The organism is Streptomyces sp. NBC_01352, assembly GCF_036237295.1.
Classification (GTDB): domain Bacteria; phylum Actinomycetota; class Actinomycetes; order Streptomycetales; family Streptomycetaceae; genus Streptomyces; species Streptomyces plumbiresistens.
The window spans coordinates 3,364,449-3,595,134 of the sequence record NZ_CP108354.1 but is presented as its reverse complement, the minus strand read 5'-3'; the positions used below and the strand labels follow the sequence as shown (position 1 = coordinate 3,595,134).

Here is a 230,686-nt window from a genome sequence, read left to right as displayed (position 1 = left end):
GGAGTCCGGCCCGCGGCGTGTCCATGCGTGTTGACAGGTGCCCTCAGAAGGTGTGGAGCGTGACCAGGGTGGCCCGGCGGGCCTCGCCCTCGCCCTCCGTCTCGATGCGCACCCGCTGCCCGGGCCGCAGCAGTCTGAGCCCGCCCGCGTCGAACGCCGGCACGTCGAAGGGCACCGGGGTGCCGTCGTCCAGGAGTACCTGGCCGCTGCGGCTGTCAGGGTCGTACGTGTATGCGGTCGCCTGCATGGCGGCAGCCTACTGCCCGGGAATCAGCAGCCGCGCGGCCGCCGCGGCCGTCCGTGGACCCACCCCGAGAGCGAGCGCGGCGCGCAGGTCGGCGCCGGTGTCCACGTCCTGGCGTACGGAATCCACCGCGTCGAGGACGAGTTCCGCGGCGCCGGACACGCGATGGCGGGCGCGGGAATCCGTACCGAAGGCGGGCCGCAATTCCTCGCCTTCCCGGGCGGCCAGCAGAGTGGTGCCGATTTCGGCGGCGTCCGGGAGAAATGCGCGGGGAAATTCCGCGGCCGCGTCCAGTACCCGGGCCAATTCCAGCGGGCGCAGCGCCGGAAGATCGGCGTTCAGGGCCGCCACGGCGCTTTCCGGGCGCTGTGCGCGTACGACCGCCGTCGCGTGCGCCAAAGCGGCGTTCAGGCCGCCGGAGGGCTCGTCGGTGACGATGTGGGCGCCCAGTGCGCCCAGCTCCCGGCCGGCCAGGACGTCGTCCGTGACGACCGCCACATCCTTCACCGCGGGGCAGGCCAGCGCGGCCGCCACGGTGTCCTGGGCGAAGGCCAGGGCGAGGCCCGGGCGCAGTCCGTCGGAGGCGGTGTCCGAGAGCCTGCTCTTGGCCCGCGCCAGAGGTTTCAGGGGTATGACCAAGGTCCACTGCACGAGCGTTTCGTCCCTCTCTTGTCGCGGCCATTGTCACTCAGCCGTCACCAGGACCATCTGGCGGTCGCGGAGCCGGGGCGTACGGTGTTCTCGACAGACCGGCGGCCTGGGGCGACACTTGTGCGGCCCCCAGGCCCTAGAGGAAGGTGTCCGCGTGCCCCGCCGCAGAATCGGGTTCTGGTACCGCTTCGCAGCGGTCCTGTGCAAACCGCCGTTGGTGGTTCTGATCAAGCGGGACTGGCGCGGAATGGAGAACATTCCGGTCGAGGGCGGATTTATCACCGCGGTGAACCACAATTCGCACATCGATCCCTTCGCGTACGCGCACTTCCAGTACAACACCGGCCGCGTTCCAAGATTCCTGGCGAAGAGCGCTCTTTTCCGGAAGGGATTCGTCGGCGCGGCGATGCGCGGCACCGGACAGATCCCCGTCTATCGCGAGAGCACGGACGCGCTCAGCGCCTTCCGGGCCGCGATCGACGCGGTGGAGCGCGGCGAATGCGTCGCCTTCTACCCCGAGGGCACCCTCACCCGCGACCCGAACGGCTGGCCCATGACCGGCAAGACCGGTGCCGCCCGGGTCGCCCTGCAGACCAAGTGCCCGGTGATTCCGGTGGCCCAGTGGGGCGCCAACGAGGTGCTGCCGCCGTACGCCAGCAGGCCCAACCTCCTTCCGCGCAAGACGCACCGGGTGCTCGCGGGTCCGCCCGTGGACCTGGCGCCCTTCTACGACAAGGAGATGACCCCGGACCTCCTGAAGGAGGCGACCGAGGTGATCATGGCCGCCATCACCCGCCTGCTGGAGGACATCCGCGGCGAGAAGGCGCCCGTCACGCCCTACGACCCGCGCCGCGAGCGGATCGAGCAACGGCGCCGCACCCGGGCGCAGACGCAGCGGAAGGTCGAACAGGAAGAGGGGCAGGGCACGTGAGCAAGCCGGTCAAGGCAGCGGTCTTCAGCGCCGGTTCGTGGGGCACCGCCTTCGGCATGGTGCTCGCCGACGCGGGGTGCGAGGTCACTCTGTGGGCGCGCCGGGCGGAGGTCGCACAAGCGATCAACTCCACCCGGACGAACCCCGACTACCTCCCCGGCGTCGAGCTGCCGGAGAACATGAGAGCCACCACGGACGCGGCCGAGGCCGCCGCCGGCGCCGAGTTCACGATCCTCTCCGTGCCCTCCCAGACGCTGCGCGCCAACCTCGCCGAGTGGACGCCGCTGCTCGCGCCGGACACGGTCCTCGTGTCGCTGATGAAGGGCGTCGAACTCGGTTCCGCCATGCGGATGAGCGAGGTGATCGAGGACGTCGCCAAGGTGGGGCAGAACCGCATCGCCGTGGTCACCGGGCCCAACCTCGCGCGGGAGATCGCCGCCCGGATGCCGGCCGCGGCCGTGGTCGCGTGCACCGACGAGGCGGTCGCCCAGCGGCTCCAGGCCGCCTGCCACACGCCGTACTTCCGCCCGTACACCAACACCGACGTCCTCGGCTGCGAACTCGGCGGCGCGGTGAAGAACGTGATCGGTCTCGCCGTCGGCATCGTGGACGGCATGGGCCTGGGCGACAACGCCAAGGGCTCCCTGATCACGCGCGGGCTGGCCGAGACCACCCGCCTCGGCCTCGCGATGGGCGCCGACCCGCTGACGTTCTCGGGACTCGCCGGGCTCGGCGACCTGGTGGCGACCTGTTCCTCGCCGCTGTCCCGCAACCACACCTTCGGCACCAACCTCGGCAAGGGCATGACGCTCCAGGAGACCATCGCGGTCACCAAGCAGACCGCCGAGGGCGTCAAGTCCTGTGAGTCCGTGCTGGATCTGGCCCGCAGGCACGGCGTCGACATGCCCATCACCGAGACGGTCGTGGGAATCGTCCACGAGGGCAAGCCTCCCGTGGTCGCCCTCAAGGAGCTCATGTCGCGCAGCGCGAAGCCGGAACGACGCTGAGCTACGGCGGCCAAGTGGTCGCTGACCAATCGGATACCAGCGGGTACTCTCAACGCGATATGAGCACCGAGAACCTCTCCCAGAACCCTGAGCAGCCGCCTCGCAAGCCGCGCGTGGCCGTCGTGTTCGGCGGACGCAGCTCCGAACACGGGATCTCCATGGTCACCGCCGGCGCCGTACTGCGGGCCATCGACCGGACGAAGTACGACGTCCTGCCGATCGGCATCACCCGGGAAGGCCGGTGGGTGCTCACCGCCGACGAACCCGAACGCATGGCGATCACGGAACGCCGTACGCCGAACGTCGAGGAGCTCGCCGACTCGAGCGAGGGCGGCGTGGTGCTGCCGGTCGACCCCGCGAACCGCGAAGTCGTCTACAGCGAGCCCGGATCGGTGCCCAAGGCGCTCGGCGAGGTCGACGTCGTCTTCCCGGTGCTGCACGGCCCCTACGGCGAGGACGGCACCCTCCAGGGCCTGCTGGAGCTCTCCGGTGTGCCGTACGTGGGTTCGGGCGTGCTCGCCTCGGCCGTCGGCCAGGACAAGGAGTACATGAAGCGGGTGTTCACCTCCTTCGGGCTCAAGGTGGGCCCGTACGTGGTGATCCGGCCGCGCGAGTGGGAGCGCGACGAGTCCGCCGCCCGCAAGAAGATCGTCGACCTGGCGGGCGAGCACGGCTGGCCGCTGTTCGTGAAGCCCGCGCGCGCGGGATCGTCGATCGGCATCACCAAGGTCGACGACCTGGCGGGCCTGGACGAGGCGATCGCCGAGGCCCAGCGGCACGACCCGAAGATCCTCGTGGAGGCGGCACTTCGCGGCCGCGAGATCGAGTGCGGGGTGCTGGAGTTCGAGGACGGCCCCCGGGCGAGCGTGCCCTCGGAGATCCCGCCGCCGGACACGCACGCGTACTACGACTTCGAGGCGAAGTACATCGACTCGACGCCCGGCATCGTGCCCGCCCCGCTGACCGACGAGCAGACCGCCGAGGTGCAGCGGCTCGCGGTGGAGGCCTTCGACGCCGCCTCCTGCGAGGGACTGGTGCGCGCGGACTTCTTCCTCACCGAGGACGGCGAGTTCGTGATCAACGAGATCAACACGATGCCCGGCATGACACCGATCTCGATGTACCCGCAGATGTGGCAGGCGAGCGGGATCAGCTATCCGGAGCTGGTGGACCGGTTGGTGCAGGCGGCGCTGCGGCGGGCGACGGGCCTGCGCTGAGCCGGCGGGCCCATCGCCCGAGCGGGCGGCCGGCGGGCGGCTAGTCGGCGATCCCTTCGGGGACCGCCTTCTTGACGGCCGGAGCGAGGTCGACCAGTACTCCGGAACTGTCCTGCCCCTTGGGCACCGTCACCTCGACGTACGCGCTGCGATTGGCGGTGGTGAAGCGGTACGCTCCGTCGTCCTGCTTCTCCATCAGCCAGTCGACGCCGTTCACACCGCCGGCCACCGCGTCCGCGTCGCCGCCTTCGGCCACCTTGGGGTCGACCATCTTGGGCGGTCGTACGACACCGCAGCGCAGTATGATCGCCGGGCTTCCCCAGCCCGCCGTCAGTGCGGAGGCGGGCTCGGGATCCTCACGGCCCAGACCGTCCAGCTTCGTCGGCAGCGCCTTCTCCAGGTTCTGGCACAGCTTCATGACCTTCGCACTCGGACTGGGAACCGCCGCCGACGCACTGTCGTCTGCTGAGGAGCAGCCCGCGACCGTGATCAGCACGGCGAGCGCGGGCGGCCCGATGAGGATGCGGTACCGGTGGCGGAAGAAGTTCACCGGCCAAGGGTAGACGGGGGCTACAGATGGACGACCGGGCAGGTCAGTGTGCGGGTGATGCCGTCCACTTGCTGGACCTTCGCGACCACCATGCGGCCGAGATCGTCGACCGTGTCGGCCTGGGCGCGCACGATCACGTCGTACGGTCCCGTCACGTCCTCGGCCTGGATGATCCCAGGAATCTTGCTGATCGTCTCGGCGACGGTCGACGCCTTGCCGACCTCCGTCTGGATCAGGATGTACGCCTGTACCACGGAACCTCCAGGGCGGCCACGAGGATCATGTGGGGAAAAGGAACGCCACGGTATCGCGTCCCCGCTCGCCGCGGGGAGACCTGCGGAGACCAGGGCTTGCGCGCCGGGGTGCAGGCACGGAAGAAGTTGACGGTCTTCTCGACCGTATCGAGGACACTGGTGACGCGCGACCGGGCACGGACAGGTACAGAAGGGGCGTAAGGGCAATGAAGGGCACTGTTGGTGAGCTCGGTGAGTTCGGGCTCATCAGGGAGCTCACCTCCCGTCTCACCACCACCCCGGCGGTCCGGGTCGGCCCCGGCGACGACGCCGCGGTGGTGGCCGCTCCCGACCGCAGGGTGGTGGCGAGCACCGACATCCTCCTGGAGGGACGGCACTTCCGCCGCGACTGGTCCACGGCCTACGACGTGGGCCGCAAGGCCGCCGCGCAGAACCTCGCGGACATCGCCGCCATGGGCGCCGTCCCGACCGCGCTGCTGCTCGGACTGGTCGTGCCGGCCGAACTCCCGGTGGCCTGGCCGGTCGAGATGATGGACGGCCTGCGCGACGAGTGCCAGGTCGCGGGCGCGTCCGTGGTCGGCGGGGACGTCGTACGCGGCGACACGATCATGGTGTCGATCACCGCGCTCGGCGATCTGCGCAACAACGAGCCCGTGACGCGAGGGGGCGCGCAGCCCGGTGACATCGTCGCGGTGACCGGCTGGCTGGGCTGGTCCGCGGCCGGGTTCGCGGTGCTCTCCCGAGGGTTCCGCTCGCCGCGCGCCTTCGTGGAGGCACATCGGCGCCCCGAGCCGCCGTACCACGCGGGACCGGCTGCCGCCGGGCTCGGCGCGACCGCGATGTGCGACGTGAGCGACGGGCTGATCGCCGACCTCGGGCACATCGCCGAGGCGAGCAAGGTCCGTATCGACGTCCGCTCCGGGGCGATCGACATCCCGTCACAGATGAACGACATCGGGCAGGCCGTCGGCGTCGACCCCATGCAGTGGGTGCTCACCGGGGGAGAGGACCACGCGATCGTCGCGACCTTCCCGCCGGACGTGAAGCTGCCCGCCCGCTGGAAGATCATCGGCGAGGTGCTCAACCCGTCGGCGCTGCCCCAGGTGACCGTGGACGGGGCGCCGTGGACCAAGAAGGGCGGCTGGGACCACTTCGGGGACATCGAGTCATGAGCGCGCCGCCTCGTGTTCTCACGGTCGCGGGCTCCGACTCCGGAGGTGGCGCGGGCATCCAGGCCGACCTGAAGACGATGCTCGCGCTCGGCGTGCACGGCATGAGTGTCGTCACGGCGGTCACCGCGCAGAACTCCCTTGGCGTGCAAGGGGCCTGGGAGCTTCCGGCGGAGGCCGTACGGGCGCAGTACCGCAGCGTGGTCGACGACATCGGCGTCCAGGCGATCAAGACGGGGATGCTTGCCTCCGCCGAACTCGTGGAGGCGGTGGCCGAGTTGATCGGCGGGACGGACGCGCCCGCCGTCGTCGACCCGGTCGGCGTCTCCAAGCACGGGGACCCCCTGCTCGCCGCGTCGGCCCTGGACTCCGTACGGACGAAACTGCTGCCGGTCGCGACCGTGGCGACGCCGAACCTCGACGAGGTGGCCCAGCTCACGGGTGTGCTGGTCGAGTCGGAATCCGGGATGGCTGAAGCGGCCGCTGCCGTGCTGTCGTACGGACCGCGCTGGGTGCTCATCAAGGGCGGTCACCTGCCCGGTGACGCGGTGGACCTGCTCACCGACGGCTCCGAGGAGCACTGGCTGCGCGCGCCGAGGTACGACAACCGGCATACGCACGGCACGGGCTGCACCCTCGCCTCCGCGATCGCCTCGCAGCTCGCGAAGGGGCAGACCGTGCCGGAGGCGGTGGCGGCGGCCAAGGAGTACGTCACCGGCGCGATCGCGGCCGGCTTCGCGCTCGGCGGGGGGATCGGGCCTGTCGACCACGGGTGGCGGTTCAGGGCGGACGGCGGGGCGTAAACGCTTGCGCGAGCGTTTACGCGGTCCGGTGAGCGCGGTCTGGTGAGCCGGGGCGGGCGTGCAAAAAGCCGGTCCACACGGGGTGGACCGGCTCTGTGCAGCGAACCAGCAGTGGCCGCGCGCTTAGCTGTGCGTCAGCGCGAGACCTTGCCGGCCTTGATGCACGAGGTGCAAGCGTTCAGGCGCTTCGGCGTCCCGCCGACCACAGTACGCACGCGCTGGATGTTCGGGTTCCAGCGACGGGACGTACGGCGGTGCGAGTGCGAGATGCTGTTGCCGAAGCCCGGCCCCTTGCCGCAGACGTCGCAGTTGGCAGCCACGGGTCACTCCAAAGACTTCAGATGCACTTACGGTGGATCCCGGCATGCCGGGATCGAGATCGTAGGATCAGAGATCTGATTGGCGGTGCCAGGGGATTGGCCCGAGTGGATCGGGCAACCGGAGCAGCATACAACGACTGCGCCAGTAGAACGAAACTACCATGGCTGCTCAGGGCCTCGCTCCAGCCCTCTTCCGGTGAACACCACCCCGAGGTCTACGCTGCGTCCCACGTCCAGCAGCCAGGCGTTCCCCCGCTCGAGCGCAGTCGGGAGCGGGGGAGTCGGCGACCGACGACAACGCGGCAGGTGCGCGCACCGGACCCCGCGTCTGCGACATGATCAGCCGGGCAGGTCCTAGGAGGCGACAGGTGGCGCAGGTGCCGCAGACATTCTTCGATGCTCTCGCGGTGCGCACCTGGTGCGATCTCGCGCTCCGGGCGCTGGGCCGGGCGCGCGAGGAGATCGACGCGATCAATGTCTATCCCGTCGCGGACGGGGACACCGGCACGAACCTGTATCTGACCGTCGAGTCGGCCGTCGCGGCCGTGGAGGCGGTGTTCGCGGGGCACGCGGCGAGCATGCCGACCGCCGGGAGGCCCGCGCTGGCCGACGCCGCGCGGGCGATGGCGCACGGGGCACTCATAGGCGCGCGGGGCAACTCGGGGACGATCCTGGCGCAGCTGCTCCGCGGCATGGCACAGGTGCTCGCCGCCGACGGTGAGACCGCTCACACCGACGGCCGGGGCCTGACGCTCGCCCTGCGGCACGCGGCCGACTCCGCCCGCCAGGCCGTGGCCCGTCCCGTCGAGGGCACGGTCCTCACCGTCGCCTCGGCCGCCGCCGACGCGGCCACCGGAGCCAAGGGTGACTGCGCGACGGTGGCCCGCGCGGCCTACGAGGGCGCCCGCGCCGCCCTCGCCGCGACCCCCGGCCAGCTGGCCGTCCTGGAGCGCGCCGGGGTGGTCGACGCGGGCGGACGGGGGCTGGTGGCGGTGCTGGGGGCGCTGGTGGAGACGTTCACGGGGGAGGCGCCGGGGGTGGACCCTTCGGGTGCTTCGGGTGCTTCGGGTGCTTCAAGTGCTTCGGGTGCTTCGGGTGCGGGCGGGCACGCGCGCGTGGAGCACCGGGAGGTCGGTCGGGCGGACGACGACGGGGATGGGGATGGTGACGGAGAGCAGGGCGGCTGGGCAGACCGCGACGGCGACAGCGACGGCGATCCGGAGCACGGCGGCGACGAGTGTGCGGACGGTGCCTCGCAAGAAGGCGGGCCCGCCTTCGAGGTGATCTACCTCCTGGAGGCCGACGACGCGGCCGTCGCGCGGTTGCGCGCGCGGCTCGACGCCCTCGGGGACTCGCTCGTCGTGGTCGGCGGCGACGGGCTGTGGAACGTCCATGTGCACGTCGACGACGCGGGCGCCGCCGTGGAGGCGGGCGTCGAGGCCGGGCGGCCGTACCGGATCCGGATCACGCACTTCGGACTCGGCGACGTGCACACCACCGGCGCCGAGCGGCCGGCCAGGGAGCGTGCCCAGCGCGCCGTCGTGGCCGTCGTGCCCGGCGAGGGTCTGGCCGGGCTCTACACCGAGGCCGGCGCGACGACCGTGCTCGCGCGCCCCGGGGAGCCGCCCGCGAGCGGAGAGCTCGTCGAGGCGGTACGGCGTGCCCACGCGCGCGAGGTGGTGCTGCTGCCCAACGACGCGGACCTGCGCCACACCGCGGCCGCGGCCGCCGAACAGGCCCGCACGGAAGGCATCCGCGTGGCGCTCATCCCGACGCGCTCCGCGGTCCAGGGCATCGCCGCGCTCGCCGTGCACGAGCCGGACCGCCGCTTCGACGAGGACGTCGTGACCATGACCTCGGCGGCGGGTGCCACCCGGTACGCCGAGGTCGTCGTCGCGGAACGCCAGTCCTGGACCATGGCCGGCATCTGCCAGGCCGGTGACGTCCTCGGCCTCATCGACGGCGACGTGGCCGTCATCGGGGCCGACGTCACCGTCACCGCCGAAACGGTCCTCGACCGCATGCTCGCGGCCGGCGGCGAGCTGGTCACCCTCGTGCTGGGCGACGAGGCGCCCGAGCTTGTCGCCGAACATCTCGAAGCGCGCGTGCGGGAGTCGTACCTGGCCGTCGACACGGTGGTGTACCGGGGCGGTCGGCAGGGAGCCGTGCTCCTCATCGGCGTGGAGTAGCCCCGGTCGGCCTCATCGGGGTCGGGCAGGTCCTAGTCGGCCGGTTGTTCGTCCGCCTGTGCCGCCGCCTGTTCCTCCACGACCTGGAGCAGCTGCCGGGCCTCGGCCAGTCGTGCCTGAGCCACCTCGTCCTCGGCCTCGTCCGCGCCGTACGCCGCCAGCACCGCACGCGCGCGTGCCGCCGCCCGGGCGGGGCGGCTCAGGTCGGCCTCCAGCCAGCCCGCGGTGAGTTCGGCGCCGGTCCGGCTGTCCAGGGCGTCCGCCCCGAGGGAGGCGAACAGCACGATGGCCTCCGCCACCTGGGCCAGGGAATCCTCCAGCACGGCCCGGATCGAGTCGTCCTCGGCGTCCTCGGCGGCGGTACGGGCCAGCAGGTCGCCGAACTGGCGGCGGGTGTGGCCGAGTTCGGCGACGAGCCGCTGCCGGGCGTCCTCGTCGGCCATCTCCGGGCCCAGCGCCGTCTCGCACTCCCGGACGGCGCTCGCCATCAACTCCCGTGCCTCCTCGGGGCCCTCCTCCGGGCGCAGCGCGAGCCACGCGCGGGCGCGCAGGGAGCGGACAAGGCCGTGGACGTTGCCGAGGGACCGCCAAAGATCGCCCGCGCGCGCGTACGCCCGGTCCGCGTCGGCATGCTGCCCCGCGTGCCCGAGGGACTCGGCGGCGAGGTGGGCGAGCGTCGCGTGGTCGTGCTGCTCGGGCCAGTGCCGGGCGATGTCGGCCGCCTGGAGCCGCCGTTCGGCTGCCGCGCGGTGTTCGCCGAGCTCGCTCAGACAGTCGCCGAGCCACCACTGCGTCTGCACGACCGCGCCGTCGCCGTGCGTCTCGGCGTTCAGATCGGGCAGCGCCGACTCCAGCACCTCCGCGGCCTCGGCCCACCGTCCCAGCCGCAGCAGGAACCCGCCGAGCTGCTGACGTGCCCAGGCCCCGAGCGTCGGGCCCTCCCCGGCCTCGTCGGCCCAGTGCGCTGCCTCCAGGGCGTGCTCGGCCGCCTCCTGAGCCAGCCCTTTACCGCCGACGACCTCGGCGAGCTGGAGGTGCAGCTGGGCCCGTCCGATGGCCTCCAGGTGCGGCCCGCCGTGCTCCAGGGCGGCCCGCAGCGCCCGTTCCGTCTCGGCCGGGTCGCCGAGGTGGTGCGCGAGCCCCGCCAACCGGGCCTCGTACTCCACCGCGAACCAGGGGAGCCCCGCACCCACGAACGCCGCAGCGGCCCGCGCGAACAGCTCCGCGGCCACCTCCACGTCCCCTCGGTGCCCCGCCAGCTCCGCGAGCATCGCCTGTGCCTCCGCGGCCCGCGCCGCAAGCCGCACGTCCTCCCCGGTGCGCCCCTCGGCCAGCGCCAGCACCTCCCGCGCGGCCATCTCGGCAGCGGCGAGAACCGAGCCCACGGAGGGGCCGCCGACCGGAGGCACGGCAGGCTGGGGGCCGCCGTCAGCGGTCGCTTCGCCACCCGGCGCCGCTGCCCCCTGCCGCTCGTCGGCGAGGAGCTCGTCGTCCCCCCGGGACTCGACGACCTGCTGCACCCGTCGCATCAGAATCCGCGCCCGCCCCATCAGCACCGACGCCGTCTGCCGTACGCCGGTGCCGTCCTCGGCGTACAGCGCGAGGATCTCGTCGTACGGCTCGGCGACCGCTGTCAGTGCCGCGTCCACGTCGCCTGTGAGGGCGCGTACGTACGCCGCACGCGCGCGTGCCGCCAAGGCTTCCCCGGGGTCGCCCGCCTCCGCGTACAGCTCGGCGGCGCGCTCGAAGAGGCCGACGCCCTCGGGGCCTCGGTCCATCGCCTCGTGGTCGGCGATCTCGGCCCGGTCGCGGGCGTCCAGCTCGACGCCCTCCGCGGCCCGCGCGACCGCCGCCCAGGCCTCGACGGCGTTCGGCTGCAAGGTGTCCGACAGCCGTCGCGCCTCGGCGAGCAGGGCGGCCAGATCGGGCTCCTGCGGGGGGACGGACACCGGCGGCGGCACAGGATGGGCGGAGACCGCGCGCGCCGACCGCACGCCCAGCGGCAGCCGTTCCACCAGCGGCCGCTGGGCCATCCGCGCGTGTGCCCGTTCGCTGACGTACCGGGTGCCGTTGCGCTCGTCGAAGCGGGCGGCCAGCGCGAGGGCCTCCCCGCGCGCGTGGGCGGCGAGTTCGCGCGCGTTCCACACCCGCTCGGCCGGTCCGGGCACCGGCTGCCCGCCGAGCCCGAGCTCGGTCAGACGATCCATGAGCAGGGCCACCACGGCCATGAAGTCCAGCTTGCTGCGCGGATGCCCGTCGTCCGTGAAGTACGCCGGCCGCTCCGCGAGCAGCTCCAGACCACGCGCCTCGTTGCCGGACAGCGCGCAGAACTCGACGTGGTCGGCGTAGGCGCCCCGCATGCTCTCCATGGCCCGTACGAGCCGGAAGCCCCGCAGATGGTTGGCGCGCGCCTCGTCCGCGCGGCCGAGCCGCAGCAGGGGCACCAGGGAGGACGCGAGCACCGTGTGCGGCTCGTGGGCGCACGTGTACTCGCCCGTAAGGACCGGCGCCCACAGCTCCAGCGCCTGCGCGTCCCGCCCGCGCTCCGACTGCCACCAGCCCTGCCCGTGCAGCTCGCAGGCGTGACAGTCGGCCATCGCGTCCCGGTCGGCGGCCAGCCACGCGGCGTACGCCCGCTCGGCCCGCGCCACGTCCCCGATGTGCGCGGCCACGCTGAACTCGGCGCTGCGCACGGCCCGTTCGGAGTGCCCGGCCAGCCGGTAGCGGTGCTCCATCTCGCCGAGCCACTTCTCGACGGAGGCGAGCGGAATGTGCGGCTGGTCGAGCATGCCGGACGACATCCACTTGAAGACCCAGTGCAGCGAGTGCGCCTCGTACTCGTCGAAGTCCTCGGGCCGTTCGTCCCACATGCGCAGCAGCCGCGCGAAGGGGACGAACATCTTGGCCTTCTCGGAGCTGTAGTTGTAGACCTTCAGCTGGTGCCCGAGCGCCTCGATCACCGCGAGCGGCACGTTCAGCTTCTCCGCCTGGGCGAGCAGCTGCTCCGCGCGCGCATTGCGGGCCGGCCCCTCCGGCTGCTCGGAGTTCTCCGCCATCGCCCGGCGCAGCTCGTCGAAGTCCGTGATCTCACTCATCAGTGACCCTCCTCGCCGTGGGTGGCCCATTCCAGGAGGCCGATGAACGCCCGGTTCAGCAGCGCCGAGTCCGCGGGCCTGAGCGGTCGCTGGGCCATCAGCAGCGCCTGCCCGTACAGGGACTCGGTGGCGGTGCCGATCAGTTCCGGGTCGCCCAGGGAACTGATCCGCCGGATCAGCGGGTTGAGGTGGTTGAGCACCAGCCGCGCGCGCGGGGCGCTGCCCCGCAGCGAGCCGAGGATGCCCGCCCACAGGTCGTCGGCCTGCTCCTCGGCCTCCGCCCGGGCCTGCTCGTGCCGCGTCGACCGGTCGTCCAGGTGCAGCGCGGGCACGGAGAGCGGATGGAAGGCGCGCAGTACGACGTCACAGCCCAAGGGGTCGAGCTTCGCCCGCGCTGCCCCCAGGAAGCCCGCCAGTGCCAGCTCCTCGGCCGGATCGACCGCGTCCAGATGCGCGGTCACGGTGTCGGCGTCCAGCTCGGCGACCACCGTCCCCGGCCGCACCGACGGCAGCGCCTCGATCAGCTCGCTGTCGTACGTGTAGCCGCCGTTGATCACCCCGACGCCCTGCGCGGAGGCGATCGGCGCGACCTGCCGGTACTCCTCGACGGTCCGCGTGAAGTGCACCACCGGGTGGCGCTGCGCGAACTCCTCCAGGGACAGCCGCCCGTCGGTCGTCTCGAAGGGCAGCCACGGCAGCATCGTGCGCAGCATCTCCCGGTCGTGCCGCGCCAGCGACTTCACGCCCAGGTGGTGCACCTCCAGGAAGGCCGCCAGCCGCTCCGGATCACCGGCCGCCAGGCCCGTCAGCCAGGACCGGATCCGCTCGCCCAGCGCCTCCCGTACGGCCGCCAGCGTCTCGTCCTCGTACAGCGACTCGCGCGAGGCCGTGGGGCGCAGACTGTCCGTGTCCAGGACACAGCGCACGAAGAACGCCCAGTCCGGCAGCAGTTGTTCGCCCCGCTCGGTCAGCAGCATGCCCTTCAGGTGCACGCGGTGACTCGCCCGCTGGGCCGGACTGACCGCCGACGGCAGGACGTACGCCATCCCGCGGATCCCGGCGAGCGGCACGTCCAGCTCGATCGAGTCCAGCGGAGCGAACCCGAACAGGTCGTAGCAGTGCCGCGCCAGGGCCACCCTTCGGGTGGCGGGGCTCGGATACGTCCGGTCCCAGGGCGCGGGCAGGTCGGTGACCGCCTCGTCGCCCACCCGCACGTCGTACGGCAGCAGCGAGCCGAAGTCCCGCGCCAGCGCGAGGACCCGCTCCTCGGTGAGCCACTCCCCGGCACCGGCCCGCGCCATCAGGTGCACGGTGGTGCCCGGTTCCGGACGGGCCTCGTCCGGCAGTGTCCGCACGGTGTACGAACCGTCGTCGCTCGCCGTCCACTCCACGGGTGCCGCACCGGGCGTACGCGCACTGCGGCTGACCACCCGGATCCGCTCGGCGACCACGAAGCAGGCGAGCAGCCCGATGCCGAACTGCCCGAGGAAGTCGGAGCGGGCCTCCTGCAGCCCGTCGGCGCGCTTGGAGCTGCGCCCGATGGTGGCGAGGAGGGTGTGCACGTCCGCCTCGGTGAGCCCGATCCCGGAGTCCTCGACACGCAGGGACCCGCCCTCGGCGTACAGCCGCACGCGCGCCGGGGCGTCGGGCTGCTCGGCCCGCCGGGCGGTGATCGCGTCCACCGCGTTCTGCAGCAGCTCGCGCAGATAGACCTTGGGGCTGGAGTAGAGGTGATGGGAGAGCAGGTCCACCAGACCACGCAGGTCGACCTGGAACGTATGAGGTGACTGGGGCGAAGGGGATGCCGCAGAGGGCTGTGAGGTCTGGGAGTCCATCGTCGCTGCGCCGGTGGGGGGAACGGGCGACGGCGCGGGGTCGGGCGGTCCCGTGTGAGGCGGTGACCGCGGGGGATGGCTTGAGGCGCGCCATCCTAAGCCTCAACCAGCCGTCTGACCAGGGGTTTCCCGAGACGTATACGGCATTGTCAGTGGTGTGGTGTGCAATGGATCTCGTGCCCGCACTGGAAGAACCATTGAAAAAGGTGCTCGGCCCCGCCACCGCGAAGGTGATGGCCGAGCATCTCGGCCTGCTCACCGTCGGCGACCTCCTGCACCACTACCCGCGCCGATACGAGGAGCGGGGCCAGCTCACCCACCTCGCCGACCTCCCCATGGACGAGCACGTCACGGTGGTCGCCCAGGTCGCCGACGCCCGCCTGCACACCTTCGCCTCGGCCAAGGCCCCGCGCGGCAAGGGCCAGCGCCTCGAAGTGACCATCACGGACGGCAGTGGCCGACTCCAACTGGTCTTCTTCGGCCACGGCGTTCACAAACCCCACAAGGAACTCCTGCCGGGCACCCGCGCGCTGTTCGCCGGCAAGGTCTCCGTCTTCAACCGCCGCCTCCAACTGGCCCACCCGGCGTATGAGTTGCTGCGCGGCGACAGCGAGGAGGCGGTCGACGCCTGGGCCGGCGCCCTCATCCCGATCTACCCCGCCACCGCCAAGCTGGAGTCCTGGAAGATCGGCAAGGCGATCCAGACCGTCCTGCCGAGCGCCCAGGAAGCCCTCGACCCCCTCCCGGACTCCCTCCGCGAGGGCCGCGGCCTGGTCGCCCTCCCCGAGGCCCTCCTCAAGATCCACCGCCCGCACACCAAGGCGGACATCGAGGACGCCCGCTCCCGCCTCAAGTGGGACGAGGCCTTCGTCCTCCAGGTCGCCCTCGCCCGCCGCCGCCACGCGGACGCCCAACTCCCGGCCGTCCCCCGCAAACCCGCCCCGGACGGCCTGCTCACGTCCTTCGACGCCCGCTTGCCCTTCACCCTCACCGACGGCCAGCAGAAGGTCACCCGCGAGATCTTCGACGACCTGGCCACGGACCACCCGATGCACCGACTGCTCCAGGGAGAGGTCGGCAGTGGAAAGACCATGGTGGCCCTGCGCGCCATGCTCGCCGTGGTCGACGCCGGCGGGCAGGCCGCCATGCTCGCGCCCACCGAAGTGCTCGCCCAGCAGCACCACCGGTCGATCGTCGAGATGATGGGCGAGCTGGCCGAGGGCGGCATGCTCGGCGGGGCCGACCAGGCCACCAAGGTGGTGCTGCTCACCGGGTCCATGGGCGCGGCCGCCCGCCGCCAGGCCCTGCTCGATCTCGTCACCGGCGAGGCCGGGATCGTGATCGGCACGCACGCGCTGATCGAGGACAAGGTGCAGTTCCACGATCTCGGCCTGGTCGTGGTGGACGAGCAGCACCGCTTCGGCGTCGAGCAGCGCGACGCCCTGCGTGGCAAGGGCAAGCAGCCGCCCCACCTGCTCGTCATGACCGCCACGCCCATCCCGCGCACGGTCGCCATGACCGTCTTCGGTGACCTGGAGACCTCGGTCCTCGACCAGCTCCCGGCCGGGCGTTCACCGATCGCCAGCCATGTCGTCCCGGCCGCCGACAAGCCGCACTTCCTCGCGCGGGCCTGGGAGCGGGTGCGCGAGGAGGTGGAGAACGGCCATCAGGCGTACGTCGTCTGCCCCCGCATCGGCGACGAGGAGGACGACCCCAAGAAGGCCGGCAAGAAGAAGTCCCCCGAGGACGAGGCCGAGAAGCGCCCGCCGCTCGCCGTCCTCGAGGTGGCCGACCAGCTCGCCAAGGGCCCCCTCAGCGGCATCAAGGTCGAGGTCCTGCACGGCCGTATGCACCCCGACGACAAGGACGCGGTCATGCGCCGCTTCGCCGCCGGGGAGACCGACGTCCTGGTCGCCACCACCGTCATCGAGGTCGGCGTCAACGTACCCAACGCCACCGCGATGGTGATCATGGACGCCGACCGCTTCGGCGTCTCCCAGCTGCACCAGCTGCGCGGCCGCGTCGGCCGTGGCTCGGCCCCCGGCCTGTGCCTCCTGGTCAGCGAGATGCCGGAGGCGAGCGCGGCCCGCCAGCGGCTGAACGCCGTGGCCTCCACCCTCGACGGCTTCGAGCTCTCCCGCATCGACCTCGAACAGCGCCGCGAGGGCGACGTCCTCGGCCAGGCCCAGTCGGGCGCCCGCACCAGCCTGCGGATGCTCGCGGTCATCGAGGACGAGGAGATCATCGCGGAGGCCCGTGAGGAGGCCGCCGCCCTCGTCGCCGCCGACCCCGACCTCACCCGCCTCCCGGGCCTGCGCACGGCTCTGGACGCCCTGTTGGACGAGGAACGGGAGCAGTACCTCGACAAGGGGTGACCCGGTGCACCGGCACACCGGCTGAGACACTGGAACCCCACCGAGCTTCACCGACGTACGGACAAGGACCGAGGACATGACCCGCGTGATCGCCGGCGCAGCCGGCGGACGCCGCCTGGCCGTCCCGCCGGGCACCGGCACCCGCCCCACGTCCGACCGCGCACGCGAGGGCCTCTTCTCCACCTGGCAGTCCCTCCTCGGCGGCCCGCTGGACGGCGAGCGGGTCCTGGACCTGTACGCCGGTTCCGGCGCCGTCGGCCTGGAAGCGCTGTCCCGCGGGGCCGGCCACACCCTGCTCGTCGAGGCCGACGCCCGGGCCGCCCGCATCATCCGGGAGAACGTGAAGAGCCTCGGCCTGCCCGGCGCCGAGGTCCGGGCGGGCAAGGCCCACCAGGTGATCCAGACGCCTCCCGCGGAGCCGTACGACCTGGTTTTCCTGGACCCGCCGTACGCCGTCACGGACGACGATCTTCGGGAGATTCTGCTCACACTCCGTACGGAAGGCTGGCTCGCGGCCGCTGCCCTCGTCACCGTGGAGCGCAGCACCAGAGGCGGCGAATTCAGCTGGCCGGACGGTTTCGACGCGATCCGGTCCCGTCGCTACGGCGAGGGAACGTTTTGGTACGGTCGCGCCGCCTCTACGTGCGAAGACGCACGATGACCGGACCGGAGAGCGAGGGAACTCAAGTGCGCCGCGCCGTCTGTCCCGGGTCGTTCGACCCGATCACCAACGGACACCTCGACATCATTTCCCGCGCCTCCCGTCTGTACGACGAGGTCTATGTCGCGGTGATGATCAACAAGTCCAAGAAGGGCCTGTTCGAGGTCGAGGAGCGGATCGACCTGATCCGCGAGGTCACCGCCGAGTACGAGAACGTGCGGATCGAGGCTTTCCACGGCCTCCTCGTCGACTACTGCAAGCAGCGCGACATCCCGGCCATCGTCAAGGGCCTGCGCGCGGTGAGCGACTTCGACTACGAACTGCAGATGGCCCAGATGAACATCGGTCTGTCGGGGGTGGAGACGCTCTTCGTGCCGACCAACCCGACGTACAGCTTCCTCTCCTCCTCGCTCGTCAAGGAGGTCGCGACCTGGGGCGGAGACGTCTCCCACCTGGTCCCGCCCACGGTTCTCGAGGCTCTCAACGAGCGCCTGCGCAAGGACTGATGGGGCTAAAGTCGTCCCGTCCGTCTCCAACACAGCTGTAGAGAGTGGCGAGCACAGGTGGACGTGCAGAAGAAGCTCGACGAGATCGTGACCACGGTCTCCGGTGCCCGGTCGATGCCCATGTCGGCCTCGTGCGTGGTCAACCGCGCCGAACTGCTCTCGATGCTCGAAGAGCTGCGCCAGGCCCTGCCCGGCTCCCTCGCGCAGGCCCAGGAGCTGATCGGCGACCGCGAGCAGCTGGTCGAGCAGGCCCGTCAGGAGGCCGAGCGGATCATCGGGCAGGCACACGCCGAGCGCGGCTCCCTGATCTCCGACACGGAGGTCGCCCGCCGCTCCCAGGCCGAGGCGGACCGCATCCTCGCTGAGGCCCGCAAGGAGGCCGAGGACGTCCGCGCGGAGGCCGACGACTACGTCGACTCCAAGCTCGCCAACTTCGAGGTCGTCCTCACCAAGACCCTCGGCTCGGTGGGCCGCGGCCGCGAGAAGCTCCTCGGCACCGGACCCGGCATCGACGAGCAGGGCTACGAGGACGAGGACGCCCCCGAGCGCAGCCACGACCCGGAGACCCTGCGCCGCAGCGCCGACGAGTACGTCGACGTCAAGCTCGGCGCGTTCGAGGCGGTCCTCGCCAAAACCCTGGACGCCGTCGGCCGCGGCCGCCAGAAGCTGCACGGCCGGATCGCCAGCGACGACCTCGGTTCCCTCGCCGACGACCTCACGACCGTCCAGCACTCCAGCGACGCCGACTACCTCGCCGACCTCGTCGCCCAGACGGAGGCGGACACCCCGGCGACCCAGGCCGCCTCCGCCGAGCAGCCCGTACCCCAGCAGTACGAGCAGCAGCCGGCCTATGGCTACCAGCAGCAGGCCGCCGACCCCTACGGCTACCAGCAGCAGTACGCCGGCCAGCAGGACCCGTACGGCTACCAGCAGCAGACCGCCGATCCCTATGCCTACCAGGGCTACGACGCTCAGCAGGGAACCTACGACCCGCAGCAGGCCCAGCAGGCCCAGCAGGCCCAGCAGGCCCAGCAGGCCCAGCAGGGCTACGCCGACCAGCAGCAGATGCCCGCCCTCGACGAGACCAGCCTCTTCGACACCGGCATGATCAGCGCCGAGCAGCTGCGGGCCTACGAACAGGGGCGCGGAAACGGCTGATCAGCCCGTTCGGCAAGGGCCGGTGGCCGGGAGCGCACACCGGATTGGGCCGTGAGCGAAAGGTCCAGTATCCTGGCTCTTCGGTCGCGTGCACGTCCGCGATCAACGCTGCCCGGGAACACCGAAGGACAGCGTCCCCGAGCTCAGAAGATCGAAAGCAGGAATGGCCCTGAACGCCCGCCTCGACCACCGCAACCCTCTCGTGTTCGACACACACGAGCTGGGGCGGCGTCCTGGCGCGCTGCAGCGCCTGACCCGTGAGATCGACGCCCCCAAGGATCTCGGGATCCAGGAGGTCATCGGAGTGCCGGAAGGCGCCCCGATGAAGCTCGAACTCCGCCTCGAGTCGGTCATGGAAGGTGTGCTGGTCACAGGCACCGTCCGTGCAACGGCCAAGGGGGAGTGCGTAAGGTGTCTGGAGCCGCTCGAGCTGGCGCTCGAAGCGGACTTCCAGGAGATGTTCTCGTACCCTGACGCCGACGACCGGGGCCGCCCCAAGGCGGAGCCGGCCGACGACGCCGAGGACGACGAGGACATGCTCTTCATCGAGGACGGCCTGTTCGACCTCGAACCCGTGCTGCGCGACGCGGTGGTGCTCGCACTGCCGATGCAGCCGGTGTGCCGGGAAGACTGCCCAGGACTGTGCGCCCAGTGCGGTGCACGCCTTGCGGACGACCCGGGCCACCACCATGACGCCGTCGACATCCGTTGGGCGGCACTGCAGGGACTCGCCGGTTCACTCGAAGATGGCGAGAAGGACGACACCAGCGACGCCGAAGCGGGCGTCGACGAGAAGCAGGAGAAGTAGCCGTGGCTGTTCCGAAGCGGAAGATGTCGCGCAGCAACACGCGCCACCGCCGGTCGCAGTGGAAGGCTGCGGTCCCCAACCTGGTTGCGTGCGAGCGCTGCCACGAGCCCAAGCTGCAGCACATCGCGTGCCCGGCTTGCGGCACCTATAACAAGCGCCAGGTCCTCGAGGTCTGAGCGGCTGGTGAGAGGCACCGTGTCCACGCCAAAGAAGAACGCTCCCCGTGCCAACGGGGTCGACCCGGCGGACAACACAGCCTCGTCCCACACGCTGTTGGAAGGGCGGCTCGGGTACAAGCTCGAGTCCGCCCTTCTGGTGCGTGCGCTGACCCACCGCTCGTTCGCATACGAGAACGGCGGTCTGCCGACCAACGAGCGTCTGGAGTTCCTCGGGGACTCCGTGCTGGGCCTCGTGGTCACGGACACGCTGTATCGCACCCACCCCGACCTGCCCGAAGGCCAGCTGGCCAAGTTGCGGGCCGCGGTGGTCAACTCGCGTGCACTGGCGGAGGTCGGCCGTGGGCTCGACCTGGGTTCCTTCATCCGGCTCGGCCGTGGTGAAGAGGGCACAGGCGGCCGGGACAAGGCGTCCATCCTTGCCGACACCCTGGAAGCGGTGATCGGCGCGGTCTATCTCGACCAAGGTCTGGACTCGGCGGCGGAGCTCGTGCACCGCCTGTTCGACCCGCTGATCGAGAAGTCCTCGAACCTCGGTGCCGGCCTGGACTGGAAGACCAGTCTCCAGGAGCTCACCGCGACCGAAGGACTCGGCGTGCCCGAGTACCTGGTCACGGAGACCGGCCCCGACCACGAGAAGACCTTCACTGCTGCCGCCCGCGTCGGAGGCGTCTCGTACGGCACCGGCACCGGCCGCAGCAAGAAGGAGGCGGAGCAGCAGGCCGCGGAATCCGCGTGGCGGGCCATTCGGTCCGCGGCGGACGAGCGCGCCAAGGAGGCGGCCGAGCGGGCCGCCCAGGACGGCGAAGGTCCGTCGTCCGTCTCCGCCTGACCGAACAAGCGCGACCCGAGCGCCCGCCCCCTTCACCGAGGGCGGGCGCTCGACTCATACACCGGATGTGACGGGGGAGCCCCATGCCCGAGTTGCCCGAGGTCGAGGTCGTACGACGCGGCCTGGAGCGGTGGGTGGCCCACCGGACGGTCGCCGAGGCCGAGGTGCTGCACCCGCGTGCGGTACGCCGTCACCTCGCCGGCGCCGACGACTTCGCCCACCGTCTCAAGGGCCACCGCATCGGCACCCCCAGCCGCCGCGGCAAGTACCTGTGGCTGCCGATGGAGGACACCGACCAGGCGATCCTGGCGCACCTCGGCATGAGCGGGCAGCTGTTGGTCCAGCCGCACGCGGCGCCCGACGAGAAGCACCTCAGGATCCGGGTCCGCTTCGCCGACGAGGTCGACACCGAACTCCGCTTCGTCGACCAACGCACCTTCGGCGGCCTGTCCCTGCACGACACCACCCCGGACGGACTGCCCGACGCCATCGCGCACATCGCCCGCGACCCCCTCGACCCGCACTTCGACGACGAGGCCTTCCACCAGGCCCTGCGCCGCAAGCGCAGCACCATCAAGCGGGCCCTGCTCGACCAGTCGTTGATCAGCGGGGTCGGCAACATCTACGCGGACGAGGCGCTGTGGCGCGCCCGCATCCACTACGAGCGCCCGACGGCGAACTTCACGCGCCCGCGCACCGCCGAACTCCTCGGCCACGTCCGGGACGTGATGAACGCGGCCCTCGCGGTCGGCGGCACGAGCTTCGACAGCCTCTACGTCAACGTCAACGGGGAGTCGGGCTACTTCGACCGCTCGCTCGACGCGTACGGACGCGAGGGTCTGCCCTGCAAGCGCTGCGCCACACCGATGCGCCGACGCCCCTGGATGAACCGGTCCAGCTACTTCTGCCCGAGGTGTCAGCGGGCGCCGCGCGTCGCGTCGTAACGCTCGCGGGCCGTGAGCACGTCGTCCATCCGCCCCTCCACGAAGTGGATGAGGCCGATCAGCCGCTCGGCGACCTCGCGGCCGAGCGTAGTCAGTTCGTAGTCCACGCGGGGCGGGTTGGTGGGCTGGGCCTCGCGGTGGACCAGGCCGTCGCGCTCCAGGGCGTGCAGTGTCTGGGAGAGCATCTTCTCGCTCACGCCGTCGATCCGGCGGCGCAGCTCGTTGAAGCGCAGCGACCCGTGCTCGTGCAGCGCGCCGAGGGCGAGCGCGCCCCAGCGTCCCGTGACGTGCTCCAGGGTGCCGCGCGAGGGGCAGGCCTTGGCGAACACGTTGTACGGGAGGTCCTGCGCCTCCGAGCGCTCCTGCGTGGTGTCCATATCCCAAGCGTACGTGAACACAGCGCTAACCGACAGGTTGCACTAACTGTGAGTTAGTGTGCAGGGGTGGGCCGCCGCACGGGCCGCCGGGCCTAGTAGCCGAAGTCCTGCGTCCACCAGGGGCCGCCCGGGCCCATGTGCACGCCCACCCCGAGCGTCTTGAAGTCGCAGTTCAGGATGTTGGCCTTGTGGCCGGGGCTGTTCATCCAGGCTTCCATCACCGCGGCCGCGTCGGCCTGCCCCCGGGCGATGTTCTCGCCGCCGAGGTCGGTGATGCCCGCCTTCGCGGCCCGGTCCCAGGGGCTCTGCCCGTCCGGGTCGGTGTGGTCGAAGAAGCCGCGCTCGGCCATGTCCTCGCTGAAGTCCTGGGCCAGGTCGGCCAGCGCGCTGTTCGCGGCGACCGCACTGCAGCCCACCTTCGCCCGCTCGTCGTTGACGAGCTTCAGCACCTCGGCCGCGGCGGCGGTCTCCGCGGACACCGTCACGGGGGCGCTGGTCTCCTTAGGCGGTGCCTTGGTGGCCGCCTGCGGAGGAGTCGTCTTGGGCTTCTTGCTGGGGGTGGCCTGCGGCTTCTTCGACGGTGTCTTGGTCGGCGCGGCCGACGACGTCGAGGGGGCGGGCGTGGGCGAGGCGGAGCGCTCGGCGTCGCGGCTGGTCGACTCGTCCTCGTCACGGCTCTCGGCGCTGCCGGAGGTGCCGCCCTGCTCGGTCGCGCTGTTGGTCGGCGAGTCCGCGGCCTGCACGCTGCCGCCGTCGCTGCTGTTGCCCCCGCCGAGCTTGTAGTTCTCAAGGCCCGGCATCGCGCCCGTGGCGACCGCGACCGTGCCGAGGGCGACCGCCGCGGAGACGCCGAGCAGACCGGTCTTCACCGGCGTGACGGCGCTCCTCTTGCGGCGGCGATGCGAGCCGGCGCGGCGGGGACCGTCGGCCGGTGTGAAGCCCTCGCCGCGGTAGAGGGCGTAGTCCTCCTCCGTGGCGAAGAGGTAGGCGTCACTCCGCGCGTTGGCCTCGGCGTGACCCTCGGGGTTCAGATAGGGAGCGATACCTATCGTCGGGTGTTCCCCCGGGTACGAGTCGTGGTGTCCGTGGCTGCCTGTGGAGAAGCCGTGCGCTTGTGTGACCCCCGTGGCGCGGCCCGTGGCGGCGCGGCCGGCGGCGGAGCGTCGGTGGCGTCCCATGTCCTTGCCTTCCTCGTCCTGGCGGTCGACGCGTCCCCCCGGTCAACCAAGCTCACAAAACTCACACGATCGAGTGAGTTTCGTATGAGATTCATTGGGTGGGGACGGTACCGCATGGCGCCAGGGGAGGAAGTGTCCCGAGAGACATTGGCCGGTTAGGTTGCACTCATGAGCGAGGATGTGCGACTGGTCGCCTGGGTGCGTGGACGGGTCCAAGGTGTGGGTTTCCGCTGGTTCACGCGGGCCAAGGCCCTGGAGATCGGCGGCCTGAGTGGTTTTGCTCTCAATTTGGGCGACGGACGGGTCCAGGTGGTCGCCGAGGGGCCGCGCTCGGGGTGCGAGGTACTCCTCGACTGGCTCCAGGGTGACGACACGCCCGGCCGCGTGGAGGGTGTCACCGAGATCTGGGACACACCTCGCGGGGGCTACGACGGCTTCGCCATCCGCTGACCCGATTCTGTAAAACGGCCCAGCGGGAAGCGGAGGGACATGCCACTGGCAGCTGCCCGGAGCAGAAAGAGCCTGGTGGTTGCCAAGAACCGCTTGTCGTGGCAGGCTCCGCCGGGTAAGGATGATCGCCACGCCCCGAGGGCCCCGCAGGAGTCGCAGCGCCGCCGGTTCAGGCCGCGCAGCACCGGGTTGCCCGCCAATACGGGGCGTGATCGTGTTGACCGTCAAACTTTTTGGTGAGACGCTAAAAGCACCCCGCGCACCCTAGCTGTTTGGCATGGAAGAACGGCAGCAAGAACTCAAAAGTGTCAAGCACCGCGGGTGCGAATCCCTCACGACCCACACCGCTTCGGTCGGTCACTCAGTGTGGAGGACCATCCATCATGGCAAAGGCGCTTCTCGGTTACGTCGGCGGCTCCGACCCTCGACTCCTCGCCGAGATGCGACGGCTTCAGCAGCGCGTCCAGGACCTCGAATCCGAGCTTGTACGGATTCAGGCCGAGAACGACACGCTCGCGGCTGCCGCTTCTCACGACAGGATCATGGAGAGCATCGACGCACACCAGGCGGAGCCCGCGCTCACCTGATCACTGCATCGCTACACGACAGCTCACGCAGTGGTTGGGCAGCCTGTATCAACCGCTAAGTTGTCAGAGTTTGCAAGGGACGCTTCGGCGTCCCTTCTTTCTTTCCCCCGCGCATCCTTTCACTTCCTTTAACGTCTGGTGTGCCCTGCACGTTCATGGGTGAAACCGTGGGTTCATGGAGTGAGACACCCCCGGGAGGTAGAGTCCAGCGCCGTGCACCTCAAGGCCCTGACCCTCCGTGGCTTCAAGTCGTTCGCCTCGGCGACCACGCTCCGGTTCGAACCGGGTATCACGTGTGTCGTGGGGCCGAACGGCTCGGGCAAGTCCAACGTCGTGGACGCGCTCAGCTGGGTCATGGGCGAGCAGGGCGCCAAGTCGCTGCGCGGCGGCAAGATGGAGGACGTCATCTTCGCCGGCACCACCGGGCGCCCGCCGCTGGGCCGCGCCGAGGTGTCGCTGACCATCGACAACTCCGACGGGGCGCTGCCCATCGAGTACGCCGAGGTCACCATCACGCGGATCATGTTCCGCAACGGGGGCAGCGAGTACCAGATCAACGGCGACACCTGCCGTCTCCTCGACATCCAGGAACTCCTGTCCGACTCCGGCATCGGCCGCGAGATGCACGTCATCGTCGGCCAGGGCCAGCTCGACTCCGTCCTGCACGCCGATCCCATGGGCCGCCGCGCCTTCATCGAGGAGGCGGCGGGCGTCCTCAAGCACCGCAAGCGCAAGGAGAAGGCGCTGCGGAAGCTGGACGCGATGCAGGCCAACCTCGCGCGCGTGCAGGACCTGACCGATGAGCTGCGCCGGCAGCTGAAGCCCCTGGGCCGCCAGGCCGCGGTCGCCCGCCGGGCCGCCGTGATCCAGGCGGATCTGCGCGATGCGCGCCTTCGTCTGCTGGCCGACGATCTCGTCCGGCTGCGGGAGGCGCTGCGGGCCGAGGTCGCGGACGAGGCCGCTCTCAAGGAGCGCAAGGAATCCGCCGAGCTGGAGCTGAAGAAGGCGCTCCAGCGCGAGGCGCTCCTGGAGGACGAGGTACGACAGCTCACACCGCGCCTCCAGCGGGCGCAGCAGAGCTGGTACGAGCTCTCCCAGCTCGCCGAACGGGTGCGCGGCACGATCTCGCTGGCCGACGCGCGCGTGAAGAGCGCGACCTCGGCGCCGCCCGAGGAGCGGCGCGGCCGTGACCCCGAGGACATGGAACGCGAGGCCGCCCGGATCCGTGAGCAGGAGGCCGAGCTCGAAGCGGCCCTGGAGGCGGCCGAGCGCGCCCTGGAGGACACGGTCGCGCACCGCGCCGACCTGGAACGCGAACTGGCCCATGAGGAACGGCGCCTGAAGGACCTCGCCCGGGCGATCGCCGACCGTCGCGAGGGCCTGGCCCGCCTGAACGGCCAGGTCAACGCGGCCCGCTCGCGTGCGGCCTCGGCCCAGGCCGAGATCGACCGCCTGGCCGCCGCGAGGGACGAGGCGCAGGAGCGGGCGGTCGCCGCGCAGGAGGAGTACGAGGTCCTGAAGGCCGAGGTCGACGGCCTCGACGCCGGCGACGCGGAACTCGCCGAGCAGCATCAGGCGGCGAAACGGCAGCTCGCCGAGGCGGAGGCCGCGCTGACCGCGGCCCGCGAGGCGGCCACGGCCGCCGAGCGCAGACGGGCCGCGACCCAGGCCCGTCACGAGGCGCTGGCGCTCGGTCTGCGCCGCAAGGACGGCACGGGCGCGCTGCTCGACGCGAAGGACCGTCTCACCGGCCTGCTCGGCCCGGCCGCCGAGCTGCTGACCGTGACCCCGGGCCACGAGGTGGCCCTGGCCGCCGCCTTCGGCGCCGCCGCGGACGCCATCGCCGTGACCACCCCGTCCTCGGCCGCCGACGCGATCCGGCTGCTGCGCAAGCAGGACGCCGGACGGGCGGCCCTGCTGCTGGCGGGGGCCCCGGAGGACACCGGCCCGGCCGCCACCAGGACCGGAGCCGGCGCACCGGCAGGCTCGGTGGCGGCACCCACGAACACCGGCGGCGAGGCATGGCAGCCTCTGACGGCCGACGCCGCCTCCGCAGACCCACGCCTCGGCGACGCGGTCCACTCCGCCGACAGCCCGCACTCCGACGCCGCGTCCGGACGGCCGCACCCCGACGGCCCTCCTCTCGCCGCCGACCTCGTCCGCGGCCCCTCCGACCTCATGCCCGCCGTACGCCGCCTGCTGCGCGGGATCGTCGTCGTCGGCACCCTCGAAGACGCCGAGGATCTCGTCTACGCGCGGCCCGACCTCACCGCCGTCACCGCCGAAGGCGATCTGCTGGGCGCGCACTTCGCGCAGGGCGGGTCCGCCGGGGCGCCCAGCCTGCTCGAGGTGCAGGCGTCCGTGGACGAGGCGGCCGCCGAGCTCGAGGAGCTGGCCGTGCGGTGCGAGGAGCTGACCGAGGCGCAGCACGTGGCGGGGGAGCGGCGCCGGGAGTGTGCCGCGAGCGTGGAGGAGCTGGGGGAGCGGCGCCGGGCCGCCGACCGGGAGAAGTCGGGCGTGGCGCAGCAGCTGGGGCGGCTGTCCGGGCAGGCACGTGGCGCCGCGGGGGAGGCCGAGCGGTCCGTGGCCGCCGCCGCGCGGGCGCAGGAAGCCCTGGACAAGGCTCTCCAGGACGTCGAGGAACTCGCCGAGCGGCTCGCCGTCGCCGAGGAGATGCCGGTCGAGGAGGAGCCCGACACCTCGGTACGGGACCGGCTCGCCGCCGACGGAGCCAACGCCCGGCAGACCGAGATGGAGGCCCGCCTCCAGGTCCGTACACACGAGGAAAGAGTCAAGGGCCTGTCCGGACGGGCCGACTCGCTCGACCGGGCCGCCCGTGCGGAACGCGAGGCACGCGCGCGTGCCGAACAACGGCGGGCCCGCCTCAGACACGAGGCGGCCGTCGCGGAGGCCGTCGCCTCCGGTGCGCGGCAGCTGCTCGCGCACGTCGAGGTCTCCCTCGCCCGCGCCGACGAGGAGCGCACCGCCGCCGAGGCCGCCAAGGCCCGCCGTGAGCAGGAGCTGGCCGCCGCCCGCACCGCGGGACGCGATCTCAAGGCGGAACTCGACAAGTTGACGGATTCGGTCCACCGGGGCGAGGTACTCGGCGCCGAGAAGCGGCTGCGGATCGAGCAGCTGGAGACCAAGGCGCTGGAGGAGCTCGGTGTGGAACCGGCGGGGCTCGTGGCCGAGTACGGCCCGCACCAGCTGGTGCCGCCCTCGCCCCCCGCCGAGGGCGAGGAACTGCCGGAGGACCCGGAGCACCCGCGCAACCAGCCCAAGCAGTTCCACCGGGCCGAGCAGGAGAGGCGGCTGAAGGCGACCGAGCGGGCGTACCAGCAGCTCGGCAAGGTGAATCCGCTGGCCCTTGAGGAGTTCGCGGCGCTGGAGGAGCGCCACAAGTTCCTCAGCGAGCAGCTGGAAGACCTGAAGAAGACCCGTACCGACCTGCTCCAGGTCGTCAGGGAGGTCGACGAGCGCGTCGAGCAGGTCTTCACCGAGGCCTACCGGGACACGGCCCGTGAGTTCGAGGGCGTGTTCAGCAGGCTGTTCCCGGGCGGCGACGGGCGGCTGATCCTGACCGACCCCGACAACATGCTCACCACGGGCGTGGACGTCGAGGCCCGGCCGCCGGGCAAGAAGGTCAAGCGGCTGTCCCTGCTCTCGGGCGGTGAGCGCTCACTGACCGCCGTGGCGCTGCTGGTGTCGATCTTCAAGGCGCGGCCCAGCCCGTTCTACGTCATGGACGAGGTCGAGGCGGCGCTCGACGACACCAACCTCCAGCGGCTGATCCGCATCATGCAGGAGCTGCAGGAGGCCTCGCAGCTGATCGTGATCACGCACCAGAAGCGCACGATGGAGGTCGCCGACGCGCTGTACGGCGTCTCCATGCAGGGCGACGGTGTGTCGAAGGTCATCTCGCAGCGCCTTCGCTAGATACGTGCCGCCTACACCGACACTGACCTGCGCGTCTCCATAGGTTCAACTCTTGAACACACTTCTCTTACTTCACTGCCCAAAGTTCACACCGAATGAAATATTGACTTCGAAACTTGAAGGCATAGTCTCGGCAACGTTGTTTTTACCTTCAGGGGTGAGCGACGTGAAGGGCTCACCCCCACTCCGGCAGCGTTGCCGGTGGCCCGAGGAGTACACGTGACCAGCACAGCGTCGGCACCCAAGTCAGGAGCCGCTTCGGCTCATCCCGATCATCTCGGGCATGTCATCTTCATCGCGGCGGCGGCCGCGATGGGCGGTTTCCTCTTCGGCTACGACAGCTCCGTGATCAACGGCGCCGTCGAGGCCATCCGGGACCGCTACGACATCGGCTCCGCGGCGCTGGCCCAGGTCATCGCCATCGCCCTCATCGGCTGCGCCATCGGCGCCGCGACCGCGGGTCGCATCGCCGACCGCATCGGCCGTATCCGGTGCATGCAGATCTCGGCCGTCCTCTTCACGGTCAGCGCCGTCGGCTCGGCGCTCCCCTTCTCGCTGTACGACCTCGCCTTCTGGCGGGTCATCGGCGGCTTCGCCATCGGCATGGCCTCCGTGATCGGCCCCGCCTACATCGCCGAGGTCGCCCCGCCGGCCTACCGCGGCCGGCTCGGCTCCTTCCAGCAGGCCGCGATCGTCATCGGCATCGCGATCTCCCAGCTGGTCAACTGGGGTCTGCTGAACGCCGCCGGCGGCGACCAGCGCGGCAAGCTCATGGGCCTGGAGGCCTGGCAGGTCATGCTCGGCGTCATGGTGATCCCGGCCGTCCTCTACGGCCTGCTCTCCTTCGCGATCCCCGAGTCCCCGCGCTTCCTGATCTCCGTCGGCAAGCACGAGCGGGCCCGCGAGATCCTCGAAGAGGTCGAGGGCAAGAGCGTCGACCTGGACGCCCGCGTCGCCGAGATCGAGCACGCGATGACCAGCGAGCACAAGTCCACCTTCAAGGACCTGCTCGGCGGCTCCTTCTTCTTCAAGCCGATCGTCTGGATCGGCATCGGCCTGTCGGTCTTCCAGCAGTTCGTCGGCATCAACGTCGCGTTCTACTACTCCTCGACGCTGTGGCAGTCGGTCGGCGTCGACCCGACGGACTCGTTCTTCTACTCCTTCACGACGTCGATCATCAACATCGTCGGCACCGTGATCGCCATGATCTTCGTCGACCGCGTCGGCCGCAGGCCGCTGGCCCTCATCGGCTCCGTCGGCATGGTGATCGGCCTCGCGCTGGAGGCCTGGGCGTTCTCCTTCGACCTGGTCGACGGCAAGCTGCCGGCCACCCAGGGCTGGATCGCCCTGATCGCCGCCCACGTGTTCGTCCTCTTCTTCGCCCTGTCCTGGGGTGTGGTCGTCTGGGTCTTCCTCGGCGAGATGTTCCCGAACCGGATCCGCGCCGCCGCCCTGGGTGTGGCAGCCGCCGCGCAGTGGATCGCCAACTGGGCCATCACCGCGAGCTTCCCGTCGCTGGCCGACTGGAACCTCTCCTTCACCTACGTGATCTACACGGTCTTCGCCGCGCTCTCCATCCCCTTCGTCCTCAAGTACGTCAAGGAGACGAAGGGCAAGGCGCTGGAGGAGATGGGCTGAGCCTCGTACCGAGGCCCTCGCACTCGAGGAGCCGGGCCAAGTCCCCGCTGCCGGCTCCTCGACACCCGTAAGACGTACTGCCCCGGCTCACCCGGCCTTCACGGTCCGAGCCGGGGCAGTACGTTCTCGCAGAACAGCCGCAGGCTGCGCCACCCCTCGTCCACCGGCATCCCGCCCGCCAGCGGATGCAGGACGAGGTTGTCCAGGCCCTGGTCCAGGCACTCGTCGGGTGTGAGGATCCGGTACACGCCCTCGGCGCGCAGCTCGTCCACCGTCGTGGCCGCCGACCTCACCGCCGAGCGGATGTCGCCGGACTGCCAGGAGGCGTACGTCCGGGCCTCGTGCAGGAAGTGCTCGCCGTGCGCGGCCCACGCCTCGTCCGGGTCCTCGGCGAGGTGGATCAGGGGAGTCTCGGCGGCGGGCATCATGGTCCAGCCCTCGGTGCCGTACTCCACCAGCCGCTCCTTGTAGTACGCCTCCAGCTCCGGCAGATGCGCGCTGGGGAAGAAGGGCAGGCCGAGCCGGGCGGCCCGGCGGGCGGCGGCCTTCGAGGAGCCGCCGACCAGGAGCAGGGGGTGCGGGTCGGAGTACGGGCGCGGGGTGACCCGTACCGTACGGCCCCGGTACGTGAAGGGCTCACCCGTCCACGCCTTCAGCACCGTCTCCAGCAGCTCGTCCTGGAGCCGCCCCCGCCGCTTCCACTCCACGTCGAACTGCGCGTACTCCTCGGGCCGGTATCCGATCCCGGCGACCGTCACCAGTCGCCCGCCGCTCAGCAGGTCCAGTACGGCGATGTCCTCCGCCAGCCGCAGCGGGTCGTGCAACGGGCCGATGACCGCCGAGACGGTCACCGCGATCCGGCGCGTGGCCCCGAAGACCGCGCCCGCGAAGGCGAACGGCGAGGGCAGCCAGTTGTTGTCGACGCCGTGGTGCTCCTCGGTCTGCACGGTGGTGATCCCGTGGTCGTCGGCGTACGCGGCCATCTCCAGGGCGGCCCGGTAGCGGGCGCCGAGCGAGGCGGGGGTGGCGCCGGGCTCTACGAGGTTGAAACGGACGACCGTGACGGGCATGGGAGCCCCCTTCGCCGGGTGGGTGGGGTGCCGGTGCGGGGGGAGGTTAGCTGACGGTTCGTCAGGTAACCAGGGGTAGGGCCCGCCCCCGTTCCGTGGCCCTTCCGTGCCCGTTCGGAGGTGCGGGCGACGGACCTGGCGGAGAGGGGTCACGCATACTGGACGGGTTATGGAAACCGTCATCCTTGCTGTAGTCATCGCCGTGGTCCTGCTCGGTGTGCTCGGCGGGCTCGTCGTCGGCAGCCGGCGCAGGAAGCCGCTGCCCCCGCCGCCGCCCACCGCCCCCGACATCACCGCCCCTCCGGCCGAGCCGCACGTCGGCGACGAGGCCGAGACGCCGCGCGACGAACCGCGCCGGACGATAGAGGAGGTGGACCTCCCGGACGGCTCGGCTCCCGTCGTCGTGGAGGAGCCTCCCTCCGTTGAAGCCCCCGAGATCGAGATCCCCGAGCCGACCGAGGGCCGCCTGGTCCGTCTGCGCGCCCGCCTCTCCCGCTCGCAGAACGCCCTCGGCAAGGGCCTGCTCACGCTGCTGGCGCGCGAGCACCTCGACGAGGACACCTGGGAGGAGATCGAGGACATCCTGCTCACCGCCGACGTCGGCGTCACGCCCACCCAGGAGCTGGTCGAACGCCTGCGCGAGCGCGTGAAGGTGCTCGGCACCCGCACGCCGGAGGAGCTGCGCGCCCTGCTGCGCGAAGAGCTGCTCAAGCTGGTCGGCACCGACGTCGACCGCACGGTCAGGACCGAGCCGGAGGCCAGCAAGCCCGGCATCGTGATGGTCGTCGGCGTCAACGGCACCGGCAAGACCACCACCACCGGCAAGCTCGCCCGCGTCCTGGTGGCCGACGGCCGCAGTGTCGTGCTCGGCGCCGCCGACACCTTCCGGGCGGCTGCCGCCGACCAGCTGCAGACCTGGGGCGACCGGGTCGGCGCCCACACCGTGCGCGGCCCCGAGGCCGGCGACCCGGCCTCCGTCGCCTTCGACGCCGTCAAGGAGGGCAAGGAGATGGGCGCGGACGTCGTGCTCATCGACACCGCCGGGCGCCTGCACACCAAGACCGGCCTCATGGACGAGCTCGGCAAGGTCAAGCGCGTCGTCGAGAAGCACGCCCCGCTGGACGAGATCCTGCTCGTCCTCGACGCGACGACGGGCCAGAACGGTCTCGTCCAGGCCCGGGTCTTCGCCGAGGTCGTCGACATCACCGGCATCGTCCTCACCAAGCTGGACGGCACCGCGAAGGGCGGCATCGTCGTCGCGGTGCAGCGCGAGCTCGGTGTGCCGGTCAAGCTGGTCGGCCTGGGAGAGGGCGCCGACGACCTGGCGCCGTTCGAGCCGGAAGCGTTCGTGGATGCCCTTATCGGCGAGTGACCAGTCAGGTACGGACGTCCGTACGTGGTCGAAGAAGCGCCCGCCCCCGAGGTGCAGTCGGGGACGGGCGCTTCGCTGTGTACGACTATGCGCGCGACCGGTGCGCCACGTAGGCCAGCGTCCCCAGCAGTAACCGCGCCGCCGGCGGCTTCGTCGCCGTGTCCAGTGACGGCGGCCGCAGCCAGCGTGCCGGACCCAGCCCGCCCCGGTCGGACGGCGGAGCCGTGATGTGGGTGCCGGGGCCGAGGCCGTGCAGGTCGAGGGAGGTGGGGTCGTCCCAGCCCATGCGGTAGAGGAGCTCGGGGAGTTCGGCGGCGGCGCCGGGGGCGACGAAGAAGTGGGCGCGGCCCTCGGGGCCGGCGGTCACCGGGCCGAGGGGGAGGCCCATGCGCTCCAGGCGGACCAGGGCGCGGCGCCCGGCGGGCTCGGCCACCTCGATCACGTCGAACGCCCGGCCGACCGGCAGCATCACCGCGGCGCCGGGGAACTCCGCCCAGGTCTTGGTGACTTCGTCGAGGGTCGCGCCGGCCGGGACGGGCGGCGCGAAGTCGAGAGGATGGGCGCCCGGGGCGGCGCAGTCCGCGCGCCCGCACGAGCAGGCACCCGCCGCGGCGCGCGCCCCCGGGACGACGTCCCAGCCCCAGAGTCCGGTGAACTCGGCGACGGTCGTGCACTCCGACGAGCGGCCGCGCCGACGTGAACCGGAGCGGATCTCCCGAATGCCGCCGATCGTGAAGCCCATGCCCCCTCCAACGTGTCCGGCGTGCCGGTGGTTACGCGACGAACGCGAACTGTGACTCTCCGTTGCCCTTCCCGGTGCCACGTCCGGGTCATGGCGGCGCTCGGAAGCGCCCTGGGTGGTGTGCTCACCAACGCGCGCCCCTGAGTGCATCGCTCCGCCCACTCCCGGCCATGCTCTGTCAAGTGAATCGTGTGGAGGCGGTCGTGAGTTCATTCGAAGGGGTGGCGAATGGTGGCGTTTCCGGGATCGCCATGGCTGGACGCGTGATCGTAGGATTACTTTGAGTGCATGAGGCCTGGGGGCACATGCACTCATGGGTATGCCGGAGGCAACTCGGCTTCCTGTTCGAAGGGTGGCAACCGCCGGACGGACGGCCGTATTTACCGGCATTCTGATAAGGCTTGGCGCACTCAGTGACAAGTGGTCTCAGGGATGGGGGCGTTCCAGTGAGCGGCAACGGCGGTAGCGGGACGAGCGCGGCAAACGCAACGAACGCTGACAAGCGCCCCAATGAGCTGCTCACTTCGTGGTTCGTGCGCAGCGGCTGGTCCAAGGGCGAGCTCGCCCGCCAGGTCAACCGCAGGGCCCGCCAGTTGGGCGCCAACCACATCTCCACCGACACCTCCCGCGTACGCCGCTGGCTGGACGGCGAGAACCCCCGCGAGCCGATCCCCCGGATCCTGTCCGAGCTGTTCTCGGAGCGGTTCGGCTGTGTCGTCTCCGTCGAGGATCTCGGCCTGCGCGCCGCCCGCCAGTCACCCTCCGCGACCGGCGTCGACCTGCCCTGGACCGGCCCGCAGACGGTGGCCCTGCTCAGCGAGTTCTCGCGCAGCGACCTGATGCTGGCGCGGCGCGGCTTCCTCGGGACCTCGCTGGCCCTGTCCGCGGGCCCGTCCCTCATCGAGCCCATGCAGCGCTGGCTGGTGCCCGCGCCCCCGTCCCCGCACCACGAGCCCGAGCCGTCCTCGCCCTCGGCCCGCCGCGGCCGGCTCTCCAGGCCCGAGCTGGACCTCCTCGAGTCGACGACGGTGATGTTCCGCCAGTGGGACGCCCAGTGCGGCGGCGGCCTGCGCCGCAAGGCGGTCGTCGGCCAGCTGCACGAGGTGACCGACCTCCTCCAGGAGTCACAGCCCGAGGCCACCGCCCGGAAGCTCTTCAAGGTCGCCGCCGAGCTCGCGGAACTGGCCGGCTGGATGTCGTACGACGTCGGGCTGCAGCCCACCGCCCAGAAGTACTTCGTCCTCGCCCTGCACGCCGCCAAGGAGGCGGGCGACAAGCCGCTCGGCTCGTACATCCTGTCCAGCATGAGCCGCCAGATGATCCACCTCGGGCGGCCCGAGGACGCCCTGGAACTGATCCACCTCGCGCAGTACGGCAGCCGGGACTGCGCGAGCCCGCGCACCCAGTCCATGCTGTATGCGATGGAGGCCCGCGCCTACGCCAACATGGGGCAGCCCGGCAAGTGCAAGAGGGCGGTCCGGATGGCCGAGGACACCTTCGCCGACGCCGACGAGTGGGACGAGCCGGACCCCGACTGGATCGGCTTCTTCTCCGAGGCCGAGCTGTACGGCGAGAACTCCCACTCCTACCGCGACCTCGCCTACGTCGCCGGTCGCAGCCCCACCTACGCCTCCCTGGCCGAGCCCCTCATGCAGCGAGCCGTCGAGCTCTTCGCCGAGGATTCCGATCACCAGCGTTCGTACGCACTCAATCTGATCGGTATGGCCACGGTCCACCTGCTCCAGCGGGAGCCCGAGCGGAGCGCGCAGCTGGCCTCGAAGGCCATGCTGGAGGCCAAGAAGGTGCGCTCCGAGAGGGTCAACACTCGTATTCGAAAGACGGTCGACACGGCTGTACGCGATTTCGGTGATCTCGCCGAGGTCGTGGACCTCACCGAGCAGCTCGCCATCGAGCTCCCCGAGACCGCCGAGGCGGTCTGAGACCCCAGGAGAACCCCTGAACCCCGGCCGTGGCCGGCCCTCCCGAACTGCCCGACTCGGCTCCCCCATGCCAGGTCATCGGAAGGCCGGCCGCGGCCGGTTTCTTTCCCGCACCGAAGGTTGCGCCACGATAACGATCGACGCGACCCATATCTGCCAGTTCATCGAGGCGTAACACGCCAGGCGCCTTCGTCACGGTGGCGAAACAATGAGGGGCTTCCATCGAAACGGCGCTGCGTCAATCTCATGGCGCATAACCGGCCCATCCCCGGAATCCGCTCAGGCTTCGCCCGCACGGGGCCGTACCAACGACGAGGAGACGCCGATGGCACCAGCAGCCATCACGCTCGCCGCAGAAGCGCCCACGCTGTCTGCCGCCAACACGGGCTTCATGCTCATCTGTTCTGCCCTGGTGCTGATCATGACCCCGGGTCTCGCCTTCTTCTACGGAGGCATGGTCCGGGTCAAGAGCACTCTGAACATGCTGATGATGAGCTTCATCAGCATCGGGATCGTCACCATCCTGTGGGTGCTGTACGGCTTCTCCATGGCCTTTGGTACTGACTCCGGCAGCATCATCGGATGGAACTCCGACTGGGTCGGCCTCAGCAACATCGGCCTGACGGAGCTGTGGGACGGTTACACCATCCCGATCTTCGTCTTCATGATCTTCCAGATGATGTTCGCCATCATCACCCCCGCCCTGATCAGCGGTGCCCTCGCCGACCGCGTGAAGTTCACCGCGTGGGCACTGTTCGTCGCCCTGTGGGCCACGCTCGTCTACTTCCCGGTCGCGCACTGGGTCTGGGGCGCCGGTGGCTGGGCCTTCGAGCTGGGTGTGATCGACTTCGCCGGTGGTACGGCGGTCCACATCAACGCCGGTGCCGCCGCGCTCGGCGTGATCCTGGTCATCGGTAAGCGCGTCGGGTTCAAGAAGGACCCGATGCGTCCGCACAGCCTGCCGCTGGTCATGCTCGGCGCCGGTCTGCTGTGGTTCGGCTGGTTCGGCTTCAACGCTGGCTCGTGGCTCGGCAACGACGACGGTGTCGGCGCGCTGATGTTCGTCAACACGCAGATCGCCACCGCCGCCGCCATGCTGGCCTGGCTCATCTACGAGAAGATCCGCCACGGCGCGTTCACCACGCTGGGCGCCGCCTCCGGCGCGGTCGCCGGTCTGGTCGCCATCACCCCGTCGGGTGGCGCGGTCTCCCCGCTCGGTGCGATCGCCGTCGGTGTCGTCGCCGGTGTCCTGTGCGCCATGGCCGTCGGCCTGAAGTACAAGCTCGGCTACGACGACTCGCTCGACGTCGTCGGTGTCCACCTGGTCGGCGGTGTCGTCGGCTCCCTGCTGGTCGGCCTGCTCGCCAGCGGCAAGGGCCAGTCCGAGGTCGAGGGCCTCTTCTACGGCGGCGGCCTGGACCAGTTCTGGAAGCAGTGCGCCGGTGTCTTCGCGGTCCTCGCCTACTCGCTGATCGCCTCCGCGATCCTCGCGTTCCTCATCGACAAGACGATCGGCATGCGGGTCCCCGAGGACGTGGAGGTCGCCGGTATCGACCAGGCCGAGCACGCCGAGACCGCATACGACTTCAGCGGCGCCGGCGGTGGCTACGACCGCGGCGCCGTCCCGGCCCCGCCCGCGTCTGAGTCCAAGAAGGTGGACGCATGAAGCTCATCACCGCCGTCGTGAAGCCTCACCGGCTCGACGAGATCAAGGAAGCCCTCCAGGCCTTCGGGGTCCACGGCCTGACGGTCACCGAGGCGAGCGGATACGGTCGTCAGCGGGGTCACACCGAGGTCTACCGCGGTGCCGAGTACACCGTCGACCTGGTCCCCAAGATCCGCATCGAGGTGCTGGCCGAGGACGACGACGCCGAGGGTCTCATCGACGTCATCGTCAAGGCGGCCCGCACCGGCAAGATCGGTGACGGCAAGGTCTGGTCCCTCCCGGTCGAGACCGCCGTACGGGTCCGTACCGGCGAGCGCGGCCCGGACGCGCTCTGACAGAAGAACAGAACAGGAGCCACTGGGTGACGAGTACGGACGTGCGCAAGGATGCAGATGACTCGGGACCCAGCGGCTACGCGGCGGCCCGGCTGCGCCTCCTCACCGAGGGGGCGCGGTCCGGGCCGCCGCGCCGTGCTGCCCTCGCCGAACTGACCGACGACTGGCTGTCGGGACTCTTCAGCGCGGCGGGGGAAGAGCTGCGCGGGGTCTCCCTGATCGCCGTCGGCGGCTACGGCCGCGGTGAACTGTCCCCACGCAGCGACCTGGATCTGCTGCTGCTGCACGACGGCAGCGACTCCGACGCGGTCGCCGCCCTGGCCGACCGCATGTGGTACCCCGTCTGGGACCTCGGCCTGGCCCTCGACCACTCCGTGCGGACACCGGCCGAGGCCCGCAAAACCGCCGGCGAGGACCTGAAGGTGCAGCTGGGTCTGCTGGACGCCCGGCACCTCGCGGGCGACCTCGGCCTCACCGCCGGATTGCGTACGGCCGTCCTGGCCGACTGGCGCAACCAGGCGCCGAAACGTCTCCCCGAGCTCCAGGAACTGTGCGCCGAGCGCGCCGAGCGGCAGGGTGAGCTGCAGTACCTCCTGGAGCCGGACCTCAAGGAGGCGCGCGGTGGCCTGCGCGACGCCACCGCCCTGCGCGCCGTCGCCGCCTCCTGGCTGGCCGACGCCCCGCGCGAGGGCCTCGACGACGCCCGGCGCCGGCTCCTCGACGTCCGTGACGCCCTGCACCTGACGACCGGGCGGGCGACCGACCGGCTCGCACTCCAGGAGCAGGACCAGGTCGCGGCCGAGCTCGGCCTGCTCGACGCCGACACGCTGCTGCGGCAGGTGTACGAGGCGGCGCGGGTCATCTCGTACGCCAGTGATGTCACCTGGCGGGAAGTGGGGCGCGTCCTCAGGTCGCGCGCCGTGCGGCCGCGGCTGCGCGCCATGCTCGGGGGCGGCAAGCCGGTCGTCGACCGCTCGCCGCTGGCCGAAGGGGTCGTGGAGCAGGACGGCGAGGTGGTGCTCGCCCGTGCCGCGCGCCCCGAACGCGACCCCGTGCTCCCCCTGCGTGCCGCGGCCGCCGCCGCGCAGGCCGGGCTTCCGCTCTCCCTGCACGCCGTACGGCGCATGGCGGCCGCCGCGCGCCCGCTGCCCTCGCCCTGGCCGGCCGAGGCGCGCGAACAACTCGTGACCCTGCTCGGCTCCGGCCAGCCCACCATCGACGTGTGGGAGGCACTGGAGGCCGAGGGCCTGATCACCCGCCTGCTGCCCGACTGGGAGCGGGTGCGCTGCCGGCCGCAGCGCAACGCCGTGCACGTCTGGACCGTCGACCGGCACCTCATCGAGACCGCCGTCCGCGCCTCCGAGTTCACCCGCCGCGTCAGCCGCCCCGACCTCCTCCTGGTCGCCGCGCTGCTGCACGACATCGGCAAGGGCTGGCCCGGCGACCACTCGGTGGCCGGCGAGATCATCGCCAAGGACGTGGCCGCCCGCATCGGCTTCGACCGCGCGGACGTGACGGTGCTCGCCACCCTCGTACGCCATCACCTGCTGCTCATCGACACCGCCACCCGGCGCGACCTGGAGGACCCGGCCACCGTGCGCTCGGTCGCCGAGGCGGTCGGCTCGCAGAGCACGCTGGAACTGCTGCACGCGCTGACCGAGGCGGACGCGCTGGCCACCGGACCGGCGGCCTGGTCGTCCTGGCGCGGCTCGCTCGTCGCCGACCTGGTCAAGCGGGTCCACGCGGTCCTGTCCGGGGACCTGGAGGACGAGCCCGAGTCCGCCGCACCCACCGCCGAGCAGGAGCGGCTCGCCATCGAGTCGGTCGCCACCGGCGGCCCGGTGCTCGCCCTGCGCGCGCAGACCGAGCCGCCGCCGACCGAGGAACAGCCGGCCGGCGACCCCGAGCCGCTCGGCGTCGAACTGCTCATCGCCGTACCCGACCAGGCGGGCGTGCTGCCCGCGGTGGCCGGCGTCCTCGCCATGCACCGCCTGACGGTCCGCACCGCCGAACTGCGCGCCCTGGACCTGCCCGACGGCGTCGAGGGCTCCGTCCTGCTGCTGAACTGGCGGGTCGCGGCCGAGTACGGCTCCCTGCCCCAGGCCGCCCGGCTCCGCGCCGACCTGGTACGCGCCCTCGACGGTTCCCTCGACATCACGGCCCGCCTCGCCGAACGCGACGCCGCCTATCCGCGCCGCCGGGGAGTCGTGGCGCCCCCGCCCCGGGTCACCGTCCACCCGACCGCGTCCCGGCTGGCCACGGTCATCGAGGTCCGCGCCCAGGACGTACCCGGCCTGCTGCACCGCATCGGCCACGCGCTGGAGGAGGCGGGCGTCCGGATGCGCAGCGCGCACGTCAGCACGCTCGGCGCGAACGCGGTCGACGCCTTCTATGTGACCGGCCCCGAGGGCGCGCCGCTGCCCAGCGAGGAGGCGGCGAGCGTGGCGCGGAAGCTGGAGGAGACGCTGCGAGGCTGACCTTCTCGACCTCTTCCCTGCTCACGCGGGGATCCTGTCCCCGCCCGCCGTGTGCAGCGGGCGGGGACGATTGTCTTGCCGGGCCGGATACCCTGGAAGACGCTCACACTGCCCCCGACTCCGAGGACCGACGCCGCCGTGTTCGATACTCTCTCCGATCGCCTTTCAGCGACCTTCAAGAACTTGCGCGGCAAGGGGCGCTTGAGCGAAGCGGACATCGACGCCACGGCGCGCGAAATCCGCATCGCGCTCCTCGAAGCCGACGTCGCCCTGCCCGTCGTGCGGACGTTCATCAAGAACGTCAAGGAGCGTGCCCTCGGCGCCGAGGTCTCCAAGGCGCTGAACCCCGCCCAGCAGGTCCTGAAGATCGTGAACGAGGAGCTCGTCACGATCCTCGGCGGCGAGACCCGCCGTCTGCGCTTCGCCAAGCAGCCGCCGACCGTGATCATGCTGGCGGGTCTGCAGGGTGCCGGTAAGACCACCCTCGCGGGCAAGCTCGGCCGCTGGCTGAAGGAGCAGGGCCACTCGCCCATCCTGGTCGCCGCCGACCTGCAGCGCCCGAACGCCGTGAACCAGCTCAGCGTCGTCGCCGAGCGCGCCGGCGTGGCCGTATACGCTCCGGAGCCGGGCAACGGCGTGGGCGACCCGGTCAAGGTCGCCAAGGACTCCATCGAGCACGCGAAGACCAAGGTCCACGACATCGTGATCGTGGACACCGCCGGCCGTCTCGGCATCGACGCCGAGATGATGCAGCAGGCCGCGGACATCAGGGACGCGGTCTCGCCGGACGAGATCCTCTTCGTCGTCGACGCGATGATCGGTCAGGACGCGGTCAACACCGCCGAGTCCTTCCGCGACGGCGTCGGCTTCGACGGCGTGGTGCTGTCCAAGCTCGACGGCGACGCCCGCGGTGGTGCGGCCCTGTCGATCGCCTCGGTCACCGGCAAGCCGATCATGTTCGCGTCGAACGGCGAGAAGCTCGACGACTTCGACGCCTTCCACCCTGACCGGATGGCCTCCCGCATCCTCGACATGGGTGACCTGCTCACCCTGATCGAGCAGGCGGAGAAGACGTTCAGCCAGGAAGAGGCCCAGCAGATGGCCTCCAAGCTGGCGTCCAAGAAGGGCCAGGACTTCACCCTGGACGACTTCCTGGCCCAGATGGAGCAGGTCAGGAAGATGGGCAGCATCTCCAAGCTGCTCGGCATGCTTCCCGGCATGGGCCAGATCAAGGACCAGATCAACAACCTCGACGAGCGGGACGTCGACCGCACGGCCGCCATCATCAAGTCGATGACCCCGGCCGAGCGCCAGGAGCCGACGATCATCAACGGCTCGCGCCGCGCCCGTATCGCCAAGGGCTCCGGTGTCGACGTCAGCGCGGTCAAGGGCCTGGTCGAACGGTTCTTCGAGGCCCGCAAGATGATGTCCCGCATGGCCCAGGGCGGCGGCATGCCCGGCATGCCGGGGGTTCCGGGCATGGGTGGCGGCCCCGGCCGCTCCAAGAAGCAGCCGAAGAAGGCCAAGGGCAAGCAGCGCTCCGGCAACCCGATGAAGCGCAAGCAGCAGGAGCAGGAGGAGGCCGCCCGCCGCGCGGCCGCCGCCGAGGGCGGCAACGCGTTCGGCGTCCCGGGACAGCAAGCTCCTCAGGACTTCGAGCTGCCCGACGAGTTCAAGAAGTTCATGGGCTGACAGCGCGGCTGACAGCCTCGTGTACGGCGCCGAGGGCGTCCCTCTCCGGAGGGGCGCCCTCGGCGCGTTCTGCGGGTGCCGGTGCCTGATCCGTGTCGTAACGTCCCGGTATGACCAACCCTGTGCCGCCGCGCAAGGCTCCTGACCAGCCCTGGCGTACCGAGGGCACCCCGGAGGAGCCGCCGAAGCCCTCACCGGGCGGACGGAAGCCGCGTGGCGGCTGGTGGAGCCTGGTCGCCGCCGCGCTGGTCGTGTTCCTCGTCGCCAACGTCGTGCTGTCCTTCTTCAACGACGGCGACGAGCCGACGATCTCGTACACGGAGTTCAGCAAGCAGGTCGACGCCGGCAACGTCAGCAAGATCTACGCCAAGGGCGACGCCATCCAGGGCCAGCTCAAGAAGAAGCAGGACGACCCCGAGGGCGACGGCACCTACACCAAGTTCAAGACGGAGCGGCCGACCTTCACGGACGACCAGCTCTGGGAGGACCTGACCAGGAACAACGTCACCGTCACTGCGGAGCCGGTCGTCCAGCAGCGCAGCTTTCTGGCCAATCTGCTGATCTCGCTGGCCCCGATGCTGCTCCTGGTCGTCCTGTGGATCTTCATCGCGCGGCGGATGAGCGCGGGCATGGGCGGCGCGGGCGGCATGCTCGGCCGCAAGACCCCGCCCAAGCCGGTGGAGCTGGAGTCGGGCCAGAAGCGCACGACCTTCGAGGACGTGGCGGGCATCGACGAGGTCGAGGGCGAGCTGAACGACGTCGTCGACTTCCTGAAGAATCCGGACGCCTACCGGAAGATGGGCGCCAGGATGCCGCGCGGGGTGCTGCTGGCGGGGCCTCCCGGCACCGGGAAGACCCTCCTGGCGCGCGCGGTGGCCGGCGAGGCGGGGGTGCCCTTCTTCTCGGCGTCAGCCTCCGAGTTCATCGAGATGATCGTGGGCGTGGGCGCCTCCCGCGTCCGCGAACTGTTCGCCGAGGCCCGCAAGGTGGCCCCGTCGATCATCTTCATCGACGAGATCGACACCATCGGCCGGGCCCGCGGCGGCGGCTCCGGCCTGGGCGGCCACGACGAGCGCGAACAGACGCTGAACCAGATCCTGACCGAGATGGACGGCTTCTCGGGCGTGGAGGGCGTCATCGTCATCGCCGCGACCAACCGAGCCGACGTCCTCGACCCGGCCCTGACCCGCCCCGGCCGCTTCGACCGGGTGGTCATGGTCTCGCCCCCGGACCGGGGCGGCCGCGAGGCCATCCTGGAGATCCACACCCGCGAGATCCCGCTCGCCGAGGACGTCGACCTGGCCCAGGTGGCCCGTACGACCCCAGGCATGACCGGCGCCGATCTGGCCAACCTGGCCAACGAGGCGGCCCTGCTCGCGGTCAAGCGCAAGCAGGAGCAGGTGACGCGGACCGACCTCTCGGAGGCCCTGGAGAAGGTGCAACTGGGCGCCGAACGGCCCCTGGTGATGCCCGAGGAGGAGCGGCGCAGGACGGCGTACCACGAGAGCGGACACGCCCTGCTCGGCATGCTGCAGCCCGGCGCCGACCCGGTCCGCAAGATCACCATCGTTCCGCGCGGCAGGGCGCTCGGCGTGACGCTCTCGACGCCGGACGCGGACCGGTACGCGTACACCGAGGAGTACCTGCGCGGCCGCATCATCGGCGCGCTCGGCGGCATGGCCGCGGAACACGTCGTCTACGGGGTCGTCACCACCGGCTCGGAGAACGACCTCGAACAGGTCACCAACCTCGCGCGCGGCATGGTCGCCCGCTGGGGCATGAGCGAGCGCGTGGGCCGTCTCTCCGCGCTCCCGAACGACGCCCAGCAGGCCTACGGCCTCGCGGCGGCCCCCGGGACCCTCGACACGATCGAGCACGAGATGCGGCGGATCGTCGACGAGTGCTACGAGGAGGCCTGCCACAAACTCCGCGACCACCGCGGGCAGTTGGACGCGCTGGCCCAGGCGCTGCTGGCGAACGAGACACTGGAGGAGACGGACGCGTACCGGATCGCCGGGATCACGCGCCTGCTGAAGGAAGCCGACGTCTAGGGGACCCGCGCGATCAGGTACCGGAACACGTTCGGCATCCACACCGTGCCGTCCCGGCGCTGGTGCGGATGCAGGGCCTCCGCCAGCTCCTTGTCGACCTGCACCTGGTCCGTCGCCGAGATCGCCGCGTCGAACAGCCCCGTCGACAGCAGTCCCCGTACGGCGCTGTCGACGTCGGCGTACCCGAAGGGGCAGGCGACCCGGCCGGAGCCGTCCGGCTTGAGGCCGGCCCGGTGGGCGACCTCCTCCAGGTCGTCCCGGAGGGCGGGGCGCCAACTGCCCGTGCCCCGCAGCGGATCCGACAGCTTGGTGGCCACCCGCAGCACGGACGTCGTGGCGCACCGCTCCGGCGGACCCCACCCGGCCAGCACCACCGGCGCCCCGCGCTCGCAGAGCGGTACCGCCGAGGCGAGCAGCTCACCGAGCCCCTCGGAGTCGCCCGCGAGACACCCGATGGGCTCGAAGGCGGTCACCACGGTGTACGGGGGCGCGTCCGCCTCGGCCGCGTCCCCGGGACGACCGTCGACGAGTCGGGTGGCCGCACGCGCGCGCGCGCCCGCCGTCGACGGCAGCAGCCGCTCCCGCGCGAGGGCCAGCCGCTGCGGGGAGGCATCGTCGACGCCGGTCACCGCCGCCCCTCTGGAGGCCGCTATCAGCAGGGCGAGCCCGGCGCCGCAGCCGAGGCCCAGCAGCCGCGAGGCGGGGCCCACTTCCAGTCGCTCGTAGACGGTCTCGTAGAGCGGCACCAGCATCCGCTCCTGGATCTCGGACCAGTCACGCGCGCGTGCACCGAGGTCCACACGGGGTGTCTCTCCCGTATGAGGCAGGTGCTGCCGCACGAGCGTAGGTGTCATAGGTAAGCGCCCCAATCCGCCGAGTTGTGGCTGTGCCCGATTTCGTAGCCCCCGTGACGTGCGCTCGCACTCCCCCCGTATGCCAGATAACTCCGCACTCGACCGCTCGTCCAGGGGTTGTCGGGCCCGGCTTGTGGGTTGACCGTGCCAGTGGCGAGAATTCACATTCCGGCAACCTGGGCCCGTACGATCGCGCCATGGCAAAGGCTCCCGTTCTCACGCCCCGCGCGGACGACTTCCCGCGCTGGTACCAGGATCTGATCAACAAGGCCGAGTTGGCCGACAACGGGCCGGTGCGCGGCACCATGGTGATCCGACCGTACGGGTACGGGCTGTGGGAGCGGATGCAGGCCGAGATGGACGCCCGCATCAAGGAGACGGGCACCCAGAACGCGTACTTCCCGCTGCTGATCCCGCAGTCGTACCTCACGCGCGAGGCGGACCACGTCGAGGGGTTCGCGCCGGAGCTGGCCGTGGTCACGCACGGCGGCGGCAAGGAGCTGGAGGAGCCGGCGGTCGTCCGCCCCACCTCCGAGATGATCATCAACGAATACTTCTCGAAGTGGGTGCAGAGCTACCGCGACCTGCCCCTGCTGATCAACCAGTGGGCGAACGTGGTCCGTTGGGAGCTCAGGCCCCGCCTGTTCCTGCGCACGACCGAGTTCCTGTGGCAGGAGGGCCACACCGCGCACGCCACCTTCGAGGACGCGCGCGACTTCGCCGCCCACATCCACCGCCAGGTCTACGAGGACTTCATGGCGAACGTCCTCGCGATGGACGTCGTCCCCGGCCGCAAGACCGTCAAGGAGCGGTTCGCCGGCGCGATCAACACCCTCACGCTCGAAGGCATGATGGGCGACGGCAAGGCCCTCCAGATGGCCACCAGCCACGAACTCGGCCAGAACTTCGCCAAGGCCTTCAACACCTCGTACCTGTCGAAGGGCGGCACGCAGGAACTGGTCTGGCAGACCTCCTGGGGCTCGACCACACGCATGATCGGCGCCCTGGTGATGATGCACGGCGACGACAACGGCCTCAGGGTCCCGCCGCGCCTGGCGCAGATCCAGGCCGTCGTCCTCGCCATCAAGGGCGACGAGGCGGTTCTGGCCAAGGTCCGCGAGCTCGGCGATCAGCTGAAGGCGGCGGGCGTACGCGTCCAGGTCGACGACCGTGTGGACACCCCCTTCGGCCGCCGCGCCGTCGACTGGGAGCTGAAGGGCGTGCCCGTACGGATCGAGATCGGGCCCCGTGACCTGGAGAACGGCACCGCGATGCTGGCCCGCCGCATCCCGGGCGGCAAGGAGCCGGTGGCCCTCGATTCCCTCGTCGGCCTGCTCCCCGCGATCCTCGAGGAGGACCAGGCGCTGCTCCTGAAGCAGTCCCGCGAGCGCCGCGAGTCCCGTACGTCCGAGGTGTCGACGATCGAGGAGGCCGTCGAGGCCGCCGTCGCCGGCCGCTGGGCGCGCATCCCCTGGGCGGCCCTCGGCGAAGAGGGCGAGGCCAAGCTGGCCGACCACGCGGTGACCGTACGGTGTCTGGTCGCCGAGGACGGGTCGGTGCCCGAGGACGGCGACGCACCGGGTAACGTCGCGATCGTCGCGCGCGCTTACTGAGGAGCGGCCTTCCGGCGGGAGAGCGACCGAAACGTCTCTTGCGCAACTGCGGATCACAGTCGCCCCGGCGCGCGGACAGCGTCTACGTGCCGGGGCGTACGTCAGACTACGCACCGGCTTGGTACGAGCTGCGAGGCTTATCCGCAGATCAGCGCACCCGCCCTCGTCAGGACGCATCAGCGGCAACTGACGGGTACGTGCAAATTATTTGGGATGCCCCGGAATCGGAACACAGCGGCACTCTGGCTCGTTGTCATTACGTGAGCACGACACAGACACCACCTGTTCTCGCCGCAGAGCTGGCGCAGGCGTGGGCCGACATTCAGCGGTACCACCCCGAGCTGCCCGATCTTGCCGCGCCAGAGTCCCTGATCGGGGAGTCGTCGTCCGCGTGCGGTCACGAGCTCTCCTTCGAGCGACTGCTTCACGAGGCAGTCCATGGCATCGCCGCCGCACGCGGCATCCGCGACACGTCCCGTGCCGGCCGCTACCACAACCGCAGATTCCTCGCGATCGCCGAGGAGCTGGGCCTGGACCACCCCGAGGAGCCGCACCCGAGCAGTGGCTTCTCCCTGGTCACGCTCAACCCCGAGGCGAAGCGCCGCTACCGCCCGACCATGGAGCGCCTCCAGCGCGCCCTGAAGGCCCACTCGGTGGCGACCGCCTCCGACACGTCCCGTACCTTCCGCGGCCCGGCCGCCCGGCACGGCTCCTCCGGCGGTGGCGTCCGGGTCAAGGCGGTCTGCGACTGCGGCCGCAACGTCCGGGTCGTCCCGTCGGTACTGGCCCAGGCGCCGATCGTGTGCGGAGGGTGCGGGAAGCCGTTCCGCATCCCGGAGGTCGTGGGCGCGGCGGCGAGCTGACCGTCACACCGGCATCTCGTGGGTGCCGGACGAGCGGGTGGCATGGGCGCGGGGCGCCGCCGCGGTCGCATGCGGCGGCACCCCGCGACGCCGGGTCCCTCAGTCATGCCTCGCCGCACCCGCGGTCCGACGCGACCCGCGGGGTATGGCACAATGGCTAGCTGTACTCGACAGCCGCACAGGAACCCTCTCGCCTCCGGCTGACGCGTCCATCGGGCACTCGGGTACCGCAACCCCACGCGGCCATCTCGCCGTGCCCAACCACGTCAAATCCAGGAGAACCCACTCCCGTGGCAGTCAAGATCAAGCTGAAGCGTCTGGGCAAGATCCGTTCGCCTCACTACCGCATCGTCGTCGCCGACTCCCGTACCCGTCGTGACGGTCGTGCGATCGAGGAGATCGGCCTGTACCACCCGGTGCAGAACCCCTCGCGCATGGAGGTCGACGCCGAGCGCGTGGCCTACTGGCTCTCCGTCGGCGCGCAGCCGACCGAGCCCGTGCTCGCCATCCTGAAGAAGACCGGCGACTGGCAGAAGTTCAAGGGCGAGCCCGCCCCGGCTCCGCTGCTCCAGCCGGCCGAGAAGGCCGCTCGTCCGCTCTTCGAGGCTCTCGGTGGCGACGACGAGGGCAAGGGTGAGGCCATCACCCAGAAGAAGAAGGCTGAGAAGAAGGACGACGCCCCGGCGGAGTCCTCTGCGTCTGCGCCGACCGAGGCCTGAGCATGCTCGAGGAGGCTCTCGAGCACCTCGTGAAGGGCATCGTCGACAACCCTGACGATGTGCAGGTCGCCTCGCGCGACCTGCGTCGCGGGCGGGTGCTGGAGGTCCGGGTGCATCCCGACGACCTCGGCAAGGTGATCGGTCGCAACGGCCGCACCGCACGCGCCCTGCGCACCGTCGTGGGCGCCATCGGCGGCCGCGGTGTCCGCGTCGACCTCGTCGACGTGGATCACGTCCGCTGACGCCACATGCAACACCGGCTCGGGCCGGGGAGGGCCACTGGGCCGTCCCCGGCCCGTAGTCGTTACGGGTCGTCACGACAGGAGATCTTCGAAAAGTGCAGCTCGTAGTCGCGCGGATCGGCCGCGCCCATGGCATCAAGGGCGAGGTCACCGTCGAGGTCCGTACAGACGAGCCCGAACTGCGGCTCGCACCCGGCGCCGTACTGGCGACCGACCCCGCCTCGGCGGGCCCGCTCACCATCGAGACCGGCCGCGTCCACAGCGGCCGTCTTCTTCTGCGCTTCGAGGGCGTCCGCGACCGGACCGCCGCCGAGGCCCTGCGCAACATCCTCCTGATCGCCGAGATCGACCCGGAAGCGCTGCCCGAGGAGGAGGACGAGTACTACGACCACCAGCTCATGGACCTCGACGTGGTCACCGAGGACGGCACGGAGGTCGGCCGGATCACCGAGATCTCGCACCTGCCCTCCCAGGACCTCTTCATCGTCGAGCGGCCCGACGGGAGCGAGGTGATGATCCCCTTCGTCGAGGAGATCGTCACCGAGATCGACCTGGAGGAGCAGCGGGCGGTCATCTCCCCGCCGCCCGGTCTGATCGACGACCGGGCGGAGATCGCGTCCTCCAGGGACGAGACCGGCGACGCGGCCGACGGCTCGTCCGGGGACGAGGCGTGATGCGGCTCGACGTCGTCACCATCTTCCCCGAGTACCTGGACCCCCTGAACGTCTCCCTCGTCGGCAAGGCACGCGCGCGTGGCCAACTGAACGTCCAGGTGCACGATCTGCGCACCTGGACGTACGACCGGCACAACACCGTCGACGACACCCCGTACGGCGGCGGCCCGGGCATGGTGATGAAGACCGACCCGTGGGGCGACGCGCTGGACTCCGTCCTCGCCGACGGCTACGAGACGGGCTCCCACGCGCCCGCCCTGATCGTCCCCACCCCCAGCGGCCGGCCCTTCACCCAGGAACTCGCCGTCGAGCTCTCCGAGCGCCCCTGGCTGATCTTCACGCCGGCCCGTTACGAGGGCATCGACCGGCGCGTCATCGACGAGTACGCGACCCGGATGCCGGTCTACGAGGTCTCCATCGGCGACTACGTCCTGGCCGGCGGTGAGGCGGCCGTACTCGTCGTCACCGAGGCCGTGGCGCGGCTGCTGCCCGGTGTCCTGGGCAACGCCGAGTCCCACCGGGACGACTCCTTCGCACCCGGGGCCATGGCCAGCCTCCTGGAGGGCCCCGTCTACACCAAGCCGCCCCGGTGGCGCGAGCGCGGGATCCCGGACGTGCTGCTCAGCGGCCACCACGGCAAGATCGCCCGCTGGCGCCGGGACGAAGCCCTGAAGCGTACGACGGCCAACCGGCCCGACCTCATCGAGCGCTGCGACCCCAAGGTCTTCGACAAGAAGGACCGCGAGATGCTCTCCATCCTGGGCTGGGCGCCGGATCCGGCGGGGGAGCCGTACGGTCGATTTTGGCGCAGGCCAGAGGGCATGGAACAATAGGTCGCTGTTGTGCGTCGTCCGGGCGTGCGCCCCTGCCACAGGGGGACACGACGCCCGCCCCGACCGTACGACTCCTTCCAGAGACCTAGATTCCGTTGATGACCTGTGGCATCAGCGAGGAAAGCAGACGAAATGTCCAACCTGCTCGACTCCGTCGACTCCGCGTCGCTGCGCAGCGACGTCCCGGCCTTCCGCCCGGGTGACACCGTCAACGTCCACGTCCGCGTCATCGAGGGCAACCGCTCCCGTGTGCAGCAGTTCAAGGGCGTAGTCATCCGTCGCCAGGGCGCCGGCGTCCGCGAGACCTTCACGGTCCGCAAGGTCTCCTTCTCCGTCGGCGTCGAGCGCACCTTCCCGGTGCACACCCCGATCGTCGAGAAGATCGAGCTCGTCACCCGCGGTGACGTGCGTCGCGCCAAGCTCTACTACCTGCGCGAGCTGCGCGGCAAGGCCGCGAAGATCAAGGAGAAGCGCGACAACTGATCGCGCGCGGGGTCCCACAGAGGGGCCGGATAGCATCTGGCCCCGATGGACACCGAAGCACAGCCGACGGAGCGCGACCGCTCCTCCCGCCCCTTTGACGCCGAGGAGATCTCGGACACAGGGGGGCCGGAGGGCCGGTCGCGTTTCGTGTTGGTGAGGCGGGCCGCCACGTGGCTGCCCGGCGGGCGGATCAGCCTCACCCTGTTGGTCTGTCTGCTGTTCCTGCTGCTGCTCAGCAACTTCGTGCTGCAGCCCTTCCAGATTCCCAGCGGATCCATGGAAGGCGGATTGAGGATCGGGGACCGCGTTCTCGTAAATAAGTTGGCGTACCGTTTCGGTGCCGATCCGCGGCGCGGGGATGTCGTCGTGTTCGACGGAACCGGGTATTTCGGGGACGGGGACTACGTCAAGCGCGTTGTGGGGGTAGGGGGAGACCACGTGGTCTGCTGTGACAAGGAGGGGAGGATCGAGGTGAACGGCCGGTCGGTCGACGAGTCGACGTTCCTGTATCCCGGTGACAGCCCCTCCACGGTGTCCTTCGACGTCGAGGTGCCCGCCGGCACCCTGTTCGTCCTCGGCGACCACCGCAGCGACTCCAGCGACTCCCGCGACCACCTGGGTTCACCGGGCGGCGGCATGATCCCCGTCGACGACGTCATCGGGCGGGCCGACTGGATCCTGTGGCCCGCCGGCCACTTCACCCGCCTGCACCGCCCCGACGCCTACGCGCGCGTGCCCGCCCCGGAGTCGAGCGAGCCCGGACCAGCGGACGGCGCCCATGGGTAACCGCGGCAAACCGCGCGGTGTGCCCGAGAGCGCGGCCGACAACCTGCTGCCCACCGGTTCCCGACGCTCCTCCTCCGGCTCGGCCGCCGGCCGTACCCGCGCCGAGCGGCGCAAGCTCCAGCGCAAGGTCAAGCGGCGCCGCAGGCGCGGAGCGGTCAAGGAGATACCTCTCCTCGTCGGTGTCGCCGTCCTCATAGCCCTCGTCCTGAAGACCTTCCTCGTCCAGGCGTTCGTGATCCCGTCCGGCTCCATGGAGCAGACGATCCAGATCGGCGACCGGGTCCTGGTCGACAAGTTCACCCCGTGGTTCGGCTCCAAGCCCGCGCGCGGGGACGTCGTCGTGTTCAAGGACCCCGGAGGCTGGCTCAACGACGAGACGACCACCACGAAGAAGGACGACCCCATCGTCGTCAAGCAGGTCAAGGAGGCGCTCACCTTCATCGGCCTGCTGCCGTCCGACGACGAGAAGGACCTCATCAAGCGGGTCGTCGGCGTCGGCGGCGACCGCGTCCAGTGCTGTGACACCGAGGGGCGCGTCACCGTCAACGGCGTTCCCCTGACCGAGCAGGACTACCTGTATCCGGGGAACGCCCCCTCCACGACCGAGTTCGACATCACCGTCCCGCCGGGGCGGCTGTGGGTGATGGGCGATCACCGGGCCAACTCCGCGGACTCCCGCGCGCACCAGGACACCGACTACCGCGGCACGGTGTCCGAGGACTCGGTGGTGGGCCGGGCCATGGTCATCGCCTGGCCCTTCGGCCACTGGACCTCGCTGGAGGAGCCGAAAACCTACGCTTCCGTGTCCGACTCGGCGACCGGGTCGACCGCGGCCGCTCCGCCGTCGCTTAGGGTTGCACCCGACGATCCGAACGCATCGATCCAACTCCCGAGCCCTGCGGAACTCCCGCTCGTTATGGGAGTGGTGGGCCTGCGCCGAATGTGGGGCAGGCAGCGGCACAGAGTAAGGAGTTGGCGTGGGGGATGTGGCGGTTGGCGCACGGTCCGGGCACGACGGCGAGGAGCACCGCGGGCGCCCCGTGGAATCCGCCGGCCCGGCCGCGAACAGCGCCGTGACCTCCGGGAGTGACTCCGGGGCGACCGAGGACGGCACGATGACCGAGGACACCGGTACGGGCGACCAGGGACCAGGTGGCTCCGCCCCCAAGGCGAAGAAGCCGCGCTCCTTCTGGAAGGAGCTGCCCATTCTGATCGGCATCGCCCTGGTGCTCGCGCTGCTGATCAAGACGTTCCTGGTGCAGGCGTTCTCGATCCCCTCCGACTCGATGCAGAACACCCTCCAGGAGGGTGACCGGGTCCTGGTCGACAAGCTCACCCCGTGGTTCGGCTCCGAGCCCGAGCGCGGCGAGGTCGTCGTCTTCCACGACCCGGCCAACTGGCTGGCGGGCGAGCCGGTGGCGGACCCGAACGCGGTGCAGACGTTCCTCAGCTGGATCGGCCTGATGCCGTCCGCCGAGGAGAAGGACCTGATCAAGCGGGTCATCGGCGTCGGCGGCGACACCGTGTCGTGCTCGGGCACCGGCCCGCTGAAGGTCAACGGCAAGGCGCTGGACGAGGCGTCGTACGTCTACCCCGGCAACACGCCGTGCAGCCAGGACGACCAGGGCGGCCAGTTCACGGTGAAGGTCCCCGAGGGCTTCATCTGGGTCATGGGCGACCACCGTCAGAACTCGCGCGACTCGCGCTACAACCAGAACGACAAGAACAAGGGCATGGTCCCGGTGGACGAGGTCGTCGGCCGCGCCATCGTCAAGGCCTGGCCGATCAACCGCTGGGGCACCCTGCCGGTCCCGGACACCTTCGACCAGTCCGGTCTGAACACCCAGTCGTCGGCGTCCCCGGCCCTGACGGTCGCGCCGGACGCGCTCGCCCTCGTCGGTGTCGTGCCGGTGGCGCTGTGGCGCCGTCGGAAGATCACCGTCGTCGGGACACGCTGAGGTCAAGGCTCGACAAAACCCTCGTACAGCTTGTGACCTTGGTCGGGGCCGAAGGGCTGACCGGGTCAGGTACCGCCGGGTAGGGTGCGGATCCATGGGTGGCGAGAGCACGACGCGTACGACCCCGCGCAGCGGGGACACAGGCCCGGTGGGCAGCCGGACCGGACAGCGACTGTCCGGACTGGCCGTCGCACTGGGCCTTGTGCTGTTCCTCGGGGGCTTCGCCTGGGGAGCGGTGGTCTACCGCCCGTACACCGTGCCCACCGGCTCGATGACGCCCACGATCGACGCCGGCGACCGGGTCCTGGCCCAACGGGTCGACGGCGGTGAGATACGCCGTGGCGACGTCGTCGTCTTCTCGGACAAGACCTGGGTGACCAACGCCCCCGTGGTCAAGCGAGTGGTCGCGATCGGCGGCGACACGGTGGCGTGCTGCAGCAAGGGCAAGCTGACCGTCAACGGCAAACAGATCGACGAACCGTATCTGCCCGAGGGAAGCGCGGCCGAGATCACGGGCTTTCCGACCGTGACGGTGCCCGAGGGCCGGCTCTTCCTGCTGGGCGACGAGCGAGCGGGCTCCCTGGACTCCTCGACCCACCTCACCGACGCGGCGAACGGCACGGTGGCCCGGAGCGCCGTGACGGCCCGGGTGGACGCCGTGGTCTGGCCCATGAACGGCATGCTGGGGCGGCCGACCGGCTTCGAGGCGCTCGGCACGCTGTCCTCGCCGGGACCGCTCCGTACGATCGTCGCGCTGATCGTCGTCGGGGCCGTGCTGGTCCTCGGCGGGGGCGCGTACGGCCCGGTCGCCAAGCTGCTCGGCGGGCGCTCCCGCTCCCGGACACGGACGGAGCCGGCCGGTGCCCGCTGAGGCGACGGACGCGGGCCGGGACACGTACGAGGGCGGCCTGCGCAAGGTGGCCCGGGTGGTCCTCCTCGATCCCGAGGACCGCATCCTCCTGCTGCACGGCCATGAGCCGGACGATCCGGCCGACGACTGGTGGTTCACACCCGGCGGCGGCCTGGAAGGCGACGAGACACGTGAAGAGGCCGCGCTCAGGGAACTCGCCGAGGAGACCGGCATCACCGAGGTCGAGCTCGGCCCGGTGCTCTGGCGGCGGACGTGCTCGTTCCCGTTCGCCGGCCGCCGCTGGGACCAGGACGAGTGGTACTACCTGGCCCGGACGGCCCATACGCCCGGCGTGGTGCCCGCGGCCATGGGGCTGACCGAGCTGGAGCGGCGCAGTGTCGCCGGAGTGCGCTGGTGGACGTGTCGGGAACTGAGCCAGGCACATGAGACGGTGTATCCGACCAGACTCGCCGAGCTGCTGCGCAGGCTGCTCGACGAAGGTCCCCCGGCCGGACCCGTGACCCTGGACACCGAAATCGTCTAGGGGCTCGCGGGACTGGCGCACAATGGTGGGATCGCACGGCTGAAGGGGAACATGCCATGAGCGCCGAGGACCTCGAGAAGTACGAGACCGAGATGGAGCTCAAGCTCTACCGGGAGTACCGCGATGTCGTCGGTCTGTTCAAATACGTGATCGAGACCGAGCGGCGCTTCTATCTGACCAACGACTACGAGATGCAGGTGCACTCGGTCCAGGGCGAGGTGTTCTTCGAGGTGTCCATGGCGGATGCCTGGGTGTGGGACATGTACCGGCCGGCTCGGTTCGTGAAACAGGTGCGGGTACTCACGTTCAAGGACGTGAACATCGAGGAGCTGAACAAGAACGATCTGGAGCTGCCCGGCGGGTGAGGTCGCGGGTGAGGAGCGGGGCCGAGTCGCGGGTGAGGTTCCCTCTTCGGGGTGGCGGAGTTTTCCACAACCGATGAGTAGTCCACCAAGATCAACTTGGTCGGCCTGAGTGAGTGACGGTTGGCGCCGGAGGTGGTGCCGACATGAACACACATCAGGCACGCAGTGCACTCGGCAAGTACGGCGAGACGCTGGCCGCGCGGCGGCTGGCGGAGGCCGGGATGACGGTCCTGGAGCGCAACTGGCGCTGTGGCAGGACCGGCGAGATCGACATCGTGGCGCGGGACGGGGACGTCCTGGTCGTCTGCGAGGTCAAGACGCGGCGGGCCGGGCTCTTCGAGCATCCGATGGCCGCGGTGACCCCCGACAAGGCGGAGCGCCTGCGAGGCCTCGCCGAACGCTGGATCCACACACACGGAGGGGCACCGCCGGGAGGCGTCCGCATCGACCTGGTGGGGGTCGTCCTGCCCAGCCGCGGGGCGCCCGTGGTCGAGCATGTGCGGGGGGTGGCCTGAGATGGGGTTCGCGCGTACGTGCTCGGTGGCGCTGGTGGGCGTCGAGGGCGTGGTGGTCGAGGTCCAGGCCGACCTGGAGCCCGGCGTCGCGGCGTTCACGCTGGTGGGGCTGCCGGACAAGAGCCTGACGGAGAGCCGGGACCGGGTTCGGGCGGCGGTGGTCAATTCGGGCGCCACCTGGCCCCAGAAGAAGCTGACGGTCGGCCTGAGTCCGGCGTCCGTCCCGAAGAGCGGCAGCGGTTTCGATCTCGCCGTCGCCGCCGCGGTCCTGGGGGCGGCCGAGCGGATCGATCCGCGGGTGCTCGCCGACATCGTGATGATCGGAGAAGTGGGCCTGGACGGCCGCGTGCGGCCGGTGCGGGGCATCCTGCCGGCGGTGCTGGCCGCGGCGGACGCCGGCTACGAGCAGGTGGTGGTACCGGAAAGTGCCGCCGCCGAGGCATCCCTGGTGCCCGGTGTGTCGGTGCTGGGGGTGCGCAGCCTGCGGCAGCTGATCGCGGTGCTCGCCGACGAGCCCGTGCCGGACGAGGAGCCGGACGAGGCGGGCCGCCCCGACCCGCTCCTCGCCGGACTGCGGGTGCCGGGCACCGGCGCGGCCACCGGCATGCACAGCGTGGGTGCCGCACAGCTCGACCACGACCTCGCCGACGTCGTGGGCCAGACGTCGGCGCGGACGGCCGTGGAGGTCGCCGCGGCAGGCGGACATCACCTGTTCCTGGAGGGACCGCCCGGCGCGGGCAAGACGATGCTCGCGGAGCGGCTCCCCGCGATCCTGCCGCCACTCAACCGCCAGGAGTCGCTGGAGGTCACGGCGGTGCACTCGGTGGCGGGGCTGCTGCCTGCGGGCAAGCCCTTGATCGACGTCGCGCCCTACTGCGCCCCGCACCACTCGGCGACGATGCAGGCGCTGGTCGGTGGGGGCCCCGGCATTGCCCGGCCCGGCGCGGTGTCCCTCTCACACCGAGGTGTTCTCTTCCTGGACGAAACCCCCGAATTCAGCAGTCGGGCCCTGGACGCCCTCCGGCAGCCCCTGGAGGCGGGCCATGTCGTGATCGCCCGCAGTGCGGGGGTGGTGCGCTTCCCGGCGCGGTTCCTGATGGTGCTGGCGGCCAACCCGTGCCCCTGCGGCCGCTTCTCCCCGACGGACGACCTGTGCGAGTGCCCGCCCTCGGCGATCCGGCGCTACCAGGCCAGGCTGTCCGGCCCTCTCCTCGACCGGGTCGACCTGCGGGTCGAGGTGGACCGGGTCACCCGCGCCCAGCTGACCGAGCGCGGTGTGCGGGGCGAGTCCACGGCCACGGTGGCCGGCCGGGTCCGGGAGGCGAGGGAGCGAGCGGTGGCCCGGCTGGCCGGTACCCCGTGGCGCACGAACAGCGAGGTTCCCGGACGCGAGCTGCGCAGCCGCTGGCATGCCGTATCCGGTGCGATGGACGAGGCGGAGCGCAACCTGGAGCGGGGCGTGCTGACCGCTCGCGGGATCGACCGCGTGCTCCGCGTGGCCTGGACCGTCGCGGACCTCGTCGGCCACGACCGCCCCGACGCGACGGACGTCGCCCTGGCGCTGCAACTGCGCACGGGAGTGCCCCGGGGCGTCCCCATGGCCATCGGAGCGCTGACGTGAGCGTCGGCGACGAACCGGACGGCGAGCTGATCGGCCGGGTCTTCCTCGCCCGGGTCATCGAGCCCGGTGACGAGGTCGCCGGGCGGTGGGCGCGGGAGTACGGGGTGCGGGAGGTGGTCCGGCGCTTGCGGGGCGGTGGGGTGCCGTTGCCAGGGGTGAGTGACAAGAGGTGGGCCGGGCTGCTCGGGCGGGCGGCGGCGGCCGAGCCCGGGCGGGATCTCGCCGTCGCGCGGGACGCCGGGGTGCGGTTCGTGGGACCGGGCGACGCCGAGTGGCCGGGACAGCTCGACGACCTGGGGGACGCCCGGCCCCTGGGCCTGTGGGTGCGGGGAAAGCCCAGCCTGCGTATGTGGGCGCTCCGCTCGGTGGCCGTGGTCGGCGCCCGCGCCTGCACCGAGTACGGCGCTCACATGGCGGCCACCCTCGCCGCGGACCTCGCCGAACGCGGCTGGGTCGTGGTGTCCGGCGGTGCCTACGGGGTCGACGGCGCCGCCCATCGCGGTGCCCTCGGCGCCGGCGGCGCCACCGTCGCCGTACTCGCCTGCGGAGTGGACCGGCCCTACCCGCGCGGACACACCCAGTTGATCAGCAGGATCGCGGAACAGGGGCTGGTGATCGGGGAGTTGCCGCCCGGCGATCACCCGACACCGAGCAGATTCGTGCTGCGGAACCGGGTCATCGCCGCGCTCACCCGGGGCACGGTCGTCGTCGAGGCCGCCCATCGCAGCGGCTCGCTGGTCACCGCACGTGCGGCACAGCGCCTGGGCCGCCACACCATGGGCGTGCCCGGTCCGGCCACCAGCGGCCTCTCCGCCGGTGTGCACGAGCTGCTGCGCGGGGAAGCGGTGCTGGTCACGGACGCCGCGGAAGTCGTCGAACTCGTCGGCGACATGGGGGAGCTGGCCCCGGACCGGCGCGGGCCCGTGCTGCCGCGTGATCTGCTCGACGCCGCCGCCCGGCGGGTCCTGGCCGCACTGCCCGGACGCCGTGCGGCGATGCCGGACGAGATCGCGCGCGGCGCGCTGACGACCCGGGACGACGCGATCGCGAGGCTGTACGAACTCCGATCACTTGGTTACGTCGAACGACACGGCGACGGCTGGAAGTTGACACGCCAGGCAATGATCTCCGCGGGCGGTGGCGGACGCGGGTGTTGACCGAGCGTGTTCGGCCGTCCGAGGGAACCCTGATGCCCTTGGAAATTCCCGCAGTTGGCGCCCTCCGGTGATCACGTAGAGCGACGGTCGGGGCTCGGCAGGGCGTCCAGCGGAACGTATCTGCGCATGGTCCGAGCCTCGCCCTTCGCGCACCGCGACACTTCAGTCACGCTACGCTCACGAGGATTCCGACACAGACAGGCGACTCGGCATCAGAACCCCATCAGTCCGACAGCTCACCCAGGTCCCACCACTTCACGGCAGAACGGCACAAGGCGACGAATGCCCCAGCACACCTCCGGGTCCGACCGGGCGGCGATCCCCCCAGCCGCCCGCGACGGTGGCAGCGTGCGGCCGCCCGCTCCCTCGACGCTCGACGAGCTGTGGCGGTCGTACAAGGCGACGGGGGACGAGCGGCTGCGCGAGCAGCTGATCCTGCACTACTCACCGCTCGTGAAGTACGTGGCGGGACGGGTGAGCGTCGGTCTGCCGCCCAATGTGGAGCAGGCGGACTTCGTCTCGTCGGGGGTCTTCGGGCTCATCGACGCGATCGAGAAGTTCGACGTCGACCGGGAGATCAAGTTCGAGACGTACGCGATCACCCGGATCCGCGGCGCGATGATCGACGAGCTGCGGGCGCTGGACTGGATCCCGCGGTCCGTACGGCAGAAGGCGCGCAACGTCGAGCGGGCGTACGCCACGCTGGAGGCGCGGCTGCGGCGGACGCCGAGCGAGGGGGAGGTGGCCGCCGAGATGGGCATCGCGGTCGACGAACTCCACGCCGTCTTCAGTCAGTTGTCGCTGGCGAACGTGGTGGCACTGGAGGAGCTGCTGCACGTCGGCGGTGAGGGCGGCGACCGGCTGAGCCTCATGGACACGCTGGAGGACACCGCCGCGGACAACCCGGTGGAGGTGGCCGAGGACCGGGAACTGCGGCGGTTCCTGGCGCGGGCGATCAACACCTTGCCCGAGCGGGAGAAGACCGTGGTCACGCTGTACTACTACGAAGGGCTCACGCTCGCCGAGATCGGGAACGTGCTGGGGGTCACCGAGAGCCGGGTGAGCCAGATCCATACCAAGTCGGTGCTCCAGCTGCGCGCGAAGCTGGCGAGTTTCGGTCGCTGAGGGCGTGGAGCAGTGGGAGCCACTCCCGCCGGCGATGCTCCGTCCGTAGAGTGGTTGACGTGCCAAGGATTCGAGCGGCCTCCGTGGCCGAGCACCGGTCGATGCAGCGAGCCGCCCTGCTGGACGCGGCTCGTTCCCTGTTGTCCGAGGGCGGGACGGAGGCGCTGACCTTCCCGGCCCTGGCCGAGCGGACGGGCCTCGCGCGGTCGTCCGTGTACGAGTACTTCCGGTCGCGGGCCGCCGTCGTCGAGGAGCTGTGCGAGGTCGACTTTCCCGTGTGGGCGGCCGAGGTGTCGGCGGCGATGGAGCGGGCCGGGACACCTGACGCCAAGGTCGAGGCGTATGTGCGCCGGCAGCTGGCGTTGGTCGGGGACCGGCGGCACCGGGCTGTCGTGGCGATCTCCGCGAGTGAGCTGGATGCGGGGGCTCGGGAGAAGATCCGGGCCGCGCACGGGGGGCTGGTGGCGATGATCGTCGAGGCGTTGGGGGAGATGGGGCACGAGCAGCCTCGGATGGCGGCGATGTTGTTGCAGGGGGTTGTGGATGCGGCTGTGCGGCGGATCGAGCTGGGGGCGGCGGAGGAACCTTCGGTGATCACGGAGGCGGCTGTGCGGATGGCTCTGCGGGGTGTGCAGGGCTGAGGTCAGCTGTGGCTGGGCCGGGGGTGGGTTGCGCAGCCCGGCGCTGACGGGGTGCCGCCCGCGCCCACCCGTGCCGCCCCAGCGGCACGACTGCCCGCGGATTGCGGGGTCGGTGGCCCGCTGCTGCGGCTGTCACGGCAGCGGTACTCCGAGGACCGGCAGCAGTCTCGATGGTGCCCTGCGCAGCAGCCAGGGCGGCAGCAGCGACAGTGGGTCCAGGTAGGTCTCGCCTCTGCGTAGGCCCCAGTGCACGCACGCAGTCGTGCAGTGCGAGCCGGTCGGCTCCACCGTGCCCACCACCTCGCCCGCCGCCACCTCCTCGCCCTTCTTCACCGACGCCCGTACCGGCTCGTACGTCGTGCGCAGGGGTGGGTCGCCTGTTCCCGGCAGTTCCACCGAGACGACCCCCTTGCCGGCCACCCGGCCGGCGAAGGACACCCGGCCCGCCGCAACCGCTCGTACTGGTGTGCCGGGGGCGGTCGTGAGGTCGACGCCTCGGTGGCCGCGGCCGTAGGGCGTCGCGGGGGGTTCCCAGCCGCGCAGGACCGGCGGGCGGGTGCCCACCGGCCAGGTGCGGCCGAGGGGCGGGACGGAGGTGTCCGTGGCCGCCGGGCGGAAAGGGGTCGGCCGGCTGCTCGGTGGGGGCGTGCAGGTCAGCACCGTCGCCGTCAGAAGCAGCAGCAGTCCCGCCCACGTAGCCAGACATCGCATCGCTCGCATCGCTCGCATGCGAGAACGGTCCCGCACGCGCTCCGCTCCCGGCCGGGACCTGTGGACTACTCCCTGGTTGTGGACAGCGGCGTCACCCGGTGCCTCGCGGGTCCCGTACACTTCTTCTGGCGATCCGGGTCACCGGGTCGACTTCGCACGCCCCGACATCAGGCCATCACAAAGCTGGTGTCAGCGCCTCTCGGTCCCTAGCGGCAAGGCGCATCGCGGGCGTCAGGCGCGAGTGCCATCCGGCGCGCGCGGCACAACCGAGAACACCAAGGAGAACGGCCATGGCCGTCGTCACGATGCGGGAGCTGCTGGAAAGCGGCGTCCACTTCGGTCACCAGACCCGTCGTTGGAACCCGAAGATGAAGCGGTTCATCTTCACGGAGCGCAACGGTATCTACATCATCGACCTGCTCCAGTCGCTGTCGTACATCGACCGCGCCTACGAGTTCGTCAAGGAGACCGTCGCCCACGGCGGCACGGTCATGTTCGTCGGCACGAAGAAGCAGGCGCAGGAGGCCATCGCCGAGCAGGCCACCCGCGTCGGCATGCCCTACGTCAACCAGCGCTGGCTGGGCGGCATGCTCACCAACTTCTCGACCGTCTACAAGCGTCTGCAGCGCCTCAAGGAGCTCGAGCAGATCGACTTCGAGGACGTCGCCGCGTCCGGTCTGACCAAGAAGGAGCTTCTCGTGCTCTCGCGCGAGAAGGCCAAGCTGGAGAAGACCCTCGGTGGTATCCGCGAGATGTCCAAGGTTCCCAGCGCCGTCTGGATCGTGGACACCAAGAAGGAGCACATCGCGGTCGGCGAGGCCCGGAAGCTCAACATCCCGGTCGTCGCCATCCTCGACACCAACTGCGACCCCGACGAGGTCGACTACAAGATCCCCGGCAACGACGACGCGATCCGCTCCGTCACGCTGCTCACCCGTGTGATCGCCGACGCGGTCGCCGAGGGCCTCATCTCCCGCTCCGGTGTCGCCACCGAGGGCAAGGGCGACAAGGCCGCGGGCGAGCCGCTGGCCGCGTGGGAGCGCGACCTGCTCGAGGGCGAGAAGAAGGCCGACGAGGCCGAGGCCCCCGCCGCTGCCGAGGCTGCTGCCGAGGCCCCCGCCGCCGAGGCGCCGGCCGAGGAGGCCGCTGCTGAGGCTCCGGCCGAGGCTGCCGCCGAAGCCCCCGCCGAGGCCGAGGCCCCCGCCGCCGAGGCCCCCGCCGCGGACGCCGAGCAGGCCTGACCCCTCACACACCTTCGGGTTCTGGACGGCGGGGGCCCACGAAGCCCCCGCCGTCCGGCACCGGTAGATCTTCAGACTTCGAGAGAGATTCCAGAATCATGGCGAACTACACCGCCGCCGACGTCAAGAAGCTCCGCGAGCTCACCGGCGCCGGCATGATGGACTGCAAGAAGGCGCTGGACGAGGCCGAGGGCAACGTCGAGAAGGCCGTCGAGGCGCTCCGCATCAAGGGCCAGAAGGGCGTCGCCAAGCGCGAGGGCCGCTCCGCCGAGAACGGCGCCGTGGTCTCGATCATCGCTGACGACAACTCCTCCGGCGTCCTCGTCGAGCTGAAGTGCGAGACGGACTTCGTCGCCAAGGGTGACAAGTTCCAGGCCGTCGCCACCACGATCGCCGAGCACGTCGCCAAGACCGCCCCGGCCGACCTCGAGGCGCTGCTCGCCTCCGAGATCGAGCCCGGCAAGACCGTCCAGGCGTTCGTGGACGAGGCCAACGCCACCCTGGGCGAGAAGATCGTCCTGGACCGCTTCGCGGTCTTCGCGGACGGCTTCGTGACGGCGTACATGCACCGCACGATGCCCGACCTGCCGCCGCAGATCGGTGTCCTCGTCGAGCTCGACAAGCCCAACGCCGAGATCGCCAAGGGCGTCGCCCAGCACATCGCCGCCTTCGCGCCGAAGTACCTCTCCAAGGAGGACGTGCCGGCCGAGGTCGTCGAGTCCGAGCGCCGAGTCGCCGAGGAGACCACCCGCGCCGAGGGCAAGCCCGAGGCCGCCCTGCCGAAGATCGTCGAGGGTCGTGTCAACGGCTTCTTCAAGGACGCCACGCTGCTCGGCCAGCCGTACGCGCTCGACAACAAGAAGTCCGTCCAGAAGGTTCTGGACGAGGCGGGTGTCACCCTGAAGCGCTTCACGCGCATCAAGGTCGGCATCTGAGTCCGTACCGCGATCGACGCGCGACCCCGATAGGGTCGGCAGCAGTCGTCCGCGTACGCCGTCACATGTGGCGGACGACAGCAGATCTGACGAGGAGGCCATTGCCGCGCATGGGATGCGAACCACACCCCACCGGCAATGGCCTCCTCGTATGTGCACCATGAGGAGAACGCCATGACCACCAAGGCCCAGAAGAGCGACGACGGCAAAGTACGCGGGCGGTTTCTGCTGAAGCTGTCCGGAGAGGCGTTCGCCGGTGGCGGGGGCCTGGGCGTCGACCCCGATGTGGTGCACAAGATCGCCCGCGAGATCGCGGCGGTCGTGCGGGACGGCGCGGAGATCGCCGTCGTCATCGGCGGCGGCAACTTCTTCCGCGGTGCCGAACTCCAGCAGCGCGGCATGGACCGCGCCCGCTCCGACTACATGGGCATGCTCGGCACGGTCATGAACTGCCTCGCCCTCCAGGACTTCCTGGAGAAGGAGGGCATCCAGTCCCGGGTACAGACCGCCATCACCATGGGCCAGGTCGCCGAGCCGTACATTCCGCTGCGCGCCGTCCGGCACCTGGAGAAGGGCCGTGTGGTCATCTTCGGCGCCGGTATGGGCATGCCGTACTTCTCCACCGACACCACCGCCGCCCAGCGCGCCCTGGAGATCGACGCCGAGGCGCTGCTCATGGGCAAGAACGGCGTGGACGGGGTCTACGACTCCGACCCGAAGACCAACCCCGACGCGGTCAAGTTCGACGCCCTCGGCTACGGCGAGGTCATCACCCGCGACCTCAAGGTCGCCGACGCCACGGCCGTCACGCTGTGCCGCGACAACAAGCTCCCGATCCTGGTGTTCGAGCTTCTGGCCGAGGGCAATATCGCGCGCGCCGTCAAGGGTGAGAAGATCGGCACGCTTGTGGGTGACCAAGTCAGCCAGGGCTGATGACCCTGACCGGGGGATGGACAATGTCCTGCCGGTCGGGAACCGTGCAGGAAGAAGACGCGACGCAGCCGGCCGCCGCCCCCCACCAAGGAACCGCAGCCGGGCCTACTCAAGACACGCAGGAGCAAGTGGTGATCGAAGAGACCCTCCTCGAGGCCGAGGAGAAGATGGAGAAGGCCGTCGTGGTCGCCAAGGAGGACTTCGCCGCGATCCGCACCGGCCGTGCGCACCCGGCGATGTTCAACAAGATCGTGGCGGAGTACTACGGCGCGCCGACGCCGATCAACCAGCTGGCTTCGTTCTCCGTGCCGGAGCCGCGCATGGCGGTCGTGACGCCGTTCGACAAGACCGCACTGCGCAACATCGAGCAGGCGATCCGCGACTCCGACCTGGGCGTCAACCCGAGCAACGACGGCAACATCATCCGAGTGGTGTTCCCCGAGCTGACCGAGGAGCGCCGCCGCGACTACATCAAGGTCGCCCGGAGCAAGGCCGAGGACAGCAAGGTTTCCATCCGCTCGGTGCGCCGCAAGGCCAAGGACGCCATCGACAAGCTCGTCAAGGACGGCGATGTCGGTGAGGACGAGGGCCGTCGTGCGGAGAAGGAGCTCGACGACACCACCCACAAGTACGTCGCCCAGGTGGACGAGCTCCTCAAGCACAAGGAAGCGGAGCTGCTCGAGGTCTGATGAACGACTCTTCCTGGGGCTCTCCGCCACAAACCGGGCCACCCGCCGGGTACTGGGGGCCCACCGACCAGGGGCCTGCCCAAGGGGCCGGCCCGGCGGGTCCCACGTACGATGCGCATGACGCGCAGCAGACTCGCCCCATGCCCATCGTGCCCGACGTACCCGCGCATGGCGGAGACCAGGATGACGACCGGGGGGCCGCTCGGCTGAGCGGCCCCTTGTTCCGCGACGAGACGCCGCAGCCGCCGTACGAGGTACGGCAGTCGCAGCCGTACGACCCGCCGCAGGCCCCGTCCTACGGCCCTCACGACATGCAGCAGACGCCGTCCTACGGGGCGGTGCCGCAGAATCCGGAGCCCATGCCCGACTCCTCCTCGCAGCCGGCGTCCGCGCCGCAGAAGAAGAGCGCGGGCCGTGACCTGAGTGCGGCCATAGGGGTCGGCGTCGGGCTGGGTGTGGTGATCGTCGCGTCGCTGTTCGTCGTCAAGGCCGTGTTCGTCGGGGTCATAGCGGTCGCCGTCGTGGTGGGCCTCTGGGAGCTGACCAGGCGGCTGGAGGAGCGCAAGGGCATCAAGGCGCCCCTCGTCCCGCTCGCGCTCGGCGGGGCGGCCATGGTGGTCTCCGGTTACGTCCGGGGTGCCGAGGGCGCGTGGGTCGCGATGGCGCTCACCGCGCTGGCCGTTCTGGTCTGGCGGATGACGGAACCGCCGGAGGGCTACCTCAGGGACGTCACCGCGGGCGTCTTCGCGGCCTTCTACGTCCCGTTCCTGGCCACGTTCGTCGCCATGATGCTCGCCGCCGACGACGGACACCGGCGCGTGGTGACGTTCCTGCTGCTGACGGTCGTGAGCGACACCGGGGCGTACGCCATCGGCTGGCGCTTCGGCAAGCACAAGCTCGCTCCGCGCATCAGCCCGGGCAAGACCCGCGAGGGCCTGCTCGGAGCGGTGGGTTTCGCCATGGCGGCGGGCGCGCTGTGCATGCAGTTCCTGATCGAGGACGGCACCTGGTGGCAGGGGCTGATCCTCGGCTTCGCGGTCGCGGCCAGCGCCACGCTCGGCGACCTCGGCGAGTCTATGATCAAGCGGGACCTGGGCATCAAGGACATGGGCACGCTGCTGCCGGGGCACGGCGGCATCATGGATCGCTTGGACTCGTTGCTGCCCACGGCTCCGGTGGTGTGGCTGCTGATGGTGATCTTCGTCGGATCCGGCTGACCGTCGTCGTGTCCGGTCGCGTCCGGTCGCGTCCGTCTGGCCGTCGTACGTCGTTCTCGTGGGGCCCTCGCTTCGGCGGGGGCTCCTCGGGTTTTTGGGCGATGGCCTCCCCGGCCGGGGAGTGGGACGATTCCGGTGTAAGCCCTCAAATGGGTTCACCCTGGGTTCACCCTGGAAGGAGGGGCGCGATGTCCGCCATCCGAGAAGTGATCGATGTCGACTGCAGCCCCGACGAGGTCTACGCGTACGTCACGGACTCCTCTCACCTGCCCGACTGGCAGCTGAGCGCGGTCTCCGCGCAGCGGCTCGACGAGGGTCCGCTGCAGGAGGGCTCCCGGGTCCGGGTCACCCGGCGCATCGGCACCCGCGAGATGCCGATGACCGTGGAGTTCACCGAGGTCGTCCCACCGGTCAGCTGGGGTCTGCACGGCGTCGACGGTCCGGTCAGGCCGCGCGTCCACGGTGAGATCGAGCCGCTCGACGACGGGCGACGCTCCCGCGTGACGATCGACGTCGACTTCGAGGGCCACGGCCTCGGCAAGGTCCTCGTCCCTCTCGTCGTCCGCCCACAGCTCCGCAAGGAACTGCCGCGCGACGAGCAACTGCTCAAGGAACAGCTGGAGCACCCGACGGCATAGACCGACAGACCGGCTGGTGGGCGGTCCAGGTCACTCGGGTTGTTCTCGTGATCACCGGCGGCTGTTGAGCCGACCGGGGCATGCGAGTGGATCTGCGACACTGGTACAGCCATGCCTAAGCCCGGAGAACTCACTTTCGTCGCCCCGCGCGGAGCCAAGAAGCCGCCGCGGCACCTCGCCGACCTCACGCCCGCCGAGCGCAAGGAAGCGGTGGCCGCGGTCGGTGAGAAGCCGTTTCGTGCCAAGCAGCTCTCGCAGCACTACTTCGCGCGGTACGCGCACGACCCGCAGGAGTGGACGGACATCCCGGCCGGCTCCCGCGGTCGGCTTCAGGAGGCGCTGCTTCCCGAGCTGATGACGGTCGTCCGGCATCTGTCGACCGACCAGGACACCACCCGCAAGACGCTGTGGCGGCTGTTCGACGGGACGCTCGTCGAGTCGGTGCTGATGCGCTACCCGGACCGGGTGACCATGTGTATCAGCTCGCAGGCGGGCTGCGGCATGAACTGCCCGTTCTGCGCGACCGGTCAGGCGGGCCTGGACCGGAACCTGTCCACCGCCGAGATCGTGCACCAGATCGTGGACGGGATGCGGGCGCTCAGGGACGGCGAGATTCCCGGTGGTCCGGCGCGGCTCAGCAACATCGTTTTCATGGGTATGGGTGAGCCCCTTGCCAACTACAACCGGGTTGTAGGTGCCATCCGCCGGCTCACCGACCCCGAGCCGGACGGGCTCGGGCTCTCGCAGCGTGGGATCACCGTCTCGACCGTCGGACTCGTCCCGGCGATCAACCGCTTCACCGACGAGGGCTTCAAGTGCCGGCTCGCCATCTCCCTGCACGCCCCCGACGACGAGCTGCGCGACACCCTCGTCCCCGTGAACACGCGGTGGAAGGTGCGCGAGGTCCTGGACGCCGGCTTCGCGTACACGGAGCGGTCCGGGCGCCGGCTGTCCATCGAGTACGCGCTGATCCGGGACATCAACGACCAGGCATGGCGGGGTGACCGGCTCGGGCGGATGCTCAAGGGCAAGCCCGTACACGTCAATCTCATTCCGCTGAACCCGACGCCCGGCTCGAAGTGGACCGCCTCCCGTCCCGAGGACGAGAAGGCGTTCGTCGAGGCCATCGCCGCCCATGGTGTGCCGGTCACCGTCCGGGACACCCGTGGACAGGAGATCGACGGGGCGTGTGGTCAGCTCGCCGCGACCGAGCGGTAGTGTGACGTCCGTACGTACATCTTCATATTCCGACAGGGGAGCGCCACAGCGCTGAGAGTGCGGCACCGGCCGCAGACCCTCTGAACCTCGCCCAGGTCATTCTGGGTAGGAAGTTCGGTCACTACTCGAGCTGTTGCGCCCTGCCCGGGAGCTCTCGGACTTTTCCGAGGCGCCCGGGCAGGGCCGCGTCTCTTCCTGGCCACCCCCAGGAGGAATTCTGTGAGCATCACCAAGAAGGCCACGGTTGTCGCCGTGGGACTCGGCCTCGTCACGCTCTCCGCGTGCGGGTCCTCCGACGGCGGGAGCGGCGGAGGCGACTCCAAGACCGTGACCCTCGTCAGCCACGACTCGTGGGCCGTCTCGAAGAACGTCCTCGCGGACTTCGAGAAGCAGTCCGGCTACAAGGTCAGGGTCCTCAAGGACGGCGACGCCGGGCAGGCCGTCAACAAGGCCATCCTCACCAAGGACAACCCGCAGGGCGACGTCTTCTTCGGCGTCGACAACACCCTGCTGTCCCGGGCCCTCGACAACGGGCTCTTCCAGTCGTACGAGGCGAAGGGCTCCGACCAGATCGCGGCCGCCTACCGGGCCGATCAGTCCAAGCACCGGGTCACTCCCATCGACACAGGTGACATCTGCGTCAACTACGACAAGGCGTACTTCAGCAAGCACAAGCTGACCCCGCCCACCTCGTTCGACGACCTGATCAAGCCCGCGTACAAGAACCTCCTCGTCACCGAGAACGCCTCCACCTCCTCGCCGGGACTGGGATTCCTGCTCGGCACGGCCGCGAAGTACGGCGACGACGACTGGACGGATTACTGGAAGAAGCTCAAGGCCAACGGCGTCAAGGTCGTCGACGGCTGGGAGCAGGCCTACAACGAGGAGTTCTCCGGCTCCTCCACCGGCAAGAAGACCGGCGCCGACCGGCCGCTCGTCGTCTCCTACGCCTCCTCGCCGCCCGCCGAGGTGATCTACGCCGACCCGAAGCCGACGACCGCGCCGACCGGCGTCGCCACCGGTACCTGCTTCCGCCAGGTCGAGTACGCGGGTCTGCTGAGCAACGCCTCGAACACCAAGGGCGGAAAGGCGCTGCTGGACTTCCTGCTCACGAAGGAGTTTCAGGAGGACATGCCGCTGAACATGTTCGTCTACCCGGTGCGGGAGGGTGCGCAGGTGCCGGCCGAGTTCACGAAGTACGGTCCGCAGGCCAAGGATCCCGAGACCATGGACCCGGCCCAGATCGCCGACAACCGTGACCAGTGGGTCAAGTCGTGGACCTCGCTCGTACTGAAGTAGCCCCGCGCAAGGGCCCCGGGAAGAGCGCGGCGGCGCGGCTCGGCCTCATCGCCGTGCCCGTCGCGTTCTTCGCGGTCTTCTTCGCCTACCCCGTCGCCGCGATCGTCGCCCGCGGCCTCAAGGTCGACGGGGTGTGGCACCTCGGCCGGATCGCGGACGTGCTCGGGCAGTCCGACGTCCGGCACGTGCTGTGGTTCACCACCTGGCAGGCGCTGGCCTCCACCGCGCTCACGCTGCTGATCGCGCTGCCCGGCGCGTATGTCTTCGCCCGCTTCGACTTCCCCGGCAAGCAGGTCCTGCGGGCCGTCGTCACCGTCCCCTTCGTGCTGCCGACGGTCGTCGTCGGTACGGCGTTCCTGGCGCTCGTCGGGCGCGGCGGGCTGCTGGACGAGCTGTGGGGCGTACGCCTGGACACCACCGTGTGGGCGATCCTGCTGGCGCACGTCTTCTTCAACTACGCGGTGGTCGTACGGACCGTCGGCGGGCTCTGGTCCCAGCTCGACCCGCGGCAGGAGGAGGCCGCGCGGATGCTCGGCGCCTCCCGGCTCGCGGCCTGGCGGAAGGTCACGCTGCCCGCGCTCGCGCCCGCCGTGGCCGCCGCCGCGCTCATGGTGTTCCTCTTCACCTTCACCTCCTTCGGCGTGGTGCAGATCCTCGGCGGGCCGACCTTCTCGACGCTCGAAGTCGAGATCTACCGGCAGACGTCCGAGATCTTCGACCTGTCCACCGCCGCCGTGCTGACGCTGATCCAGTTCGTGGCGGTGGGCGGGATCCTGGCCCTGCACTCGTGGACCGTACGGCGGCGGGAGACCGCCCTGCGGCTGGTGGACGCGTCCGTGACCGCGCGCCGGCCGCGCGGGACCGGGCAGTGGGCGCTGCTGGCCGGCGTCCTCGCCTCCGTCGTCGTCCTGCTCCTGCTGCCGCTGGCCGTGCTGGTGCAACGGTCGCTGGACGCGCCCGACTTCGCCTACTACCGGGCGCTGACCAGCGAGGACGGCGGGCTCTTCCTGGTGCCGCCGATCGAGGCGATCGGCAACTCGCTGCAGTACGCCGTCGTGGCCACCGCCATCGCCGTGCTGATCGGCGGTCTGGCCGCCGTGGCACTCACCCGCCGGGACGCGGGCCGGTTCGTACGCGGGTTCGACGCGCTGCTGATGCTGCCGCTCGGGGTGTCCGCGGTGACCGTCGGGTTCGGGTTCCTGATCGCGCTGGACGAGCCGCCGCTGGACCTGCGCTCCTCGTGGATCCTGGTGCCGCTCGCGCAGGCGCTGGTCGGCGTCCCCTTCGTCGTACGGACCATGCTGCCCGTGCTGCGGGCGGTGGACGTACGGCTGCGTGAGGCGGCCGCCGTGCTCGGGGCGTCGCCCTGGCGGGTGTGGCGGGAGGTCGATCTGCCGATGGTGCGGCGGGCGTTGCTGATCGCGGCCGGGTTCGCCTTCGCCGTCTCGCTCGGGGAGTTCGGGGCGACGGTGTTCATCGCGCGGCCCGACAACCCGACCCTGCCGGTCGCCGTGGCGCGGCTGCTCGGGCGGGCCGGAGAACTCAACTACGGCCAGGCGATGGCCCTTTCGACGATTCTGATGATCGTGTGCGCGGTGGCGCTGCTGGTGCTCGAGCGGCTGCGGACCGACCGGACCGGGGAGTTCTAGATGCCGGAGAGTTCTCGATCGCCGAGGAGTTCTGGATTGCCGGGAGGTTCTCGATGCTGCTGAGCCTTGAGGGCGCGACCGTACGGTTCGGAGGGCGGGCCGTGCTGGACGACGTCGGCCTGGGTGTCGCCGAGCACGAGATCGTGTGCGTGCTCGGGCCCAGCGGCAGCGGGAAGTCGACGCTGCTGCGGGCGGTGGCCGGGCTCCAGCCCCTGGACGGCGGGCGGGTGCTGCTCGACGGGCGTGACCAGGCGGGCGTGCCCGCGCACAAGCGGGGGGTCGGTCTGATGTTCCAGGACCACCAGCTCTTCCCGCAGCGGGACGTGGGCGGCAATGTCGGGTTCGGGCTGCGGATGCACGGGGCAGCCAAGGAGCAACAGGGCCAGCGGGTACGGGAGCTGCTCGACCTTGTCGGGCTTCCGGGGGCCGGGCATCGGGCCGTCGCCTCGCTGTCCGGTGGTGAGCAGCAGCGGGTGGCGCTGGCGCGGGCCCTCGCGCCCCGGCCGCGGCTGCTGATGCTGGACGAGCCGCTCGGGCAGCTCGACCGCTCGCTGCGGGAGCGGCTGGTCGTCGAACTGCGGGAGCTGTTCGGGCGGTTGGGGACGACCGTGCTCGCGGTGACGCATGACCAGGGGGAGGCGTTCGCGCTCGCCGACCGGGTCGTGGTGATGCGGGACGGGCGGATCGCCCAGTCCGGTACGCCTCTTGACGTGTGGCAGCGGCCGGCGGACGAGTTCGTGGCCCGTTTCCTCGGCTTCGAGAACGTGGTCGAGGGCAGTGTCGCGGGGGAGGTCGCGGACACCGCCTGGGGCAAGGTGCCGGTCCCTGCGGGGGCTGCGCAGGGGGTGCGTTCTGTGTTGGTGCGGCCGGCGGGGGTGCGGTTGGTGGGGGCGGACGAGGGGCTGCGGTGCGTGGTGGTCGCGCGGACGTTCAAGGGCACGCATGTCGCTGTGCGGCTGCAGCCGGAGGAGGGGGCGCCTCGGTTGGAGGCGGCTTGTGCGTTGCGGGTGGCGCCGGGGGTGGGAGACGTGGTGGGGGTGGAGTTCGACGCGGAGGAGATTGTCGTGCTCGGTTGATTTACGGGCACCGGCGATGAGTGGGGCCGCAGCTGTCGGCTTACGGGGTGCCCGGCGTGGGGGCCGGCGTCGGGTGGGTTCGCTCGCCGGCGCTGGCCGGGTGCCGCTGCGCCCACCCGTGCCGCCCCAGCGGCACGACTGCCCGCAGCTGCGCGGGAACGGCACGACTGCCCGCAGCTGGGTGCAACGGCGGTGGCCCGTCGCCTCTCTGCGAGGGGACGGGCCACCGTGGTGTGCGGGAGGGTCAGCGGCTGTTGTTCGCTCCGCGGCGGCGGAGGCCGAAGAAGACGGCGCCGCCGCCGATCACGACCAGGGCGGCCGCGATCCCGGCGATGATGCCGGTGTTGGAGTTGGCGCCGGTCTCGGCGAGGTTGGACTCGGCGGCCGCGGGCGACGGGGCGCTGCTCGCGGTGTCCGCCGGGGCGGTGCTGCCGCTCTCGGAGGCCGACGGGCTCGGGGTGATGGTCTCCTCGGCCGGGGTCGAGGCGGAGTCCGACGGCGTCGGGGTGGGCGTCGGCGTCGGGCTGTCCTCGGTCTTGCAGGCCGTCGACGGGGTGGTCAGGTTCGGCTTGATGTCCTCGTCGACGAGGTTCGCGGCCTTGACGTGGATGCGGTACTCGGCGTTCGGCAGCCAGTCCTCTTCGAAGGTGATGGTGGTGCCTTCGGCGGAGCCCTTGACCACCTGCTGGCCGACCTTCTTCACGTCGGCGCCGTTGCTCTCGAGGAACACGGAGACGGTAGCCGGGACACCCCCGGCGTCCACGTCGGTGACGGTGATGACGCCCTTGGCGCCGTCGCACTTGGCTTCGGCGGAGAAGTCGCTGATGTCGCAGGCGAGCGCGCTGCCGGCGGCACCGAGCGTGAGCGCGGCCGAGGCGGTGGCAACACCGAGGATGCGCACGGAACGTGCGACGGTACGGCGAGTTATGGACACGTTTGTCCTTCACGAGTTAAGCAACTGCGGGGGGTTGGTGGGATGTTGATGGATACCAGCATCCCCAAGAGGCTCACAGGTCTATAAGCGCCGCATAAGAAGTGTCAACGCATATGCAGGCTACAAGCGGTTGCTTTACCGTCTGTTTAACTGCCAAGACGTTTCAGCGCCTCCGGTGCCTCCTCGATCCGGTCAACCAGGGCGATTCGGTCCTCCATCGCACGCTCCCGAGCGAGCGCCTGAAGCAGCGGCCACGTGGGCAGCCGTTCCGTCCAGTGCGCCCGGTCCACGAGGACCATCGGCGTGGGCTCGCCGCGCGACTCGTAGTAGTTCGGCGTCGCGTTGTCGAAGATCTCCTGTACGGTCCCGGCGGCGCCCGGCAGGAAGACCACACCCGCGGTGCAGCGGGCCAACAGGCCGTCCTCGCGGGTGGCGTTGGCGAAGTACTTGGCGATGTGCGAGGCGAAGGCGTTCGGCGGCTCGTGGCCGTAGAACCACGTCGGAATGCCGACGGAGGTACCGCCCTTGGGCCACCGGGAGCGCACCTCGAAGGCGGCCGACGCCCATTCGGTGATCGACGGCGTGAACTTCGGTGTCTTGGCGAGGAGTCGGAGCGCGTCGGCCAGCATCGCGGCGTCGTACGGGGCGGCGTACGCGCCGAGGTTCGCCGCCTCCATCGCGCCCGGGCCGCCGCCGGTGGCGACCGTGAGACCGGCGCGGGCCAGCTCCCGGCCGAGCCGTGCGGCACCGGCGTACGCCTCCGTGCCGCGGGCCATCGCGTGGCCGCCCATCACCCCCACCACGGGTGTCCCCCGCAGGAGTTCGTCGAGGGCGTCCGAGACGGAGTCGTCGTGGATCGAGCGGAGAGTGGAGGCGAATATGTCGTGGTCGGCCTTGGTCCGCTGGAACCAGGCGTACGCGAGGGCGTCGGGCGTGGACTCGTAGCCGTCAGCCAGGGACGCGAACAACTCGTCGGGGGAGTAGAGCAGGCCCCGGTACGGGTCGAAGGGCAGGTCGGGGACGGGCGGGAAGACCATCGCGCCGTCCGCCCGGACCTTGGCCGCCGCGTCCTCCCGCATGGGGCAGCCGAGGAAGACGGCACCTGCCGTGTCCGTCGTGAGCAACTCGCGCGTACGGTCCGTCAGGTCGACGGCCTGGACCCGGAAACCGGCGAGCGTCGCACGGGCCGAGACCGTCGCGTCGAACTCGTCGAGGGTCTCGATCTCACGGTCGTTGTGGTGGGCCGCATGGGCGGGCATCGTCTGCACCCGCCCATGCTAGGCACAGTGGTTCAGCCCTCGACGGCAGTCGGGTCCATCCACATGACCTCCCACGTGTGGCCGTCGAGGTCGTCGAAGGAGCGGCCGTACATGAAGCCGTGGTCCTGGGGCTCGCCCGCCGGGGAGCCGCCCGCCGCGAGCGCCTTGTCGACCAGCTCGTCGACCTTCTCGCGACTCTCGGCGCTCAGCGCGATCAGTACCTCGCTGGACTTCGCGGCGTCGACGATCTCCTTCTTGGTGAAGGTCGAGTAGAACGGCTTGGTGAGCAGCATGGCGACGATGGTGTCGCTGATCACCACGGACGCCGCGTTGTCGTCGCTGAACTGAGCGTTGATCGAGTACCCCAGCTCCGTGAAGAACTTCTTCGAGGCGTCGAGGTCGTTCACGGGCAGGTTCACGAAGATCATCTGCTGGTACGTCGAGCTCATCGGTCTCTCCCATCAGGTATGTGGCGTTCGGTGGGGTAGACGCTACGACCCGGCGGAACTCATCGGCGGGCGGAAAGTTTTTTCGCCCGGTTCTCGTACGGTCCTTCAGGCGGCCAGCGGCAGCGCCGCCAGCTCGGCCACGACCAGCGTGAGCGGGCCGAACAGGGCCAGCAGCGCGCCGGCGCGGAGGGCGGCGGCACTGCGCAGCATCGTGGCGGGGGCGCCGAGCCGCAGCAGCGCGGCGGTGGTGTCGGCGCGGGCGTGCTTGGCCTCTGTGGCGGCGGTGAGGAGGGTCGCCACCGTGCAGCCGGTCACCAGGAGCAGGCCGAGGGTGGTCAGCGGGCCGAAGGAGGGTTCCGCCGTGTCGTACAGCGCGGCCATGGCGTACGCGCCTGACGCCACCGCGCAGACGACGCCGATGGGGCGGCCGATGCGGCCGGCCTCCGCCATGAGGACGCGGCCGGCGAGGAGGCGGAGGGCGCCGGGGCGGGCGGTCTGGAGGAGGCGCCCGCAGAGGTGGGTGAGGCCGGGGCCGGCGAGGGCGAGGCCGGTGGCGGTGAGGATCCAGCCGACGAGGACGGAGGCCGGGCCGGCGGTGGCGAGGCCGCCGGGCATGGTGACGGGCGCGCCGGTCGCCGTGCGGGTGGCGTATGCCTCCACCGCGAGACCAGCGGCCAGTACGGCGATGCCCCAGGGGAGGCCCCGGGGGGCCGTCTGAGGGGGTGGGGGAAGAGCGTCGAGGTCCTCCAGGTCCGCGGTGATGGTGCCCGGGGTGAGGGCTGCTGCGGGGCTGGGTTCGCTCGTCCGCGCTTGCGGGGCGCCGGCGCCCGTCCTCGGGTCGGGAGCCGACCCAGCGGCGCGGCCGTCCGCGGGCTCCGCCGTCCGGCTGCCCGCGGCTCGCAGGCGGGCGCCGAAGCGGCCGTACGCTCCGAAGGTCTCCCGCGCGGGCGGGTTGCCGTACGCACCGAAGCGGCCGAACGACCGGCCCGCGGTGCGCGTCCGGGTCGGCCTGTCCTCCCGTGGCCTCAGGACCCAGCCCACCGCCACCGACGCGATCGCCGGTGTCAGGGCGAGCAGCGTCAGCGCGGCCGGCAACGGCAGCGGGTCCTCGGCTGCCAGGAACTCCGATGCCGCACCGTCGAAGGGCATGCCCGTGAGGTCGCCCCGCAGGTGGAGGAAGACGAGGAGGGCGAGCATCGAGCCCAGCGTGCAGGACAGGGCCGTTGTGGTGGCCGTGACGGCCATCAGGCGGGTCGGTCCGAGGCCGATGGCAGAGAGGCCGGGACGGGGTTTGGTGGCGGGGTCGGTGCGGGCCACCGCGACGGCGAAGTGGACCGTGGCGGCCAGCGGAGTCGCGCACCAGGCCAGGCGGAGCATCGAGCCCGCGGGGTCGTCCGGGTGGCTCATCGCGTAGCCGAGGGTGCACAGCAGGAGGAAGCCCGTGCCTGCCGAGGCCGCCGCCACCAGGAGGCGGCGCAGTTGGACGGCCGGGTGGGCGCCGCGGGTCAGGCGGAGAGCGAGCACGTGGCTGCCCGGCCTTCCGTCTCGGTGACCGGGGGCAGGTGCACGGTGTTCACGCGCCGCCCGTCCAGCAGGGAGATCGTGCGGTCGGCGAGGGCGGCGGTGTCCGCGTCGTGGGTGGCCAGCACCACCGTGATGCCGTGCGAGCGGGCCGCCGTGGTGAGGGTGCGCAGGACGTGGGCGCGGTCGGCGCGGTGCAGGGGCGCGGTCGGCTCGTCGGCGAACAGGACCGTGGGAGCGGGGGCCAGGGCCCGCGCGATGCAGACGCGCTGGCGTTCGGACTGGCGCAGTTCGTGCGGGCGTTTGCGGGTGCTGTCGCCGATGTCGAGGCGCTCCAGCCACTCCAGGGCGGCGGTCTTGGCGCGGCGGCGGCTGGTGCCGCGCAGCATCAGCGGCAGGGCGGCGTTCTCCCAGACGTTCAGCTCGGGGACGAGGGCCGGGGCCGGGTCGATCCAGCCGAAGCGGTCGCGGCGCAGACGTTCGCGGGTCATCGCGCCCATGGTGTGCACGGGTGCGCTGTTGAACCAGACCTCGCCGCGCTGCGCGGGGACCAGGCCGGACAGGCACCGCAGCAGGGTCGACTTGCCGCTGCCGCGCGGTCCGCTGACGGCGAGGATCTCGCCCTCGCGGACGCCGAGCGAGACGCCGCTGAGCGCGGGCGAGCCGTCTTTGTGGGTGAAGTGCAGGGCGCGTGCCCAGAGCACGTCGTTGTCCGGCGGGGCCACCATGGGCGTACACCTCGTTCAGATCCGTAATTCCCTGTGCCGTTCCCCCGTGCGGGGGAACGAAGGCAGGGCCGATCGGTTACAGGGCACGCTAGGGATCCGGGGCCACGACGCCGGACAGCACGCGGCCCGGGTGCGCCCGTTCTCACTCGTACGGGTGCACCCGGGCCGCGGGCCGCGGGAGGCTACAGCTTGGTCCACGCCTCCGTGAGCGTCGCGCGCAGGATCTGCTCGATCTCGTCGAACGTCTCCTGGTTGGAGATCAGCGGCGGGGCGAGCTGGACGACCGGGTCGCCGCGGTCGTCGGCACGGCAGTACAGGCCGTTGTCGAACAACGCCTTCGACAGGAAGCCGTACAGGACGCGCTCGGTCTCCTCGTCGTCGAAGGACTCCTTGGTGTGCTTGTCCTTCACCAGCTCGATGCCGTAGAAGAAGCCGTTGCCGCGGACGTCGCCGACGATCGGCAGGTCGTGGAGCTTCTCCAGGGTCGCGCGGAAGGCGCCCTCGTTGTCGAGCACGTGCTGGTTGAGGTTCTCGCGCTCGAACAGGTCGAGGTTGGCCAGACCCACCGCGGCCGACACCGGGTGGCCGCCGAAGGTGTAGCCGTGCAGGAAGGTGTTGTCGCCCGTGTAGAACGGCTCGGCCAGACGGTCGGAGATGATGCAGGCGCCGATCGGGGAGTAGCCCGAGGTCATGCCCTTGGCGCAGGTGATCATGTCCGGGACGTAGTCGAACTTGTCGCAGGCGAACATCGTGCCGAGGCGGCCGAAGGCGCAGATGACCTCGTCCGACACCAGCAGCACGTCGTACTTGTCGCAGATCTCGCGGACCCGCTGGAAGTAGCCGGGCGGGGGCGGGAAGCAGCCGCCCGCGTTCTGCACCGGCTCCAGGAAGACCGCGGCGACCGTGTCCGGGCCCTCCATGAGGATCTGCTGCTCGATCTGGTCGGCGGCCCAGCGGCCGAAGGCCACGGGGTCGTCGCCGAAGAGCGGGGCGCGGTAGATGTTGGTGTTCGGCACCTTGTGCGCGCCCGGGACGAGCGGCTCGAAGGGTGCCTTGAGGGCCGGCAGGCCGGTGATGGACAGGGCGCCCTGCGGGGTGCCGTGGTAGGCGACCGCGCGGGAGATGACCTTGTACTTGGTGGGCTTGCCGGTCAGCTTGAAGTACTGCTTGGCGAGCTTCCAGGCGGTCTCGACCGCCTCGCCGCCGCCGGTGGTGAAGAAGACCTTGTTCAGGTCGCCGGGCGCGTGGTGCGCGAGGCGCTCGGCCAGCTCGACGGCCTTCGGGTGGGCGTAGGACCAGATCGGGAAGAACGCCAGCTCCTGCGCCTGCTTGAAGGCGGTCTCGGCGAGTTCCGTGCGGCCGTGACCGGCCTGGACCACGAACAGACCCGCGAGACCGTCGAGGTAGCGCCGGCCCTGGTCGTCGTAGATGTAGGTGCCCTCACCCCGGACGATGGTCGGGACGGGGGAGTTCTGGTACGAGGACATGCGGGTGAAGTGCATCCACAGGTGGTCGTACGCGGTCTGGCTGAGGTCCTTGCTCACGGCTATCGGGTTCCCCACATGTAGGTCTGCTTCTTGAGCTTGAGGTAGACGAAGCTCTCGGTGGAGCGCACTCCGGGGATGGCTCGGATGCGTTTGTTGATGACGTCCAGCAGGTGGTCGTCGTCCTCGCAGACGATCTCCACCATCAGGTCGAAGGAGCCTGCGGTCATCACCACGTACTCGCATTCGGACATTGCGGTGACCGCGTCGGCGACGGACTCCACGTCGCCTTCCGCGCGGATGCCGACCATCGCCTGCCGGCGGAAGCCCACGGTGAGCGGGTCGGTGACGGCGACGATCTGCATCACACCCTGGTCGAGCAGCTTCTGCACGCGCTGGCGCACGGCGGCCTCGGACAGACCGACGGCCTTGCCGATGGCGGCGTACGGCCGGCGGCCGTCCTCCTGGAGCTGTTCGACGATGGCGAGGGAGACGGCATCCAGGTGGGGGGTGCCGTGCCTGGACTCGCGGGAGTCCCTGGGGTCTGCGCTTCGACTGGCCACGACGTCACTGTGCACGACGTCTCGACACTTCCGCAAGGTCGAGGCGATGAAATTCGTTGTTTACGTGACTGAGACCTGCGGATTTCGCAGCAATGGCGCGATCGGGGGTGTTGAAAACGTGGGCGGGCGGATTAGGGTGGGTGTCTCAGTCAATGGACAGTCCGACCCGACATATTCGACCCCACACATTCGACCCGACACAGGAGGCCGGCAGTGAGCACCGAGCTGCGTCGTCTGCGCAATTACATCGACGGTGAGTTCCGGGACGCCGCCGACGGGCGGACCACCGAGGTGGTCAACCCCGCGACGGGCGAGGCGTACGCGACCGCGCCGCTGTCCGGGCAGGCGGATGTCGACGCCGCCATGGCGGCCGCCGCCGCTGCCTTCCCGGCCTGGCGCGACACGACCCCCGCCGAGCGCCAGAAGGCCCTCCTGAAGATCGCTGACGCGTTCGAGGAGCGGGCCGAGGACCTCATCGCGGCCGAGGTGGAGAACACGGGCAAGCCGATCGGGCTGACCCGCTCCGAGGAGATCCCGCCGATGGTCGACCAGATCCGCTTCTTCGCGGGCGCGGCCCGGATGCTGGAGGGGCGCTCGGCCGGCGAGTACATGGAGGGCCTGACCTCGATCGTCCGCCGCGAACCGGTCGGTGTCTGCGCGCAGGTCGCGCCGTGGAACTACCCGATGATGATGGCCGTGTGGAAGTTCGCCCCGGCGCTCGCGGCGGGCAACACGGTGGTGCTGAAGCCGTCGGACACCACCCCGGCCTCGACGGTCCTGATCGCCGACATCATCGGCTCGATCCTGCCCAAGGGCGTCTTCAACGTCATCACCGGCGACCGTGACACCGGCCGCCTGATGGTCGAGCACCCGACCCCGGCGATGGCCTCCATCACCGGTTCCGTGCGGGCGGGCATGTCGGTCGCCGAGTCGGCGTCCAAGGACCTCAAGCGGGTCCACCTGGAGCTGGGCGGCAAGGCGCCGGTCGTCGTCTTCGACGACACCGACATCCCCAAGGCCGTCGAGGACATCTCCGTCGCGGGCTTCTTCAACGCCGGGCAGGACTGTACGGCCGCCACCCGCGTCCTCGTCCAGGAGGCCATCCACGACGAGTTCGTGGCCGCGCTGGCGAAGGCCGCCGCCGAGACCAAGACCGGGCAGCCGGACGACGAGGACGTGCTGTACGGCCCGCTCAACAACCCGAACCAGCTCAAGCAGGTCTCCGGCTTCATCGAGCGGCTGCCCGCGCACGCCAAGGTCGAGACCGGTGGCCACCAGGTCGGCGAGAAGGGCTACTTCTACGCGCCGACCGTCGTCTCCGGCCTCAAGCAGGACGACGAGATCATCCAGAAGGAGGTCTTCGGACCGGTCATCACCGTCCAGTCCTTCTCCGACGAGGACCAGGCCGTTCAGTGGGCCAACGGCGTCGAGTACGCCCTCGCCTCCTCCGTGTGGACCAAGGACCACGGCCGCGCGATGCGGATGTCCAAGAAGCTCGACTTCGGCTGCGTGTGGATCAACACCCACATCCCGCTGGTCGCCGAGATGCCCCACGGCGGCTTCAAGAAGTCCGGCTACGGCAAGGACCTCTCCTCGTACGGCTTCGACGACTACACGCGGATCAAGCACGTGATGACCTCGCTGGACTCCTAGCCGGTACGGCGTACAGCGCGGCCCCGGACGGTTCGGTCACCGTCCGGGGCCGCGCTGTCCCCCCTCCGTGGTGGTCAGGCGCTGCGGGTCAGGGACGGCAGCTCGTCGCCGGACTTGAAGTGCTTGCGGAGCTCGGGCAGTTCACCCTTGCCGGGCCGGCCGGGGTGCTTCGGCAGGTCGGGTGCGGACGGGAAGGTGATCCCGGCGTCCTCCAGGACCGGGGCGCACTTCTTGATCGCCTCGCGGTACTCCTTGCCGGCGACGTCGGTCATGTCGGCCCGGTCGCCCTTCAGGGTCACGCGCAGGCGGACCGAGCCGTCGTCGCCCTTCTCCGCGTGGAAGTCCGGGTAGAACGTCTGGCCCTCGCCGCGCATGCACGCGGCGAAGTCGTCGTTGGCCTCGTTGACGTCGTCCGGGGCGTTCTCGGTCGGCTCGTAGCCCACCGCGTGACCGGGCCGGTTGGGCCGGCCGCGGGGCGGGTCGTCCGTGGCGGCGCTCGTGTCGGACGCGGCGGCCGTCGAGGCGCTGATCGTGCCGAGGGTGACGGCTGTGATCGCGACGAGGGCGAGGGCGAGTCGCCGGGGGCGGGTGGCCGGTGCGGGCATGGTGTTTCCTCCGTTTGCGGTACGGCTGTTGCTCACGCCGACCACACAACCGCCCCGCCGGTTACGGCACGGGAACGGCGGCCCTTATCGCCCTGTAACCGCCCGCCCTCCACACTGACCGCATGCGTGTGCTGGTGGTCGAGGACCATGAAGAGCTCGCCGAGACCGTCGCCGCCGGGCTGCGCCGGGAGGGGATGGCGGTCGACCTGGCCTTCGACGGGCCGACCGCCCTGGAGCGCGGGGAGGTCAACGGATACGACGTCGTCGTCCTCGACCGCGACCTGCCCGGCGTCCACGGGGACCAGGTGTGCCGGACGCTCGCCGAAAGCGGAAGCCGGGCGCGGGTGCTGATACTGACCGCGTCCGGGACGGTGGCCGATCGGGTCGCGGGGCTCGGTCTGGGGGCCGACGACTATCTGCCGAAGCCGTTCGCGTTCACCGAACTCGTCGCCCGGATACGGGCGTTGGGGCGCCGTGCGCAGCCCGCGCTGCCGCCGGTACTGGTCCACGGGGAGCTGCGGCTCGACCCGGCCCGCCGGGTCGTCACCCGGGACAGGGCTCAATTGCCGCTCAGCCCCAAGGAGTTCGCCGTGGCGAACTCCGTGGGGCCGCGCCGGGCACTGAGGTCCCGGCTGATGAGCGCCTCGAACTAGCCTGGAACGAGGCCGCCGACCGTTCCTTTGGACTGGGCGGGCGTGAGCACGCTCAGCCGCACGCCCCGAACGGTCTTGGGCGCACTGGTCCCCGGCGTACTCAACCCTGAGGCGGCGACACGCATCCTGTGCGTGGTCCGAGCCCAGGAGGCCAGTTCCCTGCACGACCTGGCCAGGTGGATACGGCCAGAGGCGACGGGGAGGCCCCGAACCATCACTCCGGTGGAGCGGGGACCCCGCACGCTGGCGCCGTACCCGGCGTCCCAGATCGCACGATCACGTTAACCCGGTCGGCCCAGGGCGCCGCAAGCCCGCAAGTCGACCATCACACGATCGAGTTAAACCACCCTCGTGCTGCGGGAGCCGCTGCTCATCGAGTCGGTCGTGGCGCTGGCGGTGATGACCGTGGTGTCGGTGGCGCTGGGGTGGCTGATGGCGGGGCGGGTCCGGGAGCCGCTGCGCACGATGACGGCGCGGGCCCGCCGGATCTCCGCCGACAACCTGCGCGAGCGGCTGGCGGTGCCCGGACCCGACGACGAGCTGAAGGCGATGGCGGACACCATCGACGACGTACTCGCCCGGCTGGAGGGCGCGTTCGAGGCGCAGCAGCGGTTCGTCGCGAACGCCTCGCACGAACTGCGCACCCCGCTCACCCTTCAGCAGACGATCGTGGACGTGGCCCTCGCCGACCCCGACGCGTCCGTGGACACCCTGCGCGCCGCGCTGCTGCGGTCGCGGGCGGCGGGGGAGGAGCAGGAACGGCTGATCGACGCGCTGTTGACCCTGGCGCGCAGCCAACGCGGGCTGGAGCGGCGGGAGTTCGTCGACCTCACGGCGATCGTGCGGGAGCGGCTGCCGACCGGAGGCCCTCGGGTGGAGGCCCGGCTGGATCCGGCGCCCGTGTTCGGTGATCCGCAGCTGATCGAGCGGCTGGTGGTCAACCTGACCGACAACGCCGTACGGCACAACCTCCCCGCGGCGGCGGGTGAGGAGCGGTGGGTGCGGGTGTGGACCGGCCTCGACCCGGCCGGCCGGGCCGGTCTGCGGATCGAGAACAGCGGGCCGGTGATTTCGCCGGAGCAGGCGCCGGGGCTGTTCCAGCCGTTCCGCCGGCTGGGTCCGGAGCGGGTCCGCAAGCGGGACGGCGTCGGCCTGGGTCTGTCGATCGTCGCCGCGGTCGTCGCCGCGCACGGGGGACGGGTGCTGGCCCGGACGCGTCCGCAGGGCGGACTGACCGTGGACGTCAGCCTGCCGGGGCATCCGGTCGCCGGAGGCGGGGGACGCCGTACGGGCTGATGTCCTGGGTTGGTGTCCTGGGCTGGTGTCCTGGGCTGGTGTCCTGGGTCGGTGTCCGGCGGCGTGATCCGGCTCCAGGGCGACTTTGCCATCTCTTTACAACGCGGTGCCGCGCTGCCTCGTCTCTCCCGTCGATCTGCAACCCAGCCCGCCGAGCCACCGGGCGGGCGGACCGACGAGAGAGAGCGATTCATGCGCCGAACTGTCCTGAGGGCCATGGCACTTGCCTGCACCGCCGTACTGGCGGGTGCCGTGCCGGCGTTCGCCGACGGGGGGACCCCGACCCCGGCCCCCACCAGCGTCCCGTCCGCCGGTGCCGACGCGACCCCGGTCCCGTCCGGGACCACCGCACCGAGCGAAGCTCCGACCGACGTCTCGCCGAGTGCCGAACCGACCCTGGCGCCTTCGCCGGGCCAGGTGTCCGTGGTGCCGAGCGGAGCGCCCGACACCGGTGTCGGCGAGGAGTCGGCGCAGTCCGGATCCACCGGCGGATTGATCGGCGGGGGTGCCGCCGCGGCGTTCGCAGTCGGCGGCGCCGCGTTCTACGTCGTACGGCGTCGGCGGGCGACCGGGGCATGACCTCGCTCTCCAGGCGCGCCTTCGTCACCGCGGCGACCGCCTCACTGCTCGTGGGCTGCGGCGGCTCCCCGTCCGACCCGGACCCGGCCGCACGCCCCACGAACACGCCGTCACCCGAGCGGTCCTCGGCGACGGCGCGGCAGGCCCTCGGGCGTTCGGTCCCGGTCGGGCTGCGGATCCCGGCCATCGGGGTCGACACCCCGGTGATGCAGCTGGGGCTGGCCGCGGACGGCAGTGTGCAGGTGCCGCCGATCACGGCGAACGACCGGGCGGGCTGGTACCGGCACTCGCCGACGCCGGGCCAGACCGGTCCGTCGGTGATCCTCGGGCATGTCACGGTCGGCGACTTCGGGGACGGGGTCTTCCGGCACCTCGACCGGCTGCGCCGGGGTGACCGGATCGCGGCGCGCCTGGAGAACGGCACGACGGCCGAGTTCGCCGTCACCGAGGTACGGACGGTCGCCAAGGCGCAATTCCCCGCGGCGGAGGTCTACGGGAACGTGAACCGGCCGGAGTTGCGTCTTGTCACCTGCGGCGGGCCTCTCACCGGTGACGGCTATCGCGACAACGTGATCGTCTTCGCCGCGTCGGCTTCGGCGTCGAGTTCCGCAGGAGAACGTTGAAACGGTCCCGCGAGAGGGCAGCGTCCGAGCTGTTCGCCGCCCTCTACCCACGCCTCGCCGGCTGGTGCCGCCGGCTGGTCGACGACGACGAGACGGCCCACGAGATCGCCTCGGAGGCCTTCACCCGGCTCTGGGGCCGCTGGACATCGGTGTCGGAGCCCCGGGGCTTCCTCTACGTCACCGCGGCCAACCTCGTCCGGGACCACTGGCGCAAACTGGAGCGCGAACGCAGGGCCGTACGCCGGGCCACCGCCGAAGCAGCCGTACGCCCACCGGCCGAACAGGCCGACCCGTCCGTACGCCTGCTGGTGCAGTCGCTGCCGGAACGGCTGCGCGTCCCGATCCTGCTGCACTACTACGCCGACATGCCGATCCGGGAGGTGTCCGCGCTGACCGGGCGTAAGGAAGGAACCGTCAAGTCCGACCTCCACGCGGCCCGTGAACTGCTCCGCGCCCATCTGGGGAGAAGTCTTGATCACACACGCTGACGAGGGTCCGGAGTTCGAGCCCGACGACCCGCTCGCCGTCATCCTGCGACCCGCCTCCGACTACCTCGGCCCACCCGCCGGCCGCTACGAGGCGATCCGCCGCCGGGCCGGCCGCCGCCGTCTGCTGCGCGCCGCGGCGGGGGTGGGCGTGACGTGCGCGGTCGCGGCCCTCGCCGCGCTGCCGTTCCGCCTGGCCACGCAGGAGGCACCCGCGACCCCGTCGGTCCCGCTCGCCCCGCCGCCCGCGAGCAGTCCTTCGGTCCCGCCCACCCCGTCGGCGACCGCTGTGCCCACCGGCCTCCCGCCGACCGAGAGGGGCGCGACCCCCAGCCCCTCCGTCCCGGCCGGAACGTTCGCCCCCTCCTTCGCGCCGACGCCGACTCCCACCTCACAGCCCGGCGAGACCAGCGCCCCGTCCGCGAGCCGCGCCGGACCGTAGCTCCGGTGCGCGTAAGGTTTTGAACGTGTTCAATTAACGGCGTACGCTGCTGCCATGAGCGACAGAGCCGCCCTGCTCAAGGGCATCCGCGCGTGGTTGGCCCTCTTCGTCGTCTGCCTGGTGCTCAGCGGCGCCACGGCCTTCCCCCTGGTCCACGAACTGCGCTGGACCGAGGACCTGTTGCGGGTGCTGTCCGTGCCGGAGTACCTGCCCGGGCTCATGGACTGGATCGAGCGGGTCCGGCAGGGGCTCGACGTCGTCGACGCCGAGTACCCCTTCGTGCTGTACGGCACGGACTGGCTGGCCTTCGCGCACCTCGTCATCGCGGTCGCCTTCTACGGCCCCTACCGCGACCCGGTCCGCAACATCTGGGTCGTCGAGTTCGGGATGATCGCCTGCGCCGGGATCGTCCCGCTCGCGCTGATCTGCGGGCCGATCCGCGGGATCCCCTTCTGGTGGAGCGTGATCGACATGGCCTTCGGGGTCTTCGGGGTGATCCCGCTGTACGTCGTACGCAAGAGGATCAAGCGGCTGGAGGCGCTCACGACGGCAGCGCCTCCAGCCCCTGCCGTCGTCAGCGGTTGAACGCGGGGAAGGCGAAGCGCCGGGCGATGGCCTCGCCGTCGCCCCGCGCGTCCGTCGAGTTGACGGAGTAGACCACGGTCCGGGACAGGTCGCGGGTGGCCGCGACGACCGTGTGGTAGCCGGGGCGGGATCCCGTCTTGGCCCAGACCGTCCGGCCGTTCAGCTTGAACGGCGAGAACGGCGCGCCCATCGTGGCGTCCGGCACGTCCGGCACCGCGAACATCTCCTTCAGCTGCGGCTCGGGCACGACACGGCCGCGGAACACGCCCACCAGCAGCCGTTCCAGGTCCGCGTTCGTCGAGATCATGTCCCCGGCCGCCCACCGGTCGGACATGTTCCAGTCGGTCACGTCCACCAGCTTGCCGTCGAACCAGTCGTATCCGCGGTTGTGCGGTCCGTGGATGCGGGGGTCGGGGCCGGCGGGGAACGAGGTGTGCCGCATGCCGAGCGGGCGGAAGATCCGTACGGCCGCCTGGTGGGCGTACGAGTCGCCGGTGACCTTCTCGATCAGCATGCCGAGCACGGTGTAGTGGATGTTGCTGTAGAACTGCCGCTCGCCGGGTGCGTGGTCGGGGTTCGGACCCTTGGCGACCGACGCGGCCACGACCTCCTCGGGCGTCAGCGTCTCGAAGCGGTGCGGGTACATCTCCTCGGTGGTGTTGCCGAGGGACGCCCCGGGCTGCAGGCCGCTCGTGAAGTTCAGCAGCTGCCGGACGGTGATCGGCGCGAAGTCCTCGGTGAGGAGGCCGGGCAGGTACTGCTGGACCGTCCCGTCCAGGGAGATCCGGCCCTCGGCCGCGAGTTGCAGCGCGAGCGCCGCGGTCACGATCTTCGTCGTCGATCCGGCCCGGAACCGCGCCTTCTCCAGTGCGGGCGCCCCGGTTCTCAGGTCGCGCACCCCGGCCGTCCCGCGCCAGCTCCCCTTGCCGCCCACCCGCACGAGGGCCGCGGTGGCGTCCTGGTCCGGAAGGCCCGCGATCGCGGCCTCCAGGGCCTCGGTGTCGGGTCCGGTCGTGGTGGCGTGCGCCGCGGCCGGTCCGGACGCGGCGAACGCGGGGGCGGCCAGGGGGACGGCCCCCAGGGCGAGGACGAGGGAGGCGGCGAGGACGGTCGTACGGCGGCGGGCGCGCATGCGTCTGCTCCAGAGGTCGACGTATGTGTTGCTGATCATCTTCTGCGCGTACGGCGATCCCCGGATCGTCGGCGAGGAGGGCACCGGACCCTGGTGGAACCCCTAGTAACTGCCGTGCCCGGCAAGGGGGTTGTCAGGGGCGCCCCCTAAGGGCGCCGAAAAACTGTTATCCCCGCGGCCTTCACACCGTCTCCGCACTGTGATCCCGGACATAGCCACCGGCCCCGGACTGCCTGAGAGGGTGCGTGCAGAAGACCACTGACCTCAGCCGACACATGAGTCACCTGAGTCACCGCCACCGAAAGGGCCCCGTGGACACCCAGCACTGGCGCTCCACCATCGCCGCCGCCCAGGCCGGCGACCGGCAGGCGCTGGACGAGCTCGTCGCGGGCTGGCTGCCGCTGGTGTACAACATCGTCGGCCGGGCCCTGAACGGTCACGCCGACGTCGACGACGTCGTCCAGGAGACGATGCTGCGGGCCGTCGACAACCTCGGCTCGCTGCGCGACCCGGACAGCTTCCGGTCCTGGCTGGTGGCGATCGCCATGCGGCAGATCCGGGACCGGGCCCGCCGCAGGACCACCGACCGGCTGGACGAGTCGGCACCGCAGGACGCCGCCGACTTCGCCGAACTGACCGTGCTGCGGCTCCAGTTGGAGGGGCAGCGGCGTGAGGTCGCGGAGGCGGTGCGCTGGCTCGACGACGACGACCGCCAGCTGCTGTCCCTGTGGTGGCTGGAGGTCGCCGGCGAACTCACCCGGCGCGAGCTCGCCGCGGCCGTCGGCATCAGCCGGCAGCACGCCGCCGTGCGCGTCCAGCGGATGAAGGAGCGCCTGGAGACCTCGCGCGGCATCGTGCGCGCCCTCGACGGCGCCTGCCCGGACCTGCGCGAGGTGACCGCCCGCTGGAACGGCCGCCCCGACTCGGTCTGGCGCAAGAGGCTGGCCCGGCACCTGCGGGGCTGCGGCTACTGCGGCGACGCCCGCGAGCCCGTCGTACCGGCGGAGCGCCTGCTCGTCGGGATCGCGCTCGTCCCGATCCCCGTCGGCTTCACCCTCTCGCTGGTCTTCGGCGGCAAGACGGCGGCCGCGGCCACCCTCGCCGGCACCTCCGTCGGCTGGTCCGCCAAGGTGCTGGGCGCGCTCACCAAGCCGGCCGTCGCCATGACGGCGGGCGCGACCATCGTCGCGGGCGGCGCGTACGTCGTCACGCAGCCCCCGGATCCCGTCCCGCCACCGCGCGCGACCGTCACCAGCTCCGCCCCGGCGGTCACCTCCGCCCCGCCGCCGCCCGCTTCGGCCGCCCCGTCCCCCTCGCCGTCGGTGACGAAGAAGACCGACCTGTACGGCAGCGTCGTCGACGCCGTCGACCGGGCGCCCGACCCGAACGCGAAGCCCGCGGCGCTGCCGCGCCGGCCCGAGTCCGGGATCACCAGCACCGGCGGCCCGCAGGCCGTGATGCAGCACCGCGGCGAGAGCGTGACACTCAGCGGGCAGGGCTATGTCCTGGTGCGCTGGCAGATCGCGCCGCACGACCGGTCCGGCGGGCTGACCATGCCGACCTGGACCGGTCTGAAGGGCGAGATCTTCCACGTCGCCTCCGGTGGCGGCCGCCGTATGGACGACGTCGTCGGGGACGGTTCCGACCGTGGCTACGTCACCGGCATGGGCGGCCCGGACATCGGCTACACGGTCCTGCCCGAGGGCACCCAGCAGATGTGGCAGAACGAGTACTTCTACGTCGACGGCACCGTCACCCTCAACCAGAACGAGCGCGGCGCGTCCTACGGCCTGACCGTCTTCCCGACCACCTGGGACAAGGTGACCGAGGACATCACGGCCGGCCCTCCCGAGGGCGCGATCCGCTACGGCCTGGTCCGCGACACCGGCGAGGACGACGCCCCGGTGCCGCAGTACGTCACCCGCGCGACGCCGGCCGACCCCGCTACCGTCCCTCAGGAATCACGCGTGTAGCGCTCCCGCGACGTCAGACGCCGTCCCGCAGGGCGCACAGGATGTCGACGCGGTTGGTGGTGATCGAGTCGACGCCGATGTCGATGAGGCGGCGCATCGAGCGACGGGTGTCGGGGGTCCAGACGGAGAGCAGGTAGCCGTCGGTGTGGACGCGCTCGGCGAGGGCGCGGTCGACCAGCGCGAAGCGGTAGTTGAGCCAGCGCGGCCGGACCGCGGCCAGCAGCGCGGGCCGCGGCGGCGCCAGTGTCGTCCAGGTCAGCGCGATCTCGGCGGCCGGATCGGCGGCACGCACGGCGAGCATGGCGGTGGCGTCCGCGCAGTAGTACACGCGCTCCTCGGCGCCGCACTCGCGCACGACGTCCACGACCCGGCGTGCCACCCGCACGTCGGAGGTGCCCGGCAGGTCGAGCATCACCCGGCTGTCGCCGGTCGCGGCGAGCGCCCGGGCCAGCGTCGGCACCTCGTCGCCGGTGAGCCCGCACACCTCGTCCGACGACAGCGACAGCAGCGGGCGGTCGTGCTCCCACAGCCGCTTCAGCGTCTCGTCGTGCAGCAGCACGGGCACGCCGTCACGGGTGAGCCGTACGTCGATCTCGACCGCGTCCGCGCCCAGTCGGAGCGCGGAACGCAGCGAGTCGATGGTGTTCTCACGGACGCGGTAGGGGTCGCCGCGGTGCGCCACGGCGGTCAGCTTCTGCATGCGCCCATTGTGGTGGCCGTCAGGGGGCGAGCCAGGCCGAGGTGTGGGTGTCGATCTCTTCCTTGATGCGGGCCTTGCCGGCCGTGTCGAGGAAGGACGCCTCCACCGCGCTCTTGGCCAGGTCGGCCAGACCCCGCTCGTCGAGGTCCAACAGCCGGGCGGCGACCGCGTACTCGTTGTTGAGATCGGTGCCGAACATCGGCGGGTCGTCGGAGTTGATGGTGACCATGACGCCCGCCTTCACGAACTCCTTGATCGGGTGCTCGTCGAGGGTGCGGACCGCGCGGGTGGCGATGTTGGAGGTCGGGCACACCTCCAGGGCGATCCGGTGCTCGGCGAGGTGGGCGAGGAGCTTCTCGTCCTGCGCGGAACTGGTGCCGTGTCCGATGCGCTCGGCGCGCAGGTGGTTCAGCGCGTCCCACACCGTCTCGGGTCCGGTGGTCTCGCCCGCGTGCGGCACCGACCGCAGGCCCGCGGCGATCGCCCGGTCGAAGTACGGCTTGAACTGCGGCCGCGGTACGCCTATTTCGGGCCCGCCGAGCCCGAAGGACACCAGCCCCTGAGGGCGCACCCGGTCGTCGGTGGCCAGCCGCGTCGTCTCCTCCGCGGCCTCGAGACCGGCCTCGCCGGGAATGTCGAAGCACCAGCGCAGTACGGTCCCGAAGTCCGCCTCGGCCGCCTTGCGGGCGTCCTCGATCGCGTCCATGAAGGCGCCCTCGTCGATACCGCGCCGGGTCGAGGAGAACGGCGTGATGGTCAGCTCGGCGTAGCGCACCTGCTGCCGGGCCAGGTCCCGGGCCACCTCGTACGTCAGCAGCCGGACGTCCTCCGGGGTGCGGATCAGGTCGACGACCGACAGGTACACGTTGATGAAGTGGGCGAAGTCCGTGAACGTGAAGTAGTCGACCAGGGCCTCGGGATCGGTCGGCACCATGGAGTCGGGGTGGCGGGCGGCCAGTTCCGAGACGATCCGCGGGGAGGCGGAGCCCACATGGTGCACATGCAGTTCGGCCTTCGGCAGCGACGCGATGAAGGCGTGCAGGTCGCGCGGGACACGGGGCTCGATGAGGTGGTCGGTCAAGGTTCCTCCCCGGGAACGGCGTCCCCGGCCGGTGTGCGGCGGGACGCGGTGATCGGCTGATCGGTGACTCGGGGATCATCGTAGGCCGGGGTCACGCCGGACGGTCCCGGGCCTTAGCATGACGGAACGTTCGACAGAGGGGGGCCCGCGCATGTCCGACGACGCGCAGACGCCGGAAGCGCAGGGAAACGCCGCTCCCGGGCCGACGCCGACGCGTGGGGCCGGTGAGCCCGCCGACGCTCCCCGCGACCCGTGGGCCGCGCCGGGCGACCAGGGATCCGACCGGCCCGAGGCGGGGTCCACGCCGTGGCCGACGCCGCCGCAGGACTCTCCGCCCGGCCCCGGTATGACCGTCGCCGACGCGGAGTCCGTGATGCCGCCGGTCTCCCCGCCGTCGTCCTCCGTGCACGACCAGCAGACGGTCACGTCGATGCCAGGGGTGGGGGGTACGCCGCCGCACGGTACCGCTCCGACCGACGCCGTGCCGCCCTTCGGCGGTACGGGCCCCACCGGCAGCCCCGAGGCACCGCAGCCCTGGTCCTCGCCCCGCACCCCGTCGGCCCAGCCGAACGGCGAGGCCAACCCCTTCGCGCCCCCGAACGGCCCGGGTAACCCCTTCGCCCCCATCGCCCCCTACCCGGCCGCGCCCTACGGCCAGGAGCAGGTGCCCCCACCGCCCATCGCCCCCGGCGGTCCGGGCCAGGCCCCGTACGGCTACCCCGGCGGCTACGGCTACCCGGCCCCGCCCGGACCCGGCTACGGCTCCCACGCCCCGCACTCCCAGGGCCCCGGCGCCTACTACGGCTGGCCCGGCATGGCGCCCGCGCCGAACAACGGGATGGGCACGGCCGCGATGATCGTCGGCATCATCTCGGCCGTCGGCTTCTGCATGTGGCCGATCGCCATCATCGGCGGGATCGTTGCTGTGGTCCTGGGGGTGCTCGCCCGGCAGAAGGCGCGGCGGGGCGAGGCCACGAACGCGGGCCAGGCCCTGGCGGGGATCATCTGCGGCTCGGTGGGGCTGGCCCTGGCCGTCGGGATGATCGCCTTGCTGGTCTTCGTGTCGTAGGGGCGACCGAGGGGAAGACCGGATGCGCTTTCCTACTGGCGCACCCTCACTCCCGCAACCGCCCCCGCGCCTCCATCAACGCGAACCCCAGCAGGTTCGGCCCCCGCCACAGCTCCGGGTTCCCGGCCCGCTCGTCGTCCGCCGCGAGCCCGATGCCCCAGATGCGGTCCACGGGGCTGGCCTCGACCAGCACGCGGTTCCCGGTGCCCAGCAGGAACTCCCGCAGATCGGCGTGCGCGGTGAACTTGTGGACGCTGCCCTCCACCACGATCCCGTATCGCTCGCGCTCCCATACGGCGTCGTCGAAGCCGCGCACGAGCCGCCCCGCCTTCTTGGCCTGGGCCGGGCTCCGCGCCTCGACAGCGGCGCGCTCGGCCTCCGGGTCACCGAAGAGGCGCGCCTTGGACGCCATCATCCAGTGCTCGGCCGTCCGGTAGGCCACGCCGTCCACGGTGAACGGGGATGGCCACCACTGACTCAGGCAGCTCGCGCCCACCTGTCCGTCCGGGCGCGGGCGGTGCCCCCAGAAGTGCAGGTACTTCACCTTCGCCCCCGAACGCACTTCCTTGGTCAGGGTCTCCCAGGACGTGATCTCCCCCGTGGTTCTCTCCATGCACCCGAGTCTGGCAGTCACCACTGACACTCCGTCCTCCCTTTTCCAGGCCGACTCGACACCTGGTCGACAGATTCCGTCGCGTAACCAAAAGGCAACAACGGAATCACTTGTTGAGTGCCCATAGCTCTGTCAGGATCGGCACTCAAATCGAGCTGGAGCTACGCCACCCGCATTCGACACACGCGGGGCGACGGCGGAGGAGAGCGAGAGCGACATGCACAACCCGGGCAGTGCCACCCCGGAACGATTCCCGGCCCAGGACCGCTTCGCGGACGGCGCGCAGTTCATCGCGGGGCGCCTGACCAAGGGCACCTCCGGCCGTACGCACGCCGTCGTCGACCCGTCGAGCGGCGAGGAGGTGTACACGTACGAGCTGGCGGGCGCCGCCGACGTGGACGCGGCCGTCGCCGCCGCCCGCGCGGCCTTCCCGGGCTGGTCCTCGGTCACCCCGGGCGAACGCTCCGACGCCCTGCACCGCTTCGCCGCCGTGCTCGCCGAACGCGCGGAGGACTTCGCGCGCGCCGAGTCCCTGCAGTGCGGCAAGCCGCTCAAGCTGACCCGCGAGTTCGACGTCCCGGGCACCATCGACAACACCGCCTTCTTCGCCGGTGCCGCCCGCCACCTCCAGGGGCAGTCGGCCGGCGAGTACTCCGGCGACCACACCTCGTACGTACGCCGTGAACCCATCGGCGTCGTCGGCTCCATCGCGCCCTGGAACTACCCCCTCCAGATGGCCGCCTGGAAGATCCTCCCGGCGATCGCCGCGGGCAACACGATCGTCCTCAAGCCCGCCGAGCTCACCCCGCTCACCTCGCTGCTCTTCGCCCAGGCGGCCACCGACGCCGGGATCCCCGACGGCGTGATCAACATCGTCAGCGGCACCGGCAAGGAGGCCGGCGAGCACCTCGTCGGCCACCCGGACGTGGCCATGACCTCCTTCACCGGCTCCACCGCGGTCGGCAAGCGGGTCGCCGAGGTCGCCACCGCGACCGTCAAGCGCCTGCACCTGGAGCTCGGCGGCAAGGCGCCCTTCGTGGTCTTCGACGACGCCGACCTGGAGGCGGCCGTCCACGGCGCGGTCGCGGGCGCGCTCATCAACACCGGGCAGGACTGCACGGCCGCCACGCGCGCGTACGTACAGCGGCCCCTCTACGAGGCGTTCGTCGAGCGGACGGCCGCCCTCATGGAGACCGTCCGGCTGGGCGACCCGTTCGCGCCGGGCACCGATCTCGGACCGCTGATCTCGCACGTCCAGCGCGACCGGGTCGCCGGTTTCGTCGACCGGGCGCGTGCCTACGCGCGCGTGGTGACCGGCGGCGAGGCTCCTCAGGGGGATCTCAAGAACGGTGCGTACTATCGCCCCACCCTGGTCGCGGACGCCGCCCAGGACAGCGAGATCGTCCAGTCCGAGCTCTTCGGGCCGGTGCTCGTGGTCCTGCCCTTCGACAGTGACGACGAGGGGATCGGGCTGGCCAACGACACCCCGTACGGTCTCGCCGCCTCCGCCTGGAGCCGCGACGTCTACCGGGCGAACCGCGCCACCCGCGAGATCAAGGCGGGCTGTGTGTGGGTCAACGACCACATCCCGATCATCAGCGAGATGCCCCACGGCGGATACAAGGCGTCCGGCTTCGGCAAGGACATGTCCGCGTACTCGTTCGAGGAGTACACCCAGATCAAGCACGTCATGTTCGACAACACGGCGGTGCCGCGCAAGGACTGGCACCGCACGATCTTCGGGGACCGATAGCCGTATTCGGGCCGCCTGACCCGCGGCCGCCCACCATCCTCCCGAAAGGGCACCACGCGCATGGAGCAGTACGAGCCCGACCGCCTGTCCCCGGCCCAGGTGGCCGCCATGCGGCGCAGCTTCAGGAACGGCAGGGCCGCCCTCACCCGCCGCTCACTGCTGCGCGCCTCCGCGGGCGGCGCGCTCGCGGTCGGCGGACTGGGCGCGCTGAGCGCCTGTGGCATCCCCGCGGCGGGCAAGACGCAGGGCGGGGTCTCCGCCGACGACCATTCGGCGAAGGAGAAGAGCGTCAACTTCTCCAACTGGACCGAGTACATGGACGTCGACGACAGCGGCAAGCACCATCCGACGCTGGAGGCGTTCACCAAGCGGACCGGCATCAAGGTCAAGTACACCGAGGACATCAACGACAACAACGAGTTCTTCGGCAAGATCAAGCCGCAGCTCGCCGCGGGCCAGGACACCGGCCGCGACATCATCGTCCTCACCGACTGGCTGGCCGCCCGCCTGATCCGTCTCGGCTGGGTCCAGAAACTCGACCCGTCCAACCTCCCGCACGCCTACGCCAACCTCTCGGCGCAGTTCCGCGACCCCGACTGGGATCCCGGCCGCGCCTACTCGTACGTCTGGCAGGGCATCTCCACGGTCATCGCCTACAACAAGAAGGCGCTGGACGGCGTCGAGGTGAAGTCGGTCTCCGACCTGCTCGACAACCCCAAGCTCAAGGGGCGCGTCGGCTTCCTGTCGGAGATGCGCGACAGCATCGGCATGACCCTGCTCGACATGGGCAAGGACCCGGCGAACTTCACCGCCGACGACTACGACGCGGTCATCGCCCGCCTCCAGAAGGCCGTCGACAAGGGCCAGATCCGCCGCTTCACCGGCAACGACTACACCTCCGACCTGACCAGCGGCGACTTCGCCGCCTGCATCGCCTGGGCCGGGGACGTCGTCCAGCTGAAGGCGGACAGCCCCGACATCGACTTCCTGATCCCGGACAGCGGTTACATGACGTCGACCGACAACCTGCTGGTCCCCAACAAGGCGCGTCACAAGACGAACGCCGAACGGCTCATCGACTACTACTACGAGCCGAAGCCGGCCGCCGAACTCGCCGCGTACATCAACTACGTGTGTCCCGTCGACGGAGTCAAAGCCGAGCTGGAGAAGATCGACGCGGATGCGGCGAACAACCCGCTGATCATCCCCGACAGGGCCATGGCCGAGAAGTCCCACGCCTTCCGCTCACTGAGCTCGAAGGAAGAGACCGAGTTCGAAGAGAAGTTCGCGAAGCTGACTGGGGCGTGACCACCATGACGAACAAGACCGACACCACGGGCGATGTCCGCCTCTCCGGCATCAGCAAGACCTACGGCTCCTTCACCGCCGTACACCCGCTCGACCTGACCGTGCCGCAGGGCTCCTTCTTCGCCCTGCTCGGCGCCTCCGGCTGCGGCAAGACCACCACCCTGCGCATGATCGCGGGCCTGGAGGAACCTTCCTCCGGCACCGTCTTCCTCGGCGACCAGGAAGTCACCCGCCTCCCGCCCTACAAGCGGCCGGTGAACACGGTCTTCCAGTCCTACGCCCTCTTCCCGCACCTCGACATCTTCGAGAACGTCGCCTTCGGCCTGCGCCGGCGCGGCATCAAGTCGGTGAAGAAACAGGTCGGGGAGATGCTCGACCTGGTGCAGCTCGGCGAGCAGGCCCGAAAGAAGCCGCACCAGCTCTCCGGCGGCCAGCAGCAGCGCGTCGCGGTCGCCCGCGCCCTGATCAACCACCCCAAGGTGCTCCTCCTGGACGAGCCCCTCGGCGCCCTCGACCTCAAGCTGCGCCGCCAGATGCAGCTGGAGCTCAAGCGCATCCAGACCGAGGTCGGCATCACCTTCGTGCACGTCACGCACGACCAGGAGGAGGCCATGACCATGGCCGACACGGTCGCCGTGATGAACGCGGGCCGCGTCGAACAACTCGGCTCGCCCACCGACCTCTACGAGAACCCGAACACCACCTTCGTCGCCAACTTCCTCGGCACCTCCAACCTGATCGAGGCCGAGGTCGACTCCAAGAGCGGCGACGAGATCGTCCTCAAGGCGGGCGGCGGCAAGCTGGTGCTCCCCGAGGCGCGCTGCTCCGCCCCGACACAGACCGGCGGCAAGGTGCTGGTCGGCGTCCGCCCGGAGAAGATCTCCCTCACGCACGCCGACGACGCGGGCGAGATCCCGGTCGGCCGCAACCGCATCACCGGAAAGATCGCCAACTCCAGCTTCATCGGCGTCTCCACGCAGTACGTCGTCGACAGCCCGGTCTGCCCGGACTTCGAGGTGTACGCCCAGAACATCGACCGTGACGCCCGTCTGGTGCCCGGCGCCGAGGTCGTCCTGCACTGGAGCCCGGCCCACACCTTCGGACTGGACGCGGCACAGGACATCGACGCCGGTGTCCAGGAAGAGGCGGCGCTCTGATGTCGACGCTCACCGAGGCGCCCCCGCCTCTCGCGCCCGCCGTGCCCGCGAAGAAGCCCCCGCGCAGACGCGGCCGCCTGGTGCCGTACTGGCTGCTCCTGCCCGGCATCCTCTGGCTGCTCGTCTTCTTCGCGCTGCCGATGGTCTACCAGGCCTCCACGTCCGTGCAGACGGGCTCCCTGGAGGAGGGCTACAAGGTCACCTGGCACTTCGCCACCTACTGGGACGCCCTGTCCGAGTACTGGCCGCAGTTCCTGCGCTCGATCGCCTACGCGGCCGCCGCGACCGTCCTGTGCCTCCTCCTCGGTTACCCGCTGGCCTACCTCATCGCCTTCCGCGCGGGCCGCTGGCGGAACCTGATCATGATCCTGGTGATCGCGCCGTTCTTCACCAGCTTCCTGATCCGTACCCTCGCCTGGAAGACGATCCTCGCGGACGGCGGCCCGGTCGTCGGCGCCCTCAACACGCTGCACGTCCTGGACGTCACGAGCTGGCTCGGCTGGACCTCCGGCGACCGCGTGCTGGCCACGCCGCTCGCGGTGGTCTGCGGTCTGACGTACAACTTCCTTCCGTTCATGATCCTGCCGCTCTACTCCTCGCTGGAGCGCATCGACGGACGGCTCCACGAGGCGGCGGGCGACCTGTACGCGCGGCCCGTCACGGTCTTCCGCAAGGTCACCTTCCCGCTGTCCATGCCCGGCGTGGTCTCCGGCACGCTGCTGACCTTCATCCCGGCGGCCGGCGACTACGTCAACGCGGACCTGCTCGGCTCCACGGACACCCGCATGGTCGGAAACGTCATCCAGAGCCAGTTCCTGCGGATCCTCGACTACCCGACGGCGGCGGCACTTTCCTTCATCCTCATGGCCGGGATTCTCGTGATGGTCACGGTCTACATCCGCAAGTCCGGAACGGAGGATCTGGTTTAAATGACCTTCGTCAACTGGCTCAAGCGCCATTTCGTCGTCATCGCGGGACTGCTGACGCTCGGATATCTCCTCCTGCCGAACGTCGTCGTCACGGTGTTCTCCTTCAACAAACCGAAGGGGCGCTTCAACTACGAATGGCAGCAGTTCTCCACGGACGCCTGGAAGGACCCGTGCGGGGTCTCCGACCTGTGCGGCTCGCTGTCGCTCAGCCTCCAGATCGCCTTCTGGGCGACGCTCGGCGCGACCGCCCTCGGCACGGCGATCGCCTTCGCACTGGTCCGCTACCGCTTCCGGGCGCGCGGTGCCGTCAACTCGCTGATCTTCCTGCCGATGGCGATGCCCGAGGTCGTCATGGCGGCCTCGCTGCTCACCCTGTTCCTCAACATGGGCGCGCAGCTGGGCTTCTGGACGATCCTCATCGCCCACATCATGTTCTGCCTCAGCTTCGTGGTGACGGCGGTGAAGGCGCGCGTGATGTCCATGGACCCGAAGCTGGAGCAGGCGGCCCAGGACCTGTACGCGGGACCCTTCCAAACCTTCATACGGGTCACCCTGCCGATCGCGGCTCCCGGAATCGCGGCGGGTGCGCTGCTCGCCTTCGCGCTCTCCTTCGACGATTTCATCATCACGAATTTCAACGCGGGCTCGACCGTCACCTTCCCCATGTTCGTCTGGGGTTCGGCACAGCGCGGCACACCCGTTCAGATCAATGTCATCGGGACGGCCATGTTCCTGGTCGCCGTCCTGTTCGTCCTGACCTCGATGGTCATCGGAAACCGCCGCACCAAGCAAAAGGCGTGAGCGGAAAAGTGCTGTAGGGAGTTGACATCATGGCCCCAAGCGCCATGAGCCGTTGGACCACGTCCCTTTCCGACGCCCAGCCGGTCTCGTACTGGCTGGACGACCCCGGCAAGCCCCACCCCGAACCCGCGCTCACCGGCGCCGAGACCTGCGACCTGCTGGTCGTCGGCGGCGGCTACAGCGGACTGTGGACCGCGCTCCTCGCCAAGGAGCGCGACCCGCAGCGGGATGTCGTCCTGCTGGAAGGCCGCGAGGTGGGCTGGGCCGCCTCGGGCCGCAACGGCGGCTTCTGCGCCGCCTCCCTCACCCACGGCCTGCCCAACGGCCTGACCCGCTGGCCGGACGAGATCCACAAGCTCCAGGAGCTCGGCGCCCGCAATCTCGACGAGATCGAGAAGGCGGTCGCCCGGCACGACCTCGACTGCGACTTCGAGCGCACCGGCGAGATCGACGTGGCGACCGAGACGTATCAGGCGCGGGAACTGCGCGACTGGTACGAACAGATGGAACGCGAGGGTCTCGCCGACGGCGTGGAGTTCCTGGACAGGGAGGCCGTCCGGGAACAGGTGGCCTCCCCCACCTTCCAGGCCGGCCTCCACGACCGCCGGGGCGTCGCCCTGCTCCACCCGGCCAAACTGGTCTGGGGCTTGAAGCGGGCGTGTGTCCGACTCGGCGTCCGTGTCCACGAGCACACGCCCGCGCTCACGCTGAAGCCGTACGGCGCCGGGATGGCCGTACGCACTCCGTACGGCTCGGTCCGCGCCCGCACGGTCGCGCTCGGCACCAACATCTTCCCGAACCTGGTCAAGCGCGTGCGGGCGTATACGGTCCCGGTCTACGACTACGCGCTGATGACCGAACCGCTGAGCGCCGGCCAACTGGCGTCGATCGGCTGGAAGAACCGGCAGGGGCTGGGGGACAGCGCCAACCAGTTCCACTACTTCCGCCTGTCCGCGGACAACCGCATCCTCTGGGGCGGCTACGACGCGATCTACCCGTACGGCGGCCGGGTGCGCGCCGAGTACGACGACCGCCCTCAGACGTACGCCAAGCTCGCCGGGCACTTCTTCACCTGCTTCCCGCAGCTGGAGGGCCTCCGCTTCACGCACGCGTGGGGCGGCGCGATCGACACCTGCTCGCGCTTCTCGGCGTTCTACGGCACGGCCCACCACGGGAAGGTGGCGTACGCGGCGGGCTACACGGGTCTGGGCGTCGGGGCCACCCGGTTCGGTGCCGACGTGATGCTGGACCTGCTGGCGGGGGAGTCCACGGAGCGCACGGCGCTGGAAATGGTCCGCAAGAAGCCGCTGCCCTTCCCGCCGGAGCCCTTCGCGTGGACGGGCATCGCCCTGACCAAGTGGTCGCTGGCACGGGCGGACGCGCACGGCGGGCGGCGCAACCTGTGGCTGCGGACGATGGACAGACTCGGGCTCGGCTTCGACAGCTGACCTGTCGTATGTGGTCCGGTTCACTCCAACGAGGAGCCAAAACCCGCGTAATGCCGCCAGGAGACCTCCCTCTCTCTCGTGACGCGACTCGCGTCCACGACACAAAGGGAGGTCGCCTCATGACTGGGGCGAAGACGGCGGTCGACTGGCTCGCATCCGTGGCTCCGGATCCCGAGGCCTGCCGCTGGGAGTGGGAACGCAACCCCCTCGGGGTCGCGCTCCTGCCCGCGGGCAAGGCCTGGGACGTACTGATCCTGCCGAGTGAGCTCGGCTACCCGACACTCGACGTCCTCACCCGCATCCTCGACCAGCCGGGACCGGTGCTGGTCGACTTCGGCGATGCCCGCATGGGCTTCTTCGTACCGCCCGGGACCGCGGCCCGCTGGCTCGGCACGGGCATCCGTACGGCGGGCGCCGGCACCTGGATCGTGGTGCCGTACCCGGGCCGCGCCACCGGCGGCGGAGTCCGCTGGCTGGTGCCCCCGGACGGCTCCGGCACCCTCACCGACCCGGCACTCCTGGAACTGGCGATGCACGAGGCGGCGGCGGGCCTGGCGACGGACGAGCACGACTAGACGGGCACGACTAGACGGGCACGACCAGACGGTCACGACCGGACAGGCACGACCAGACGGTCACGGCGAGACGAGCAGTACGAGACGAGAACGACCAGACGAGCACCACCCGAGGTACGACCGAGCGGTCGTCCACACCATCCGGCGACTCGTCGGCCGCCCGTGCGGCCGACGCGGAAGGCCGCCTCCGCCCACGTACTACTTACTCCGTCGGCTCGTCGTCGGGCGTCCCCCGCCCGAGGAACAGCCACAAGGACGACAGCAGCACCGCACACAGACACCAACTGGCCACCACATCCAGCGGCCAGTGGTAGCCGCGGCGGACCAGGCCGAAACCGACGCCGACGTTGACGACCGCACAGGCGATGAGGAGTTCCCGGCGGGCATAGGCCGTGCGCAGCCACGGGAAGAGGAGCAGGGCCGCGGAGCCGTACGCGACGGCGGCCGTGGCGGTGTGGCCGGAGGGGTAGTAGCCGACCCCCGGGGGCATGACCGAGGTGCCGTGGCGGGCCGTGAGTTCCTTGATCGGGATGATCAGCGCCGGGACCAGGGCCATGAGGAGGGCCGCCGCGGTGGGCGGGAGCCACCAGCGGTCTGTACCACTGTGCCGGCCCCGCCAGGCGACATAGGCCAGGACGGCGGCGAGGACGGGGACCGCGACCTGGATGTTGCCCAGGTCGGCGAGGAGTTCGGAGAATCGGTCCGGATGGACCAGGGCGCGGCTGACGCGCTCGTCCGCGCGCAGCAATGGGCCGTCGTCGACGACCTGCCAGGTGATCAGCGCGAAGAGGAGGGCCGGAAGCCCGAAGAGGAAGAAGAAGGAGGTCGGCCGCCCCGGAACAGGGGGGGTGGTTCCGGGGCGGCCGATCAGATCGGACGGTCGCGCGCCCCGGGGGGTTTGGGGCGAGCGATTGTCCGATCGGTGAGGAGATCCGGAGCCGGAGGCACCGGTTGTGTGCGCGAGGGCACGACCAGGTCGAAGCTGGGGAGGCCCCGGCCTGATGTCGCCCACAGTCCCCTGTGGGCGGGGTGTATCTCTCATCTGGGTAGAACCTACGTCAGGCGATGGGCCGAAGACAGGCGGAATCGAGTCCTCCCATGCACCCCGCACACCTTCTTCACACGGTCTGCCGCTCGCGGAATCACCTGTGCGGCCCACCCGTCAGATGCGCGCGAAAGCCTGCTCGATGATGTCGAGTCCCTCGCGCAGGAGATCCTCGCCGATGACCAGCGGGGGCAGGAAGCGCAGCACGTTGCCGTAGGTGCCACAGGTCAGGACCAACAGGCCCTCCTGGTGGCAGGCCTTGGCCAGCGCGGCGGTCGCCTCCGGATTCGGCTCCTTGGTGGCGCGGTCCTTGACCAGCTCGATGGCGATCATCGCGCCGCGGCCGCGGACGTCCCCGATGATGTCGAACTTCTCGGCCATGGCGGACAGCCGGGCCTTCATCGTCGCCTCGATCGCCTTCGCCCGGGCGTTGAGGTCGAGCTCCTTCATCGTCTCGATGGAGCCGAGCGCACCCGCGCAGGCGACCGGGTTGCCGCCGTAGGTGCCGCCGAGGCCGCCCGCGTGCGCGGCGTCCATGATCTCGGCGCGGCCGGTGACGGCGGCGAGCGGCAGACCGCCCGCGATGCCCTTCGCGGTGGTGATCAGGTCGGGGACGATGCCCTCGTCCTCGCAGGCGAACCACTGGCCGGTGCGGCAGAAGCCGGACTGGATCTCGTCGGCGACGAACACGATGCCGTTGTCCGAGGCGAACTTGCTCAGCGCGGGCAGGAAGCCCTTCGCCGGCTCGATGAAGCCGCCCTCGCCGAGCACCGGCTCGATGATGATCGCGGCCACGTTGTCCGGGCCGACCTGCTTGGTGATCTGGTCGATGGCCTGGGCGGCGGCCTCCGGGCCCGCGTTCTCCGGGCCGGTCGGCCAGCGGTAGCCGTAGGCCACCGGGACCCGGTAGACCTCGGGCGCGAACGGGCCGAAGCCGTGCTTGTACGGCATGTTCTTCGCGGTCAGCGCCATCGTCAGGTTGGTACGGCCGTGGTAGCCGTGGTCGAAGACGACGACCGCCTGCCGCTTGGTGTAGGCGCGGGCGATCTTGACGGCGTTCTCGACGGCCTCGGCGCCCGAGTTGAACAGCGCGGACTTCTTGGCGTGGTCGCCCGGGGTCAGCTCGGCGAGGGCCTCGGCGACCTCCACGTACCCCTCGTAGGGCGTGACCATGAAACAGGTGTGGGTGAAGTCGGCGAGCTGGGCGGAGGCCCGGCGTACGACGGCCTCGGCGGAGGCGCCGACCGAGGTGACCGCGATGCCGGAGCCGAAGTCGATCAGACGGTTGCCGTCGACGTCCTCGATGATCCCGCCGCCCGCGCGCGCGGTGAACACGGGCAGCACGGAGCCCACTCCCTGCGCGACCGCGGCGACACGGCGGGCCTGCAGCTCCTGCGACTTCGGGCCGGGGATGGCGGTGACGACGCGGCGCTCCTGCGGAAGTGCGGTCATGGGGGGCTCCTGGGGTGTTGCTCTTGCCGACGATTGCCTTCTCTTTTCTCGCAGGCTAGGGCGGGGACCGGGAGGTGGGCATGCTCCATGTGGGCGTTCTCGCCGACGCGGCTTGTCCGTCTTGGACATGGCGGTGTGCGGCCCGGTCGGTACCGGCCCGGCCGCGTAAGCGGTGAACTACCCAGGCGGGGGCGTTAGATTGACTCGCTGACGGTGGACGGAACGGCTGGTCAAGGGGCGAGGGCGATGGACAGCGACGGGACGCGGGACGCGCGGGGTACGCATGCGAACCCTGTGCCACGTCCGGCGGGACCCCCCGGGATCCCGGCGATGCCGCCGCGGCCGACCGCGGCTCCGACGCCGGGCGTGCCGCCGAGGCCGGACGGGTCGGCCTTCCTCGCCTGGCTGCGGACGCCCCGGCCGGAGGCGGCACCGGGGGTGTGGCGGTTCGGGCACAAGCCGCGGCCGGACGAGGAGCCCGAGCAGATCCCGACGCGGCAGCTGCTCAGCGGGGCGGTGATCGCCTTCCTCGTCGGCTGGCTGATCTGGTCGCTCCTGTGGAACGGCTACCTCGGCGGCTGGTGGGTCCTGCCCCTCGAACTCTTCACGCCGGACTCCTGGCGGCACAGCAACGACCGCGTCGGCAACGCCGTCCTCTGGTACGGCTACTACACGCTGATCGCCCTCGCGATCATGTTCGCCGTCGGCCGCCTCGGCCGCTGGGGCGAGATCTGGCGCCGCTTCGGCCCGCCCGCCTGGCGCCGGTCCGCGCCGGTGACCGAACGGCCGCCCACCCCCGAGCAGGACCCCGCCGAGTGGCCCCAGCTGCGGGCCGCCGGGGCCGTCGACGCCGCCGAGCGGCTCGCCGCCGAGGCCCGGGCCGGGCTGATGCGGGACGTCGACCTCGCCCGGATCGACCGCGCCTGGCAGGGCGTGCGCAGCGGCCGGCACAGCCTCGCCACCTTCACCGGCGCGGTGCTCGGCGAAGGCGCCGCCGCCTGCGGGCACCCCTCCGGCGAGCGCGACCTGCCGACCCGGATCGCCCGGCACGACCTGGTCACCGGCCAGGTGCGCCTGGGCACCACGGCCGACGACGCCCGCAACCCGTACGCCTACCGCGGCACCGGCCTCGGCCTCGGTCCCGAGCTGCTCGGCACCTCGCTCCTCGCCGTCGGGCCGCCCGGCTCCGGCAAGACCGGGACCGTGGTGAACCCGCTCGCCGAGTCGCTGTGCCTGCACGCGCTCGCCGGGCGCGCCTCGGTCGTGGTGGTCGGCGCGGCGGGCGCCGGGCTCGGCCCGGCCGACTCCTACGACGTGGTCGTACGGATCGGGAATCCGGAATCGGTGTACGACCTCGACCTGTACGGCGGCACGACGGACCCGGACGAGGCGGCGGCGGTGCTCGCCGAGGCGCTCGTCGGCGATCTCGCCGAGCCGCACCAGGGCGGGGACACCCGCCGCTCCACCACCGTCCTCGCCCAGCTCCTCGGGCCGTTCCGGACGGTCCATGGACGCTTCCCCTCCGTACCGGAGCTGCGGCAGCTGCTCGACGGATCGCCCGCGCCGCTGGCCGCACTGCGCAAGGGCCTCGAGGACTCCGGGCAGGAGTCGCTGCTGCGCGAACTGGACGCGCGGGAGCGGCAGATGGGGCAGCCGGGGGACGTGGGCGGCGTCCTCGCGGACCGCGTGGCGCTGCTCGACCGGCCGGCCTTCGCGGGCTTCTTCGACACGTCCGGACAGTCGCGGCCGTTCTCGCTCAAGGCGCTCGACCATCCCGTGCGGGTCCGCGTCGACCTGCCGCAGCGCGGGCACGCCGACGCCTCGCGGATGCTGGCGCGGCTGGTGCTGGCCCAGTTCACGGCGAGTGTGGCGGTACGGGAGGACCGGTCGCTGTTCGCCTGCCTGATCCTGGACGACGCCACGGGCGTGGTGACGCCCGAAGCCGTACGGGGCATTCAGCGGCTGCGGTCGGGCAACGCCGGGGTCGTGCTGACGCTGCGCACCCTGGACGACGTACCGAGGCCGCTGCGCGGGCCGCTGCTCGGGGCCACCGGGTGCCGGATGGCGCTGTCCGGGCTGACGCCGTGGGACGGGCAGGACTTCGCCGAGGTGTGGGGCAAGGAGTGGATCGAGGCGCGGGACGTCACCGACCGGCAGATCATCGCCGAGACGCCGGCCGGCAAGGTGCTGCACGCGGTGCGGCGGGTGATCACCGGCAAGGCACCGACCGCGCGGGCGGTGACCGTACGGCAGGTCGAGCGCGAGCGGTGGTCCGCGTCCGAGCTGGCGCACGTGCCGCCGGGGCACGCGGTGCTGTCCCTCACCAACGTGAAGGGCGAGCACGCGCCGCCGCTGCTGGTGGATCTGCGCGGTTGAGGTGACGCGGGGACCGTACGCTGAGGCAGAATCGGCACGGGCCGTTCATACGTAGCGGCCAAAAGATCACAAAGATCACGACAGCCGCACTTGCCACACATACCTGTCTCGTACACCTGAAGGCCTCATGCCCCCCACGCTCGCCTCGCTCGTCCACCACTCCGCGCTGAAGCTGACCGTGCGGGCGGGCGAGGACCGCCTGGACGTGCCGGTCCGCTGGGCACACGTCAGCGAGCTCGCCGACCCCGTGCCCTACATGGAGGGCGGCGAGCTGCTGCTGGTCACCGCGCTGAAGCTGGACGCGGAGGACCCGGAGGCGATGGCGCGCTATGTGAAGCGGCTGGTCGGCGCGGGGGTCGTCGGGCTCGGTTTCGCCGTCGGGGTCAACTACGAGGAGATCCCCAAGGCGCTCGTCGACGCGGCCGAGCAGGAAGGGCTGCCGCTGCTGGAGGTACCGCGCCGCACGCCCTTCCTCGCCATCAGCAAGGCGGTGTCCGCGGAGATCGCCGCCGACCAGTACCGGGCGGTGACCGCGGGCTTCGCGGCGCAGCGAGAACTGACCAAGCAGGCCCTCATGGACGGCCCGGAGGGGCTGCTGAGCGCGCTCGCCTCGCAGGTCGACGGCTGGGCCGCGCTCTACGACGCCTCGGGCGCCGTCGTCGCCACCGCGCCGGAGTGGGCGGTACGGCGGGCCGCCCGGCTCACGGCGGACGTCGAGCGGCTGCGGGACCGGCCCGCGCCCGCCTCCTCGGTCGTCGGCGGCCCCGAGCACGAGGACCGGGTCGAACTGCACTCGCTGGGCACCGGGCGGCGGCCGCGCGCCGCGCTGGCCGTCGGGACCGCCGCGGCCCTCGGCACCGCCGAGCGGTACGCCGTCCACTCGGCCATCGCCCTGCTCACCCTCACGACGGAACGGTCACGCTCCCTGCACGCGGCCGAACAGCGGCTCGGCGTGGCGGTGCTGCGCATGCTGCTCGCCGGGGAGCCGGACCACGCGCGCACGGTCGCCGGGGATCTGTACGGCGCTCTGCTCGACGCGCCCTTCCGGATGATCGTCGCCGAGTCGGCCTCCGCCGCGTCGGCCGCCCGGGTGCAGACCGACGACCACGCGCATGTGCCGCCCGCCAATCCGACGGCCGCCACCCTCGCCGCCGCCGACACGAACGGTGATCCGCTGGGCGCGCTCACCGAGGTCGTGGAGTCGGCGGCGGCCCGCTCCGGCGAGGCCGTGCTGGTCGTGCCGGAGAACGGGGGCGGTGAGAGCGAGCGGCTGGTGGTGCTCGCCGCGGACGGCGGTGCCGCGGTGGCCGCGTGCGGGGAGTACGCGGCGGCGCTGGAGGCGGCGCGGGCGGGGGTACGGGAGCAGGCGGCCGGCGGTGACGAGGACGAGCTGGTCGTGGGGCTGTCGGCGCCGGTCGGGCCGATCGCCGCGGCGGCCGCGTACAAGCAGGCCGAGCAGGCGTTGTCGGTGGCCCGGCGGCGGGGGCGGGTGTTCGTCGAGCACGAGCAGATGGCGGCGGGGTCGGTGCTGCCGTTGCTGGCCGACGATGCGGTGAAGGCGTTCGCGGACGGTCTGCTGCGGCCGCTGTACGAGCACGACGCGACCGGGCGGGGGGATCTGGTGGCCTCGCTCCGGGCGTGGTTGTCGCGGCACGGCCAGTGGGATGCGGCGGCCGCGGACCTGGGCGTTCACCGGCATACGCTGCGGTACCGGATGCGGCGGGTCGAGGAGATCCTCGGGCGCTCGCTGGACGATCCGGACATGCGGATGGAGCTGTGGCTGGCGCTGAAGGCGACGTCGGCGTAGGCACCCGGCACGGGCGCGGGCCTCGCTGGGGGCTCCGCCCCCAGACCCCCGTTTGCCCACCCAAACCCACCCGTCTCGGTCAGTGAAAAGGTGTACCTCTACCTCTCAAGCAACCGAGTCGGGTGGCGGGTGGGCAAAGGCCGGGGGTTTGGGGGCGGAGCCCCCAGGGGCGTGCACCCCCACCACCCTGCCAATCCGGCGCACGCCGGCGTCCCACCACTACACACCGGCGAAACGCCATCCGCCCTCCCCACCCCTACCGTCGACACATGACTTCCACCCACGCCTTCTGGCTCGCCGGCCGCCAGGCCACCGGCGAGGACAGCTTCGACGTCACCTCGCCCTGGGACGGCCGCCTCGTCGGCAAGGTCGCCGTGCCGAGCGACGCGCAGATCGAGGAGGCCGTGGCCGCCGCGCACGCCGTCCGCGAGGACTTCGCGGCCACGCCCGCCCACCTCCGCGCCGCCGCACTCGACCACGTCAGTCGGCGGCTGGCCGAGCGCACGGAGGAGATCGCGCAGCTCATCTCCGCGGAGAACGGCAAGCCGATCAAGTGGGCCCGCGGCGAGGTCGGCCGGGCGGTCTCCGTGTTCCGGTTCGCGGCCGAGGAGGCGCGGAGGTTCAACGGCGGCGAGGCGCAGCGCCTCGACACGGACGCCGGCGGTCAGGGCCGCCTCGCGCTCACCCGCCGCTTCCCGAAGGGCGTCGTGCTGGGCATCGCGCCGTTCAACTTCCCCCTGAACCTGTGTGCCCACAAGATCGCCCCGGCGATCGCCGCCGGTGCGCCGATCATTCTCAAGCCCGCCCCGGCCACCCCGCTCTCCGGGCTCGTCATCGGCGAGCTGCTCGCCGAGACCGAGCTCCCGGCCGGTTCCTGGAGCATCCTCCCGGTGCCCAACGACCGGATGCCCGCCCTCGTCCAGGACGAGCGCCTGCCGGTCATCTCGTTCACAGGTTCCGAGAAGGTCGGCTACGCGATCATGGACTCGGTGCCGCGCAAGCACTGCACCCTGGAGCTGGGAGGCAACGGCGCCGCGGTCGTCCTCGGCGACTACGCCTCCGACGCCGACCTCGACTGGGCCGCCACCCGCATCGCCACCTTCTCCAACTACCAGGGTGGCCAGTCCTGCATCTCCGTGCAGCGGGTCATCGCGGACGCGTCGGTGTACGAGCGTCTGCTGCCCCGCGTCGTCGCCGCCGTCGAGGCCCAGACCACCGGCGACCCGAGCGACGACAAGACCGACGTCGGGCCGCTGGTCAGCGAGGACGCCGCCAAGCGGGTCGAGGCGTGGGTGCAGGAGGCCGTCGAGGCCGGGGCCCAGCTCCACACCGGCGGCAAGCGCGACGGCGCCTCCTACGCGCCGACCGTCCTGACCGACGTACCGGCGAGCACCACCCTCTCCTGCGAGGAGGTCTTCGGGCCGGTGCTCACCGTGCAGAAGGTGGACGGGGAGGCGGCTGCCTTCGCCGCCGTCAACGACTCCAAGTACGGCCTCCAGGCAGGTGTGTTCACGCACGACCTCCAGATCGCCTTCCGCGCCCACCGCGCGCTGGAGGTCGGCGGTGTCGTCATCGGCGACGTGCCGTCCTACCGCGCCGACCAGATGCCGTATGGCGGCGTCAAGCAGTCCGGGGTGGGCCGCGAGGGCGTGAAGTTCGCGATGGACGACTACACGTACGAGCGGGTGCTGGTCCTGACGGGACTGGCCCTTTGAACCATCGCCTTCCTCGACCAATGGCCTCGGCCCGCTGTACGGGGCTGAGGCCATTGTCGTGCCCGGGGCGTTGCTGGTCTCGTCCGCCCCGACCGGGACACGCTCTCGTCCCCGATGTCAGTGGCTCTGGCTAGTCTCTGCACGGCAGCCCAACTATGGAGCGGAGGCAGCGTGGCTCAACCTGCACAGCGGCCTGTGGCCATCGACGGGAAGATCGGCTCTCTCCCTTTCCACGACATGGCGTGGAGCGACTTCGAGAGGCTGGTATGGGAACTCGTCCAGGCGGTGGAGCGTCTGTCGCCGTGTCACCGCTACGGAACACCGGGGCAGGCACAAGGTGGCGTCGACATCACCGGGCGTGCACCGGACGGCAGTTGGTCCGCCTTCCAGGTCAAGCAGGTGGCCCAGTTCACCGCCACCGCTGGGAAGAAGGCGCTGGAGCTGTTCGTCCGCGGGCCGCGTCCCCACGGTGCCACGCGCCTGGTCGTCGTCATCTCGTGCAAGGGGACACGGGCTCAGGTACGCGACATGGCCCACAGCTATCAGAACCGGTACCCAGACCTCACCCTGGGCGAAGTCTGGGACGGCGAGCATCTGGGCCGCCTGCTGCGTGCTCAACCACGCATCGTTGCCCGCTACTTCGGGGACGACGTGGCTCGGCGGTTCTGTGACAGCGATGTCCTGGAAGCGTTCTTCTGCGCCGCAGGCGCCGCCTCGGTGGGAATCCCTGTCGCCGCTGCGGACCCGTTCGGACTGGAGATCCACGAGGCGATCTCCGTCGGTGACGACACACGGGAAGGCGCGCTTCCCAGGTACTTCCGCCGACCGTTCGACGACGCACTCGAGGCCGCTGTGGACCAGGCACACAGCGGGCAAAGTGTGATCAAGGTCCTCTTGGGTGACTCGTCCTCCGGAAAGTCCCGCGCGGCGTACGAGGCGATCCAGCGCCTGCCGGAGGAGTGGCGGCTGTGGCATCCGGCCGGTCAGGACGAGCTGCTCGGTTCGCTCGACTACGTAGCGCCTCGAACGGTGCTGTGGCTCAACGAGATCAACCGGTACCTCCTCTCCGGCGACACAGTTCGTGATGAGCGGGTCGCCGATCGACTCACCGAGCTGCTGCGTGACCCCGACCGCGCACCCGTGCTCGTTCTGGGTACGGCCTGGTACGAGCACTGGTCAACGATGACCACGGCGCCAGGGAACGAACGCACGCGAACCAAATCCCTGTTGGCCAGATGCCGCATCCGCGTGCCGGAGACATTCAGCGAGAGCGAACTCTCGGTCCTCACGGCGGAGTCAGGGCAGGCCGATAGCCGGATACTGCTCGCCGCACGCCTCGCCGAGAGCGGGCATGTCATCCAGTATCTGGCCGGCGGTCCCGCCCAGCTTGAGCGTTATGAGACGGGCTCTCCGACAGCCCGCGCGGTGTTGGAGGCCGCGATGGACGCCCGCCGACTCGGCCACGGTATCGATCTTCCCCGGGTTTTTCTCGAGGCCGCCGCGCTGGCGTATCTCACGGCGTTGCAGCGCGATCTGGCGCCTCGCCAATGGTTCCGGCAGGCGGTGGAGTACCTGTCGGCTCCGTGTCGCGGTGTCCGCGGTCCACTGGCGCCGGTTCCGGGCTTCGCCATGACGGACGCGCAGGAGCCGAACCACTTCCGGTTGTCAGACTTCATCGAGCTGCATGCGCGGCGTCACCGGAGCATGGTGTGTCCGGCCGGAGAGTTCTGGTCCGCGGCCGCACGGCTTTCGGCCGCCGCGAAGGACAAGGCTGCCTTGTCCCGCGCAGCTCTGGCCCGCGGGCGAACGACAGACGCCGAGTCCTTGGCTCTGGCAGCGGCGGCGGAAGGGGAGGGTGGGGGCCTCTTCGGGCTCGCCGAATGGATCGCAGGGCACGGCACGGACGAGGATGCCATGCCCTATTACGAGCTGGCCGGCGAAGCCGGTGACGCCCAGGCTCAAGTCGTCGTTGCCTGGAGGCACGAACGCGCGGGGCGACTCGACGACGCGGAAGCCTGGTATCGCAAGGCCATGCAGACCAGCGGCAGGTTCGACGCCGCCGTGGGGCTCGCCTCCGTCCTGACCTGGCGCGGGCATACCAAGGCCGCGGCCAGACTCTACGGGAGGGTTCTCGAATCCGGCTTCTTCGGCGCCCGGGCCGTCGAGTACCAGGCCCGTTGGCTGACCGAGCGTGGCCAACACGAGCTCGCCCTGCTCCTCACGACGTGGTCGTTCGAAGCCGGCAACACCGAAGCCTTCACTGGGCTTGCCTGGACCTACAGGTACAAGGACACGCAGCGGGCGATCGATGTCCTCCTGCATGCGGCAGAAGCAGGCGACACCAATGCCCCCCGGGAACTGGCCTGGATCTACGAGGAGGAGGGTGACTCCGTCCGAGCTGATCACTTCTGCGAGGTCGCCGTCTCTCTCGGTGAGACGAACGCACTGCGGGGGCTGGGAATGATTCGCCGCAGCAAGGGCGACCACTGTTCCGCCGCTGCCTTGTTCTGGAGGGCTTATAACCTTGGCCTCGGCCACGTGTTGTTCGAGTTGGCTGACCTGAGAGAGAGGGAAGGCAAGCTCAAGCAGGCGGAACGACTGTATTGGCGTGCTTTCCGGGAGGGGCAGCAATACGCGGCGAATCATCTGGTGCGCATCCTGGAGACCAGCGGGCGGACTCGAGAAGCCGAGGAACTGGCCGGTGATTCCAGTGACCTTCTCCGAGCACTCGCACTAGCGCGCGCCAGCCGGGGCGAGCTGGACGCAGCGGAAGACCTGTTGACCGCAGCCATCGTTCGGGGAGAGGCGGATCTGCTGTTGACCGTGGCCGAGTTCCGGCAGCGACGTGGGGACCTCGCCGGAGCGAAGCATGCACTTGGGAAGGCGAGAGACGCCGGGGTGTCCTCTGCGGCGGACAAGCTGGCGAAGCTGCTGGAGGAAAAGCCGGGCTGACAGTCGAAAGGAAGGGCCGAGCACAGACACCTAGCTAATGGGAACCATTTTCAGCTAAGCTCCCGAAGGGGCCCGGCACCGATGCCTTCCGGTGCTGGGCCCCTTCTCTGCGCCGGTCTCCTCCGGACCCTCAGCCGGAGAAGCCGACGTGCGCGAGCCGCAGCGGGCCGCGCAGTCTCAGGTGGACGTCGTGCACGCCCTCGGCGACGAACCCGGCGCCGAGCGTGGTGTAGGCGTACGGCCCGGAGCCGGCCGCGTCCGAGGCCAGGGTGGCCAGCGTCGGCCCGCCGTCCAGGGCGAGCTCGACCACGCCCTCGCCCGCCACCGACACCGTCACCCGCGTGGCACCGGCGCCGAAGTCGCAGGCGCGGTAGACCAGTTCACCGGTCCGGCCCTCCGCCGCCGTCACCGCGTCACCCGCGGTCTTCGTACGGTCGACGATCTCGACGCCGCTCTGGTCGTCGAAGTCGGCGCCGTCCAGGCCGCGTTCGAGCACCGGACGCGGGGCCGAGGGCTCGCCGTCCAGGAGGACGGTCGTACGAAGGCGGACGTCCTCGCTGGAGGCGCCGGCCAGCAGCTCGTAGGGGCCCGGCTCCAGGCGCCACCTGCCCTGGGCCAGGTCCCAGAACTCAAGGGAACGCAGGGGGACTTCGAAGGCCAGCTCCGTCTCGGCGCCGGGTGCGAGTGTCACGCGCCGGTGCGCCAGCAGTTCGCGGCGCGGGCGCGGGACCACCGGGTCCACGGCGCGGGTGTAGAGCTGGGCGACCTCGTCGGCCGTGACGTCACCGGTGTTGGTGATCGTGAAGGAGACGTGCAGCGTCTCGCCCTCGACGCGGGAGCTGAGACCGCCGTAGGAGAACGTCGCGTACGACAGTCCGTGTCCGAACGGGAACAGTGGCGTGCCCTCGAAGTAGAGGTACGTCTGACGGCTGCCGATGACGTCGTAGTCGAGGAGGCCGGGCAGGTCGGCGTCGTCGGCGTACCAGGTCTGCGGGAGGCGGCCGGCGGGGGAGACGTCGCCGGCCAGGACGCGGGCGAGGGCGGTGCCGGCCGCCTGGCCGCCGTGGGCCGTCCACAGCACCGCGGGGAGGTCGGCGGTGTCGAGTGCGTAGGGGTAGGCGGAGGTCAGGGCCAGCACGGTGTTCGGGTTGGCGGCGCGGGCGGCGCGCAGCAGGCGCTCCTGCTGGGCGGGCAGGCGCAGCGTCGTACGGTCCTCCGTCTCGCGGCCGTTGATGTGCGGGTCGTTGCCCGCCACCACCAGGACCACGTCGGCCTCCGACGTGACCCGGCGCACCGCGTCCTCACCGCGCTCGACGGTGATCAGCGTGAAGATTTCCGGCGCATCCGCGATTTCCGGATTCCCGGCGGCAACCTTGACCCCGTCGGCGCCGACAGAGACGTGGCGACCCGTACCGACGTGCCTGAGGAGGTGTCCGTTCTCGTGCGGCTCCAGCCGGAACGTCTCCTGGACGATCCAGCCTCCGGGCTGGTCGGCGGAGGCGCGTACGTGGCCGTCCTCGGCGACCGAGAGGTAGCGGCCGTCGGGCGCGCGCAGGGTCAGGACGCCCTCGCCCCAGTCGACGAGCGCGAGTTCGGTGCCGACGGCGGCCGCGGTGAGCGGGGGCAGGTCGGTGCGGCCCGCGAGCAGGGCCGGGTCCAGCGCGCCCTCGGCGCCGCGCACCTCGTCGGTCGCGTCCTGTGCCTCGGGGACGTGGAGGAACGTACCTTCGCGGGTCTTCAGCAGGACCCGGTCCACCCCCTCCGCGAACTCGACGCGCTCCGCGCCGAACCGCTCGTACAGGCCCTCCAGCGGGGTCGAGCGGTGGATGAGGGTGCCGCTGTACCAGTCGAGTTTGCACTCGTCGGCGAGCAGGCCTACCACGGCGATGCGGGTGTCCTGGGCCAGCGGCAGCACGCCGTCGTTCTTGAGCAGCACGATCGCCTGCTCGGCGGCCTCCTGGGCGAGCGCGCGGTGCGCCGGCGTGTCGAAGTCCGAGGTGTCGGCGTACGGGTCGTAGCGCGGGTCGAACTCGCCGAGCCGGAAGCGGACGGAGAGCTGGCGGCGGACGGCGGTGTCGAGGTCGGCCTCGGTCAGCAGGCCACGGTCCAGGGCCCCCTGGACGCGCGCGACGATCTGCGAACTGTCCGTCCCGTGGTCGGTGAAGCTGTCGACGCCGGCCAGGACCGCGGCCGCGGTGGCCTCCTCGTGGGTGTCGAAGTAGTGCTCGGAGTCGACCAGGTTGGTGGGCGCGCCCGCGTCCGAGCAGACCAGCAGCTCCTCGTCGGTCCAGGTGCGCAAGTGCTCACGCAGGTAGGGCGAGACGTGGTTCGGGCGGCCGTTGACCAGGTTGTACGCCGGCATCACCCCGGCCGTCGCGCCCGCCTCGACGGTCTCGCGGAAGGCCCGCAGGTCGTACTCGTGCAGCACGCGCGGGCGCACCGAACTCGACGCGGTGGCCCGGTCCGTCTCGTTGTTGTGGGCCAGCCAGTGCTTGAGGACCGGGGCCGTGCGCCAGTACGTCGGGTGGTCGCCGCGCAGGCCCTGCGTGTACGCGGTGGCGATGGCGGAGGTGAGCTTCGGGTCCTCCGAGTAGCCCTCCTCGTTACGGCCCCACAGCGGATGCCTCAGCAGGTTCACCGTCGGCGACCAGACGTTGAGGCCGACGCGCTCGTCACGGGCGCGCATCGCGCGGGTCTCCTTGGACACCGCCTCGCCGACCCGTCGCACCAGATCGGTGTTCCAGGTCGCGCCGAGGCCCACGGCCTGCGGGAACACCGTGGCCGGGCCCATCCATGCCACGCCGTGCAGGGCCTCCTGGCCGGTGCGGAACGCGGCGATGCCGAGGCGCTCGACGGCGGGCGTGAACTGGTGCAGGAACCCGGTCTTCTCGTCGAGGGTCAGCCGCGACAGCAGGTCGTCGATGCGCTTCGCGAACGGCAGGCGCGGATCGCGGAAAGGCGTGGTAGGCGGCGTTTGTGCGGTCACGTGGGGATCCCCTTGCGATGGAGCGGCGAAGCGCTTTCGAAGCGCTTCGATGCTGATTCGATCCGGGGGTGGGTGTCAAGACACCCCGGGGCAACAACTCCGACTCCCCACCGACATTTCAAGTCGCGTAAGAGCCCGATCCGATCCTCCATACCTCGGAGGAATCTTGGAAGCGACCCTTGTGCACCCCTGGGTGTTCACTTAACCTCGCAGCAACATCGAAGCGCTTCGACTACTTCGACTCCTTCGACTAGTCACTATGACCGCTTCAGCTCAGCCAGTTCCACTCAAGACACCGCAGCCGACGGCTCCACCGCCGGGTGTCCTGGTGCGCCATGAAGGGTTGACGCAATGACGCCGAACGCCGCCGCCTCCTCCGCCCCGAGTCGGAGAAGCTTCCTCGCCTCCACCGCGGTCGCCACCGCAGCGGTGGCCGGAGGGATGCCCTTGCTCGCCGCCTGCGGCGGCGGACAGAGCGGAAGCAAGGACGGCACCACCTCCGGGAAGGCGGCCGAGAAGCTCCTCCCGGCCTTCGTGGCGTCGACCGTCGTCGTGCCTGACATCCCCTCGAAGAACGGCTCGTCGGCCGGCTTCACCAAGCCGATCGACCTGGCCGCCCTGAAGACCTCGGTGCCCAAGAAGCTCGGCGGCGGCAGCCAGTTGAAGATCATGGCGCCGATGTGGGGCAGCCCGCCCTCCAACGACAACCCGTACTACACGGCCGTGAACGAGGCCGTCGGCGCCAAGGTCACCTGGCAGAACCAGGACGGCAACACCTACGACGAGAAGCTGGGCGCCGTCCTCGCCTCCAGCGACATCCCGGACGTGGTGGTCGTCCCGGGCTGGAACCTGAACGGCAAGATACCCAGCGCCATCAACGCCAAGTTCGCCGACCTCGGCCCCTACCTGTCCGGCGACAAGGTCAAGGCGTACCCGAACCTCGCGGCGGTGCCGACCGACGCCTGGCAGCGTTCCATCTTCGGCGGCCAGTTGCGCGCCATCCCGATGCCGGCCTCGTACGTGACGAACATCGTGCCCTTCTACCGCAAGGACATCTTCGAGGCGAAGGGCTACGAACTGCCCAAGACCGCCGACGAGTTCCTGGCCTGGGCGAAGGAGGCCACCGACGCCAAGGCGAAGGTGTGGGCCTGCGACGACCTGAAGTGGACCGCGTTCAACATCTACGGCGTCCTCAACGGCAGCGACAAGGCGCTGTGGTGGGACCTCAGGGACGGCAAGCTCGTCAACCGCATCGAGACCGACGAGTACCTCGAAGCCCTGGAGTGGATGCGCAAGCTCTACGCGGCCGACGTGGTCCACCCCGACGCCAAGGCCGTCAAGGGCGACGCGTCCAACCGCTTCACCGCCGGCCAGTCCCTCGTCTTCAACGGCGACATCTCCTACTGGTACGCCTCGACGGCCGAACAGCGCATCCAGAAGACGGACTTCGAGATGGGCGCGTTCGACATCTTCGGCCCCGACGGCGGCGACCCCACGCTGTGGGCGACCCAGCCCGCGGGCATCTTCACCTTCGTCAGCAAGAAGGCGTCCAAGCAGCAGATCAAGGACTTCCTGGCGCTCGCCAACTTCTGCGCCGCGCCGTACGGCACCAAGGAGTACATGCTCACCGTCTACGGCGTCGAGGGCACCGACTACACGCTGAAGGACGGCATGCCCACGAAGACCACCAAGGGCAACAACGAGGTCTTCGGCGCCTACGACTACACCGGTGACCCGGCCTCCTACCTGGCGCACCCCGACCTCCCCGAGATCGCCAAGCTCCAGGTCGAGTGGCAGCAGCGCATGGGCGCCTTCACCAAGAAGTCCTCCTTCTACGGTCTGACCATCACCGAGCCCAACCGCTTCACCAACCTCGCCAACGACTTCGAGCAGCTGGAGGACGACGTCGTCCGCGGCCGCAAGAAGATCAGCGACGTCCAGCAGGCCGTGTCCGACTGGAAGTCCAAGGGTGGCGACGGGCTGCGCGACTGGTACCAGAAGCTGCTCGACGACAACGGCTCCGCGGCCAACTGATCCAGGGCTGAGGCAAGGAGAAAGCCGTGTCCCACAGCACGGTGCCTCGGACCAGGGCCGAGGCGAAGACCGACGAGAAGACTCCGGCCGGGTCCGGCGACACGGCCGGCCCCCGGGGCAGGCGGCGCGCGGGAAAGCTGAGCCTGCGGCTCAGGTTCAGACGCGACCGCACGCTGATCCTGATGACCCTGCCGGCCATCCTGCTGCTCCTGGTCTTCAACTACATACCGATCTTCGGCAATGTGGTCGCGTTCCAGGACTACGACCCGTACCTCAGCGACAACGGCTTCGTCGCCATGTTCGAGAGTCCCTGGGTCGGCTTCGAGCAGTTCGAGCGGATCTTCCAGGACTCCGGCTTCTGGCACGCGGTGCAGAACACCTTCGTGCTGTTCTTCCTCCAGCTCGTGCTCTTCTTCCCCATCCCGATCCTGCTCGCGCTGGTCATCAACAGCGTGATCAGGCCCCGGGTCCGGGCGGTCGCCCAGGCGATCATGTACCTGCCCCACTTCTTCTCGTGGGTGCTGGTCGTCACCGTCTTCCAGCAGATCTTCGGCGGCGCCGGCATCATCGCGCAGACCCTCCGGCAGCACGGCTACGAGGGCTTCGACCTGATGACCGACCCGGGGATCTTCAAGTTCCTGGTGACCGCCGAGGGCGTCTGGAAGGACGCCGGCTGGGGCATCATCGTCTTCCTCGCCGCGCTCTCCGCCGTCTCCAACGACCTGTACGAGGCCGCCGCGATGGACGGCGCCGGACGCTGGCGCCGCATGTGGCACATCACGCTTCCCGCACTGCGCCCGGTGATCGCCCTGCTGCTGGTGCTGCGCGTCGGCGACGCCCTCACGGTCGGCTTCGAGCAACTCCTGCTCCAACGCGACTCGGTGGGTCCAGGCGCCTCCGAGGTCCTCGACACCTACGTGTGGTGGAACGGCATCCGCAACCAGGACTTCAGCTACGCCGCGGCCGCCGGCCTGATCAAGGGTGTGGTCGGTCTGGCCCTCGTGCTGACCGCGAACAAGGTCGCCCATCTCATGGGTGAGCAGGGGGTGTACAAGAAGTGAGCACCGTCATCGACAAGCCCGACCGGTCGGCGGCGCCCGACCGGGCCGCGTCCAGGCCGAGCCCGTGGGCCGCCCCGGAGCGGCCGGCCTGGGAGGAGGAGCCCTCGAAGGCGGGTCTCGCCGGCAAGGGGATCGTCCTCACCCTGGCCTGCTTCGCGATCCTCTTCCCGCTGTGGATCGTCATCGTCACCAGCCTCTCGTCGAAGAAGACCATCGACGCGACCGGCGGCCTCGTGGTGATCCCCAAGGACATCACCTTCATCGCCTACCAGGAACTCCTCAGCGGCGGGCAGGTCCAGCGCGCCGCCCTGGTCAGCGTGGGCGTGACCCTCGTCGGCACGCTGTTCAGCATGACGGTGTCCGTCCTGTCCGCCTACGGCCTCTCGCGCGTCGGCTCGCTCGGGCACCGCTGGTTCCTGATGCTGCTCCTCGCCACCATGTTCTTCGGCGCCGGCCTCATCCCGACGTATCTGCTGGTGCAGGCCCTCGGGCTGACCGACACCTACCTCGCGCTGATCCTGCCCAGTGCGGTGAGCGTCTTCAACATCCTGGTCCTGCGTGCGTTCTTCATGGGCATCTCGCCGGAACTCACCGACAGCGCGCGCATCGACGGGGCCGGGGACTGGCGGATTCTCTGGACGATCGTGATGCCGTTGTCGCGGGCCGTGCTCGCGGTGATCGCGCTCTTCTACGCGGTCGGGTACTGGAGCGCCTGGTTCAACGCGTCGATCTATCTGACCGACCAGGACATGATGCCGCTGCAGAACGTCATGATCCAGCTCGTCCAGAAGCAGGAACGGCCGGTCGGACTGGCCACCCAGATCAACACGGGTCAGCTCTCGCCGCTGGCCGTGCAGATGGCCGTGATGGTGCTGGCCCTGGTGCCGGTCGCGGTGCTCTCGCCCTTCGTCCAGCGGCACTTCAAGAAGGGCATGCTCACGGGCGCGGTCAAGGGTTGACCGGTTGGCGCCTTCTCAGAGGGGTGCTTCGGGTTTCTGGCGACTGCGGGCCCGTTGTGGCAGGTCGCGCAGTTCCCCGCGCCCCTCAAAGGTCTCTCCCCTCCTCCTTTCTTGCAGAACGAGGTATGTCATGCCTACGTCCAGCCTGAGTCGACGTGCCGTTCTTGCCGGGACCGCGGCCGCCGCCGCGCTCGCCGCAGTGCCCCTGGCTCAGGGACGTGCCTACGGCGCCGAAACCGCCGCCGTCCCCGCCTACCGCTGGCGCACCGCCGTCATCGGGGGTACCGGATTCGTCACCGGCGTCCTCTTCCACCCCTCCGTCCGCGGCCTCGCCTACGCCCGTACCGACATCGGCGGCGCCTACCGCTGGGACGACCGGGCCGCCCGCTGGACGCCGCTGACCGATCACCTCGGCTGGGACGACTGGAACCTGCTCGGGGTCGAGGCGATCGCCGTCGACCCCGCCCATCCGAACCGTCTCTACCTCGCCCTCGGCACCTACGCCCAGTCCTGGGCCGGCAACGGAGCCGTCCTGCGCTCCGAGGACCGCGGTGCCACCTGGAGCCGCACCGACCTCACCGTGAAGCTCGGTGCCAACGAGGACGGGCGGGGCGCGGGGGAGCGGCTTCTGGTCGATCCGCGGGACAGTGACACCCTGTGGCTGGGGACCCGGCACGACGGGCTGCTCAAGTCGACTGACCGGGGCGCCACTTGGGCGGCCGCGACCGACTTCCCGGGCACCCCGAGCGCGAGTGGGCAGGGCCTCACCCTCCTGGTCGCCGCCGGCCGCACCCTCTACGCCGGCTGGGGCGACTCGGACGGCACCTCGGCCAACCTGTACCGCTCCGCCGACGGCACCACGTGGGAAGCCGTCCCCGGGCAGCCCTCCGGCACCGCCGCCAAGGTCCCGATCCGCGCCGGGTACGACAAGTACACCCGCGAGCTGTACGTGACGTACGCCAACGCGCCCGGCCCCAACGGCCAGTCCGACGGCGGTGTGCACAAGCTGCGCACCACGGACGGGAAGTGGACCGAGGTCACGCCGGTGAAGCCGGGCGGGACCACGAGTGACGGATCCGCCGACAGCTTCGGTTACGGCGGGGTCGCCGTCGACGCCCGCCGCCCCGGCACCGTCGTCGTCTCCACCAACAACCGCTGGGCCGCGGTCGACACCCTGTACCGCACCACCGACGGCGGCCGCACCTGGACGTCCCTCAAGGACGCTGCCGTGTTCGACGTGTCCGAGACTCCCTTCCTCAACTGGGGTGGTGACAAGCCGAAGTTCGGCTGGTGGATCCAGGCGGTCGCCGTCGACCCGTACGACTCCCGGCATGTCGTCTACGGCACCGGCGCCACCCTCTACGGCACCCGGGACCTGAAGAACTGGGCCCCGCAGATCCGCGGCCTGGAGGAGACGGCCGTGCGCCAGCTGATCTCGCCCCCGGTCGGGGAGGCGCACCTGCTCAGCGGGCTCGGGGACATCGGCGTGATGTACCACGAGCGGCTCACGGCGTCTCCGTCGCGCGGCATGGCGACGAACCCCGTGTTCGGGTCGGCGACGGGACTCGCGCAGGCCGCGGCCAGACCGGCGTACGTCGTCCGCGCGGGCTGGGGCGACAACGGCAACGGCGCCTACTCGAACGACGGCGGTCAGACCTGGGCGCCCTTCACGGCACAGCCCCCCATCGCCAAGGACGCACCCGGTCCGATCGCCGCCAACGCCGACGGCAGCGCGGTGCTGTGGTCCTTCGTGCACTGGGACGGCACGAAGTACCCGGCCCACCGCTCGGCGGACAACGGTGCCACCTGGACCGAGATCTCCTCCTTCCCGAAGGGCGCCACGCCGGTCGCCGACCCGGCCGACCCGACGCGCTTCTACGCATACGACACCGACACAGGAACGCTATTCGCCAGCACTGACAGTGGCCTCTCGTTCACAGCGCGTGCGACCGGACTGCCCTCCGGCGACAGCCAGTTCAAGCTGGTCGCCGCCCCCGGCAGGTCGGGCGACCTGTGGCTCTCCACCAAGACCAACGGCCTCTACCGGTCCACCGACGGCGGGGCCACCTTCGCCAAGGTCGACAGCTGCTGGGCCTCGCACACCCTCGGCTTCGGCAAGGCGGCCGAGGGAGCCCGGTACCCCGCCATCTATCAGGTCGGCGCCACCGAGAGCATCACCGCCGTCTACCGCTCCGACGACGAGGCCAGGACCTGGGTGCGGATCAACGACGACGCCCACCAGTGGGGCTGGACCGGAGAGGTCATCGTCGGCGACCCGCGCCTCCACGGCCGGGTGTACCTCGCCACCAACGGGCGCGGCATCCAGTACGGGGAGCCCGTCTGATGCCCTCGCTGAACGACGCCACGCGCGGCCGCATCCTCTACGGCGGCGACTACAACCCCGAGCAGTGGCCCGAGGAGACCTGGCTCGAGGACGTCCGGCTGATGAAGGACGCCGGCGTCAACTCCGTCACCCTCGGCGTCTTTTCCTGGGCGAAGCTCGAACCACGTCCGGGGGAGCGGGACTTCGGCTGGCTGGACCGGCTGATGGACCTGATGCACGAGAACGGCATCGGGGTCGTCCTGGCCACGCCCACCGCCTCGCCCCCGCCCTGGATGGGCCACCTGCACCCCGACACGCTGCCCGTCGACCAGGACGGCCGCACCGAGTGGTGGGGCGGCCGGCAGCACTTCTCGCACTCCAGCGCCACCTACCGCCGGTACGCCGCCGCCGTCACCGAGGACCTCGCCGCCCGCTACGGCGGCCACCCGGCCCTCACGATGTGGCACATCAACAACGAGTACTGCACGTACGACTGGAGCGACGAGGCCGCCGTCCGCTTCCGCGGCTGGCTCCAGGGCAGGTACGGCACGCTCGACGCGCTCAACGAGGCCTGGGGCACAGCCTTCTGGAGCCAGGGCTACGGCGACTGGGCCCAGATCCACACGCCCCGCCACGCCCACTACCTGAAGAACCCCACCCAGGTGCTGGACTTCAAGCGCTTCACGTCCGACATGCTCCTTGAGTGCTACGTCGCCGAGCGTGACATCGTCCGCCGGGCCACCCCGCACCTCCCCGTCACCACCAACTTCATGCCGTTGTGGGTCGGTCAGGACGCGTGGCGCTGGGCCGAGGAGGAGGACGTCGTCTCGGTCGACCTGTACCCCGACCCGCGCGATCCGCTCGGCGCCCAGAACGGCGCCCTCGTCCAGGACATGACCCGCTCCCAGGCGCGCGGCCCCTGGATGCTGATGGAGCAGGCGGCGGGACCGGTCAACTGGCGGGGCGTCAACCACCCCAAGCCGCGCGGTCTCAACCGCCTCTGGTCGCTCCAGGCCGTGGCCCGAGGGGCCGACGCCGTCTGCTACTTCCAGTGGCGGCAGTCCCGGCAGGGCGCGGAGAAGTTCCACTCCGGGATGGTCAGCCACGCGGGGGAGGAGGGGCGGACGTACCAGGAGGTCAAGCAGCTCGGTGCGGAACTCGGCCGGATCAGCCGTGAGGTGACGGGAAGTCACACCGCCAACGACATCGCCGTTCTGCACGACTGGCACGCCTGGTGGGCCGGCGCCCAGGACGGCCGTCCGTCCACGCAGGTGGACTACCCCGACCTCCTGAGAGCCTGGCACCGCGCCCTGTGGGAGGCCCACCTCACCACCGACTTCGCCCACCCCGAGCACGACCTGAGCGCCTACAAGCTCGTCGTCGTACCCCAGCTCTACGCCCTCACCGACGCGGCGATCGAGAACCTCCTCGCGTACGTCCGCGACGGCGGCACCCTCGTCTCCGGCTTTCTCACCGGCGTCGCCGACGAGGACGACCGGGTGCGGGCCGGCGGCATGGACGCCCGGCTGCGCGAGCTCTTCGGCATCCGCACGCTGCACGAATGGTGGCCGCTGGACGCCGACGAGCACGTCGAGTGCGGCGGCTTCCGCGGCACCCTGTGGTCCGAGGAGATCGAGACGTCCGAGGAGGCCGAGGTCGAGGCCGCCTACAAGGGCGGGGAGCTCGACGGGCTGCCGGCCGTGCTCCGCAAGGGACGTGCCTGGTACCTCTCGACGCTCCCCGAGCCGGACGCGATGCGCGACCTGCTCGCCCGGGTCGCCGCCGGCGCCGGCGCCCGGCCCGTGCTCGACGCACTCCCCGCCCAGGTCGAGGCGGTCCGCCGCGGCGATCTGCTGTTCGTCCTGAACCACGGGCGCGAGTCCGTGACGGTCGAGGTACCGGGCACCCATCGCGACCTGCTGACGGGGGCGACCGTCCGGGGCGAGGTCACCCTCGGCCGCTACGGAGTGGCGGTGCTGAAGCCATGAAAGCTGAAGCCATGAAAGCTGAAGCCATGAGCACCGGTCCCGTCCACGGCACCTGGGAGCCGCGGCCCGCCGCCCGCTGGGAGGACGCCTTCCTGAGCGGCAACGGCCACCACGGCGCCATGGCGTTCGGCGATCCGAACGACGAGCGGATCGTCGTCACGCACCACACCCTCGTCCGCCCGAACGGCGGCGAAAGCGCCCGCCCGCCGGAACTCGCCGCCGAACTCCCCGCCCTCCAGGACCGGTTGCTCGCCGGAGAGGTGACCGCGGCCGAGACCTTCACCGACGGCCGCCCCCTCCAGTGGGTCCAGCCGTTCCACCCGGCCTTCCACATACGGCTGAGGGCGCCGCACGGGGAATCGCGCGCCTACCGCCGCTGCGTCGACTTCGCCACCGGCGTCGCCACGGCCGAGAGCGCGGGCCGGCGCAGCCAGGTCTTCGTCTCCCGCGCCGACGACGTCGTCGTCCAGCAGGTCACCACGCCCGACCTGGACATCGCCCTCGACCACCGGCTCCCGGGCGCACCCCACGACCTCGCCGTCGGCCACGGCGCCGTCCTCACCCCCGAGGGCGCCCTGCTCACCCTGCGCGTCCGCTACCCGGGCAGCGACCGCGCGTACACCGGGGTGACACTGGTCCTGGTCACCGGCGGCCGTACGACACTCACGCCCCCCGGGCTGCGGATCACCGGCGCCGAGTCGGTCCTGGTACTCACCCGCGTCCTGCGCCACACAGGCGCCCCGGGCGCCCCGGACAGCGACGTCCCGGACGCCCTCACCCAGGCCCGCGCCCTCGGCGACCTGATCCCGGACGACGAGGACCCGTACGCCCGCCTCCTGGACCGACACACCGAGCTCCACCGCACGGCCTACGAGCGCGTGACCCTCGACCTCGGGGCGGACCCCGCCGAACGTGCCCTGCCCGGCTCGGAGTTGCTGGCCCGACCCGACAGCCCGGCCTGCCTGGAGCGTCTCTTCGCCGCGGGGCGCTACCACCTGCTGTCCGCCTCCGGGATGCTCCCGCCCCGTCTGACCGGGCTGTGGACCGGAGACTGGAACACGGCCTGGGCGGGAGCGTTCACCAACGACGCCAACCTCAACCTCCAGACCTCCTCCGCCGCGGCCGCGGCGCTTCCCGAAGTCACCCAAGCCCAGGCCTCACTGATCCACCGTCAGCTCGACGACTGGGCCGACAACGCCCGCGCCGTCTTCGGCGCCCGGGGCGTGGTCGCCCCGCCCCACAGCGACGGCGAGTCCGGACTGACGTACCACTTCAGCCGTGAATACCCGCTGCACCTGTGGACCGCCGGAGCCGACTGGCTGCTCAAGCCGCTCGTCGACCACGACGAGACCCGCGGCGAACGCGACCCGCGCACGGCTCACGCCCTCGCCCAAGTCGCCCTGTTCTACGAGGACTTCCTCACCCGCACCGACGAACACGGCCACCTCGCAGTCGTCCCCTCCTACTCGCCCGAGAACCGTCCCGCGAACGCGAGCTGGGGCGCGATCAACGCGGCCATGGACCTCTCGGCCGCCCGCCACGCCCTGCTCACCGCCGCCGAGTACCACCCCGAGAACCCGGAGCAGGCGCACGGCTGGCGTGCCCTCGCCGACCGGCTCCCGCCGCACCGGATCAACGCCGACGGCGCGCTCGCCGAGTGGGCCTGGCCGGGCCTCGACGACACCTACGACCACCGCCACCTCAGCCACCTCTACGGCGTCTGGCCGCTCGACGAGATCAACCCGTACGACACCCCGGACCTCGCGGCAGCCGCGTACCGGGCCCTCGAACTGCGCGGCGCCGAGAACGACTCCGCGCACGGCCATCTGCACCACGCCCTCGTCGCGGCCCGGCTGCGCGACGGCGAACGGGTGGCGCACGCCCTCGGCCAGGTGCTCAAGGGGGACTTCTTCCACGCGTCCCTGATGAGCGCGCACTACCCGAACCGTGACGTCTACAACGCGGACGCGGCGCACACCCTGCCCGCCGTGCTCGTCGAGATGCTGGTGCAGTCGACGCCGGACCGGCTGGTCCTGCTGCCCGCGCTGCCGACGGCGTACCCGAAGGGCGAACTACGAGGCATCCGCACCCGTTTCGGGGCGACGATCGACCTCACCTGGAACCAGCACGAAGCGACCGCGGTGATCCGCCCCACCCGGACCCACCGCGTCGAACTCCGGACTTCCTCCGGTGCCGAGCCGCTCGACCTCGTCGCCGGAGAAGACCGCGTTCTCACTCTGGGGACGTGGTAATCCCCCCAATCCCCCGCATTTCCCCCCACCCATGGAAGGGATCCCATGGCAACACGCACCCGCACCCGCACCCGCATCCTCAGCAGGATCGGCAAGGCCCTGCTGCCCCCGGCCCTCGCGCTCGGGGCCACCGTCGGCCTCGCCTCCGCCCCCGCCTCGGCCGCCGTCTGGAACTCCTGCGACCAGTGGGGCAACACCAGCCTGAACGGCTACACGCTCTACAACAACATCTGGGGCTCCGGCGCCGGCAGCCAGTGCATCTGGGCCAACTCCGGCACCAACTGGGGTGTTTGGGCCGACCACCCCAACACCGGCGGCATCAAGTCCTACCCCAACTCCAAGAAGGTGATCAACAAGACGATCACCTCGCTCGGCTCGCTCTCCAGCAGCTACAACGTCACCGTCCCGTCGTCCGGCGCGTACAACACGTCGTACGACATCTGGGACACCGACTACGACTACGAGATCATGCTCTGGGTCAACTACAACGGAGCCGTCGGTCCGCTCGGCACCTCGCAGGGCAACGTGACCCTCGGCGGCCACACCTGGACCGTCTACAAGGGCAGCAACGGCGCCAACGAGGTCTTCTCGTTCCTGCGGACCTCCGACTCCAACTCCGGCACCGTGAACATCCTGCCGATCCTCAAGTGGATCAAGGACACCAAGGGCTGGATGGGCAACGAGACCATCGGTGACGTCCAGTTCGGCTACGAGGTCACCTCATCGTCCGGCGGCCTGGACTTCACCACCAACAACCTGACCGTCAGCAGCAGCTGACGTCACCCGAGGGCCGGGGCCGGTCCGTGCCGTCAGGCGCGGTCGACCTCGGCCCGCAGGGCGTTGTAGTCCTCGAAGGCCGCGTCCACGTCGGCGCGGCCGAGGCCGTAGCGGGCCAGGTCGTACCTGTGCGGCGGGCTGCCCTTGGGGCGGGCGGCCACCTCCGGGAGCCGGGCGGCGTCGGCCTCGGTCCAGCGGGCGCCGATCGCCTCGTAGAGCTTCGGGGCGCCGGTGGCCGGGTCGGAGCCGAGCCAGGAGTACGGGACGTCCACCAGGGACTCGCGCGGGACGGCCGCCCGGGCCGCGAGCCCGCGCCGCACCGAGCGGCTCAGCAGGTCGAGCCAGGTGGCGCCCAGGGCGGGCAGGTCGACCGCGCGGCGGGAGAGGGCCATCCCGCACTCGACCAGACTGCAGAACGAGGCCACGGCGGTCGCGGGGTCGCGGTGGGTCCACACGAGGGTGGCGTCCGGGAACACGCTGAGCAGGGCGTCGAGGTTCCCGGTGTGCATGGGGGACTTCAGGATCCAGCGGCGGCGCGGACGGCCGTACTGGAGCACCTGGAAGCACTCCTTGAGGTGCCGGTAGTCGGGGACGAAGTCCCGCTCGAACTGCCGGGCGTGGTACTCCGGCAGATGGGCCTGGGACAGCGGCACCAGGGCGTGCGGCAGGAGGAAGGTGCACTCCTCGGGGCCCTCGGCGGTCATGGGGTGGATGTCGCGGAAACGCGGGCTGAGCAGGTAGGTGCCGTCCAGCGTCCGGCGCGCGGACGTGATCGCCTTCTGCCGCTCTCGGGGCGAGGGGGCGAGGCCGGGCGCGAGCAGCTCCCACAGCCGGGGGCAGCGGTGCTCGTCGGAGAGGGACAGCACGCTGTGGGTGAGCGTGGTGGCGGTGCGCGGCAGACCCACCACGAACACCGGCTTCTCGATGCGCTCCCGCGCGATCGCGGGCTGCTCGGCGAGCAGCCGCCGGATCCGGGCCCGGTTGGTGAGATGCCTGCGGACGTGGGACCGCGCCGACTGCCAGCCGACCGGCGACAGGCCCTCGTCGGCCGCCCACTCACGCAACAGCGGCCTGAAGCCGTCGGTGAACCACTCGTCCCCGTCCGTCTGCCCGGCCTTGCCGGCGATCCGGTCGAAGACCCGGTCCGGGTCGCGCCGGGAACCGAGCGAAGGCCGCAGTAACAGATTGGCCAGCGTCAGAGGGAGGGGGCGGGGAGTGGAAGACACGAGGCGGGGTTCCTTTGTTCGGGGCGTGGGGCGGAGGGTGCACCAACCAGTCTGCAAAACACGCAAGTTGAAGACACCACCGCCCCGCCCGGGTGCCGCTACTCGGCGACCGGCAGCCGCGCCCCGTCCCGCAGGAACAGCGGGATGCGGTCCAGCGGCGCGTCGACCGTCACGGTCGTACCGCCCTCGTACGTCTCACCCGTCCACGCGTCCGACCAGGTCGCGCCCGCCGGGAGATACGTCGTACGGGCCGTCGCGCCCGCCGTCAGCACCGGGGCCACCAGCAGGTCCGCGCCGAAGAGATAGGCGTCGTCGACCGTCCAGGTCGCCTGGTCCTCGGGGAACTCCAGGAACAGCGGGCGCATGACGGGCAGGCCCTCCTCGTGGGCCTCGCGCATGACCTTGAGGACGTACGGCTTGAGGCGCTCGCGCAGGCGCAGGTACCGCTCCATGATCGCGCCGGCCTCCTCGCCGTACGACCACACCTCGTTGGGGCCACCCGTCATGGCCGGGCCCAGCGGCATGCCGGGATCGCGGAAGCCGTGCAGGCGCATCAGCGGGGACAGGGCGCCGAACTGGAACCAGCGGACCATCACCTCGCGGTACGCCGGGTCGTCCGGGTCGCCGCCGTGGAAGCCGCCGATGTCGGTGTTCCACCACGGGATGCCGGACAGCGCGGTGTTGAGACCGGCGGCGATCTGGCTGCGCAGGGTCGCGAAGTCGGTGCCGATGTCACCGGACCACAGGGCGGCGCCGTAGCGCTGACTGCCCGCCCAGGCCGAGCGGTTGAGGGTGATGATCTCTTCCTCGCCGGTCGCGCGCAGGCCCTCGTAGAAGGTGCGGGAGTTCTCGGCGGGGTAGCTGTTGCCGACCTCCAGGCCGGGGCCGGCCCAGTAGCGCAGGTTCTCCTGGAAGCCCGGCTTCAGCTCCGGCTCGCAGGCGTCCAGCCAGAAGGCCGTGATGCCGTACGGCTCCAGGTAGTTCCGCTTCACCCGCGACCAGAGGAAGTCGCGGGCCTCCGGGTTGGTGGCGTCGTAGAAGGACACCTGGACGGTGGAGGCGACCTCCTTGTCCGGCCAGTCGGCGTGGGCCATCGGGCCGTACTGGGTGCCGATGAAGTAGCCGCGCTGCTCCATGAGTTCGTGGTTCTCGGAGAGGGGGGACACCGACGGCCAGACGGACACCACCAGCTTGATGCCGAGCTCCTCCAGCTCCCGGACCATCGCCGCCGGGTCGGGCCACTCCTCGAGGTCGAACTTCCAGTCACCCAGATGCGTCCAGTGGAAGAAGTCGCAGACGATCACGTCGATGGGCAGGCCCCGGCGCTTGTACTCCCGTGCCACGGCGAGGAGTTCGTCCTGGGTGCGGTAGCGCAGCTTGCACTGCCAGAAGCCCGCCGCCCACTGAGGCAGCATCGGGGTGCGGCCGGTGACCGCGCTGTAGTGGCGCTGCGCGTCGGCCGGGGCGCCCGCGGTGATCCAGTAGTCGAGCTGGCGGGCCGAGTCCGCCACCCAGCGAGTGCCGTTGCCGGCCAGCTCCACGCGGCCGATCGCCGGGTTGTTCCACAGCAGTGTGTAGCCGCGGCTGGAGGTCAGGACCGGGATGCCGACCTCGGCGTTGCGCTGGACCAGATCCAGGACCAGGCCCTTCTGGTCCAGCCGGCCGTGCTGGTGCTGGCCGAGGCCGAACAGCTTCTCGTCGTCGTAGGCGGCGAAGCGCTGCTCCAGGCGGTGGTAGCCGTTGCCGACGGCGGTGTACAGACGCGGGCCGGGCCACCAGAAGTGGGCGCGCGCCTCGGAGAGGAGCTCGGAACCGTCGTCCGTGCGCAGGAAGCGGATCAGCCCCTCGGCGTCGACCTCGACGGTCAGCGAGCCGACGGTCAGCGTGCCCCGGCCGCCCTCCACCTTGATGGTGGACCCGGTGGCGGGCGGCTCGTCGAGCAGGGCGCCCGGCAGCCCCTCCAGGATCGGACCGCCGAGCCGGGCGCGGACCCGGACCGCGTCCGGCCCCCACGGCTCGATGCGCACGGTCTCCTGGCGGCCGCTCCACTCCAGCACGCCGTCCCGCTCTCGGAAGGTGCCGACGGTGGGTGACGACTGCGCGAGGCCGACCTGGGGCTCGTCCCCTGCCGGGGGCTGAATTTCGGCAGACTGATTCACGTCTGGTGCTCCTTGAAGGAGGGCGGGCACGGCGGTGCCCTGGCGGGGCACGGCGTCAGAGGGAAGAGCGGAGGGGGCGAAGGTCAGGGGGCGACGGCCGGGGCGGGCCCGGTGCTCGTCCGTACCGTCAACTCGGGGGCGATCAGCACGACTTCGTCGGTCCCGTGGCCGTCGAGCTTGGCGACCAGACGCTCCACGGCGTGCCGGCCCATCTCCTGCGCGGGGATGGCGACCGACGTCAGCCGCACCGAGGCCTGGACGGCGACCTGGTCGGGGCAGATCGCGACCACCGACACGTCCTCGGGCACGGCCCGGCCCTGTTGGCGCAGCAGGGCGAGCAGCGGCTCGACCGCCGACTCGTTCTGCACGACGAACCCGGTGGTGCCGGGGCGCTCGTCCAGGACCCGGGCGAAGGTCACGGCCATCGCGTCGTACCCGCCCTCGCACGGCCGGTGCAGCAGCCGTACGCCCAGTTCCTGGGCGCGGGTGCGCAGTCCGTCCAGGGTGCGCTCGGCGAAGCCGGTGTGTCGTTCGTAGACGGCCGGGGCCTCGCCTATGACAGCGATGTCGCGGTGGCCGAGCTTCGCGAGGTGCTCGACGCACAGCGCGCCCGTCGCCTTGAAGTCGAGATCGACGCAGGTCAGGCCGGAGGTGTCGGCGGGCAGTCCGATCAGCACGGACGGCTGGTCGGTGCCGCGCAGCAGCGGCAGCCGCTCGTCGTCGAGTTCGACGTCCATCAGGATCATCGCGTCGGCGAGCCCGCTGCCGGTGACGCGGCGCACGGCGTCGGGACCCTCCTCGCCGGTGAGCAGCAGGACGTCGTAGCCGTACGTGCGGGCCGTGGTGGCCACCGCGATGGCGATCTCCATCATCACCGGCACGTACATGTCGGTGCGCAACGGGATCATCAGCGCGATGATGTTCGACTTGCTGCTGGCCAGGGCACGGGCGCCCGCGTTCGGGTGGTAGCCGAGCTCGCGGATGCTCTGCTCGACCCGCTGCCGGGTGGCCCCGGAGATGGACCGCTTGCCGCTGAGGACATAGCTCACCGTGCTCGCCGAGACTCCGGCGTGCTGGGCGACCTCGGCGAGGGTGACCATCCAGCTCTCCAAGATTTGTGAAGCGCTTCGACAGTGCGCGTTGCGAATAAGGGCGGGTGAGGGTGGTTCGACAGTAGCTCCACCGGGGGTGGGTGTCCATAGGTTGTCGAAGCGCTTCGACAGGGACTTGCGGATGTGGGGCCGAATGGGGGTGATCCGCGGCCGACCCGGTCTTTCCGGGCTGCGGGGTTCCTGCCTACCACGCCCGGCCCCGGGGAGCCATGGAACACGGGCGGGCGGCGGCCGCGAAGGCGCCCCACGCCCGCCCGCCGATCCGACGGCAACCTTTCGCGAGCCGGCGACCACTGGGAGGTCGTAGCAGGAACCCCCCGGAAGGACCCCCATGCAGCACCGCCGTCCCCACCTGTCCAAGAAGGCGAAGACCCTCGTCGCCACCACGGTCGCCCTCGCGGCCGCGGCCGGCATCACCGTCGCCCAGGCGGACGAGTCGAGCAAGAAGTGCGCGGCCTTCGACACGATCACGCTCGGCAAGTACTACGTGAACAACAACCTCTGGAACGAGGGCAAGTACACCGGCACCCAGTGCGTCTGGGACAACGCGCGGTCGGGCTCGACCATCTCGTGGGGTACGAGCTACAGCCTGGCCAACAGCGCCACGGGCAAGGACTACGACGTGAAGTCGTACGCCAGCACGGTCCTCGGCTGGCACTGGGGCTGGAAGGTCGACAAGGCGTCCACCGGGCTGCCGATCCGGGTCGGCGACCGCAAGCGGGTGAAGACCACCTGGGAGTTCTCGCTGAACTCGACCCCCGGCACCATGAACGTCGCCTACGACCTGTGGCTGCACACCAAGAACACCGCGGACTGGCAGGACCAGCCCACCGACGAGATCATGATCTGGCTCAACCGGCAGGGCGGGGCCGGCCCGCTCGGCACCAAGTACGGCAGCGTCAGCCTCGGCGGCGCGATGTGGGACATCTACCAGGGCGACATCGGCTGGAACGTCTACTCCTTCGTCCGCCGCACCAACACCACCAAGGCCACCCTGAACCTCGACGACTTCACCCAGGCCCTGGTCCGCCGCAAGCTCCTGAGCAACGACAAGTACGTCTCGGGCATCGAGTCCGGCACCGAGGTCTTCAAGGGGACCGGCCGGCTGGACACCAAGTCGTATTCCGTCGACGTCGGCTAGCGTCTCGAACAACCGCCCTGGTCCCGTTCACCGCGTGTCATCATTGCGTTCACCGTGGCGCCGGGGGCGGTGCAGCAGCACGGGGACACGAGGGGGGCTCGTGGGGACTCTGACGGCGTTGCGCGGTGCGCAGAAGTCGGCGAAGGGGGTGTCGCTCTACTCGCGGTACGTGAACCGGCCGGCCGGGCGGGTGCTCGCGGCGGGGGCGTACCGAGTGGGGCTGACGCCCAATCAAGTGACCTTGGTGAGCGCCGCGTTCACCTTCTGCGGCATCGCGGCCGTGGCACTCGTACGGCCGTCCTGGCCGCTGGCGCTCGCGGTGTACGCCGCTCTGGTGGTGGGCTTCGCCTTCGACTCGGCCGACGGACAGCTCGCGCGGCTCACCGGGAAGGGCGGGCCCGCGGGGGAGTGGCTCGACCACGTGGTGGACTGCGCCAAGATGGTCGCCCTGCACGCGGCGGTGCTGATCGCCTTCTACCGGTTCTTCGAACTCCCCGGTGATGGCTGGCTGTTGCTGCCGCTGGGCTTCCAGTTGGCCGCCGTGGTCACGTTCTGCGGCGGCCTGCTGACCGAGCAGCTCAAGCGGGGCAGGCCCGCTCAGGACGATGCGGGGAACACCCCGGCGGCTCCGCCCTCCCGGCTGCGGGCCATCGCCCTGCTGCCGGTGGACTACGGGGTGTTCTGCCTGGTCTTCCTCACGCTGGGAGCGCCCGGGGTGTTCCGGGCGGCCTATGCCGTCCTCGCCGTCGTCCACGGACTGTTCCTCGTGGCGTTCCTGGCGAAGTGGTTCAGGGAGCTGTCCGCGCTTCCCCGGATCCCGGCGTGACCAGCGCGTCCAGCGCCCTGCCCAGCAGGGTGCTGGACGTGTGCACGGTGTACGGGAAGTAGACGACCTCGACGCCGACGGTCGCGAAGTCGCGCTCCAGCCGGGCGCCCTTCTCGGTGCCCCGCCAGTCGTCGCCCTTGAAGATCACGTCGAAGCGGACCTGCTGCCAGGTCTCCAGTTTGTCGGGCACGGTCTCCACGAAAGCTGCGTCCACGTGCCGGACACTGCGCACGATCTCCAGCCGCTCCGGCAGCGGTATCACCGGCCGGCGCCCCTTCGCGAGCTCGGCCATCTCGTCCGAGACCACCCCGGCGACCAGGTAGTCGCACTGGCTGCGGGCATGCCGGAGGATGTTGAGGTGACCGATGTGGAACAGGTCGTAGACGCCCGGCGCGTAGCCGACACGATGAACCATGCGTTCTCCCCCCACGGTGAACGTCAGCCCGTCAGCACGGGCTGATGGTGCAACGACCTTACTGTGAAGTCCATCTGGAGATCGGGTGAACAGTTAAGGTGGTCAAGGATCGCTTCTGGGGGGAAGGGGACCGGCGTTGACCGGATTCGAGCCCACGCATGCCCACACCGGGCAGGACCACGTTTGTGCCGGCCGCACGCTGCTGCTGGTCTCCACCAACTACGCTCCCGAGCACACGGGCATCGGCCCTTATGCCACCCAGCTCGCCGAGCACTGGGCCGCGAGCGGCGCCGACGCCCATGTCCTCGCGGGCATGCCGCACTACCCGTCCTGGCGGCTCGACCCGGCCTACGCGGGCCGCTGGCAGGCCCGGGAAACGCGCGGCGGGGTGACCGTCCACCGGCGAAAACACACCGTGCCGGCCCGGCAGACCGCCCTGCGCCGGGCCCTGTTCGAGGCCTCTCTGCTCGCCCACCAGCTGGCCGCCCCGCCCCGCATGCCCCGCCCGCACGCGGTGGTCGCCCAGATGCCGAGCCTGGCCGGTGCGGTGGTGGCGGCGCGGATCGCCGCCCGGCACCGGGTGCCGTTCGTGCCGGTCGTCCAGGACCTGATGGGGGCGGCGGCCGCGCAGAGCGGGATCAGCGGCGGCGACCGGGCGGCGGCCGTGGCCGCACGCGCCGAGCGGTACGCCCTGAGCCGGGCGGCCCTCGTCGGCGTCATCCACGACAGCTTCCTGCCCCGGGTGGAGGCCATGGGCGTCGACCCGGCCCGCATACGGCTCGTCCCCAACTGGTCCCACGTGGCCCGTCCGTCAAAGGACCGAGCCGAGACCAGGGCCCGGCTGGGCTGGGCCGCCGACCGCCAAGTCGTCCTGCACTCCGGGAACATGGGCCTCAAGCAGGGACTGGAGGTCCTGGTCGACGCGGCCCGGCTGGACCCCGGCGTCGACTTCGTCCTGATGGGCGACGGCAACCAGCGCACGGCCCTTGAGCAACGCGCCCGCGAGGTACCCAACCTGCACTTCCTGCCGCCGGCAGAGACCGCCGACTTCCCGGACGTCCTGGCCGCCGCCGACGTCCTCGCGGTCACCCAGCGGGCCTCCGTGCTCGACATGAGCGTGCCGTCCAAGCTGACCTCGTACTTCGCCGCCGGGCGGCCAGTGATCGCCTCCGTCGCGGCCGAGGGCGGCACGGCCGACGAGGTGCGCCGCTCCGGCGCGGGCGTCCTGGTCCCGCCGGAGGACCCGGGCGCCCTGCTCACCACGCTCAAGGACCTCGCCTCCGACCCCGCCCGGGCGGACCGGCTCGGCGCCCGCGGGCCCGTGTACGTGGATGAGCGGCTCAGCCGCGCGGCCGGACTCGGCCGCCTGGACGACCTGCTGGACGAGGCACTCGGCAGCACCGCCCACGAAGGAGCGGCACGCGCATGAACGACGACATACGCGGGCAGCAGGACGAGCCCGAGCTCCTGCGCGACCAGGTCCAGCAGGTCCTGCGGCACCGCGTCCTGGTGGCCGGCGGACTGCTGGCGGGCCTGCTCGCCGGAGGCTGGTTCGGCTACGGATCGGTCGCCTCGTACGAGTCCTCCAGCGAGGTGCTGGTCCGGGCGGCGACCATCAACCCGTATGCCACCAACGGCGTTTCGGTCGACAAGCAGATCAACATCGGCAGCGAGCGGCAGACGGCCGCCGGGAACGCGGTGGCCGAACGGGCCGCCGAGCAGCTCGGCCGCAGCGCCGACGACGCCGGGGACCTGCAGGGACGCCTCCAGGTGACCAACCCGCCCGACACCCTGGTCCTGAAGTTCACCTATGTCGCCGGCACCCCGAAGGCCGCCGCCGACGGCGCCGCCGCCTTCGCCGAGGCCTACCTCGACTACCGCGAGACGCAGACCACCAGCACGGTCTCCAACATGATCTCGGGCTACAAGAAGCAGCTCGACCCGCTCGCCGAGCAGCGCGAGGACCTCCTCGACCAGATCGACCAGCTGCAGAGCGACACCGAGAAGGGCACCGCCCTGGCCGCGCAGGCCAACCTGCTCAGCCAGATCACCGAACTCACCAACGACATCAGCGAGTTGAAGGCCCTCGACACCACCCCGGGCTATGTCACGGTGAAGGCCGAACGGCCGGTCAAGGCGGAGGGCCTCGGTATGCCGATGCTCATCGCGCTCGGCGGAGTGGTGGGCCTCGCCCTCGGGCTGCTCGGCGCCTGGCTTCGGATGATCTTCGATCCCGCGGCCCGCTCGGCCGACACCGTCTCGCGGGCCCTGCGCGCCCCGGTGCTCGGCAGTCTGCCGCGGGTTCCGGAGGAACCCCTGCTCGCCGCCGACGGCGCGCTCGCCGAACAGTACCGCTCGGTGGCCTTCCGCCTCGCCTACGACCGGCACTTCGCCGACCGCCGCCGGCTGCTCGTGGTCGAGCCCAACGGCGAGGGCACCACGGCCGCCGTCGTCGCCGTCAACCTCACCGCCTGCTTCGCCGAGACAGGCATGTCCGCCCTGCTCGTCGAGGCCGACCTGCGCCACCCCGACCTGGCCCGCAGACTTCCCGCGATGCCCGGAGCACGTCCCGGCTGGGTGGGCCGGGAACCCGCGGACGGCACCCCGTGGCCCGGCGCCCGGCACATCGCCGTCGACGCGGGCGAGTCCGGCACCTTCGACCTGGTCCCCGGCGTCCGCGTCCCGCACGTGGCCCGCACCCTCACCTCCGCGGCCACCACCCGCCTCATCGACCAGGCGGACGCCCCGAACACCACCGTCGTCGTCCTCGCCCCGCCCGTCCTTTCCTACGCCGACGCGCTCGCCCTCGTCGACCGCGTGGACGGCGTGGTCGTGGTGTGCGACCCGCGCACGGTCGCCCGTACGGCACTGGAACGCATCCGGGAACTCATAGACGGGGCCGGCGGGCAGGTCCTCGGTGCGGTGCTGCACCAGGGCGGGCGGCAGCGAAAGGGGCGCCGCAGGGCACAGGGCCCGGCCCCGATCCCGACCGCACCCCTGACCGCCGAGTCCGTCACGCGCGACAGCCTGTCCTCGGGCAGCAGGTGAGGGCCCGTACGGCCGCCCTCTGCTCCGTCCTCGACCAGGCGGTCAGCGCGCTCACCAACATCGCCGTCCTGGTGCTGGTCGCCCGGCACAGCGAGGCCGACACCTTCGCCCTGTTCGCCACGGCGTACGTGGTGTTCAGCGTGCTCCTCGGCGGCTTCGGGGCGTACGTCGGCCAGGAGTTGGTGCTGCACCGCGGCGAGACCGGGCCGCTGCGCCAGGCCTGTCGCAGCGCGGTCGCGTTCACGGTGTGCGCCTCGACCGTGCTGGGGGCGCTGCTCGCGGGTGGCGCGCTGCTCACGACCGCCGACGCGGCGGTGTTCGCGGCCCTCGGCCTGGTCCTGCCGGTCACCCTCACCCAGGACACCCTGCGCTATTGCTTCTCCGTCCTGCGCAAGCCTCAACTGGCCCTGTTCACCGATCTGCTGAGGCTCGCGGCCGTCCTGCCCGCCCTCCTGCTCCAGCCCGACGGCGCCTCCGCGGCCCGGACGACCCTGGTGTGGGGCCTGTCCGCCGTGCCCGCCCTGCTGCTGGCCCTCGCGCTGCTGCGCCCGCACGTCAAGGGCGAGCGGACGGACGTGAAGCGCTATCTCGTACGGGGCCATCTGGGCCGGCGCTTCCTGGTCGAGTTCGGTGTCGGCAACGCCACCAGCCAGCTCGCCGTCCTCGCCCTGGGCCTCTTCGCGACCCCGCTCGCCGTCGGCGCGCTGCGCGGTGCGACCACCCTGTTCGGACCGCTCAACGTGGCCTTCAACGCGGCCACCGGCTTCGGCCCGCCCCTGCTCACCCGGCACCCGGCCCCGCGCCGGGCGGCCCTGCTCGCGGGCGGCGCGCTGGCCGCCGTGGCAGCAGGCTGGGGCGCCGTGCTGTACGCGCTGCCCGCGTCCTGGGGCCGTCAACTCCTCGGCGACACCTGGGAGTCGGCGGCCGAGGTACTGCCCGCCACCGGTGCCCAGTACGCGGCGATGGCCTTCGGCGTCTCCGGGCTGCTCGCCCTGCGGGTGCTCGCGCCACGCGCCACCCTGCCTGTCCAGCTGGTGTTCTCGCCGGTGTCGGCCGCACTGCTGCTGGCCGGTTACGCGTGGACGGGCGTCGTCGGCGCGGCCTGGGGTCTGTGCCTGGGCTCGGCGCTGAAGGGGGCGGCGGCGTGGGCGCAGGCCGCGCGGACGGCCCCGCCCGGGGAGGAGCCCGTCAGCGCAGCTGTCGCCACCGCTCCGGGCGCAGCGTCGTGATGAGTGCCAGGCACATGATGCCGATGGCGATCCGGCCGGAGGCTTGGAGGAGGGGGCCGGGTAGCGGCGCTGAAGGGGGCGGCGGCGTGGGCGCAGGCCGCGCGGACGGCCCCGCCCGGGGAGGAGCCCGTCAGCGCAGCTGCCGCCACCGCTCCGGGCGCAGCGTCGTGATGAGTGCCAGGCACATGATGCCGATGGCGATCCGGCCGGAGGCTTGGAGGAGGGGGCCGGGTAGCGGCGCTGAAGGGGGCGGCGGCGTGGGCGCAGGCCGCGCGGACGGCCCCGCCCGGGGAGGAGCCCGTCAGCGCAGCTGTCGCCACCGCTCCGGGCGCAGCGTCGTGATGAGTGCCAGGCACATGATGCCGATGGCGATCCGGCCGGAGGCTTGGAGGAGGGGGCCGGGTAGCGGCGCTGAAGGGGGCGGCGGCGTGGGCGCAGGCCGCGCGGACGGCCCCGCCCGGGGAGGAGCCCGTCAGCGCAGCTGTCGCCACCGCTCCGGGCGCAGCGTCGTGATGAGTGCCAGGCACATGATGCCGATGGCGACCCGGCCGGAGGCTTGGAGCAGGGGGCCGCGCAGGAGGATGAAGGAGTAACCGGCGACCAGGGGCACGGCCAGGGTGAGGATGCCCGCCGGTCCCGGCCGGGCCACCGCGTGCGCGTAGCGCCGGTCCACCCGGGCGGACACCCACCCGATCAGGCCGAACCCGGCGACCATCCCGAACGGCCCGAAGTCCAGCCAGAGTTCGGTCCACAGGGGCGAGGAGCGGTTGGTGTTGGTCGCCGCCATCCACTCGCTGACCATCACGCCGGTGTCCTTCGGCTTGTCCGTCCACACGGACCGGGGCACGAAGAACAGCGCGGAGCCGGCGACCTGGCGGCCGTACGTGTGGCCGTTGCCCGCGTCCGCGTACGTGATGGTGTTGGCGAACATCGCCATCTGGTCGTAGTCCTTGAGCACCAGCGGATCGAGCACCGACGTCGTCTCGGTGGCACGGGTGTTGGCGTCGTCGTAGCGGAACTTGTCCGCGAACGGGAAGATCAGCACGGCCGCCGCGACCCCCAGCGACAGGGCCGCCCGGTACATCGCAGGGCTCTGCGGGAACACGGTGAAGAGCAGGGCGAGCAGGACCGTCAGGAACCAGTAACGCGGGTTGGAGATCGGGTTGTTGACGATCGTGTTCAGGCCGATGAGTGACACCAGCGCGATCCACGGCAGCGGCCGGCCGCGGGCCCGCGGAGAAGTGATCAGCCAGCGGGTCACCACCATCAGCGCGAGCAGCGCGGGCACCGTCCCGAAGCCGCGCAGGATCGCCGTACCGGCCTGTGAACCGGCACTGGAGACCCCGCTGTCCGCGATCGACTCGTTGATCTCCATCCGGCTGGCGAAGAACACCGGGAGTCCGCCCAGCTTCAGCACGAACAGCCCGCTCCCGACGAACGCCACCGCGATGAGCACGGCGAGCCGGCGCCTGGAGACCATCGCCGGCCGGAACGTCGTCCGGGCGGTAGGCCGCACCCCCGGCCGCACCAGCAGCGCCCCCGCGTCGAAGGCCGCGCACGCCACCAGCACCAGAGCCACCGCCAGCGCCAGGTCGGACCGCGAACCCGCCACCGGCACCGGGGTCTTGCCGACCACCTCCTGCGCGAGCGCCGCGATGCCCATGGCCATGTAGACGAACAGCCAGAAGGTGCCCTGGAGCAGCTTGCGGTGCCGGCCCAGGATCATCGCGGACAGCCGGGCACCCGCGTACACGGTGAGCACCAGCTGGAGCCAGTACACCTGGTCGCGCAGGCCGGCGCCGGGCTGCAGGGCGACGAAGGCCGGCATCAGGACCGTCAGCCCGAGGACGAGCGGCAGCGCGAGGACGCGGCGGAGGGTGCCGCGCGGCGAAGTCCACTGTGTTCCCGCGGACACATGTGTTCCCACCGACACAGTTCCCGCCGCCATAAGCCCCCCTCTACGTTTCGTTCACAGAGTCTACGGATTTGTGTGCGAAAGGCGGGTGGAATCCCTAGGGTGATCGCAGAGGGGGGTAACTCATGCGAGACCTACGCACGTTCACCCTGTCCGGATACGACAAGGGCCGCGGCATCGCGGTCCAGGCGCTCTGGTTCTGCGTGATGAACACGCTGTTCATGGCCTGGTTCTGCCCGGCGCGGGTGCGCGTCGCCCTGCTGCGTGCCTTCGGGGCGCAGATCGGCGAAGGGGTGCTGATCAGGCACCGTGTACGGGTCCTGTGGCCCTGGAAGCTGAGCATCGGCGACCACACCTGGATCGGCGAAGGCGCCTGGCTGCTCAACCTCGAACCGGTGACCATCGGATCCCATGTGTGCGTCTCCCAGGAGGCGCTGCTGTGCACCGGCAGCCACGACCACCGCAGCACCGACTTCCGGTACCGCAACGCGCCCATCCGCGTCGAGGACGGCGCCTGGATCGCGGCACGCGCGACCGTGCTGGCCGGCGTGACGGTCGGGCCGCACGCGGTGGTCGGCGCGGGCGCGGTCCTCGGCCGTGACCTGCCCGAACTCACCCTGCACACGGCGGACGGCACCCGTGCCCTGAAGGAGCCCACGCCGTGAGAGCCCTGCACGCCGTCACCCTGCACACACCCACCCAGGCCTTCGGCGGCCCGGTGCGCGTGGCCGTCAACCTCACCGGGGGCCTCGCCGCACGCGGCGTCGACACCCGGATCGTCGCCCTCGGCTCCGGCTTCGACGGCCCGCTCCCGGCGGACGTCGACGGCCGCCCCGCCCGTCTCTACCCGGCCCGCCGCGTCGTACCCGGCGCCGGGTTCAGCGGCCTCACCTCGCCCGCTCTGCTCCTCGGGGCCCGCCGCCTGGTCAAGGCCGCCGACGTGGTCCACGTCCACCTCGCCCGCGACCTGGTCACCCTGCCGATCGCGCTGGCCGCCCTGAGCGCGCGCCGCCCGCTGGTGGTCCAGACGCACGGCATGGTCGACCCGAGCGACAAGGCCCTCGCGAAGGTGCTGGACGCCCTCGCGGTACGCCGGGTGCTGCGCCGCGCGGACGCCGTCCTGCACCTCACGGCATACGAACGCAAGGGCCTGGACGCGGTGTTGGGCACCGCCGACCCCGGAAACGGGGTACGTCTCGTCAACGGCGTGCCCGCGCAGGAGCGCCGACCGCGTCCCGAGGGGCCGCCCCGGGTGCTCTACCTGGCCCGGATGCAGGCCCGCAAACGCCCGGCGGACTTCGTAGCCGCCGTACCCGAGGTGCTGCGCCGGCATCCCGACGCCCGCTTCGTGATGGCCGGGGCCGACGAGGGCGAACTCGGGGCCGCGCTGAAGCTCGCCGAGGCGCTGGGGGTGTCCGACTGCGTCGAGTACCTGGGCAGCCTGGCGCCCGGTGCGGTCCTCGGCGAGCTGCGCCGCACCCACGTGCATGTCCTGCCCTCGGTGGACGAGCCGTTCCCGATGTCCGTCCTGGAGGCCCTCTCGGTGGGCGTCCCATCGGTGGTGACCCCCACCAACGGCCTCGCCGACGACCTCGCCCGCTCCGGCGCGGGGCGGGTGGCGAGGACCCCGGAGGCCCTGGCCGCCGGGATCATCGCCCTCCTGGAACCCGCTGCCCAGGACGCCGCCTCCGCGGCGGCCTGGCAGCTGTCCCGTACGTCCTTCTCGCTGGAGGCGGTCACCGACCGCCTCCACGCGCTCTACGACTCCTTCTGCCAGGCGTAACACCCGCTGGACGTGAAGGACTCGGTGCCCTTCTTGACCGTGATCCGGTGCGCGCCGCCCGACGCCCCGTCGAGGGACCACGAGCAGTCCTCCATCGGGGTGAGGGCGCGGTAGGTGCCCGGGACGGGATCGGCGTGGGTGCCGTCGGCGTAACCGCCCTCGGTGTCCTCGATGAGCGACTTCAGCTCGGGGCACAGGCCCTTCACCGCCTCCTCGGCGCCCTTGACCTCACCGGCGATGACCGCCCCCACGGTGGCGTCCCGGTCGACCTTCGCGGTGGCGGCGAGCTTGTCGCACGTCTCCTGACCGGCCTGCAGGATGGCCGCCGGGTCGATTCCCTCGGGGACGCGTCCGGACAGGTACTTCTTCTCCTCCTTGGTGAACGACCCGGTGACCGGGGTCAGTTCGTCGTCGGGGACGGTGTTCTTCGGTCCCTGGGACGACGACGCCCCGCTCGAAGGCTTCCTCTCGGCAGCGGTGCTGGGAGACGGCGAAGGCTCCGCCGAAGCGGCCGCGCGCGGAGCACTCCCCGCGGTTCCGGACGCCTCGGTGCGCTGCTCGCCGCCCCCGCCCCCGCCCCCGCCGCACGCGGCGAGCAGGGGCAGGAGCAGGAGTGCCGCGAGGGCGGGGCGCCTCATGGGGCCGTCCCGGTCGCGTAGTGCGAGGTGACCTGGCTCGCGGTCAGGGCGCTCCCGTACACCGCGACCTCGTCGATCAGCCCGGTGTAGTACCGGCTGGTCGGCCTGCTGGGCCAGCTGTCGAGGTTGTCGCCGCCGACCCGCCAGAAGCCGCTGCGGTTCTCGCTGGTGGTGACCAGGGCGTTGGAGGCGCGCAGCGTGCCGTCCACGTACAGCCTGAGGCCGCCGGAGCCCTGGGTGGCGACCACGTGGTGCCAGGCCCCGTCGTTGAAGGACTGGGTGGTGTTGATGGTCCGCACGGTGCCGGTGTAGACGCCGAAGTAGAGGCGGCCGGCGTTGTTCAGGTACAGGTGCTTGTCGTAGGACGTGGACGTCAACTGCACCTTGTTGGCGAAGCCGATGAGCTTGCCGCCGGTGGTCGTGGTCGTCTTGAACCACAGTTCCAGGGAGTACGCCGACGGGGTGGCGTGCCGTTTGTCGGTGTACGTCCACTCGCTCTGCGACCCCGTGTAGCCGACCGACGAGCCGGAGCCGGCCGCCCCGTCCGCGACGGCCTGCGTCGGCGCGTTCCAGTGGACGCCGCTGTCGTCCGCGCCGGAGCTGTCGGCCGCGTAGGCGTTCGCGGTCTCGTTGAACCGCCAGTACAGGCCCGCTCCGTCACCGCGGACGGCTGCCGCGTAGGCGTCCGCCGCGCTCGCCACGGTCACCGACTGGGCGGCGGACCGGGCTGAGGTGTTCGTGCCGTCCGAGGCGCTGATCCGGTAGGAGTGCGTCTCGCCGGCCGCGACGGCCGGGTCCGTCCAGGTGATCTGGGGCCGGGACCAGGGCAGCGAGTCGCCGGTCACCTCGTACACCGGGGTGCTCCCGCCGTCCTTGTACACGCGGTACGTGAGACGGCTGTCGTCGGTGTCGAAGCTGGAGCGCCAGTGCACGGCCACCTTGTCGGCCTCGATGCTCTCCACCTTGACCTGCGGCACGGTCGGCGCGCCGGTGTCGGGGCCGGAGGCGAACCGGGTCAGGGCCTGCTGGGGCGTGCCGTCGACGGTGGTGAACTCGCCGCCGACCCACAGGTAGTCGGTGCCGTCCTTGGGGGCGAGGGCGAAGACCCGCGGGCCGATGCCCTCACCGATGCCGTCGTTGGTGTCCGGGACCCAGCCCAGCAGCGCCGGGTCGGCCGTGGTCTGGGCGAGCAGATGGCGGCGCTGCCCGTCCGGGAAGGACCCCATCGTGGAGCAGTCGTGGGCGTGCGAGGCGCTGTAGACCACGCCCTGGTACAGCTGCAGGGCCTGGGTGGCGCCGAGGCAGGTGTCGCGCCAGCGCTGTGCGAAGGTGTCCGGCTCGAAGGCCGCACGGCCGTCGAAGACACCGCCGCCCGTGCCCTCGCTGGCCGTGTACACGCCCGAGGCGTCGGCGGTGATGTCCTTCACGACCGAGTTGTTCGGGAAGAACCCGCTCGGGTAGGCCGTCGTCACCGCGCCGGTCGTGGCGTCGGTGACGGCGAGCGCGTGCGAGTTGGCGCCGTTGACGGTGAAGAAGTCCCCGCCGATCACCACGTGCTGCCCGTCCGCGGCGACCTCGACGGCGCGTCCCGGCTCGTCCGCGTTCGCGGTCCAGGCGGTCAGCGCCCCGGCCGTGTCCACGGCGGCGAACCGTTCCCGTGTCTGGCCGTTCACCGTGCCGAAGTCCCCGCCGAGGTACACGGTGGAGTCCGTCACGTCCAGCGCCCGCACGGTGGCCGTGACGGCCGGGTGGAAGTCGGGGTTCGGGGTGCAGGTGTCGATGTCGATCGCGGCCAGGCTGTTCACGCCGACGCCGTTGACCGCGCCGAAGTAGCCACCCGCGTACAGGGTCTGGCCGTCCGGCGAGACGTCGAGCGCCCGGACGGTCGCCACGCCCTCCCCGACGGTGAACGACAGGGTGCAGCCGGTGGGCGCCCCGGTCGCCGCGTCGAACGCGGCGAAGTTCACCGCCTGTTGCTCGGCGGGATCCCCGGCGGCGGCTCCGGCGGGCCGTATCGCCGAGAAGGTGCCCCCGGCGAACACCGTCCCGTCGGCCTGGGCGAGGGCGTGCACGATGCCGTTGGTCTGCCAGGTCGGCAGGTCGTCGGCGGTCAGGGCCACCGGGGCGGTGATCGCGGTGGCGTCGGTGGCGGTGAGCGGGACGGTGAGTAGGGGAGCGGTGAGCGCGAGAGCGAGCGCCGTGACGCTTCTTCGGGATCTGAATCCGCGGCTCGTGGATCCGCGGCTCATGGATCTGTCGTGCATGTACTTCTCCCTGTGCTACGAGCGGTGCTAGGAGCGTGGGGGGTGCGAAAGGGGCCGGGCGGCCCGGGGGAGGGGTGGCCGGACCGCCCGGCTGATCGGGTAGCCGGCTCAGGACGGGCTGAAGGTGAGCACGAGCTCGGGCCGGTATTCCGTGGTGCCGTACTCGCCGGACCACAGCCACAGCGCGTCGGTACCGGCACTGGTCAGCGCCACCGACGTCGTCGACCCCAGCAGGCTGTCCAGCCCGCCTGTGTCCAGGGCCACTTCGTAGTCGGTCGACACCGCGTCGGGCGCCGCCAGCGTGCCCAGGACGGTCGGGGACAGGGCGGGACGGTTGGCGTACGTGACCCCCGTCTCGGTCCAGTCCCCGGTCACCGGCACCACGTCGAACGAGTCCGCGGACCCGGCCGTGCTGAGCGAGGTGGTCCGCAGCCTGAGCACCGCGCTCGTCAGCTCCGTGCCGCTGGGTGCGGCCGGCAGCGGGAAGCGCAGATAGCTGAGGTACGCGCTGGTGCCGCGCACCGCGAGCGAGGTCGACGTGCCGTAGTTGGTGCCGGTCGCCGAGGCGTTGACGTACGAGTCCTCCGAGGCGGGGACCGTCACCGACGACTCCTCGCCGCCGGACCCCGTGCCGAGGGCGTGGTGCGCGGCGACCTGCGCGGCGCCGAGCGCGCTCGGATACACGGCCGTCTCGTCGACCGTGCCCGCGAAGAACGCGCTCGTCGGGTTGGACGGCCACCCCGTGAGGGTGTCCCCGCCGACCCGCCAGAAGCCCGTGGTGTTCAGCGCGGTGGTCACCGTGTTGGAGCCGACCTGCGCCCCGTCCACGTACAGCGCCATGCCGTTCGCGCCCTGGGTGGCGGCCACGTGGTGCCAGGCGCCGTCGTTGTACGACCGCGTGGACAGCAGGGTCGCCTGGTTCCCGGCCCGCACGCTGCCCGTGCCGAAGCCGAGCTGACCGGCGTTCGTCATGTAGACGAGCCGGTCGGAGTTCCGGCTGAAGTACCCCTGTCCGGTACCGAAGTTGTCGCCGAAGCCGATGATCCGGCCACCGCTGGTGGTCGTCGTCCGGAACCAGGTCTCCACCGTGTACGTGTCCGGCCTGGCGTGCCGCTTCTCGCTGTACACGTACTCCGAGGTGCCGTTGAGCCCGAGCGCCGTACTGGATCCGGGAACCGCGGCCGGGGTCTGCCGGTACGACGGGGTGCTCACGTAGGCGCCGCCGTCGTCGGCCCCGCCGCTGTCGGCGGCGAAGGTGCCGGAGGACTCGTCGTAACGCCAGTACAAGCTCGCGCCGTCCGAGCGCACCCGCGCCGCGTAGACGTCCGCCGAACCCGCCGCCGTGGCGCTGCGCGCCGTAGACAGCGCGCTGGTGTTCCTGCCGTCGCTCGCCGTGATCCGGTACGAGTACGTGGCCCCGGCGGTCACCGAGGTGTCCGTCCACGACAGCTGCGGGCGCTCCCACGGCCGCGAGTACACGGTCGTGGTGTGGATCGGCGTGCTCGCCCCGTTGCGGTAGACCGCGTAGGTGAGATTGCCGTCGTCCAGGTCCTGGCTCGCCTGCCAGCGCACGTTCACACTGCCCGGCGTCTCGCTGGAGACCCACGCGGCCGGTGTACTGGGCGCCCCGGTGTCCGGGCCGGTGCCGAACCGGGTCAGGCTCTGCTGGGCCGAGCCGTTGACGGTCGTGAACTCGCCCGCCGCCCAGAGGAACGCGGAACCGCCGCTGTCGGCCAGAGTGAGCGCCCGCGGGCCGAGCTGCTCGCCCGTGCCCTCGTTGGTGTCCGGCGCCCAGGCAAGCAGTGTCGGATCGTTCACGCCCTGCGCGAGGAAGTGCTTGCGCTCGACGTTCGGGAACCAGCCCATGGAGGAGCAGTCGTGGGTGTGGTGCCCGCTGTACAGCACCTCCTGGTACACCGCGAGTGCCTGGTTGGCGCCCTGGCAGGTGTCCCGCCAGCGTTGCCCCCAGTCGCCGGTGTTCAGGGCGATGCGCCCGTCGAAGGAGGCGCCGCCCATGCCCTCGCCTGCCGCGTACACACCGGTGCCGTCGGTCACCAGGTCCTTGACGACGGCGCTGGCCGGGATGAAGCCGGTCGGATACGCGTGCTCCAGCGCGCCGGTGCCGCTGTCCACCACGGCCAGGGCGTGCGAGTTCGTGCCCTCGACGGCGGTGAAGTCCCCTGCGAGCACGACCTGTTCGCCGTCCTCGGTGACCTCGACCGCCCGCCCGGACAGGTCCGCGTCCGCGGTCCACGGGGTGAGCGCCCCGGCCGGGGTGAGCGCGGCGAAGCGCTGCCGTGCGGTGCTCCGTACGGTGGTGAAGTCGCCGCCCGCGTAGACGGTGCCGTCGGGCGCCACGTCCAGGGCGCGCACGGTCGCGTTGAAGGCCGGGTTGAACGCGGCGCGGGCCGCGCAGGTGTCGATGTCGACGGCCGCGAGCCCGTTCACCGCGACCCCGCTCACCGCGGTGAAGTAGCCGCCCGCGTAAAGGGTTTCACCGTCCGGCGAGACCGCGAGCGCCCGCACGGTCGCCGTTCCGGTGGTCCGGGTGAAGGACAGCGAACAGCTCGTCGGCGCCCCGGTCGCCGCGTCGAACGCCGCGAAGTTGACCGCCGACCGGGTGCCGGTGCCGCCGGAGGCGACCCCCGGCGGCCGGATCGTGGAGAAGGTGCCGCCCGCGAAGACCGTGCCGCCGCTCTCCGCGAGCGCCCACACGATCCCGTTGGTCTGCCAGGTGTCCAGATCCTCCGCGGTGAACGCGACCGGAGCGGTGACCGCGGCGGCCGGGGGCGCGGTGGCCGCCGTGCCGCCCAACAGCCCTGCTGTCAGGGCGAGTACGGCTGTCAGTGCCCGTCTCGCGCGTTTCATCTGTCTACCCGGACCGCGGTCCCGGCCAGCTCCTGCTCCAGCCGGGCCATATCGGCGTCGACCATGATCCGGGCCAGCTCGTGCACCCGCACCGAGGGCTTCCAGCCCAGCAGCTCCTCGGCCTTGGAGGCGTCCCCGATCAGCGCGTCGACCTCGCTGGGCCGCTCGTACTTGGGGTCGTAGCGTACGAACTCCCCCCACTCCAGGCCCACATGGGAGAAGGCCACCTCCAGGAACTGCCGTACGCTCGCGGCCTCGCCGGTGGCCACCACGTAGTCGTCCGGCACATCCCGCTGGAGCATCCGCCACATCGCCTCGACGTACTCCGGCGCGTACCCCCAGTCGCGCACCGCGTCGAGGTTGCCGAGGTGGAGACGGTCCTGCAGACCGGCCTTGATCCGGGCCACCGCCCGGGTGATCTTGCGGGTCACGAAGGTCTCTCCGCGGCGCGGCGACTCGTGGTTGAAGAGGATGCCGTTCACCGCGAACATGTCGTACGCCTCGCGGTAGTTGACGGTCGCCCAGTAGCCGAAGACCTTGGCGCAGCCGTACGGGCTGCGCGGGTGGAACGGCGTCCCCTCGTTCTGCGGGGGCGGGGTCGAGCCGTACATCTCGGAGGAGGACGCCTGGTACAGCCGCGTATGGATACCGCTCGCCCGCACCGCCTCCAGGAGCCTGATCGCACTCAGACCGGTCACGTCGCCCGTGTACAGCGGCGCGTCGAAGGAGACCCGGACATGGGACTGCGCGCCGAGGTTGTACACCTCGTCGGGCCTGAGGTCCCGCAGCAGGTTCACCAGCGCCACCCCGTCCGAGAGGTCCGCGTGGTGCAGGACGAAGGACCGCTCCGGCTGGTCCGGGCCCTGGTAGATGTGGTCGATCCGCTCGGTGTTGAAGCTCGACGACCGGCGGATCAGGCCGTGCACGGTGTACCCCTTGCTCAGCAGCAGCTCCGCCAGATACGAGCCGTCCTGACCGGTGACCCCGGTGATGAGTGCCGACTTGCCCATCCGTACCCCCCTCTGTGCGGCCGAAAAGGCCGCGTTTTCACATGAATTGATCAGAATTAAGCGGAACATCCCCCCGGCGGGCCGGTCGCTGACACAATCCGCCCATGACAGCTGACGCTCCGCCCCAGCCCCAGCCCACGTCCGAGCCCGAGCTCACGCCCAGGCCCTCCCTGCTTCCGCACCCGGCCCGGGTGTTCGTCGCGGGCCACCGCGGTCTGGTCGGGTCCGCGGTGGCCCGCCGGCTCGAGGCCGACGGGCACGAGGTGCTCACCCGCGGCAGGGACCAGCTCGATCTGCGCGACGCCGCGCGGACCGAATCCTTTCTGCGCGACGTCCGCCCGGACGCCGTCGTGCTGGCCGCCGCCAAGGTGGGCGGCATCATGGCCAACAGCACCTACCCGGTGCAGTTCCTGGAGGACAACCTCCGGATACAGCTGAGCGTCATCGCCGGCGCGCACACCGCCGAGGTGCCCCGGCTGCTGTTCCTGGGCTCGTCCTGCATCTACCCGAAGCTCGCCGAGCAGCCGATCCGCGAGGACTCCCTGCTCACCGGCCCGCTGGAGCCGACCAACGAGGCCTACGCCATCGCCAAGATCGCCGGCATCTCCCAGGTCCAGTCGTACCGCCGCCAGTACGGCGCCGCGTACATCAGCGCCATGCCGACCAACCTCTACGGCCCCGGCGACAACTTCGACCTGGCCACCTCGCACGTACTGCCCGCGCTGATCCGCCGCTTCCACGAGGCCCGCGAGAGCGGCGCCCCCGAGGTCGTGCTGTGGGGCACCGGCACCCCGCGCCGGGAGTTCCTGCACGTCGACGACGTGGCCGCGGCCTGCGCCCTGCTCCTGCAGCGCTACGACGACGAGGGCCCCGTCAACATCGGATGCGGCGAGGACCTCCCGATCCGCGAACTCGCCGAGCTGGTCCGCGAGGTGACGGGCTATCAGGGCGAGATCGTCTGGGACACGACCAAGCCCGACGGCACCCCGCGCAAACTCCTGGACGTCTCCCGCCTGACCGCCCTCGGCTTCAAGCCGTCCGTGGACCTCCGGGACGGCATCGCATCGACGTACAAGTGGTGGCTCGCCCAGCACTGAACATCCCACGGTTCCACCGCGCCCCAAAGGGGCGCGGGCAGTATCGATATGCGGCTCCGCCGCGCGGGCGCGACCAGCCCCAACGGGCCCGCAGTCAGACAACGACCTCATCCGGCTCCCCCTGCGGAGCTAATACGCCCCGCGGCCGTCGACGACGGCGCGCAGGGTGCGGGTCATGATCAGTACGTCCGCGGCGACCGACCAGTTGTCCACGTACCAGAGGTCCAGCGCCACCGTCTCGTCCCAGGACAGGTCGGAACGCCCGCTGACCTGCCACAACCCGGTCATGCCGGGCTTGACCGCGAGGCGCCGGTGCTCGGTGCGGCTGTAGCGGGCGACCTCGTCGGGCAGCGGCGGACGCGGCCCAATCAGGGACATGTCACCAAGAAGTACGTTGAAGAGCTGCGGCAACTCGTCCAGGGACAGCCGGCGCAGCACCGCCCCGAGGCGGGTGACGCGAGGATCCCGGCGCATCTTGAACATCCGCCCGTTGTGCCGGCCGGCCGCGTCCGGGGCGAGCTCGGCCCGGCGGGCCTCCGCGTCGGCGACCATGGTGCGGAACTTCCACATGGTGAACGGCCGCCCGCCCTGCCCGCACCGCGTCTGCCGATGGAAGACCGGGCCGGGCGACGAGCAGCGCACGGCGAGCGCGAGCCCACCGAGCAGCGGCGCCAGCGCCAGGAGCCCGAGCAGCGCCCCCGTCCGGTCCAGCAGCGACTTCAGCCACGGCTGCCCGAACTCCTGGGCGGGCGGCGCCACCTGAAGCACCGTCAGCCCCGCCGCCGAGCTTGGCCGCACCCGCGCCTCGGCGACCTCCGCCAGGCCCGGGACCACGGCCAGCTGCAGTCCCGCCCCGTGCAGCGCCCAGGACACGTGCCGCAGCCGCTCGCCGGTCATCCGCAGCCCCGGCACCACCAGGGCCACCTCCGCCCCGGAGGCCTCCACGGCCCGCAGGACGACGTCGGCGTCCTGGCTGTGGTCCGAGGTCAGCGGAGTCAGCCGGTCCATCACCGGCATCCCGCACCCCAGGGCCTGGAACCCGACCGGCACCGCCCCCACCACCACGTACGGATGGTCCGTACGGGATGCGAGCCGCCCCACCACCTGATCCACGGAGGCCGGCTCCCCCACCACCAGCGCCCGGCGCACCGCCCGCGCCTCGCGCCGCTGGCGGTTGAGATGCAGCCGAGTGAGCGGCGCGACCGTAGCCGTCAGGAGCAGCCCCGGGACCAGAGCGACCAGTGCCGGCGTCGGCCGGGGCCCGTTCTCCAGGTCGGACAGGACCAGTGCCAGCGCCAGGAGCCCGGCGAACAGCACCCAGTCCCGCACGGCCGCCAGCACGCCCCACGACTCACCTAACCGCTGCTCCGCGTACCGGCCCCGCATCGCCCGGACGGCCGCCCACACCCCCGCGCCCACCAGTCCGCCGACGACGGGCATCTCCTGCGCGTCCGCCTCCAGCGCCGCGGCCAGCGGAACACCGATCCCACAGGTGTCGGTGACGACCGTGAGTGGTCGGTACCAGCGCGCCTTGCCGTCGCCGGGCTGCCTCTTCGGCCGCTGTAAGCCCTTCGGCCGCTCTAAGCCCTTCGGCCGCGACCGGTCAGGTCGCGGTCTCGCCGGACCGTCCTCCTCCACAACCCCCTGGACGGTTCCCGGTTCCCCGGCCGACTCCGACATGCCGACATCCCGCATGCGCTGCCCCCCAGCCACACGTCGCCGTCACGAGCACATCCGTCACTTGTTTCCCCACCGAACGGATGTGCCCAAGTGATCGAAGAACTTAGGGCACATCTGTGTTGGTTGACTGGCGTTTCCGAGGAATTCACAAGAATCTGGTGAAGGAGTTGCCGGAGGGTCTTCACGCAACCGCCACGATATGTGACGGAAAATAACGGGGAAAGTACGGATGGCCAACGGGTGGACCGAGCGCGAGGGGTGGTCGGGTCGCCCGCTATCGGGTACATACGATCCAGTAGCACCGGTCAGTAACGTAACGGACCCAAGATCCCGATTCGCGGCGAGGTGAGCCTCAATGTCCGCAGCACCCACCCAACCCACCGTCACCGAGCGTGAAGCACGCCAGGTGGCGGAGGCCGCCCGGGAACAGGACTGGCGCAAGCCCAGCTTCGCCAAGGAACTGTTCCTCGGCCGCTTCCGGCTCGACCTCATCCACCCCCACCCGATGCCGCCCGACGAGGCCGCCCAGCGCGGCGAGGAGTTTCTCGCCAAGCTGCGGGACTTCTGCGAGACGAAGATCGACTCGGCGCGGATCGAGCGCGACGCGCGGATCCCCGACGAGACGATCAACGGGCTCAAGGAGCTCGGCGCCCTCGGCATGAAGATCGACACCAAGTACGGCGGCCTCGGCCTCACGCAGGTCTACTACAACAAGGCCCTTGCCCTGGTCGGCTCGGCCAACCCGGCGATCGGCGCCCTGCTGTCCGCTCATCAGTCGATCGGCGTACCGCAGCCGCTGAAGATGTTCGGCACCCAGGAGCAGAAGGACACCTTCCTGCCGCGCCTGGCCCGCACCGACATCTCTGCGTTCCTGCTGACGGAACCGGACGTCGGCTCCGACCCCGCGCGCCTGGCCACGTCCGCCGTCCCCGACGGCGACGACTACGTCCTCGACGGGGTCAAGCTGTGGACCACCAACGGCGTGGTCGCCGACCTGCTCGTCGTCATGGCCCGCGTGCCCAGGTCCGAGGGCCACAAGGGCGGCATCACCGCCTTCGTCGTCGAGGCCGCCTCCGAGGGCATCACGGTCGAGAACCGCAACGCCTTCATGGGCCTGCGCGGACTGGAGAACGGCGTCACCCGCTTCCACCAGGTCCGCGTCCCCGCCGCCAACCGTATCGGCCCGGAGGGCGCCGGCCTCAAGATCGCCCTCACCACCCTGAACACCGGGCGCCTCTCGCTGCCCGCCATGTGCGTCGGCGCCGGAAAGTGGTGTCTGAAGATCGCCCGCGAGTGGTCGGCGGCCCGCGAACAGTGGGGCAAGCCGGTCGCCTTCCACGAGGCGGTCGGCTCGAAGATCAGCTTCATCGCGGCGACCACCTTCGCCCTGGAGGCCGTACTCGACCTGGCGTCCCAGATGGCGGACGAGGACCGCAACGACATCCGCATCGAGGCGGCCCTCGCCAAGCTCTACGGCTCCGAGATGGCCTGCCTGATGGCCGACGAACTGGTCCAGATCAGGGGCGGCCGCGGCTTCGAGACGGCCGAGTCGCTGGCGGCCCGCGGCGAACGCGCGGTCCCCGCCGAACAGATCCTGCGCGACCTGCGCATCAACCGGATCTTCGAGGGCTCCACCGAGATCATGCACCTGCTGATCGCCCGTGAGGCCGTCGACGCCCACCTGTCGGTCGCGGGCGACCTGATCGACCCGGAGAAGTCCCTGTCGGACAAGGCGAAGGCGGGCGCCCAGGCCGGTGCCTTCTACGCCAAGTGGCTGCCCAAGCTGGTCACGGGGGCGGGCCAACTCCCGAACTCCTACAGCGAGTTCAAGCACGAGGTCGACCTCTCCCCGCACCTGCGCTATGTCGAACGCACCGCCCGCAAACTCGCCCGCTCCACCTTCTACGCCATGTCCCGCTGGCAGGGCCGGATGGAGACCAAGCAGGGCTTCCTGGGCCGGATCGTCGACATCGGCGCCGAACTGTTCGCGATGAGCGCGGCCTGCGTACGCGCGGAGCTCCTGCGCTCCACCGAGGACCACGGCCGCGAGGCCTACCAACTGGCCGACGTCTTCTGCCGCCAGTCCCGCATCCGCGTCGAGGAACTCTTCGGCCGCCTGTGGAGCAACACCGACGACCTCGACCGCACGGTCGTCAAGGGCGTGCTCTCCGGCACGTACGAGTGGCTGGAGCAGGGCATCGTCGACCCGTCGGGCGAGGGACCGTGGATCGCGGACGCGACGCCGGGGCCGAGCAAGAAGGAGAACGTGCACCGCCCGATCCGGTAGGCGGCCCGTGACCGGACATGACCGGGTGTCCCTCTCGGCCCCCCCGTGCGGGGGACGAGAGGGACGCGCTGTCCTCACACACCGTCCTTACGGCAACAATGGAGGGATGAGCGACAGTCCAGCCCCTCTCGCCGACCCCCACCTGGTCTACGACCCCGTGGCGGGCGACGGGCCGAAGGATGTGGTGATCCTCGGCTCCACCGGCTCCATCGGCACCCAGGCCATCGACCTCGTGCTGCGCAACCCCGACCGGTTCCGGGTCACCGGCCTCTCGGCCAACGGCGGCCGGATCGCCCTCCTCGCCGAGCAGGCACACCAGCTGCGGGTACGGACCGTCGCGGTCGCCCGCGAGGACGTCGTACCGGCCCTGCGCGAGGCCCTGAGCGACCGGTACGGCACCGGCGAGCCGCTGCCCGAGATCCTCGCCGGACCCGACGCGGCCACTCAGGTCGCCGCCTCCGACTGCCACACCGTCCTGAACGGCATCACCGGCTCCATCGGCCTCGCCCCGACCCTCGCCGCCCTGGAGGCGGGCCGCACCCTCGCGCTCGCCAACAAGGAGTCGCTCATCGTGGGCGGCCCGCTGGTCAAGGCCCTTGCCAAGCCCGGGCAGATCATCCCGGTGGACTCCGAGCACGCGGCACTGTTCCAGGCACTGGCGTCCGGCACGAGAGCGGACGTGCGCAAGCTCGTCGTCACCGCCTCCGGGGGCCCCTTCCGCGGCCGTACGAAGGCCGAGCTGGCGGACGTCACCGTCGAGGACGCCCTCGCGCACCCCACCTGGGCCATGGGCCCGGTGATCACGATCAACTCCGCGACCCTCGTCAACAAGGGCCTGGAGGTCATCGAGGCACACCTCCTCTACGACATTCCCTTCGATCGGATTGAGGTGGTCGTGCACCCGCAGTCGTATGTCCACTCGATGGTTGAGTTCACGGACGGATCCACGATCGCCCAGGCGACGCCCCCCGACATGCGCGGGCCGATCGCCATCGGCCTCGGCTGGCCTGAACGCGTCCCGGACGCGGCGCCCGCCTTCGACTGGAGCAAGGCGTCGACCTGGGAGTTCTTCCCGCTCGACAACGACGCGTTCCCGTCGGTGAACCTGGCGCGACACGTGGGCGAGCTCGCGGGCACGGCCCCGGCGGTGTTCAATGCCGCCAACGAGGAGTGCGTCGAGGCCTTCCGGGCCGGCGCGCTGCCGTTCGACGGGATCATGGAGACCGTGACCCGGGTGGTGGACGAGCACGGAATCCCGCGCGCGGGAACCTCGCTCACCGTCCCGGACGTCCTCGAAGCGGAGACCTGGGCACGGACCCGGGCCCGGCAACTGGCGGCACAGACGGCGGAGGCCCGTGCATGACGACCCTGATGTTCATCCTCGGCATAGTGGTCTTCGCCGTGGGCCTGCTGGTGTCGATCGCCTGGCACGAGCTGGGGCACCTGTCCACCGCCAAGCTCTTCGGCATCCGTGTGCCGCAGTACATGGTCGGCTTCGGCCCGACCATCTTCTCCCGCAGGAAGGGCGACACCGAGTACGGCATCAAGGCCATCCCGTTCGGCGGCTACATCCGCATGATCGGCATGTTCCCGCCCGGCCCGGACGGCCGCCTGGAGGCCCGCTCCACCTCGCCCTGGCGCGGCATGATCGAGGACGCCCGCTCGGCGGCCTTCGAGGAACTGCGCCCGGGTGACGAGACCCGCCTCTTCTACACCCGCAAGCCCTGGAAACGGGTCATCGTGATGTTCGCGGGCCCGTTCATGAACCTGATCCTCGCGGTGGCCCTGTTCCTCACCGTCCTCATGGGCTTCGGCATCTCCCAGCAGACCAACACGGTCAGCTCGGTCTCCCAGTGCGTCATCGCCCAGAGCCAGAACCGCGACGACTGCAGGAAGTCCGACCCGGCCTCCCCGGCCGCGGCCGCCGGCCTCAAGGCGGGCGACGAGATCGTCTCCTTCGCCGGTGTGAAGACCGACGACTGGAACAAGCTCTCCGACCTCATCCGCGCCAACCCCGACAAGGAGGTGGCGATCGTCGTCGACCGCAAGGGTGAGGAAGTGACCCTGCACGCGAAGATCGCCTCCAACCAGGTCGCCAAGAAGGACTCCAGCGGCCAGTACGTCCAGGGCGAGTACGTCACCGCCGGCTTCCTCGGCTTCAGCGCCGCCACCGGCATCGTCAAACAGGACTTCGGCGACTCCGTGACCTGGATGGGCGACCGCGTCGCCGACGCCGTCGACTCCCTCGCCGCCATCCCGAGCAAGATCCCCGCCCTGTGGGACGCGGCCTTCGGCGACGGCGTGCGCGAGCCGGACTCCCCGATGGGCGTGGTCGGCGCGGCCCGCGTCGGCGGCGAGATCTTCACCCTGGACATCCCCGCGACCCAGCAACTGGCCATGGCCCTGATGCTGGTCGCCGGCTTCAACCTCTCCCTGTTCCTCTTCAACATGCTCCCGCTGCTGCCCCTCGACGGCGGCCACATCGCGGGCGCCCTGTGGGAGGCCCTGCGCCGCAACGCGGCGAAGGTGCTGCGCCGGCCGGACCCGGGCCCGTTCGACGTGGCGAAGCTGATGCCGGTCGCCTATGTGGTCGCCGGGATCTTCATCTGCTTCACGATCCTGGTCCTGATCGCGGACGTGGTTAACCCGGTGAGAATCTCCTAGCCACCAGGAGTTCGCGGCGGCCCGGCATGGTGGATGCCGGGCCGCCTCCCATCGAGTGGGTTTACGGGCAGTGATGTGCTCGCGCCCAGGCACGTGCCGTAATCTCGAAGCCTGGAGCCCGCCGCTGACGGGACCGGGACCTTGATCCACGACTTGGGGTTGCACAGCAGATGACTGCGATTTCTCTCGGCATGCCGTCCGTTCCGACCAGGCTCGCCGAGCGCCGGAAGAGCCGGCAGATCCAGGTCGGAACCGTCGCGGTCGGCGGTGACGCCCCGGTGTCCGTGCAGTCGATGACCACGACCCGCACCTCCGACATCGGCGCCACGCTCCAGCAGATCGCCGAGCTCACCGCCTCCGGCTGCCAGATCGTCCGCGTGGCCTGCCCGACCCAGGACGACGCCGACGCCCTCGCGACCATCGCCCGCAAGTCGCAGATCCCGGTCATCGCCGACATCCACTTCCAGCCCAAGTACGTCTTCGCGGCCATCGAGGCAGGCTGCGCCGCGGTCCGCGTGAACCCCGGCAACATCAAGCAGTTCGACGACAAGGTCAAGGAGATCGCCAGGGCGGCGAAGGACCACGGCACCCCGATCCGCATCGGCGTGAACGCGGGCTCGCTGGACCGGCGCCTGCTCCAGAAGTACGGCAAGGCGACCCCCGAGGCGCTGGCCGAATCCGCCCTGTGGGAGGCGTCCCTCTTCGAGGAGCACGACTTCCGGGACATCAAGATCTCCGTCAAGCACAACGACCCGGTCGTGATGGTCGAGGCGTACCGCCAGCTCGCCGCCCAGTGCGACTACCCCCTCCACCTCGGTGTGACGGAGGCCGGCCCCGCCTTCCAGGGCACGATCAAGTCGGCGGTCGCCTTCGGCGCGCTGCTCAGCCAGGGCATCGGCGACACGATCCGCGTCTCCCTGTCGGCCCCGCCGGTCGAGGAGGTCAAGGTCGGCAACCAGATCCTGGAGTCGCTCAACCTCAGGCAGCGCGGCCTGGAGATCGTCTCCTGCCCGTCCTGCGGCCGCGCCCAGGTCGACGTCTACAAGCTGGCCGAGGAAGTCACCGCCGGCCTGACCGGCATGGAGGTCCCGCTCCGCGTCGCCGTCATGGGCTGCGTCGTCAACGGCCCGGGCGAGGCCCGCGAGGCCGACCTCGGCGTCGCCTCCGGCAACGGCAAGGGCCAGATCTTCGTCAAGGGAGAGGTCATCAAGACCGTCCCCGAGTCCAAGATCGTCGAGACCCTCATCGAGGAGGCCTTGAAGCTGGCCGAACAGATGGAGGCGGACGGGGTGGCGTCGGGCGAGCCGTCGATCTCGGTCGCGGGCTGACCCTTCAGCCCGTCCGGCGTTTGAGGACGAGGCCCCTTCAGGGCCGACAGCGGGGGTCTGGGGGCGGCAGCCCCCAGGGACGGGACGGCAGCCGACGGTCACCGGCAAACAAGCGGCACCGAACACAGGGCGACGCTGCTCAGCTTCCGCAGGTACAGTGCGGAGATCAGCAGATCCCAGTGTGAGGCCCCGCCCGTGTTGACCCAGACGACCTCCCGGGTCCTCGAACCGAGCGACCTGGACGCCGCGCTCGCCGTCCTGAACCGTGAGCCGGTCGCGAACGCCTTCGTGACGTCCCGGGTGCAGATCGCCGGACTCGACCCGTGGCGGCTCGGCGGCGAGATGTGGGGCTGGTACGAGGACGGCATGCTGACGTCCCTGTGCTACGCCGGTGCCAACCTGGTCCCGATCTGCGCGACCCCCCGGGCCGTACGCGCCTTCGCCGACCGCGCCCGCAGGGCCGGCCGCCGCTGCTCCTCCGTCGTCGGCCCGGCCGAAGCGACCTCCCTGCTCTGGCGGTTGCTGGAACCGAACTGGGGCCCGGCCCGCGAGGTCCGCCCGCACCAGCCGCTCATGGTCACCGACCGCGCGTCCACCACGATCGCCCCGGACCCCTACGTCCGTCGCATCCGCAAGGACGAGATGGACACGATCATGCCGGCGTGCGTGGCGATGTTCACCGAGGAGGTCGGCGTCTCGCCGATGGCGGGGGACGGCGGGCTGCTGTACCAGGCCCGAGTCGCCGAACTCGTCGGCTCCGGCCGCTCCTTCGCCCGCCTCGACGCCGACGGCAAGGTCGTCTTCAAGGCCGAGATCGGCGCCGCGACGGACCGCGCCTGCCAGATCCAGGGCGTGTGGGTGGCCCCCGAGTACCGGGGGAGGGGCCTGGCGGCTCCGGGCATGGCGGCGGTCCTGCGCTACGCCCTCGCGGACGTGGCCCCGGTGGTCAGCCTGTACGTGAACGACTTCAACACGGCGGCGAGGCGGACGTACCGCAGGGTGGGCTTCCAGGAGGTCGGCGAGTTCATGAGCGTCCTGTTCTGACCGGACCGACCTCCGCCGAAACCCCCCTGTAGGCTCCCCGCATGGACCTCGTCATCGGCCCCTTGAACCTCTCCACCCACGTAGACGAGGCCCTGGCCGTCCAAGCCCTCGCCTTCGGACTCGGCCCCGACGAGGTCGCCGTACGCCGCCAGATCGTCCTGCGCCACATGACCTACCCGGGCGCGCGGGCCTTCGGCGCCACCACCAAAGGCCGCCTCGTCGGCTTCGTGTACGGCATGCCCAACGACCGCACCCACTGGTGGTCCACGGTCGTCGAGCCGTACCTCCGCGCCAGGCACTGCGACGACTGGCTCGACGACTCCTTCGTGATCACCGAGCTGCACGTCCACCCGCACCACCAGAACCGTGGCATCGGCCGCGCGCTGATCACCACGATCACCGACACCGCCGCCGAACCCCGCTCGATCCTCTCCGCGATCGACCAGGACAGCCCGGCCCGTGGCCTCTACCACTCCCTCGGCTACCAGGACCTCGCCCGCCAGGTCCTGTTCCCCAGCGCCCCGAAGCCGTACGCCGTGATGGGCGCCCCCCTGCCGCTGCGCCGCCGCTAACCGATTTCCACCGCCACGTACCCCCCGGCTAACCTCCTGCCATCACCCCACTCGCAGCAGGAGTACGAGAACCATGGCGAAGCTACCGGTCCAGCGCATGTCCCAGTTGATGGCGAAGACGCTGCGCGACGACCCGGCGGACGCCGAGGTCCTCAGCCACAAGCTGCTCGTGCGCGCCGGCTACGTGCGCCGCACCGCGGCCGGTATCTGGAGCTGGCTGCCGCTGGGCAAGAAGGTCCTCGCCAACGTGGAGCGGATCGTCCGCGAGGAGATGGACGCGATCGGCGCCCAGGAGGTGCTGCTCCCCGCACTGCTGCCGCGTGAACCGTACGACGCGACCGGCCGCTGGGACGAGTACGGCCCGGAGCTGTTCCGCCTCAAGGACCGCAAGGGCGGCGACTACCTGCTCGGCCCGACCCACGAGGAGATCTTCACGCTGATCGTGAAGGACCAGGCGTCCTCCTACAAGGACCTGCCGGTCATCCTCTACCAGATCCAGCACAAGTACCGCGACGAGGCCCGCCCCCGCGCCGGCATCCTGCGCGGCCGCGAGTTCCTCATGAAGGACTCGTACTCCTTCGACACCGAGGACGAGGGCCTCGCCCAGTCCTACGCCCTGCACCGCCAGGCCTACCAGAAGGTCTTCGAGCGCCTCGGCCTCGACTACCGCATCTGTGCCGCCACCGCGGGCGCGATGGGCGGCTCCAAGTCGGAGGAGTTCCTGGCCCCGGCCGGCGCAGGCGAGGACACCTTCGCGGACTGCCCGAACTGCGACTTCGCGGCGAACACCGAGGCGATCACCTACGAGCTGAAGACGGTGGACGCCTCCGGCGTCCCGGCCGCCGAGGAGATCCCCACCCCCGACACCCCGACCATCGAGACCCTCGCCGCCTCCCTCGGCGTCCCGGCCTCCGCCACGCTCAAGAACCTCCTCGTGAAGGTCGACGGCGAGATCGTGGCCGTCGGCGTGCCCGGCGACCGCGAGGTCGACATGGGCAAGGTCGAGGCCCACTTCGCCCCGGCCACCGTCGAGATGGTCACCGAGGCGGACTTCGCGGGCCGCCCGGACCTGGTCCGCGGGTACGTCGGCCCGCAGGGCCTGGAGAAGACCAGGTACATCGCCGACCCGCGCGTGGCGCCGGGCACCGCGTGGATCACGGGCGCCAACAAGGAGCACACGCACGCGAAGAACGTCGTCGCGGGCCGCGACTTCGAGGTCGGCGAGTACGTCGACGTCGTGGTCGTCCAGGAGGGCGACCCCTGCCCCACGTGCGGCACCGGCCTCAAGCTGGACCGTGCCATCGAGATCGGCCACATCTTCCAGCTGGGCCGCAAGTACGCCGACGCCCTCAAGCTCGACGTCCTCGGCCAGAACGGCAAGCCGGTCCGCGTGACCATGGGCTCCTACGGCATCGGCGTCTCCCGCGCGGTCGCCGCCCTCGCCGAGCAGACCGCCGACGACAAGGGCCTGTGCTGGCCCAGGGAGGTCGCCCCGGCCGACGTGCACGTCGTCGCCGCGGGCAAGGCCCTCCAGACCGAACTCGCCCTCGACGTCTCCGACAAGCTGGCCGCGGCCGGCCTCCGCGTCCTGGTGGACGACCGGGCCGGCGTCTCCCCGGGCGTGAAGTTCACGGACTCGGAGCTGATGGGCGTACCGCAGATCCTGGTGGCCGGACGGCGGGCCGCCGAGGGCGTGCTGGAGCTGAAGGACCGCCGGACCGGCGAGCGCGAGGAGCTGACGGTCGAGGAGGCGATCGCCCGCCTGACCGCCTGACCGGGCGCCTCACAGACTCTCTCAGATCGTTCCCCTCCCGTAGGGCGTGACACAGCGTCACTACGGAGGGGAACGTCATGGCAGCCAGGGAACGAGGTGCCGCCACCGCGGTCCGCAGAGGGGCGCGGCGCACGGCGGCCGCCGCGGCAGCGATCACGCTCGCCGCGGCGGCCGGAGTGTTCGCTCTGGTGGGCACCCTCGTCGAGCGGCTCGTCGTCGGACAACTCGTCGTCCTCCGGCAGTCTCACCGCCGGCAGCGGCTCCGCCGACTCCACCTCGGGGGCGTCGTGATGATCGCCGGCTCCCGGCGCGTCACGGCCGCCACCGAGTGGCGTGCACTCGGTACGACCGTCCGGCTCGTCGTCACCGACCCGGCCCTCCTCGACTCCTGCAACCTGCTCCTGACCGGCACCTCGCCGAGGTCGACGCGGCGTGCAGCCGCTTCCGTACCGACTCCGAACTCGTCGCGCTCGACAGCGCCCAGGGCCGCCCGGTCCGGGTCAGCCCGCTGCTCGGCGATGGCCTCGATCGGCTACGACCGCGGCTTCACCCTCGTCCAGGAGGACGGCCGTCCGATACGGCTGAGCGTGAAACGGGCGCCCGGCCGGCATCAGGTGCGCCTGGACCGCGCGACCGGCACGGTCACCGTCCCGCGGCGCCGCCCCGGTCCCGCCAGAACCGTCAGACGCGCCCGCAGGGCGGTGGCCGACTGCCCGGTTCTCGCCCTCAAACCGGCGTCGACGGGGCGGAGTCAGAGCCAGCCCGCGAACTCCAGCAGCAGCTCCGCATCCTTCGGCCGCCCCACCCGGAGCGCCCGCACCCCCGACTCCACCGCCCGGAACAGCGTCCAGCCCCGCAGCCGTTCCTGGTCCACGTCCAGCGACTCCGCGAGCCGCTTCACCCGCCGCCGGGTCGTCGCCGCACCCGAGGGCGAGGCGATCAGGTCCTCCACCCGGTCCCGCACCAGCCGCGCCAGATCGAAGGCGCACTCGCCGACCACCGGGTCCGGTCCCACGGCCAGCCACGGCGCCCGCTCACCGGCGAGCACCTTGCTCTGCCGGAACGTCCCGTGCAGCAGCCGGTCCTCCGGCGGCGCGGCCAGCAGCTCCTCGCGGGCCGCGAGCGCCGCGTCCACCAGCGACGCCACCTCCGCATCGGCCGCGGCACTCGCCCGCATCGCCCCGGCCTGCCGCCCGGTCCGCTCGGCCACCGTCTCGAAGACATGCCCGCCGGGCGCCTCGACCCACAGCCGCCGCAGCGTCCCCGCCGCCTCCAGCAGCGCCTTCGCCTCCGGCAACGACCGCACCGACACATCCGGATGCAGCCGCTCAAGAAGCAGCACGCCCTCCGCGGCAAAGGGTTCGAGCAGTTGGACGGCGCCCAGTCCGCCCCAGTGCGCGAGCGCGGCCCGCTCGCTCTCCGGACGGGCCCGGGGCGGGGCCAGCTTGAGCACGGCGGGCGTCCCGTCCGGTCGCCGCACCAGCACGACCAGGCTGCTGCGCCCACCGGGCAACTGCACCCGCTCGACGGTCAACTCGCGCAGTTCGACGGCCCGTCGGGCCGCCTCGGGCAGCTTCTCCAACCAGTCGTCACCGTCCGGTGCCGTCTCGCCGAGCGCCCTCACCAGACGCTGCGGCGGTTCGAAAGCCATGCGCGAGTCGTTTCCTTCCTGTACGCGTTACGAGGTCGGCGTCGCCGACGCCGGGCCCGATGGCGAAGCCGTCGCCGCCCGCTCGGCGAGCCCAGGGAAGGCTACGCTCTCGCCGCGCCAGCGCACCGCCCGCACCGCCGCCTCCCGCAGCGCCTCGGCCGCCGTGCCCCGCCGCCCGCCCTCCGCCGCCCGCACCAGGTCGGAGTACACCCCGGCCAGCCGGTCCTCCAGCTCGGCGGCCAGCCGTACCGCCGCGGCCGAGTCCGGCACCGGGAAGGGCAGCGCGTACGCCGCCGCCGCGGCCACCGGCGTGCCGCCCGCGTCCCGCACCTCGCGCGCCAGCGCGTCGCGCCGGGCCCGATGGGCGTCGTACGCCGCCTTCGCCTCCGTACGACGGCCCCCGCGGATCCGGCCGCCGACCACTCCGTAGCCGTACACCGCCGCGTGCTCGGCGGCCAGCGCCGCCTGGAGGGCCTTCAGCTCCTGTTCCTTCGGTTCCTGTTCCTTCACTTCGCACCCTCCGTCAGCAGATACGCGTGCGCCGCCCCGGCCGCGGCGACCGAGGCCAGCAGCCGTGCCGGCTCACCCGGCAGGTCGAGCAGCGCCTTGGCCCGCCGGTCCGCGAGGGACCGCTCGGCGGCGGCGAGTTCGGCGAGGGCGGCCTTCTCGTCGGCCGGGACCGCGGGAGACGGCGCGGCGGAGGCGGGGGGCGGGGAGGCCGCATCGGAAGGCGACTCGGAAGGCGACTCGGAAGGTGACGCCTTCCGGAGGCCCCCGAACGCCTCCGCATGCCGTACGGCCTCCGCCCGCAGCGGTGCCAGCCGCTGCGCCAGCGCGGGATGTACGGCGACGACGGCGTCGTACCGTGCCACCAGATCCGTGCTCTCGCCGGCCGCACGCGCGCGGGCCCGCTCCACGACCGACGGACTGCCGCCCGTCGTACCGCCGTCCGAGTCCTTGGACCCGGTGGAGCAGCCCACCAGCAGGACGGCCCCGGCGGCCGAGGCGAGCAGGGTTCTTCTGCGCGGCCCCGAGGGGGTGCGCGGCGGTGGAGCGTACGGCACGTCAGACGTCCTCGGGGAGCTCGTAAGAACACGCGGGCGGGCAGGGCGGCCCCGCCGGTGATCACGGTACCCGCGCACCGGCTCGGCATCACTCAGCGGCACCGACCCCGGTGCAGGTGGACGGCAACACTCCCCTGGACCGGATACCCTTTGACCAGACACGCGCCCTACCCACAACAGCACACGCGGCCGAGGAGTCACCCGGATGAGCACCACCCAGAGCGAGAGGCTGCGAGAGCTCCTGGAACCGCTCGTCAGCTCACAGGGCCTGGATCTCGAAGAGATCGCGGTGGACTCGGTCGGACGCAAGCGTGTGCTGCGCGTGGTCGTCGACTCCGACACCGGCGCCGACCTCGACCAGATCGCCGATGTGAGCCGCGAGCTCTCGGCGAAGCTCGACGAGACGGACGCGATGGGCCAGGGCGAGTACACCCTCGAGGTCGGAACACCCGGCGCGGAGCGCCTCCTCAAGGAGCACCGGCACTACGTACGCGCCACGAGTCGGCTGGTGAAGTTCCAGCTGACGGACGGCGACGAGCTGGTCGCCAGGATCCTGAAGGTCGACGACGAGGGTCTCGACCTCGAAGTGCCCGGTGTGAAGGGCCGCAAGGCCACCGCCCGCAGACTCGCCTTCGGGGACATCGACAGGGCTCGCGTCCAGGTCGAGTTCAACCGCAAGGACAAGGACGACATGAAGGAAGAGGAGGAGGCGTAGCCATGGACATCGACATGAGTGCCCTGCGGGGCTTGGTGCGGGAGAAGGAGATCTCCTTCGAGCTGCTGGTCGAGGCGATCGAGTCGGCCCTCCTCATCGCCTACCACCGCACCGACGGAAGCCGCCGCCACGCGCGCGTGGAGCTCAACCGGGAGAGCGGCCACGTGACGGTGTGGGCGAAGGAGGACCCCGAGGACCTCGAGGAGGGCCAGGAGCCCCGCGAGTTCGACGACACCCCGTCCGGCTTCGGCCGTATCGCCGCGACCACCGCCAAGCAGGTCATCCTGCAGCGGCTGCGCGACGCCGAGGACGACGCGACGCTCGGCGAGTACGCGGGCCGTGAGGGCGACATCGTCACCGGCGTGGTCCAGCAGGGCCGCGACCCGAAGAACGTGCTCGTGGACATCGGCAAGCTGGAGGCCATCCTGCCGGTGCAGGAGCAGGTCCCCGGGGAGACGTATCAGCACGGGATGCGCCTTCGGTCGTACGTCGTCCGGGTGGCGAAGGGGGTCCGCGGTCCGTCCGTCACCCTGTCCCGCACACATCCCAATCTGGTGAAGAAACTCTTCGCGCTCGAGGTGCCGGAGATCGCCGACGGGTCCGTCGAGATCTCCGCCATCGCCCGCGAGGCCGGCCACCGCACGAAGATCGCCGTCCGGTCCACCCGTTCGGGTCTGAACGCCAAGGGCGCCTGCATCGGCCCCATGGGCGGCCGGGTGCGCAATGTCATGGGCGAGCTCAATGGTGAGAAGATCGACATCGTCGACTGGTCGGACGACCCGGCCGAGATGGTGGCGAACGCGCTCTCCCCGGCCCGCGTCTCCAAGGTGGAGGTCGTGGACATGGCGGCCCGCTCCGCGCGCGTGACGGTGCCCGACTACCAGCTGTCGCTGGCGATCGGCAAGGAAGGGCAGAACGCCCGCCTCGCGGCCCGTCTGACCGGCTGGCGGATCGACATCCGTCCGGACACCGAGCAGCCCGGGGAATAGATCCAAGCCGCAGGTGGCTGAGATCACGACAACAACCGTTCGATTCTTGCCCCCAAGGGGTGAGGTCGGTGCGGGGAGGTAGACTTAAGAGTGTCTGGCCGGACGCGAGCCCGCGCATGCCCTGAACGCACCTGTGTGGGGTGCCGGGAGCGAGCGGCCAAGAAGGACTTGCTGCGGATCGTGGCCATCGAGGGTGAATGCGTCCCCGATGATCGCGGTACGCTGCCCGGCCGGGGTGCGTATGTGCACCCCGCCCTGGTCTGTTTCGACCTGGCGGTACGCCGTCGGGCTATCCCACGGGCGCTGCGCGCCCCGGGACCGCTCGACACAAAGGCGTTGCGTCTCTACGTCGAGCAGGCAACACCGTAAGAAGCGTCGTACGGAACCCCCGTGCGGCCCTGGTACCCCGCGAGTTGGAAGTAGGTCGAGATTGCGATGAGCACTCGATGAGCACGCGATGAGTACGCCCATGAAGTAGCGACGGTCCGGACACAACCCGGACCTAAAAGGAGCGAAGTGGCTAAGGTCCGGGTATACGAACTCGCCAAGGAGTTCGGGGTTGAGAGCAAGGTCGTCATGGCCAAGCTCCAAGAACTCGGTGAATTTGTTCGTTCGGCTTCCTCGACGATCGAGGCGCCCGTCGTACGCAAGCTGACAGACGCCCTCCAGCAGGGCAACGGAGGCGGCAAGCCCGCTTCCGCACGCAAGGCTGCTCCGGCCAGGCCGGCAGCCCCCTCTCCCGCGCAGGGCGCCCGTCCGGCAGCCCCGCGTCCGCCGGCTCCCAAGCCGGCCGCCGCCGAGAAGCCCGCGGCTTCCGCCGCGCCGGCCGCTCCCGGCCCCCGTCCCACCCCGGGCCCGAAGCCCGCGCCGCGGCCCGCCCCGGCGTCTCCGGCTCCGACCACGCCCGAGTTCACGGCACCGCCGTCGGCTCCCGCCGCGCCGGCTGCCTCTTCGGGTACCAGCGCACCCTCCGGCACTGGCACCGGCTCCGGCCCCCGTCCGGGCGCCCCGCGTCCGGCCGGCCAGGCCCCGCGTCCGGGCTCCCGTCCGGCCGGTCCCGGCCAGGGCGGCCAGGGTCGCGGTGACCGTCCCGACCGTGGTGACCGTCCCGCCGCTCCGCGTCAGGGCGGCCAGTCGGCCCGTCCCGGTGCTCGTCCGGCCGGTCCCCGTCCGGGCAACAACCCGTTCACCTCTGGTGGCTCCACCGGCATGGCGCGCCCCCAGGCGCCCCGTCCGGGCGGTGCCCCGCGGCCCGGCGGTCCTGGTGGCCCCGGTGCTCCCGGCGGCGCTCCGCGTCCGCAGGGTCAGGGCGGTCCTCGTCCGCAGGGCGCTTCGGGCGGTCCCCGTCCGCAGTCTCCGGGCGGCGCGCGTCCCAGCCCGGGCGGCATGCCCCGTCCGCAGGGCGGCGGTCCGCGTCCCGGCGGCGGTCCCGGCGGTGCGCGTCCGAACCCCGGCATGATGCCGCAGCGTCCCGCTGCCGGCCCGCGTCCCGGCGGCGGTGGCCCCGGTGGCCGCGGTCCCGGTGGCGGCGGTCGTCCCGGTGGCGGTGGCGGCGGTCGTCCGGGTGGCGGCGGCTTCGCCGGCCGTCCGGCCGGTCCCGGTGGCGGTGGCGGCGGTTTCGCCGGCCGTCCCGGTGGTCCCGGTGGCGGTGGCGGCGGTTTCGCCGGTCGTCCGGGTGGTCCCGGCGGTGGCGGTGGCGGTCGTCCCGGCTTCGGTGGTCGTCCCGGTGGTCCGGGCGGTCGTGGTGGCACGCAGGGCGCCTTCGGTCGCCCCGGCGGTCCCGCGCGTCGCGGTCGCAAGTCGAAGCGGCAGAGGCGCCAGGAGTACGAGGCCATGCAGGCCCCGTCGGTCGGCGGCGTGATGCTGCCTCGCGGCAACGGACAGTCCGTCCGCCTGTCGCGCGGTGCCTCCCTCACCGACTTCGCCGAGAAGATCGGCGCCAACCCGGCGTCGCTCGTCGGCGTGATGATGAACCTCGGCGAGATGGTCACTGCCACGCAGTCCGTCTCCGACGAGACGCTGAAGCTCCTCGCGGACGAGATGAACTTCGTCCTCGAGATCGTCAGCCCCGAGGAGGAGGACCGCGAGCTGCTCGAGTCCTTCGACATCGAGTTCGGCGAGGACGAGGGTGGCGAGGAGTTCCTCGTCGCGCGTCCGCCGGTCGTGACCGTCATGGGTCACGTCGACCACGGCAAGACCCGCCTCCTCGACACCATCCGCAAGACGAACGTCGTCGCGGGCGAGGCCGGCGGTATCACGCAGCACATCGGTGCGTACCAGGTCACGACTCAGGTCAACGACGAAGAGCGCAAGATCACCTTCATCGACACCCCGGGTCACGAGGCGTTCACCGCCATGCGTGCCCGTGGTGCCAAGTCGACCGACATCGCGATCCTCGTGGTGGCGGCCAACGACGGTGTGATGCCCCAGACGATCGAGGCGCTGAACCACGCCAAGGCGGCCGACGTGCCGATCGTGGTCGCGGTCAACAAGATCGACGTCGAGGGCGCGGACCCGACCAAGGTGCGCGGTCAGCTGACCGAATACGGTCTCGTGGCCGAGGAGTACGGCGGCGACACCATGTTCGTCGACATCTCCGCCAAGCAGGGCCTCAACATCGAGGCTCTTCTGGAGGCCGTGGTCCTCACCGCGGACGCCTCGCTCGACCTGCGGGCCAACCCGGAGCAGGACGCGCAGGGTATTGCGATCGAGTCCCGTCTCGACCGTGGCCGCGGTGCCGTCGCGACCGTCCTGGTCCAGCGAGGCACCCTGCGGGTCGGCGACACCATGGTGGTCGGCGACGCGTACGGCCGTGTCCGCGCGATGCTCGACGACACGGGCGAGAACCTGGAAGAGGCGGGTCCGTCGACTCCGGTCCTCGTCCTCGGTCTCACCAACGTCCCGGGCGCCGGCGACAACTTCCTCGTCGTCGACGAGGACCGTACGGCCCGCCAGATCGCTGAGAAGCGCGCCGCTCGTGAGCGGAACGCCAACTTCGCCCGCCGGGGTGTCCGGTTCTCCCTGGAGAACCTGGACGAGGCCCTCAAGGCCGGTCTGGTGCAGGAACTCAACCTCATCATCAAGGGCGACGCGTCCGGTTCGGTGGAGGCTCTCGAGTCCTCGCTGCTCCAGCTCGACGTCGGCGAAGAGGTCGACATCCGCGTCCTGCACCGTGGTGTCGGTGCGGTCACGGAGTCGGACATCGACCTGGCGATGGGCTCGGACGCCATCGTGATCGGCTTCAACGTGCGCGCCGCAGGGCGTGCCGCGCAGATGGCCGAACGCGAAGGCGTGGACGTCCGTTACTACTCGGTCATCTACCAGGCGATCGAGGAGATCGAGGCGGCCCTGAAGGGCATGCTGAAGCCGGAGTACGAAGAGGTCGAGCTCGGCACGGCGGAGATCCGCGAGGTCTTCAAGTCGTCCAAGCTGGGCAACATCGCCGGTGTCCTGGTCCGGTCGGGCGAGGTCAAGCGCAACACCAAGGCGCGCCTCATCCGCGACGGCAAGGTGGTCGCGGAGAGCCTCACCATCTCCGGTCTGCGTCGCTTCAAGGACGACGTCACCGAGATCCGCGAAGGCTTCGAGGGTGGTATCAACCTCGGAAACTTCAACGACATCAAGGTCGACGACGTCATCGCGACGTACGAGATGCGCGAGAAGCCGCGGGCGTAACAGCCGACGGTTCCTCAGCCGGCCGGCGGGACTTGTGTCCCGTCGGCCGGCTTCGGCCGTGTCCAGCCGCTCCGGCATTCGAGGAGCGGGGTGCAGGGGGTGGCGGGAGCGGCGGGGGCGAAAGAATCCCGTCGAGCGGCCCACCCGTTCGTTGTACCGTTCTTGATGTCCCTGCCCACTGGATGGCGGGGCCATCGATCCCGTGCCGGCGGGTGAACCGGCTACACACATGTATGTGGGGACGCTGTCCTTCGACCTCCTCCTCGGCGACGTACGGTCGCTGAAGGAGAAGCGCTCCGTCGTCCGCCCGATCGTCGCCGAGCTGCAGCGGAAGTACGCGGTGAGCGCGGCCGAGGTGGACCATATGGACCTTCACCGCAGGGCCGTCATCGGCCTCGCGCTGGTGTCCGGCGACGCGGGGCACGTGACCGACGTACTGGACCGGTGCGAGCGCCTGGTCGCCGGGCGCCCCGAGGTGGAACTGCTGTCGGTGAGACGGCGCTTCCACGGCGACGACGACTAGATTTTCTGAACGTGGAACAGGAAGAACGGGAGACGACCAGTGGCCGACAACGCGCGGGCCAAGAGGCTGGCGGACCTCATCCGAGAGGTGGTGGCCCAGAAGCTGCAGCGTGGGATCAAGGACCCGCGGCTCGGCTCGAAGGTCACCATCACGGACACCAGGGTCACGGGTGACCTGCGGGAGGCGACCGTCTTCTACACGGTGTACGGGGACGACGAGGAGCGGGCGGAAGCGGCCGCCGGACTGGAGAGCGCCAAGGGCGTGCTCCGTTCCGCGGTCGGCCAGGCCGCGGGCGTGAAGTTCACGCCGACGCTGACCTTCGTGGCCGACGCCCTGCCGGACACCGCCAAGACGATCGAGGACCTGCTCGACAAGGCACGGGCCTCGGACGCGAAGGTGCGCGAGGTCTCGGCCGGCGCGGCCTTCGCCGGTGAGCCGGACCCGTACAAGAAGCCGGGCGAGGACGAGGACGACGCCGCCGAATGACCCAGCAGAACCGGACGCCCGACGGCCTTGTCATCGTCGACAAGCCGTCGGGCTTCACTTCGCACGATGTCGTCGCCAAGATGCGCGGCATCGCCCGGACCCGCCGTGTCGGCCACGCCGGCACCCTCGATCCGATGGCGACGGGTGTCCTCGTCCTCGGCGTGGAGAAGGCGACCAAGCTCCTCGGGCACCTCGCGCTCACCGAGAAGGAGTACCTGGGGACCATCCGCCTCGGGCAGACGACCCTGACTGACGACGCCGAGGGCGAGATCACGGGGTCGGTCGACGCCTCGAAGGTCACCCGCGACGCCGTCGACGCCGGGATCGCCAAGCTGAGCGGCGACATCATGCAGGTGCCGTCCAAGGTCAGCGCCATCAAGATCAAGGGCGTGCGGTCCTACAAGCGGGCGCGGGAGGGCGAGGAGTTCGAGATCCCCGCCCGGCCCGTCACCGTCTCGTCCTTCGCGGTGTACGACGTCCGTGACGCCGTCGCCGAGGACGGCACCCCGGTCCTGGACCTGGTGGTGTCGGTGGTCTGCTCGTCCGGCACGTACATCCGGGCGCTGGCCCGCGACCTGGGCGCCGACCTGGGCGTCGGCGGCCACCTCACGGCGCTGCGCCGGACGCGCGTCGGACCGTACAAGCTGGACTCGGCCCGCACCCTCGACCAGCTCCAGCAGGAGCTGACGGTGATGCCGATCGCCGAGGCCGCCTCGGCCGCGTTCCCCCGCTGGGACGTGGACGAGAAGCGGGCCCGGCTGCTCACCAACGGGGTACGGCTCGACATGCCCGGCGCCTACACCGGCGCCGGCGCCGTGGCCGTCTACGACCCCGAGGGCCGCTTCCTCGCGCTCGTCGAGGAGCACAAGGGCAAGGCGAAGAGCCTCGCCATCTTCGGCTGACGCCGACAGTCCGCGCAGTGCGGAATCCGCCCGTGGAGCGGCGATCACGGGGTCGTCGCTGCCGCCGCTCCACGGTCCCCCCTCGGTTCCCCCACCCCTAGGGTGTATCCAGGCGCCCTCGTCCATTCACCCGACCGGGCAGGCGCTCGGAGTGAAGTGGGGGAGCGGAAGGGGGCGCGTTCGTCGCGGGATCTGTCCAGCTGATCATCTCGCGCCTACCGTCGAATCAGGCACGTGCGTGCGTACGGCAGACAGGCACGTGTGTACGGCGGGGAGGTTCGACCATGGCGGGACGGGGCCCGCGGACCGGGGACGCCCGCGGCACGGCACGCTCGCGGCATGCGGGTGGCGGCCGACAGGGCCGGGGTGCGGGGGAGCCGGAGGACGGCCCCGCCCGGGACGACTCATTCATTTCACTCACCTCACTCATCCGCATCCACGACCTCGCCGGCCGCCCCCGTGGCACCGGCTTCCTGGCCGACCACCACGGCACGGTCGTCACCAGCCACGAGACCGTCGACGGCTTGCTCCGGCTTGTCCTGTACGGCGCCGGGGACCGCAACTGCGTCGTGACCGCCGACGCGGTGACCCCTCTTCCCGACCTGGACCTGGCCCTCGTCCGCACCGACGGCAGCCTCGGCGTGGACCCGCTGCCCGTCACCGTGCGGGACCGGGTCGCGACGGGTACGTACGTGAGGGTCCCCGCCGGCTGCTGGCGCGAGGCCCGGGTCCTGGGGGCGACTCCCGTGACGTACACCGCGACGGACCGCTTCCATCTCCTCGGCGACGCCCTCGAGTTGGCGATCGGCACGGCCGGCCGCGACGCCCTGCGACTGGGCGGCGGGGCCGCCGGGGGACCGGTCCTCGACGCCGCGACCGGCGCCGTGGTCGGCGTCCTCGGCACGGCGCTGCGGAGCGGCCACCGGGACGTGGGTTTCGCGGTACCACTCCGCCCGGCACCGAGCGGCCCCCTCGCGGACCTCCTTGCCGTGAACGCGGCGACGGTCCCTGCGTACGGCGCCGACCTCAACCTGGCCGGGGTGCTGGAGCTCACGGCGACCTCGGTGGGGCAGGACGGGCCGGTGGGGGTGCTGGCGGGGTCTGTGGGGCGGACTGGCGACAGGGGGGTGGGCGAGGGCTGCTCTGGGGTGGGGGCTGCGGGGGAGGTTTGGGCTGATGGGGGCTGGGGTGGGGCGGGTTCCTGCGTGGGCGGGGGCCTCGGTGGGGTGAGTGCGGGTCCGTGTGGGGTGGGGGCGTGCGCAGGTGGGTCGGGCGAAGGCTCCGGGAGGCTGCGTGCTGATGCTGGTGGGTCGCAGGCGGGGCCGGCTTGGGCTGATGGGGGCTGGGGTGGGGCGGGTTCCTGCGTGGGCGGGGGCCTCGGTGGGGTGAGTGCGGGTCCGTGTGGGGTGGGGGCGTGCGCAGGTGGGTCGGGCGAAGGCTCCGGGAGGCTGCGTGCTGATGCTGGTGGGTCGCAGGCGGGGCCGGCTTGGGCTGATGAGGGCTGGGGTGGGGCGGGTTCCGGTGAGGGCGGGGCCGGCGTGGGGGTGCGCGAGCCGGGTTCGGGCACTGGTGCGGCGGCGGGTCACGCGGGTGCGGAGGCCGGCGGGGCCGATGCTGGGGTGCGCGAGCCTGGGGTGAGTGGGGCTGGTGCGGGTGAGTGCGGGGTGGGTGTCGGTGCCGGTGGAGCGGGGGTGCCGGCGCCGGTTGAACGGGGTGCCGTGGTGGGGGAGTTCGCCGCGTTCGTCGCGGGGGAAGCCGCCGTCCTCGGGCTTGTCGGGGCGCCCGGCAGCGGCCGTACGACCGAGCTCGCCGCCCTTGCCGCGCGGCGTCATCGCGGCGCGGAACCCGCGCCCACGTTGTGGCTGCGCGGTGCCGATCTGAGGGACGACGACGGCTCGGTGGCGGACGCGGCGCGGCGGGCGCTGGCTCGGGCGGCGCGGATCGTCGCGGCGTCCGACCGGGCGGCGGGTGCCTGCGCCCAAGCGACCGAGGACCGCACCGGCAGCGCCGAGCGAGGCCGTGGCGAAGGAGAAGAGGGCGCCGGACGTGTCGAGCGAGGCCGTTGGAATGAGCGCTCGCACGCCCTCGCGCCCGACGACCTCGGCGACACCAGCCTGGAACGCCTTGCGCACCTCGCCCGCACCGCCGGCCGCCCCCTCCTGCTCCTCCTGGACGGCCCCGAGGAGATGCCGCCCGTTCTGGCCCACCGCCTTGCCGAGTGGACCGACGGGACGGCGACGTGGCTGCGGGAGACGGGGGCGCGGCTGGTGGTGGCGTGTCGGGGGGAGTACTGGGAGGCGGCAGGGGCGGGGTTCCCGGAGGAGATGCTGCATCGACCGGCCTCGGCCGCCGATGCCGGTCCGCGTTTTCCAGAGGGCGAAACTCCCCCACTGCTGCCCCCGTGCGTCCACCTCGGCGACCTGCGCGAGGACGAGGCCCGCCGAGCCCGCGCGCGGTACCGCATCCCCGAGGGCGTTCTCCAGGACCCCGACGCCCGTCACCCCCTCACCCTCCGCCTCCTCTCGGAGATCCGTGCCGCCCACCCCGACGCCCCCGACACCCCCCTGGACCGCGACGACGTCTTCTCGGCCCACCTCGACCTGATGTGCCTGCGCGTCGCGGTCCGCCTGGCCGCGGAGAGCGGCCTCCGCGGCAGCGCCGTACGCCGCCTGGCCGCCAAGGTCTCCGGTCAGGTCCACGAGGCCGCCCGCCGCAGCCTGGGCCCCGGGCAGGGCGAGCTGGACCGGAAGTCGTTCGAGGCCGTGTTCCCGTGGGGGCAGGCGCCCGCGCGGCTCGGCGGCGGCACCGGCTGGGCCTCCGCCGTACTCACCGAAGGCCTTCTCGTCCCCGCCGCCGGCGGCTACCGCTTCGCCCACGAGGAGCTCGCCGACTGGATCCAGGGCATGCACCTCGACCTGGACGAGGCGCTGCGCGCCCTGGTCCACCGCCGCCGCACCCACCCGCACGGCGAGCACCCCCTTCCCGTGCCCCACCACCGCATCGGCCCCGTCGTCCAGTCCCTGCTGCTCCTGGCCCGCCAGCAGGGCACCCGTGAACTCGCCGCCCGTCTGGAGGAGTTGGTGCACGCCCTGGAGGACGACCCGCACTCCTGGTGGGCCGCCCGCCTCCCCGCCGAGGTCCTCCTCCGCGTGCCCGACGCGACGCCGTACACCCCCCTCCTCCGCCATCTCACCGACCGGCTGCTGGCCTGGCGGCAGCAGGCACGCCCCGTGCCCACCGCATTCGGGCCGGACTTCTGGACGTCCCTGCCGCTCCCGCCCGACACCCGCTTCGACCTGCTGCGCCGGCTCGTCCTCGCCGACGGCCCGCCGCACGAGACCGGCGGCCCGCGGTTCCTGGACGCCGTGGCCCGGCTGCTCACCGCCGACCCCACCGCCGTACAACCGCACCTGGCCCGCTGGTTCGACGACGAGCGACCGCTGCCCGCCGCCCCGCACGCGACCGTGGCGAAGGCCGCGCAGGCGCTGCTGCACACCCACCGGCACCGCGCCCTGGACGACCTGACGGAGGTTCTCGTCGACAGCGCCCACGTCAGGGCCGACGAGCTGCTCGCCGTACTGGCCGAGGACGAGCCGTCGGCCGTGTGCCGGGCCGTGGACCGGTGGGCGCACGACGAGCGGCCCGCGCGGCGGGTCGCCGCGGTGGCGTACGGACTGCGCGCCGCCCCGCACGTGCGCACCGAGGCAGACCGCGAACTGCTGCGCTACGCCGCCCTCGCCTTGCTCTCTCGGCCCGCCGACTGCACCCTGCACGGCGGCGCGCTCGCCCTGCTCGTCCGGGATCCGCACACCCGGGACCGCCATCTCCCGCAGGCCCTCGGGCACTTCGCGGCCGGCGACCCGCAACTGCCGCCCGACGCCCTGGTACCCGCCCTGGTGACCCACCCGGACCAGGTCCTGGACGCCTTCCGGGCCCGCCTGTGCCGCCCGGACGCCGGGGCGGCGCTGCGCACGCTCGCCGACGTCACCACGCCCGCCCTGGCCCGCCGGGTCGCGGCCCTCGTACGGGAGGCGGTGGAGCGGCGCCCGGAGACGGCCGCGGACGTGGCGGCGTACGTGGACCGGCGGCTGGAGCACGGCCCCACCGCCCGGACGGTTCTGCTCCCCCTGGTCGGCGGCCTGCTGGACGGCGGCACCGAGCAGGTGCGGGCGGCCCTCGCGGCCGTACTCGCCGCCCCCGGGACACCCGCCTCCCGCCCCCTGCGCCAGGAGCTCCTCGAACTCCTCCTGAGCCGCGAACACGACCCGTCCGTCCTGATGGCCGTCCTGCACGCGGCGGCGGCGTCGCCGGCCGAGGACGACTCCCTCGTCGCCCGCGGCCTGGTCCACCGCACCGGCCTCCTCCTCGTCCGCACCCCGGAAGGGGCGACCTGCTTCGACCGCGGCCTCGTCGACCTCGGGCGGCACGTGCCCGGCTTCGCCGCGCTGGTGGCAGGCTGGCTTGCCGAGACCCCTCAGGAATGGGCGGCCGTGGTGGGACCGAGTGCCCGCCGGATGATCGAGAACCTGGCGGGCGTACGGGTACCCGCCTGACGGGTCGCACGTGCGCCGGGTCACAGCCCCCATGCCGATGCAGGCCCCGGCACCCCGGCATGGCACCCTTAGACCTGCGTATGAGACAAGCACGGACACGGGTTCGACGAGTTTGCGACGAGGAGCAGTCACAGTGCAGCGCTGGCGTGGCTTGGAGGACATCCCCGAGGACTGGGGGCGCAGCGTCGTCACCATCGGTTCCTACGACGGGGTCCACCGCGGGCACCAGCTGATCATCCGGCATGCCGTGGAACGCGCCGCTGAGCTGGGCGTCCCGGCCGTCGTCGTCACCTTCGATCCGCACCCCAGCGAGGTCGTCCGCCCCGGCAGCCACCCGCCGCTGCTGTCCCCGCACCACCGCCGCGCCGAACTGATGGCCGAGCTGGGCGTGGACGCGGTCCTGATCCTCCCGTTCACCACGGAGTTCTCGAAGCTGTCCCCGGCCGACTTCGTCGTCAAGGTCCTCGTCGACAAGCTGCACGCCAGGGCGGTCGTCGAGGGCCCCAACTTCCGCTTCGGCCACAAGGCCGCGGGGAACGTGGAGTTCCTCGCCGAGCAGGGCAAGGTCTACGACTTCGAGGTCGAGGTCGTCGACCTGTACGTGTCCGGCACGGCGGGCGGCGGCGAGCCGTTCTCCTCGACCCTGACCCGGCGCCTGGTCGCCGGCGGGGACGTCGAAGGCGCCGCCGAGATCCTGGGCCGCCCGCACCGCGTGGAGGGCGTGGTCGTCCGCGGCGCCCAGCGCGGCCGCGAGATGGGCTTCCCGACGGCGAACGTCGAGACCCTGCCCCACACCGCCATCCCGGCCGACGGCGTCTACGCCGGCTGGCTGCACGTGAACGGCGAGGCGATGCCCGCCGCGATCTCCGTCGGCACGAACCCGCAGTTCGACGGCACCGAGCGCACGGTGGAGGCGTACGCCATCGACCGCGTGGGCCTCGACCTGTACGGCCTGCACGTCGCCGTCGACTTCCTGGCCTTCGTCCGCGGCCAGGCGAGGTTCGACACGCTCGACGCGCTGCTGGAGCAGATTGCTCGGGACGTGAAGCGGTGCCGGGAGCTGGTGGGGGCCGCGGAGGCCGCCGAGTAGAGCTTGACCAGGGCTTGCCCTGCTGTGTGACGTCGAAGGGCGGCCGGTGCCTCTCAGGCACCGGCCGCCCTTTCGTGTGCGCCTACTGCTACTGCTGCGGGGGCGGCTGTGGGGGCGGGGTCTGCCCGCCCGGTTGGCCTTGCTGTCCCGGCTGGGGATAGCCGTAGCCCTGCTGGGGATAGGGCTGCCCGTGCTGGGGGTACGGCTGACCGGGCGCGGCGGGCGGTTGTCCCGGCTGACCCGGCTGGGCGTAGGGCTGGCCCTGCGGGTACGGCTGGCCCGGCTGCTGGCCGGGGTGGGGCTGCTGCGGATACGGCCCGGGCTGCCCCGGCTGGGCGTACGGCTGGGCGGCGGCCTGGCCCGGCATCGGCGGGGCCGCCACCGGAGGCGGGTTGCCGTTGGCCGTCCACAGGCCGTGCAGCTGCTGGTGTCGTACGAAGTCCTCGGCGACCATCGCCGCGAGGTTGAAGTACGCCTCCCGCACCTTCGGCCGCATCATGTCGAGGTCGACCTCGGCGCCGGCCGAGAGGTGTTCGTCGAAGGGGACGACGACGACTCCGCGGCAGCGCGTCTCGAAGTGGCTGACGATGTCCTCGACCTTGATCATCTTGCCGGTCTCGCGGACTCCGGAGATGACCGTGAGGGACCGCGAGACGAGGTCGGCGTATCCGTGCGCGGACAGCCAGTCCAGGGTGGTGCTGGCGCTGCTCGCACCGTCCACGGACGGCGTGGAGATGATGATGAGCTGGTCGGCGAGGTCGAGCACACCACGCATGGCGCTGTAGAGCAGACCGGTACCGGAGTCGGTGAGGATGATCGGGTACTGGTTGCCGAGCACGTCGATCGCGCGCCGGTAGTCCTCGTCGTTGAACGTGGTCGACACGGCCGGGTCGACGTCATTGGCGATGATCTCCAGGCCGGACGCGGCCTGGGAGGTGAACCGCCGGATGTCCATGTACGAGTTGAGGTACGGGATCGCCTGGACGAGGTCGCGGATCGTGGCCCCGGTCTCGCGGCGGACCCGGCGGCCGAGCGTGCCGGCGTCCGGGTTGGCGTCGATCGCGAGGATCTTGTCCTGCCGCTCGGTGGCGAGCGTGGAGCCGAGCGCGGTGGTCGTGGTCGTCTTGCCGACGCCGCCCTTGAGGCTGATGACCGCGATCCGGTAGCAGGACAGCACCGGTGTGCGGATCAGCTCCAACTTCCGCTGCCGCTCGGCCTCTTCCTTCTTCCCGCCGAGCTTGAACTTGGAGCCGGCCGCGGGGCGGCTGCTCTTCGCCTTCTGCTTCTTGCTGTTGAGCAGACGGTCGGAGGACAGCTCCACGGCCGCGGTGTAACCGAGGGGCGCGGCACCGGGGTTGGCCTGCTGCCGCTGGTCGTGCTGAACGGCCTGGGGCCAGGCGGCACCGGTGCGCGGGTCTACGGCCGGGTGGGGTTGTTGGGATTGCTGGGGCTGTGGGGGCTGGTGACCCGGCTGGCCCTGGTGACCGGGCTGGCCCTGCTGGGGGTGCTGGGGGTACGGCTGGGCCTGAGGGCCGCCTTGCGGGGGTCGGCCGTCGGGCTGCTGCGGGGCGCCCGGGTGGGCTTGCGCGGGGTTGGCCGGGTGGCCGGGGTGGCCCTGCTGGGCGGGCGGCTGGGGGAAGCCGTAACCGCCGGGCTGGGGCTGGGCGTTCGGGGCCGGGGTCTGTGGCTGCCCCTCTGCCGGGGCACCGGGGGTGCCGGGCTGCGGGAAGCCGTACCCGCCCTGGGCGTTGGGCGCGGGGGGCTGCGGGAAGCCGTAACCACCCTGCGCGTTGGGTGGCGGCGGCGTTGGTTGGGGGAAGCCGTATCCGCCCTGGGCGGCGGCAGGCGGCTGTTGGGGGGCCGGGGCGCCGGGGTGCGGGAAGCCGTAGCCGGGCTGCGGCGGGGCATGCTGGGTTTCCGGGTTCGGCGGCGTCGGCCCGGCCTGCGGGTTCCAGGCGGTCGGCGCGGGCTGCGGCGCCTGTGGCTGGAAGGGCGGCTGCTGTGCGTGTGCGGGCTGTACCGGGTGTGCAGGCGCGGCGGGGTCCGGCTGCGGCTGCGCGGGCCACTGCGGCGCGGCCGTGGGGGCGGCGGGCTGGTACGACGGCGGCAGCGGCGGCACGCCGCTCTGCGGGGCCGGCGGGGGAGTCCAGGCGGAGGGGGCGGCGTCGGGATGCGGCGCGTCGGCACCGGCGTTCGGCGAGGAGGTGTCCTCTGCCACCTGGGCCTCGGCCTCGGCCTCGGTCTCGGCTTCGTTCTCCGTCTCGCCGTTCGTGGGAGCGGCGTCGTCGGACACGGGGCCGGGAGCCTCGGTGACCTCTGCGGAGTGGTCGGCGTCGCCGGCGTGGTCGTCCGTGTCGGCACCGGCCGAATCTGCGGCCGTACGGTCGGAATCGCCCTCACCGGCGTTGTCGCTGTCGCCGGGCTGCGCCGAGGCGCCGGTCGAAGCCTGTTCGGCGGAACCATCGCCCGCGGGCTCGCCCTCGTTCTCCTCGGCCGGCTGCTGCGGGGTTCCTGATCCGGACCCTCCCGCAGCCTGCGCTTCGGCCGCGGCGGCCAGTTCCGCGATCTCCTGCTTCAGGGAGGCGGCGGAGAACCGCATGGTGGCGCCGCTCTCCAGGTCGCCGTTACCGGCCTCCTCCTCGCCGAAAGCCGGGAAGGGGGAGGGAGAGGAAGCGGGAGCGGGGTCCGCCGGGGCGGGAGCGACAGGCGGCGCCGGGGAGTGGGAGACCGGCGGGGCGGAGGCGACCGGCGGTGCGGGCGGAGCAGGCGGCGCGACGGGCGCCTCGGGCGGGGCGGGAGCCCACTGCGCATGGCCCCCCTGCGCCTGCCCCTGAGCCGGTCCCTCCGGCTGTCCCTGCGGCTGCTGCAGCTCGAAGCCGCCGCTCGCGGGAGGCGACGGCGGGGCCATCGGCTCAGCCACCGGCGTGGCCGGAGGCGGCGGCGTGAACGAGCTGTCCGGCGGCGGGAACGCGTTGTCCGGCGGCGGAACGGCCGCGGGCGTAGGTGTAGGTGTAGGCGTAGGCGTACCAGAGGCCCCGCCGGCCGCCGCGCCCTGTCCAGACGCCGTGTCGCCCGAGTTCTGCGTGTACCAGGCGGGCGGCGCGTAGTCGATGGTGAACTCGCCCGTCATCTCGATGGCGGACTCGGCGTCGGGCTGGTCATCGTCGGGTGTGGCCCAGCCCCCGCGGATCCCGTCCCGATCGCTGCTCACAATTCCTCCTGGTGTGGTCGAGCACCCTCATGCCGTGCCGGGGCGACCATTACTTGTCGGCCTTGGTCGTTCGAGGTCGTCCGATCCACCGGCTCCCCCTGGGGCGCCGACGCCCGGTCAACGGGGTTCTGGCGTCGCGCCCGGTACCAGCCTAATCACCACGCGCCCCACCTCGGCAGGCCCATCCATCCCTCCGGGCCTGCCTCCGGCATCACAACCGTCCCTGAAGTGCCGCGCACAACGCCAATTCCGGCGAACAAACCGCCCGAAAGCGGATACGACGGCGTGCGGCAAAGCGGAACATTTGCCCTCGAATGGTCAATTCGCGTCAGGTGACGACTGATTCAGTCCATCCTTCGAGGCATACCCAACAATCCGATCTCGGCGTCGGTGGGCTGCGTCAACACGTACTGCCGGTCGCGATCCGTGCACCAGAGCGTGAGCCCGTCGGAGAGACCGGGCAGCGCGTCCATCTCCGCCCGGGGCAACGCCATTGCACGGCCCAGTTCCGTGGCCTCGTCCGGCGAAATGCGCTGCACGCCGACGAGCCGGGCCTGTCTGAGCAGCCGCGGGGCCACCGGGCTGAGATACGGCAGCAGCGTCAGCACCGCCTGCCAGGGCCCGGACACGACCCGACCGCGCGGCGGGCGCATGCCGCAGTCCCGCACCACCAGCACCGGCGTACCGGCCGAGGTGCCCTGCGGGGGCACCCGCCCGACGTCGTACACCGCCAGACCGTTCTGCCCGCCGCCCATCGCGTGCACCATCTGCATCCAGGCCTGCGGCCGCCCCGTCTCCACGGCGACCCGCGCGCCCGTCGCCGCCGCCCGGAGCGCGATGACCTGCGCGGTCCACAGACCACCGATGAGGACGACGTCGTACGGCGTCGGCCGGTTGAGCCCCAGCACCGCGGGCCGGCCGTCCGCGTCGACGCCGATGACCACGCCGTCGTCGCCGATGGGCAGTGTGAGCGCGTCCAGCTGTTCCACGGGCAGGGAGTGCCGCGGATGCCGTGGGCCGATCAACCCGAAGCCGCTGCGCAGCAGATCGCGTGCCCGCTGCGGGGCGGTGGGCCGGGGTTCCCCGCGACCGGTGGCCGTCTGCGCCGCCTGTCCCGCGCGCGTGGTCATCGCCGTCACCGGACACCTCCGAGGGGCATTGTGGCGAGCATGCCGGGGACCTGTTCCCGGTCGAGGCGGGCGAGCCCGGTGCCGGTGTGCCGGGCCGCGCCCTGCACCGCCCGTCTGGCGGCGACGAGTTCGTCGTCGCTGCGCCCGGTCACCCGCAGGTGCCCGCACACGGAGACCTCCTGCCGCTCCCCGCGCGTGAGCGTGAGACTGAAGGTGGTGGCGAGTGCCGGAACTGCTGTGACCAGGGCGACCAACTGCGGTAGCGAAGGCGCTCTTTCACCGCCGAGCGACGGCCACCGGCGGATCCAGTACGTGGTGTGCCTGCGGTTGTCGCAGCGCCAGCTCCGGCTGGACTCCTCGGTCCGCCGCTCCCGCGTGTCCGTCCGTCCGGCCTCCGCCGTCACCAGCGGGTTGGCACAGGCCGACGTGGCGATGGCGGAGGTCAGTTCCTCCTCGTCGAGGAGGGTGGCGCGGAATCCCGCCCCGGTCAGCCGGCTCGCGAGGTGATCGGCCGCGCGCACGACACACTTCTGCGCGCCGACAAGACCGCCACCGCGCGCCTCCACCGCCTCCGGGCACAGCTCCGGGTCGAGCTTCAACGCGATCCACGTGATCCGCACGGCCGGCGCACCCGTCTGCTCCTGCAGCGGCGCGTAGTTGGCGACGGCCACCGACTGCTGGGGCAGATGGAGCGCGGGCGCGGGCTGGGTGTGCAGCACGACCTGAGCCGACTCCAGCCTGATGTCGTCGACGTCCAGGGCGTCGTACACCAGCGAGATCGGCAGCGGCTGTCGGTTCCGCTCCGCGCGCAGGGCGGTGGCGTCGGCCTCGACCTGGAGGACGGCGGTGACGAAGGTGCCGTCGCCGATGACGCCGACGGAGCGGCGGTCGCGGCCGGCGTACGTACTCGTGCGCAGGGTCGGGTCGCACTCCACGGCCGGCGCGAGCCCCGGCTCCGTGCCCTCCGGTATCGGCGTACTCGAAGCCCGGCGCTGTCGCGCGCGCAACGCCCTTGCCATGCCCAGCCACTCGGGCAGGGAGCGGCCGCGGCGACGCAGGAAGGCGAGCAGCACCAGGCAGACGGCGACGACGGCCGCGGCCACCAGGGCGACGGTGCCGATCACCCACCCGACGAGCAGGACGGCGAGCGCGATCTCGAGCAGGACGACGCGTTGCAACCGGAATGCCCCGGCCTGACCCGAACGCACCCTGAGGTGGAGCGAGCCCGGCGAGGCCGGCCGCTGCACCGGCGTCTGCCGGGGTGTTGCCGGTGTCTGTCCGGGCGCCGACGAGCCCCGTGACCGCGATCGGCCGCGGGACCGGGCGCGTGTTCCGGAAGCCATCACTCCATCCCCCCGTTTTACTCACAACTCACTGGTATTTCAGCACTGCACAAGGCATTTGAAGGCCCGAGCACCCTACCCGCTCCACAAGTACCCGCGGATACCAGGCATAGTAGGGGGCCGCTCTGACATCGGAGGCGGGGGACCACGTCACCCCGGCGAGCGCGGACCATGTGAACACGGGGAGAGACAGGCACAGATGGCATCCAGGCGCGATCAGCTCAATGCCTACACCTTCGCGAAGCGCCGCATGCTTGCGGCTTTCCTGCAGTCGTCTCCCGACGGTTCGGAGGAGGGGGCGCCCCGCCCGCTGCGGTCGATACTTCCCGGCATCATCGTGGGCGTGATCGTCATCGCGGTCTTCGGGGCGTGGGGGATGTTCAAGCCCACCGCACCCAAGGGCTGGAACACCCCCAACGCCAAGGTGATCATCGCCAGCGACTCGACCACGCGTTACGTCGTCCTGAAGACCGGCACCCAGGTCCAGCTGCATCCGGTCCTCAACATGGCGTCCGCCAAGCTGCTCCTCAACGAGGGCAAGGGCGAGGTCGTGACCGTCGCCGAGTCCGTCCTCGACAACGGCAAGATCCCGCACGGCGTGACCATCGGCATCCCGTACGCACCGGACCGCCTGCCCTCGGCGTCCGAGGCAGGCAGCGACAAGCGCTGGGTGGTCTGCGAACGCCCCAGCGCGGGCGGTGAGTCCATTCAGAAGGCGGCCCTGGTCCTCGCCTCCCGTGACATGAAGGCGACCGAGGACAAGGGAGAGAAACTCGCGGGTGGTCAGCTCCTCTACGTCGCGGACCCGAACGGCAACCGTTACGTCGTCGACGCGGGCGGACGGGCGTACCCCATCGACAAGACCGACGAACTGCTGCTGCGTGCCGTCGTCGGTTCCGGCCGGGAGCCACAGAAGGTGTCCAAGGAGTGGCTCGCCACTCTGCACACCGGTGACGCGATCTCCTTCCCGGAGATTCCCGACCAGCCGGGTACCGCGGCCGGTGCCCCCGGTCAGCTGGACGAGACGACCAACAGGGTCGGCATGGTGCTGAAGGCGTCCGACCTCAACAGCGACCAGTACTACGTGGTGCTGCCCGGGCGGGTCGCCCCCATCTCCGCCTTCGTCGCCCAACTCCTGCTGTTCAGCGAGGACCTGGCCACCCTCGGACAGGCCGGTCACGCCAAGGAGATGAGCCCCGGTGCGATCGTCCCGGGCAAGGCGTTCGGCACCGAGGAGGTCTGGCCCACCGAGGACCCCCAGCCCGTCAACGACGCCTCCGGCGTGGCAGGCAGCCGCAGCACCGTCTGCAACGTCCTGCGCGGCGTGAACGGCGACTCCGGCGCCACCACCCTGAGCACCTGGGCGGGCACCGACTTCCCGGCCAAGCTCCCCACCGGCTCCTCCAGCGCCTACGTCACGCCCGGCTCCGGCCAGCTCTACCGCCAGTTCCAGGGCAAGGAGACCAAGGCCGGCCCCGTCTTCCTCGTCACCGACACGGGCCTGCGCTACGTACTCCAGTCCAACGCCGACAGCGGCACGGACGACGCCGGCATCGGCACGACGGCCAAGGAGCGCGAGCAGGCCCAGCAGGAAGCCGAGCAGGCCCAGACCCGGCTCGGCTACAAGGACGTGGACCCCGCGCCGGTCCCCGCAGCCTGGTCGGAGTTCCTGCCCACGGGCCCACGCCTGTCGACGACGGCGGCTCGCCAGCCGCAGGGCTCCTGAGGGGTGCGGACATGCGACACCTGCCCTCCGTCCGCCGCTTGACGACCGCGGCGGCCGCGACCCTGCTCACGACTGCCCCCGTCCTCTTCGCGCCCCCCGCGGCGGCGGCCGACCTCCCGTACTCGGACCAGTGCGCCTTCCCCAACGGCAAGTACCCGGGCCGCCCTTGGTCCCTGCAGCGCGTCCTCCTGGACGAACTGTGGAGCCAGTCCAGGGGCAAGGGAGTACGGGTAGCGGTGATCGACACCGGCGTGGACGTCACGAACCCTCAGCTCACCGACGCGCTGGACGTGAAGAGCGGCCGCAACCTCCTGCCGAAGAACCTCAAGGATGACGACGGAAACCCGCTCGAGCGAGGCAAGGAGAACGGCACCACGGACACCGTCGGCCACGGCACCAAGGTCGCCGGCATCATCGCGGCCCGCCCCGTCGAGGGCACCGGCTTCGTGGGCCTGGCCCCCGAGGCGACGATCATCCCCATCCAGCAGAACGACGCAGAGGGCCACGGCACCACCGAGACCCTGGCCGAGGCGATCCGTTACGCCATCACGGCCGGGGCAGGCGTCATCAACATCTCCCAGGACACGTCCAACGCGGTGAAGCCGTCCTCCGACCTGGAGTTGGCGATCAACGAGGCCCTGTCCCAGAAGATCGTCGTGGTGGCCTCGGCCGGTAATGACGGCCTCGGCGGCAACGTCAAGGAGACCTACCCCGCGTCCTACAAGGGCGTCCTCGCGGTCGCCTCCTCGGACCGCAACAACGAACGCGCCTCCTTCTCCCAGTCCGGCGAGTTCGTCGGCGTGGCCGCACCCGGCGTCGACATGATCTCCACCGTCCCCAAGGGCGGCCACTGTTCCGACAGCGGTACGAGCTTCTCCGCGCCCTACGTCGCGGGTGTCGCGGCGCTGATCAAGGCCAAGCACCCGACGTGGACGGCCCAGCAGATCGTCGCCCAGATCGAACAGACCGCGGAACGCACCATCGCGGGCCACGACCGCTTGGTCGGCTGGGGCGTCGTGGACCCCGTACGCGCCCTCACGGAGGACAACGAACCGCTGGAGTCCCCCAACCCCCAAGAGGGCCTCAGCAAACCGGAAGCCCCCACACCGGCCAAGTTCCAGATCGGCGAAACGGCTGCGGAACGGAACGCCCGCCTCGCCACGTACGTCTCTGTGGGCGCGGTGGTACTCGTGGCCGGACTCGGCGGTACGGCTGTGGCGATCCGGGATGCGCGGAGGCGGGCGCGACGGGTTGTGGGGGCGGAGTAGGCGACTGGGCATCTCCGTGTCAGTGAAGTGCAGTTGCGGCCCATCCACCGATTCCGACAACCGTACGATTGCCGGAATCGGGAGACTCGTGATGCCGAAGTGACGGGGGCAGAGGAACGGGTATGGATGTGAACGGAGCAGGTTCAGCGCAGGGCGGCAGTGGCAAGAACCTCCGGGTCTCTTCCCAAGCTCTGACCAAGCTCGCGGGTGACCTGGACGACATGCAGGACCACCTGGACAAGCAGGTCAAACGCATGGACGCGGTCGTGGACCGCATCGAGGCGGGGTGGCGAGGGCCGGCGGCCTCCGTGTACCGCGACTTCCACCGAGCGGCCGCTGAGGACGCCGTGCGCATCCGTGAAGTGATGAAACTGCTGGAGGAGGCGGTACGGCTGAGCCGTGACGGCTTCTCCCAGGACGACCTCGACGTGCTGACGCAGATGCGGCAGATCCAGGTGGACGTCGGGAGCGAGGTGGACAGACTGTCGACGCCGAACACCGAGGCGCCGGCATCGGCGCCGCGCAGCAGTCTCGACGACCTGTAGTCCTTGCAGAACCGCAGTTGCCGATGAACAAAGGGGGATCATGTCGACCGGCTCCGCACCCGACGAGGACATATCCGTTTCCTTCGACGCCCTGACCGAGCTGGCCGCCGACCTGCAGGACATCCTCAAGCAGCTCAACGGCAAGCTGGACGACCTCTACGACCAGGTCGTGCCCGTCGTGCTTTCGTGGCAGGGCGAGACCCGCGACGTCTTCGTCGACAAACTCGACGAGTGGGACCGCTCCGCCCAGGATCTGCAAGCGGCCCAGAAGTGGCTGCACGAGGTCGTGACCAGCGGCCACAGCGGCTACGCGGCCGCGCACCTCGCGGTGCTGCGGGGCTGGGGAGCTGCTTGATGGCCGAGCGGCTGCCCACGGACGAGGAACGCGCACAGGAGCGGTCGGACGCCCGAACCCGTTCGCCCAGGATGAGCGGGGGCGGATTCGACGTACAGCCGCACCACGTGCACTACACCGCGCTCGTAGTGCGTGACGGGCAGTTCGACTACGACAAGGGCGCCAGGGCACTCGTCGACGTGCTGAACGAGTACAGCCAGTCGGCGGGAACCGGCTGGGGCGCGGACGCCTTCGCGGCGGCGTACAAGTCGGTGAACGAGAAGTTCCTGCAGCTCTGGGCGAAGAGCGTGGTCAGCGTGGGCGGGGTCGCCGTCGGCCTGACGGACACGGCCAACAAGTACACGCAGGCCGATTGGCAGGCCCGCAGGATGTACGGTCCGCCGCCCGTCGAGAAACCGCCGCCTGCCGTCATCGACAACGTGCCCAAGTACGGCCCGGTCAACGACATCAAGTGGTCCGGCACCGGAGAGGACGCGGATTCCTGGGACATTTCCGGAATCCTGGGCGAGGTCCCCGACTTCCTCGCCGACGTCATCCGGCCCGCGATCGAGCACGGCCTCAGACTCGGCAAGATGCACGAGATCACGCCGGGAGCCAGGGACGAGGAGCTCAAGGGCATGGCCACGGCCTGGCGCGCGGTCGAGAAGGACGCCAAGGCGGCGTCGGACAATTTCAACAGCGCCATCAAGTTCATCACCAACAACAAGGGAAACGACGAGTGGCAGGGCGCGATGAAGGCGTTCTGCCAGACGATCTGGGGCACCACCGAATGGGGCAGGACTTACGACGCCCAGGGCAACCGAGCCTCCATGGGCCGTAGTTGGAAGACGAACCGCAGCGTCGTACCCGCGAAGCAGCGGCCCATCATCGAGATCCTCCGCCAGACCGCGACCACCGTGCAGGAGACCCTCGACCATCTGGCCGAGGTGCGCCTAAAGACCGCGGAGACGACCACCCGGCTCGGCCAGGAGGCCGCGAAGGCGACGGTCAAGGATCTGACCACGGGCCTTGACCTCTTCGAGTTGACCCGGCTCGCGGCGACCATGGCGTTCGGCGAGATCGTGCTCACGTTCCGCTCGCACATGGACAAGGCGGCCGCCGACGCGGCCGTCGAGAAGTACCACCAGGCCTTCAGTGACGCCGCCACCAAGCTGAAGACGCTGGAGATCGAACTGGACGAGGCACTGCTCAGTGTGCCCACGTTCCGCGCGGAGGCGGCGCGCGCGGAGGCGTACGGTGCGCGCTCCCTGAACGACTTCAAGAAGGAACACATCTGGCAGCGTACGGAGAGCCAGATCCCCTACAAATACTCCATCGATCTGGTCACCGAGGAGGAACTGTACGGTGGGCACAGCATCGATAGGCATGTCGGGCTGACGGATGCGCAGCTGACTCAGCGGTTGCGGGACGAGGCGACCGGGGCGGGCAAGGTCGATATTCCCGCAGCGTCCTCCTTCACCGACCTGGATTCGGCGCAGTATTACACTCAGCACAATGTCCGGGCCAATACGGCAGAAATCGACAAGTGGATTCAGGGTCCGCCGCCTCCGGTGCCGGGTGAGAAGCAGGAATTCTCCGTGGGTGCGGTGTCCTCAGGACCCCTGGGGACTCCGGCGGTGACGGGGCGTACGGCGCCGGTGGTGACCGATCGGGCGACGCCACCACAGGACGCTCACGGTGTTCTGACCGTGCTCAAGTACGAACCGAACCTGGACCCGCCGTTCGTGGTCCTGACCTCCATGCCCCAATGATGAGTGAGGAGACGGTGATGGCCGGACTCGACGAGCGTTCGTGGTCCGAAGCGATCGACATGTACGAGCGTCGGGCGACCATTGCCAAGGTGACGAGCAGGGAGCACGAGAACTGGGTGCTCGACCTGTCCACCCTGATGCGCGGTGACACTCGCGACGCCCGCGGTTGGCGCACGGTGGACATGTGGGAGGGCGAACTCGAAAGGCTCGACGAACCGTCCTACCCCTTCGTCATGCCTCCGGAGGCCGTCGCGACGGCGGACGCCTGGAAGCCCTACCTGCATGAGATCCCGCGTTCTCAGGCCGTACGGTTCCTCGTGGCCCTTTCCACGCCCTGGATCGATGTCACAAAGGAACCGGATTTCGAGGAGCGCAGGGAGGCCCTTGAAGCGAAGGCCCGTGTCATCCTGTCGCGCTTTCCCGAAGGCTCGCACTTCTATGCAAACACCGGGCACGGTAGCGATACCCGCGACTACTACCAGAGGGTTTCTCGGTGGTACCCCTTTTCCGTACGCACCTTTGACTTCGGCCTGGTACTCGTGTCGGAGACGGAAGTCGGGATGGTCTGGTCATTCCGCTGATGTGATGCGATCCGCCGTGCTGCCCCGATCCTCGTACCTCTGTGGTGGTCGACGGCCAGGCAACACCGGTGACCGATGCGTTCGGCGTGCAGACTCGCCTTCGATTCGACGACAGCCTGGATCCCCTCTTCGCATTGGTCACCTCCATGCCGAAGTGATGAATGACCGAATTACGCTGAAGTCTCGCGAGCGAGGAACACGACACCGACCGATTCACCCTTCCCGGAGAGCCGATGACAGCGCCAGACGCCGCAGCCTGGGCGGACGCCCTGACCATGTACGAGCGGCGGTACTCGATCGTCGTCGTGGGTCCCCGCCGCCACGAGGACTGGGTGCTGGACGCCGACGCTCTGCTCCGCAAGGAGACGACGGACCCGCGTTCCTGGAAATCGCGGGAGTTCTACGAGGAGGGCGACGAGGAATGGAGCCCGGACAGGCTCGTGCCCTTCCTGCCTGCGGACGAGGGCTGGCGGGCCAGGCTCCGGGAGATCACCCGCACCTCGGCCGAACAGCTCCTGGTCGCGATCTCCACCAACTGGCTGGACGTCACCAAGGAGCCGGGCTTCGAAGACCGCCGCCCCGAACTCGAGGAGAAGGCACGTGTACTCCTCGCCCGATTCCCCGCTCCTGCCGCCCGGTTCTTCACCAACGGCTGGTACGGGGTGGATGACCCGCTGGACTTCTACCACCCCATCACCGGCTGTGACCCGTTCAGCGAGCACGACTGGGACGTGGGTCTGCTCGCGGTGTCCGAGACCGAACTCGGTATCTTCTGGTCCTTCGACGCCACCTGAAGGGACTCTCATGAATTACACGGACGGCATGGAGCACACACCAGCCACCGTGGTCCGCACTCGTTCCGCCACCTACCCCGACCGTGAAACCGCCCAATGGGCAACCCAGCAGGTCGTCACCATCAACGAACAGGTCGTCCACCGTTGGCTGGCGCAGTCCACGCGCCCCCGCCTGACCATTGAGGCGTCCTGGCCGTCACGGCCCCAGCCGGTGGGCCGGGTGCTCTTGCAGGCGATGATGCTGGCCGGACGGGAACCCATCGACGTCCGCGCCGCCCGGGCGATCCTCAAACGGGACGCGTCCCGCCCGCACGGCTTCGTTGTCCACGCGACCTTCCCCGTCTACCTGTAGAGATCCCGTAGAGGCTGATCACCGTGCCCCTGAGCCCCCTCGAACACGACCGCCGCTACGGCGAACTGGACCAGGTGATGCGCGCCTACGCCGGTCAGCCGGCGGACGACACCGCGGACAAGCCCGGCGCGGCCCTGACCGCGTACCTGCGGCAGACCTGGCACAGCCGCCCATGGGCCCTCGCCATCGCCGAGCGGCAACTGCGCGAGTACGCCGACAACCCGCCAGGCCGGCTCAGGCTGCGCCTGGGCGAGTTCTACCCGATCCCGGACGTCGGGCTGCCCGAGGGCGAGATCCAGCAGTGGCTGTACTGCCTGGCGGACCACATCAAGCACAGCATCGAGGAGGGCGAGGTCCCGCCCACGGCCACCCCCGCCACCCACTGGGAATGGCACGCCCGCTTCCCCGAACTCGGCCAGTTTCTGGGCGGCTGGTTCTCGCAGGACATGCCGGACGAGTTCGACGACCATGACGCGGCGGTCGACGACTACCGGTCCTCGACCGACCTGCAGCTCACGGCCCGCCTCGTCGGCGAGCTGCACGAACTGCTGGCGCTGGACCTCGGCGAGTCCGACTACGCCTTGGCCGTCGCTGAGTTGGGCATGGAGGTCGACCCGCCGGCCCCGTACTCGCCGGGTGGCTGGCTGGCGTTGGTCGCCGATCGGATCAGTGCGCCGCGGGCGGAGTACGGACCCCGGGAGACGGGTGACGCGTGAGTGACCGAGCCAGGCGATGAGTTGTCGTCAGGTTCCGTTGTCAGTTCGGAGCCGGGGAAGCCGTGCTGTCGGCCTCGAAGTCGAAGTTGATCTGGTTTTCATCGACAGAGGTCACCTTGACCGTCACGCCCAAGGTGCTGCCATCGTCTGCCGTGAGCGTGCAACGGGTGGTGGTACCGACCTTCCCGACGAGGTCCTCGGGGCACGTGATGTCTGGCTTCGGCTGGCCCGTTGTGGCGGCGAGCTTCTCGGCGAGGGTGGTGGCCAGCTTGTCGGAAGACATCTTCGGCATGGATGTTCCGACCGTGACCGAGCCCGAGCAGCCGACGAGCAGCACGCCGGCTGCCACGGGCCGAGAGGCTCCAAGTCGCTGCGGACAAGCGGGCCATGGTCAGGGGGGCTCCAATCCTGGTGATCAGGCGTGCGTTGCAGGTGGATAAGGTCCGGGCGCGTTTTGGTATCGCAAAGATTGAGCCACGTGTGGCAGGCGACCTCTCGGAGCGGCTCTGGTTCTCGGACGAGCGCGGCGAAACGGGGTCGCTCTGTCCAAGTTTCAGTCGATTCAGGGAAGTTCGGGGCGGGTTTCCTGACGGTGTCTCGACAACTTCGTAACTCACCTAACACAAAGTTCAGTTGGCCGCGATTTACACAATGACTACAGTAGTTATCGAGTGTGTTGATCAGGCCACCGCCTGTGCACCGCTCAACAGCTTCACAAACGGGGAACGGGGAAGGAAGGCATCGTGCCTGCTGCGGAGCGCCAGGCTCTCAAGGTCACTCTGGAGTCGCTCGGAGAGTTCAAGAAGCGTGTGGACACCGCGCTCTCCAACTTCGAGGAGTCTCAGGGCAGCGCGCAGAAGGTCGGAGCGCATCGCCTCTCCGAGGCGTCGTTCAAGGGCGCGGGGCGCTTCGACGAGGCCTCGGGGCTCCACGCCCAGTACGAACGCGTCCACGAGCGGCTGACCGCCCTCTCCAAGAACCTGGGCCTCCAGATAGAGGCGCTCCAGATCGCCGTCAACGGCGCGCGCGGCAACTTCAGCGACCTCGAAGAGGGGCAGCGGCGACGGTTCTGGGAGATCCAGACCGACATCGGGCGGCAGGAAGAGGAAGCGAAGCGCGAGAAGGACGCCGCAGAGGCCAAGGAGCAGGGGAAGTCCGCGCCGAAGAGCAACGACGAGCGGACGGTGACCTACTAGTGAGCGACAACCAGAAGCATCAGGATCCGCACCAGGCGGAGAAGGAAGACGCCGCCGCGCAGCTCAGCGCCATCGACTTGATCAATCAGGGGACGGCGTTCGTCAGCAAGGCCCTTCCCTTTGGGGGTGGTTCCCCCCGGGTCTTCGGCAAGACGGACTTCGAGAGCCACGACCTGAACGCCATGATCGACCTGGTCGAGTCCGCGAAGCCGGAAGATCTGGAGACCGCGGGCAAGGCGCTGTGGGACGCCAAGGACGCCATCGAAAAGGCCGCCAACGAACTCAAGAGCCACATCGGGAGGGTTGAGTGGGAGGGCGAGTCCGCCACGGCCTTCCACACATGGGGCGAAAACCTCGTCAAGCACGCTCTTGAGCTCGCGACCTTCGCCGAAGCAGCCGGTACCCAGGTCACGGCAGCGGCCACGGGTCTCGCGTCGGTCCGAAGTGCCATGCCGCCCCGCGACACACGGTACGTCCGCAAGACGGTGCAGGACATCCCGACGGTCCAGCAGGTCGACGGCAATGCGGAGTACACGGCGGCGGTCAAGGTCGAGAAGGATCGCCAGGAGGCGATCAACCAGATGAACCGGCTGGCCTCCTTCTACGAGGTGTCGGAGGGATACCTCGCGAAGCAGGAGGCGCCTACGTTCGAGCCCATGCCGGATGTGGGGGTGCCTAAGCCGGATCCGAGCTATCGCGACCCGATCACAGGCAGTGAGGTGCAAGCCGGCGCGGGGCTTGGGGCTGCTCGTGAGTCCCTGGTGACTGGAAATGACAATCCGGGCACAGGAACCAAGCATCCCCGTTCGGAAGGCACGACACCGCCGCTCAGGCATGTGGACGATCCCGCCATCCGCCCGGATGTGAACGTCGGCACGAAGATCGACAGCGTAGGAACCCTCCCACCCCAGGAGACCACGAGGCCAGCGCCCAACGTGCCGACGACAGGCCCTGGTCCGATCGGCGGGAACGGAGGGACGGTCCCGCCATTCCCCTCCGGCACGGTTCCTCCTGGACCGGGCGGGTTGACCGGCCGCACCTCGGGCTTCGGCGGAGCGAACGGAAACAAAGCCCCGATTTCAGCTCAGGGCCGCACAGCGACTCCCAATGGCACCGCCGGCGGGCGTGGCACGGCGGGCCCCATGGGGCGCGCCACTGCTCCGGGACAATCGGGAATCCGAGGCGGAGGCGCGTCTCCCATGGGGCGAGGCGTCTCCGGTGGTACCCCACGCCCCATCGCGGGACCGATGAGTGGCCGTGCCGGTGGCGCGAGTTCAGGGGCGGCACGCGGCAATGGTGTTGTCGGAGGACGGCCCACCACCGGTGCCACTCCAGCTTCAACCGGTTCCAGGGTGTCGCGCGGCACGGTCGTCGGCGCCGAGGGCAACACCGCGTCCCGTACACCTGCTGGCAAGATCGGACAGCGCGGAGTCATCGGGGCACCGAACTCCACTCCTGCCGGCACTCGTACGGGGCAGACTGCCCGACCCGCCGGGGGCAATCCGGACGGGGTTGTCGCTACGCCCCAGGGGCGAGCTTCTGCGGCGAGGAGCGGTGGAGCGGCCGGGGGCAGTGCGCAGGCCGCGCGCGGCCTGCGCGGGAATCGGCGGAACCCGAATGATGAAGACCGCGAGGGCGAACGTCAGACCGACCCGCAGCGGCGTAACGCGCCACCAGTGACTGACTGAACACGAGCGAGGATCTACACAGGCATGACAGGGACCAGCCCACGTGGCGGATTGACTGCGCTTTTCGCAGGACGTGCCGGACGACGAGTGTCGGCCGTGTGCGCGGCACTCGGTGCATTCGCCGTCGTGTCTTCGGGGCTGGCTCCGAGTGCAGTGGCCGCCGATATCCAGTCGAAGCAGTGGTACTTGGACGCGATGGACGCGGAGGGTATGTGGAAGGTCAGCACTGGCAAAGGCGTAAAGGTTGCCGTGCTGGACACCGGTGTGAATCCCGATACCTCGTCCCTGAAGGGACAGGTGCTCGAGGGTGAAGTGTCGCAGGCGGTCTCGTACAACGCCACCAAGGACTACGACGGCCACGGCACCAGCATGGCGGAGTTGATTGCCGGTACAGGTGCCGGAGGCGGCCTGCAGGGGCTGGCCCCTGGAGCGAAGATTGTTCCCTACCGGGTGCTGACCAAAGGTGTGACGAACAGCACCGACAAAAAGAACACCCCATCAATCGCGGATGCGATCAAGGCGGCCGCTGACAGCGACGCTCAAATTCTGAGCATGTCGTTCGGCGGTGACATCATGAACCCCGATGAAGAGGCCGCCGTCAAGTACGCCCAATCCAAGGGCAAGCTGATGTTCGCTGGCACGGGCAATGACGCCGAATCCAAGAACTTTATCGGCTATCCGGCTGCCTATCCCTATGTCGTCGGGGTGGCAGCCGCAGACGAGAAGGGTGAAGTCGGCGACTTCTCGGAATACGGCAACTATGTCGATCTGGCGGCTCCCGGCCTCAACGTGCCCACTTGGTGCGACGCTACGTTTCGCGCGTACTGCCCCGACGGAGTAGGAACAAGTATGGCCACCGCCATCACCTCCGCCTCCGCCGCCCTCATCTGGTCCGCCCACCCCAACTGGACGGCCAACCAGGTCCTCCGCACCCTGATCGACACAGCAGGTCGTACCTGGACGAAGGGCGAGCGGAGCAACTACCTCGGCTACGGCGCCGTCCGCCCCCGCATGGTGTTGGAGAACAGCAGCATCGATCCGGGCTCGGCGAGCGCCGACCCCCTCAGCTTCGAGAACGGAACCGGCGTCACCGGCGTCACCACCGCCCCATCCTCGTCGGCCTCGGACTCCTCGCAGGGATCGAAGAACGCTTCGGGGGGCGCGACCTCGGCGGCATCGAACTCGAACTCCTCTGATGACAACACCCAGTTGTACGCCATCGTCGGCGCCGCCCTGGTCGTGGCAATCGGCGGCGGAGCCTTCGCCGTGGCACGCAAGAGACGAACCACTTGAGCTTCCCGCAGCTGTGCTTCGCCTCGATTCGACGAGGCCTGGCTCCGCGAGGGGCTCCGCAACAACTCGTAAACAACAGTGAATTCCATGAAGGGAAGTCCAGCCGTGGCAGAGGGACAGAAGCTCAGCGACAGCGAAGTCATCCTGCTCGAAAAGGAAATGGTCGAGCGGTACGAGTCGATGCGAGGCACGCTGAGTAACCTCCAGGGCACCCTGGACACGATGGAGGTGCACTGGCAGGGCATTGGCGCCGCGGCCTTCAACTCCAAGCAGGTCGAGATCAACGAGCGTGTGAAGCACATCGGCGCCCTGCTCACGTGGTTCCTCGACAACATCAACGAGACCCGCAACATCAGCAGCACGGGCGAAGACGCGATCCGCGCCAGCATGACGAGCATCGATGTCCAGTACGGCGGAGAGAAGTCGGCACTCAGCAGCTACTGAGCAGTCCCTCTCGCCTAGCCGGGCCCGCTCAGGCCCGAGACAAGCCAACGAAGGAATGAGGAACGATGGCCAACGTCCACTACGACGGTCTCGCTGTTAAGTACGGCGGTCTCGACGCGATCACCACCGAGCTCGGCAACCAGGCCAGCAAGCTCGAATCCGACATCCAGGCGCTGAAGTCCGCCGTTGTCCGCGTTGCCGCGGGCTGGGAAGGCGAGGCCGCGAACGCCTTCGGCAGCAAGATGAAGGAGTGGGACGCCGACGCCGACGCCATCCACCAGGCGCTCGTCAGCATCGGCAAGAAGGTCTCCGACGCCGGCGGTGACTACCGCGCCGGTGACTTGAAGGCGGCCGGCTACTTCCAGTGAGCTGCTGAGTGGATCGACATGACAGGGTGGGCGCGCACGGGAGGTGCCCACCCTGTGTCGTGCCCGGCCCCCAGACTTCCGCAAGTCCATGCTCCGGCGGGCTTTCTTTGGTAGCCGCGAAAGCGGCGCGGATCAAGGACCGGGAATCGCCCCCGGTGCAGGCGCGGTGCGCGCGACGGACCCCCAGGAGTCGGTGAAGTGCCGGCATGAGTCGCTGCCTCATGTGCGATCCGCCCGTACACGTCGATCAGTGCGGTGGCTGATCCTTGCGATAGATCCCAGTGCCCGCGGTTCTGAGCCGGACCTATCTCTGCGGTCCGGGAAGGCTTGATCAGGAGACCCGCTCGTTGGCTACTGCGTTGGTGAATCGCGACCATGCTGCTCGGCATGCAGTTACCGAAGGAAGCTTCGGGTTCTTGAAATCGCGGATGACAATCGAGTATCCGTTCTGGGCGATCTCGACACAGCTGTTGCCGGACGCTTCCGAGAACGATGACTTGACCCACTTCAACTCGAACAAACTGGCTTCCTCTTAGAACGTCTAACGAAATGACTGTAGGGGAACGGTAGGCTCGGTAGCCATGAGTCAGAGCGGTTCGCAAGCGGCGGCATTCTTCCGAGACGTCCGCCAAAGCAAAGTGGTCTGGCTTGTCCGGGATGACGACGGAAGCCCGACTCACCTCTCTGCGGACGGCACGCGAAGTCTTCCCTTCTGGTCGACCTCGCCCCGCGCCCAGAGGGCAGCAAAGATCTGGGGGCGTGGGCTCCGCGTTGAGTCCATGCCCTTGGACACCTGGTGCGATCGCGTACTGCCCGATGCCGCCCGGGATGGACTCGTGATCGGCATCAACTGGAGCGGGCCGCGCCTGGTCGGCTGGAGCTTCACCCCCAACGAAGTTGTTAACCGGCTATCGGCGGCTCACCCAATGACGTGAGTTGTCGGTGGGTGTCTAGGCAGCAGGCAAGCTTGAGGAAAGCCTCGTGGATGTCGGCTGTTCTTCCCAGCGGATGCGGAGCCGGCGGAAGCCATGTAGCCAGCCGATGGTTCACTCGACCACCCACCGGTAGGTACCCAGGCCGGTCCGTGCAGGGTTCCGCGTCGGGCGATGGCGGGAACGATGCCGCGGGCGCGGCCCTGGTCGCGGTCGCCGTCGTGGTCGTAGCCGCGGCGAACAGGTAGTCGGGCCTGCGGCGGGGATGTCCGACCCTGCCGCGCACCGGCGGGACGGCGTCGAGCAGCGGCAGGAGCTGAGTGACGTCGTTGCGGTTGCCGCCGGTTAGCAGGACGGCGAGCGGGGTGCCGTGGCCGTCGGTGATCACGTGGTGTTTCGAGGACCGGCCTGCCCTCGATCGACCGGCGACGGCCCCGTGTGGAGCCCCCTTTTAACGCCCGAACGTGCGAGGAGTCGACCACGCACCTCGACCAGTAGAGTCGCGCGGCCGCGTTCAGTTCGGCCAGGAGCACTTCGTGCAGCTGCTGCCACACGCCCGCCTCGTTCCAGTCGCGGAGCTGGCGCCAGCACGTCATCCCCGAGCCGAACCCGAGTTCCTGAGGAAAGTGTTCCCACTGGATGCCGGTGTGCAGGACATACAAGATCCGCACAAGACCTCCCGGTCCGGCACGGCTTCCGCCCCGGATACCTGAACCGCCTCGGCCGCTTCGGTAGCAGCGGCTCCAAGCTGTCCCACAACTCATCCGGCACGATCCAAGGCGACGCCCCCATACCGGGCTGAACGCTCAACTCCCCCCAGGGCCACGCCCAGCAGGACCGAACCAGCTCATTGTGTTCGCCGCTGTTAAGCGCGTCGTGCCGAAGCGGCGGGAGAAAGTGATCGCCTGGTCCTCCAGTGACATGGGGGACCAGGCGATCAGGGTCTCAACGTGACTGCCGCGAGCGTCGGTGCGCGGAGCGGAGAAGTAAGGACGGGCAGTGATCAGCCGCACGCACCGGAGTCCTCAAGAGCCTTGGTGTATGCCGTGATCAGTGTCTTCATCGCGCCGGAGTCTGATCGGTCTGGAGTGAACACCTGGACTACGGCGTACAGGGTCTGATCGGGATGGGCCGGGGACTTGCACGATGCCGTGGTCTTCCCTGCCGAGCCAGTACCCGAGTAGAGATAGCGATCATCGTCGGTTACTTGTCCGTCGTCCATTTTGTCGTATCCCGCGGCGACAGTGGACGCGCTCTCCCCGTCACTCCACCATGCCTGAATCTGCCGAACCGAGATATCGCCATCGACGATGAGGTCACACCGTTTTGTTCCCCCGTTGGGAGACGAAGGCTTCACGGAGATGGAATCACCGCCTGGCAGAAAGGCATCGAGTAGCTCGGGAGCCAGTGGAATTCCGCAGAGAGCGCTGGGGACCGTATAGTTCTTCTCTTCTTCTCCACTTCCTCCGGAGCACGCAGAAAGAGCCAGTGCTCCGGTCAGCGCCACTGTGACAGAAGTCGGACCTCGGACGATTCGCGTGGGATGGTTAAGTCGGGCGCGGAACATGGAGAGTCCCTCTCGCATGGGGTCAGATTTCGGTCTTGAGATGCGGTGCCATGTACACGGTGTTGATTCCCGATCCCTGAAGCCCACTTCTCTCTCATAACGCCGCCGGCGTCATCCTTTGCCTGACCCTCTGCATTCATGACGACTCAGCCGAACTGCCGGCTACCGTTCGGCAGGTCGTCCGCGCCGTCGCAAGACCAGAGGTCCCGGCCTCAGTTGAGGGCACCGGGCGACAGTCTGCCGAGGTTGGTCGTCACGTCCGCATGTAGTTGGCGGTAGGTTCCCGAGACTCACCCGCATCGGCGAGTCGTCCAGGTCCCCGGGGTCGGCGCCGCAGCGGCGGGTTGGGGAAGATGGCGGCACCTCCTCGGACGGCGGCGGAGACACGGCATCGCTGCCGTACGGCAGGCCGGTCGTCGTGGCCTCCAGCGCGTGCCGAGCGCCTGCTGGCCGCAGCCGAGCGCGTTCTTCGTCTTCTCCTCGTCAGTGAGGACGTTCGTGTCGGTCGTCCCCTCGAATTCCTTGTCGGTGAAGAGGTCGAGATATTAGTGGAACCCGGCCTTTCCGTCCTTGTTCACCGCGTCGTCCTCGTTGTACGTGGTCGGCGGATCGGTGATGAATTTCTCCGCCGCGAGGGTTGTGGCCGAGGCATTCGGGGATACGAGTGCCCGCTCGGAGTCACTCCTCGTACCCGGGCCAGTTGGCCTTGCTGATCGAAGGAACCGCACTCGGGAGACTGGTGTTGTTCTTGCAGCCCGCCTGGTTGGCAACGTCCCGGGCCAACTGGAGCATGATGTCCACGCCAACTTTGCGGGCCTCGACCGCGGACAGGCCACTTCCCTTCATCGGTCGGGCCAATACGTCTACCTTGATGTACTTGTCCCGCTTCATGTAGGCAGGTGTGTCGTCAGGAAGATCGGCGATGCATTCGAAGAACACCACCTGCGAGGCCCTGAGGTAGTACGCGAGGACGCCCATGTCCATCCGTGTACGAGGCTCGTCCCCCCGTGCATCGGCGGTGGGGAGCTCTTCGGTCGGCGGAGCGTCGTCGTTCCATGCGACGTCGACGTCAAGAACGGTGTCCAGAGAGCCTTCGCTTTCCGCTTCGTATTGGCAATGGGTCGGATAGTGCTCCGCGATCACCCGGAAGTCGTCCTGCTGATGCTGTAGTTCGCTGCCCGGCCCAAGAAGCTTCTGCAGGGTGGCCTGGTTCGGGGTGCCGTTCCAGCACGGCTTGACCGGGGCCTCAAGCGCGTTGGCTTTTCCGTCGTCGGACTGGGCCAACCAGACGTAGATACCCGCTCCGAGGACCGTCAGTATCACAACGACGCAGAGCGTTTTCGCTCTGACCGACATTTTTCCGACGCTCATGTCTTCCCTGCTTGGTTTCTCGATCTACGAGACTTCGCTGACAAGTGGTGAACTCGAGGTCACTTCGGAGGGTTGCGCTTGTAGTGATCCTTGGCTTCGCGCTGAAGTTCCTTACCGTGGTCGAAGCCCTCGCCCGTTTGCTGTGTCACATCGCGACGCATGTCCGTCGGATCCACACCGTCCGGGGTGCCGGCCACCATGAGTCCGTTCGATGCCTGGTCCAGAGCGTTCTGGCGGGCATTGAAGGATGACTCTCCTGCCTTGTGTGCCGTCTCGGCAGAGGTGTTCCGCTCCGCTCCCTCGACTACCTCGCCGACAACCACCTCGGTGACGCCGTTGATGACTTCTCCGGCAATGGGTACGCGCTCTGTGGCCAATCCAACCGTGGAGCCAAAAGCGGTGTTGAACATGTCTGCCCGCTTTTGCAACGCATCGTTGTAATCCTGGTCGCTCTGTTGGCCGTCGGTGACGATCTGATCGTGCCGGGCTCCGGAGAGGATGCCCTCCACCGTTCCGGTGTTATAGGAGATGTGCTTCAGGTTCTCGGATGGAGTTCCCGCGTACTTCTCCGGGTGTGCCGTGGCGTCCTGCATCAGTCCGGCCGAGTAGTTCTCTGCCCCCAGGGTGGCTTCGGCATAGCCATCCGGATTTCTACCAACCGTATCGAGAAACTCGGCGGTGGCCAACGCGTCGCTGAACTTGGTAGGACTGCCGTAGAGATCGTCGAAGTCGTCGGACTGGCTCAGCGTCGAATTGACCTCGGGCATGTACTCGCCAGCCATCCGCCCGAGGCTGTCGCCCATCGTGTCGTCGGCCAGCTTGGGATCCGCGGCGACCGCGTTGATGACCTGGTTCATGATGTCCTGGCGCTGCTCGGTGTGTTCGGGGTGGGCGCCGACGTCACCGTGGTCGTACGGAAGCCCGGACACCGCCGCCTCAAGGGCATGGCCCAGCGCGTCCTTGCCGTAGATCTCAGGGTCCTTGGCTGCCATGGGAGCGGTCATGTCCGGAATCCACTGCCGTGCGCCGTCACCCTTGCCATCCGCGCCCATGCCCATCAGGTAGTCCAGATTGGACATCTGTTTGCCCGGCCCGGCGACGTCGGCCTGGAAGAAGCTTGTGGCCGCGTCTGGATTGTGACCGTACGCCTCCAGGACACCCGTGATCGGATCCCAGCCACGGCCGCCTTCCTTGTCGGCGTTCAGTCCAAAGTCCTTCATGCTCGCGTAGTTTCCGTCGGGACGCCCCCAGGCCCCGCCCTCCCGCTCGTACGCGATCATGTCGTTGGCGACCTTGTCGAGAAAGGTCTTCGGGTACTCCCCATGGCGCAAAAGCGTGCCAAGTACCTGATACCCCTTGGGCACCATCTGGTTGCCCTGCATCTGAAGATCGAGATCACTGCGTCCGACGCGCATGAGTTCGTCGGTCCACTTGTCTCCGAGGCCGGGAGTTGCGGTAGCAAGCGCTGTGCCCATGCTGTCCTGGATGCTTCGGGCGAGACGCAGTTGTTCCCCACCCTCCGCCGTGCCGTCGAGTGAGAGCTGAGCCTGGAACCGCAATGCCCCTTCCTGGCCGAGGCCGCGGTACAGATCCGTCGCGAACTCTTTGTCATCCGCGTTGTACTTGATAAGCGTCTGGAGTTCCCGCAGCTCCTCTACGGGGAGCTCTTTGCCCTCTTTGTAGAGTTGCAGGCTCTTCTTGGCCAGCTCCTCGGCTCGTTGCTCCTGGGCGTCGTCGAGCGACGTGTAGCTCGCGTGGCCGAAGTTGAACTCGTCACCGCCATGGCTCTTGCGTAGTGCTCGACTCACTGAGTCGTCGATCTCCCGAGCATGCGAGATGATCCCGGCTATGCGATCGGCAAGCTCCTGCGCCGTGTTGAGTTCGTTCTGGGTGTGCCTGTCATCGGTGGTGCGGTCATGCGGATAGAAGACATGCACCGTCCCGTCACCTGTGTCGCTCACCCTGAGCCCGAGTCCGGGCGCTTCTTGGTGAATGGCTGTGTTTAGGTTCTTCTGGAGCTCCGCAAGCTCTGTGCAGGCATCGTCGAGGACCTGGTAGATACTCGAGGCCTCGGCGTGAGCATCTGTGAACTCCTTGGCTGTCTTCTTGACGAACTGCCGTGTTACGTCGGCGTTCACGCCAGCCCATCTGGCGCTCTCAGACTTCGCAAGCAGACCTCTCTCCGCCCTGTCTGCGAGCTTCTTGAGATCGTCGACGATCTTCTTCCAGTCGGCGACGGAGGTCTTCAGCTTCCCGAGGTTGACCTCGGACAAGTTCGTCATGGTGATGCCGGACACAACAACTCCCGCTACTTGAAGTACCTGCTGAGCTCCGATACCGACCTGCCGGAACCGTCCCGGCCTCTGATCGTTGCCTCGATCTCCGCGTCATCGTTCGCATGCAACTTCTTCGAGAAGTTGAGGTGGTTCGAAATGTGAGCACAGGCATCCAGTAGCGATTTCACCTGGCTCGTCCAGATCTCCACAGTCAGCGACAGGCTGCTTCCCAAGGCGAAGTTCGAATTCGACAGCTCGGTCGCCGCCTGCATCGTGGAACCGGACCCGTTCTTGTCGGGATTCATGCCAGCTACATCCGCTTGGCTGTGCAGGTCGCCATGCAGGGTAAAAGCCTCATGTCCGACGGCGCCCAAGTCGTCCTGATTGACAACCAATTCTGGCCCGCCCCCAGCGCTTCCGGCATCGGGCGCCTGGTTCAGCTGCATGCCGGCCGAGCCACGCTCGGCTGCCTCTGCCTTGAGCTGTTCCCACTCGTCCCATGCCACCTTGGGCCTCCCCCGTACGCGAATAGCAGAACTGGCCACGCTGCAAGGGAATTTAGCCCTGCAAACTACGTCGCCGCAAGCGCCACACCGCCCGGCCGAGGACCGGGTCAGGCCACGATTTCCACAACTCCCTGATGCACGGAATGACAGTGGAGGTGAGCCGGGCCATCCAGCTCACCACCGTCTTCTCACATCAGAGGTGCCAGAGCCCTCACCACAGTGCCCGTTGGTCGGCCGCGCTCATATTCGTCATGAACGCCACCTCAGTACCCCCCCTCCTCCACCAACCCCACCTGCACCAACGGCTTTCCCCGCCGCCGAGAGACAAAGATTCCCCGCCCGGCTGGCATCGGCCGCGGCCGAACCCCACCCAAGAGATCTCCTTCGCCCGGGTCGCCGGCGAGGACGACGCCCTGTGCGCCCAGTTCCTTGATGCGCTGCATGAACGCCTCGTACGCCGCTCGCCCCGCACCCGCCGTCGAGCGCGCGATGATGAACCGCACGCCCACATCGCGCGCGAACGGCAGCAGCTCCGTCAGACCTGCCAGTGGGTTTCCGCTCGACGTGGACACGAGGTCGTAGTCGTCGATGACGACGTACACGGTCGGCCCCTGCCACCAGCTCCGGTCGCGCAGCTGTTGTGCCGTCACGTCGGCTGTGGGGGCGCGGCGTTTCATCAGGTCGGCCAGGGCGCCCATGTGGTGGTCCATGGCGTTGGACATGGGGATGTACTCGGCGAGGTGGGACGCCGGGGTCACGTCCAGCAGCGAGCGCCTGTTGTCGATGACGAAGAGCTTGGCCTCGTGACCCGGATACCGTTCCGTCAGCTGCTTGATCATCAGCCGCAGCAGGTTCGACTTGCCCGACTCGCTCTCGCCGAAGACGAGGAAGAACGGGTCCTGCTCGAAGTCGACGAAGACCGGTTCGAGGTTGTCTTCGTCGAGCGCGAAGGCGACACCGCGCTGTGGGAAGCGGTCGCCCGGAGGCAGCTGGGCTGCGGGGTACTCGCGTGGCAGCAGCCGTACTTCGGGTGCACCGGGCGCCTGCCAGTGCCGGGTGACCTCGGTCGCCAGCGCCGCCGTGGCCTCGGACAGCTCCGTGTCGGAGGTGAGGCCGTCGATCCGTGGCACCGCGGCCATGAAGTGCAGTTTCTGCGGGGACTGGCCGCGTCCGGGGACCCCTGCGGGGACGTTCGCGGCGACCTTGCGGTCCATGTCGGAGTCCATCGGGTCGCCGAGCCGCAGTTCGAGGCGGTTCATGAGGTGGTCCTTGAGGTTCGACCGGACCTCCATCGACCGCGACGCCGAGAGGACGACGTGGATGCCGTAGCCCAGACCGCGCGCCGCGAGGTCGAGGACGATCGGCTCCAAGGTGTCGTATTCGGTACGGAAGTTGCCCCAGCCGTCGATGACGAGGAAGACGTCGCCCCAGGGCTGGTCCGTGACGGAGATCTCGCCCCGGGCCCGTCGTGCCCGGAAGTCCCCGATCGACGGGATGCCGGCGGAGCGGAAGTACTCCTCGCGGCGGGTCAGCACGCCGTACACCTCGGCCACCGTGCGCCGCACCCGCTCCGGGTCCAGGCGCGAGGCCACGCCGCCCACATGCGGCAGGCCGGCCACGGCCACCATGCCGCCGCCACCGAAGTCGAGCCCGTAGAACTGGACTTCGTGCGGGGTGTGGGTCAGTGCGAACGAGGAGATCAGGGTGCGCAGGAGAGTCGACTTCCCGGACTGCGGGCCGCCGATGATCTGCATGTGGCCGGCCGCGCCGGAGAAGTCGATCCAGAGCGGGTCGCGGCGCTGCTCGAACGGCTTGTCGAGAAGGCCGACCGGCACGACCAGACGCCCCGCGCCCTCGTAGCCAGGCTGAGTGAGTCCGCGGCCCTGCACCGCCGTGAGACCGGGCAACAGGGCGTCCAGCGACGGCGGGCTGTCCAGCGGCGGCAGCCACACCTGGTGGGCCGCCGGTCCCTGCGCCTCCAGCCGGCGCACGACCACGTCCAGCACGGTGTCCGCAAGGGCGTCGTCGACCTGCGGATCGTCCGCAGCCGAAGGCCGCTGCTGCGGCACCGCCACATACTGCACCGGCACCTCGGCCGCCGTGAACAGCACCGGCCGCCGGTCCACCGGCAGCGGGCCGCCGCTTAGTGCCGAACGCTGTGGGCCGGAGCGGTACACTCCGGAGACGTACGCCGCCTTGAAGCGCACCATCTCACCCGTGCCGTGCTTCAGGATGCCGGAGCCGGGGACGTTCGGCAGTTCGTAGGCGTCCGGTACGCCGATCGCGGCCCGGGACTCCGCGGCGGAGAACGTCCGCAGACCGATCCGGTACGACAGGTAGGTCTCCAGACCGCGCAGGCGCCCCTCCTCCAGGCGCTGTGAGGCCAGCAGCAGGTGTACGCCCAGCGACCGGCCGATACGGCCGATCTGCACGAACATCTCGATGAAGTCCGGTTTGGCGGTCAGGAGTTCACTGAACTCGTCGATCACCAGCACCAAGGACGGAATCGGCTGCAGCGGCGCGCCCGCCGCCCGCGCCTTCTCGTAGTCGTGGATGTTGGCGTAGTTGCCCGCGTCGCGCAGCATCTCCTGGCGGCGGTTGAGTTCGCCGCGGATGGAGTCGCCCATGCGGTCGACCAGGGTCAGATCGTCCGCGAGGTTGGTGATGACGGCCGCGACGTGCGGCATCTGTGCCATGCCCGCGAAGGTCGCGCCGCCCTTGAAGTCCGCGAGGACGAAGTTCAGGGTCTCGGAGGAGTGCGTCACCGCCAGGCCCAGCACCAGGGTGCGCAGCAGCTCCGACTTGCCGGAACCGGTGGCGCCCACGCACAGGCCGTGCGGGCCCATGCCCTCCTGTGCGGCCTCCTTGAGGTCCAGCATCACGGGCCGGCCGTCCTCGCCGAGTCCGATCGGCACGCGCAGCCGCTCGGCCAGCGAACGAGGCCGCCAGGTGCGCTTGGTGTCGACGGACGCCGCGTCGCCGAGGTTCAGCAGGTCGGTGAACTCCAGGTTGGCGAGCAGGGGTTCGTCGTCGTCCCCGCCGGCTGCCATCCGCAGGGGGGCGAGTTGCCGGGCGAGGGCTTCGGCGGACTCGTAGGACAGGACGTCGGGAGTCCCCTCGTAGACGACACCGTGCCCCGACTCCAGGTGCAGCGCTTCGGGTCGTACGACGATGGAGAGCTCGCCGCCCGCCCCGGTCAGCTCACCGGGGACGACCTCGAGGACCGTGACGCCCTGCAGGCCCTCGGGGTTGGCCAGGACGGAGTCCGGCGGCAGGGACAGGCCGTCGAGTACGACGACGATGTGCGGCTCCTCCGGCAGGGGTGCCGCGTTCGGGTGGAAGCGCGGACGGCCGGTCAGCCGGGTGGCGAGCAGGTTCTCCAGCTCGCGGGAATCGCTGTCGATCAGCCTGCGACTGCCCGCGCCGTCCACGGCACCGGGCGCCTGGACGTGCGGCAGCCACTTCGTCCACTCCCAGTGGGGCAGGGCCTCGCGGCCGGCCGCGACCACGATGATCAGGTCCTCGGGGGAGTGCAGCGCGGCCAGCGAACCGGCCATGGCCCGGGCGGAGGACCGTACGGACTGCGGGTCGCCGCTGATCGTGACGTGGTAGAAGGCCCGCAGTGAGACCGCCATCGGCAGGTCGTCGAGGGTGCTGTGGACGGCCAGGAAGCGCTGCATCGCACCGGCGGTCAGCGGCTCCAGCTGCTCGACGGGGGCGCTCTCGGGGGCGACCAGGGCGCTGGCGAGGCCCTGCGCGCCGAGGCCGATGCGGACCTGGGCGAAGTCCTCGTCGCCGGGGCGGCGTTCCCACACCCGGCTGCCTTCGGCGACCAGGGCCCACAACTGCTCCGGGGACGGATGGAGGAAGTACTGAGCGTCGCGCTGTGCCTTCGCCGTATTGACCGCCGTACGCCGGGTCTGCGCCAGGTAGCTCAGGTAATCGCGGCGCATGTCCGCCAACTGCCCTTGGGAACCGCGGCGGAAGCGGATCACCATGGCGATGGCCATGGCGATCGTCGACGCGATCATGATCATGCCCATGATCTTCATGAACGGCTGCCCGTTCGTGAAGAAGAAGACCACCGAGCCACCCATGCCGAGTGTCGGCAGGAGTTGCATCAGCACGCTTTCCTGGTGACCCCGCGGCAGTTCGGGCGGAGGTTGCAGGACGATCTCCTGCGTGGACACTTCGGACGGCAGCGCCCGAGGCGGGCGCTTCACGACGATGTGGCTCACTGTCATCCATTCCCTTGGCCGGCCCGAAAGTCCGTCCGCCGCCCCGTGTCAGGCGGACGCAAGCCGCCGCGCGATCCTACTGACTTCATACGAGACGAGGGGACGGTAGGGTGCCGGATGTTCGCGTGAGCACACGCGAGTTGGGCTGGAGGATCGGGGCATTCCGTGTGATCCGACACGGTACGGAACCCGGGCGTCGGCCCTGTGAAGTCCTTGTCGCCACCGTGCCGCATCGTCGGCCTCGACGAGCGCGGAAAGCGGCGCAGGACATTCACTCCATGGACGCGGAACCATCACTGAGGGGGATCAGCAGGTGAGCATGACGGCCTCCGCGGCAGCCACCGGGGGAGGGCCCGGAACGGGGACTTCCGGCGCGGGCACCGGGCTCGGTTTCTGCCGGGTCACCATCGTCGCGCCCGACAGCCGGATCGACGTGGCGCTGCCCGACGACATCCCGGTCGCCGACATCTATCCGGAGATCCTCCGGCTCTCCCAGCAGAGCCCCGCCGAGGGCGCACCCGTCGGCTACCACCTGGTACGCCGGGACGGCACCGTCCTCGACAGCTCCCGGTCCTTCGCCGCCCAGCGCATCCTCGACGGCGAACTCCTCACGCTGCGCCCCTTCTCCGAGTCGCTGCCCCCCGCCGTGTTCGACGACGTCTCCGAGGCGGTCGCCTCCGCCGTGACGAGCGAACGCACCCTGTGGAGCGGCGACTTGACGCGCGCCTCGGGCCTCGTCGGCGGAGGCGTACTGCCGGTCCTGCTCGCCTTCGTGGCCTGGACCGGCGACCCGCTCCACGACATGAACAGCCTCCCCGGCATCCTCGCCGGGGTCACGGGTGTCCTCCTGGTCGTCCTCGCGTGCGTGCGCGCCCGGGTCTACGACGACCGGGCCTCGGCCATCGCCCTGGGACTCGGCGCCCTGCCCAACGTCGGCGTGGCGGGCTCGGGGCTTCTCCCGCTCGCGGACGGAGAGGGCATCGGCAAGCTCCAGTTCCTCCTCGCCTGTGCGGCGGTGCTGCTGGCCTCGTTCCTGCTCACCCTGTTCTCGCCGAGCGGGGACGGCCCGTTCGTCGCCTTCGTCTTCGCCTCCGCCATCGGACTGCTCGCCGTGTTCGCGGGAACGCTCGCCGACTGGACGCCCTCCGAGATCGCCGCCCTGTGCGCCCCGATCGCCGTCGGCGGCCTGGCCTTCCTGCCGGGCCTGTCGATGCGCTTCGCCCGGCTGCCGATCGGCTTCGACACCCCGGACACCGCCCCGCGCAGCGCGTACGACACCGACCCCACCCCGCAGGAGCCGGTCGACGCCGAGCGGGTCACCGCCAGGGCGCGGCGCGGACACGAACTCCTGGTCGGCCTGGTGGGCGGCTGTGCGCTGATCGCCGTCGGTGCCTCGATCGTCCTCGGCTTCTCCTCGAACGTCTGGGCCCAACTCCTCGCCCTCGCGACCGGAGTCGCCCTGCTGATGCGCGCCCACCTCTTCCGGTACACCGGCCAGGTCGCCCCCGTCCTGGGCGCCGGCCTCGCCTCCCTCGTACTGCTCGGCCTCGGCCTGGCGCTCAACCCGCCGCAGTCGATCGTCTTCGAGGCACTCAAGGGCGACCGCACCGACCTCGACATCCGGACCATCTGGTTGGTCGCGGCGATCGCTGCGGTGGCCGCGCTTGTCACGGCGATCGGCCTGATCGTCTCGCGCGGCGGTCTCACCCCGTTCTGGGGCCGCTTCCTGGAGATCGCCGAGGGCTTCGTGCTGCTGACCCTGGTGCCGCTGGCCCTCGCCGTCTTCGACGTGTACACCACCGCCCGGTCGATGACGAGCTGACGGAGGGATTGTCAGCGTGAGCTTCGGTCCACCTCCCTCCGTGTACACCCAGTCCACCGTGACGGCGGACTACCGGGTCAGAAGACGTCGTAAGACGCTGCTCGGCGTGGTCGCCGCCGTCCTGGTGGTCGTGTTGGCCGGGGTCGGCTGGCTGCTGGGGGATCCGGATCCCCCGAAGTCGGACAAGCCGTCGGCCGCCGCGGCGCAGAACCGTCTGGACGTCAGGGAAGCCGTCGAGGAACAGCCCAGGAGCACCACCGGCGCCATGGCGTTCCGCTTCTCCGAAGACGAGATGAGCCCCGCTGAGCGCCATGCGATGCCAGGCATGTGGGCCACGGACAAGATCCTCGCCAAGGGCATCAACCAAACCCTCGTCGGGTTCAGGATCGGTACGAACGTCAGTGTCGGCGACGAGGTGTGGAAACTCCGCTTCTCCGGCCCGGTCTGCGGCTACACACTTCACACGACTGTCGAGAACCGTACGGCCGTCCTCTTCCGGTCGAGCGGTGACGAGAACGCCCTGTGCGACCGTGTCGCTTTTGTCGACCTTGACGACGGCCGGAAGCTCTGGGAGCAGGCGTTCACACCCGGCCGCTGGGACACACCGAGCGTGACGCTGACGCACGCCACGGTCGCGGTCACGTGGGGAGGCGGCTCGGATGCGTACGACATGGACCGCGGCCGTCGGCTGTGGCGTACCGAGGCCACGGACAACTGTGACGACTTCGGCGCCGCCGGCGGCCGCGGCCTGCTCGTGCTGGTCTCCTGCTTCGACAAGAACAAGTCCGCCACCTCGTGGGAGTCGACCACCTACAAAGTGCGCAAGGTGGCGCCGCGCACTGGCCGGACTCTGTGGACGTACTCGGTCGCGGCGGGGGTCCGGGAGGTCATGGTGCCGTCCACCGATCCGGTCGTCCTCGCGATCGCAGCCGGCGACACGGGCTTCACCGAGCTGCTCTCCCTGGATGATCAGGGCAAGAACCGGGCCACGATCAGGCTTGAGAGCGGGCTGTACGTCGGAGAGTGCAACGAGGAACTCGACTTCCGAGTCATCGACGACTGCCCGACGATCCCGGTCGGCGGCGGTCAGGTCTTCCTACGAAGCAAGGACCAGAGCGACGCTCAGAACCCCTACAACTGGATCGTCGGGTTCGACCTGGCGACCGGGCGAACCGTCAAGAAGTTCGACTCGGGGCCGGGTCAACTGCTGCGTCCGGTGCAGACGAGCGGCGGCCAACTCCTCGCGCTGCGCGAGAGCAGCGACGGCATCTCACCGATGGCGCTCGTCAGTCTCAACCCGAAGAGCGGCAAGGAGACTCCGTACTTCTACTTCAGCCTGCCGCTGGAGGCTGTGACGCTCACGGTCACGGACTCGAACAACATCCTCGTCGACCACGGACGGCTGTTCTTCGGCGCCAAGGAGGCGGTCGGCCCTGAGAGGAAGACGTGGACCTGGCTGGCCCTGGGCATCGGGAGTGCGGCGCAGAAGGCATCATCGACCGCCCAGCTGCAGAAGCAGTAGGGGCGGGGACGAGGGCGGGGAGCCGGGCGAGTGCCGGTTCCCCGCCGCCACGCAGCGTCACTCCGCCGCGAGGCCCCCGTCGCGCGGCCCAGGCTCCAGATCGAACTCCCCGTCCCGCGCCCCCAGCACGAACGCCCGCCACTCCGCCTCCGTGTACCGCAGCACGGTGTCGGGGTCGAGCGACGACCGCATGGCCACGGCGCCTTCGGGGAGGTAGGCGATCTCGACGCGCTCCTCGTGCTCCTCGGTACCCGGCGCGCTGTGCCACTCGGCGCCGGAGATGTCGAGGGCGTACAGCTCGTCCCTCTCCCGCTCCTTGCGCGCCTTGAGTTCCTCGTCCTTGGTGTCGGCCATGGCGATGTCTGATCCTTCCCTCTGCAACGAGCTGTCCAATCACCCTACTTGCCGCCGTTCCCCCTGGTCAGGCGTTTGCCCATGAGTGACCGTCACGAAGGGCGACAGCTTGCTCACACTTCCGCGCCCTCGTCAGAAAGGTCCCGACCGTGAGTTTCGGCCCACCGCCGTCCGTCTTCACCGAGTCCACCCTGGCGGCCGAGAAACGCAGGAAGCGCCGCAGGATGCTCGTCCTCGGTGCCACGACGACCGCACTCGCGGTGCTGCTCGCGGGGATATGGGCACTGTCGTACGACAACACCGACACCCCCTCCGGCCGGAGCCCGGCCGCGGCAAGCCAGGCCCCGGACGACATCCGGGAGACGATCGAGCGGCGGCCCGCGACCCCGGAAGCGGTGAGCGCGGTCGCGCGCCGCGCCGAGGGCGTCAAGGCCGGCCAGAACATCGAGGCGGCGGGTACCTGGGCGACCGCCAAGACGTTTGCGAAGACCCTGGGCAACAGCATCACGGGGTACAGGATCTCGACCGACCGCCAGGCGTGGAAACTGGCCTTCCCCGGCAGCGTCTGCGCCGCCACCCCGCACGTCACCGTGGACGGCCGGACGGCCGTGGCCTTCTCGAGCGAGCCCACCAGGACCGATCCGAGCGGTGGGACGGTGAGCGGTCCGTGCGACCGGATCGCGATGTTCGACATCGACACGGGCAAGCGGCTGTGGCACGTCGAGTTGCCGGAGAAGCGACTCGTGCCCGCCAGGGTCACGATGACGCGCGGCAAGGTCATCGCGGCCTGGGAGGACGGCTCGGCGGCGTACGCCATGGCCGGCGGGAAGCTGCTCTGGTCGCACACGCCCGGACCGGCCTGCGGGGACAGCGGCTACGCCGGGGGCGAGGCCCTCGTGCGGGTCGTCAAGTGCGGCGACGCGGACAACAGACGCTTTCGGGTGGAGGGGACGAACCCCGAGACCGGAAAGCCCGTGTGGACCTACACGGTGACTCCGGGCGTCCAGGACGTTCGTCTGGTCTCCTCGTCCCCCGTCGTCATCGCTGTAGCGGCGGGCGACCTCGTGATCACCGATCTGATCTCCCTCAGTGACCAGGGCAAGTTCCGCGCCACCATCTCGGTGCCGGTCCAGACCTACGTCACCAAGTGCGGCGACGGCATCGACGTCACGGGCCCGATCGAGACCTGTGAGGCGGTGGTGGCCGACGAGCGGCAGCTGTACGTCGCCACTCAAGCGCGCGACACCGGCACCGTGAGCGCCCACGGACAGGTGGCCAACGAGATCGTCGCCTTCGACCTGGCCACCGGGAAGAGCCTCAGGAAGTTCGACGCCAAGATCGGCCGCCCGATGTACCCCGTCCGTATGAGCGGTGACCTGCTGATCGCCGCTCGGGAGTCCTCCTCCCCGCACACACCCAGCGCAGCCGTGAGCATCGACCCCAGCTCGGGGAAGGAGACCCTGCTCCTGCTCTACGGCACCGTCGGCATGCTGCCCTTCGAGTACCTGGACGTCCGCTACGAGCACGGCCGCATCTTCTTCGCCGCCACGAGCCTCGCCGGACCGGTGAGCAAGGACGACGAGGGGGAGGGCCTCTGGCTTGCCGACGGGTTCGAGACCGGTGGCTGATACCCGGTGGCCGATACCCGAGACGACCCCGGTCAGGGGCGTCCTCCCCGGCTGGTAGTCTGTGCTGTGGCCGTTTGTGTACGCGCCCCCGGAGCCCCGTCGAAAAGACAGCCCTGGAGGCCGCGCCCAGCGGATCCCCGCCTCCCGAGTAACGGAAGCCCCCCTGAGATTTAGACCAGGGGCACTCGGTGGCCTTCACAGACTACGAGGAGTACGCGTGTCGCTCGACGCCGCTACGAAGAAGCAGATCATCAGCGAGTTCGGTACCAAGGAGGGCGACACCGGCTCCCCCGAGGTCCAGGTCGCGATGCTCTCGCGCCGTATCTCGGACCTGACCGAGCACCTCAAGACCCACAAGCACGACCACCACTCCCGCCGTGGTCTGCTGATCCTGGTCGGTCAGCGTCGCCGCCTTCTGCAGTACCTGGCCAAGAAGGACATCCAGCGCTTCCGTGCGCTGGTCGACCGCCTCGGCATCCGCCGCGGTGCGGCGGGCGCCAAGTAAGACGCCGTGAGGGGAGCGGTTCCCGTGACCATGGGGACCGCTCCCTTTGCTGTACGTAGGGAAACGTGCGGAGTGTCACTGACGCTTTGTAGTGTGGTAGCACAACGCAAGACGTACGACGCAGAGTGATGACGTGTACTCGCTGAGGGTATGGCGTCATACGACAATGAACGCGTCATACGACAATGAACGAGGAGAAGCGCACCTCGCCGCCGCCGGTCCTCGGTAGTGGCCCCCGGGGGAAGTGAGCCCCGAGGGCTTCGATCGAAGACCGGCCCGCACCAGACGGAGCGCTTCTCCGCAACCGTCCCCCTGCCACACGGGCAGCGAGGGACGAAGACGAGGAGAAAACGCTAGTGGAGAACGAGACCCACTACGCCGAGGCCGTCATCGACAACGGCACCTTCGGCACCCGCACCATCCGTTTCGAGACGGGCCGCCTGGCCAAGCAGGCCGCCGGCTCCGCCGTGGCGTACCTGGACGACGACACCATGGTGCTGTCGGCCACCACCGCCTCCAAGAACCCCAAGGACCAGCTCGACTTCTTCCCCCTCACGGTGGATGTCGAGGAGCGGATGTACGCCGCCGGCAAGATCCCCGGCAGCTTCTTCCGCCGTGAGGGCCGTCCCTCCGAGGACGCCATCCTCACCTGCCGCCTGATCGACCGCCCGCTGCGCCCGTCCTTCAAGAAGGGCCTGCGCAACGAGATCCAGGTCGTCGCCACCATCATGGCGCTCAACCCCGACCACCTGTACGACGTCGTGGCGATCAACGCCGCCTCCGCGTCCACGCAGCTGGCCGGTCTGCCCTTCTCCGGCCCGATCGGCGGCGTCCGCGTCGCGCTGATCAACGGCCAGTGGGTCGCGTTCCCGACGCACACCGAGCTCGAGGACGCCGTCTTCGACATGGTCGTCGCCGGTCGCGTCCTGGAGGACGGCGACGTCGCGATCATGATGGTCGAGGCCGAGGCCACCGAGAAGACCATCCAGCTGGTCAAGGGCGGCGCCGAGGCGCCGACCGAGGAGGTAGTCGCCTCCGGTCTGGACGCCGCGAAGCCCTTCATCAAGGTGCTCTGCAAGGCCCAGGCCGACCTCGCCGCGAAGGCCGCCAAGCCGACCGGCGAGTTCCCGGTCTTCCTCGACTACCAGGACGACGTCCTGGAGGCGCTGTCCGCCGCCGTCCGCCCGGAGCTCGCCTCCGCGCTGACCATCGCGGGCAAGCAGGAGCGCGAGGCCGAGCTGGACCGCGTCAAGCAGCTCGCCGCCGAGAAGCTCCTGCCGGACTTCGAGGGCCGCGAGAAGGAGATCTCCGCCGCGTACCGCTCGCTGACCAAGTCCCTGGTCCGTGAGCGCGTCATCAAGGAGAAGACGCGCATCGACGGCCGTGGGCTGACGGACATCCGTACGCTCGCCGCCGAGGTCGAGGCCATCCCGCGCGTGCACGGTTCGGCGCTGTTCGAGCGTGGCGAGACCCAGATCCTGGGCGTCACCACCCTGAACATGCTCCGTATGGAGCAGCAGCTGGACACCCTTTCCCCGGTGACCCGCAAGCGCTACATGCACAACTACAACTTCCCGCCGTACTCCGTCGGCGAGACCGGCCGCGTCGGCTCCCCGAAGCGCCGCGAGATCGGCCACGGCGCCCTCGCCGAGCGCGCCATCGTGCCGGTCCTGCCGACGCGCGAGGAGTTCCCCTACGCGATCCGTCAGGTGTCCGAGGCCCTCGGCTCCAACGGCTCGACGTCCATGGGCTCGGTCTGCGCCTCCACCATGTCGCTGCTGAACGCCGGTGTGCCCCTGAAGGCCCCCGTCGCCGGTATCGCCATGGGCCTGATCTCCCAGGAGATCAACGGCGAGACGCACTACGTCGCCCTCACCGACATCCTCGGTGCGGAGGACGCCTTCGGCGACATGGACTTCAAGGTCGCCGGCACCAAGGAGTTCGTGACCGCCCTCCAGCTCGACACCAAGCTGGACGGCATCCCGGCCTCCGTCCTGGCCGCCGCTCTCAAGCAGGCCCGCGACGCCCGCCTCCACATCCTCGACGTGATGATGGAAGCGATCGACACGCCGGACGAGATGTCCCCCAACGCCCCGCGGATCATCACCGTCAAGATCCCCGTGGACAAGATCGGCGAGGTCATCGGCCCGAAGGGCAAGATGATCAACCAGATCCAGGAGGACACCGGCGCCGAGATCACGATCGAGGACGACGGCACCATCTACATCGGTGCCCAGGTCGGCTCGCAGGCCGAGGCCGCCCGCGCCACGATCAACTCGATCGCCAACCCGACCATGCCGGAGGTCGGCGAGCGCTACCTGGGCACGGTCGTGAAGACGACCACCTTCGGTGCGTTCGTCTCGCTGCTCCCGGGCAAGGACGGTCTGCTGCACATCTCGCAGATCCGCAAGCTCGCCGGCGGCAAGCGCGTGGAGAACGTCGAGGACGTGCTCGGTGTGGGCTCCAAGGTCCAGGTCGAGATCGCCGAGATCGACTCCCGCGGCAAGCTCTCCCTCATCCCCGTGATCGAGGGCGAAGGCGACGACGAGAAGAAGGACGACACCGACCAGTGACGTCGAGCAGCTCCACGGCGACGGCCCGCACCTCCTCGGAGGCGCGGGCCGTCGCCCGTACCCAAACCCTGATCAAGGGGACCAACGGCATCGGTGTCGTCCGCAAGACCACCCTCCCCGGCGGCCTGCGCATCGTCACCGAGACCCTGCCCTCGGTCCGCTCGGCGACCTTCGGCATCTGGGCGCACGTCGGCTCCCGCGACGAGACGCCGACCCTGAACGGCGCCACGCACTACCTGGAGCACCTCCTCTTCAAGGGCACGTCACGCCGTAGCGCCCTGGACATCTCCTCCGCCATCGACGCGGTCGGCGGCGAGATGAACGCCTTCACGGCGAAGGAGTACACGTGCTACTACGCGCGCGTGCTCGACACCGACCTGCCCCTGGCCATCGACGTCGTCTGCGACATGCTCACGGGCTCCCTCATCCTCGAGGAGGACGTCAACGTCGAGCGGGGCGCGATCCTCGAAGAGATCGCCATGACGGAGGACGACCCGGGCGACTGCGTGCACGACCTGTTCGCGCACACCATGTTCGGCGACAACCCCCTCGGCCGCCCGGTCCTCGGCACGGTGGACACGGTCAACGCCCTCACCGCCGACCGCATCCGCCGCTTCTACAAGAAGCACTACGACCCGACCCACCTCGTGGTCGCCGCGGCCGGCAACATCGACCACAACAAGGTCGTACGACAGGTCCGCGCCGCCTTCGAGAGGGCGGGCTCCTTCAAGAACCCAGACGCCGAGCCCATCGCACCTCGTGAGGGTCGCCGAGCCCTGCGCACCGCGGGCCGCGTCGAGCTGATCGGCCGCAAGACCGAGCAGGCCCACGTCGTCCTGGGCATGCCGGGCCTGGCCCGTACGGACGAGCGCCGCTGGGCGCTGGGGGTGCTCAACACGGCCCTCGGCGGCGGCATGTCCTCCCGCCTCTTCCAGGAGGTCCGCGAGAAGCGCGGCCTGGCCTACAGCGTGTACTCGTACACCTCGGGCTTCGCCGACTGCGGCCTCTTCGGCGTGTACGCGGGCTGCCGCCCGAGCCAGGTGCACGACGTCCTGAAGATCTGCCGCGACGAACTCGACCACGTCGCCGAGCACAGCCTCTCGGACGACGAGATCGGCCGCGCCATCGGCCAGCTCCAGGGCTCCACCGTCCTCGGCCTGGAGGACACCGGCGCCCTGATGAACCGTATCGGCAAGAGCGAGCTGTGCTGGGGCGAGCAGATGTCCGTCGACGACATGCTGGCCCGGATAGCCTCGGTCACCCCGGACGACGTCCGCTCGGTCGCCCGCGAGATCCTGGGACGGCGGCCCTCGCTGTCGGTCATCGGCCCGCTGAAGGACAAGCAGGCGTCCCGACTGCACGAGGCCGTCGCCTGACCCAGTCCGAACCCCGAGAATCCGTAACCCCGAGACTCCGTCCCTGAGACTCCGGAACCCCGGTTAAGGAAGCAAGAAGATGAGCAAGCTGCGCGTGGCGGTCCTCGGTGCCAAGGGCCGGATCGGCTCCGAGGCGGTACGGGCGGTCGAGGCCGCCGAGGACATGGAGCTGGTCGCCGCCCTCAGCCGGGGCGACAAGCTGGAGACGCTGGCCGAGAGCGGCGCCCAGGTCGCCGTCGAACTGACCACGCCGGCCTCGGTGATGGACAACCTCGACTACTGCGTACGGCACGGCATCCACGCCGTCGTCGGTACGACGGGCTGGACCGACGAGCGCCTCGCGCAGCTCGAGGGCTGGCTCGCCGAGTCCCCGGAGACCGGCGTGCTCATCGCGCCGAACTTCTCCATCGGGGCCGTACTGACGATGAAGTTCGCGCAGATCGCCGCGCCCTACTTCGAGTCCGTCGAGGTCGTCGAGCTGCACCACCCCAACAAGGTGGACGCCCCGTCCGGCACCGCCACCCGCACCGCCCAGCTCATCGCCGACGCCCGCCGCGCGGCCGGCTCCGCCCCGGCACCGGACGCCACGGCGACGGCCCTGGACGGCGCCCGCGGAGCCAGCGTCGACGGCGTTCCCGTGCACGCCATCCGCCTGCGCGGCCTGCTCGCCCACCAGGAGGTCCTGCTGGGCGGCGAGGGCGAGACGCTGACCGTCCGCCACGACTCCCTGCACCACAGCAGCTTCATGCCGGGCATCCTGCTCGGCGCCCGCCGCGTGGTGACCACCCCGGGCCTGACCTTCGGCCTGGAACACTTCCTGGACCTGGGCTGACACCCGCCATGCGAGCCAAGCTCTCCTACGCCGTAACGGCCGCCGTCCTGGTCTTCTACTTCGTCCTGGTCGGCAGCCGCGGCGTCATGCTCATCCAGACCGGCACGCTCCTCACCGTCACCTTCGGCGTGGCGGTGCTGATCCTGCCGGTCATCGGCGTGTGGTTCCTGTGGAAGAACACCCAGTTCGTCCGCAGGGCCAACCAGCTCGCCGCCGAACTCGACGCCCAGGGCGGCCTGCCCGTCGACGAGCTGAAGCGCACCCCCGGCGGCCGCATCGACCGCGACTCCGCCGACGAGGTCTTCGCCAAACGCAAGGCCGAGACGGAAGCGGCCCCCGACGACTGGCGCAGCTGGTTCCGCCTGGCCGTCGCCTACCAGGACGCCCGCGACACCCCGCGCGCCCGCAAGGCCATGCAGCGGGCGATCGCCCTGCACGACGGCAAACCGGTCCAGGTCTGACCGCTCCAGCCGCACGCCGAAGGGGCCGGCCCGCACCAGATGCGGACCGGCCCCTTCGCCGCGCTGCCGGACGTCAGCCCCGCCGGTACTCCTCGCCCCACGCCTCGACCGCGTCCGACGCCCTGTCGAAGGCCTCGGCACGCGCCAGGAAGTCCGCGTTGTGCGTGGTCAGCAGGGCCTGCGCGTCATCAGCGGCACGATCGTGCCGTACGAGGAGCAGCGCCTGTCCCTGAACGGTGCGCGGCAGCCCGAGCCAGCGCACCGGCTGCTGCACCGTCCGCACGGCCGCCACCCGGTCCCAGCGCACCGTATGTGTGAGGAAGAAGCCCACCCGGCGCAGGCCGAGCGCACTCACCCACACGCCTACGCGCAGCAGCCGCAGGGCACCGGCGATGACGAGCAGCGCGATGGCGAACACCACACCCGCCTCGGACACCGAGCCGGTCAGCGCGATGATCACGGCCGCGAACAGCACGTACGAGGCGAGCAGCAGCAGGATCGCGGCGGCGCCCACGCGCCACGGGCCGGGGCGGTAGGGGCGCCGCCAGCGGTCGCGGTCGTCGAACGGCAGCGCGACGTCGTCCGTCGCCTCGAATGCGCGGTCGGCCGTCAGGAAGGGCAGGGGCACGGCTGGGTCCTCACTCAATCCATCCATGGGCTGTGCCCGGTGAGGTTATCGACCTGTACCCCCGCTCACCACCTTTGGGGGTCCGGATGGAGTCAGTGCCCCTGGGACGCCTGGGACTGCTGGGTCTGCGTCGACTGATCCGGACTCAGCGCCGGCATCCCGACGACCAGGGAGCCCACGAGTGCGGCGACGATGGTGAGCCCCAGCAGCCAGCGCCCGGCTATTTGACTCACGGACGCCCGCTCGCGGGGCGGGGGAGTGACATTACTGCGGAACTTGTCGGCTTCGGCGAGGAAGGCGAACGGTACGGGTTCGCGCCGACGGAACATCGGGGGTGCTTCTCCCTTCCGGGATCGAACGAGTGACTCTCACTGACACAGACGAGCGGGTGCCCCAAAAGGTGCCGTCTTTCGCCGAATTCGCAGAAGTTCACCGAAGTTGTCGCCTCCCGGCACCGAACGCCCCGATGTCAGTGCCGGGCCGTAGAGTGGGCGCCGCCCGAGAGAAGTGATGGAAGGACCCTCCGAGCCGTGACCGACACCCCCGCCGACGACCTCAAGCCCAGCTTCCGCAGCGACGTCACCGTGGAGCTCGTCAAGCACACCGCGTCCGACGCGGACGTGCTCTTCGCCGCCCGCGTCTCGACCGTCGGCGAGCAGTCCCTGGAAGAGCTGGGCAAGGACCCGGAGCGCTCCAAGGGCCTGATCAACTACCTCATGCGGGACCGGCACGGCAGCCCCTTCGAGCACAACTCGATGACCTTCTTCATCAGCGCCCCGATCTTCGTCTTCCGCGAGTTCATGCGACACCGCGTGGGCTGGTCGTACAACGAGGAGAGCGGCCGCTACCGGGAGCTCCAGCCGGTCTTCTACGTCCCGGGTGAGTCCCGCAAGCTCGTCCAGGAGGGCCGCCCCGGCAAGTACGTCTTCGTGGAGGGCACCGAGGCCCAGCGGGAGCTGGCCGGCCGCACCATGGAGGACTCCTACCGCCAGGCGTACGAGGCCTACCAGGAGATGCTCGCCGCCGGCGTCGCCCGCGAGGTCGCCCGCGCGGTCCTCCCCGTCGGCCTCTTCTCCTCGATGTACGCCACCTGCAACGCCCGCTCGCTGATGCACTTCCTCGGTCTGCGCACCCAGCACGAGTTGGCGAAGGTCCCGTCCTTCCCGCAGCGTGAGATCGAGATGGTCGGCGAGAAGATGGAAGCCGAGTGGGCCAAGCTCATGCCGCTCACCTACGCGGCCTTCAATGCGAACGGCCGTGTGGCGCCGTAACGCACCCTCGTTCTCCCACAGGGCACAGATGTACGGGTCAGCCTCACGAAGTGTCCGTATTGCGGCATTTAGAGAAGTTCATCTAGCCTGATCAAACGGACCCGGCACTGCTTGAACCCCCGAGCAGGCAGTGCCGGGCTCCGCATTTGTCACCACTTGTCGCCTCCCCCGAGGGCAGACCCGGCCTTGAGCAGCGAGTAGCGTGTTACCCATGGCTCCGACCTCCACTCCGCAGACCCCCTTCGGGCGGGTCCTCACCGCCATGGTCACGCCCTTCACGGCGGACGGCGCACTCGACCTCGACGGCGCACAGCGGCTCGCCACCCACCTGGTGGACGCAGGCAACGACGGCCTGATCATCAACGGGACCACCGGCGAGTCGCCCACGACCAGTGACGCGGAGAAATCGGATCTCGTACGAGCCGTCCTGGAGGCCGTCGGCGACCGCGCCCACGTCGTCGCCGGCGTCGGCACGAACGACACCCACCACAGCATCGAGCTCGCCCGCGCGGCCGAGAAGACCGGCGCACACGGCCTCCTGGTCGTCACGCCGTACTACAACAAGCCCCCGCAGGAGGGCCTGTACCGGCACTTCACAGCCATCGCCGACGCCGCCGAGCTGCCGGTCATGCTGTACGACATCCCCGGCCGCAGCGGCGTCCCGATCAACACCGAGACACTCGTCCGCCTCGCCGAGCACCCGCGGATCGTCGCCAACAAGGACGCCAAGGGCGACCTCGGCCGCGCCAGCTGGGCCATCGCCCGCTCCGGCCTCGCCTGGTACTCCGGCGACGACATGCTGAACCTGCCGCTGCTCTCCGTCGGCGCCGTCGGCTTCGTCTCGGTCGTAGGCCATGTGGTCACGCCCGACCTGCGGGCCCTCGTGGAGGCCTTCGCCTCCGGCGACGTCCAGAAGGCCACCGAGATCCACCAGAAGCTGCTCCCGGTCTACACCGGCATGTTCCGCACCCAGGGCGTCATGACCACCAAGGCGGCGCTCGCCCTCCAGGGCCTGCCTGCCGGACCGCTGCGCGCCCCCATGGTCGAGCTCGCGCCCGAGGAGGTCGAGCAGCTCAAGATCGATCTTGCCGCCGGCGGGGTACAGGTCTAGCACCAGACTTCGCGAATCTCTTCGCGCGATCAGACTTCACAACTGAATAAGCAGGCCACCGGTGCCTGCGTCCACAACGACAACTGCTTCTGCACGAACGTCATGCGCGCCACGTGCCCACCGGTACGTGGCGCGTGTGGTGAGGAGAGTCTTTTGAGTCATCCGCATCCTGAACTCGGCCCGCCCCCGCCGCTCCCCGAGAGCGGCCTGCGCGTCACCCCGCTCGGGGGCCTCGGCGAAATCGGCCGGAACATGACGGTCTTCGAGTACGGCGGCCGTCTGCTGATCGTCGACTGCGGCGTGCTCTTCCCCGAGGAGGAGCAGCCCGGAATCGACCTGATCCTTCCGGACTTCTCGTCCGTCCGGGACCGCCTCGACGACATTGAGGGCATCGTCCTCACGCACGGCCACGAGGACCACATCGGTGGTGTCCCCTACCTCCTCCGCGAGAAGCCGGACATCCCACTGATCGGCTCCAAGCTGACCCTCGCCCTGATCGAGGCGAAGCTCCAGGAGCACCGCATCCGCCCGTACACCCTGGAAGTGACGGAGGGGCACCGCGAGCGCATCGGCCCCTTCGACTGCGAGTTCATCGCGGTCAACCACTCCATCCCGGACGCCCTGGCCGTGGCCATCCGCACGCCGGCCGGCATGGTGGTCCACACGGGCGACTTCAAGATGGACCAGCTCCCGCTGGACAACCGCCTCACCGATCTGCACGCGTTCGCACGGCTGAGCGAGGAGGGCATCGACCTCCTTCTCTCCGACTCGACGAATGCCGAGGTCCCGGGGTTCGTCCCGCCCGAGCGCGACATCTCCAACGTCCTGCGCACGGTCTTCGGGAACGCCCGCAAGCGGATCATCGTGGCGAGCTTCGCCAGCCACGTCCACCGCATCCAGCAGATCCTGGACGCGGCCCACGAGTACGGCCGCAGGGTCGCCTTCGTCGGCCGCTCGATGGTCCGCAACATGGGCATCGCCAGGGACCTGGGATACCTCAAGGTCCCACCGGGCCTGGTGGTGGACGTCAAGACGCTCGACGATCTGCCGGACCACGAGGTGGTCCTGGTCTGCACGGGTTCCCAGGGCGAACCGATGGCGGCCCTGTCCCGCATGGCCAACCGAGACCACCAGATCCGCATCGTCCCCGGCGACACGGTCATCCTGGCCTCGTCGCTGATCCCCGGCAACGAGAACGCGGTCTACCGCGTCATCAACGGCCTGACCCGCTGGGGCGCGAACGTCGTCCACAAGGGCAACGCCAAGGTGCACGTCTCCGGCCACGCGTCCGCGGGCGAGCTCCTGTACTTCTACAACATCTGCCGCCCGAAGAACCTGATGCCGGTCCACGGCGAATGGCGCCACCTGCGCGCCAACGCCGAGTTGGGCGCTCTGACCGGCGTCCCGCACGACCGGATCGTCATCGCCGAGGACGGTGTGGTCGTCGACCTGGTCGGGGGCAAGGCGAAGATCTCCGGCAAGGTCCAGGCGGGTTACGTGTACGTCGACGGCCTCTCGGTCGGCGACGTCGGCGAGCCGGCGCTGAAGGACCGCAAGATCCTCGGAGACGAGGGCATCATCTCGGTCTTCGTGGTCCTCGACTCCTCGACCGGCAAGATCACAGGCGGACCGCACGTCCAGGCGCGCGGCTCCGGCATCGAGGACTCGGCCTTCAGCGATGTCATCCCGAGGATCACCGAGGTGCTGGAGCGGTCGGCCCAGGACGGCGTCGTGGAGCCGCACCAGATGCAGCAACTCATCCGCCGGACCCTGGGCAAGTGGGTCTCGGACAACTACCGGCGCAGGCCGATGATCCTCCCTGTGGTGGTGGAGGTCTGACGGTCCGTCGGCCTTCCTCCGCGTGAACCAGGAGCGGGGCGCCTCGATTTGCATCGAGGCGCCCCGCTCCAGTAGGTTTACGGCTCCGCCCAGACGGGAACCCGGACGCTTCGTGCGCCGGAACCAGTCCCCGGGGGGCGGGAATTCCGACTCAGAACTTCTGATAAAGTCGGAATCGCCGGAAAGGGAAACGCGAGAGCGGGAACCTGGAAAGCACCGAGGAAATCGGATCGGGAAGATCTGGTAGAGTCGGAAACGCAAGACCGAAGGGAAGCGCCCGGAGGAAAGCCCGAGAGGGTGAGTACAAAGGAAGCGTCCGTTCCTTGAGAACTCAACAGCGTGCCAAAAGTCAACGCCAGATATGTTGATACCCCGTCCATCGGATTCTTCCGGTGGCGAGGTTCCTTTGAAGAATACACAGCGAGGACGCTGTGAACGGCCGGGCTTATTCCGCCTGGCTGTTCCGCTCTCGTGGTGTCGACCCGATCACGGGTAAACATTCACGGAGAGTTTGATCCTGGCTCAGGACGAACGCTGGCGGCGTGCTTAACACATGCAAGTCGAACGATGAACCACTTCGGTGGGGATTAGTGGCGAACGGGTGAGTAACACGTGGGCAATCTGCCCTTCACTCTGGGACAAGCCCTGGAAACGGGGTCTAATACCGGATAACACTCCCTCCCTCCTGGGTGGGGGTTGAAAGCTCCGGCGGTGAAGGATGAGCCCGCGGCCTATCAGCTTGTTGGTGAGGTAATGGCTCACCAAGGCGACGACGGGTAGCCGGCCTGAGAGGGCGACCGGCCACACTGGGACTGAGACACGGCCCAGACTCCTACGGGAGGCAGCAGTGGGGAATATTGCACAATGGGCGAAAGCCTGATGCAGCGACGCCGCGTGAGGGATGACGGCCTTCGGGTTGTAAACCTCTTTCAGCAGGGAAGAAGCGAAAGTGACGGTACCTGCAGAAGAAGCGCCGGCTAACTACGTGCCAGCAGCCGCGGTAATACGTAGGGCGCAAGCGTTGTCCGGAATTATTGGGCGTAAAGAGCTCGTAGGCGGCTTGTCACGTCGGGTGTGAAAGCCCGGGGCTTAACCCCGGGTCTGCATTCGATACGGGCTAGCTAGAGTGTGGTAGGGGAGATCGGAATTCCTGGTGTAGCGGTGAAATGCGCAGATATCAGGAGGAACACCGGTGGCGAAGGCGGATCTCTGGGCCATTACTGACGCTGAGGAGCGAAAGCGTGGGGAGCGAACAGGATTAGATACCCTGGTAGTCCACGCCGTAAACGGTGGGAACTAGGTGTTGGCGACATTCCACGTCGTCGGTGCCGCAGCTAACGCATTAAGTTCCCCGCCTGGGGAGTACGGCCGCAAGGCTAAAACTCAAAGGAATTGACGGGGGCCCGCACAAGCAGCGGAGCATGTGGCTTAATTCGACGCAACGCGAAGAACCTTACCAAGGCTTGACATCGCCCGGAAAGCATCAGAGATGGTGCCCCCCTTGTGGCCGGGTGACAGGTGGTGCATGGCTGTCGTCAGCTCGTGTCGTGAGATGTTGGGTTAAGTCCCGCAACGAGCGCAACCCTTGTTCTGTGTTGCCAGCATGCCCTTCGGGGTGATGGGGACTCACAGGAGACCGCCGGGGTCAACTCGGAGGAAGGTGGGGACGACGTCAAGTCATCATGCCCCTTATGTCTTGGGCTGCACACGTGCTACAATGGCAGGTACAATGAGCTGCGATACCGTGAGGTGGAGCGAATCTCAAAAAGCCTGTCTCAGTTCGGATTGGGGTCTGCAACTCGACCCCATGAAGTCGGAGTTGCTAGTAATCGCAGATCAGCATTGCTGCGGTGAATACGTTCCCGGGCCTTGTACACACCGCCCGTCACGTCACGAAAGTCGGTAACACCCGAAGCCGGTGGCCCAACCCCCTTGTGGGGAGGGAGCTGTCGAAGGTGGGACTGGCGATTGGGACGAAGTCGTAACAAGGTAGCCGTACCGGAAGGTGCGGCTGGATCACCTCCTTTCTAAGGAGCACTTCTTGGCAGCCGGGCTTGCCTGGTTGTCCAGAGGCCAGTTCATCGGCGAACGTCCGGTGCTGGTTGCTCAAGGGTGGAACGTTGACTACTCGGCACACTTGATCGTCTTCTCCTTCCAGTACTGCTCGCAAGAGCGTGGACCGTTGAGGGGAGCGGGAAGGGTGTCGGGCACGCTGTTGGGTGTCTGAGGGAATGAACCCCTCAGTTGCCGGCCCCGGTGCAGCATCACGGAAGTGGTGTGTGACGGGTGGCTGGTCGTTGTTTGAGAACTGCACAGTGGACGCGAGCATCTGTGGCCAAGTTTTTAAGGGCGCACGGTGGATGCCTTGGCACCAGGAACCGATGAAGGACGTGGGAGGCCACGATAGTCCCCGGGGAGTCGTCAACCAGGCTTTGATCCGGGGGTTTCCGAATGGGGAAACCCGGCAGTCGTCATGGGCTGTCACCCATACCTGAACACATAGGGTATGTGGAGGGAACGCGGGGAAGTGAAACATCTCAGTACCCGCAGGAAGAGAAAACAACCGTGATTCCGGGAGTAGTGGCGAGCGAAACCGGATGAGGCCAAACCGTATACGTGTGAGACCCGGCAGGGGTTGCGTATGCGGGGTTGTGGGATCTCTCTTTTACGGTCTGCCGGCCGTGAGACGAGTCAGAAACCGTTGATGTAGGCGAAGGACATGCGAAAGGTCCGGCGTAGAGGGTAAGACCCCCGTAGTCGAAACATCAGCGGCTCGTTTGAGAGACACCCAAGTAGCACGGGGCCCGAGAAATCCCGTGTGAATCTGGCGGGACCACCCGCTAAGCCTAAATATTCCCTGGTGACCGATAGCGGATAGTACCGTGAGGGAATGGTGAAAAGTACCGCGGGAGCGGAGTGAAATAGTACCTGAAACCGTGTGCCTACAAGCCGTGGGAGCGTCGCGCATCGAGTTTACTCGGTGCGTCGTGACTGCGTGCCTTTTGAAGAATGAGCCTGCGAGTTTGCGGTGTGTTGCGAGGTTAACCCGGGTGGGGTAGCCGTAGCGAAAGCGAGTCCGAATAGGGCGTTTCAGTAGCACGCTCAAGACCCGAAGCGGAGTGATCTAGCCATGGGCAGGTTGAAGCGGAGGTAAGACTTCGTGGAGGACCGAACCCACCAGGGTTGAAAACCTGGGGGATGACCTGTGGTTAGGGGTGAAAGGCCAATCAAACTCCGTGATAGCTGGTTCTCCCCGAAATGCATTTAGGTGCAGCGTCGTGTGTTTCTTGCCGGAGGTAGAGCACTGGATAGGCGATGGGCCCTACCGGGTTACTGACCTTAGCCAAACTCCGAATGCCGGTAAGTGAGAGCGCGGCAGTGAGACTGTGGGGGATAAGCTCCATGGTCGAGAGGGAAACAGCCCAGAGCATCGACTAAGGCCCCTAAGCGTACGCTAAGTGGGAAAGGATGTGGAGTCGCACAGACAACCAGGAGGTTGGCTTAGAAGCAGCCACCCTTGAAAGAGTGCGTAATAGCTCACTGGTCTAGTGATTCCGCGCCGACAATGTAGCGGGGCTCAAGCGTACCGCCGAAGTCGTGTCATTGCAGCAATAGCCCCAACGGGTGCTGTGATGGGTAGGGGAGCGTCGTGTGCCGGGTGAAGCAGCCGCGGAAGCGAGTTGTGGACGGTTCACGAGTGAGAATGCAGGCATGAGTAGCGATACACACGTGAGAAACGTGTGCGCCGATTGACTAAGGGTTCCTGGGTCAAGCTGATCTGCCCAGGGTAAGTCGGGACCTAAGGCGAGGCCGACAGGCGTAGTCGATGGATAACCGGTTGATATTCCGGTACCCGCTGTGAAGCGTCAAACATTGAATCAGGCGATGCTAAGTCCGTGAAGCCGCCCTGGAGCCTTCGGGCAAAGGGGAGTGGTGGAGCCGACGGACCAGACTTGTAGTAGGTGAGTGATGGGGTGACGCAGGAAGGTAGTCCATCCCGGGCGGTGGTTGTCCCGGGGTAAGGGTGTAGGCCGAGTGGTAGGTAAATCCGCTGCTCATCAAGGCTGAGACCTGATGCCGAGCCGATTGTGGTGAAGTGGATGATCCTATGCTGTCGAGAAAAGCCTCTAGCGAGTTTCATGGCGGCCCGTACCCTAAACCGACTCAGGTGGTCAGGTAGAGAATACCGAGGCGTTCGGGTGAACTATGGTTAAGGAACTCGGCAAAATGCCCCCGTAACTTCGGGAGAAGGGGGGCCATCACTGGTGATCCGTTTTACACGGTGAGCTGGGGGTGGCCGCAGAGACCAGCGAGAAGCGACTGTTTACTAAAAACACAGGTCCGTGCGAAGCCGTAAGGCGATGTATACGGACTGACGCCTGCCCGGTGCTGGAACGTTAAGGGGACCGGTTAGTCACTCTTCGGGGTGGCGAAGCTGAGAACTTAAGCGCCAGTAAACGGCGGTGGTAACTATAACCATCCTAAGGTAGCGAAATTCCTTGTCGGGTAAGTTCCGACCTGCACGAATGGCGTAACGACTTCTCGACTGTCTCAACCATAGGCCCGGTGAAATTGCACTACGAGTAAAGATGCTCGTTTCGCGCAGCAGGACGGAAAGACCCCGGGACCTTTACTACAGTTTGATATTGGTGTTCGGTTCGGCTTGTGTAGGATAGCTGGGAGACTGTGAAGCTTGGACGCCAGTTCAGGTGGAGTCGTCGTTGAAATACCAGTCTGGTCGTGCTGGATGTCTAACCTGGGTCCGTGATCCGGATCAGGGACAGTGTCTGATGGGTAGTTTAACTGGGGCGGTTGCCTCCTAAAGAGTAACGGAGGCGCCCAAAGGTTCCCTCAGCCTGGTTGGCAATCAGGTGTTGAGTGTAAGTGCACAAGGGAGCTTGACTGTGAGACCGACGGGTCGAGCAGGGACGAAAGTCGGGACTAGTGATCCGGCGGTGGCTTGTGGAAGCGCCGTCGCTCAACGGATAAAAGGTACCCCGGGGATAACAGGCTGATCTTCCCCAAGAGTCCATATCGACGGGATGGTTTGGCACCTCGATGTCGGCTCGTCGCATCCTGGGGCTGGAGTCGGTCCCAAGGGTTGGGCTGTTCGCCCATTAAAGCGGTACGCGAGCTGGGTTTAGAACGTCGTGAGACAGTTCGGTCCCTATCCGCTGCGCGCGCAGGAATATTGAGAAGGGCTGTCCCTAGTACGAGAGGACCGGGACGGACGAACCTCTGGTGTGCCAGTTGTCCTGCCAAGGGCATGGCTGGTTGGCTACGTTCGGGAGGGATAACCGCTGAAAGCATCTAAGCGGGAAGCCTGCTTCGAGATGAGTATTCCCACCCCCTTTGAGGGGTTAAGGCTCCCAGTAGACGACTGGGTTGATAGGCCGGATCTGGAAGCCCAGTAATGGGTGGAGGTGACCGGTACTAATAGGCCGAGGGCTTGTCCTCAGTTGCTCGCGTCCACTGTGTTGGTTCTGAAACCACGAACAGCCCCGTTGTCGGGCCACGACAACGGTGCGGCTGAAACAGTTTCATAGTGTTTCGGTGGTTATAGCGTGAGGGAAACGCCCGGTTACATTCCGAACCCGGAAGCTAAGCCTTACAGCGCCGATGGTACTGCAGGGGGGACCCTGTGGGAGAGTAGGACGCCGCCGAACAATTTTTCAAAGGGTTGGATCCTGAACTTCGGTTCGGGGTCCAGCCCTTTTTTGTTGTGCGTCACTTGAAGTTCACGTTGCGCTACCACGATCGCCGACATGGGTACTGCTGCAATGCTCAGGGCCGCTGGTGTCGGAGTCGGTGACGAGGTTGTCGTGCCGGCCTTCGGGAACGTGGAAGTCGCCGAGGCCGTGGTCCTGGCGGGGGCGCTTCCGGTGTTCGCCGACATAGATCCGGTGACGTACTGCCTCGACTCGTCCGCTGTCGAGGCGGCCATAACTCCGCGTACCGCGGCCGTCGTTGTCGTACACCGCTTCGGTCGGCCGGCCGACATGGTGCGGCTGCTCGGGGTGGGGGAGCGGCACGGGCTGCTTGTGCTCCAGGAGGGGGAGTCCGGGGAGCCGTACGACGAGATCGCTCAGCGGAGGCAGCGGGCCGGGTATCTCGATGCGAAGTTGAGGGGTGTGCGGACGCCTGACGGCGGTGATGGGCACACCTATCAGCAGTACGTCGTGCGGGTGCCGGGGAACGGGCGGCCGGATCGGGACGCCTTTGCCCGGGCCGTGCTGGCCAAGGGGGTTGATTGCCGGGTGCCGGTGAAGACGCCGGTGCATCGGCTGCCCGAATACCGTCGGTGCGTGTCCCTGCCGGAGACCGAGCGGGCCGCGGACGAGACGCTCGCTCTTCCGGTGGATGCCACGTTGACCAAGCGGGACATGCAGCGGATTGTGGGGGCGTGCAATGCCCTTGGAGGACTGCTCCAGCCGGCTTTCTGAGGGCCCGTGAGGTGGTTGGGGCTACGGGTCTGTTCGGGGTATGATCTATTCCGTTGCCGCGGGGGAAATCCCTCGAAAAGGTGACTGGCCCCTATAGCTCAGTCGGTAGAGCGTCTCCATGGTAAGGAGAAGGTCAACGGTTCGATTCCGTTTGGGGGCTCCAGCACAAAGGCCCTCGCCCTTACGGGCGGGGGCCTTTCGCATGTCCTCTTCCGTTCGTTCGGTTCCTTCAGTCCTTGTGGAGGCCCGGTACGCGCATGGCCAGAATCGCCATGTCGTCGGAGGGGGCGTCCTGCGCGAACCGTTCCACCGCGCGCATGATGCGGGCGGCGACCGCGCCTGCCGTGAGGCCTGTGCAGGTCGTGAGGACGTCGGCGAGGCCGTCGTCGCCCAGCATGCGGGTGCCTTCACGGCGTTCGGTGACGCCGTCCGTGACGCAGAGGAGGACGTCGCCCGGGTCGAGGGTGATCGTCTGCTCGTAGAGCTCGAGGTCCTCCATGACGCCGAGGAGCGGCTGGGGCTCGGCGGCCGGTTCGACGGTGCCGTCCTGGCGGAGGCGGAGCGGGAGGGGGTGGCCGGCGCAGACCACCTTCAGCTGGGCGCTGCCGTCCTCCTGGGGCCACAACTCGCCGTAGAGGAGGGTCAGGAAGCGGCTGCGGGCGCCCTCGTCGAGGATCGCGGAGTTCAGGCGCTCCAGGACCGCGGGGCCGCTGAGGCCCTCCCGGGCCAGCAGCCGGAGGGCGTGGCGGGCCAGGCCCGTGACGGCCGCCGCGTTCGGGCCCGTGCCGCAGACGTCGCCGATGGCGAAGCCGTACGCGCCGTCCCGGATCGGGAAGAGGTCGTAGAAGTCGCCGCCGACCTCGTTGCCCTCGCCGGCCGCGCGGTAGATGACCTCGACCTCGACGCCGTCGATCTCGGGGAGTTCGGGCGGCAGGAGGCTGCGCTGGAGGGACTGGCTGATGGCGGTGCGCTCGGAGTAGAGGCGGGCGTTGTCGAGAGCAAGGGCGGCCCGGCGGGACAGGTCCTCGGCCAGTTCCAGGATCTCCTGGCGGAAGTGCTCGTCCGTGGGCTTGCCGAGGGTGAGCATGCCGATGACCCGGTTGCGGGCCACGAGGGGAAGGACCACCGTTTCGCCGCCGACGGCGGAGGCCGTGGCGAGGGTGGGGCCGATGCCGGATGTGACCTGGTGCGGCGGGCCGCCGCTCATGCCGAGGCTGCGCATGGAGCTGCGCAGGGCGGCCTGGTGGGCCGCCTCGCCGGGGGCCGACCAGACGCGGGCGCCGGGGGTGGGTACCGGGTCGGGCGGGGCGACCTTCGACAACAGGGACTTGATGCCGTCGATCAGCTCCTCGTCCTCGTGCAGGACGTACGACAGGTACGGTTCGGAGGCCTGGTCGGCGATCGTGTAGACCGCGCACCAGGTGGCCAGGGTCGGGACCGTCATCTGGGCCATCAGCGCCAGCGTCTGGTCGCGGTCCAGGGTGCCGGCGAGGAGATCGGAGGCCTCGACGAGGAAGCTCAGGGAGCCTCGGCGCAGGCGTTCGAGTTCGCCGAGGCGGGCGGACTCGACCGCCAAGGCGATGCGGTCGGCGGCGAACTGGAGGCGCAGCGCCTCTTCGTTCGAGTATCTCCCGGGAGATTCGGCGGCGACGCCGAGTGAGCCGGTGAGGCGGCCTTCCACCTTCAGGGGGACCGTGACGACGGAGCGCATGCCGGTGCCGCTCAGCAGCGGTACGGCGCCCGGTACGGCCGTGAGGTCGTCGTGGACGGCCGGCATGCGGGCCGATCCGTAGCGGCCGGGGCCCGCCTCGACGGGGACGCGGGCGAAGCGCTGGCGGGCCGAGGGGAGGCCGGTGGAGGCGCGGACCTCCAACTCTGTTTCGTCGTCGGTCGCCAGGAGCAGGAAGGCGGAGTCGCCGTCGAGCATGTCGCGGGCGCGTTCCACTGTGCGCTGGAGGAGGCCGTCGAGGTCGTCCGGGGCCGGGGAGCCGATGAACACCTCGAAGGGGTCGGTGCTCTGGCCGTCGGACCCGGTGTTCGTGTCGGAGGCCGGGACGCGCAACGGCGTCTGCAGGACCGCCCGTTCGTGGTCGCGGACCAGGAGGCAGACCGTGGAGGGCTCGCCGCCCGTGTCACGGACGCGGAGGTGGGAGGCGTACACGGAGCTGACGCGGCCGTTGGCGGCCCTGATGCCGTAACTGCCCTCCCAGCGCGAGAGTTGCAGGGCCTCCGCGATGCCGGTGCTGGTGCCCGGGGTGTGCGGCCAGGCGGCGAGGTCGGTCAGCGGTTTGCCGAGGACCTGTTCGGCGGCGTAGCCGAAGAGTTCCTCGGCGTCCTCGTTCCAGGACGTGAGGGCGCCGGTGCGGTCGATCTGGACCACGGCGACGCGGACGCGGCCGTCGGCCAGCGGGAGGAGGTCGGCGGGCAGTGCGGGGCCCGCGGCGCGGGTGCCCACCGGGCGTTCGGGGAGGTCGAGCTGGAACCAGACCTGCTTCTGCGTGGGCGTGTACTCCACTCCCCAGTGGCCGGCCAGCGCCGCGCACAGCTGGAGGCCGCGGCCGCCCTCGCGGTCGGGGCTGCCCATGTCGATGGCCTGGCCCTGGAGCGGGATCTCGCGTTCCGGATAGCGGTCGGCGACCTCGACGCGTACGCCGTCGTCGCTCCGTAGACACAACACGTCGGCCGAGGTGCCGGCGTGCACCACGGCGTTGGTCACCAGTTCGCTGGTGAGGACCACTGCGTCGTCGATGATGTCGGCGAAGCCCCAGCCCTGGAGGGTGTCGCGGACGAAGGCGCGGGCGCTCGCGACCGATCGCCCGACGGGCTCGAAGCTGGCGGCCGCGCGCGCGGTGATCACAGAACTCCTCGGCCGGTTGTCGACGTGCAGGGCTCCCTGGCCGGCGAGCTCGTGCCGCTGATGCGGCAGGCCGCTGGTCGGCCGGGGGTCCGGGGGCTGTCCCCCAGGGATCAGTCCGGTGGTCATGTGTGCGGCCGCCCCTCCGATGCCCGCTCGTTCTTGTGCCACCGCCCAGGCCGGACGGACCGGCGCGGCTGGACAGCCGCATGCAAGGTTACTTACCTTCCCCGTCCATGCGGATGCCGGTCTGCAGTGTTTCCGTCCGGAGGGTGTGCGGACGATGTGCGAAGCTGCCGAACTGTTATGGCCTGGTTCGGCCAGGGTGAAACACTGGGCAAGCTTCTGGTGAAGGTACTGGCAGGCTGAGTGTGATGTGCACACGGTGGGCAGCAGCCCCGGGTGTGGCCTGATACAGCGGGCATGAATAGGCAGCAGTAACCGGCAAGCCGAGCAGCAATACCTGGGCACAGCAGTAACGGTCGACCCCTGCGGGAGGGACACAGTGGAGTCTGGCGCAGCGACGCGGGGCACTAAGACGCGCGCGAAAGGCGGACAGTCCCTGAGTAACCAGCGCAAACCGCGCAATGGCACCACCGCGGTCGATACGGCTGCCCTGAACAGGCTGCTGGCGGCTCTCGTCTCGATGCGCGACGGGAACTTCCGCAAGCGGCTCACCGTGTCCGGTGACGGCGTGATGTCGGAGATCGCCGCGGTTTTCAACGAGGTGGCTGACCGGAATCTCCATTTGACGGGTGAATTGTCGCGGGTCCGGCGCATGGTGGGGCGCGAGGGAAAGCTCACGGAACGGCTGGAAACAGGTGCCTCCGAGGGCTCCTGGGCTGCCGCCATCGACGCCTCGAACGCGCTGGTCGACGATCTCGTACGGCCTGTCTCCGAGGTCAGCCGGGTGCTGTCCGCGGTGGCGGAGGGCGACCTGTCGCCGCGTATGGAGCTGCGGACGCAGGCGCCGGACGGGACCGGGCATCCGTTGCGCGGGGAGTTCCTGAAGGTCGGGCGGACCGTCAACAATCTGGTCGACCAGCTGTCGACGTTTACCGACGAGGTCACGCGGGTGGCCAGCGAGGTGGGTACCGAGGGCAAGCTGGGCGGGCAGGCCCGGGTGCGCGGTATGTCGGGTTCGTGGAAGGACCTGACGGAGTCCGTCAACACGATGGCGTACCGGCTCACGGCTCAGGTGCGGGACATCGCGCTGGTGACGACGGCGGTCGCCAAGGGTGACTTGTCCCGGAAGGTCACGGTTCATGTGGCCGGCGA

General features: G+C 70.1%; 186 protein-coding genes, 1 tRNA gene, 3 rRNA genes and 2 pseudogenes (1 of these 192 running past the window's edge). 137 read left to right on the top strand and 55 right to left on the bottom strand.

What is annotated here, in order from left to right:
• Positions 1 to 43 precede the first annotated feature (43 nt).
• On the bottom strand, positions 44 to 247 hold the full coding sequence (locus OG252_RS16640) for a hypothetical protein (protein WP_329336946.1): 204 nt from the start codon (positions 245 to 247) through the stop codon (positions 44 to 46).
• A 9-nt stretch (positions 248 to 256) separates the two neighbouring features.
• Complete coding sequence (gene cofC, locus OG252_RS16635; protein WP_266433360.1) at positions 257 to 895, bottom strand: 2-phospho-L-lactate guanylyltransferase; 639 nt, start codon at positions 893 to 895, stop codon at positions 257 to 259.
• Positions 896 to 1,049: 154 nt separating this feature from the next.
• Here cofC and OG252_RS16630 point away from each other — a divergent pair, with 154 nt between their 5' ends.
• Genes OG252_RS16630 through OG252_RS16620 form a run of 3 tightly spaced genes read left to right on the top strand, consistent with a single transcriptional unit; the run spans position 1,050 to position 4,050 of the window.
• The gene (locus OG252_RS16630) at positions 1,050 to 1,826 is read left to right on the top strand and encodes a lysophospholipid acyltransferase family protein (RefSeq protein ID WP_266433358.1); all 777 of its coding nucleotides are present in this window, start codon (positions 1,050 to 1,052) and stop codon (positions 1,824 to 1,826) included.
• Entirely contained in the window at positions 1,823 to 2,833 is a 1,011-nt protein-coding gene (locus OG252_RS16625) for an NAD(P)H-dependent glycerol-3-phosphate dehydrogenase (RefSeq protein ID WP_266433356.1), read from the top strand. Before OG252_RS16630 ends, OG252_RS16625 begins: the two co-directional genes overlap by 4 nt.
• Before the next feature lie 59 nt (positions 2,834 to 2,892).
• A complete protein-coding gene (locus OG252_RS16620) occupies positions 2,893 to 4,050 on the top strand; it encodes a D-alanine--D-alanine ligase family protein (protein ID WP_266433354.1) in 1,158 nt (385 codons plus the stop codon).
• A 40-nt stretch (positions 4,051 to 4,090) separates the two neighbouring features.
• On the opposite strand, the gene OG252_RS16615 is transcribed toward OG252_RS16620, so the two are convergent.
• Positions 4,091 to 4,600, bottom strand: a complete 510-nt coding sequence (locus OG252_RS16615; RefSeq protein ID WP_329336943.1) for a DUF3515 domain-containing protein — start codon at positions 4,598 to 4,600, stop codon at positions 4,091 to 4,093.
• A 20-nt stretch (positions 4,601 to 4,620) separates the two neighbouring features.
• Entirely contained in the window at positions 4,621 to 4,854 is a 234-nt protein-coding gene (locus tag OG252_RS16610; protein WP_020138723.1) for an Lrp/AsnC family transcriptional regulator, read from the bottom strand.
• 206 nt (positions 4,855 to 5,060) lie between these two features.
• Between OG252_RS16610 and OG252_RS16605 the strand changes: the two genes are divergently transcribed.
• Positions 5,061 to 6,026: a thiamine-phosphate kinase gene (locus OG252_RS16605; RefSeq protein ID WP_266433349.1), complete on the top strand. Its 966-nt coding sequence runs from the start codon at positions 5,061 to 5,063 to the stop codon at positions 6,024 to 6,026.
• Positions 6,023 to 6,826: a bifunctional hydroxymethylpyrimidine kinase/phosphomethylpyrimidine kinase gene (gene thiD / locus OG252_RS16600; RefSeq protein ID WP_266433347.1), complete on the top strand. Its 804-nt coding sequence runs from the start codon at positions 6,023 to 6,025 to the stop codon at positions 6,824 to 6,826. Before OG252_RS16605 ends, thiD begins: the two co-directional genes overlap by 4 nt.
• Positions 6,827 to 6,960: 134 nt before the next feature.
• Here the strand turns inward: thiD and rpmB are convergent, their stop codons facing one another.
• Positions 6,961 to 7,146: a 50S ribosomal protein L28 gene (gene rpmB / locus OG252_RS16595; RefSeq protein WP_217234690.1), complete on the bottom strand. Its 186-nt coding sequence runs from the start codon at positions 7,144 to 7,146 to the stop codon at positions 6,961 to 6,963.
• 368 nt (positions 7,147 to 7,514) lie between these two features.
• Between rpmB and OG252_RS16590 the strand changes: the two genes are divergently transcribed.
• The gene (locus OG252_RS16590) at positions 7,515 to 9,335 is read left to right on the top strand and encodes a DAK2 domain-containing protein (protein WP_329336937.1); all 1,821 of its coding nucleotides are present in this window, start codon (positions 7,515 to 7,517) and stop codon (positions 9,333 to 9,335) included.
• 32 nt (positions 9,336 to 9,367) lie between these two features.
• Here the strand turns inward: OG252_RS16590 and OG252_RS16585 are convergent, their stop codons facing one another.
• Both OG252_RS16585 and OG252_RS16580 read right to left on the bottom strand, forming a co-directional pair.
• A complete protein-coding gene (locus tag OG252_RS16585; RefSeq protein WP_329336935.1) occupies positions 9,368 to 12,430 on the bottom strand; it encodes a tetratricopeptide repeat protein in 3,063 nt (1,020 codons plus the stop codon).
• Positions 12,430 to 14,265 (bottom strand): HSP90 family protein, encoded by a 1,836-nt coding sequence (locus OG252_RS16580; protein ID WP_329336933.1) that lies wholly within the window; start codon positions 14,263 to 14,265, stop codon positions 12,430 to 12,432. The genes OG252_RS16585 and OG252_RS16580 overlap by 1 nt, the downstream gene beginning before the upstream one ends.
• A 167-nt stretch (positions 14,266 to 14,432) precedes the next feature.
• Here OG252_RS16580 and recG point away from each other — a divergent pair, with 167 nt between their 5' ends.
• The 8 genes from recG (at position 14,433) to mutM (ending at position 21,725) form a co-directional block, all read left to right on the top strand.
• On the top strand, positions 14,433 to 16,640 hold the full coding sequence (recG, locus tag OG252_RS16575; protein ID WP_329336931.1) for an ATP-dependent DNA helicase RecG: 2,208 nt from the start codon (positions 14,433 to 14,435) through the stop codon (positions 16,638 to 16,640).
• Positions 16,641 to 16,716: 76 nt separating this feature from the next.
• A complete protein-coding gene (gene rsmD, locus OG252_RS16570) occupies positions 16,717 to 17,301 on the top strand; it encodes a 16S rRNA (guanine(966)-N(2))-methyltransferase RsmD (RefSeq protein ID WP_307677530.1) in 585 nt (194 codons plus the stop codon).
• Between the two features lie 26 nt (positions 17,302 to 17,327).
• The gene (gene coaD, locus OG252_RS16565; RefSeq protein WP_266448059.1) at positions 17,328 to 17,807 is read left to right on the top strand and encodes a pantetheine-phosphate adenylyltransferase; all 480 of its coding nucleotides are present in this window, start codon (positions 17,328 to 17,330) and stop codon (positions 17,805 to 17,807) included.
• 57 nt (positions 17,808 to 17,864) lie between these two features.
• Positions 17,865 to 18,965 (top strand): ATP synthase F0 subunit B, encoded by a 1,101-nt coding sequence (locus tag OG252_RS16560; RefSeq protein ID WP_266433334.1) that lies wholly within the window; start codon positions 17,865 to 17,867, stop codon positions 18,963 to 18,965.
• Positions 18,966 to 19,128: 163 nt separating this feature from the next.
• Entirely contained in the window at positions 19,129 to 19,773 is a 645-nt protein-coding gene (locus OG252_RS16555; RefSeq protein ID WP_266433333.1) for a YceD family protein, read from the top strand.
• A gap of 2 nt (positions 19,774 to 19,775) precedes the next feature.
• Positions 19,776 to 19,949, top strand: a complete 174-nt coding sequence (gene rpmF, locus OG252_RS16550) for a 50S ribosomal protein L32 (protein WP_033321093.1) — start codon at positions 19,776 to 19,778, stop codon at positions 19,947 to 19,949.
• Positions 19,950 to 19,968: 19 nt separating this feature from the next.
• Positions 19,969 to 20,781, top strand: coding sequence for a ribonuclease III (gene rnc, locus OG252_RS16545; RefSeq protein ID WP_266433329.1), 813 nt, complete (start codon positions 19,969 to 19,971; stop codon positions 20,779 to 20,781).
• An 83-nt stretch (positions 20,782 to 20,864) separates the two neighbouring features.
• A complete protein-coding gene (gene mutM / locus OG252_RS16540) occupies positions 20,865 to 21,725 on the top strand; it encodes a bifunctional DNA-formamidopyrimidine glycosylase/DNA-(apurinic or apyrimidinic site) lyase (protein ID WP_329336925.1) in 861 nt (286 codons plus the stop codon).
• On the opposite strand, the gene OG252_RS16535 is transcribed toward mutM, so the two are convergent.
• A complete protein-coding gene (locus tag OG252_RS16535; RefSeq protein WP_266433326.1) occupies positions 21,698 to 22,102 on the bottom strand; it encodes a winged helix-turn-helix transcriptional regulator in 405 nt (134 codons plus the stop codon). The genes mutM and OG252_RS16535 overlap by 28 nt on opposite strands.
• A 92-nt stretch (positions 22,103 to 22,194) precedes the next feature.
• Positions 22,195 to 23,280, bottom strand: coding sequence for a CAP domain-containing protein (locus OG252_RS16530; RefSeq protein WP_266433324.1), 1,086 nt, complete (start codon positions 23,278 to 23,280; stop codon positions 22,195 to 22,197).
• A 168-nt stretch (positions 23,281 to 23,448) separates the two neighbouring features.
• Between OG252_RS16530 and OG252_RS16525 the strand changes: the two genes are divergently transcribed.
• From OG252_RS16525 to OG252_RS16510, 4 genes are all read left to right on the top strand, one after another.
• Positions 23,449 to 23,730, top strand: coding sequence for an acylphosphatase (locus OG252_RS16525; RefSeq protein WP_266433321.1), 282 nt, complete (start codon positions 23,449 to 23,451; stop codon positions 23,728 to 23,730).
• Positions 23,731 to 24,113: 383 nt separating this feature from the next.
• A complete protein-coding gene (locus tag OG252_RS16520) occupies positions 24,114 to 24,317 on the top strand; it encodes a hypothetical protein (RefSeq protein ID WP_053747983.1) in 204 nt (67 codons plus the stop codon).
• A gap of 213 nt (positions 24,318 to 24,530) precedes the next feature.
• Entirely contained in the window at positions 24,531 to 28,253 is a 3,723-nt protein-coding gene (locus tag OG252_RS16515; RefSeq protein ID WP_266433317.1) for an AAA family ATPase, read from the top strand.
• A 219-nt stretch (positions 28,254 to 28,472) separates the two neighbouring features.
• Positions 28,473 to 29,891 (top strand): sugar porter family MFS transporter, encoded by a 1,419-nt coding sequence (locus tag OG252_RS16510; RefSeq protein WP_266433315.1) that lies wholly within the window; start codon positions 28,473 to 28,475, stop codon positions 29,889 to 29,891.
• 98 nt (positions 29,892 to 29,989) lie between these two features.
• On the opposite strand, the gene OG252_RS16505 is transcribed toward OG252_RS16510, so the two are convergent.
• Complete coding sequence (locus OG252_RS16505) at positions 29,990 to 30,961, bottom strand: LLM class flavin-dependent oxidoreductase (protein WP_266433313.1); 972 nt, start codon at positions 30,959 to 30,961, stop codon at positions 29,990 to 29,992.
• Between the two features lie 169 nt (positions 30,962 to 31,130).
• On the opposite strand from OG252_RS16505, the gene ftsY reads away from it, so the two are divergent.
• Positions 31,131 to 32,333 carry a signal recognition particle-docking protein FtsY gene (gene ftsY, locus OG252_RS16500; protein WP_266433311.1) on the top strand — a complete coding sequence of 401 codons (1,203 nt, stop codon included), beginning with the start codon at positions 31,131 to 31,133 and terminating at the stop codon, positions 32,331 to 32,333.
• Positions 32,334 to 32,418: 85 nt separating this feature from the next.
• Here ftsY and OG252_RS16495 read toward each other — a convergent pair whose 3' ends face one another.
• On the bottom strand, positions 32,419 to 33,075 hold the full coding sequence (locus tag OG252_RS16495) for a bifunctional DNA primase/polymerase (RefSeq protein WP_266433309.1): 657 nt from the start codon (positions 33,073 to 33,075) through the stop codon (positions 32,419 to 32,421).
• A gap of 446 nt (positions 33,076 to 33,521) precedes the next feature.
• On the opposite strand from OG252_RS16495, the gene nsdA reads away from it, so the two are divergent.
• The 6 genes from nsdA to ftsH all read left to right on the top strand — a co-directional run bounded on the left by nsdA (position 33,522) and on the right by ftsH (position 43,236).
• Complete coding sequence (nsdA, locus tag OG252_RS16490; protein ID WP_266433307.1) at positions 33,522 to 35,015, top strand: transcriptional repressor NsdA; 1,494 nt, start codon at positions 33,522 to 33,524, stop codon at positions 35,013 to 35,015.
• Positions 35,016 to 35,340: 325 nt separating this feature from the next.
• Positions 35,341 to 36,681, top strand: coding sequence for an ammonium transporter (locus OG252_RS16485; protein ID WP_266433305.1), 1,341 nt, complete (start codon positions 35,341 to 35,343; stop codon positions 36,679 to 36,681).
• Entirely contained in the window at positions 36,678 to 37,016 is a 339-nt protein-coding gene (locus tag OG252_RS16480) for a P-II family nitrogen regulator (protein ID WP_006379495.1), read from the top strand. The genes OG252_RS16485 and OG252_RS16480 overlap by 4 nt, the downstream gene beginning before the upstream one ends.
• Positions 37,017 to 37,042: 26 nt before the next feature.
• On the top strand, positions 37,043 to 39,493 hold the full coding sequence (locus OG252_RS16475) for a [protein-PII] uridylyltransferase (RefSeq protein WP_266433304.1): 2,451 nt from the start codon (positions 37,043 to 37,045) through the stop codon (positions 39,491 to 39,493).
• Between the two features lie 138 nt (positions 39,494 to 39,631).
• Positions 39,632 to 41,185, top strand: coding sequence for a signal recognition particle protein (gene ffh, locus OG252_RS16470; protein ID WP_266433302.1), 1,554 nt, complete (start codon positions 39,632 to 39,634; stop codon positions 41,183 to 41,185).
• 110 nt (positions 41,186 to 41,295) lie between these two features.
• Positions 41,296 to 43,236 (top strand): ATP-dependent zinc metalloprotease FtsH, encoded by a 1,941-nt coding sequence (gene ftsH, locus OG252_RS16465; protein ID WP_266433300.1) that lies wholly within the window; start codon positions 41,296 to 41,298, stop codon positions 43,234 to 43,236.
• On the opposite strand, the gene OG252_RS16460 is transcribed toward ftsH, so the two are convergent.
• On the bottom strand, positions 43,233 to 44,090 hold the full coding sequence (locus OG252_RS16460; protein ID WP_329336912.1) for an SAM-dependent methyltransferase: 858 nt from the start codon (positions 44,088 to 44,090) through the stop codon (positions 43,233 to 43,235). The two genes, ftsH and OG252_RS16460, sit on opposite strands and share 4 nt — an antisense overlap.
• A 197-nt stretch (positions 44,091 to 44,287) precedes the next feature.
• On the opposite strand from OG252_RS16460, the gene proS reads away from it, so the two are divergent.
• The 18 genes from proS to OG252_RS16370 all read left to right on the top strand — a co-directional run bounded on the left by proS (position 44,288) and on the right by OG252_RS16370 (position 59,079).
• Entirely contained in the window at positions 44,288 to 45,703 is a 1,416-nt protein-coding gene (proS, locus tag OG252_RS16455) for a proline--tRNA ligase (protein WP_329336910.1), read from the top strand.
• Between the two features lie 260 nt (positions 45,704 to 45,963).
• A complete protein-coding gene (locus OG252_RS16450; RefSeq protein WP_266433294.1) occupies positions 45,964 to 46,566 on the top strand; it encodes a hypothetical protein in 603 nt (200 codons plus the stop codon).
• Between the two features lie 290 nt (positions 46,567 to 46,856).
• On the top strand, positions 46,857 to 47,285 hold the full coding sequence (gene rpsP, locus OG252_RS16445) for a 30S ribosomal protein S16 (protein ID WP_266433292.1): 429 nt from the start codon (positions 46,857 to 46,859) through the stop codon (positions 47,283 to 47,285).
• A 2-nt stretch (positions 47,286 to 47,287) separates the two neighbouring features.
• Positions 47,288 to 47,527: an RNA-binding protein gene (locus OG252_RS16440; RefSeq protein WP_005479813.1), complete on the top strand. Its 240-nt coding sequence runs from the start codon at positions 47,288 to 47,290 to the stop codon at positions 47,525 to 47,527.
• 95 nt (positions 47,528 to 47,622) lie between these two features.
• Positions 47,623 to 48,201, top strand: coding sequence for a ribosome maturation factor RimM (gene rimM, locus OG252_RS16435; RefSeq protein WP_266433290.1), 579 nt, complete (start codon positions 47,623 to 47,625; stop codon positions 48,199 to 48,201).
• On the top strand, positions 48,201 to 49,034 hold the full coding sequence (gene trmD / locus OG252_RS16430) for a tRNA (guanosine(37)-N1)-methyltransferase TrmD (protein WP_329336907.1): 834 nt from the start codon (positions 48,201 to 48,203) through the stop codon (positions 49,032 to 49,034). Before rimM ends, trmD begins: the two co-directional genes overlap by 1 nt.
• A 132-nt stretch (positions 49,035 to 49,166) precedes the next feature.
• Positions 49,167 to 49,517, top strand: a complete 351-nt coding sequence (rplS, locus tag OG252_RS16425) for a 50S ribosomal protein L19 (RefSeq protein ID WP_266433287.1) — start codon at positions 49,167 to 49,169, stop codon at positions 49,515 to 49,517.
• Positions 49,518 to 49,562: 45 nt separating this feature from the next.
• Positions 49,563 to 50,303: a signal peptidase I gene (lepB, locus tag OG252_RS16420; protein WP_329336904.1), complete on the top strand. Its 741-nt coding sequence runs from the start codon at positions 49,563 to 49,565 to the stop codon at positions 50,301 to 50,303.
• On the top strand, positions 50,296 to 51,393 hold the full coding sequence (lepB, locus tag OG252_RS16415; RefSeq protein WP_266433283.1) for a signal peptidase I: 1,098 nt from the start codon (positions 50,296 to 50,298) through the stop codon (positions 51,391 to 51,393). The genes lepB (OG252_RS16420) and lepB (OG252_RS16415) overlap by 8 nt, the downstream gene beginning before the upstream one ends.
• A complete protein-coding gene (gene lepB / locus OG252_RS16410; RefSeq protein ID WP_266433281.1) occupies positions 51,281 to 52,261 on the top strand; it encodes a signal peptidase I in 981 nt (326 codons plus the stop codon). Before lepB (OG252_RS16415) ends, lepB (OG252_RS16410) begins: the two co-directional genes overlap by 113 nt.
• 94 nt (positions 52,262 to 52,355) lie before the next feature.
• Positions 52,356 to 53,132: a signal peptidase I gene (lepB, locus tag OG252_RS16405; protein ID WP_266433279.1), complete on the top strand. Its 777-nt coding sequence runs from the start codon at positions 52,356 to 52,358 to the stop codon at positions 53,130 to 53,132.
• Entirely contained in the window at positions 53,122 to 53,655 is a 534-nt protein-coding gene (locus OG252_RS16400) for an NUDIX hydrolase (RefSeq protein ID WP_266433277.1), read from the top strand. Before lepB (OG252_RS16405) ends, OG252_RS16400 begins: the two co-directional genes overlap by 11 nt.
• Before the next feature lie 56 nt (positions 53,656 to 53,711).
• A complete protein-coding gene (locus OG252_RS16395; protein ID WP_069765426.1) occupies positions 53,712 to 54,020 on the top strand; it encodes a DUF2469 domain-containing protein in 309 nt (102 codons plus the stop codon).
• Positions 54,021 to 54,163: 143 nt separating this feature from the next.
• Positions 54,164 to 54,535 (top strand): YraN family protein, encoded by a 372-nt coding sequence (locus OG252_RS16390; protein ID WP_266433275.1) that lies wholly within the window; start codon positions 54,164 to 54,166, stop codon positions 54,533 to 54,535.
• Between the two features lies 1 nt (position 54,536).
• Positions 54,537 to 56,156, top strand: coding sequence for a YifB family Mg chelatase-like AAA ATPase (locus OG252_RS16385; protein ID WP_266433273.1), 1,620 nt, complete (start codon positions 54,537 to 54,539; stop codon positions 56,154 to 56,156).
• On the top strand, positions 56,153 to 57,313 hold the full coding sequence (dprA, locus tag OG252_RS16380) for a DNA-processing protein DprA (protein ID WP_329336900.1): 1,161 nt from the start codon (positions 56,153 to 56,155) through the stop codon (positions 57,311 to 57,313). Before OG252_RS16385 ends, dprA begins: the two co-directional genes overlap by 4 nt.
• Before the next feature lie 282 nt (positions 57,314 to 57,595).
• Entirely contained in the window at positions 57,596 to 58,438 is an 843-nt protein-coding gene (gene whiG, locus OG252_RS16375) for an RNA polymerase sigma factor WhiG (protein ID WP_266433269.1), read from the top strand.
• An 83-nt stretch (positions 58,439 to 58,521) separates the two neighbouring features.
• Positions 58,522 to 59,079, top strand: a complete 558-nt coding sequence (locus OG252_RS16370; RefSeq protein WP_266448054.1) for a TetR/AcrR family transcriptional regulator — start codon at positions 58,522 to 58,524, stop codon at positions 59,077 to 59,079.
• A gap of 132 nt (positions 59,080 to 59,211) precedes the next feature.
• Here OG252_RS16370 and OG252_RS16365 read toward each other — a convergent pair whose 3' ends face one another.
• Positions 59,212 to 59,808, bottom strand: a complete 597-nt coding sequence (locus OG252_RS16365) for a murein hydrolase activator EnvC family protein (protein ID WP_329336898.1) — start codon at positions 59,806 to 59,808, stop codon at positions 59,212 to 59,214.
• 272 nt (positions 59,809 to 60,080) lie between these two features.
• Between OG252_RS16365 and rpsB the strand changes: the two genes are divergently transcribed.
• The 10 genes from rpsB (at position 60,081) to OG252_RS16315 (ending at position 70,685) form a co-directional block, all read left to right on the top strand.
• Positions 60,081 to 61,031 carry a 30S ribosomal protein S2 gene (gene rpsB / locus OG252_RS16360; RefSeq protein WP_266433265.1) on the top strand — a complete coding sequence of 317 codons (951 nt, stop codon included), beginning with the start codon at positions 60,081 to 60,083 and terminating at the stop codon, positions 61,029 to 61,031.
• 98 nt (positions 61,032 to 61,129) lie between these two features.
• The gene (gene tsf / locus OG252_RS16355) at positions 61,130 to 61,966 is read left to right on the top strand and encodes a translation elongation factor Ts (protein ID WP_266433263.1); all 837 of its coding nucleotides are present in this window, start codon (positions 61,130 to 61,132) and stop codon (positions 61,964 to 61,966) included.
• 174 nt (positions 61,967 to 62,140) lie between these two features.
• On the top strand, positions 62,141 to 62,899 hold the full coding sequence (pyrH, locus tag OG252_RS16350) for a UMP kinase (protein ID WP_266433261.1): 759 nt from the start codon (positions 62,141 to 62,143) through the stop codon (positions 62,897 to 62,899).
• Positions 62,900 to 63,030: 131 nt separating this feature from the next.
• Positions 63,031 to 63,588, top strand: coding sequence for a ribosome recycling factor (gene frr / locus OG252_RS16345; protein ID WP_266433260.1), 558 nt, complete (start codon positions 63,031 to 63,033; stop codon positions 63,586 to 63,588).
• A complete protein-coding gene (locus tag OG252_RS16340) occupies positions 63,588 to 64,805 on the top strand; it encodes a phosphatidate cytidylyltransferase (RefSeq protein ID WP_266433259.1) in 1,218 nt (405 codons plus the stop codon). Before frr ends, OG252_RS16340 begins: the two co-directional genes overlap by 1 nt.
• Positions 64,806 to 64,993: 188 nt before the next feature.
• Positions 64,994 to 65,443 (top strand): SRPBCC family protein, encoded by a 450-nt coding sequence (locus tag OG252_RS16335; protein ID WP_329336894.1) that lies wholly within the window; start codon positions 64,994 to 64,996, stop codon positions 65,441 to 65,443.
• Between the two features lie 111 nt (positions 65,444 to 65,554).
• On the top strand, positions 65,555 to 66,661 hold the full coding sequence (gene rlmN / locus OG252_RS16330; RefSeq protein ID WP_266433254.1) for a 23S rRNA (adenine(2503)-C(2))-methyltransferase RlmN: 1,107 nt from the start codon (positions 65,555 to 65,557) through the stop codon (positions 66,659 to 66,661).
• Positions 66,662 to 66,880: 219 nt separating this feature from the next.
• Complete coding sequence (locus OG252_RS16325) at positions 66,881 to 67,960, top strand: thiamine ABC transporter substrate-binding protein (RefSeq protein WP_329336892.1); 1,080 nt, start codon at positions 66,881 to 66,883, stop codon at positions 67,958 to 67,960.
• Entirely contained in the window at positions 67,936 to 69,609 is a 1,674-nt protein-coding gene (locus OG252_RS16320) for an ABC transporter permease (protein WP_329336890.1), read from the top strand. Before OG252_RS16325 ends, OG252_RS16320 begins: the two co-directional genes overlap by 25 nt.
• A gap of 53 nt (positions 69,610 to 69,662) precedes the next feature.
• A complete protein-coding gene (locus OG252_RS16315) occupies positions 69,663 to 70,685 on the top strand; it encodes an ABC transporter ATP-binding protein (protein WP_329336888.1) in 1,023 nt (340 codons plus the stop codon).
• Positions 70,686 to 70,929: 244 nt separating this feature from the next.
• Here OG252_RS16315 and OG252_RS16310 read toward each other — a convergent pair whose 3' ends face one another.
• The 7 genes from OG252_RS16310 to OG252_RS16280 form a co-directional block, all read right to left on the bottom strand.
• The gene (locus OG252_RS16310; protein ID WP_406495739.1) at positions 70,930 to 71,586 is read right to left on the bottom strand and encodes an LAETG motif-containing sortase-dependent surface protein; all 657 of its coding nucleotides are present in this window, start codon (positions 71,584 to 71,586) and stop codon (positions 70,930 to 70,932) included.
• Between the two features lie 179 nt (positions 71,587 to 71,765).
• Positions 71,766 to 72,887: an LOG family protein gene (locus OG252_RS16305; protein ID WP_329336885.1), complete on the bottom strand. Its 1,122-nt coding sequence runs from the start codon at positions 72,885 to 72,887 to the stop codon at positions 71,766 to 71,768.
• 23 nt (positions 72,888 to 72,910) lie between these two features.
• Positions 72,911 to 73,327 (bottom strand): VOC family protein, encoded by a 417-nt coding sequence (locus OG252_RS16300; RefSeq protein ID WP_266433241.1) that lies wholly within the window; start codon positions 73,325 to 73,327, stop codon positions 72,911 to 72,913.
• A 105-nt stretch (positions 73,328 to 73,432) separates the two neighbouring features.
• The gene (locus OG252_RS16295) at positions 73,433 to 74,851 is read right to left on the bottom strand and encodes a hypothetical protein (RefSeq protein ID WP_266433239.1); all 1,419 of its coding nucleotides are present in this window, start codon (positions 74,849 to 74,851) and stop codon (positions 73,433 to 73,435) included.
• Complete coding sequence (locus tag OG252_RS16290) at positions 74,833 to 75,576, bottom strand: ABC transporter ATP-binding protein (protein WP_266433238.1); 744 nt, start codon at positions 75,574 to 75,576, stop codon at positions 74,833 to 74,835. The genes OG252_RS16295 and OG252_RS16290 overlap by 19 nt, the downstream gene beginning before the upstream one ends.
• 182 nt (positions 75,577 to 75,758) lie before the next feature.
• Positions 75,759 to 77,138 carry an aspartate aminotransferase family protein gene (locus OG252_RS16285; protein ID WP_329336881.1) on the bottom strand — a complete coding sequence of 460 codons (1,380 nt, stop codon included), beginning with the start codon at positions 77,136 to 77,138 and terminating at the stop codon, positions 75,759 to 75,761.
• Entirely contained in the window at positions 77,123 to 77,638 is a 516-nt protein-coding gene (locus OG252_RS16280; protein WP_266433234.1) for an Lrp/AsnC family transcriptional regulator, read from the bottom strand. Before OG252_RS16280 ends, OG252_RS16285 begins: the two co-directional genes overlap by 16 nt.
• A 198-nt stretch (positions 77,639 to 77,836) precedes the next feature.
• On the opposite strand from OG252_RS16280, the gene OG252_RS16275 reads away from it, so the two are divergent.
• Positions 77,837 to 79,276, top strand: coding sequence for a gamma-aminobutyraldehyde dehydrogenase (locus OG252_RS16275; RefSeq protein ID WP_266433232.1), 1,440 nt, complete (start codon positions 77,837 to 77,839; stop codon positions 79,274 to 79,276).
• Between the two features lie 74 nt (positions 79,277 to 79,350).
• Here the strand turns inward: OG252_RS16275 and OG252_RS16270 are convergent, their stop codons facing one another.
• Complete coding sequence (locus OG252_RS16270) at positions 79,351 to 79,881, bottom strand: hypothetical protein (RefSeq protein WP_329336878.1); 531 nt, start codon at positions 79,879 to 79,881, stop codon at positions 79,351 to 79,353.
• Positions 79,882 to 80,003: 122 nt separating this feature from the next.
• On the opposite strand from OG252_RS16270, the pseudogene OG252_RS16265 reads away from it, so the two are divergent.
• The 7 genes and pseudogenes from OG252_RS16265 to OG252_RS16235 form a co-directional block, all read left to right on the top strand.
• Positions 80,004 to 80,554: pseudogene (locus OG252_RS16265) on the top strand (response regulator transcription factor); the annotation flags it as partial.
• A 331-nt stretch (positions 80,555 to 80,885) separates the two neighbouring features.
• Positions 80,886 to 81,830, top strand: coding sequence for a sensor histidine kinase (locus tag OG252_RS16260; RefSeq protein ID WP_329336876.1), 945 nt, complete (start codon positions 80,886 to 80,888; stop codon positions 81,828 to 81,830).
• A 192-nt stretch (positions 81,831 to 82,022) separates the two neighbouring features.
• Positions 82,023 to 82,409: a sortase-dependent protein gene (locus OG252_RS16255; protein ID WP_329336875.1), complete on the top strand. Its 387-nt coding sequence runs from the start codon at positions 82,023 to 82,025 to the stop codon at positions 82,407 to 82,409.
• Entirely contained in the window at positions 82,406 to 83,032 is a 627-nt protein-coding gene (locus tag OG252_RS16250; RefSeq protein ID WP_329336873.1) for a class F sortase, read from the top strand. The genes OG252_RS16255 and OG252_RS16250 overlap by 4 nt, the downstream gene beginning before the upstream one ends.
• Positions 83,029 to 83,520: an RNA polymerase sigma factor gene (locus OG252_RS16245; protein WP_329336871.1), complete on the top strand. Its 492-nt coding sequence runs from the start codon at positions 83,029 to 83,031 to the stop codon at positions 83,518 to 83,520. Before OG252_RS16250 ends, OG252_RS16245 begins: the two co-directional genes overlap by 4 nt.
• Positions 83,504 to 83,959 carry a hypothetical protein gene (locus OG252_RS16240; protein ID WP_329336870.1) on the top strand — a complete coding sequence of 152 codons (456 nt, stop codon included), beginning with the start codon at positions 83,504 to 83,506 and terminating at the stop codon, positions 83,957 to 83,959. Before OG252_RS16245 ends, OG252_RS16240 begins: the two co-directional genes overlap by 17 nt.
• 54 nt (positions 83,960 to 84,013) lie before the next feature.
• Positions 84,014 to 84,544, top strand: coding sequence for a hypothetical protein (locus OG252_RS16235; protein WP_266433218.1), 531 nt, complete (start codon positions 84,014 to 84,016; stop codon positions 84,542 to 84,544).
• On the opposite strand, the gene OG252_RS16230 is transcribed toward OG252_RS16235, so the two are convergent.
• Entirely contained in the window at positions 84,534 to 85,676 is a 1,143-nt protein-coding gene (locus OG252_RS16230) for a serine hydrolase domain-containing protein (protein ID WP_329345150.1), read from the bottom strand. The two genes, OG252_RS16235 and OG252_RS16230, sit on opposite strands and share 11 nt — an antisense overlap.
• Positions 85,677 to 85,987: 311 nt before the next feature.
• Between OG252_RS16230 and OG252_RS16225 the strand changes: the two genes are divergently transcribed.
• A complete protein-coding gene (locus OG252_RS16225; protein WP_266433216.1) occupies positions 85,988 to 87,649 on the top strand; it encodes an RNA polymerase sigma factor in 1,662 nt (553 codons plus the stop codon).
• A 13-nt stretch (positions 87,650 to 87,662) separates the two neighbouring features.
• Here the strand turns inward: OG252_RS16225 and OG252_RS16220 are convergent, their stop codons facing one another.
• Together OG252_RS16220 and OG252_RS16215 are read right to left on the bottom strand one after the other, a co-directional pair.
• Positions 87,663 to 88,349 carry a glycerophosphodiester phosphodiesterase gene (locus OG252_RS16220; RefSeq protein ID WP_266433214.1) on the bottom strand — a complete coding sequence of 229 codons (687 nt, stop codon included), beginning with the start codon at positions 88,347 to 88,349 and terminating at the stop codon, positions 87,663 to 87,665.
• A 19-nt stretch (positions 88,350 to 88,368) separates the two neighbouring features.
• The gene (locus tag OG252_RS16215) at positions 88,369 to 89,430 is read right to left on the bottom strand and encodes an adenosine deaminase (RefSeq protein WP_329336866.1); all 1,062 of its coding nucleotides are present in this window, start codon (positions 89,428 to 89,430) and stop codon (positions 88,369 to 88,371) included.
• Positions 89,431 to 89,581: 151 nt separating this feature from the next.
• Between OG252_RS16215 and OG252_RS16210 the strand changes: the two genes are divergently transcribed.
• The gene (locus OG252_RS16210) at positions 89,582 to 90,499 is read left to right on the top strand and encodes a DUF4190 domain-containing protein (RefSeq protein WP_329336864.1); all 918 of its coding nucleotides are present in this window, start codon (positions 89,582 to 89,584) and stop codon (positions 90,497 to 90,499) included.
• 46 nt (positions 90,500 to 90,545) lie between these two features.
• Here the strand turns inward: OG252_RS16210 and OG252_RS16205 are convergent, their stop codons facing one another.
• Positions 90,546 to 91,112: an NADAR family protein gene (locus OG252_RS16205; RefSeq protein ID WP_329336862.1), complete on the bottom strand. Its 567-nt coding sequence runs from the start codon at positions 91,110 to 91,112 to the stop codon at positions 90,546 to 90,548.
• Between the two features lie 217 nt (positions 91,113 to 91,329).
• Here OG252_RS16205 and OG252_RS16200 point away from each other — a divergent pair, with 217 nt between their 5' ends.
• The 7 genes from OG252_RS16200 to OG252_RS16170 all read left to right on the top strand — a co-directional run bounded on the left by OG252_RS16200 (position 91,330) and on the right by OG252_RS16170 (position 99,083).
• Positions 91,330 to 92,865 carry a gamma-aminobutyraldehyde dehydrogenase gene (locus OG252_RS16200; protein WP_329336860.1) on the top strand — a complete coding sequence of 512 codons (1,536 nt, stop codon included), beginning with the start codon at positions 91,330 to 91,332 and terminating at the stop codon, positions 92,863 to 92,865.
• A gap of 60 nt (positions 92,866 to 92,925) precedes the next feature.
• Complete coding sequence (locus OG252_RS16195; RefSeq protein ID WP_266433205.1) at positions 92,926 to 94,173, top strand: polyamine ABC transporter substrate-binding protein; 1,248 nt, start codon at positions 92,926 to 92,928, stop codon at positions 94,171 to 94,173.
• A complete protein-coding gene (locus OG252_RS16190) occupies positions 94,170 to 95,330 on the top strand; it encodes an ABC transporter ATP-binding protein (RefSeq protein WP_329336857.1) in 1,161 nt (386 codons plus the stop codon). Before OG252_RS16195 ends, OG252_RS16190 begins: the two co-directional genes overlap by 4 nt.
• Positions 95,330 to 96,259: an ABC transporter permease gene (locus OG252_RS16185; RefSeq protein WP_266433201.1), complete on the top strand. Its 930-nt coding sequence runs from the start codon at positions 95,330 to 95,332 to the stop codon at positions 96,257 to 96,259. The genes OG252_RS16190 and OG252_RS16185 overlap by 1 nt, the downstream gene beginning before the upstream one ends.
• A complete protein-coding gene (locus OG252_RS16180) occupies positions 96,260 to 97,060 on the top strand; it encodes an ABC transporter permease (RefSeq protein WP_266433199.1) in 801 nt (266 codons plus the stop codon).
• Between the two features lie 29 nt (positions 97,061 to 97,089).
• Positions 97,090 to 98,508 (top strand): NAD(P)/FAD-dependent oxidoreductase, encoded by a 1,419-nt coding sequence (locus OG252_RS16175; protein WP_329336854.1) that lies wholly within the window; start codon positions 97,090 to 97,092, stop codon positions 98,506 to 98,508.
• A 119-nt stretch (positions 98,509 to 98,627) separates the two neighbouring features.
• Positions 98,628 to 99,083 carry a hypothetical protein gene (locus OG252_RS16170; protein ID WP_329336853.1) on the top strand — a complete coding sequence of 152 codons (456 nt, stop codon included), beginning with the start codon at positions 98,628 to 98,630 and terminating at the stop codon, positions 99,081 to 99,083.
• 202 nt (positions 99,084 to 99,285) lie between these two features.
• On the opposite strand, the gene OG252_RS16165 is transcribed toward OG252_RS16170, so the two are convergent.
• The gene (locus tag OG252_RS16165; RefSeq protein WP_266433193.1) at positions 99,286 to 100,125 is read right to left on the bottom strand and encodes a phosphatase PAP2 family protein; all 840 of its coding nucleotides are present in this window, start codon (positions 100,123 to 100,125) and stop codon (positions 99,286 to 99,288) included.
• A gap of 120 nt (positions 100,126 to 100,245) precedes the next feature.
• Entirely contained in the window at positions 100,246 to 101,580 is a 1,335-nt protein-coding gene (gene gabT / locus OG252_RS16160) for a 4-aminobutyrate--2-oxoglutarate transaminase (RefSeq protein ID WP_329336850.1), read from the bottom strand.
• Positions 101,581 to 101,826: 246 nt separating this feature from the next.
• On the opposite strand from gabT, the gene OG252_RS16155 reads away from it, so the two are divergent.
• The 4 genes from OG252_RS16155 to OG252_RS16140 all read left to right on the top strand — a co-directional run bounded on the left by OG252_RS16155 (position 101,827) and on the right by OG252_RS16140 (position 110,430).
• Positions 101,827 to 103,956, top strand: a complete 2,130-nt coding sequence (locus OG252_RS16155) for an ATP-binding protein (RefSeq protein WP_329336848.1) — start codon at positions 101,827 to 101,829, stop codon at positions 103,954 to 103,956.
• A 127-nt stretch (positions 103,957 to 104,083) separates the two neighbouring features.
• A complete protein-coding gene (locus tag OG252_RS16150; RefSeq protein ID WP_329336847.1) occupies positions 104,084 to 105,763 on the top strand; it encodes a PucR family transcriptional regulator in 1,680 nt (559 codons plus the stop codon).
• A gap of 269 nt (positions 105,764 to 106,032) precedes the next feature.
• Entirely contained in the window at positions 106,033 to 107,478 is a 1,446-nt protein-coding gene (locus OG252_RS16145) for an aldehyde dehydrogenase family protein (RefSeq protein WP_329336845.1), read from the top strand.
• Positions 107,479 to 107,673: 195 nt separating this feature from the next.
• Positions 107,674 to 110,430, top strand: a complete 2,757-nt coding sequence (locus OG252_RS16140; protein WP_329336843.1) for a hypothetical protein — start codon at positions 107,674 to 107,676, stop codon at positions 110,428 to 110,430.
• Positions 110,431 to 110,560: 130 nt separating this feature from the next.
• Here the strand turns inward: OG252_RS16140 and OG252_RS16135 are convergent, their stop codons facing one another.
• Positions 110,561 to 113,416 carry a glycoside hydrolase family 3 C-terminal domain-containing protein gene (locus OG252_RS16135; protein ID WP_329336841.1) on the bottom strand — a complete coding sequence of 952 codons (2,856 nt, stop codon included), beginning with the start codon at positions 113,414 to 113,416 and terminating at the stop codon, positions 110,561 to 110,563.
• 351 nt (positions 113,417 to 113,767) lie between these two features.
• Here OG252_RS16135 and OG252_RS16130 point away from each other — a divergent pair, with 351 nt between their 5' ends.
• The 7 genes from OG252_RS16130 (at position 113,768) to OG252_RS16100 (ending at position 124,810) form a co-directional block, all read left to right on the top strand.
• Entirely contained in the window at positions 113,768 to 115,450 is a 1,683-nt protein-coding gene (locus tag OG252_RS16130) for an extracellular solute-binding protein (protein ID WP_329336839.1), read from the top strand.
• A gap of 26 nt (positions 115,451 to 115,476) precedes the next feature.
• A complete protein-coding gene (locus tag OG252_RS16125; RefSeq protein ID WP_266433175.1) occupies positions 115,477 to 116,511 on the top strand; it encodes an ABC transporter permease in 1,035 nt (344 codons plus the stop codon).
• A complete protein-coding gene (locus OG252_RS16120) occupies positions 116,508 to 117,470 on the top strand; it encodes a carbohydrate ABC transporter permease (protein ID WP_425587648.1) in 963 nt (320 codons plus the stop codon). The genes OG252_RS16125 and OG252_RS16120 overlap by 4 nt, the downstream gene beginning before the upstream one ends.
• A 130-nt stretch (positions 117,471 to 117,600) precedes the next feature.
• Positions 117,601 to 119,814 (top strand): 1,4-beta-glucanase, encoded by a 2,214-nt coding sequence (locus OG252_RS16115; RefSeq protein ID WP_329336837.1) that lies wholly within the window; start codon positions 117,601 to 117,603, stop codon positions 119,812 to 119,814.
• Positions 119,814 to 121,781: a beta-galactosidase gene (locus OG252_RS16110; protein WP_329336835.1), complete on the top strand. Its 1,968-nt coding sequence runs from the start codon at positions 119,814 to 119,816 to the stop codon at positions 121,779 to 121,781. The genes OG252_RS16115 and OG252_RS16110 overlap by 1 nt, the downstream gene beginning before the upstream one ends.
• Before the next feature lie 26 nt (positions 121,782 to 121,807).
• On the top strand, positions 121,808 to 124,033 hold the full coding sequence (locus OG252_RS16105) for a glycosyl hydrolase family 95 catalytic domain-containing protein (RefSeq protein WP_329336833.1): 2,226 nt from the start codon (positions 121,808 to 121,810) through the stop codon (positions 124,031 to 124,033).
• Between the two features lie 45 nt (positions 124,034 to 124,078).
• Complete coding sequence (locus OG252_RS16100) at positions 124,079 to 124,810, top strand: glycoside hydrolase family 12 protein (protein WP_266433167.1); 732 nt, start codon at positions 124,079 to 124,081, stop codon at positions 124,808 to 124,810.
• Between the two features lie 32 nt (positions 124,811 to 124,842).
• On the opposite strand, the gene OG252_RS16095 is transcribed toward OG252_RS16100, so the two are convergent.
• The 3 genes from OG252_RS16095 to OG252_RS16085 all read right to left on the bottom strand — a co-directional run bounded on the left by OG252_RS16095 (position 124,843) and on the right by OG252_RS16085 (position 129,295).
• Positions 124,843 to 126,036: a sulfotransferase family protein gene (locus OG252_RS16095; protein WP_329336830.1), complete on the bottom strand. Its 1,194-nt coding sequence runs from the start codon at positions 126,034 to 126,036 to the stop codon at positions 124,843 to 124,845.
• 98 nt (positions 126,037 to 126,134) lie between these two features.
• Positions 126,135 to 128,195: a glycoside hydrolase family 31 protein gene (locus OG252_RS16090; RefSeq protein ID WP_329336828.1), complete on the bottom strand. Its 2,061-nt coding sequence runs from the start codon at positions 128,193 to 128,195 to the stop codon at positions 126,135 to 126,137.
• 83 nt (positions 128,196 to 128,278) lie between these two features.
• On the bottom strand, positions 128,279 to 129,295 hold the full coding sequence (locus tag OG252_RS16085; RefSeq protein ID WP_266433160.1) for a LacI family DNA-binding transcriptional regulator: 1,017 nt from the start codon (positions 129,293 to 129,295) through the stop codon (positions 128,279 to 128,281).
• A 343-nt stretch (positions 129,296 to 129,638) separates the two neighbouring features.
• Here OG252_RS16085 and OG252_RS16080 point away from each other — a divergent pair, with 343 nt between their 5' ends.
• Positions 129,639 to 130,448 (top strand): GH12 family glycosyl hydrolase domain-containing protein, encoded by an 810-nt coding sequence (locus tag OG252_RS16080; protein ID WP_329336826.1) that lies wholly within the window; start codon positions 129,639 to 129,641, stop codon positions 130,446 to 130,448.
• A 100-nt stretch (positions 130,449 to 130,548) separates the two neighbouring features.
• A complete protein-coding gene (locus OG252_RS16075) occupies positions 130,549 to 131,274 on the top strand; it encodes a CDP-alcohol phosphatidyltransferase family protein (protein WP_329336824.1) in 726 nt (241 codons plus the stop codon).
• Here the strand turns inward: OG252_RS16075 and OG252_RS16070 are convergent.
• Positions 131,237 to 131,689, bottom strand: a complete 453-nt coding sequence (locus OG252_RS16070) for an adenylyltransferase/cytidyltransferase family protein (protein WP_266433153.1) — start codon at positions 131,687 to 131,689, stop codon at positions 131,237 to 131,239. The genes OG252_RS16075 and OG252_RS16070 overlap by 38 nt on opposite strands.
• 205 nt (positions 131,690 to 131,894) lie before the next feature.
• Between OG252_RS16070 and OG252_RS16065 the strand changes: the two genes are divergently transcribed.
• The 3 genes from OG252_RS16065 to OG252_RS16055 are packed head-to-tail and all read left to right on the top strand — an operon-like array spanning position 131,895 to position 135,966.
• Complete coding sequence (locus tag OG252_RS16065; RefSeq protein WP_329345148.1) at positions 131,895 to 133,118, top strand: glycosyltransferase; 1,224 nt, start codon at positions 131,895 to 131,897, stop codon at positions 133,116 to 133,118.
• Positions 133,115 to 134,737 (top strand): lipopolysaccharide biosynthesis protein, encoded by a 1,623-nt coding sequence (locus OG252_RS16060; RefSeq protein WP_266433152.1) that lies wholly within the window; start codon positions 133,115 to 133,117, stop codon positions 134,735 to 134,737. The genes OG252_RS16065 and OG252_RS16060 overlap by 4 nt, the downstream gene beginning before the upstream one ends.
• A complete protein-coding gene (locus tag OG252_RS16055) occupies positions 134,734 to 135,966 on the top strand; it encodes a hypothetical protein (RefSeq protein ID WP_329336821.1) in 1,233 nt (410 codons plus the stop codon). The genes OG252_RS16060 and OG252_RS16055 overlap by 4 nt, the downstream gene beginning before the upstream one ends.
• A gap of 472 nt (positions 135,967 to 136,438) precedes the next feature.
• Here OG252_RS16055 and OG252_RS16050 read toward each other — a convergent pair whose 3' ends face one another.
• Entirely contained in the window at positions 136,439 to 137,914 is a 1,476-nt protein-coding gene (locus OG252_RS16050; protein ID WP_406495789.1) for a hypothetical protein, read from the bottom strand.
• 92 nt (positions 137,915 to 138,006) lie between these two features.
• Here OG252_RS16050 and OG252_RS16045 point away from each other — a divergent pair, with 92 nt between their 5' ends.
• Positions 138,007 to 138,546, top strand: coding sequence for a WcaF family extracellular polysaccharide biosynthesis acetyltransferase (locus OG252_RS16045; protein WP_266433149.1), 540 nt, complete (start codon positions 138,007 to 138,009; stop codon positions 138,544 to 138,546).
• Positions 138,543 to 139,664, top strand: a complete 1,122-nt coding sequence (locus OG252_RS16040; RefSeq protein ID WP_329336818.1) for a glycosyltransferase — start codon at positions 138,543 to 138,545, stop codon at positions 139,662 to 139,664. Before OG252_RS16045 ends, OG252_RS16040 begins: the two co-directional genes overlap by 4 nt.
• Here OG252_RS16040 and OG252_RS16035 read toward each other — a convergent pair.
• The 4 genes from OG252_RS16035 to gmd form a co-directional block, all read right to left on the bottom strand.
• Positions 139,640 to 140,302 (bottom strand): hypothetical protein, encoded by a 663-nt coding sequence (locus OG252_RS16035; protein WP_329336816.1) that lies wholly within the window; start codon positions 140,300 to 140,302, stop codon positions 139,640 to 139,642. The genes OG252_RS16040 and OG252_RS16035 overlap by 25 nt on opposite strands.
• A complete protein-coding gene (locus OG252_RS16030; protein ID WP_443068492.1) occupies positions 140,299 to 142,551 on the bottom strand; it encodes a LamG-like jellyroll fold domain-containing protein in 2,253 nt (750 codons plus the stop codon). The genes OG252_RS16035 and OG252_RS16030 overlap by 4 nt, the downstream gene beginning before the upstream one ends.
• Positions 142,552 to 142,674: 123 nt before the next feature.
• Positions 142,675 to 145,434, bottom strand: a complete 2,760-nt coding sequence (locus tag OG252_RS16025) for a LamG-like jellyroll fold domain-containing protein (RefSeq protein ID WP_329336813.1) — start codon at positions 145,432 to 145,434, stop codon at positions 142,675 to 142,677.
• Positions 145,431 to 146,444 carry a GDP-mannose 4,6-dehydratase gene (gene gmd / locus OG252_RS16020; RefSeq protein WP_266433139.1) on the bottom strand — a complete coding sequence of 338 codons (1,014 nt, stop codon included), beginning with the start codon at positions 146,442 to 146,444 and terminating at the stop codon, positions 145,431 to 145,433. The genes OG252_RS16025 and gmd overlap by 4 nt, the downstream gene beginning before the upstream one ends.
• A gap of 104 nt (positions 146,445 to 146,548) precedes the next feature.
• On the opposite strand from gmd, the gene OG252_RS16015 reads away from it, so the two are divergent.
• The gene (locus tag OG252_RS16015; protein WP_266433137.1) at positions 146,549 to 147,541 is read left to right on the top strand and encodes a GDP-L-fucose synthase family protein; all 993 of its coding nucleotides are present in this window, start codon (positions 146,549 to 146,551) and stop codon (positions 147,539 to 147,541) included.
• 129 nt (positions 147,542 to 147,670) lie between these two features.
• Here the strand turns inward: OG252_RS16015 and OG252_RS16010 are convergent, their stop codons facing one another.
• Positions 147,671 to 148,981, bottom strand: coding sequence for an exopolysaccharide biosynthesis polyprenyl glycosylphosphotransferase (locus OG252_RS16010; RefSeq protein ID WP_329336809.1), 1,311 nt, complete (start codon positions 148,979 to 148,981; stop codon positions 147,671 to 147,673).
• Between the two features lie 595 nt (positions 148,982 to 149,576).
• Between OG252_RS16010 and OG252_RS16005 the strand changes: the two genes are divergently transcribed.
• The 7 genes from OG252_RS16005 to OG252_RS15970 all read left to right on the top strand — a co-directional run bounded on the left by OG252_RS16005 (position 149,577) and on the right by OG252_RS15970 (position 158,890).
• On the top strand, positions 149,577 to 151,508 hold the full coding sequence (locus OG252_RS16005; RefSeq protein WP_329336807.1) for an acyl-CoA dehydrogenase family protein: 1,932 nt from the start codon (positions 149,577 to 149,579) through the stop codon (positions 151,506 to 151,508).
• Between the two features lie 106 nt (positions 151,509 to 151,614).
• Positions 151,615 to 152,871 carry a 1-deoxy-D-xylulose-5-phosphate reductoisomerase gene (gene dxr / locus OG252_RS16000; protein ID WP_329336805.1) on the top strand — a complete coding sequence of 419 codons (1,257 nt, stop codon included), beginning with the start codon at positions 151,615 to 151,617 and terminating at the stop codon, positions 152,869 to 152,871.
• An 8-nt stretch (positions 152,872 to 152,879) separates the two neighbouring features.
• Entirely contained in the window at positions 152,880 to 154,172 is a 1,293-nt protein-coding gene (locus OG252_RS15995; RefSeq protein WP_329345147.1) for a M50 family metallopeptidase, read from the top strand.
• A 170-nt stretch (positions 154,173 to 154,342) separates the two neighbouring features.
• The gene (gene ispG / locus OG252_RS15990) at positions 154,343 to 155,500 is read left to right on the top strand and encodes a flavodoxin-dependent (E)-4-hydroxy-3-methylbut-2-enyl-diphosphate synthase (protein ID WP_329336802.1); all 1,158 of its coding nucleotides are present in this window, start codon (positions 154,343 to 154,345) and stop codon (positions 155,498 to 155,500) included.
• Between the two features lie 195 nt (positions 155,501 to 155,695).
• Positions 155,696 to 156,544 (top strand): GNAT family N-acetyltransferase, encoded by an 849-nt coding sequence (locus OG252_RS15985; RefSeq protein ID WP_266433126.1) that lies wholly within the window; start codon positions 155,696 to 155,698, stop codon positions 156,542 to 156,544.
• 41 nt (positions 156,545 to 156,585) lie between these two features.
• On the top strand, positions 156,586 to 157,116 hold the full coding sequence (locus tag OG252_RS15980; RefSeq protein WP_266433124.1) for a GNAT family N-acetyltransferase: 531 nt from the start codon (positions 156,586 to 156,588) through the stop codon (positions 157,114 to 157,116).
• Positions 157,117 to 157,189: 73 nt separating this feature from the next.
• Positions 157,190 to 158,890, top strand: coding sequence for a proline--tRNA ligase (locus OG252_RS15970; protein WP_266433122.1), 1,701 nt, complete (start codon positions 157,190 to 157,192; stop codon positions 158,888 to 158,890).
• A gap of 751 nt (positions 158,891 to 159,641) precedes the next feature.
• Here OG252_RS15970 and OG252_RS15965 read toward each other — a convergent pair.
• Genes OG252_RS15965 through OG252_RS15955 form a run of 3 tightly spaced genes read right to left on the bottom strand, consistent with a single transcriptional unit; the run spans position 159,642 to position 161,605 of the window.
• A complete protein-coding gene (locus OG252_RS15965) occupies positions 159,642 to 160,541 on the bottom strand; it encodes an aminoglycoside phosphotransferase family protein (RefSeq protein ID WP_266433120.1) in 900 nt (299 codons plus the stop codon).
• A 27-nt stretch (positions 160,542 to 160,568) separates the two neighbouring features.
• Positions 160,569 to 161,051 (bottom strand): ferritin-like domain-containing protein, encoded by a 483-nt coding sequence (locus tag OG252_RS15960; RefSeq protein WP_266433118.1) that lies wholly within the window; start codon positions 161,049 to 161,051, stop codon positions 160,569 to 160,571.
• Positions 161,048 to 161,605 (bottom strand): hypothetical protein, encoded by a 558-nt coding sequence (locus tag OG252_RS15955; protein WP_329336797.1) that lies wholly within the window; start codon positions 161,603 to 161,605, stop codon positions 161,048 to 161,050. Before OG252_RS15955 ends, OG252_RS15960 begins: the two co-directional genes overlap by 4 nt.
• Before the next feature lie 205 nt (positions 161,606 to 161,810).
• On the opposite strand from OG252_RS15955, the gene rimP reads away from it, so the two are divergent.
• From rimP to OG252_RS15905, 9 genes are all read left to right on the top strand, one after another.
• Complete coding sequence (rimP, locus tag OG252_RS15950; RefSeq protein WP_266433114.1) at positions 161,811 to 162,320, top strand: ribosome maturation factor RimP; 510 nt, start codon at positions 161,811 to 161,813, stop codon at positions 162,318 to 162,320.
• 2 nt (positions 162,321 to 162,322) lie between these two features.
• Positions 162,323 to 163,309, top strand: coding sequence for a transcription termination factor NusA (gene nusA / locus OG252_RS15945; RefSeq protein ID WP_266433112.1), 987 nt, complete (start codon positions 162,323 to 162,325; stop codon positions 163,307 to 163,309).
• Between the two features lie 90 nt (positions 163,310 to 163,399).
• The gene (locus tag OG252_RS15940) at positions 163,400 to 163,678 is read left to right on the top strand and encodes a YlxR family protein (protein ID WP_266433110.1); all 279 of its coding nucleotides are present in this window, start codon (positions 163,400 to 163,402) and stop codon (positions 163,676 to 163,678) included.
• A gap of 147 nt (positions 163,679 to 163,825) precedes the next feature.
• Positions 163,826 to 166,984, top strand: a complete 3,159-nt coding sequence (gene infB / locus OG252_RS15935; RefSeq protein ID WP_329336795.1) for a translation initiation factor IF-2 — start codon at positions 163,826 to 163,828, stop codon at positions 166,982 to 166,984.
• Between the two features lie 229 nt (positions 166,985 to 167,213).
• On the top strand, positions 167,214 to 167,507 hold the full coding sequence (locus OG252_RS15930) for a DUF503 domain-containing protein (protein ID WP_266433106.1): 294 nt from the start codon (positions 167,214 to 167,216) through the stop codon (positions 167,505 to 167,507).
• 39 nt (positions 167,508 to 167,546) lie between these two features.
• Positions 167,547 to 167,993, top strand: a complete 447-nt coding sequence (gene rbfA / locus OG252_RS15925; protein ID WP_266433104.1) for a 30S ribosome-binding factor RbfA — start codon at positions 167,547 to 167,549, stop codon at positions 167,991 to 167,993.
• Positions 167,990 to 168,895 carry a tRNA pseudouridine(55) synthase TruB gene (truB, locus tag OG252_RS15920; protein WP_266433102.1) on the top strand — a complete coding sequence of 302 codons (906 nt, stop codon included), beginning with the start codon at positions 167,990 to 167,992 and terminating at the stop codon, positions 168,893 to 168,895. The genes rbfA and truB overlap by 4 nt, the downstream gene beginning before the upstream one ends.
• 284 nt (positions 168,896 to 169,179) lie before the next feature.
• The gene (locus tag OG252_RS15910; RefSeq protein WP_443068406.1) at positions 169,180 to 173,448 is read left to right on the top strand and encodes a serine protease; all 4,269 of its coding nucleotides are present in this window, start codon (positions 169,180 to 169,182) and stop codon (positions 173,446 to 173,448) included.
• Positions 173,449 to 173,581: 133 nt separating this feature from the next.
• Positions 173,582 to 174,538 (top strand): bifunctional riboflavin kinase/FAD synthetase, encoded by a 957-nt coding sequence (locus OG252_RS15905; protein WP_329336790.1) that lies wholly within the window; start codon positions 173,582 to 173,584, stop codon positions 174,536 to 174,538.
• A gap of 88 nt (positions 174,539 to 174,626) precedes the next feature.
• Here the strand turns inward: OG252_RS15905 and OG252_RS15900 are convergent, their stop codons facing one another.
• From OG252_RS15900 to eccE, 3 genes are all read right to left on the bottom strand, one after another.
• Positions 174,627 to 177,749, bottom strand: a complete 3,123-nt coding sequence (locus OG252_RS15900) for an SCO5717 family growth-regulating ATPase (RefSeq protein ID WP_329336788.1) — start codon at positions 177,747 to 177,749, stop codon at positions 174,627 to 174,629.
• Between the two features lie 344 nt (positions 177,750 to 178,093).
• Positions 178,094 to 178,879, bottom strand: coding sequence for a hypothetical protein (locus tag OG252_RS15895; RefSeq protein WP_266433092.1), 786 nt, complete (start codon positions 178,877 to 178,879; stop codon positions 178,094 to 178,096).
• 5 nt (positions 178,880 to 178,884) lie between these two features.
• A complete protein-coding gene (gene eccE / locus OG252_RS15890; RefSeq protein WP_329336785.1) occupies positions 178,885 to 180,222 on the bottom strand; it encodes a type VII secretion protein EccE in 1,338 nt (445 codons plus the stop codon).
• Positions 180,223 to 180,421: 199 nt separating this feature from the next.
• On the opposite strand from eccE, the gene eccB reads away from it, so the two are divergent.
• From eccB to OG252_RS15845, 9 genes are all read left to right on the top strand, one after another.
• A complete protein-coding gene (gene eccB, locus OG252_RS15885; RefSeq protein ID WP_329336783.1) occupies positions 180,422 to 181,948 on the top strand; it encodes a type VII secretion protein EccB in 1,527 nt (508 codons plus the stop codon).
• 11 nt (positions 181,949 to 181,959) lie between these two features.
• Complete coding sequence (gene mycP / locus OG252_RS15880) at positions 181,960 to 183,216, top strand: type VII secretion-associated serine protease mycosin (protein WP_329336781.1); 1,257 nt, start codon at positions 181,960 to 181,962, stop codon at positions 183,214 to 183,216.
• Between the two features lie 122 nt (positions 183,217 to 183,338).
• The gene (locus OG252_RS15875) at positions 183,339 to 183,761 is read left to right on the top strand and encodes a WXG100 family type VII secretion target (protein WP_266433084.1); all 423 of its coding nucleotides are present in this window, start codon (positions 183,339 to 183,341) and stop codon (positions 183,759 to 183,761) included.
• Positions 183,762 to 183,801: 40 nt separating this feature from the next.
• Positions 183,802 to 184,116 (top strand): WXG100 family type VII secretion target, encoded by a 315-nt coding sequence (locus tag OG252_RS15870; RefSeq protein WP_266433083.1) that lies wholly within the window; start codon positions 183,802 to 183,804, stop codon positions 184,114 to 184,116.
• Positions 184,116 to 185,867 (top strand): RNase A-like domain-containing protein, encoded by a 1,752-nt coding sequence (locus OG252_RS15865; RefSeq protein WP_329336779.1) that lies wholly within the window; start codon positions 184,116 to 184,118, stop codon positions 185,865 to 185,867. The genes OG252_RS15870 and OG252_RS15865 overlap by 1 nt, the downstream gene beginning before the upstream one ends.
• Before the next feature lie 17 nt (positions 185,868 to 185,884).
• Positions 185,885 to 186,448 (top strand): hypothetical protein, encoded by a 564-nt coding sequence (locus OG252_RS15860; RefSeq protein ID WP_266433079.1) that lies wholly within the window; start codon positions 185,885 to 185,887, stop codon positions 186,446 to 186,448.
• A gap of 233 nt (positions 186,449 to 186,681) precedes the next feature.
• The gene (locus tag OG252_RS15855) at positions 186,682 to 187,242 is read left to right on the top strand and encodes a hypothetical protein (protein ID WP_329336776.1); all 561 of its coding nucleotides are present in this window, start codon (positions 186,682 to 186,684) and stop codon (positions 187,240 to 187,242) included.
• Positions 187,243 to 187,252: 10 nt separating this feature from the next.
• Positions 187,253 to 187,594: an RNase A-like domain-containing protein gene (locus OG252_RS15850; protein WP_329336774.1), complete on the top strand. Its 342-nt coding sequence runs from the start codon at positions 187,253 to 187,255 to the stop codon at positions 187,592 to 187,594.
• A gap of 23 nt (positions 187,595 to 187,617) precedes the next feature.
• On the top strand, positions 187,618 to 188,310 hold the full coding sequence (locus tag OG252_RS15845; protein ID WP_329336772.1) for a contact-dependent growth inhibition system immunity protein: 693 nt from the start codon (positions 187,618 to 187,620) through the stop codon (positions 188,308 to 188,310).
• 40 nt (positions 188,311 to 188,350) lie between these two features.
• On the opposite strand, the gene OG252_RS15840 is transcribed toward OG252_RS15845, so the two are convergent.
• Entirely contained in the window at positions 188,351 to 188,659 is a 309-nt protein-coding gene (locus tag OG252_RS15840) for a DUF4333 domain-containing protein (protein WP_406495825.1), read from the bottom strand.
• A gap of 394 nt (positions 188,660 to 189,053) precedes the next feature.
• On the opposite strand from OG252_RS15840, the gene OG252_RS15835 reads away from it, so the two are divergent.
• From OG252_RS15835 to OG252_RS15815, 5 genes are all read left to right on the top strand, one after another.
• Positions 189,054 to 189,506, top strand: a complete 453-nt coding sequence (locus OG252_RS15835; protein WP_266433071.1) for a hypothetical protein — start codon at positions 189,054 to 189,056, stop codon at positions 189,504 to 189,506.
• Complete coding sequence (locus OG252_RS15830; RefSeq protein ID WP_329336770.1) at positions 189,506 to 191,194, top strand: WXG100 family type VII secretion target; 1,689 nt, start codon at positions 189,506 to 189,508, stop codon at positions 191,192 to 191,194. The genes OG252_RS15835 and OG252_RS15830 overlap by 1 nt, the downstream gene beginning before the upstream one ends.
• 195 nt (positions 191,195 to 191,389) lie before the next feature.
• Entirely contained in the window at positions 191,390 to 192,487 is a 1,098-nt protein-coding gene (locus OG252_RS15825; RefSeq protein WP_329345146.1) for a S8 family serine peptidase, read from the top strand.
• 105 nt (positions 192,488 to 192,592) lie between these two features.
• Positions 192,593 to 192,931, top strand: coding sequence for a hypothetical protein (locus OG252_RS15820; protein WP_266433067.1), 339 nt, complete (start codon positions 192,593 to 192,595; stop codon positions 192,929 to 192,931).
• Between the two features lie 65 nt (positions 192,932 to 192,996).
• A complete protein-coding gene (locus OG252_RS15815) occupies positions 192,997 to 193,299 on the top strand; it encodes a WXG100 family type VII secretion target (protein ID WP_266433066.1) in 303 nt (100 codons plus the stop codon).
• Between the two features lie 331 nt (positions 193,300 to 193,630).
• Here OG252_RS15815 and OG252_RS15810 read toward each other — a convergent pair whose 3' ends face one another.
• Complete coding sequence (locus OG252_RS15810; protein WP_329345145.1) at positions 193,631 to 193,810, bottom strand: DUF397 domain-containing protein; 180 nt, start codon at positions 193,808 to 193,810, stop codon at positions 193,631 to 193,633.
• Positions 193,811 to 193,880: 70 nt separating this feature from the next.
• Between OG252_RS15810 and OG252_RS15805 the strand changes: the two genes are divergently transcribed.
• Positions 193,881 to 194,234, top strand: a complete 354-nt coding sequence (locus tag OG252_RS15805; protein ID WP_329336766.1) for a DUF2750 domain-containing protein — start codon at positions 193,881 to 193,883, stop codon at positions 194,232 to 194,234.
• On the opposite strand, the pseudogene OG252_RS15800 reads toward OG252_RS15805, so the two are convergent.
• From OG252_RS15800 to eccCa, 5 genes and pseudogenes are all read right to left on the bottom strand, one after another.
• A pseudogene (locus OG252_RS15800) lies at positions 194,200 to 195,023 on the bottom strand (IS5 family transposase). The gene OG252_RS15805 and the pseudogene OG252_RS15800 sit on opposite strands and share 35 nt — an antisense overlap.
• 1,453 nt (positions 195,024 to 196,476) lie before the next feature.
• Positions 196,477 to 197,169, bottom strand: a complete 693-nt coding sequence (locus tag OG252_RS15795; RefSeq protein WP_329336764.1) for a hypothetical protein — start codon at positions 197,167 to 197,169, stop codon at positions 196,477 to 196,479.
• Positions 197,170 to 197,228: 59 nt separating this feature from the next.
• Positions 197,229 to 199,466 carry a DUF6571 family protein gene (locus OG252_RS15790; RefSeq protein WP_329336762.1) on the bottom strand — a complete coding sequence of 746 codons (2,238 nt, stop codon included), beginning with the start codon at positions 199,464 to 199,466 and terminating at the stop codon, positions 197,229 to 197,231.
• An 11-nt stretch (positions 199,467 to 199,477) separates the two neighbouring features.
• Positions 199,478 to 199,951: a hypothetical protein gene (locus OG252_RS15785; RefSeq protein WP_329336760.1), complete on the bottom strand. Its 474-nt coding sequence runs from the start codon at positions 199,949 to 199,951 to the stop codon at positions 199,478 to 199,480.
• Between the two features lie 263 nt (positions 199,952 to 200,214).
• On the bottom strand, positions 200,215 to 204,189 hold the full coding sequence (gene eccCa / locus OG252_RS15780; RefSeq protein ID WP_329336758.1) for a type VII secretion protein EccCa: 3,975 nt from the start codon (positions 204,187 to 204,189) through the stop codon (positions 200,215 to 200,217).
• A gap of 319 nt (positions 204,190 to 204,508) precedes the next feature.
• On the opposite strand from eccCa, the gene eccD reads away from it, so the two are divergent.
• Positions 204,509 to 206,011: a type VII secretion integral membrane protein EccD gene (eccD, locus tag OG252_RS15775; protein WP_266433053.1), complete on the top strand. Its 1,503-nt coding sequence runs from the start codon at positions 204,509 to 204,511 to the stop codon at positions 206,009 to 206,011.
• 16 nt (positions 206,012 to 206,027) lie between these two features.
• Positions 206,028 to 207,533 (top strand): outer membrane protein assembly factor BamB family protein, encoded by a 1,506-nt coding sequence (locus tag OG252_RS15770; RefSeq protein ID WP_329336756.1) that lies wholly within the window; start codon positions 206,028 to 206,030, stop codon positions 207,531 to 207,533.
• A 57-nt stretch (positions 207,534 to 207,590) separates the two neighbouring features.
• On the opposite strand, the gene OG252_RS15765 is transcribed toward OG252_RS15770, so the two are convergent.
• Positions 207,591 to 207,887 carry a DUF397 domain-containing protein gene (locus OG252_RS15765; RefSeq protein ID WP_266433049.1) on the bottom strand — a complete coding sequence of 99 codons (297 nt, stop codon included), beginning with the start codon at positions 207,885 to 207,887 and terminating at the stop codon, positions 207,591 to 207,593.
• Positions 207,888 to 208,036: 149 nt separating this feature from the next.
• Between OG252_RS15765 and OG252_RS15760 the strand changes: the two genes are divergently transcribed.
• The 6 genes from OG252_RS15760 (at position 208,037) to OG252_RS15735 (ending at position 215,262) form a co-directional block, all read left to right on the top strand.
• Positions 208,037 to 209,515: an outer membrane protein assembly factor BamB family protein gene (locus OG252_RS15760; RefSeq protein ID WP_266433047.1), complete on the top strand. Its 1,479-nt coding sequence runs from the start codon at positions 208,037 to 208,039 to the stop codon at positions 209,513 to 209,515.
• Between the two features lie 217 nt (positions 209,516 to 209,732).
• Positions 209,733 to 210,020 carry a 30S ribosomal protein S15 gene (gene rpsO, locus OG252_RS15755; protein ID WP_030041128.1) on the top strand — a complete coding sequence of 96 codons (288 nt, stop codon included), beginning with the start codon at positions 209,733 to 209,735 and terminating at the stop codon, positions 210,018 to 210,020.
• 356 nt (positions 210,021 to 210,376) lie between these two features.
• Positions 210,377 to 212,593: a polyribonucleotide nucleotidyltransferase gene (locus OG252_RS15750; RefSeq protein ID WP_329336752.1), complete on the top strand. Its 2,217-nt coding sequence runs from the start codon at positions 210,377 to 210,379 to the stop codon at positions 212,591 to 212,593.
• Positions 212,590 to 213,969, top strand: coding sequence for a M16 family metallopeptidase (locus OG252_RS15745; RefSeq protein WP_266433039.1), 1,380 nt, complete (start codon positions 212,590 to 212,592; stop codon positions 213,967 to 213,969). The genes OG252_RS15750 and OG252_RS15745 overlap by 4 nt, the downstream gene beginning before the upstream one ends.
• 79 nt (positions 213,970 to 214,048) lie before the next feature.
• Positions 214,049 to 214,801, top strand: a complete 753-nt coding sequence (dapB, locus tag OG252_RS15740; protein ID WP_266433038.1) for a 4-hydroxy-tetrahydrodipicolinate reductase — start codon at positions 214,049 to 214,051, stop codon at positions 214,799 to 214,801.
• A gap of 8 nt (positions 214,802 to 214,809) precedes the next feature.
• A complete protein-coding gene (locus OG252_RS15735; RefSeq protein WP_266433037.1) occupies positions 214,810 to 215,262 on the top strand; it encodes a hypothetical protein in 453 nt (150 codons plus the stop codon).
• 73 nt (positions 215,263 to 215,335) lie between these two features.
• On the opposite strand, the gene OG252_RS15730 is transcribed toward OG252_RS15735, so the two are convergent.
• A complete protein-coding gene (locus tag OG252_RS15730) occupies positions 215,336 to 215,890 on the bottom strand; it encodes a hypothetical protein (protein WP_266433035.1) in 555 nt (184 codons plus the stop codon).
• A 92-nt stretch (positions 215,891 to 215,982) separates the two neighbouring features.
• Positions 215,983 to 216,219 (bottom strand): hypothetical protein, encoded by a 237-nt coding sequence (locus OG252_RS15725; protein ID WP_266433033.1) that lies wholly within the window; start codon positions 216,217 to 216,219, stop codon positions 215,983 to 215,985.
• A gap of 201 nt (positions 216,220 to 216,420) precedes the next feature.
• Between OG252_RS15725 and thyX the strand changes: the two genes are divergently transcribed.
• From thyX to OG252_RS15685, 8 genes are all read left to right on the top strand, one after another.
• Complete coding sequence (thyX, locus tag OG252_RS15720) at positions 216,421 to 217,161, top strand: FAD-dependent thymidylate synthase (RefSeq protein WP_266433031.1); 741 nt, start codon at positions 216,421 to 216,423, stop codon at positions 217,159 to 217,161.
• A 211-nt stretch (positions 217,162 to 217,372) separates the two neighbouring features.
• Positions 217,373 to 218,272 carry a 4-hydroxy-tetrahydrodipicolinate synthase gene (gene dapA / locus OG252_RS15715; RefSeq protein ID WP_266433029.1) on the top strand — a complete coding sequence of 300 codons (900 nt, stop codon included), beginning with the start codon at positions 217,373 to 217,375 and terminating at the stop codon, positions 218,270 to 218,272.
• A gap of 153 nt (positions 218,273 to 218,425) precedes the next feature.
• A complete protein-coding gene (locus OG252_RS15710; RefSeq protein ID WP_266433027.1) occupies positions 218,426 to 220,111 on the top strand; it encodes a ribonuclease J in 1,686 nt (561 codons plus the stop codon).
• 499 nt (positions 220,112 to 220,610) lie between these two features.
• A 16S ribosomal RNA gene (locus OG252_RS15705) occupies positions 220,611 to 222,138 on the top strand.
• Between the two features lie 306 nt (positions 222,139 to 222,444).
• Positions 222,445 to 225,568, top strand: a 23S ribosomal RNA gene (locus OG252_RS15700).
• A gap of 92 nt (positions 225,569 to 225,660) precedes the next feature.
• Positions 225,661 to 225,777, top strand: a 5S ribosomal RNA gene (rrf, locus tag OG252_RS15695).
• Together the 16S, 23S and 5S rRNA genes form the textbook arrangement of a ribosomal RNA operon.
• Before the next feature lie 114 nt (positions 225,778 to 225,891).
• On the top strand, positions 225,892 to 226,554 hold the full coding sequence (locus tag OG252_RS15690) for a DegT/DnrJ/EryC1/StrS family aminotransferase (RefSeq protein ID WP_266448038.1): 663 nt from the start codon (positions 225,892 to 225,894) through the stop codon (positions 226,552 to 226,554).
• A gap of 87 nt (positions 226,555 to 226,641) precedes the next feature.
• Positions 226,642 to 226,717, top strand: a tRNA-Thr gene (locus OG252_RS15685).
• A 66-nt stretch (positions 226,718 to 226,783) separates the two neighbouring features.
• On the opposite strand, the gene OG252_RS15680 is transcribed toward OG252_RS15685, so the two are convergent.
• Positions 226,784 to 229,537 (bottom strand): SpoIIE family protein phosphatase, encoded by a 2,754-nt coding sequence (locus OG252_RS15680; protein ID WP_266433024.1) that lies wholly within the window; start codon positions 229,535 to 229,537, stop codon positions 226,784 to 226,786.
• A 376-nt stretch (positions 229,538 to 229,913) separates the two neighbouring features.
• Here OG252_RS15680 and OG252_RS15675 point away from each other — a divergent pair, with 376 nt between their 5' ends.
• Positions 229,914 to 230,686: the 5' portion of a HAMP domain-containing protein gene (locus OG252_RS15675; RefSeq protein ID WP_266433022.1), read on the top strand. The gene runs 4,720 nt beyond the window's last position; 773 of the gene's 5,493 nt are visible here — the first part of the coding sequence; it begins with the start codon at positions 229,914 to 229,916; the stop codon falls past the right edge of the window.

What these genes read in the sequence shown, in the direction of transcription:
- OG252_RS16200 (WP_329336860.1), top strand. Translation starts at nt 91,330, where the DNA reads ATGCACAACCCGGGCAGTGCCACCCCGGAACGATTCCCGGCCCAGGAC.
- OG252_RS16365 (WP_329336898.1), bottom strand. Translation starts at nt 59,808, where the DNA reads ATGCGAGCGATGCGAGCGATGCGATGTCTGGCTACGTGGGCGGGACTG.
- OG252_RS15855 (WP_329336776.1), top strand. Translation starts at nt 186,682, where the DNA reads ATGACAGCGCCAGACGCCGCAGCCTGGGCGGACGCCCTGACCATGTAC.
- OG252_RS16155 (WP_329336848.1), top strand. Translation starts at nt 101,827, where the DNA reads ATGGACAGCGACGGGACGCGGGACGCGCGGGGTACGCATGCGAACCCT.
- OG252_RS15690 (WP_266448038.1), top strand. Translation starts at nt 225,892, where the DNA reads ATGCTCAGGGCCGCTGGTGTCGGAGTCGGTGACGAGGTTGTCGTGCCG.
- OG252_RS16230 (WP_329345150.1), bottom strand. Translation starts at nt 85,676, where the DNA reads ATGCGCGCCCGCCGCCGTACGACCGTCCTCGCCGCCTCCCTCGTCCTC.
- OG252_RS16100 (WP_266433167.1), top strand. Translation starts at nt 124,079, where the DNA reads ATGGCAACACGCACCCGCACCCGCACCCGCATCCTCAGCAGGATCGGC.
- OG252_RS16210 (WP_329336864.1), top strand. Translation starts at nt 89,582, where the DNA reads ATGTCCGACGACGCGCAGACGCCGGAAGCGCAGGGAAACGCCGCTCCC.
- OG252_RS16150 (WP_329336847.1), top strand. Translation starts at nt 104,084, where the DNA reads ATGCCCCCCACGCTCGCCTCGCTCGTCCACCACTCCGCGCTGAAGCTG.
- OG252_RS15735 (WP_266433037.1), top strand. Translation starts at nt 214,810, where the DNA reads ATGCGAGCCAAGCTCTCCTACGCCGTAACGGCCGCCGTCCTGGTCTTC.
- OG252_RS15765 (WP_266433049.1), bottom strand. Translation starts at nt 207,887, where the DNA reads ATGGCCGACACCAAGGACGAGGAACTCAAGGCGCGCAAGGAGCGGGAG.
- OG252_RS15870 (WP_266433083.1), top strand. Translation starts at nt 183,802, where the DNA reads ATGTCGACCGGCTCCGCACCCGACGAGGACATATCCGTTTCCTTCGAC.
- OG252_RS16030 (WP_443068492.1), bottom strand. Translation starts at nt 142,551, where the DNA reads ATGAGCCGCGGATCCACGAGCCGCGGATTCAGATCCCGAAGAAGCGTC.
- OG252_RS15815 (WP_266433066.1), top strand. Translation starts at nt 192,997, where the DNA reads ATGGCCAACGTCCACTACGACGGTCTCGCTGTTAAGTACGGCGGTCTC.
- OG252_RS16395 (WP_069765426.1), top strand. Translation starts at nt 53,712, where the DNA reads ATGAGCGCCGAGGACCTCGAGAAGTACGAGACCGAGATGGAGCTCAAG.
- OG252_RS16175 (WP_329336854.1), top strand. Translation starts at nt 97,090, where the DNA reads ATGGCCCCAAGCGCCATGAGCCGTTGGACCACGTCCCTTTCCGACGCC.
- OG252_RS16495 (WP_266433309.1), bottom strand. Translation starts at nt 33,075, where the DNA reads ATGGGCTTCACGATCGGCGGCATTCGGGAGATCCGCTCCGGTTCACGT.
- OG252_RS15970 (WP_266433122.1), top strand. Translation starts at nt 157,190, where the DNA reads ATGGCGAAGCTACCGGTCCAGCGCATGTCCCAGTTGATGGCGAAGACG.
- OG252_RS16530 (WP_266433324.1), bottom strand. Translation starts at nt 23,280, where the DNA reads ATGGGACGCCACCGACGCTCCGCCGCCGGCCGCGCCGCCACGGGCCGC.
- pyrH (WP_266433261.1), top strand. Translation starts at nt 62,141, where the DNA reads ATGACCACCAAGGCCCAGAAGAGCGACGACGGCAAAGTACGCGGGCGG.
- OG252_RS16300 (WP_266433241.1), bottom strand. Translation starts at nt 73,327, where the DNA reads ATGAGCTCGACGTACCAGCAGATGATCTTCGTGAACCTGCCCGTGAAC.
- OG252_RS16110 (WP_329336835.1), top strand. Translation starts at nt 119,814, where the DNA reads ATGCCCTCGCTGAACGACGCCACGCGCGGCCGCATCCTCTACGGCGGC.
- gabT (WP_329336850.1), bottom strand. Translation starts at nt 101,580, where the DNA reads ATGACCGCACTTCCGCAGGAGCGCCGCGTCGTCACCGCCATCCCCGGC.
- ftsH (WP_266433300.1), top strand. Translation starts at nt 41,296, where the DNA reads ATGACCAACCCTGTGCCGCCGCGCAAGGCTCCTGACCAGCCCTGGCGT.
- OG252_RS15825 (WP_329345146.1), top strand. Translation starts at nt 191,390, where the DNA reads ATGGACGCGGAGGGTATGTGGAAGGTCAGCACTGGCAAAGGCGTAAAG.
- OG252_RS16460 (WP_329336912.1), bottom strand. Translation starts at nt 44,090, where the DNA reads ATGACACCTACGCTCGTGCGGCAGCACCTGCCTCATACGGGAGAGACA.
- eccB (WP_329336783.1), top strand. Translation starts at nt 180,422, where the DNA reads ATGGCATCCAGGCGCGATCAGCTCAATGCCTACACCTTCGCGAAGCGC.
- OG252_RS16340 (WP_266433259.1), top strand. Translation starts at nt 63,588, where the DNA reads ATGAACGACTCTTCCTGGGGCTCTCCGCCACAAACCGGGCCACCCGCC.
- rpsB (WP_266433265.1), top strand. Translation starts at nt 60,081, where the DNA reads ATGGCCGTCGTCACGATGCGGGAGCTGCTGGAAAGCGGCGTCCACTTC.
- nusA (WP_266433112.1), top strand. Translation starts at nt 162,323, where the DNA reads ATGGACATCGACATGAGTGCCCTGCGGGGCTTGGTGCGGGAGAAGGAG.
- OG252_RS16010 (WP_329336809.1), bottom strand. Translation starts at nt 148,981, where the DNA reads ATGCCCGTCGTCGGCGGACTGGTGGGCGCGGGGGTGTGGGCGGCCGTC.
- OG252_RS16440 (WP_005479813.1), top strand. Translation starts at nt 47,288, where the DNA reads ATGCTCGAGGAGGCTCTCGAGCACCTCGTGAAGGGCATCGTCGACAAC.
- OG252_RS16290 (WP_266433238.1), bottom strand. Translation starts at nt 75,576, where the DNA reads ATGGTGGCCCCGCCGGACAACGACGTGCTCTGGGCACGCGCCCTGCAC.
- OG252_RS16220 (WP_266433214.1), bottom strand. Translation starts at nt 88,349, where the DNA reads ATGCAGAAGCTGACCGCCGTGGCGCACCGCGGCGACCCCTACCGCGTC.
- OG252_RS16270 (WP_329336878.1), bottom strand. Translation starts at nt 79,881, where the DNA reads ATGCCCGCACCGGCCACCCGCCCCCGGCGACTCGCCCTCGCCCTCGTC.
- trmD (WP_329336907.1), top strand. Translation starts at nt 48,201, where the DNA reads ATGCGGCTCGACGTCGTCACCATCTTCCCCGAGTACCTGGACCCCCTG.
- OG252_RS16485 (WP_266433305.1), top strand. Translation starts at nt 35,341, where the DNA reads ATGGCACCAGCAGCCATCACGCTCGCCGCAGAAGCGCCCACGCTGTCT.
- OG252_RS15850 (WP_329336774.1), top strand. Translation starts at nt 187,253, where the DNA reads ATGAATTACACGGACGGCATGGAGCACACACCAGCCACCGTGGTCCGC.
- rlmN (WP_266433254.1), top strand. Translation starts at nt 65,555, where the DNA reads ATGCCTAAGCCCGGAGAACTCACTTTCGTCGCCCCGCGCGGAGCCAAG.
- OG252_RS16205 (WP_329336862.1), bottom strand. Translation starts at nt 91,112, where the DNA reads ATGGAGAGAACCACGGGGGAGATCACGTCCTGGGAGACCCTGACCAAG.
- gmd (WP_266433139.1), bottom strand. Translation starts at nt 146,444, where the DNA reads ATGGGCAAGTCGGCACTCATCACCGGGGTCACCGGTCAGGACGGCTCG.
- OG252_RS16335 (WP_329336894.1), top strand. Translation starts at nt 64,994, where the DNA reads ATGTCCGCCATCCGAGAAGTGATCGATGTCGACTGCAGCCCCGACGAG.
- OG252_RS16520 (WP_053747983.1), top strand. Translation starts at nt 24,114, where the DNA reads ATGGCAAAGGCGCTTCTCGGTTACGTCGGCGGCTCCGACCCTCGACTC.
- OG252_RS16195 (WP_266433205.1), top strand. Translation starts at nt 92,926, where the DNA reads ATGGAGCAGTACGAGCCCGACCGCCTGTCCCCGGCCCAGGTGGCCGCC.
- OG252_RS16185 (WP_266433201.1), top strand. Translation starts at nt 95,330, where the DNA reads ATGTCGACGCTCACCGAGGCGCCCCCGCCTCTCGCGCCCGCCGTGCCC.
- proS (WP_329336910.1), top strand. Translation starts at nt 44,288, where the DNA reads ATGGCAAAGGCTCCCGTTCTCACGCCCCGCGCGGACGACTTCCCGCGC.
- lepB (WP_266433283.1), top strand. Translation starts at nt 50,296, where the DNA reads ATGGGTAACCGCGGCAAACCGCGCGGTGTGCCCGAGAGCGCGGCCGAC.
- OG252_RS16025 (WP_329336813.1), bottom strand. Translation starts at nt 145,434, where the DNA reads ATGAAACGCGCGAGACGGGCACTGACAGCCGTACTCGCCCTGACAGCA.
- OG252_RS16315 (WP_329336888.1), top strand. Translation starts at nt 69,663, where the DNA reads ATGCTGCTGAGCCTTGAGGGCGCGACCGTACGGTTCGGAGGGCGGGCC.
- lepB (WP_266433279.1), top strand. Translation starts at nt 52,356, where the DNA reads ATGGGTGGCGAGAGCACGACGCGTACGACCCCGCGCAGCGGGGACACA.
- OG252_RS16035 (WP_329336816.1), bottom strand. Translation starts at nt 140,302, where the DNA reads ATGAGGCGCCCCGCCCTCGCGGCACTCCTGCTCCTGCCCCTGCTCGCC.
- rimP (WP_266433114.1), top strand. Translation starts at nt 161,811, where the DNA reads ATGAGCACCACCCAGAGCGAGAGGCTGCGAGAGCTCCTGGAACCGCTC.
- OG252_RS16480 (WP_006379495.1), top strand. Translation starts at nt 36,678, where the DNA reads ATGAAGCTCATCACCGCCGTCGTGAAGCCTCACCGGCTCGACGAGATC.
- OG252_RS16070 (WP_266433153.1), bottom strand. Translation starts at nt 131,689, where the DNA reads ATGGTTCATCGTGTCGGCTACGCGCCGGGCGTCTACGACCTGTTCCAC.
- OG252_RS15680 (WP_266433024.1), bottom strand. Translation starts at nt 229,537, where the DNA reads ATGACCACCGGACTGATCCCTGGGGGACAGCCCCCGGACCCCCGGCCG.
- OG252_RS16085 (WP_266433160.1), bottom strand. Translation starts at nt 129,295, where the DNA reads ATGGTCACCCTCGCCGAGGTCGCCCAGCACGCCGGAGTCTCGGCGAGC.
- OG252_RS15860 (WP_266433079.1), top strand. Translation starts at nt 185,885, where the DNA reads ATGGCCGGACTCGACGAGCGTTCGTGGTCCGAAGCGATCGACATGTAC.
- ftsY (WP_266433311.1), top strand. Translation starts at nt 31,131, where the DNA reads ATGGAAACCGTCATCCTTGCTGTAGTCATCGCCGTGGTCCTGCTCGGT.
- OG252_RS16525 (WP_266433321.1), top strand. Translation starts at nt 23,449, where the DNA reads ATGAGCGAGGATGTGCGACTGGTCGCCTGGGTGCGTGGACGGGTCCAA.
- OG252_RS16050 (WP_406495789.1), bottom strand. Translation starts at nt 137,914, where the DNA reads ATGGCGGCGGGAACTGTGTCGGTGGGAACACATGTGTCCGCGGGAACA.
- dapA (WP_266433029.1), top strand. Translation starts at nt 217,373, where the DNA reads ATGGCTCCGACCTCCACTCCGCAGACCCCCTTCGGGCGGGTCCTCACC.
- whiG (WP_266433269.1), top strand. Translation starts at nt 57,596, where the DNA reads ATGCCCCAGCACACCTCCGGGTCCGACCGGGCGGCGATCCCCCCAGCC.
- OG252_RS16130 (WP_329336839.1), top strand. Translation starts at nt 113,768, where the DNA reads ATGACGCCGAACGCCGCCGCCTCCTCCGCCCCGAGTCGGAGAAGCTTC.
- mutM (WP_329336925.1), top strand. Translation starts at nt 20,865, where the DNA reads ATGCCCGAGTTGCCCGAGGTCGAGGTCGTACGACGCGGCCTGGAGCGG.
- OG252_RS15865 (WP_329336779.1), top strand. Translation starts at nt 184,116, where the DNA reads ATGGCCGAGCGGCTGCCCACGGACGAGGAACGCGCACAGGAGCGGTCG.
- OG252_RS16015 (WP_266433137.1), top strand. Translation starts at nt 146,549, where the DNA reads ATGACAGCTGACGCTCCGCCCCAGCCCCAGCCCACGTCCGAGCCCGAG.
- dxr (WP_329336805.1), top strand. Translation starts at nt 151,615, where the DNA reads ATGAGCGACAGTCCAGCCCCTCTCGCCGACCCCCACCTGGTCTACGAC.
- OG252_RS16385 (WP_266433273.1), top strand. Translation starts at nt 54,537, where the DNA reads ATGGGGTTCGCGCGTACGTGCTCGGTGGCGCTGGTGGGCGTCGAGGGC.
- recG (WP_329336931.1), top strand. Translation starts at nt 14,433, where the DNA reads ATGGATCTCGTGCCCGCACTGGAAGAACCATTGAAAAAGGTGCTCGGC.
- OG252_RS16620 (WP_266433354.1), top strand. Translation starts at nt 2,893, where the DNA reads ATGAGCACCGAGAACCTCTCCCAGAACCCTGAGCAGCCGCCTCGCAAG.
- OG252_RS16250 (WP_329336873.1), top strand. Translation starts at nt 82,406, where the DNA reads ATGACCTCGCTCTCCAGGCGCGCCTTCGTCACCGCGGCGACCGCCTCA.
- OG252_RS16535 (WP_266433326.1), bottom strand. Translation starts at nt 22,102, where the DNA reads ATGGACACCACGCAGGAGCGCTCGGAGGCGCAGGACCTCCCGTACAAC.
- OG252_RS15980 (WP_266433124.1), top strand. Translation starts at nt 156,586, where the DNA reads ATGGACCTCGTCATCGGCCCCTTGAACCTCTCCACCCACGTAGACGAG.
- OG252_RS16180 (WP_266433199.1), top strand. Translation starts at nt 96,260, where the DNA reads ATGACCTTCGTCAACTGGCTCAAGCGCCATTTCGTCGTCATCGCGGGA.
- OG252_RS16005 (WP_329336807.1), top strand. Translation starts at nt 149,577, where the DNA reads ATGTCCGCAGCACCCACCCAACCCACCGTCACCGAGCGTGAAGCACGC.
- OG252_RS16105 (WP_329336833.1), top strand. Translation starts at nt 121,808, where the DNA reads ATGAGCACCGGTCCCGTCCACGGCACCTGGGAGCCGCGGCCCGCCGCC.
- OG252_RS16170 (WP_329336853.1), top strand. Translation starts at nt 98,628, where the DNA reads ATGACTGGGGCGAAGACGGCGGTCGACTGGCTCGCATCCGTGGCTCCG.
- OG252_RS15795 (WP_329336764.1), bottom strand. Translation starts at nt 197,169, where the DNA reads ATGAGCGTCGGAAAAATGTCGGTCAGAGCGAAAACGCTCTGCGTCGTT.
- OG252_RS16165 (WP_266433193.1), bottom strand. Translation starts at nt 100,125, where the DNA reads ATGAGAGATACACCCCGCCCACAGGGGACTGTGGGCGACATCAGGCCG.
- dapB (WP_266433038.1), top strand. Translation starts at nt 214,049, where the DNA reads ATGAGCAAGCTGCGCGTGGCGGTCCTCGGTGCCAAGGGCCGGATCGGC.
- OG252_RS16640 (WP_329336946.1), bottom strand. Translation starts at nt 247, where the DNA reads ATGCAGGCGACCGCATACACGTACGACCCTGACAGCCGCAGCGGCCAG.
- OG252_RS16045 (WP_266433149.1), top strand. Translation starts at nt 138,007, where the DNA reads ATGCGAGACCTACGCACGTTCACCCTGTCCGGATACGACAAGGGCCGC.
- rplS (WP_266433287.1), top strand. Translation starts at nt 49,167, where the DNA reads ATGTCCAACCTGCTCGACTCCGTCGACTCCGCGTCGCTGCGCAGCGAC.
- thiD (WP_266433347.1), top strand. Translation starts at nt 6,023, where the DNA reads ATGAGCGCGCCGCCTCGTGTTCTCACGGTCGCGGGCTCCGACTCCGGA.
- OG252_RS16080 (WP_329336826.1), top strand. Translation starts at nt 129,639, where the DNA reads ATGCAGCACCGCCGTCCCCACCTGTCCAAGAAGGCGAAGACCCTCGTC.
- OG252_RS16580 (WP_329336933.1), bottom strand. Translation starts at nt 14,265, where the DNA reads ATGGACTCCCAGACCTCACAGCCCTCTGCGGCATCCCCTTCGCCCCAG.
- eccE (WP_329336785.1), bottom strand. Translation starts at nt 180,222, where the DNA reads ATGGCTTCCGGAACACGCGCCCGGTCCCGCGGCCGATCGCGGTCACGG.
- mycP (WP_329336781.1), top strand. Translation starts at nt 181,960, where the DNA reads ATGCGACACCTGCCCTCCGTCCGCCGCTTGACGACCGCGGCGGCCGCG.
- OG252_RS15965 (WP_266433120.1), bottom strand. Translation starts at nt 160,541, where the DNA reads ATGGCTTTCGAACCGCCGCAGCGTCTGGTGAGGGCGCTCGGCGAGACG.
- rsmD (WP_307677530.1), top strand. Translation starts at nt 16,717, where the DNA reads ATGACCCGCGTGATCGCCGGCGCAGCCGGCGGACGCCGCCTGGCCGTC.
- OG252_RS15910 (WP_443068406.1), top strand. Translation starts at nt 169,180, where the DNA reads ATGGCGGGACGGGGCCCGCGGACCGGGGACGCCCGCGGCACGGCACGC.
- OG252_RS16235 (WP_266433218.1), top strand. Translation starts at nt 84,014, where the DNA reads ATGAGCGACAGAGCCGCCCTGCTCAAGGGCATCCGCGCGTGGTTGGCC.
- tsf (WP_266433263.1), top strand. Translation starts at nt 61,130, where the DNA reads ATGGCGAACTACACCGCCGCCGACGTCAAGAAGCTCCGCGAGCTCACC.
- lepB (WP_329336904.1), top strand. Translation starts at nt 49,563, where the DNA reads ATGGACACCGAAGCACAGCCGACGGAGCGCGACCGCTCCTCCCGCCCC.
- OG252_RS15895 (WP_266433092.1), bottom strand. Translation starts at nt 178,879, where the DNA reads ATGACCACGCGCGCGGGACAGGCGGCGCAGACGGCCACCGGTCGCGGG.
- OG252_RS15875 (WP_266433084.1), top strand. Translation starts at nt 183,339, where the DNA reads ATGGATGTGAACGGAGCAGGTTCAGCGCAGGGCGGCAGTGGCAAGAAC.
- ispG (WP_329336802.1), top strand. Translation starts at nt 154,343, where the DNA reads ATGACTGCGATTTCTCTCGGCATGCCGTCCGTTCCGACCAGGCTCGCC.
- OG252_RS16390 (WP_266433275.1), top strand. Translation starts at nt 54,164, where the DNA reads ATGAACACACATCAGGCACGCAGTGCACTCGGCAAGTACGGCGAGACG.
- OG252_RS16605 (WP_266433349.1), top strand. Translation starts at nt 5,061, where the DNA reads ATGAAGGGCACTGTTGGTGAGCTCGGTGAGTTCGGGCTCATCAGGGAG.
- OG252_RS16255 (WP_329336875.1), top strand. Translation starts at nt 82,023, where the DNA reads ATGCGCCGAACTGTCCTGAGGGCCATGGCACTTGCCTGCACCGCCGTA.
- OG252_RS16505 (WP_266433313.1), bottom strand. Translation starts at nt 30,961, where the DNA reads ATGCCCGTCACGGTCGTCCGTTTCAACCTCGTAGAGCCCGGCGCCACC.
- OG252_RS15995 (WP_329345147.1), top strand. Translation starts at nt 152,880, where the DNA reads ATGTTCATCCTCGGCATAGTGGTCTTCGCCGTGGGCCTGCTGGTGTCG.
- truB (WP_266433102.1), top strand. Translation starts at nt 167,990, where the DNA reads ATGACCCAGCAGAACCGGACGCCCGACGGCCTTGTCATCGTCGACAAG.
- OG252_RS16555 (WP_266433333.1), top strand. Translation starts at nt 19,129, where the DNA reads ATGGCCCTGAACGCCCGCCTCGACCACCGCAACCCTCTCGTGTTCGAC.
- OG252_RS16585 (WP_329336935.1), bottom strand. Translation starts at nt 12,430, where the DNA reads ATGAGTGAGATCACGGACTTCGACGAGCTGCGCCGGGCGATGGCGGAG.
- OG252_RS15725 (WP_266433033.1), bottom strand. Translation starts at nt 216,219, where the DNA reads ATGTTCCGTCGGCGCGAACCCGTACCGTTCGCCTTCCTCGCCGAAGCC.
- OG252_RS16115 (WP_329336837.1), top strand. Translation starts at nt 117,601, where the DNA reads ATGCCTACGTCCAGCCTGAGTCGACGTGCCGTTCTTGCCGGGACCGCG.
- OG252_RS15805 (WP_329336766.1), top strand. Translation starts at nt 193,881, where the DNA reads ATGAGTCAGAGCGGTTCGCAAGCGGCGGCATTCTTCCGAGACGTCCGC.
- eccD (WP_266433053.1), top strand. Translation starts at nt 204,509, where the DNA reads ATGACGGCCTCCGCGGCAGCCACCGGGGGAGGGCCCGGAACGGGGACT.
- OG252_RS15930 (WP_266433106.1), top strand. Translation starts at nt 167,214, where the DNA reads ATGTATGTGGGGACGCTGTCCTTCGACCTCCTCCTCGGCGACGTACGG.
- OG252_RS16060 (WP_266433152.1), top strand. Translation starts at nt 133,115, where the DNA reads ATGAACGACGACATACGCGGGCAGCAGGACGAGCCCGAGCTCCTGCGC.
- OG252_RS16145 (WP_329336845.1), top strand. Translation starts at nt 106,033, where the DNA reads ATGACTTCCACCCACGCCTTCTGGCTCGCCGGCCGCCAGGCCACCGGC.